This is a genomic window from Gynurincola endophyticus, from assembly GCF_003991195.1.
Lineage (GTDB): Bacteria > Bacteroidota > Bacteroidia > Chitinophagales > Chitinophagaceae > Gynurincola > Gynurincola endophyticus.
Genome location: NZ_RCWL01000003.1, coordinates 288,356 through 519,041, shown reverse-complemented (window position 1 = coordinate 519,041; position 230,686 = coordinate 288,356). Strand labels below are relative to the sequence as shown.

The window sequence follows — 230,686 nt, the reverse complement described above, 5'->3', positions numbered from 1 at the left end:
AGCCGGAGCAGCTTCTTCTTTTCTTTTCAGTTTGTTGATAAACTTCACCAATAAGAATACAGCCAGTGCGATCAATAAGAAATTAATAGCAACAGTTAAAAAGTTTCCGTAGGCAAATACCGGACCTAAGGCCTGGGCTTCAGCCAATGGTAAATTTTTAGGAATGTCTGATCTTAAAGGGAGGTATAAATTGCTGAAATCAGGACTTCCGATAATACCAGCGATCAGCGGCATGATCAGATCTTTAATTACCGAGTCAACAATTTTTCCGAAGGCACCGCCGATGATTACACCGACTGCTAAATCAATCACGTTTCCTTTTACGGCAAACTCTTTAAATTCTTTCACGAATCCCATTTGATGAATTTTTGATAAATGATTAATTATCGATTTCAATTGCAAGATTACTAATGTTGCACCACGAAATCAACTTTTTATATTGCCGGATATTTCATATCCAGCTTTTTCAACGTTTTGTGCAGGGTACTTGCGATTAAGTATTCTTTATACCAGTTCTGATCAGATGGTACGATATGCCAGGGTATATCATTACAATGTTCAAAAATATCTTCATATAATTTTAGGTATGCAGGATACTGTTCGGCTACTTTCCAGTCATTTGCCTGATATTTCCATTGTTTGGTAGGATCAGTCATTCTTTCTTCGAGTCTTTTCTTTTGTTCTTCTGCTGATATATGCAAATAAAATTTAAGAATATGTGTATTATTATGATTGGCTAGCAATGCTTCAAAATTATTAATGGCTTCCATTCGCTGAAGAGCGAGCTGATCGTTACAGTTTCCGTTTAAACGGGGAGATAATACATCTTCATAATGAGAGCGGTTAAAAACACCGATCATACGTTTGGGTGGTGTTACTGCATGAATGCGCCATAGAAAGTCGTGGCTCAATTCTTTTTCGTTGGGAACTTTAAAAGAATAAACATTTACACCCTGAGGATTTAAAGAACTGAATATATTTCTAACGGCACCATCTTTACCACTGGCATCAATACCCTGTAATATTACTAAGATACTATGTTGGTCAGATGCGTACAACAGATTTTGTAATTCTGACAATTCTTTTAAAATAGACTTTGTTTCCTCTTTAACTTCCTCCTTTTGTAGATCAGAGGGGGCTTTTGTACTAAGAGATTGTAAAGCTACTTTCATACGTAATAGTTATTACTTATTTACAATTAAGATAAATGTTTATTCGCTATTACTAAAACTGTTCCAACCTTTTTTTAAAAAAAAGTAGCGAATGGTTGCATTCACTACTTTTAATTCAATCTATTCTTTCCGTTTATACGGTCATGATATCTTTTTCTTTCAGTTCAAGGAACTTATCTATGGAAGCAATATACTTATCAGTTTGTTCCTGGATTTGCTTTTCCATGTCTTTACAAACATCTTCGCTCAATCCGTTTTTCTGTAATTTTTTCACTTGTTCCATTGCATCTCTGCGGATATTTCTGACAGCGATTTTTGCGTGTTCTCCTTCACCCTGAGATTTCTTTACCAGCTCTTTTCTTCTTTCCTCTGTTAATGGAGGCAGGAATAAGCGAATAAGGATACCGTCGTTTTGAGGGTTAATACCAATATTTGCAGCGATGATAGCTCTTTCGATTGGCTGCAACATATTTTTTTCCCAAGGTTGGAGGGTCAATGTACGGGCATCTGAAATGCTAACATTGGCTACCTGGCTGATAGGTGTCGGTGATCCGTAATAATCTACCATTACTCCATCAATTAAGCTCGGATGGGCTTTTCCGGCACGAACTTTCGTCAGTTCAGCCTGCAAATGGTCGATTGCTTTGTCCATCGAAGCCACTAAATGCGACTTAATATTATTTAACTCTTCAGACATAATTCAGTTGATTATAGGTTGCAAACCTACATTAAATAAAAAATTGAACAAAATGAGAGCGCAAGTTTTTCAGTATTAGACTTATATTAATAAAAAAATGCTGCTTAAAAGCAGCATTTTTTCTAATTTTTTTGCTCTAATATGCTGTTATCCTTTATAAAAGGTAGTAAAGACTTCGATTCTTCCTGTGGAACGCTTTGGAATCTGCGGCGTGCAATAATTGTTCTGGCTTTGGGTCTGTTGTAGTACAACCAGAAAATCGCCGAGAAAAACAATACTCCTGTCCCTAAGATCAATACGTTAGATCCGAGTGCTCGCAACAGGTAAGCTGCTACGATAATCGCCAGATTAGCACCTACGAGGGTACAGGTAATAGCTCTGTGCGAAAAGCCGCGGTCTAGTAATAAGTGATGGATGTGGTTTCTGTCGGCACTGAACGGAGATCTGCGATTGAAAATACGAATCGTAAACACCCGTAAAGTGTCCATTAAAGGAACCATTAATACGATAAACCCGATAGCCGGAGCTGCGTCGATCGGTAATGGTCCTGCAGTATTACCCGCCAGGTTGATAAATCTGATCACCAGTACCGAACTGATTAATCCGATCAGTAGTGACCCGGTATCTCCCATGAATATTTTTGCTGGTTGAAAGTTAAAGATCAGGAAAGCAGCGGATGCGCCGGCCAGTGAGTAGCCTAGTATGGCGTCTGCCATGTATCCGGCTTGCTGAAAATAGATTGCAAAGAGTAAACTGGTCATTAATCCTAATGACCCGGCCAGGCCATCTATACCGTCAATCAGGTTAAATGAATTGACAATAACAATAATAGTAAGGTAAGTAAACACCAGTGAAGCTGTTTCATTGAGGTTATATACACCTAACACTCCTTGCATACTTTCTATTTGAATACCGCCTTTATAAACGATTAAAAAGGCTGCAAAGATCTGACCGATAAACTTTTTAATAGGGGAAAGGACCAGGATATCATCTTTAAGTCCTAAAAAGAAAATAACAAATGAAGCAGCCAATACGAACTGCATTTCTGAATAACTTTTGAAAGGCATGCAAATCAGGCAAGCCAACATGAAGCCACAGTAAATACCTAAGCCGCCCAATGAAGGAATTGGGTTTTGGTGAACTTTTCGTGCATCAGGAACATCATAAAGCTTCTTTTTGTCTGCGACAGTAATGATCACAGGAATCGCTAAGAAGGTTAAAGCAAATGATGCGGCTATTGATAATAATACATCAAACATCTACTTGAATTTGGATGAAGTGAATTTTAAACAGTATTCTCTAGCCGTTTAAGGTTTAATTTTTAACGCGGCACAAAAATACGTTACTTCATGTTAACAATAAACTCTATTCTTTATCATTTTATTGTGAATTTCGTGCCAACTTTAAAAAAATCGCTATGAAAAGACTTTGAGGTCATGGAAAGCCAACTATTTTACTTTAGATTTGCTTACACAAATTAGAAAAGCATAGGTTATGCCAGCATTAAAAGACATTGCAACTCAGATAAGAAGAGATATTGTTCGCATGGTACATGGTGCCGCCAGCGGTCATCCGGGAGGTTCTTTAGGATGTACCGACTACTTCACAGCTTTATTCTTTAAAGTGATGAAGCATAATCCAAATTTCGATATGAATGCGAAAAATGAGGATGTTTTTATACTATCTAACGGGCATATTTCTCCGGTTTATTACTCAACCTTGGCACGTGCAGGGTATTTTGATATTAAAGAATTAGCAACTTTCAGAAAGATCAATTCGCGCCTTCAGGGTCACCCTGCAACCCACGAACATCTTCCTGGAATTCGCATTGCCTCGGGTTCTTTAGGCCAGGGCATGAGTGTTGCTATTGGTGCTGCACTAACTAAAAAATTAAACGGTGAGCCTAACCTGGTATTCTCATTACACGGTGACGGTGAACTGAATGAAGGTCAAAACTGGGAAGCTATTATGTTTGCTGCCCATCACAAGGTTGATAACCTGATTTCTACCATTGATTATAATGGTCAACAAATTGACGGACCAACTTCTAAAGTAATGGGGTTGGGTGATTTAAAAGCAAAATTCCTTGCTTTTGGCTGGGAAGTAATTGATTTTGAAAAAGGTAACGATGTTGAGGAGGTTGCTGCAATACTTGAACATGCTAAAACTTTCGTAGGCAAGGGTAAACCGATCGTTATTATTATGAAAACCGCTATGGGTGCCGGTGTTGACTTTATGGAAGGCACACACGAATGGCATGGTATTGCTCCAAACGACGAGCAGCTGGCAAAAGCTTTAGCACAGTTACCAGAAACCTTAGGTGACTATTAATATATTATAACAGAACATGTTAATTGAAGAAGGCCGGCTAGTCCGGTCTTTTTTTATAGATCATAATTAAACCCAGGTAAGTTCAGTCAAAAAATACCCATTTTCCACAGCCTTTGTACAGTTAAAGTGTTCTTAAACTTTCAGGTTAAATGGCTGCAATGCGGCTTTTTTAGCCGGATACCACGAAGCGGCTAATGTGATAAGAATAACAATAGAGAGGATGATTGCTATTTGACCGTAATCAATTGCAACCGGGTAATAAGAAACCAGAAAAGTAGAACCGCTGATTTTAATTAAACCAACAGTTTGCTGAAGGTAACAAAATATTATAGCCAGCAGAGAACCGATAACAGCACCTATAGAAGACAAAAGAAAACCTTCAGCTAAAAAGATGTTTCTGATTTTCCGTTGACTTGCCCCTAATGCTTTTAATACCTGGATATCTTTTTTCTTTTCGAGCACCAGCATACTTAAACTTCCGATCATAGCAAACGCAGCCACTACCAGCATTAATGTAAGCAATGCATAGGTAGCCCACTTTTCCATATTCATTAAGTTAAACAGGCTTTCATTCTGTTCGTAGCGGGTGAGTACTTTTGCGTCCGGAAATAACTGTTGCAAACTTTTTTTAGCTGCAACAGCTTTATCAGGTTGTTTCAACGAAATTTCAATCGCAGTATATTCATCAGCTGCCGTCTTCGTCATTTCACGCATGAAATGAATATTCGTAAGAGAATATTTATTGTCAATGTCGGCCTGAATTTGAAAAGTACCTGCCGTTTGAATATTTGCAGCTGAGAATGCATCAATCGGATTAGCGGTTAGAGCTGTTTGTCCTTTACGGGATATATATACAGTTAGAGGAAAAATGCTTCTATCAGCTAATACACCTAAAGCAGCTTCTACCCCACTACCCAAAACAATGGCTGGTTTTTCATTGTCTCCAAAATAGAGTTCTCCCCTGATCATATAATCCTTTACTTCATTCACCGAAGCATAAGATGTATCTACTGCTTTTAAATCTGTAATCACCTGAACGTCCTTATTCATCAGCAACACTTTCTCTTCTAAAGTTGGTGTATAAGCATGAATATACTGCTGAGCAGACAAGGCATTTAACTGAGATTCAGAAACAGTAAGATATTTACCGGTTCTGGCTTCGATGCGAATGTCGGTATAGAAAGAAGAATAGAGAGATTTTACAAGTCCTTCAAACCCATTAAACACACTTAGCACTACTATAAAGGCAAAGGTGATACACAGTATAGACAACATACTGATCCAGGCAATCACATTGATTGCATTGGTTGATTTTTTTGCTCTGAAGTAGCGCCAGGCGAATAAAAAGTTCACTCTATTATATTATTGTTTTTCGTCAGATGATTGATCGGACTGATCAGGACGGTCTTCATTGATTTTTTTGAATAAATCTTCCATTTTAAATACATGATCTAAAGTATCATCTACATAATATTTTATTTCGGGCATTCTGCGCAACTGTTTACCAACACGTGCAGCTAATTCACGTTTGATTTCCCAGGCCTTTGTTTCTATAACGCCCAGAGCCGTTTGAGGATTGTTTACTTTGAAAAAACTCAAATAAATACGCGCTTCCAATAAATCAGGAGTTACTTTCACACCGGCAATCGACACCATCCCTCCGTCTACCATAGTAATTCCTAAGCGACGGAAAATTTCATTCAACTCTTCATTTAATAACCCCGCCACCTGTTTTTGACGTTTTCCTTCTTGCATAGGTAAATATTTTAAATCCAAAATTACTTATTTAATCACGATCATCCTTTTAAAGGTTGATTTTTTTTGTACATTCACCGACTAGAAAATAACAGGACTATGAGAAAATTTTTATCCATTGCACTAACTTGCTTTTTGGGTAGTTCTGCCCTGAACGCCCAGCAGTTGATCCCGACTGAGCAACTGATCTTAAACACTTACTCAAGAGACATTTACAACAATCTACCTAATTCTGTAGAATGGTTATCTGATAATGAAGTAGCCTTCAGAAACAGAATGAATCAGGAGGGTTTTGTTTACAACATTAAAAAGGGTACCCAAACAGCTCTTCCAGCTGAGGAAGCCCCAAGACCTGCGTTTGCCGCAGCTCCTAAACCGCCTGTTGACGGCGCCAAAAACTATACCGTTTCACCTGATGGAAAGTTTGCAGCTTATACCAAAAATGACAACAACCTTTACTCTTACGATATTGCCAATAAAAAAGAGCTTCAGCTGACAAACGACGGTACAGAGTTTATTAAAAACGGATGGGCATCATGGGTTTATTTTGAAGAAATTCTGGGAAGAGCCAGCCGTTACAAAGCCTTTTGGTTCAGCCCCGACAGTAAACAAATTTCTTACATGCGTTTCGACGATTCGTTGATGCCGACTTTTCCTATTTATGTTTTAAAAGGGCAACATGGGTATCTCGAAAATGAAACCTACCCGAAAGCCGGTGATCCAAGTCCTAAAGTAAAAATCGGTATCACTCCGGTAAATCAGGCAAAAACGGTTTGGGCAGATTTTGATCAGGAAGTTGACCAATATTTTGGTGAACCTATCTGGACGCCAACCAATAAGTTATTGGCTGTTTGGATGGATCGCGATCAAACCCAGGTAAAAATTTACGATGTAAATACGCAGAACGGAAGCAAAAAAATCTGGTATGAAGAAACACAATCTACCTGGATTACTTTAGATGATGTTCATGTAGACTTTTTACAAAACAATGATGCAATCATCATGAGTGATAAAGACGGTTGGTTAAACCTTTATCTGTTAAATGCAGAAGGTAAACAAATCAGTCAGATTACTACAGGCAATAACTGGGGTACAAGAATTATTCGTATTGACGAAAAAGCTAAAACAGTTTACTATACTGCACGTAAAGAGAACTCGGCACGTCACGACTTTTACAAAGCCAGCTTTGACGGCAAAAAAGTTCAGCGTTTAAGTTTCGGTGATTATTCTTTCAGCGTATTAGGTTTATCACCCAGCGGCAAGTATTATGTAGCTTCTTATTCAAATATCAGTACGCCGAATGTTTTAGCGATTATTGATGAGAAAGGAAAAGTTATTAAAGAAATCGGTACTATTAAAGGAAAAGATTTTGACAAATATGCATTGCCGAAATCTGAAATCGTTCGTGTTACTTCGCATGACGGCAAATTTGAATTACCGGTATCTATTGTATATCCTGCCAACTTTGACCCTAAGAAAAAGTATCCGGTTCTAGTAAGCATTTATGGTGGACCAAACTCTACCTATGTAACAGATGCTTACAAACAAATCAATGGCATGACTCAACTTTGGGCACAGGAAGGTTTAATTCAGGTGTCTTTTGATAACAGAAGTTCTGGCCATTTCGGTAAAGAGGGTATGAATTATATTCACCGTCAATTAGGAATCTGGGAAACAGAAGACTATATGACCTGTGCGAGATATTTAGCTAAACAACCTTGGGTGGATGCTACTAAGATTGCCATTACCGGAGGTAGTTTTGGCGGATACATGACTTGTATGGCTTTAACGTATGGCGCAGACGTGTTTACACACGGTATTGCTAATGCATCTGTAACTGATTGGCAGTTCTATGATTCTCACTATACAGAACGTTTTATGGATCGTCCGCAAGACAATGCTGACGGTTACAAAAAAACAAGTGTAATGGAGTATGCGCACAAATTAAAAGGTGTTTTAAGAATCAATCACGGAACATCTGATGACAATGTTCATTTTCAGAATAGTTTGACGTTGGTAGATAAATTACAAGAGTTAGGTAAGACCTTCGAATTAATGGTTTATCCTGGCGAGCGTCATAGTATTGGAGGTAATAGTCCGGCTAAGTCATTACACTATCGTAAAGCATCGTATGAGTTTTATTATAAACACTTATTCGAGAAACCGATGCCTGCAGCTTTTGATCAGTTAAAGCCTGCGGCGCCAAGAGGTAGATAAATGATTCATTTAAATCTGAAAACAGTTTTATACGTATATAAACATAAAAAGGAGTCTTAAGACTCCTTTTTATGTTTATTGCCTCCAATTTTTTAATGCGGATACTTTATCAGATACCGTTTCTATAAAAGCTTTTTCCATTCCTTTTCTTATTCAAACTTCTGCTTGCATCTCATCCTTCTTTTTTATTATATATGATACTTTTCATGATATAGTTTACTGATGAATCCTCCTAAAGAAACTATATTGAAAAATATAAAAGACAGGTATTCTAATACGTTAAATGCCGGCTATTAAATAGCCGGCATTTAAAATACTTAGGAATATAACAAATATATTATCTGTTCATATTTTGTTTTGCTTCAATACTTAAAGTAGCGTGAGGCACTGCTTTCAGACGAGCTTTATCGATCAGTCTGCCGGTTACTCTACAAACTCCATAAGTTTTGTTTTCTATACGCATCAACGCTTTTTCAAGGTGATCGATATAATTGATTTGTCGTGAAGCCATTTGCGCTAATTGTTCGCGCTCCATACTCATCGAACCATCTTCCATCGTCATGTAACGATTTTCAGTTTCATCACCACCCATAGAATCTTTACGGGTGATTAATCCCTGGAGATAAGATAATTCCTGCTTTGCAGCTTCCAGTTTCTTTAAGATTAACTCTTTGAATTCCTGTAAGTCAGAATCACTGTAACGAAGAGTAGGACCAGTGTTTATGCCACCAGCCGGTTGATCCAGTACAGATTTCGTGAACTCAGGTTCATATTTGCGTGCTGCTTTAGTAGAAAGTTCAGGAATTACTACTTTAGTAGGTTTTGCCGGAACTGCTTTTTTCTTTTCTACTTTAGCTGGTGCAGAAGTTTCAATAACTTCTTCTGCCGGTTCGGATTTAACTGCTTTTTTCTCGGTAGCCTTTTTATCAGCTGCTACAGCTTTTTTCGGCTCTTCTTTAGCAGAAGGAGCTTTTGTCGCTGTTTTTTTAGGAGCGTCTGCGGTTTTTTTCGTTACCTTTTCGTCTTTGCTAGCAGCTTTTGTCGTCTTTTTTTCTGCTGATTCGTTTTTCTTCATTTCCGTTTTGGTGGTGGTCGCCGCCACCTTTTTACTAGTTGAAGCAACAGCAGCTTTACCCTTTGTTACCTTAGCAGCATTATTAGAACCGTTTTTAACAGCTTTTTTAGCAGCGGAAGCAGCAGGGGTAGCTACTTTCTTATCAGTTTTTTTTGCATTCTTTTCTGCTGTTTTTTTAGCAGGCGCTGCAGGACGTGAAGTTCCTTTCTGCGCGGATGCAGTTTTTGTAGTTGGCTTTTCAGTAACTTTTACAGTAGACTTCTTCGCAGGACTGGATTTTTTTGTAGTCGTTTTTGAAGTTGCTTTTACTGTTTTTTTGTTAACGGCCATAAGATTAGGCTTTTTTTGTGACAAACACTTTTAAAGAAATATCGTTTACCTCAATTTCGGTGCCATCAGATAACTCAGGTATCAATTCTAATTGATCAGCTAAAACTTCCGCACAAATGTATGCCTTATAATCTTCTATGGATGTTGCTAACAAGTCGTTAGCTTCTACCTTCACTTCTATCCTGTCTGTTAATTCGTACCCATTGTCTTTACGGATCTTTTGAATTCTATTGACGAGTTCTCGGGCATTTCCTTCATTGATCAGTTCAGGGGTAACGGTTATATCCAATGCAACGGTTAGTGCATCTTTGTTGGCCACCATCCAGCCCGGAATATCCTCACTGGTGATTTCCACTTCATTTATCATCAATATTAAGGGTTCGTTATCAATAAACAATGAAATTTGCCCTTCTTTTTCTAACAAACTGATCTGTTCTTGTGTAAAACTGCCTAAATCTGCGGCAACTGCTTTCATTTTAGCTCCTAATTTCTTACCTAAAGCAATAAAATTAGGTTTGATACGCTTCTTAATGAATCCGTTATCCTCAGTCAGGTACTGCAATTCTTTCACATTTACCTCTGATAAAATCAGGTCTTCAATTTTTCCGATCTGAGTTTTCATGTCCTGCGTTAATACAGGAATCAACACTTTTTGCAAAGGCTGACGCACTTTAATGTTGACCTTCTTTCTCAAACTTAATACCAAAGAACTGATATCCTGTGCCATTTGCATTCTTTCTTCTAATGAAGCATCAATTACCGACTCATCAGCCACCGGAAACAGGACGTGGTGGATAGATGCAGCTTCATGACGTTTCGATACTTCATTCAAATTGCTGAACAAAGCATCACTGAAGAAAGGAGAAATCGGAGCAGTTAACCTCAATACGGTTTCTAAACATTCGTATAAAGTCTGATAAGCACAAATTTTATCATGTTCGTACTCACCTTTCCAGAATCTGCGTCGGCACAAACGAACATACCAGTTGCTTAAATGCTCATCTACAAATTCTTCTATCGCTCTTCCCGCCTGTGTCGGCTCATAATCATCCATCAGTTCGTTTACTTTTTTCACCAAACTATTGAGAGATGAAATGATCCAGCGGTCAATTTCAGGACGGTCCTTTAACGGTATATAAGCTTCTTCAAACTTAAATCCGTCTACATTCGCATATAAAGCAAAAAACTGGTAAGTATTATATAAAGTACCAAAGAACTTACGTTGAACTTCTTTGATACCGGCCAGATCAAATTTTAAATTGTCCCAGGGTGCCGCATTTGTAATCAGATACCAACGGGTAGCATCAGCACCATATTCGTCAAGCGTTTTAAAAGGATCAATCACATTACCCAGACGCTTACTCATTTTGTTACCGTTCTTATCCAGTACCAGACCGTTAGAAATTACATTTTTAAATGCTACGCTACCATATAACAAAGAACTGATCGCATGAAGCGTATAAAACCAACCTCTGGTTTGGTCAACACCTTCACAAATGAAATCAGCCGGATAGTTGGTATCAAAAGGTGCATTGAAGGGCTTCGGATCACCTGCAGCCAGTTTTTCATGATCAAGCCCCCATTGAGCATAAGGCATTGCACCCGAATCGAACCATACATCAATCAAATCCGGAACACGTTTCATCGGTTCTCCTTTAGAACTCATCAGAATAATATCATCTACATATGGTTTATGTAAATCAATATTATTTTCTACAGTATCTAAAGTTTTTTGAGTATTTAAATGACTTGCTTTTTTAATTTCTTCTCTTAACTGTGGAATCGTTTGAATACATTTCTGCTCGGTTCCATCCTCAGTTATCCAGATAGGTAATGGTGTACCCCAGAATCTCGATCTGCTCAAGTTCCAGTCTACCATATTTTCAAGCCAGTTTCCGAAACGGCCGTCACCGGTTGATTTCGGTTTCCAGTTGATTTCTTTATTTAAAGCCACCATCTGATCGCGCAGGGCGGTAGTTTTGATAAACCATGCATCCAGCGGATAATACAAGATTGGCTTATCCGTTCTCCAGCAGTGCGGATAATTGTGCTCGTACTTTTCTATTTTAAACGCTCTGTTTTCTTTTTTCAGTTTTACACAGATGTCTACATTCACATCCACATAATCCGGATCGTCTTTATAGTTTTTCACATACCGTCCGCTAAATTCACCGGTACCATCAATAAACTTTCCTTCACGATCAACCAAAGTCAGTATACCGATATTAAACTTCTTACCCACTTTATAGTCATCCGCACCAAAAGCCGGAGCCGTATGTACGATACCGGTACCATCTTCAGTAGTAACAAAGTCACCAATAATCACACGGAACGGATCTCCACCGGCGATTTCCGGAGTGTTTGCTTCGAACGGCAATAATTGCTCGTAACGGCAATCTGCCAGCTGACTTCCTTTAAATGAAGCCACTACTTTCCACGGTATTACTTTATCACCTTCTTTATAAGTACTAAAGTCGATATTTTCATTCTCGGCTTTAAAATATTTAGATACCAGATTTTTAGCAAGAATCACCACAATCGGAATTCCGGTATAAGGATTAAAAGTGTGTATAGCCACATAATCGATATTTGGACCAACCGTTAAACCAAGATTAGAAGGTAAAGTCCATGGAGTAGTTGTCCAGGCCATGAAAAACAGTTCATCCTGAATACTTTGTGCTTTGAGGCTATCAAAAAGGAACTGAGCTTTTTCGTTCTGCACCACTTTAAACATAACTACTGCAGAAGTATCTTTAACATTTTTATACGTTCCTGGCTGGTTCAGTTCATGAGAACTTAAACCTGTACCTGCAGCAGGTGAATATGGCTGAATACTAACACTTTGATAAAGAAGGTCCTTTTTATATAGTTCACCCAACAAATACCAAAGTGTTTCAATATATTGATTATCAAAGGTTATATAAGGATCATTCAAATCTACCCAATAACCCATTTTTTTAGTAATACTATCCCATTTGTCTTTATAGCGCATCACCGCTTCACGGCATTTGCGATTATATTCTTCAACGGTAATTTTTTTACCGATATCCTCTTTCGTAATACCCAGTTCTTTTTCAACGCCTAACTCAATTGGCAAACCATGAGTATCCCACCCCGCTTTACGCTTTACCTGAAAACCTTTCATGGTTTTATATCTGCATACCAGATCTTTTAAGGTACGGCTGATAACATGGTGAATACCAGGCATCCCATTCGCACTTGGCGGCCCTTCGTAAAAAACGAAAGAAGGTGCTCCATCACGAACAGCAATACTTTTTTCAAAAGTCTGATTCTCATTCCATTTACTCAATACATCCTCCCCGATTGCGGGTAAGTTCAAATGCTGGTATTCTTTATATTTTGCTGACATAGTAAAAATTCTCCGAAAATCTAAAAAATTTGTTTTTTAGGTCAGCAAAGTTACAGAATTTAAGCCATCTATAAATGAATAAAATATAGGCTCAAAATGTGTTATAGGAATTAATTGAGCGGATTGGGGTACGTCATTTTGAGGGATTTAAACTAAACTTGTGTTCTGGATTTGCTGCAGCAAAAAAATCAACAGACCGTATGAATCCGATTATTTGGCACAGTTTATGAAACATATAAATCGATTCAGAAGTTTTTAAACAAAGAGATGTTAGAGTAAAAGGAAACTCTTAAAGCTGGCATCAAATTTTTATATTATAATTCAGTTCTTCAAAAGATTATTACTTTATTCTTTATATAAGAAAAACCTTTTCTACGGTTTAGGGTTTAGGGGTTAAAAAGGGGAGTATTCCTACTCCCCTTTCCTTTAATAACTCTAAAAAACAGGAAAGGTTTTTCTATTTTACCCAATTTCCCTTTTAAATCTTCACCCTAGTCAATTCCTGTGCTTTCCACTCAAACCACACTTGATTAACATCATCCTTTTTTCAGCTATCCCTGACCGTTATAACTATTTCCCTTTTTTAACCTCAATGTGTATCATTATGCTACAACATTTTTTATTTGTAGCATAATATACACATGTACTCTTTACATAATACACATCTTTTACTTACGTTGCCGAACTCGTTTATATATATTAATAGCAATCATCAATACAGCTATCAATAAAACCAATGCGAGTAATCCCCATACTACACTCATGTTATTTTTTACTACTGCCAGAAAAACAATTGCAAATAAAAACACTGTGGCAACTTCATTCCAGATGCGCAACTGTTGTGAACTGTACTTAAATTTATTTTGTATCTGCTGTCTGAATATTCCGTGAAGAAAAAAGAAATAAATATATAACCCTAACACAAATACTAACTTCAGCAACAACCAACCCGGTGTTACATTCAAACTAAACCATAACGTCGGACCCAGTATCAGTGTGATGATTGCAGAAGGCCAGGTAATACCCCACCACAATCTTTTCATCATTACAGTAAACTGCTGTTGTAATATTTCACGACCGGGAGAAGGCTGATCCTGCGCTTCTCTATTATAAATAAACAAACGGGGCATGTAAAACATGCCCGCGAACCAGGTTACTATGAAAATAATATGTAGCGCTTTAAGATAGAGATACATTACTATTTATATTTAATATTATACAGTACGATCAACTAACGTTAAAACTGTGTTTACCCAGGTCGGATGTGTATTCAAACAAGGAATCATCTGAAACGATTCTCCACCTGCATGCATAAACAACTCTTTACCCTCTTCAGCTATTTCCTCTAACGTTTCCAGGCAATCACTTACAAATGCCGGACACACTACTAAAACTTTTTTAAACCCACGTTCCGGTAGTTCTTCAAACTGAGCAGCCGTATAGGGTTGTAGCCAGGGATCTCTTCCTAATCTTGATTGAAACGAGGTACCGTATTTACCTGCAGGTATTCCTAACATTGTTGTAACGGTTTCAGTCGTCCAGGTACATTGATGACGATAGCACTTTTCGTGCGGCATTACATCCGCCTTGCAGGCAGCACAATCCTTTTTGGAAGTACATCCGTTCAAATCCTCTACAGCATTAATATTATGACGTTCCGGTATTCCATGATAAGAGAACAATACGTAGTCATACTCCTGTGCCAGATAAGGCTTCATACTCTCTGCCAGCGCATTCAGATACTCCTGCTGATTATAATAAGGAGGTGTTACTTTCAGATCAAATTTATAGTTACGTTCTTTATGCACTTTTACCGCATACTCTACCGCAGTATCATAACTTGACATTGCCCAGTGTGGATACAATGGAAATAAAACTACTTCTTCAATAGAAGGGTCCATTTTCAACAATTCATCATAAGCTGCCCACGGCGTCGGATTTCCATAACGCATAGCAATCACAACCGGCACATCTTCCACCTGACCCTGCACTGCTTTTTTTAACTGCTCACTTAATACAATTAAAGGGGAGCCTTCTTCGGTCCAGATCGAGCGGTAAGCCGCTGCCGATTTAGGTGCGCGAAAAGGCACAATAATTCCTTTTACCAATAGTGCACGAAGAAGGTATGGTTTGTCGATAACGCGTGGATCCATTAAAAATTCATTAAGGTATCTGCGCACGTCTTTTACCTCTGTTGAATCGGGTGAACCCAGATTCATTAAAACGATTCCTCTCTTTTTACTATTCATTTTCATATAAATAAAGTGCAAATCTAACCCGCCCGGCGTTTAAAACTATAAAAATGTTCGCTTTTCCTAACAGTTCGATTTTAAATTGGTTCAAAAAAATTAAATTGATCTTAATCAGCCGAAAAACTGACAAAGATCAGCTTGTAATATGACACTCAAATGACACTTCGAGTCGTTTTTAGGAAATTTCTAAAGTATTTTTGCAAAGTCAATCTCCAATTCATGCAAAGACAAGGAAGTAAGGATATATCGAGATTTTTTGTTGCGGGTATTAACTACAAGAAGACGGATGCAGGCATCAGGGGTAACTTTGCTATCAGCAATGATCAATATGCAAAATTACTCGAGCAGGCACCGAGTTATGGGTTAGACGAGTTATTTATTCTTTCTACTTGTAATAGAACCGAAATCTATGGTTTTGCTGAAGATGTAAGCGAACTCATTCATCTGCTCTGTACTCAAACAGAGGGTGATGCCCATGCTTTTCACTCAATGGCTTACATTAAATCAGAACTGGATGCTATTGAGCACCTGTATTCCGTAGGAGCAGGTCTGGATTCTCAAATTCTGGGAGATTATGAAATTGTAGGGCAATTGAAAAATGCAGTAAAGTTTTCACGTGAACATGGCTTTGTAGGAACTTTTATGGATAGAATGGTGAACTGTGCACTGCAATCTTCAAAAGCAATCAAAAACAATACACAATTAAGCGGAGGTACCGTATCAGTGTCTTTTGCTGCGGTACAATATATAAAAGAGAACATTGTTAATATTACCAACAAAAAAATTCTTTTATTAGGTACCGGTAAAATCGGTAGAAATACCTGTAAAAATATCGTTGATTATCTTGGCACTACCAATGTTACATTAATTAACCGTACTCATGATAAAGCACGTGAGCTGGCAGATGAGTTGGGTTTAAGAACCGCACCAATTGAAAACCTCCAGGAAGAATTAACCAACTCACATATTGTATTAGTGGCTACTAATGCTACACAGCATACCATTACTACTTCACACCTCGAACACAACGGCAATCAATTGATTATTGATTTGTCTATTCCGCATAATGTTGATCCGTCGGCAAAAGAGTTATCCAATATTGAATTGGTGAATGTTGACGATCTTTCTAAGTTAAAAGACGAAACGCTTTTAATGCGCCTGGGCGAAGTTCCCAAAGCAAAAACAATCATTACAACCTATATCCAGGAGTTCTTAGAATGGTATGAAATGCGTAAGCATGTTCCTCTATTAAAAGCCGTAAAAGTTACTCTTCAAGAAATTCACACTTATCCTCTTTTTGATCAATATGCCAAAAACGTATTGAATGCCCCTGAAGTTAACTTAAATGATAAAATTCAACGAGTTATTAATGGTATGGCGTCTAAAATGAGACAACAAAACCAGGGTGGCTGTCAATACATTCAGGCTATTAATGAATTTATTGCTCCTAGCAATAACTAAAAGAATGCCTTATATTTAGGTGCTATAAACTTTTGTTTATAGCTTTATTCCATTTTATGACAATGAAAAAGACGATCAGGATTGGCACACGTGAAAGTGAATTAGCTGTATGGCAAGCCAATACCACAAAAAACTTACTGGAAAAAAACGGTTACACTGCTGAATTAGTCTACATAAAATCAGAAGGTGATATTGACTTAAAAACACCTTTATACGCAATGGGAGTACAAGGTGTTTTTACCAGAAGTCTTGATGCTGCCTTATTAAATCAAAGAATTGATATAGCCGTGCATTCTATGAAAGATGTGCCGGTTCAACTACCAAAAGGTATTGTTCAGGCTGCTGTTCTGGAACGCGCTTCTTATAAAGATATTCTGGTACTTCGGTCTTCTACCGATAACATTCATGAGGCTCTGAACAATTCCTCTGATAGTTTTGCGATGACCATCGGAACTTCAAGCATTCGAAGAAAAGCACAGTGGCTACACCGCTACCCGCACCATCAAATTGAAAATCTTCGCGGAAACGTGAACACCCGTTTACAAAAAGTGGCTGAAAGCAATTGGAGTGGAGCAATCTTCGCCGCTGCAGGTTTAGAAAGAATTAACCTGAAACCTTCTTCAGCAATTGAGCTCGACTGGATGCTACCCGCTCCGGCACAAGGAGCTATTATGATTGTTTGCAGAGGGGAAGATCAATGGATACAGGAAGCCTGTACACTTTTTAATGATGAAACAACTGCCGTTTGTACCAAAGTAGAACGTGAGTTTTTAAGCGGCTTACTGGGCGGTTGCTCTACGCCGATCAGTGCATTGGCATCGATTGACAAAGATCAGCTTCATTTTAAAGGAAATATTGTTTTACCTGACGGATCTCAGAAAGCTTCTATTGAAAAAGTAGTTCCTTTGAACGATATTGATAATCTCGGAAACCGTTTAGCACTTGAGTTAATTATTAATGGCGGAGAATTGATCGCTAACAAAATTCGAACTAAAGAAAAATAACTATGGCTTATTCCATTCTTAGTACGAAAATATTATCCCCCCAACTACACCAATGGGCAAAGGAAAGACAATTCGATTATATTGAGTCGAGTGTAATAGAAACTGTGCCATGCATCACCCCGTTGTTGCAGCTAAGAATGGAAGAAACTTTTGAACAACCGCAGGATGCTGCTATCTTTACGAGCGAACAGGCAATTATTGCTCTAAAAAGTGTATTTCCACCACAAGATAAACTGCCATGGGACACTTTCTGCATTCATGGTGTTACTAAAGATAAGATACTCTTAAACTATCCCAAAACCAACATCGTAGGAACTGCCGGATATGGTAACGAACTGGCCGACAAAATCATTGATTCCTCTTATCCGCATTATCACTTTTTTTGTGGTAACAGAAGAAGAGAAATAATACCCTCGGCTCTTACAGATGGTAATAAAGAATGGACAGAATATATTGTTTACAGAACAGAACTTATCCCAAAACCATTACCTGTTGCTGACTTTGTAATGTTTTACAGCCCCAGTGGTGTTGAAAGTTTTTTCACCTACAATACACTCCCCAGCAAAACTATTTGTATTGCTATCGGAAAAACAACAGCACAAACCCTCGAACAATACACTCAGAATACTATTATTCAAAGCGAAGAAACCAACCCGCTCTCCATGCTAAAAGCAATTGAGCAGTACATTCAAAAAAACTTAACGACTATATAATTTTTCAAAGCATGTTACAGAACGATTTATTATTAAGAACTTTAAGAGGTGAAAAGACAGAAAGAACACCCGTGTGGATGATGCGCCAGGCCGGCAGATACTTACCGGATTATATGGCATTAAAAGCAAAGTATTCTTTCTTTGAGCGTTGTGAACGTCCTGAACTTGCTACAGAAATTACCATTCAACCGGTAGAGCAGGTGGGCGTGGATGCTGCTATTATCTTTTCTGACATCCTCGTAGTGCCACAGGCAATGGGGCTGGAAGTGCAAATGATAGAAGGTAAAGGACCATTTTTACCCGATCCTATCAAACAATACAGCGATCTGAAGCGTTTAATCGTACCTGATGTAAATGAAAAATTAGGTTATGTATTTGATGCATTACGACTCACTAAAAAGGAATTAAATGGAAGAGTTCCATTAATCGGTTTTGCCGGTGCTCCATGGACGATTCTTTGTTACATGGTACAGGGAAAAGGTTCAAAAACCTTTGACGAGGCGAAAGCATTCTGCTATACTCAACCTGAAACTGCCCACAAATTACTACAGCAAATTACCGATACCACTATTGCTTATCTGAAAGGACAGGTACAGGCCGGAGCTGATGTAATTCAAATATTTGACAGCTGGGGGGGATTGCTGGGCCCGGCAGATTTTGAAAATTTATCATTAAAATATATTCGTCAGATTGTAGATGCCCTTAAAGACGAGGTATTAACTATCATCTTTGCGAAAGGTGCATGGCAATCTTTAGATGCAATGGCAGCCACAGGTGCGCACGGCTTAGGAATAGACTGGTGTATAAAGCCGTCATATGCACGACAGCTGGCAGGAAACAATATTACTTTACAAGGAAATTTTGATCCGGCTAAATTGTTATCACCCATTCCTGTAATTGAACAGGAAGTAAAAGAAATGCTGAAAGCTTTCGGTCCGGGTCGTCATGTAGCCAATCTCGGACACGGAATTTTACCCAATGTTCCGGTTGATCATGCCCGTGCATTTGTTGATACAGTGAAGAACTATTCACATTCATAAACCTTTTATATAGCCACCAACGTAGCCTAATGTAGTCAGCGCCAAAGACACATTATTCACTTTACAAAAAAAGTTTATGAGCTTTAAAGAAACATGGATACAATTCATTCATCAGTTACAGGATGATATTTGTGCAGCATTAGAAACAGCTGATGGCAAAGCAACCTTTCACGAAGACCGCTGGGAACGCGCCGAGGGCGGCGGCGGAAAAACCCGTGTAATTGCCAATGGAGCTGTTTTCGAGAAAGGAGGAGTTAATACCTCCATTGTTTATGGCAAAGTAACCGAAACCATGAAATCACAATTGCCTATAGAAGGCGATAGCTGGTTTGCATGCGGCTTATCACTCGTTATTCATCCGTACAATCCTTTAGTGCCAACTGTACATTGTAACTATAGAATGTTTGAATTGTATAATGCAGGAGGCGAAGTTATTGACCGTTGGTTTGGCGGAGGTACCGACTTAACTCCATTTTATCTGTTTGAAGAGGATGCCATTCATTTTCATCAGACTTATAAAGATATTTGTGATCAGTTCGATACTGCCCTGTATCCTAAATTCAAAACAGAATGCGATATCTATTTTACCAATACACATCGCAACAATGAAAGAAGAGGTATTGGCGGTATTTTTTATGATCACCAACGTCCGAATGATCAAAAAGATCTCGACTTCTGGTTAAAATTCAGTAAAGCTTGTGGAAATGGTTTCATTACAGCCTATGTTCCTGTGGTCAATAAAAGAAAAACATTATCATTTACACCCGAACAAAAATACTGGCAGGAAATCAGAAGGGGTCGCTACACTGAATTTAATCTGGTACACGACAGAGGTACTATTTTCGGATTAAAAACAAACGGAAGAATCGAAAGTATTCTGATGAGTCTGCCTCCTACCGTTCGTTTTGAATATAATTATCATCCGCAACCCGGCTCTGAAGAAGATAAACTGCTACAAGCATGTTTGCATCCCAGAGAATGGGCTAAATAAATCATATAGCCTTACGGTCGCTATAAAACCGTAAGGCTTTTAATTTTTATCATCATGTTGTACAGAAGAAACAGAATTTTGAGAGTATCACCGGCTATCCGGGCTATGGTTGCCGAAACCAGTTTAAGTGCAAATGATTTTATCGTTCCTTTATTCATTGTAGAAGGAAGCGGTATTACAGAAGAAATCGCCACTATGCCCGATTATTATCGCCATAGTATCGATCATACTGTAAAAGAAGTGAAAGAATTATGGAAGATAGGCGTTAAAAGTGTTCTGCTTTTCATTAAATGTAAAGATGAGTTGAAAGACAATAAAGGCACTGAAGCGGTTAATCCGGATGGACTCATGCAAAGAAGTATTAAAGCAATTAAAGATGCCTGTCCTGAAATGGTCATCATGACCGATGTTGCATTAGATCCTTTTTCTTCTTACGGCCATGACGGTATCGTAGAAAACGGAAAAATCATTAATGACGCTACCGTTGAAGTGTTGGCCAGGATGAGTGTTTCTCATGCGGAAGCAGGAGCTGATATCATTGCTCCTTCAGATATGATGGATGGCAGAATTGCCGCTATCAGAAGTGCATTGGAAGAAAACAATTTTCATAATACAGGCATTATGAGTTATAGTGCCAAATATGCTTCCTGCTTTTACGGTCCTTTCAGAGACGCATTGGATTCTGCTCCTGGATTTGGTGATAAAAAAACCTACCAGATGGATCCGGCCAACCGGATAGAAGCCATTAAAGAAACCTTAATGGATGTTGAAGAAGGAGCTGATATTGTAATGGTAAAACCGGCATTAGCCTATCTCGATATTATCAGAGAAGTGAAAAACGCTGTAGAAGTTCCGGTTAGCGCCTATAACATTAGTGGAGAATACTCCATGATTAAAGCGGCTGCAAAAATGGGATATATAAAAGAAGAACAGGCAATTCTTGAAACACTGCTCTCTATGAAAAGAGCCGGAGCTGACCTGATCGCCACTTATTTTGCTAAAGATGCTATAAAACTATTATCATAATGTCTATTCAGAAAAGTATTGACTTATTTGCACGGGCACAAAAATCTATTCCCGGTGGTGTAAATTCACCTGTTCGTGCTTTTAAAAGCGTGGGGGGAGATCCCATTTTCATGCAAAAAGCAAAAGGTGCCTACTTATATGACGCAGACGGAAATCGCTACATCGATTATATTGCATCATGGGGCCCTTTAATTTTAGGACATGCATATGAACCGGTGGTAAAAGCTATTCAGGAAAAAGCCTTACTATCTACATCATTTGGGGCGCCTACTGAACTGGAAATAGAAATGGCCGAACTCATTATATCGATGGTTCCGAATGTTGATCTGATCAGAATGGTGAGTAGCGGTACCGAAGCCTGCATGAGTGCAGTTCGTTTAGCCAGAGGATATACCGGAAAAAATAAAATTATCAAATTTGAGGGTTGCTACCACGGTCATGCAGATTCGTTTCTTGTAAAAGCCGGTAGTGGTTTGGCAACACTGAATATTCAGACAGTTCCGGGTGTAACGGCAGGTGTTGCTGCCGACACATTAACCTGTGCTTATAATGATCTTGCTGCGGTACAACAACTCGTTGAAAAAAATAAGGGCGAAGTTGCGGCTATCATCATAGAGCCGGTGGCCGGTAATATGGGATGCGTTCTTCCTGAGCCGGGTTTCTTAGAAGGTATCAGAGAAATTTGTGATGCAGAAAATATTGTTTTCATTTTTGATGAAGTAATGACCGGATTCCGCTTAGCCAAAGGTGGAGCCCAGGAAAAATTAAATGTAAAAGCCGATTTAGTAACCTATGGTAAAGTAATCGGGGCCGGAATGCCTGTTGGTGCTTTTGGAGGCAAACGCGAAATAATGGAGTGCATAGCGCCATTAGGAAGCGTTTATCAGGCTGGTACATTAAGCGGTAATCCTTTAGCCATGATTGCAGGATACACGCTGTTGAACGAGCTGAAATCACGTGCTGAAATATACACCTCATTAGAGAATAAAACGAAACGCCTGAAACAGGGAATCGACGAAGTACTAAAATCTAAAAAGATTCCGTATACCATTAATCAGCTCGGATCAATGATTAGTATTTTCTTCACAGAAGAAAAAGTTACTGACTTTGGAGGCGCAGCACGCTCTAACACAACACTGTTCAATACTTTATTCCACAAACTACTGAACAGCGGTATCTATTTACCGCCATCGGCATTCGAAAGCTGGTTTCTGAATGATGCATTAAGCGAACAGGATATAGAAGATACAATTAACGCAATAGACAGAAGTCTGTAAAACATCAAACAAAGAAGCCTGTATAAACGCAGGCTTCTTTGTTTGATAAACTTTACTTCAAAATATAAAGATTTGTTCCGTCTGAATAAACTTTTACATATTCATTTAATGCCATATCATAATTCGCAGCTCCGTTAATACTTCCTGTAGTTGGATTTATTCTGGCGGTAAAACTGGCATTTTTACAAAATACCTGAATAGTTCTGTTAGCAAAGACCGCAGGGTTAATATTCAAATTCACTAAGCTTGTAGCCGCATCTATAAATATCATTTTTGTAGCATCCGCCGCCATCGCAGTGTATGTGCTCGTCAATTGCAAAGGCAAAAAAGTAGACGCAACGTTAGCGATCGTATCACGATTTACTTCCAGGTTTGTTAATACATTCAACCAGCGGGTACCATTATTCACTTCTATTTTACTCGAATCTGTATTCCATCTGAAACGACCTGCATAGTTAATTGATCTTTGAAGAGTTGTTCCTCTCGGTAAATCGAAACCTCCGGTTGATCCAAATATGTAAGTAACCGAATCATTTCTTGCCCTCCATGCGGCAGCTACATTTTCTGTATAAGAACCATCTCCATTTACTTTATAAAACCAAAAACCTCCAGCATTATTATTGATTTGAGCCCCATAACCACCTGTCCCTATCAAAGCTCTTCTTGGCCTTCGTAAAATTGCTGCCCTCTGCCCAATATCATAAACATTATCTACATCATAAAGATAAGTTCCCGATACACTTACCACTCTTGAACTTGGCGGTTCATTAGGGTTTACCAAAAAGGAAGGATTACCATTATAAATAGTTTGATAACCACTATTAGCAGGAAGCCATCTATCAATCACCGAATTCTGTGGAGGTTGGCCTACATATTTTGAAGTATCCAAAAACCACTCAGAATTAGCAACGTTTTTAACTTCTAACTTTCTTCCCGTAGGATTGCTCAACCATACAAAAGGCTTTTCCACATTCCCACCCATATGAGGTATATTTTCAATTCTAAGAATGGCACCCGGTGCCAGGTCTGCCATAAAAAGAACATCAGGGTGGGTGCGCTGAATTTCCGATAAAAGAAGAGTTCCGCGGAACTTCAAGTACATTAATGTTTCAGGATCAAGACCATTCTTAGACTCAAACCATATTCTTTCGATTTTTGTAATCACCTGACCAGTATTACTCTGATCATCCATATAAATATGATAAGTCGGTTTATCTCCTTCAAATACTGAGTTTTCTATAAGTGTCTGATCTGTGCCCAATAGAATTACAGAAGCAAAAGAACCCTGCAAAGCATAATTTCTGATATTAGAAATTGTATTGCTATTAAAAGATGAGTTCATGACTGTAGCACCAGGTAACACATCTCTGTAAGACGCTCCCACTAATGCAACTGATCTGTTCTGATTAAACAAAATATTATCAAACTTGCATTTCACCATAAATCTTGATACAAATCCGGTATCAAAGCGAGATACATATATGTCTTTAAAACTTGCACCATAATAAGCACCTATATCCAATGCCTTCGAACCAATATCAATAACTCCTGGTCCCACAAAACTTAATCCCTGCAGAATCAGACGATGATCGCTTATAATAGAATTAGCCTGATCAAAATTCTGAAAGCTTCGATAGAAAATCACATTTCCCGGTTGAGTAGTTCTCAACACAACACCATAACCATCAATAAGAAGAGTATTCGGTACATAATTAACTTTTCCTATCCTATGCGGTAGATGAACGGTATCATTTATTAAATATGATCCCGACTGAAAGCCAACCTTAAAAACACGATAGGTAGGGGCCGGATTCATCAATTCTAAGAACTTAAACATTTTATTAAAAGCAATAGCATCGTCTGAAACGCCATCACCTTTTGCACCAAACCATTCCGGATAAATATAGTTTTCCAATTTTTTCCGGAAACGCTGATTTAAATGATTTACAATTATGGTATAACCATTATCTGCATTAGTATTAGATAAGTCGTGAAAAAAAACATCCCCCTGATAGGTAATATAAAGAGTATTCGGAGTAGCTGGAATTGTACGTAAATCTTCCGGCGCATTGATAATTTTTACAGAATCGGAATAATAAAACTTTCCCTGCTCTGTAACTGAACCAGCCATAGCCCACATTGAGCCAACCAGCAACATAAAACAAAATAATAATTTCTTCATATATTCTTTACATAATAACGCAAAACCATAATCGAATATTTGAAGAAAAGTATTCACAAAAATGCATAATAGTGCACAAAACAACCACTTCTGCTAAAAGTGCAGATAGTCAATAATTTACAATAATTTTTTTAAATTCAATTGACATATACCAACCTACCATAACCGTAAAACAAAAAAAGGCCGATACTTTAATACAAGTACCGACCTTTTAAATGTAAAATTATAATTAACTTAATGACAACGCATAGCTTGTCCACTCTGTCAACTCAGGTTTACCAGGCTTTCTTTTACCAAAGAATTGCACAATAAGTGTTCCTTCTGCATCAAAACATTCTACAGAATGCACAACACCATCTTCTGTAGGTTTCTTTACCATATAAGTTTCATGGATATGTGTAGTGCGTAAATGCAGGTTAAAATCTTTATCCATAACATTTACCCATTCAGGTATATCAAGAATTTTTTCAACCTTGCCAGTGTGAATCTGAATCATACCGTCATTTCCAACAAACACCATGATTTCCAGCCCGCTTGCTGCAGCCGATTTCAATAGGTCAGCAGCAGCCGTGTTCTGTACTTTCTTTACGAAACTGCCACCATTTCGAATAGCATCAATACGTGAAAGTTTATATTTCTTCATCATCGGGAAAAAATCATGTGTATCTTTTAAAGCAGCCCATTCTTGCTGGAAAGCTGCAATATCAACTGTTGAAGGATCTGCATACTGCAGCGCCTGTTTTTCAGCAACTGTAATTTCATGATTTAGTTCAGCTTGCTGAAAATCTCTCACTAATGAATCATAAGCCTCCTGATTTGCTTCTGCCTGCGGATATATTTTAACGATTGCATTTCCCCATTTGTCGAATATCTGAATTGATTTTTTCAGGCCGGCCTCTTCGTTATCAAACACTGCATAAGCAAATGACCAGCAGTAAAAAAACATACGTAAATCGATATCTTCTCCTACTACGATTCCAACATGTGGATTAGTAACTTCAACTTTCTCAAAAACACCTTTACGTTCATGTACACAAGATTCATTTCTTGTAAGCACCATTACTTTTCCTAATTCATGTAAACGTTCAAACAATGCTTTGAAATCATTTTTCAAAGGCATTACACTACTGCCAGAAAAAGAATGCAGCACTTCGGCTTCTGTTACACCTATTGCTTTCGAAATATCCCGGATTCTTTTTTTAGGATTTTCTTTTTTGTAAGACAAATAATTGTCTTTGATTGACATCTGTGTATTGATGTTCATAAGTTCTATATTTTAATTGATTGTGTAGTATATTCATTCATAACAGGTACCATAATAGGATAAGGGTGTTCAACTGTCTTTAACACTTTTATATTAATACCATAAGCGGTATAAATATTATCTGGAGTGAGTACCTGTTCTATTTCACCTTGTTCAACTACTTCACCTCCATGCATTAATAATAGTTCATCGCAATATTGTGCGGCCAGATTAAGGTCGTGTAATATGACAATAACCGTTAAACCATCTTTAGCCAGTTTTCGTGCCATTTTCATGGAGTGATGTTGAAAAAGAATATCCATATTAGAAATGGGCTCATCCAGTAACAGAACACCTGTTTTTTTCTGGGTACTATTATCGGAATGATTATTCTGTAACTGAGCGATAACCCTGGCCATTTGCACACGTTGTTGCTCACCTCCGGATAACTGTACATAGTATCTGTCGGCTAATTTATTCACCTGCATTTCATACATGGCTCTTTCTACCACTTCCATGTCAAATTTAGAAGGGCTGGTTGAGAAATGCGGATACCTGCCCATCATCACAATATCACTGCACTTAAACAGCTGTGTAATAGAATGATTCTGAGACAACACAGCTCTTTGTTTAGCCAGCTGTTGTATCTGCATCCGATCAATATCCATATTATTAATCGCAATTTTACCCGTATACCCTTTAAGAGCGCCGGCCAAACAATTCAGCAGGGTCGATTTTCCGGCACCATTTTGACCAAGTATACCCAACACTTTGCCAGCTTTTGCAGTAAAGTTTACTCCTTTGAGAATAGACTTTTTTCCTACAGAGAAGTGGATATTTTGTGCCACTATATTCATAAACTGAATTTTAATTGTTTCTTCTGTTGTATCAACAGAAATACAAATACCGGAGTACCTATAAATGCAGTAATAATGCCTATGGGTAGTTCAGCCGGGGCTATTATCGTTCGGCTTAACACATCAGAAAGCGTTAACAGTGTTGCACCAAACAGTGCACTGTTAACTAATAACAACGTATAATTTTCACCGGAAATGCGACGAACAATATGCGGAACAATTAAACCAATAAAACCAATAATGCCTGCCACGGCAACAGAAGCCCCTACTGCCATTGTAGCGAATACGATTACCATTAATTTCAACCGCTTTACATTCACCCCCAGAAACTGGGCTTCTTTTTCTCCGAGTGCAAATGCATTTAAAGCTTTTCCGAGAAATGGTAAAACAATTACAGGAATCAAAATAAAAGGTACAATTGATAATACGATGACCCATGTAGCACCGTTCAAACTTCCCATCGACCAGAATGTTGCATTTCTGATCTGGGCATCATCGGCAATATAAGTTAACAGGTCAACGCTGGCACGGCAAATAGCATTAATCGCTAAACCTCCTAACAACAATGTAGCGAGCACCGTAATTCCTTTTGCCCTCGACATTCTGAATACCAGTAATGAAGTGAGTGCAGCACCAATAAAGGTTACTATATTTAAAAAGTAATACTGATATTGTTCAGGAAGAGCTTTATAAAATGGTAATGAAGAAAATACAACAATCACAGAAACTGCACTGAGGGAAGCTCCTGCCGAAATACCGATCAATGTAGGATCAGCCAAAGGATTTCTGAATAAACCTTGCATAGCTACCCCTGATACAGCAAGGCCTGCACCAATCAGCATCCCCAATACTACGCGGGGAAGACGTATGAAAAGAAAAATATTTTTTAATCCCTCATCAATATCAGCGCCGTAAGCAAAACCCAGGCTCTGGCTAAAAATCTTAATAATGTCTGTAGGAGTGATATGAACAGCGCCTACTCCGATCGAGTAAACAGCTACTGCTATCAGCAAGCAGAAAAACAGTATTGTATACCACGACTTCTGATACAACATTATTCAATAATTTTTTGATAAAGTGATTGAATTGCTTCGGGAAGTCTTAATCCGAAACCCGAAAGCAGTTGACCATCCATCGTAATCACTTTTCCTTTCTTTCCTGCATTGGTCATTTTAATACCCGGAACTTCTAATAATCCTTTATTTCCACCCATACTGTTCAAGCCTGAGTCGAATAACAAAATTGCATCCGGATTTGCTGCTACCAATGCCTCAGTAGTGAGGGGTTGAAAGCCGTCGATTTGTTCAATCGCATTTTTTGCACCTGCCAATACAATCATATTGTGCAGCGCAGTATTTTTACCGGCTACTGACATTGCGCCTGCACCTCTGGCATAGATGAATAAAACTTTTTTCTGATTAGGTTTAATAGTGAGTTGATCAATTCGTTGCTGAAAGTCTTTTACAACCTGTTTAGCTTTTTCTTCGGTATTGGTAGCTTTACCAAGAGCAACAATTAATTGCTTAGTGCCTTCAACACTATACTCCTGGTGGCCAATGAACATATTTACTTTAGCATTCTTCAATTGAGAAATTACCTGAGCAGGCACTTCATTGTCAGCTCCAATAATTAAAGTAGGCCGAAGGGATAAAATCCCTTCAGCCGAAACAGTTCTATTGTAACCAACTTTCGTTTTGCTATTTAAAACAGCAGGATAATTGCTGGTGACATCCACCCCCACTATCTGCTCTTCCAAACCCAATGCACAGAGTATTTCACTCATAGTTCCGTTTAAAGAAACAATACGTTGTTGTGCAAAAATATTGGTGCCAAACAGTAAGAATGCGGCAACCAATCCTACATTACGAAAAATTGTTCTCATTTTTAATCTGCTTGTTTAACTAACTCATATTTAATATTCGGATATCCTCTTTCACCACCATCAACTGCAGTGGAGTGGAAGTTCACAAAAAGAAGTTTGTAAACGTTTCCATCTGCATCCTGAACTACATAAAAACGGTCTTTTCTTACACCAACCTGATCTGTACCTGATGGGGATGTTACTCTCCATTTAGATGCAATATGTGTTCTGTCACTGCTAAAGTTTGTAGCAGCAATATGTGATGCATTATAGCTCTCATAAGTAACTGTAGTATTTAATACCTCAGCAATTTTTACTCCGGCTTTATGGTTAGTATATACCAGGTCAGAGAATGCGTAAGGAATATCTGTACCCATAAAATTCGTATAATATAAACCGTAAGTCCACTCTATATCCCATTTAGATTTCTGTGGTTCAACAGGCGTAACTTTTTTATCAGCAAAAGACAAGAACTGATAATTATACTGACTATTCTTTTCTACTTCGATTGTATTAATGGTAGTTTCATTAATTTTTGCATATTGAACAGTATATCCTTTTGCAGAACGATTAATTTTCACTTTATATAGCTGATCAGCAGTTGGTGTTGCACCTGCAGATCCGGCGTCAGCAATTACATAAATTTTATTTTCAGCAGTATTTTCAGCAACAGGTTTGATGACTGTTTTAGAAAAATCGTGCAAATAGCTATCTACAACCTCAAACGTGCCACTACCGAAACCAAGTGCTAAAGAATCAGCATATGTAAAATCTGCAAATTTAAAGTTTTGTATATCAGTTGCATTAACAGCTACTGCAGTTAAAGGCTTGGTATCATTCAACAATACATTATAGGTATCTCCACTGTAAAAGGCAAGATGCCATGAGGCTCTTAGTACAGAAGTTTGTTTATTATTACTGAAATCAACAAAAACTGAATTAATAGCCGAAGACCCTCCGGTACCACCATTCAATCTCATTGAAGTGCCGGTTGAAACGATTGCACCGAATGATAATTTAAGGGTAGGATTTGCGCCAGCCACTACTGAAGAGGATATTGATTTTACAGTAAAGTCGATGAATTCAGTTCCACGAAAGAACTGATCATCTGCCTTCTTCACTACAACAGATGTTTCTGTTGAACCTGCAGGAATTGTTACATTAATTTTACCATCTGCTACAGCAGGAGTTGTTGTAAAATGCTCATTATAATTTACCTCAGAAGGTGTAACGTCTATGTCAAAATTGATATCTGCATCGTTAGCTCTGTCGATCACCACTTTCACGGTAACTTCCTCTACATCACCAAAACCTTGTGCAGCAGATTCGAATCCTAATTTAATTGCAGGCAAGGGTGGGTCGGATTTAGAGCACCCTGTAAAAATAACAGCCATCAATAATATAGATGCAACCAGTTGTTTCATTTTCTCTATTTTTTATTAGTATTATTAAATTGATATTGTACTCCGAGGAAATAACTTCTTCCGTAACTCATTGGCAAATTTCCTGCAGTTGTATGAGCTCCTGTTCCGGAGGCAATAGTATTGGTTAAATTCACTACATTGGCGATATTCTTTACACCACCTTGTAATGAAAAGTTATTGTTTACTTTATGCTGAAAGGTAAAGTCCATCCATTGAAATTCCTGCGTAGCAGCCAGCTGTACCTGCTGACCATTGTTACCTGTTACGATCTGATAAACTTCGCGTTTACCTGTAAACTTGTAGAACAGGTTGAAGGTGGTTCTGATTCTTGCTACCTGGTAGCCCACTGAAGCATTTGCTTCCGGTGTGAAGTTGAAAGAAGGCACTTCGGTTGATAAAGATTCGTTATCATTTAAGATTCTGTTGTATCTTCCGATATAAGCAAATCCCGCAGTTGCAGTAAGTGCTTTATAGTTTAACGTACTCGTGATAGTACCGCCTGTTGTTTTAAACTTATCAATATTAATGTAAGTAGTAACATCCGGCTGATCGGCTTTGATACCGAATGTAATCAGGTTATCAAATTCATTATAAAAGCCTCCTACAGTAGTTGACCATTTAATATCAGGCAATGTTTTGTGCTGAAAAGTAAATGAGCCCGTAAAACTATTACTATATTCCGCTTCTAACTGGTCGTTACCCATGATAGAGTGACTTGCATCGAAATAGTCAAAATACAACTCTCTTAAAGCCGGTGCTCTGAAACCGCGGGCATAAGAAGCTCTGAAATCAATATCTGTCGTGATCATCCACTTTGCATTCAATGATGGTATCACTGGTGGTGCATCATACACCGAGTTGTAGGTAAAGCGAAGGCCGGGACGAATTTCAAGACCAGGTAATACGCGGATTTGTGCACTGGTAAACAATGCCATGTCTGTAATTACCGGTTCGCCCTTGATGCGTTGACCCAGCGCTTGTTCTCTGTTCATATCAGCTCCTATCTGCCATTGAAAATTGTCACTATGTTTATAAACAGTATTTAATCTTCCGAAGATACTGTTCACGGTAGACTCATCATTTTCACCGGCTCCCAAACTTAAAGTACGCTCACCTGTATTCAGATCGATCCGGGTGGTTTGGGTTCTTCTGTTGTAATGTGTATAAGAAGCAGCTCCGTTTAGTAACCATTTGTTACTTAATTTATAATCAGCCTGCAATTGCTGTAACAAACGCTGACTGAAAAATTTCTGATCTGAAGTGGTATTGGTAGCAGGAAAAATTAATCCATAATTGACTATGGTTTCGTCTAATGCATCTACGCGATAGTATGCACTGAACCTGTTTTTAGTATATCCTACTTTTGCAAATCCCAAAAATTGTTCTTTCGGATGCCATTCTATATTCTGATCTTCTTCTTTTCTGCTTTCTCTCCAGCCTCCGAAATCATAATGGGTAACACCTCCCTGAAAATTCCAGTTATTATTCTGATAATTCACATTGATCGTTTGCAGATGGTGCCCTTTGCCCAGAATCGGATTATATTCCTTTCCAACTGTTTCTTCCTGAATATTTGCTTTTACACTAAATCCTTTTCTCGATTTTTTGGTAATAATATTAATTACTCCGGCCAAGGCATCTGAGCCATACATTACAGACATCGGCCCTTCAATTAACTCTATTCTTTCTACTGAATGAATATCTACCTGATTCAAACTTTCACGGGTATCACCTCTATCCACCAAAGGAATTCCATCTAACAAAATTTTTACGTTCCGGCCCGACATACCCATCATTTCAATATCACTGGTTCCTAATGTTCTGTCGTTGGAAAAGCGGATACCTAATTCAGTATTTAATACGTAGGCAATATTGGTGGCAGCAGTTTTCTCAATTCTGTCTCTGTTGATAACACGAAACTGATAAACAGATTTTTTCACCGACTGCGGTTCATATTGACCGGTTACCACTACTTCATCAAGCGTAGAAATTTTTGAGGGTAACGTATCTATAGTTACCTGTGCAACGGCTATCCGGCTAACCAGCAGAAGAACCACAACAGACAGTAAAAAATTCAAAGCTCTTTTGAACATATAATGGTATTAATCAAATAAAAAGACTGAATGAGTCCACCACTATAAATGTTTAAACATTTGCTGGCGGTGATTTAGCCAGCAAAACTAACCAATCACCCTTAGGGCGATTTACTCGAAAAGAAAAAACCATTTACACAATCGGGAAAACGAATTGATAAAATACAATAAAGGAAATGTAGGAAGGTGTGAAAGAAAAAAAGTTTTTCAAAATAGTTTAATACTGAAAATCAATACATTAAAAATATTTCAAAACTTTACCAAACAGAAAATCTCAGAAAAATGAGCGTCATTTTTCTGTAAATTAAGTTGCAGATATGAGAAAAAAAACGTATATTAATATAAAGGAAGGGACTTTGTTTTTGTTACCAGATATTTTCGTCTGGCAAAAATCTTAAATGATTAATAATCAAGCTATAATAAAATTATTTAACTAAAGAGGGGTTTAGAATATGCCCTGAATCAATCATTTCGTGCAGAATATGCATGATATGTCCGGCTGATTGCAGTGCGCGCAGGTGACGGTCGTGGTGTAAATCCGTTCCCACCAATTTGTATTTGTTTTTGCTGATAAGGTATTCAGCAATATTTTTCTCCGCTTTTCCGTAGTAACCGGCTAATGATAGCAGATTCATTTGCAAAAAGCCACCGGCTTTCATTAATTGATCCAAAGCATCCCAGTCTTTATAGTAATAGGTGTACCGCTCCGGATGAGCGATGATGGGTTGATATCCCTTTATCTGAATATTGAAAAGCGTTTGCCGGAGATCAAAAGGCGGTTGAACAAATGACCACTCTACCAGCACCCAGTTATCATGTAAAGTTTTTAAAGGAACTTCATTTTCGAGCAGTTGGTTAAAGTGGTCATCAAGAAAATATTCAGCGGCAGCATTAATGTTCACATTAAAGCCGGCTGTATCGGTTGTTTGTTTAAGTATTTGAAAAGCGTCATCAATAGATTCATTAGTGTTCGGATGTATTTCCTGATACACATGCGGAGTGGTAACAAAATTACTGAAGCCCAGGTTTTGCAAACCTTTGATGAGTTTCATTGATGTGTCTACATCAGGTGAGCCGTCATCAATACCCGGTAACAGGTGTGAGTGAATGTCAGTAATAATGTTACTGTAGTCTACACTGAATTCTTTTCGACGCTTAAATATTCCAAACATTATTGTTGTGCTTTATAAACTTTATATACTTCGGTGATACCGTCACGTAATTCAATTTTATGTTTCCATCCTAAGTTATGAAGTTTTGATACATCCATTAACTTACGGGGAGTTCCGTCTGGCTTGGAAAGGTCATGTTCAATACTTCCTTCATAACCAACCACATCTTTCACCATTAAAGCTAGTTCTTTGATAGCAAGATCTTCTCCGGTACCGATATTTACCAGGCCCGGTTCATTATATTTTTCCATAAGAAATACACAAGCTTCGGCCAGGTCATCAGCATGGAGAAACTCACGCTTAGGACTACCCGTGCCCCACATTACAACAGAGGGAGTATTATTTACCTTTGCCTCATGAAACTTTCTGATCAATGCAGGTAATACGTGAGAATTATTGAGATCATAATTATCATTTGGGCCATAAAGATTCGTTGGCATTACGGATATAAAATTACAACCGTATTGAGCGCGATAAGCATCACACATTTTGATACCGGCTATTTTAGCAATAGCATAGGGTTCGTTTGTTTCTTCTAAAAGGCCTGTCAATAAATAATCTTCTTTCAATGGTTGCGGAGCCATTTTCGGATAGATACAAGACGATCCCAGAAACATTAATTTTTTAGCATTATTCAAATAGGCAGAATGGATAATGTTGTTTTGGATCATGATATTATCATAGATAAACTCTGCTCTGTAAACATTATTAGCATGTATGCCTCCTACTTTTGCTGCGGCAAGAAAAATATAGTCAGGTTTTTCTGTTTCAAAAAAAGCCTGCACATCAGCCTGATTTCTTAAATCAAGCTCTTTTGAAGTTCTGGTAATAATATTTTTGTGGCCCAGCGTTTCGAGTTTTCTAACAATTGCAGATCCTACCATTCCTCTATGGCCGGCTACATATATTTTAGCACCTGATTCCATATTTTATTCTTAAACAAAACAAGGCTCATGTTTTACATAAGCCTGTTTTAATGAATTAACAATTTTATTCGTATTGATTTGTTATTGAGTAACCTTTTTCTTTTAAGATCTGTGACTTTGTAAACAATTCAACATCACTGGCTACCATTTCTTTTACCAGCGCAGGTAAATCATATTTGGGTTTCCATCCGAGTTTTTCCTGAGCTTTGGTTGGGTCGCCGATCAACAAATCAACTTCAGTTGGTCTGTAATACCTCGGATCAACCGCTACTACTTCTCTACCTATTTCTAATTGATAAGCCGGGTTATTACAGGCTTTTACTACTCCTACCTCATTTTCTTCTTTCCCTTTAAATTCAAGTTCAATACCCACTTCAGCAAACGACATTCTTACAAATTCTCTAACATGGGTAGTAATTCCTGTTGCAATAACAAAATCTTCCGGAGTATCCTGCTGTAAGATGCGCCACATTGCATCTACATAGTCTTTTGCATGTCCCCAGTCGCGTTGCGCATCAAGATTTCCCAGATACAATTTATCCTGTAATCCCAGTGCTATTTTAGCAGTAGCACGTGTAATTTTTCTGGTTACAAAAGTTTCACCACGTAAAGGAGATTCGTGATTAAAGAGTATACCGTTACAAGCAAACATTTTGTAAGCTTCGCGATAGTTTACGGTAATCCAGTAAGCATATAGTTTTGCTACTGCGTAAGGAGAACGCGGGTAAAAAGGAGTCGTTTCTGATTGCGGAACAGCCTGCACTAATCCGTATAATTCAGAAGTGGACGCCTGATAAATTTTAGTTTTGGCACTTAGCCCCAGCAATCTTACAGCTTCCAGAATTCTTAATGTTCCGATTCCGTCAGCATTCGCTGTATACTCAGGAGTTTCAAAACTTACATGAACGTGGCTCATTGCCGCAAGGTTATAAATCTCGTCGGGTTGAACTTCCTGTATGATGCGGATAAGATTTGTTGAATCAGTTAAATCGCCATAATGCAATTGTAAATTAACATTCGGTTCATGTGGATCCTGATATAGATGGTCAATACGTTCGGTATTGAACATGGAAGATCTTCTTTTAATACCATGCACTTTATAACCTTTGCTTAAAAGCAATTCGGTTAAATAAGCTCCATCTTGACCGGTAATACCTGTAATCAGTGCAACTTTAGACATATTCTTAGGATAATAATTTACTTAATAATATATTGAGCCAGTTTTCGGGCCGGCTTTAACCATGTTGTGAAAAAATAGGGTTTTAATCCGTTTAAACGCCAGGCTTCTCTATCTTCACCATTTGCTCTTAACCGGTGTTTCAGAGAAGCGTTACTCATACCACCTGCCCGCATTTTTACAACAATATCAGACAGATAAGCAGGTTTTTTATGATTTTTGTATAGGAACCGGAGCATTAACTCATAGTCTGCTGCAGACCTTAATGAGAGGTTGAATTTTCCCAACTCATTGTATAGTTCTTTTCGTACAAAAAAAGAAGGGTGCGGAGGCATCCATCCATAAAGGAATTTATCTCTTTTGTACTTCCCGCTAATCCATGTTCTGACCACCTTACTGGTGTCAACTGCATCTACATATTGAAGATCGGCATATACACAATCAATGGCAGGATCTCTAAAAAGATCCATTACATCTTCCAGCACATCTTCGTGCGCATAAAAATCATCTGAATTCAAAATACCCACCACATCTCCTGTTACCAGATCGATTCCTTTGTTCATAGCATCGTAGATTCCTTTATCTTTCTCACTCACTACTTTTGCTACATGTGGATATTTTTTAACGATATCAAGTGTATTGTCTTTCGACAAGCCATCCACAATAACGTGTTCTACAGCGGGGTATGACTGTGAGGCGACAGATTTTAAAGTGTCTCTTACAGTAGCGGCACTATTATAAGTAGCCGTAATAATGGATATTTTTTTATGCGTTTCCAAAGCAAAATTATAAATTAATGCTGTTTTTAAAGTAAATTATCTTTCAGTTAAATAACACGTAAGATAGTTATTCGTTTTATTTCTTTTTAGAAAAAAGTTCAGTGTATTTCATCAGGTAGTTTCCCGAATCTACGTAATCTTTCGCCATTTTTTTTGCTCCTGCCCTCCATTGTTCAAACGCGGCCTCATTCAATCCTGCAAAAAATTCAAGTGCCTGAATATACTCAGCAGGGGCATCGATATCAATATTAATTCCTGCCTTTTTTTCTTTTAGCCGGAGCCAGGGTGTATTATAACTAAGAATTGCGGGTAAGCCCGCACACAGAGCTTCAAAAATAGCGTGTCCGAAGTTTTCAGCAAAGGTAGGTAATACGAAACAATGATACCTCTGTAACGTTTCGTTTACCAGCTTATTATCAATTGGTCCTTTAAAGTTAACCGGTATTCCTTCACTCAATGTCTTTAATTCTTCAAAATAAGCCTGATCTTCAATGCCCCCGTAAATGTCAAAACTCCATTTAAAAGGAAGTTGCTTTTCTTTCAACCATTTTATGGCAGAATGCAGGTTTTTTTTGGGGGATATCCTTGATAAAAAAACCAGTTTTAGTTCTCCGGGTTGCTTTGCTGTCTGATTGTTTGTTTCAAATGAATAGTTAGGAATATTCTGCACCATTGATACTGCCGCTTTCGGGTAATATTTCATTACGTCCTGTACTTCCTGCGCATCAGTTGCATGAAAATGTATTTTTTTACCCCATCCCAACAAACGTGTGATCTTCAAAAAGATAATCTTTTTTAGCTTTTTGTACTGAACAGCGCCGTCTTGTAACATTCCTCTGGGAGCGAGTACAATTTTCGGCTGATTCTGATAGTTCCCATAGGCCATTACCGGTAAGATGGTAAATTTAAACGAATACATACTATTCAGATATACGTATTCGGGTTGAATTTCCGCAAAAAGCTCTTTCAAAAATCTTTTGTTGATTTTTTCAGGGCTTGCGTAAAAAATATTTACACTATCATGAATAGTAGTCCATTGATCCACCACCACATCCGAATATGGAGCAGGTTCACATAAATCTCTATCAGATGTCAATATAAATATCTGATAAGTATCTTTTAATAATCCTACAAGATTTTTACACGACTGAATAGGCCCTCCGGCTTTAAACCCCGGCAGGTACCAGTCTGTAAATAGTAAGAGTTTAGGTTTTTGCATGGGTTAAACTGGTAATTGATTCGCACCATTTTTCGTGCGTGATAAGTTTTGATTTTTTGATACTGTTGTATCTATATTTTTCGAGCACTTCTTCGCGTGTTGTCATTAAATCGTATAAACACTCTCTAAAATGTTCATAACTTCCACTAGAAAAAACTCTGCCATTATTTTTATCTTCTAAAAAAACTGAGGCTGCGCCGCAAGTATCGGATAATAAAAGTGCTTGTCCTGTTGCCGCTGCTTCATGAACCACTACTCCCCAATGTTCATTATGGCTGGGTAAACAAAAAATGGAAGAATCAGCGTATAGTTCAGCCAAACCGGCAGGTTCAACAAAGTTCATATAACAGATATTCGCATGGGTATATTCTGTTTCAAGCAATTGCTTTGTGGGTCCGTTTCCAACCAGTTTTAGGGTCCAGTCGCCTAGCTGAGGATACTCCACCAGCAGTTCTGTAAAAGCTTTGACCAGCCAATGTGGTCGTTTGTATTCAACAAATCGCCCGATGAACAAAATCTGTTTTACACTTTTCAGTTCTTTTACTTGAAAATTAGACAGATCGGCGCAATAGAGGTGTTCTATTATTTCATTGTCGTTGTAAGATAACTTATGGGCATAAGACCGTTGAGGAGGGCCGGCTACCCATAAATGAGACGCCCTTGGTTTAATCAGCCATCTTGCTATCAGACAGGCAATTTTTTGTCTTACGGTATTCTCCCATAAATTGTCTAACCCTACAACAACTGGTATGCGATTTCTGTAATCTTTGGTTAACTCATTGTAATATTTATCGCCCCAGCCTGCTTTATAAATCATTGCCGGGTTGAGCTGCTGAAGATTGCCTTTAGTAAAATCGTTTTTTGTAATAACAGTTATAGCCGGATGTTCAGGAATTGCATGTGGTGAATTATCGTCTTGAGGATATACTACAATAGTAGCTTTTACAGAGGTATCATATTTTTCTACCAAATACTCTATACACTTATAAAAGTACATTGGTAAGCGGGTATATAAAAATAAATAGTTCACAAATAAAGCTGTTTTACTTTTTTCTGAAATCAAGATAATTCACAAATAACATAGCAATAAAAAACGGAGTACCGTAATCTATGTAAGCACCCAATTTAAATGTCTTCACCAGAAAGTGACTTGAACAGGCTAATGCGATGATTTTATGCTGCCCGTTCATAAATACGACTCTTCTTATAATCGTATATAAATAAATCAGTAATCCAATTACTCCAAACTCTGAAAAGATACGGATAGTTAATGAGTGGCCGGCATTTGCATTTAAGCCGTAAAAATAGTTATACCTGAACATTGTATTTGCATAAAGATTGTAGTATGCTTCTTCATTCCCTCCCATACCAGAACCGATAAAGTTCAATTTTCTCACATTCTCCAATGCCACATTGAGATTAGAATACATTGATACAGTAGTACCGTTCGCTTCAATGGTACTATTCAGAATATTTATATCTCCTTTGAATACGGAAACAGTATCACTGATTCTCATACTAAAGTTCTCATTAAAATCTGCCAGGTATCCGAAAATTACATAATAAAGTACCGGAACCGTAAATATGATATAAAGCGGATTTAAATAGCTGAAAGCAATAATGATCAAAAATGTAAGATAAGAAGTCAGGTTAAATGTAAGAATCAGAGCAATGATCATGATCATAAATTCTCTTTTAAACCGCTTGAAATTGAAGAACGTATAAATCAGTGCAGGAATAAGAATCGCTGCATAGTGACTGGGCTCATAAGCAATAGAATCTAATCTTCCATGCGGCCCCATTAAGATATTTATATTTACGGTATGAAATAATACATACTGGATAATTCCAAAAATTGCTGAATAAAATGCGAACCTGATATACAGTTCAAAAACATGCTGATAACTCGACCGCGTTAAAACAATAATATTAACTGAATAAATAATAAATACCGCAATAAATTGTTTTAAAAAGCCTCCGAATGAATAGTCAAAAATAAAAATAGACAATAAGGAGGTTGCCAGGATATATAAAAAAAGATTGGTAAAAGCATTTTTTACCAGAAATACCCGCCCAAGGTTTAATACAAAATATACAGAAGCAAATAAATAAGCAAACCAGTCGATATCTGCGCCCATAAAACGGCTACTGAACAGTTCTTTTGAAAAAACTGACAGCACCAGAAAAAATTCGGGAAAACTACTTACCAGAATTTTATTATTATCAAGACGGATACTTCTTATTTTCAGTAAAAAACTCATATTAATAACTGATATTATCGATTTCCATACTTCCTGTTACTATTTCAAGTTGAATTTTCTCACCTTCGCTATAAGCTTTGTTCAAATCAAACGAAGATATTCTTAACTGTGCTGTTGACAGACTATATAACTTGCCGTTAATTTTGAATTGAGCATTCCCTTTACCACTAATCCGTATGGTTTTGATATTATTCTTATATATTGGAATACTTAGTTGATCCTTTATAACAATACTTGTTCTGTATCCGGAGAAATCAATTACTCCAGCCGATTGCTTTATATTTTCAGTTTTGTATAATTCACTTCTTTCATCAAGTAGCTCTGCTTCAATTTCTATATTCTTTGACCACCAGTAAGGATGAGTGTTTTCGTGCCATGCATCCAGCTGCCGGATAACATAACTACTTCCCTTCTGATTCAGGATATATACCGAACCTTGCGTCCTGATTTTAAACCTGAACACTTGTCCATCAATCGTAACCTCTGTTATTTCTTCCTGCGGAATTATAGATTTAACATTTGAGTTTGGTTGAATAGAAGCAACTATCAGCAGGTCATTGTTATATTTTTTGGCATAAACAAAATGATAAAATTTTGATGCGTCTAACCTGAATACATTATTTTTTGTATTGGTATTCTGTACAAACTGACCTTTACTTATAAACGGCTCAAAGAAAGGAAGTAATGCCTGAGCATATGCCGGAACAGCCAATTGGTAAAGATACCCTTTCGGATCATTGGGCCCGATCCCATTAGCCCATCCGGTTCTGCCGGTAACATTAAAATATCCCACATAAAAAAACTCTGCACCTAAAATCAATAATGATTTATTAAGAGCCAGCCATTGTGAAGAAAGAATATTCTTATCATCAACATCCCAACCTGCAGCAATGTAAGGAGAGAAATATTTATCTCCGAGAAGAATTTCTTTTCTTCTTCCTTCTGCAATATTATCTATTCCGTTTCTGGCCCCTACAGAAGAAAACCAGTCACCTGGTGATGCCGGGTAAAATGAGGGAGTAGAGTAGTGATTATTGTTTTCAATATTATTTGAGGTCCTCCGCATTGAATACCCAGGCCAGTAGCTATCATTATACGCACTCACATTATAAAACGAAAAAGCTGTTTTATTCCAGTTTAATGCCCGCAGAATATAATTCTTATACGCTGTATCCAGCTTATTTTGAAAATAGCCGTTGTAAAGACTTTCATCATCCATATTCTTCAGCGAAATATCTTTCTGTACGTTGGGATCTGCCTTTAATAGGCTGATCGGAATTTTATGTCCGAAAATTTCTCCGTTTTCGTTTAGAAAGTCAATCGGCCTACCCAAATAACTCTGAACCGTCTGCAAATAGTATACGGCATTCTTTGCGTCGTTGTATTTATAATCAAGAGGAGCCAGAGGTGATAATACCTTTTTACCTTTATTCAGTATAAACTTACTTTTGGCGTCTCTTAAATAATAATTTGCCGGTAAAGTTCCTGACAGCTCGAAGTTCTTAGATGACTGTAATCCGATATGAGTAGGATTATTTTGGGTTTGAAATAATATTCCTGCGGTTTGTATCGATTTATTATTTTTCGCATATTTCACCAATGCTCCGATAACGCTGTTGTCATTTTTATAGGTAATATCAGCATTACTTTTAGAAGTTCTGAGTACAGGTATTTCATAATAATAATTCCATTTATCATAAAGCAACGACATCAGATTTACCGCATTTTTTGACTGCTCATCAACAGGTCCCTTATTATTTCTGGTTTTATGGAGCCAGCTGAGATAAGTAATATCGAACCATGGAAAATTTCTTTTGTAAGTGAAGCCACTCTGATATCTCGGAAGAGGAAATGATTTCAATTGATCTAATGTACTTACATTATAAGCAGGAAAGCCCGGTGCAAAATCTTTTTCATCATAAAGAGAGCCGCGGCTACTTTTTACAGCCAGCTTTCTATTTCTCTCGGCTGACATAGCATTAGTATTCACTTCGAGTTTACTTAGTGCTCCGATCATTCTGATAGCCCCTCCTTCTTCAAAAATAATGCGGTTGAATTTTTCAACCGGGAAGGAAAAATTATCATTACGTTCACCGTCAATCAGCAAACTAACTCTGCCATTTTTACCATCAATAATTACGTTATAATGGTGAAAATTATCATCGTTCAAATAAATACCGTTAAAAGGAATCATATCCCTTAAATGCACCTGCTTCAGAAAACTCTTTCTTTTTCCGTTTACTTCATAATCAAATTTTATAATTACAAAACCGTTTACAATAGCAATCCTAAACAATTGTTTTGTGAACGACATGATGGAAAATGAACGGCCTTTAAAATCAAAAGCGACATTAACAACAGGAGTATTGTCTGGATGAAATTGAAGCCTGATTGTATTGTCAGATGAATTAGAGACTAAAACATTCGATCCACCAACCGTACTCCACGCAATTCCATCTTTAGGCAATACTACATTCCTTGACTTTGTTTGATCAGTGAGCATTTTTTTATTAAAATCCCATATAAAATTTTGTGCGTTTAATTTTAATACGGGTACAAAAAAAATCAAGACTGATACTGCAAACTTAGAAATGGTACTTATATTCATTCCTTGCTTTTTTAAAACATAATTGAACAAACAATTACATAATTATCAATATAGTTTGTTATATCAAATTTGCCAGATTAAACAGTAAAAACTATTTAGACAACGATCGAATCAATTCAAGTGTTGTAGCGGAGACTTTATCCCAGGTATATTTTTCTTTTACCTTGTCATAAGAATTTCTGCCGAGAATTCTTTTTTCTTCTACCGGAAGGTTATAAAAGTTAATGATCAGCTGCGCCAGTTCTGCAGCATCTTTCTTATTCTCCAGAATATATCCATTCTGTTCATCAACAATTTCTCTGGTAGCGCCAACATCACTTAATATAATCGGCATTGAATTACTCATCGCCTCCAGAATCACCGTTGGCATTCCTTCGTATTGTGTAGGAAAAACAAAAACATCCATGGTTCTATATAAATGCCATAACTGATCATCATCTACAAAACCGAGCAGCTTTACATTCGAATATTTATTATTAGCATTATAAAAATCAAACAATGGTCCTTTTCCGCCCAGAACAAAGTCAATTTTATCCGCAAACCCATTCTTGTTCAAAATTTCAATAGTTTTAAAAAGAACATCAATTCCTTTATTATAGGCAAATCTTGAAACAAATAAAACAGTCAGTCTGGGTCCGTTATATTTTAACGATTCAAACCTTTCGGCTGGAAGGTTAACCGCGTTAGGAATAACTTTGATTTTTTGTTCACTGATATATTTTTTTATAAACCCTGTCAGTTTCCCTCCTAAAGAAATGGTAGCAGCCGATTTCTTAAACAAATGGCCGGAAAGCATTCTGAATGGAAATACTTTCAGGTATTCTTTGTAGGGGGTAGCCTGAAACGACTCAAGGCCGTGAGGATTGAAGATGACTCTATGTTTAATAACATCAATATTGTACCAGAGAACAAAACCCTGTGCATATATTGGTAATTGATCAGGAAGTTGACTGATAACACCGTATATGCGTTTTGATAAGCGATAAAGCTCTGACAGATAATTTTTTGATTTATCAATTCCTTCTACCAGATATTCTTCAATTACGGGAGAATCAAAAACTTTGTTTTTTTCGGTATGAATAACGTGTATTTTACTTACTGAAGGATGGTGAGCAAACTGCTCCAATATTAGTTTTGAGAACCTTTGAATTCCTCCTGCGCTATTAGGAAATATCCCGTTCGATACAAATATGAACTCCATAATTATTTTAATAATGTTTTGATTCCTTCTTCCGGCTTAATTACAGGTTCCCAATTGATAAAAGATTTGAGTTTGGTAATATCCGCCAGCAGGTGCATTCTTTCTACTTTTCTGACTCTGGCCTCATCTACTTCAATCGATACTTTTTCTCCCAACGCAGCAGAGAAATAATCAACAATTTCAGTAACAGAATATTCCTCACCTCTGCCAAGATTGAAAACATCATATCCTTTATCAAACTTATGCATCAGACCAAATACTGCCTCCGCCATATCATAGGTATGAATGAAATCTCTTTTCGGAGTCAGATTACCTAACTGAATTGTTCTTTGCCCTGCATTAATCTGATCTGCTATCTCAGGAATCAGGTGTGGATTTGTTTCATTCGGTCCGAATGCGTTAAAAAATCTACACACGACAGTAGGTATTTTAGTAATAAGGTGGTTATCGTAAAAAAGATGCTCTCCCATTAATTTAGTATGACCATAAATATCGAGCGGCTTTAAAGTTGATGTTTCAGCAATTGGATTATCCAATATCGGATAAACAGCAGCTGTAGATGCAAAAAACAGTCGTTTTACACTATTCAGCGAGCGTACACTTTTTAACAGATTAACAGTACCTGCAATATTGATCTCGCTTGCCTCAAAAGGATGTTTATTGCAATAAGGAATAAAGTGAATAGCGGCCAGATGAATAATATAATCAGGTTGTATTTGTTTGAGCGTTTTATCTAAAGTATTAAAATCACGAATATCCACTTCAAAAAAATGATCGTCATCAATATCGATAAACGCCCTGTTTCCGAAGGATAAATTATCGATTACAAATATCTCGTCGTTATTGGATTGAAATTTTTTATAAATAGAAGAACCAATAAAACCAGCACCACCGGTTATTAAAATTTTATTCATAACTCTAAAAAATAGTTTTTATTAATCTGTTTATTCCTTTTATTCTAAAACCAACTGTTTTATTTACTAATAGATAGACCTTAATTTTTATCATATCTCCATTTCCCAACACTTCACGTACTTGTTTACTATTTAAATACTCATCGGTAAGTTTTAAAGCGATTTCTTTGTCAACTAGTTTTTGCTTCCATGAATCAGTTATTTTGAATAAACAACTTAGTATAGTAAACTTTAATGCTTTTAAGTGATGTTGATTTTGATTCTGAAGCAATGGATATACATTTGTTAAATAGTCGAGATGACCGGTAACATAGTTGCGGATGTACCGATCGTATCCATGCGCATTTCTTTCAAGACCAACTCTGTAATAAATATCCGGAATTGAATCTTCTGCAATTCTATAAACAGGGTTCTGGGTCAGTAGTATTCTTGAGTGAAATTCAACATCCTGCAACCACCTCATTTTAAGATTAAAGCCTGTTGTCTGGTCTAAAAAACGTTTCTTATATATGGGAGAAGAAATTGTCCATTGTAATTCATGTGACAAAAACTTTTGAAGATGATCAATTTTGCTGTGTGTTTGCCAGATTTTATCGCGGTCACCAACCTGTTGGTAAAAGGTTCCCATTTTAAATACGGCAAAGTCACAATCGGTATTTTTTTCCATAAATGACAGCCTCTGTTCAATACAATTTTCCATCATCAGATCATCTGCATCCAGAAAAATTATGTACTTCCCTTTAGCCATACTAATACCAGTATTTCTACAATAGTTTCCTCCTTTGTTAGTTTCATTTAAATGAATCTTTATTTTTTCATTTCCGTTAAACTCGCGGAGGATGCTTCTTGTTTCATCAGAACTATTATCATCCACCAAAACAATTTCGAAATTCTGATTCGTTTGTTTTAGAACAGATTCTATTGTATCCTTTATAAAACCTGCTTTATTATACGATGGAACTATGATCGACACGACCGGTGATGAAAGCATTAATGTAAATTGTTTTCTTTAAAGTTTAGCTTAATATCCTAAACCCTTATAACTTATGAATATCATTATAAGAGATAATATATGATAGAGTCGAGGTTAATTATCCAACCCCTACGTCTTTGTACAAGGTCTTGAGCGATTCCAATGATCCTTCAAAAGACATTTTCTGATTCAGCAGATCGTATCCTTTCTTCTGATCTAATGGAAGAGCGTGAATATCTTTCAGGCTCTCCTGGTGAAATACATCTACCCCCCATTCTTTCAAAGTAACACTCAGCGTGTTTTCTTTTTTCAGTATTACATATTTTCCAAGTAAAACAGCTTGTAGAATATTTCCTGCTGCCTGTTGACGAATGTGATTCATCCAAACAACCGTACACCGGCTCATCAGTTTTTTATATTCTGACAAAGGCAAAAAGTCTACAATCGGCTTAAATTGTTCCGAAAATAGTTTTTTTCCAAGTTTAATTACCAACTCTTTATATCTATCATCACCATACGAAAGCGGACAATAAATATCACCGCTCCAGTTAATTTCTTTCAAATATAATAGTGCGTCTGCATGATTATTAGTAGCAGTAGCTGAGTTTCCTAACCAGATGTTTGTATTATCCGGCATGCCACTTTCCTGTGGGCTACCAATTCCAATTTGCTCTGTAGTAAAGTAATTATAAGTCAACCATTTCATTCGGGGATTAAATTTCTTAATAAGGTCATAATCTCCTTTGACCCATGTTAAGCAATAGTCTAATCTTTTGAAATAATTAATAACTTTTTGGGAATCCACATATCTGTTATACCATAACATTCTAGCGGAAACAAGCCCTTTGAGCCGTTGTACCAAAGACTTATCGGTGTTGATCAGCTTTTTTGTTTCAGGAAGCAATAGTTTATTATAATCAGGATCATACTTATATCCGTCGCCACCCCAGAAAGTCCATGCGATCTTTACATGATTTGAAAGTTTTAACAGAAAATGATCTAAATGATCAAAGAAGAAGCTATGAAAAAAAACCATTTTGTATTGATTCGCTTCTTCAATAAGCCGGGGCATTCGATCTAAAGACCAATGTTTGATAACTACTTTTTTTGATTTAACATACTTCAAATCAACTTCAGGTTTGTTGGAAGCGATCCAGTAAACTGACTGATCGGGAGCTATTTGTTCAGACTGTTCTATAAAAAAATCGATAAATTTTTCATCGATCATCAAATGAAGTACTTTACTCATTTTTTTCTGAGTTTACTTAACGCGAGTTGCAAGCCCTGCGTTTTTCTAAGTTGTAAAATCTTAAAATATATGATCAGACATATCGCTACTGCAATAATATTCAGTAGTAAACTTAATATATTGGTTAATACGTCTTCAAAATACCAATAGGTTATTAATGGAATAATAGCAGCTAAAACAATCGCGAGCATTTCATTGTAGAAAAACCCGAAAAATTCCAGGATATTTTTTCCCAATGATCTGGAGACATAATATGATTCAATAATGAAGCCAAAAGTTGAAGCAATCAGGTAGGCCCACACCAATCCCATAATACCTCCTAAATTAATTCCTATTAAAAAGCTTATTATTAAAAATGTTTTTACCACTAATCCGATTTTAAACATCAGTGCAGTTTTTCCGATGGCATTATAAATGGCACCCGACAAGGTACCAATGGCTTGTAATGCTCCTAAAGCACACAATACCTGAAAAATAGGTACAATGCCCAGCCAATTTTCTCCATACAACACACGAATGATAGGATGTGCATATATCCCCAGCAGCAACATTAACGGAAAAGTAACAGTAGCAATTACAGAAATCAGTTTACCGTATTGTGACCAGATAAGCGGATGATTATCCTGAATGATAGAGAAAGAGGGAAATAAAACTCTGGTAAAAGTGGCAGAAATCTGTCGGATCGGAAGCATCATTAAAGAATACGCCCTGTTATACAATCCCAAAGAGGTAGCGCCCAATGTTTTCGCAATTAACAGATTATCTAAATTCCTCACCCAATAATTCAATGAATTATCACCTAACAAAGGTAATGAGTATTTTAAATGGGGTTTCAGTACATTGAGGTTTAATTCCAGAGCCGGCTTCCACTTAGCTATATAAAAGTTTACAATAGTGTTTAAGCTAATCATTACTATTTGCTGAATCACCAACGCCCATACACCATAATTCAGATAAGCAAAATAAATACCTACTGCACCGCTCAGTATACTAACAACGAGGTTTCTAAAAAAGTAACTTTTAAAATCTAATCTTTTTTGAATGAGTGCTTCCGGAACTATTCCCGCTCCGCCAATGATAAATGTTACGGAAATCACCTTTACAATACCACTCAGAATATCTTCTTCATAATAAGCTGCCAGAAAATCTGCGCTCATAAACAAAACGGCAGCGCAAAACGTTCCTAAGATTACATTAACCCAAAAGATACTGTTCAGTTCGGTATTGGTTATTTCCTTCTTAAAAATAACACTTGCACCTAACCCCGCATCGCGTAAGATTTGTAAAAAACCAACAGCTATTGTTACCATACCCAGTATACCAAATTCGTTTGGCAATATCAGGCGTGATAAAATAGCTGACAATAGGATTGTAACAAACTGCTTGGAAATCTGATCTAACAGTGACCATTTAATTCCTCTTTGAGTTTTCGCACTATGCTCATTCACCTTCGTAGAAATTTACTATTTTATCGATGATCATCTGTTGAGAAGTTCTGTCCAGTTCATAATAAAAAGGTAATCTTAATAACCGGTCTGTATAGTAATCACTCCAAACCAATTCTTCACCGCGGTGCTTACCCTCGTAGTAAGGAGACTTATGTAAACTCAGGTAATGAAATACCGACCATGCGCCCGCAGTTTTTAATGCTTCAATCAGTCTTGTTCTCTGATCCAGATCTTTGCACACTAAGTAGAACATGTGCGCATTATTAGTTCCTCCATCGGTAATCACCGGAAACTGTACTCCTTTTTTGCTTAAAAAAGGATATAAGCCGTTCCAATATCTTTGCCAGATAGCAATTCTTCTATCCTGAATGGTATCTAATTGCTCTAATTGTGCATATAAAAATGCAGCGATAACCTCAGAAGGCAAGAAAGATGACCCAATATCCACCCAGCCATACTTATTTACTTCACCTCTGAAAAATGCAGACCTGTTGGTACCTTTTTCACGAATAATTTCAGCACGTTGTACAAATCTGTCATCATTGATTACCAGCATTCCACCCTCACCTGCAATTACATTTTTTGTTTCATGAAATGAGAAAGCTGCTAAATGACCAATCGAGCCTAAAGGTTTACCATAGTAATATGAATCAATTGCCTGAGCAGCATCTTCTACTACAAAAATGTTATGCTTGTTGGCAATCTCCATTATTTTATTCATGTCACAGGCAATTCCTGCATAATGTACCGGAACAATAACTTTTGTTTTAGGAGTAATTAATGCTTCTATTTTATCTGCATCAATATTAGGGTTAACTCCTGTACTATCAGCAAATATTATATTAGCACCTCTAAGAGCAAATGCATTAGCAGTTGAAACGAATGTGAAAGAAGGAATAATAACTTCATCTCCCGGTTGAATATCCAGTAAGATTGCAGCCATTTCCAATGCGTCTGTGCAAGACGTCGTTAATAAACATTTTTTGAACTGAAAGTTTTGTTCAAAGAACTGGTGGCATTTTTTTGTAAACACACCATCTCCTGATATTTTACCTGATTTCACAGCTTCTTCAATATACTGTGTTTCTTTACCTGTTAAGTACGGTTTATTAAAAGGTATCATAAGTGTTTTTTAAATTTTGCAGGAATACCCACATATAAACCAGGCTCGGCCAGATTTTCTGTTACAACAGCGCCTGCGCCGGTTTTAATATTAGGGGATATGTTGATATTATCTATTACAATTGTTCCGATTCCAAGATTTACTTTTTCCTGAATATTTATAAATCCGGCCAAACAAACATTCGGCGAAAAAAAACAATGATTTCCTATAGAGGAATCATGTGCAATACTGCATCCAATATTCAATACTACATTATCGCCAACTACAGCATTCATATCAAGTGCTACCCGCGGATAGAGGATAGAACCCTGCCCCACTTTTGCAGTTTCATCTACATAGCAAGACGGATGAATAATTTTTGCAAAAGGAATAGATGGTGATAACTCATTAAATAATTTAGCACGAACCTCCATGTGTTTATAACCAATCCCGATCATTAACTCATGGAAGATACCTTTTTCAAATTGTTCATGAATTTCTGATAGTGGTCCTAAAACCATATATCCATATTTCAAACTACCCTTTGCAGCATAATCATCAAAAAAACCTACCACTTCAAAGAGTTTAGTTGTTTTGGCGATATGAGCAATCTGCTGGCCTAAATCACCCCCACCGATAATTGCTAGTTTGATCATCAGTCAATAAAATTTAAAATACTTTCCATTGAATGAATTACAGGAACATTTGCATTGGGGTATAGATGTAATCTATCAATCAAAACAGCATTTATACCCAGTGATAATGCAGGAATTATATCTAACTTCAAAGAGTCACCTACGAAAACAATTTGCTCAGGTGTTACTTTCGACTCAGTAATCATTAGCTCAAAAAAACGCAGTTCCGGTTTACGAACACCTTTGTCTTCTGACCCTAATACCCAATCAAAAGAAAGATTAAAATAGTTTTCAAGTTTTGATTTTAGGCTTTTATCCCAATTCGATAGAATTCCTTTTCTACTCACTATCTGATGAATCACTTTTGTGTCATCAAAAGGTTGCCAGGGCAGGTAAGTGCAGGATTTAAAAATTTCATTTAAAAGAGCTTCTTCCGGTTTGAGTCCCAGCAACAACAGTAACTCTTTATTGAAATGCTGGTAGAAGTCTGCCGAAGTTTTATCAGGAAACAAAATTATTTCACTCAGCAATTTGTGTTTTTTTTCGAGCTCATCACGATCTACCGCGATGCCAAACTGATTAAACACATTCAACATTGTTGCATATAAGTCGGGCTTATATAATAATGTGTTGGCTACATCAAAAAATATAACTTTCTCCATTAATTAATATAAAATTGGTCGGTGTTATTATTGATATCTACAGCTTTTCTGTCAGGATAGATAATATCCAGAATAACTCTCAAAGCGGTACCTTTTGTTACTGCAGGAGTTTCGGGTGCTTCTTTCAATAAAAGTTCCTGAATAGTATATTGTACATCCTTAAATCCGAATTGTGACCTGACGCTATTTGTTCCGGAAATCCGGCAATTAATTTCGAAAGGAATAATTCCGTTAGGAGTGATTCTTGACTGGAGATTTACAGAGCCTCTGAAAGGATAGTACTTCAGAATATTTTCCATCATGTTTAGCAACGTATCGTCGTACGTGGTAACAACTTCTGCTTTTGCAGTATTACCCAGCTCAAGTTCGCGAACGAAAGTGATTAATCCATGAATAGAGTTGTCTTGCCTGATATAATAAGTGGTCGTAATTTCATCACCTTCCAGATAAGGTTGAATGAGATAACTGTCATCAAACTGCTCTGGCGATTTCGGGTTCACATAAATATTTCTTGAACCTCTTCCTTCTCTTGGTTTAACCACAATTTTATCAAAGCCACCTGTATATTCAGAAGGCAAAAATGATTCGGCAAAAGGCAATCCAAACTTTTTAAATCCCTGATAATTGGTATACTTATCCAGGCACATTTTAGTAACTTCAGCCGGTGATGCAGCAACCGCACAACCTATTTCAGTCTGGTGAGCAGCCAGGTAGTAAGATTCATAATCTGTAGAAGGTATAATCAGATCAACTTTTTCTTTTGCTACAATTGTCTGAATGGTTGAGATATATTCCGGGTCATACGCGTAAGGTACTTTAATAACTTTATCGCATAAATAGTTTCCTGCTGAAACGCCCGTGATATTTACACCGATTAGTTCAATAGGTATTTTTAAGGCCCTGATATTTCTGAGAATGCCTTGTCCTACCACGCCGCCAATGCCTGTTACAATAATCTTATATTTCATAAATGATATCCGCTATAGTATCGTCAATAGAATATTTAGGGGAAAACTTAATTTTTTCAAGGGAATCCGGCCACTCATAAACGTAATTTTCTGAATTATCGTGTCCCTTGTATATTATTTCACAATTAATTTGCTGTTTTACTTTTTCTGCGATTTCGCGGTTAGAGTAATGCTTTTGTGCAACTCCCAATGTAATGATATTTTCAGTTGACGCCCCCAGCAATAGCAATAAGGCGGCAGCATCTCTTACATCGATATAGTTTTGTATCCGAGCCCCATTGCCCAGCAACGTGATTTTCTGCTCTTGTTTTGCATTTTTTATAATAACAGGAAGAAACGAATTGATTTTCATCCCTTTACCTATAATGGATGAAAATCTTACAATTCCAAAAGACGGATGTTGCCGGATAACTGTTTCTCCGGCAAGTTTTGAAAGCCCGTATAAAGTAGGTCTTTCTATTGCCGTATCTACCGTGATGGGTACCGAAGCTGTACTTCCATAAATACTTACTGATGAAGCATAAATGATTCTGGCTTCGGGAAATAGTCTGGTCAATTTTATCGTTAGTTCAATATTATCAGATATAAAACGTTGATCTGGCTGATTATAAGCGCCATAAGGAATAAAAGAAGCTAAATGGTAAATCGTATTTATTCGATATTCCCGTGCTATTTGTTCTAAAGAGTTTGCAATGGGAATACCATGCTCAGTAATTGACTGCTCCCTACCAAAACCTACAATTTGCCTCTTCTCTTCCATCTGTTCAATCAAACGAGACGCCAAAAAACCTTTTATTCCGGTTATTAAAATCATTATTGAATACTTTCTATATCTTTTATATGATCAATAAATTCATCTTTTATCCACATTACACTTCCTCCGTCGACCCATTCTTTTTCTCTTTGATTTTTAAGAAAATCCTTTTCCCAATCAACTATCGTATCAATCACTTTGACTTTTATATTAAAATGGGCATTCTCCGTATTCTTTCCGTTCTGGTACAACCAGTAACTGGTAAATCTTTTTAAACTATTACTTAAAACTTCAGTATCAACATGAGGATTATTCGACCTAAATGTCCATTTAATCCACGTAGAACCATTCAGGTACGAGCCGGGTGAACCATCATAATTTATAATTGGCAACCATTGTTTTCCATTTTTATCTTCATATTCTACAGCAATAACATGATTATAATCATCGAAATGAACATCCATAAAAACACCATGATAGGTAATTCCGAGAAATTGCTTTGAGAGTTTTTGAATTGCATAAGATTTAGCCAGCACTTTTTCCAATACTTTGTTAGTTTCTATATTCATTTTTGCATATGCATTGACCATAGATGGCGAATACAATGTTGAACAAATCTGAAGAAAGATAACGAATAACAAAAAAAGCTGTATTGTTCTGATTCGCCACACAGTAAATGGTGCAGTGGAGTCAGCAAAGCTTTGATTATAGAAATAATCTTTTGACAATAGCTGATCTACCCAGCGATATTTCATTAAAAAGCCAAAAATCTTCGTATACCAGTATGCGCTAAAAACATTTGTATAATATTCGCTGGCATTTCTTATAGTATCCACTTCCTCGAATTCAAACTTCTGAAACACATCAATTGACAGAATTAATAACCTTATATTCCGGCTTTTATAACTATCGTCAATCAGTAACTTTATTTTATTTTTAGAACTAAATTTTGTTCTAACATAATTTATCCAAGAGGTGGGCATCAGGCAAAAGTAGATTGCACAAACTCCGAGTCCAAACCATGGAATAGGATAAAAAATGGTAATACCGATATGTAACCCTACTCCTATTAAAAAAAGAGCAGGACGCCATTTTTTTCTAAAAAAAGTAAAAATGAAAACAAACTCAAAAAGTAATGTCAGATACCCAAGAAACAACATTAAGAATTTCGAATTCAACAACCAATATAAATTCTTAGTGCTGATATGAGGTAAAGACGAAGGTAACCATACGCCAAGGCCATTCATCCACAGACGAGAAGAGGTTTTGTAAAAAATAGAATCAAAATATACCAATGCAACTCCAACAAAAATGACCACAAAGTGATTGATGGGAGAGATTTTTATACTAGATTCTAAATTGTGGTTTTTTAGTCTGTAAAAGATAGCATCAACCGCTAAGTTTCTATCAACAGTTAAAAAAACCAATAGAAAATTAATACCCATATAGGCATAGAACATATGATATTCAAATGTACTTATTGAGCTTATAATACATATTGAAAACACATAGTTTACGATTGCAGCTATTCTTGTTTTAAAACCGGCAATTAGAAAAATCAGCGTTATCAACCATAAAATGATTGGTACAGTGAAGCTGATTTCATAAGGTTTAACAAAAGGTATTACATCGAATATTAAGTTACGAAATTTGTACAACTGCAATACTTCGCAAAATAAAATGATACCATAGAAAAATCTGAATAAACCAATTCCTGTTCCGTCAATTCTTTTGTTGGATATATTACTAATCCATTTTAAAGTCATTTCTCATAATTTTTTAAATTATAAAAAACGGCTTTAAGACTTAGGGGGTATCGGTTTAGAGTTTTAGAAGGGGTATATTAATTATTCAGGTTTAAGAATTATAATAATTCTTAGGGTATTTCCATTTGAATTTCTTTTTCTTCTTTTGCATGCCTTCTTCAAAATAATCAGAGTTTTGACCATAGCCGTAACCATAACCATACCCGTATCCATATCCGTATCCATATCCGCTATTAGAATTCACATCATTCACAATGACAGATAAGTTTGGTAGTTTCCTCTCCTGATAAATCTTATCAATCAACTCAACCATTTTACGGAAAGTATAATTCTGACGAACTACATAAATAGTAGCATCGGCATATTTCGACAAAGTAATGGCATCACTCACCATACCTACCGGTGCGGAGTCAATTACAATTACCTCAAACTGATTTTTTAACTGCTCAAACAGTTGATCCATTTTAGGAAGCAACAACATTTCTGACGGATTCGGAGGAATAATTCCACAAGGAAGCAGATACAAATTTTCTGTTTCTTTAATCTGTAAGATATTATTCTCTAGTATTTCGTTAGAAACCAGGTAAGAACTGATTCCAGATTTTACATTAAATCCTAAATTTTCTGCCACTTTTGGTTTACGGATATCAAACTCAATCAGTAATGTTTTTTTACCCGCTAAAGCATAGGCTGCAGCTATATTTGAACTTAGGAATGATTTACCCTCTCCACTCATAGTAGAGGTAACCAGCAATGTAATCTGATCTTTTAACAAAGTGAAATAAGACAGGTTCGTTCTGACACTTCTGAACTGCTCTGTTACAAAACTTCTGTTTCCTTTGGTAACTACCAGTGTTTTAGTGGTTTCATTCCTGGCTATTTCTCCAATAATAGGGGCTTGCGTAACCCGTTCAATATCATTTTTGGTATTGATCTTATCATTTAGTATCTCTCTTATGAAAACGAAAATTACCGGTAAGATTAAACCAGCCAGAGCAAACTTTATAATTACATTAAAAGGAAGTGGAGAAATAAGTGTAGCCCTGATAGTAGCTTCCTGCAATATGTTCGAATTCGGTAGTACACCAGCTGCGCCAATAGCTACTTCTTCCCGTTTTCCCAAAAGCATCAGGTACAGTTCTTCTTTAATTTTTTGCTGTCGCTCGATATTGAGCACCTGTCTTGTTCTGCCGGGAATTGCTATTGACTTATTCTTTATTGTATTATATATTTTCTGTGTTTCCGCCAGCTTAATCGTATTTGCCTTCTGAAGCTGATCCATTGAACGTATCAGGTCAACCTTCATTGATTTAATCTTTAAATCAAGGTCCTGTATAATCTGATTCTTTTCCGGAATAGTTTTGACTAAAGATTCCCTTTCTAATACCAGCTGATTATAATTACCGACAAGTGTTGCAAACGCCCCATCTCCTAAACCTTCGATAGAAGGAACGGTAACTGTTTCATAATTAGGATTGTTGATATACTCTTTCAGCCATCCGATCAATTCACCGTCCAGGAGAATTCTGTTAATATCCTTCTCGACCTCACCTATATTTCCAAAGAGCATATTACTTTGCTGCTCAAGGCTAAAACCCTGTCCCATTTCCTGTAACCCTTGCAATTTACCTTCTACACCTGATAATTCTTTTTGAATAGAGTCAAGGCGATCTTCAATAAATCTGATAGTATTTTCGGCAATGGTGTTTTTATCCTGAACAGTTCTTTCGCTATACTTTTGCATTAATGTATTTACAAAATCAGCAGCAAGATCTTTATTCTGTGACTGATAAGAGATTTCCAGGATATCGGCTTTTTCATTCACTCTGCTAACGGTTAATCCTTTTATCATTCTTTCTGCTACAACATCAATAGAATTATGATGAATCACATACTCACTTTTACCTACTTCAGTCGTTAACTTTGCAGCAGGGTTTCTGAGAATTCTGAATACGCCGAAACCATTCTCTATAGGCTCTCCAAATTTGTAAAGCCGGGTTTCTTTATTCAATGAAAATTCATTTTCATTCTTCACATTGACAATGAAGCTACCTCCATCTGAAGATTTTAGTTGAATAATTTCAAGTTTTACAGGAGAAGATTTATATAAAAGTGTGGATTTAATATCTCCTTGCTGATAATAAGTCGTTTCAAGACCTAACTCTTTTACCACGCGTTGTATTAAAGAGGTTGATTTAATAATAACGATCTCATTATTTAAGTTGACGCCTCCATCCAATCCGGTGAGGATGTTAACAAACTCATCATTATTTCCTTTTTGGTTAGAGGAGTTTACAATCATCATTCCTTTAGACGAATACACTTTTGAAGTGTATCTTAAATAGATATAAGCAGAAATTAAAGATAACCCCACGCAAATGAGAATCAATGGAAGATACTTTTTATATCTCCAGATCATTTCCATTGGACTCACTTGTTTTTGCTGCAGACTCTCTTTGTCTAGAATAGTACTCATGAATATCTTAGAATTAGATTGAATTATCTGGTTAATAACGAAATCGCAACTGTTACTACAGAAATTACACTTGCAATAATGCTCACATTACGAACAAAAATGGCTTCATTGCCTGCAGTTTTGCGTCTTGTTGGCTCTATATATACTACGTCATTCTGCTTCAGGTAGAAAAACGGAGAAGCATAGATGTGTGGGTCTCTGATATTTAAACGGCCGGAAGTTCTGACATTGTTTTCTTCACGTATTACCAGTATATTATCACGTTTTCCGTAAACTGTTAAATCTCCCGACAATCCGATAGCTTGCAGGATAGTCATTTGCTGATCAGGTAATTCAATTACTCCCGGTTTATTAACCTCACCTAAAACAGTAACTCTTCTATTGGCAAAACGAACCACTACATAAGGATTTTTTAAATACTCTTTTAATTTTTCAACGATGACTGCAGCCACCTCCTGTCTTGTTTTACCTTCAACATAAATCTGCCCGCCCTGATGAATAAAGATATTGCCATATACATCTACCTGGTAGCCTCTTCCCAACGCACTGAGTGTTTGTCCGGCCATATTTGCACCAGCAGCTCCTGCAGAACCGCCGTTCTGTGGTTGATTATAAATTTCTGTAGCTTCTCTACTATCACTATAAATAAGTATAGTCAAAAGGTCATTCTTTTGAATGCGTGGTTCCTGAAACAATATTTTTTCAACTAAAGAGCTATCAATACCCTGCAGATACAAACGCTCTTCATGCGCTTTTTTACTGACACCACAACTAGCCAACATTAAAACAATTGCTAATCCCAGCAGAGAAAAGCCTGAACTAAAGTGAGCTTTCATTTTCATGAATTTATTTCGTTTTTATATATACTGCCGGCAACTTGGCTCTTACAGCATACCCTAGTGTATTTAATAAAATAGTTATATATTTTTTATCGACATCGATTACCTTTCCTTCTTCGCCCATAAACACCCCTTTAGCAACTTCTACGATTTCTCCTTTGTGTATCTCCAGGGGCAGCACTTCCACGCTGGGATATTCTGCTAAGAATGATTTTACCCTTTCCACTTCCTCCTCTTTAATAATCGCGGGCTCACCACACCAGTATACAAAATTCAGCACACCGGAAATTTGCTTTACTAAAGAGAAATCTTTTACAGCAATTTTTACAAATACATATGAAGTAAATAAAGGCTCTTCCACCACCTTATAGCGATCGCTCCATTTCTTACGTACTTTGTTCAAAGGGCAATAAGCATGAATGCCCCGATCATGCAAAAGTTCAAAGACCTTCTTTTCTGCCCGGGGTTTTGTATAAATAGCATACCAATTATTTTCTTCAGCCATTTTTAGCTCATTTTATGAACCCTGCCTTCTATTAAGCGATAATGCACATTTGTGGTTATACAAGTAGCCAGACCGCTTTTATCAAAATACAGCTTTTCTCCGCATTCACTCACCCATCCTTTCTGTACTGCCGGATTACCGACCATCAACGAAAAAGGTAATACATCCTTCGTAACAACAGCACCGGCACCTATTAACGCAAAAGCACCGATAGTTATTCCACAAACGATGGTTGCATTTGCACCAATACTTGCACCCCGTTCAACAATTGTTTTTTTGAATGCGCCTTTTCTTTCAATAAAAGCCCTGGGAGTAAGAATATTTGTAAATACAACACTGGGACCCACAAAAACATCATCTTCACATACGACCCCTTCATATAACGAAACATTATTCTGCACCTTCACTCTGTTCCTCAATACAACCTTTGCCCCAACAAAAACGTTTTGTCCCAGAATACACTGATCTCCAATAACAGCAGAAGCCATTACATGGCAAAAGTGCCACACTTTTGTGCCGGCTCCTATCGTAGCCCCTTCATCTATTACAGACGTTTCGTGTTGATAAAAATGCATAGCTTCGCCAGGTCAGTCACATAGCTTATATGTAACTTCTTACAAATTAACTTTTTATATACCCAAAGTAAAAGGCATAGCCTGCTACTAGCACAAACTATGCCTTTTAAATATTTTTATTAAAAAATATATTAATTGATAATTCACAGGTCATCAGGTATACTATAGAATTGCTCTATTTAACGCAATAGTGCAAATATATGTTTTTTGCAAGCATTCACCTTAAATTAGTGTTTTACTTATAGATTATATTTTATTTTTCAACCAATCCAAAAGTTTATATCTTTTAGTCTTAAATCACCTGCTTTGAGCCAAAGATATTATTCCCTTGATGTATTTAGAGGAGCGACTGTTGCGCTGATGATTTTAGTAAACAACCCGGGTAGCTGGGGTCATATTTTTCCTCCGTTTGCCCATGCTCCATGGAACGGGGCTACTCCTACCGATTGGGTATTCCCGTTTTTTCTTTTCGCAGTAGGTAACGCGATGGCTTTCGCGCTGCCGAAATTACAACAACAAGGTAGTACTGTCTACTGGAAAAAGATTCTCCAGCGAACTTTCTTGATCTTCATCATCGGACTTACGCTTAACTGGTACCCTTTTGGCTCTTTTACTGAAAACGGGTGGGTCTTTCGTTCGTGGGTATCCAAAGAAAATCCGGAAAGCGGTGTCAGAATCTTAGGTGTTCTGCAACGGATTGCTTTATGTTATGGTATAGCAGGCTTATTGATTTTTTTCTTTAAACCCAAAGCTCTTGCCCTGATCAGTGCTTTTATTCTCTTAGCCTATTGGGCTGTTGCTTATGGTCTGGGTACTCCTGGTGATCCTTATAGCTTATCCGGTTTCTTCGGAACCGGCATTGACAAAAGCATATTGTCTGTTGCCCACATGTACAAAGGCGAAGGAATTCCTTTTGATCCGGAAGGACTTGTATCCACCCTACCAGCAGTGGTACAGGTAATCATCGGTTACCTTACCGGCTTATTCATCATTAAATCCGGAAAATCTTATCAAACCTTAAGCTATCTTTTTATTGCAGGAACACTTCTGCTGCTCGTTGCCAATGGTTGGAATTATGTATTCCCGATCAATAAAAAAATATGGACAAGCTCTTATGTATTGTATGCCGGCGGATGGTCTGTTTTATTACTGAGTATGCTGGTCTACTATATTGAGTTCACAAATAAAAAGAACTTCGGTACTGAATGGTTTTCGGTTTTTGGCAAAAACCCTCTTTTCATTTTTGTACTGAGTATTGTAATTCCTAAAACATCCGGATTGATCCGGTTTACCTATAACGGAGAAAAGACAACGCCGCTGCATTGGTTTTATACTAATGTTTGTAAGAATATTCACACCGACTTACGATGGGGCTCTTTATTATATGCAATTGTTTTCGTAATGATTTTATGGGCAATCGCTTATTGGCTCAACAAAAAGAAAATCTATATCAAGGTTTAGGATTGAAATAATTTTTCTTCTTTTCAGGAACTAACTTTTGTAACAAAATATAAGCAACACTAATAATCAGCAACAGAATTGTTACCAGCAGAATACTGAATTTTGTAGCTGCCATGTCGTAGCCGAGATGAAGATTCCATTCATTAATACCATTCTGTACCAGATTGAGCAAAGCCCAATTTTCAATGGCATCACAAATTCCTGCAACAACTAACAATAAAGAGAAAAACTTCGCCGCACGAATCAAAATCTCATGTTTGGTAGGTAACGTAAAATACTGGAGGCTACACCACAAAAGTGGAATATAAAGAGGAATATAAAAAAGGTTCAATATAAGAAAGGTTTCTACCTGATTCATTAAACCTTGCGATTGCCAGAATGCAAGTATCTGTTCAGCCTGGAAACTATTCCGGGCAACCTCGAGCTGCAGCATATCGCGGAAAGCAATCGGATACACGATCCATAAAGCCACTGCGATATAAATAATATTCAATAAGAATAAAAGGTAGAAGTACTTTTTAACTTTTACATTCATTTCAAACAAAGCAATGCTGTTATCCTAAGATAATAATTTTTGAGCACTTTTCAAACAAACAAAATACCCACTTACCTTAGTTTTGTATAATCAAACTCATTTTCAATGCCTTTTATAACGCAGTTTTTTCAAATTTCTATATATAATCTTTCAATTTATCCAAGATTTTGCACACAAATCGTGTAATTTTGCTGCAACACCTTATTGAGAATTCAAAACTAACCATGATGAGTAACGACTCTCCTGAGAAAATCAATGCTTTCACGGGCGATGCATTGAGACAGGACTTGTTGGCACAACTTTCAAAATTAGAGAGGCAGTTGCTGGATTTAAATTTATTGGATCATCCTAATGAAATCTCCTCTGTTTGTCAACAAATCTTTAGCCTTAGAACACAATTGAAGGAGCTTTAAAATAAGCTCAACTGATCATTTCTCCTAAACAATGACCCATCCAAATTCCAAGAGTCCTGTGTTATTCCAAGTTTCCGCTTTTGAACTTCCATTATCTGAGCTATCATTGTAGCCATTGAACCGCTCCCTTTAAATCTTACCCCTGTCCCTTTTCCTTGATTTTGATCAATTAGATTTAATACTTTTTGAGCTTTATCGGTAAAATGCGTTTGTAGCCATTCGCGAAATATAATTTGTACGGCTCCCTGTAAACGAATAATACTGTACCCTGCCCTTTGGGCTCCGGCCTCCGCGGCAGCTTCCAGAATTTTCGGTATTTCATGATCATTTAAACCGGGAATGATTGGCGCTACCATTACTCCTACCGGAATATTATGTTTTGCCAGTTCGGCTATCACCTGCAATCTCTTTTTGGCGGTTACCGTACGTGGCTCCATTTTCAACCGCAGCGACTCTTCCAGACTGGTAATTGTAATCATTACCGCCACCAGGTTTTTACGGGCCATTTCTTCTAATATTTTTATATCCCGTAAAATTCCCGCATTTTTAGTAATCATCATCACCGGCTGATTAAAAGAATTACATACCTCCAATAAGCCTTTAGTCAATTCAAATTTCTTCTCGGCAGGTTGATAACAATCGGTATTACCGCTCAAACTAATGACATCGGCATTCCATTTCGGATGACGGAGAAACTTCTTTAATAACTCCGGAGCCTTTTCTTTTATCAGTATCTTTTGTTCAAAATCAAGCCCTGCGCTATATCCCCAATATTCAAAGGTATTACGCGCATAACAATAGATGCATCCATGCTCACACCCCTGATAAGGATTCATATTCCACATAAACGATAAGTCAGGTGAATCAACCTTATTCACAATTGTTTTGGGGTAGACTTTGATATATTCGGTAGCAAGGTCTTCTTCCACCCAATCATCGATAGAGGTAATTTCGCTCCGGCTGATATGATTCTTAAGATATTGATTGGGAGGATTTGAGGAGGTTCCGCGGCCTTTCATAGTAGTTGATTTTCTTCTACCCCACAGTTCATCACAGCTGTAAGGTGTACATTATAATTATATATGATAGTCGCCCACCAATGAAGAATCGATACCTGACTTTACCGGAATTTCACGCAACAAGCGGGGTTCACGCCCCGTTTCTACACGGTATACTTTCATCGCCTCCATCTGATGAGCCTGAAAAGGAAAATCACCTTCAGCAACTTTTCCCTTTGCACGAAAAAAATCACCCATAGACTGCAGCTGAAACCTTAACTGGCTATCCCAGTTTCGACTGGAAAATTCTAATCGCCAACATAACTTTTCTACCCACTCTAATAGCATTAATTCCTGATTTTCAGCCAACCGGTAACTCGCTACAGGAACTTCCTTCACGTTATCCGATAATAAACGGATAGTTATAAGATATTGCTCAACTGACTGTTCCATTAGCCTCAAAAATGTTTTTACTGATCAAATATTTAGCATAAATTTACTAAATATTTTAGTATTTAAAATTATTTTCTATGCCTCCTTCCATTTTTAAGCCTGTTTATACAGGTAGTAAAGACTTCGACCAGTGGCAGATAGAAAGCGCCGATGCCACTGGTTTTGGCTCTGCGGCAGATGACTATATCGAAAGAGGTATCGATCTGAATGAGGCCCTTTTACAAAACAAACCCGCCACCTTTTTTATGAGGGTGGATGGGGATGCGATGGAAGATGCGGGCATTTACGATGGCGACCTGCTCGTAGTAGACAGAAGCTTAACACCACGAAACGGACAAATTATTATCGCGGCTATTTACGGCGATATGTTGATTCGCCGGATGGAAAAAACTTTTAACAAACTCCGGTTAGTACCGGCTACGAAAAAACTTCCCGCACTTCAGATAGACCCTGCCTGCGAGTCTTTCTCTGTATGGGGAGTGGTAACTTATGTAATTCATAAACTCTGAACACCACAGATCCACTTGCTACCCATCCCTTTTAATTTCAAACTTACCATTATGATCGGCATCGTGGATTGCAACAATTTCTACTGCTCTTGTGAAAGGCTTTTTCGCCCCGACCTTATCAATAAACCCATTGTAGTACTCAGTAATAATGACGGTTGCGTTGTTTCACGCAGCGAAGAAGCCAAAAAACTCGAAATACCAATGGGCATTCCTTATTTTGAAATACTGCCACTTATAGAAAAATATCAGGTGGCGGTTTTTTCTTCAAATTACAACCTGTATGGCGACATGAGTGCACGGGTAATGAAAACGTTAAAGCAACTGACACCTAATATAGAAGTATACTCTATTGACGAAGCTTTTATTGACCTGAGTCAGGTACCGCCTCACGCATTAGAATCTACTACCAAACATATCCGCACGATAGTGGAACAGTGGACGGGTATTCCTGTTTCTATAGGGGTAGGGCCTTCTAAAACACTCGCCAAACTAGCAAATCACTACGTAAAAAAAACAAAGACCGATTACGTGGCGGTGATTGATACAAAAGAAAAACAGGAAGATTTACTTAAACAAATACGTATCGAAAAAATTTGGGGAGTAGGTCGCTCTTATGCAAAATTCCTCACCAACAGAGGCATCACAAATGGCTATGAACTCGCACAAATGTCTGAAGACTGGATCAGAAAGAACATGGGTGGAGTAGTTGGGCTACGTTTGCATAAAGAGTTGAACGGAGAACTCAGTATGCCATTACAAACGCCTTTAGTACAGAAGAAAATGGTAGGAACCAGCAGAATGTTCGGTCAAAAGATTTCAGATCTGAGTTTATTAAAAGAGGCGGTGGCTGCTTATATTTCACGGGCTGCAGAAAAACTTCGTCGCCAGAAGTCGGTTACTGATACACTTTATGTGTCAATTGTTCCGTTTAATTACATGAAAGATTCGATGTATACACGTCCGGTTTCCGTTAGCCGGTATATTACGTTGCCATTTGCCACACAAGCCACTAACGAGCTGATTAAGGCTGCTATGCCTTTAGTGGAAGAGTTGTATGAACCCGGCATGAAGTACAGTAAAGCAGGCGTAACCTTTTACAACCTGAAACCTGCCGATGCTGTACAAGCCAACCTCTTTAAAGAAAATAATTACCCGCAAGCCACCAAACTGATGCAGGCACTCGACAATATCAATTTTGCCATGAAGCCCAATATGATCCATTTTGCAACGATGGGTCATCAAAGTATCTGGCAAATGAAACAAAACATGAAAAGCGCTCATTATACGACCAGGCTCAGTGAGCTTCGTAAAGTAAAATAATCAGCGTAACTGCGGTATTTCTATCCCTGTAAGTTTCCGGTATAATTCTACTGCATATAAATCTGTCATGCCTGCTACAAAATCAACAACCGATTGCAGATCCTGATAAAAGTTTTCAGGTTTTCCTGTAATCACAAACTGTGATGAAATTAATTGTAACAATTTTTGAGAACGTTTGCCTTCTACATCCAATACCGCATCCACAAACGCTTTCAGCAAAGAACCGATTACATTATAGCCGGCTATTTCAATTTCTACCACCGAGCGGTGGTTATAAATATATTTATAAGAGAATTCGTCTATTTTTTTTACAATCTTTAATTCGCGTTCAGGAATTAAATCAATTAAAGGTTTGTCTAACGTGCCCAATAGTAATTGCTCTTCTTCACGCATAAACACCTCCTGTACCCGTTGAATCAAAAAATTAATTACCCGGGCGCGCAGATATTGTACCTGCTGGTTGGTATCTTTTATTTTATTCAATGTGTCTTCAACAGTCGTTCGGGTGTCGTACCCGGTGCCCTCATCAAAAAAGGCCAGAAACAATTCTTTTATTTTATCAATCGAAATAATATTTAAACGATGCGCATCTTCGAAATCTATTACACGATAACAGATATCATCAGCCGCTTCTACCAGAAATACAAATGGATGACGCGCATACACTGTTTCATCTTCATTCAAAGCCGGAATTTCTAACTGGTCGGCTATTTGGCGGTAGGTGGCTAACTCAGTATCAAAAAAGCCTGACTTTTTCGTAATGAGTTTTGATTTATCAAACCCGTTTGCCGAGGTGCAGGGGTATTTAATAATAGACGCCAGTGTTGCATAAGTTAATCTGAAGCCACCGGCCATCTCTTCATTAAAATGATGTGTCAGCGTTCTGAAAGCATTCGCATTTCCTTCAAAGTGTGTAAAATCTCTTTGTTGATTTTCGCTGAGTTTATCAAAAAGTTCTTTTCCCTTACCGGTCATTTCTCTAAAAAATATCCGGATGGCCTCTTCTCCCGAATGACCGAAAGGCGGATTTCCGATATCATGCGCCAGGCACGCTGCCGCAATTACCGAAGGAAGTTCATATTTATAAAACTCTTTAAAAAGCTCCGTTTGCTGTGGATGACGATCTGCAATCTCATCTCCTACAGCTTTACCTAATGAGCGCCCTACTGAAGCAACTTCTAAACTGTGGGTTAAACGATTGTGCACAAAAACAGCACCCGGTAAAGGAAATACCTGCGTTTTGTTTTGCAGACGGCGGAAGGCAGACGAAAATATCAACCGGTCATAGTCTCTAATGTAAGATGTTCTGATCTGGTCTTGATTTTGCTTCCCTCCGGATTGTCCGGTTCTCTGTGCACTGTATAAAGTTTCCCATTTCATGTGCGCAAAGATAATATTAGAAAGGATTCGTGTATAATTGATATAAGACTTTTATGGCAGCACTGTCGAACTGTTTGTTATTAGAGCTGTCTTGCAGATATTTTCTTTTAAAAGTGTCATATACTGAACCAGGGTTCTTCATATCATAGCCGATTGCACGAAGTGCCATATTGGTATCAAAGCCTTCCGGTACTGTTACACCTGTTGTATCGCTGTACCAGTGGCCAAAGCCATTCATAGCAAGGTCTTTCCAGGGAAACCATACATTCGGATCTACTTTACGGCCGGGTGCAATATCCGAATGTCCGATAAAGTTAGCCGTGGGTATATTATATTTTTGCTTTAAATTCTTCAATAACTCCAGCAGGCTGCTCATTTGTAAAACAGTAAAAGGTTCAAAACCATTATTGTCTATCTCAATACCGATAGATGCAGAATTGAGATCTGTTAAACCTCCCCAGTAAGAAACACCGGCATGCCACGAGCGGAAATAATCATTTAGCAATTGAGAAACCGTTCCGTCTTTACACACGAGATAGTGCGAACTCACCTTAGTAGCTTTTTTTGTAAAAAAGTCGAGCGTTTCGGTACATGAGCCTTGTGCCGTATGATGGATGATTACATAATTGGGTTTCCGTAAATCAAAATTAACCGTACCTACCGGTTCTTCCTGAATTGAAATACCCTGCACCACATAAGGATCGGGAACCGATTTTAACGGCTTCACTAACTCTTTTGCCTGCTTAGTATACACCCGGTTTGACTGGTGATATTTATATCCTGAGCAAGCTGACAACACAGTTACACCGGCTAATAGTATGACGGAATAAATTCTCATTCGATGGCTTTTTATGAAGTTACAAAAAAGAACGGAGAGTGTATCCCCTGTGTATGTTGCATATTTACCGGAGTATTTGAAACAAGTATACCTTCACATGGTAAAATCTGAACATTCTTGTAACTACAACAAAAACCCCTCCTGAAAAGGAGGGGTGACTGTCCATAACTATACTTCAGTTCAAAACTATGACTGAAAATCGTGACAAATGGTTACCCATTTGATTTAATTCTTTGAGCTTCATCTTCTAAACCTGTTTTACGGGTAGAAGTTTTCACTTTTGTATTACCGAAACGGTAGCTGAAGTTCACTCTGAAAGTTCTGCTTTCCCAGGTATTATTGATACGCATGGTTTGGCCGGAGAACGATGAACTACCTTTGAAATACATTCCTCTGTAAATATCATTGAATGAAAACTTCAATGAGCCTCTATCTTTAAATAAGCTTTTTGATACGCCGAAGTTGATTTGTGACATCGGGTTCTGAACAAACATACCTTCCCAGATCGCTTTAGATCCATAGTATCCGCTGATTTCAGCATTGAATCCTTTTGGTAATCTGAATGAGTGTTGCGTCCAAACCGTAAATGCAGTTGTACTGTTATCCACTTCTCTTCCTGCACCGTAATCTGCTCTGAAACGTGAATTAAATCCGTTAAAGTTTGCAATAGCTGTATAGATACCCCATGTTTGGCTATAGCTTACATTAACACTCCAGGTTTCCTGCGACGCTAAGTTCTGTCTGATTAAATAAGCTTTACTGCCTAATGTATCTACCAGGTTAATGAACACATCATTTACTTTACTGTAACTTAATTTAGTTACCAGTCTGCCTTTATAAATATGCGTTAATCCAAAGTTGTTCGTGTATTGAGGTCTTAAATTGGTATTACCCTTATTATAAGTATACTCATCCAGGTAAAACTCAAACGGGTTTAAATCCTGATATACCGGACGCTGAATTCTTCTGCTATAATCTGCAGTGAAAATGTTGCTTGGATTCAACACATAAGTCAATGCTGCACTTGGGAAGAAGTCGGTATAAGATCTGGTAAAGCTTGAATCATAATCAACGAATCTGGTTCCATCATCTTTATAACCTTCGCTTTTTCCTTTTGTTTTGGTGTTTTCCATTCTTAAACCCGCCTGCAATGACCATTTTTGCGTAATCGGACGCTGGAAGTTTACATATGCAGCCGCAATATCTTCATTGTATTTAAAGAAATTACTTCTTGATGAATCGAATACATTTCCATGTTGCCCTACATCATACTTATCAAAAGTATTGTTGGTTTCAACGCCTGTATATTTAGCACCTACTCCTAACTTTCCTTTCCAGAAATTCTGCTCATAGTCTAACTTCAAACTCGACATATCAATCGTATTCGGTTGATTGAAGAAGTAGTTATTCTCGTAAATAGTAGTGTTGTTAATCGGGTCTAAATACCTGTTCGGTTGCGTTTGATTCTGACGGATATTATTCGTTGAATAGTCACCGTCAAAGTTTAAACTTCTTCCTGTAGTATCGCTGTAACGATAGTTCAGGTTATAGTTCATACGATCGCTCTTATCTCTGTTGGCATTTGATGCTTCCAGAATAGCTCTGGTTACTTTATCATTTACATTCATGATTTCGGTAGTTGACCTGCTCGACCATGTACCTGATGAATAGTTACCGTCTACCATTACTCCGATAATATTATTTTTATCGATTGTATAATCAGCACCTACTTTAAATGAAGTACCATCACCTTCCCAACGAGATCTACCCACCTGAATGAATGCAGAGTCTCCGATGAAACGGTCAATATCCTGTGTTTGAGGATTTCTGTTATTATAATAATTAACGTTGCTGAATAAATTCCAGTTGTTATTTCTGTGGTTTAAACTAACACCACCATTATACCGGTAAGCTCTTCCTACACCCCAGCCTGCATTTGCAGTTCCGGTTGTTCCGTAAGCACTGTTTTTCTTCAGCTTAATATTAATAATACCTGCAGTACCTGCTGCATCATATTTTGCAGAAGGATTGTTAATGATTTCAATCTGATCAATTGAGCTGGAAGGAATTGACTTTAAATAGTTCGCCAGATCCTTTCCATTCATCGGTGTTCTCTTTCCATCAATATATACCTGCACACCTGATTTACCACTCATCGTAATATTATCATCTTTATCCACGTTCACAGAAGGTGCTTTTCTCAATAATTCAATAGCATCTTCTCCAACACTATTGATTGTTCCTTCTACGTTCATGATTAATTTATCTGCCTTCGCCTGTAATGGTGGGCGAGTTGCTTTTACCACAACAGTTTGCATCTGATCAGCAGCAGATTCCAGATAAATAGTTTCTACATCTACCAGATCTTTTCCGTTTACCACAACCGGTACTCTATTGGGTTGTTTGTATCCAACCATACTGGCTTCAACAAAATATTTTCCTGATGAAATTTGTTCAAATTTATATCGACCGTTTGTTCCTGTAATAGCAATTTTTACAGTGCTGGAGTCTTCTTGTTTTTTCAAAGTGACGTTTACATCCGATAGAGCTTCTCCATTTAAGCTCTCGATTTTCCCTTCAATAGTTTGCGCGTTTACACCCAGGGACATAAAAAGGACAGTGATCACCGTAATGATGATTGATTTCATGGCTAAATAAGTTATTTATCTATTAGACTTTTAACTCGCTCAAATGTTACACGTCTTTTTTCACTATTTACGAGTGGTAAGAAATATGGATAAGCGGTAAAAAAATAAGAGACTCAAAATGAGTCTCTTATTTCATGTATTTTTGATTTATTTTTTTAAGAAATTATTCCGTTGCTTAATTCTTAATTCATAATTACTCACTCTTAACTTATCTACATGCTTCTCCGGTACTGGCCACCCACTTCATACAAGGCATGTGTGATTTGGCCTAACGAACAATATTTCACCACCTCCATCAGCGTTTCAAATAAGTTACCGTTAGTTGCAGCTACTTTTTTCAGTTCTGCAATTTTCTCGTTGATAACAGCTTCATTCCGCTGCATAAACATATTCAGGTTCGCAATTTGCTGCTCCTGCTCTTCACGCGTACTTCTGATTACTTCGCCCGGAACAATTGTAGGTGAACCGTTTTTATTGAGGAAGGTATTCACTCCGATAATCGGTAGTTCACCCGTATGTTTCAGCCCTTCGTAGTACAAACTTTCTTCCTGAATCTTATTACGTTGATACATTCTTTCCATCGCACCCAGCACGCCACCTCTGTCTGATATTCTTTCAAACTCGGCTAACACGGCTTCTTCTACCAGGTCGGTCATTTCTTCTATCAGGAATGATCCCTGAATAAAGTTTTCTGTTTTAGCTGACCCTAATTCTCTGTTAATAATTAATTGTATGGCCATTGCTCTACGAACACTTTCTTCGGTAGGTGTTGTAATAGCTTCATCATATGCATTTGTGTGCAGGCTGTTACAGTTATCATAAATGGCATATAAAGCCTGTAATGTAGTGCGGATGTCGTTAAAATCAATTTCCTGTGCGTGCAGGCTTCGGCCGGAGGTCTGGATATGGTATTTCAATTTCTGACTACGGTCATTACCATTATATATATACTTCATCGCTTTTGCCCAGATTCTACGTGCCACACGTCCGATTACACTATATTCCGGATCCATTCCGTTACTAAAGAAAAAAGACAGGTTTGGTGCAAAGTCATCGATATTCATTCCCCGGCTTAAATAGTATTCTACGTAAGTAAAGCCATTACTCAGGGTAAATGCCAGCTGGGTGATCGGATTTGCTCCTGCTTCGGCAATGTGATAGCCGCTGATACTGACACTATAAAAATTACGAACTTTATTTTCGATAAAATATTCCTGTACATCCCCCATCAACTTTAAAGCGAACTCAGTACTGAAAATACAGGTATTCTGCGCCTGGTCTTCTTTCAATATATCCGCCTGCACCGTACCACGAACCTGCATCAGCGCATTTGCTTTAATTTGTTCGTACACGTCTTTAGGTAATACCTCATCGCCGCTCAAACCTAATAATTTTAGTCCTAATCCGTTATTTCCTTCCGGCAAACGCTCGGGAGCTGAAGGATTATAGTATTTCGGGCGTAATCCTTTTTTATATTTTTCCTGATATTTTTTCTCTACCTCGCTCCACAAACCTTTTTCATCAATATACTTTTCGCATAACTGATCAATGGCTGCATTCATGAAAAATGCTAAAATAATCGGTGCAGGACCGTTAATTGTCATACTCACCGATGTTTTCGGATCACACAAATCAAAACCACTATACAATTTTTTAGCGTCATCAACCGTAGCAATACTTACACCACTGTTACCTACTTTTCCGTAAATATCCGGACGATGATCAGGGTCTTCGCCATATAAGGTTACACTATCAAAAGCTGTGGATAAACGAATAGCCGGTTGCCCCAGCGATACATAGTGAAAACGTTTGTTGGTTCTTTCAGGGCCACCTTCGCCGGCAAACATCCGCGTAGGGTCTTCACCACTCCGTTTTAATTCAAACACACCTGCTGTATACGGGTACTTTCCCGGAAGGTTTTCCTGTAACTGCCACTTCAGAATATCACCCCAGTCTTTATACTGCGGCAGAACCACTTTAGGAATTCTGGTTCCACTGAGCGAAGTGGTAATCATGGGTTGCTGAATTACCTTATCGCGAACTTTATATTCAAAAGCATCTTTGCTATATTGTTCTTTTACCGCCGGCCACTCTTCAATCAACTGCTTATTATCGTGTTCAATTTTATTTTCAACTTCTTTGATCTTTGCCAGTAAAGCGGCATTATCCTCTCCCACCAGCTTTAAAGCACCTTTCAGTTGATAAAGCTGCGAAGCGAGCCCGGCTTGTTTATTAGCCCATTGCCCATACTGATGGTTCTGATGAACTATTTCAGATAAATAACGTACACGTGCAGCCGGCAATACCGAAACTTTCGCCGTATTAGCAGTAGATTTAACAGTAGAAATTTCGCCGAATGAGATATTTTTCTTATCTTTTAGAATAGACACCATCTTTGAAAAAAGCTGGTTAATACCTGCGTCGTTGAATTGCGCTGCGATGGTACCAATCACCGGTACTTCTTCATCCGGCAGCATAAATAACTGATGGTTTCGCTTGTATTGTTTTTTCACGTCATGCAATGCATCTAACGCACCTGCTTTATCAAATTTATTGATCGCAATTACATCCGCATAATCGAGCATATTGATCTTCTCTAATTGTGAAGCAGCACCATATTCCGGTGTCATTACATACAGGCTGATATCGCAGAAATCAAGAATACTGGCATCACTTTGCCCTACACCGGCACTTTCGAGTATCACACAATCAAAGCCTGCTGCTTTACAGATATCCAATGCAGCTGCTACGTGTTTAGACAAAGCAACGTCACTGTCGCGTGTAGCGAGCGAGCGCATGTAAGCTCTCGGGTTAGAGATGCTGTTCATCCGGATACGGTCGCCCAATAAGGCGCCGCCGGTTTTTTTGCGGGAAGGATCTACCGAAACCACTGCAATTGTTTTGTCAGTATAGGTATGCAGAAACCTTCTCACCAGTTCGTCTGTTACCGATGACTTACCCGCACCACCGGTACCTGTAATTCCGATGACCGGAGGCAGTATGGTCTCCTTTTTCAGTTCAAACGCTGCGGGCATGGTTTCTCCCGCCTCTACCAAAGTAATTGCACGTGCAATACGGCGGATATCTTTTACTTCGTTCAAAGGATGTGTATCCTTCCATACGTCGTTCATTTTATCAATCGGCTTTAAGGTATCAACAGCTTTACACTCGTCGATCAATTCCTGAATCATTCCTTCCAGGCCTAACCTTCTGCCGTCGTCGGGGCTATATATTTTCGTAATACCATAGTGATGTAATTCGTGAATTTCCTGCGGAAGGATAGTACCTCCGCCACCGCCGAAAATTTTGATATGTCCGCAGCCGCTTTGGTCAAGCAGGTCTTTCATGTATTTGAAAAACTCTACGTGCCCGCCCTGATAACTGGTAATTGCAATACCGTGGGCATCTTCTTCAATAGCACACTCCACTATTTCCGCCACTGAACGATTATGGCCTAAATGAATAATTTCTGCACCTTTGGCTTGCATAATTCTTCGCATGATATTAATGGCTGCATCATGGCCATCAAATAAAGACGCTGCTGTTACAATTCTAACCTGGCTCATATTTTATACTTAATATCCGATAAAGATAAAAAAAACTAATGACTGTTAGTATCATCGTCTGACAGAATTATTAACTTACACAAAATCGGCTGGTATGAATATAGATGCACACGTACATTTCTGGAAGTATTCGGCGGACCAATACCCGTGGATCGATAAGAGCATGAAACTACTGAAACAGCATTACCTCCCGCAAAACCTTCAACTAACGCTTTCACGAAATGATATTCAGGGAGTAGTGGCAATACAGGCAGTAGATACTACGGTAGAATCAAGATTTCTGGCAGAACTGGCACAAACACACCCATTGATAAAAGGTGTGGTGGGTTGGGTAGATTTCACCGGCGACCGTTTACAGGAAGACCTTGAAGAGCTCAAAGAATACAGTGTTATCAAGGGTTTCAGGCATCAGCTGCAAGCAGAAAAGCAAGATTATTTTACGCATCCGAAATTTTTATCGGGTGTGGCAAAACTGGAACAGTTTAATTTTACGTATGACATTGTAGTGAAGGCATATCAACTACCCTGGCTGCATACATTACTGGAAAAAAACCCAAATATCCGTTTTGTATTAGACCATTGCGGAAAACCTGATATCGCCAATAATGAACTGACAGAATGGAGAAAGTCGATTGAACCACTGGCTCAATACCCTAACTTATACTGTAAATTATCGGGTTTATTCACGGAAGCCAAGTGGAAAGAGTGGTCAGCAAGTGATTTTTATCCTTATCTGGATACAGTTTTCCGCAGTTTCGGCACCGACCGGTTACTTTTCGGGTCAGACTGGCCGGTAATGTTACTCAGCGGTATCTATGTACAATGGAAAAGTTTAATTGAAAAATATATGGAAAACGAGCCGATTGAAATTAAAGACAGGGTTTTCGGATTGAATGCAATTGACTTTTACCGTCTATAATAGATATGGTTACCAGCAGTATTTGAATTATTTTTGCCAAAATAACCGGAAATGAAGAATTGGATTCTTGCTACCAGCCTGATGATCATATCATTATTTGGATGTACCCCGAATAATGTGACTAAAGACGATACCTTAAAAAAATATTTTGACGAATGGAAAGCAGACGGAACGTTTGCATTCTTCAATAATGGCCAGGGTGACTTTCACATCTATAACCTTCCGAGATATACGGATGGAAAATACTTACCTGCTTCTACTTTCAAAATAGTGAATTCACTGATCGGAGTTGAAAAAGGAGTCATCAAAGATTCTACCAGTATAATCAACTGGAACGGTGCCGGCAGTGGCCGTGCAGAATGTGATGCTAATTTATCAATGAATCAGGCTTTCAGGCTTTCTTGTCCGAACTGGTATCAGGAGCTGGCCCGTCGCATTGGCGCAACAGATATGAAGAAGTATCTTGATACGTTGGGTTACGGTAGTTTTTCACCGGATTTTAATATGGAAGAAAAGTTAGATATTTTCTGGCTCGATAACTCATTGAAAGTTACTGCCGATGAGCAATTAGGACTCTTGAAAAAACTTTATTTCGAACAGCTTCCATTCCTGAAGCGTACACAAAGAATTGTTCGTGAAATGATGCTTTGGGAAGACGATGCGAATTATAAACTATCCTATAAAACAGGTTGGGGCGTCACTGAAGAGGGCAATCAGTTAGGCTGGATCGAAGGTTGGATTGAAGAAAACAATCACCCTTACTTCTTTGTTTTACAAATAGAATCACCTGATGCAAACTTTGATATGAGAAGCGCGCGTTTAGATATTCTGAAAAAAATCTTAAAACAATACGGATTTTTTGAAGGAAAAAAATAATGGAACAACAGTTGCTCTAATCTAAAACTTATAGTTAAATAGCTGATAACGTTGAACTGGCACTTTGAAAATACAGAAACTTTAATCGCTTTTTTATTGATTCCGATTGTCATTTTTCTTTTCTGGCAATTACTTCAATGGAAAAAAAAAGCAATCCGTTCTATCGGAAATCCTAAAATCGTACAGAGTTTGTTCCGCAATTTCTCTGAAAAGAATTTTAGGTTAAAGTTCATTTTGTGCTGTATAGCTTTGTCGCTCTTAGTACTGGGAGCAAGTAATTTAAGACATCTTGATCCTCAGCAAAGCATTGAAAGAGCGGGTATCGATATCGTAATTGCTTTGGACCTGAGTAACAGTATGCTGGCTGATGATGAGCGTCCTACACGTTTAGACCGTGCCAAAATTTTTCTTGAGCAGTTTATCCAATCACATCCGAACGACCGCATTGCGTGGGTTTTCTTCGCGGGCCGGGCCTATGTGCAAATGCCGCTTACACATGACCATGCAGCAGCGCTTACTTATTTACAGCAAGCTCATCCCGACAATATAACCAATAAGGGAACCAATATTGCCGATGCATTGCGCACAGGTTTTCATGCGTTTCAACAACAGGATATAAAAAACAAAACCATCTTACTTGTTACTGACGGAGAAGAGCACGATGAGAATGCAGCTGCACTGGCAAAGGAATTATCGAGTAACGGAGTGATGGTTCATTCAATCGGTGTAGGTACACCGGCAGGAGTAAACCTGAAATCGTATGCCGGCTCAGTAAGATTCGATAAAGACGGCAACCCGATTGTTTCGAAACTGAATGAAAAATTACTAAAACAAATTGCTGCCAATACCAACGGCACTTATAATACACTCGACAACTTTGGCAATGCAATAAAAAGTATTAACAGTCAGATAGCCGGTATAGAAAAAACACCACTGGTAGACAAAAACTATACAAATTATACAACTTACTTTCAATACTTTCTGTTTGTTGCATTCATTTTACTGGCAATAGAATTATTCATCCCCGAAAAAAAAGTAAAATGGTTGTTTTAAAAAGAATCATAGCTACTTGTTTTGTGTTGGTATGGGTCATTACCGGTAACGCACAAAAAAGTAATTCGCAAATTTATAAAGGAAACGAGTTTTATCTTTCGAAAGAATTTGATAAAGCAATTAAATCATACGACGAAGCATTATCGCACGAATCGTCAAATGCCGTGGCATTATATAATTTAGGAGCTGCTCATTTTAAGAGCGGAAATATGGAGAGTGCAAAAACTGCTTTCCAGCAAGCCATTTCTCATTCGGGAGATAAAAAACTGCAACAGCGGGCCTGGTATAATCTGGGGGTAACCCATATCAAAGAAAAAGAGATGGAGCAGGGAATCGAAGCATTAAAAGAAGCGGTAAAACTCGACCCCCAAGATGAGAATGCCCGCTATAATCTTCAGAAAGCATTAACTTCCAGACAAACGCAGCCGCCTCCCCCTCCGCCGCAGGAAAATAAACAACAAAAGAACCAACAGAATAATAAAAACAAACAATCAAAGTTAGATAAGGAGTCGATCGAGAAATATTTGAAATCACTCGAAGAGCGTGAGCAGAATATTCGTCAGAGAATGAATGAAAGAAGTCGTCAAAGTGCCAACAGGCCTGAGAAAGACTGGTAATCTTAACTAATTTTGAATATCAACAGCAATCGTTATGCAGCTATACTGCGAATCAATATCAAATTACAAGCGTTTACCAACCAGAGAAGTTAAGGTCGGAGACCTTGCATTAGGCAATAATCACCCTATCCGTGTACAAACAATGACCACTACCGACACGATGGATACTGCCGCAACTGTAGCACAAACCATCCGATGTATTGAAGCCGGTGCAGAAATGGTTAGAATTACTGCTCCCAGCAAAAAGGAAGCGGAAAATCTTCTTGTAATCAAAAACGAATTACGCAAACAGGGTTTTACTACTCCTCTGGTGGCCGATATTCACTTTACGCCGAATGCTGCTGAAATTGCCGCACGCTTAATAGAAAAAGTGAGAGTGAACCCCGGAAACTATATAGACAAAAAGAAGTTTGAACAAATTGAATATACCGATCATGAATATGCCGCTGAAATAGACAGAATCCGCCAGCGATTTACACCGTTGGTAAAAATCTGTAAAGAGTACGGCACAGCCATGCGTATAGGTACCAATCACGGCTCATTAAGCGACAGAATCATGTCGAGATATGGTGATACCCCAATGGGAATGGTTGAAAGTGCTATGGAATTTCTACGCATTGCACGTGATCAAAGTTACCATAACATCGTACTCAGTATGAAAGCCAGTAATCCACTGGTAATGGTACAGGCATACCGCCTGCTCATTCAGTCGATGGTTACAGAGTTCGGTGAATCTTATCCTTTACATTTAGGAGTTACAGAAGCTGGCGATGGTGAAGACGGCAGAATAAAATCAGCAATAGGTATCGGAAGTTTGTTAGAAGATGGAATCGGCGACACCATCCGTGTTTCACTTACAGAAGATCCTGAATTTGAAATTCCGGTTTGTAATGACCTGGTGAAAAGATACCAGCCTTATCACTCATTACCGCAAATACCGGTGATTGAATCCGTTCCTTACAGCCCGTTTAGTTATCAACGCAGAGTTACCGGAACCGTTCAGAATATCGGAAGTACGAAAGTGCCTGTAGTTATTGCAAGTATTGATCATTCAAAAGAAATTCACCCACAGCAGTTTCAGAGTTTCGGTTATACTTACGATGAACAGCTGGATAAATGGAAAATCGCAGATGCAGCAGCCGATTATGTATATATCGGAAGTACTCCTGTGTGCTTCGAAATTCCTGGTACACTTCGGTTGCTTGCCGACCAACAGTTATGGAGTAGTGTAAAAGATAATAGTGGTTATGTTCCTTATTGGGAAGCTACAGACTTTCTTGCAACTGATCAGCACCACCCACAACTAAACTTTGTACATCTGTCAGTTGAAGGCAGCCTGAATCATGAACAAAACATGGCTATCCTTCAACAGTTAACTACCTATAAAAATATTACACTTGTACTTAGTTCACCACTCATTAATGGAGTACATGCGCTGAGAACAATGATTGCGTTTATTCAACAGGAAAAAACAGATCTGCCAATTATTCTGAAAATTGAAAGCAAGTCTCAAACACCAGATGAACATCTCATTCACTTTGCAACAGAAGCCGGTGCATTATTGCTCGAAGGAATGGGCGACGGCATCTGGCTAACCTTTAGTGTGGCCGCCCAAATGGAAAATCTTCAGGCAAAGGGAAGAACTTACTTACCCGTGAAAGATATTTACCAGTTTACCAATAATACGGCATTCAGCATTTTACAAGCCACCAGAACAAGAATCAGTAAAACGGAGTATATATCTTGTCCGTCATGCGGCAGAACGCTCTTTGACCTGCAGGAAACCACGGCTAAAATCCGTTCTGTAACCAATCATCTGAAAGGCGTAAAAATTGCAATCATGGGTTGTATTGTAAACGGGCCGGGAGAAATGGCAGATGCTGATTTCGGATATGTGGGTTCCGGACCGGGAAAGATCACTTTGTACAAAGGAAAAGAAGTGGTGAAAAGAAACGTAGATAGTAATATTGCTGTAGAAGAGCTGATTGAACTCTTAAAAGAAAATGAGGCCTGGATAGACCCTGCCTAGTAGTTTTTGCTAACACAACAGCGTCTGATAATAATATACGATATTTTTTGCAAAAAAACAAATCAGCCCATCAGTCATCCAGGTAAGAACCTGGCTACCGATGGGCTGTTACATCAATCAACAATTTCTATTAGCCGATTTCTATTTTTTCTGCACCGTTTGCTGCATCCAGAATATAAATTTCGGGTTCTATTTTAAAGAGTTGCAAATAAGATTTAGTCATTGATTTTTGAAACTCTTCTAAAGCCTGCTTTTCTACCAGGTTAATTGTGCAACCGCCAAATCCACCACCCATCATACGACTTCCTAACACACCATCAATATACGAAGCTCGTTCTACAAGAAAGTCTAGCTGAGTACAACTCACCTGATAATAATTTTTCAACGATTCGTGGGAGCCGAACATTTTCATACCCAGGCTTTGCCAGCTACCGTTTTTCAAATCTTCAACAGCCAGATGAACCCGCTGGTTTTCACTCACAATGTGTAATGCTCTTTTGTAGAGAGTCGCATCCATTTCCTCTTCTAAAGCGATAACATCAGCAGGTAATAAATCTTTAAATGAATGAACACCTTCTCGTAGCGATTGAATTTGTTTTAAAGCAGCGGTACTTTCTTCACGGCGTGTGTTATATTCGGTAGCAGACAATTCATGCTGTACCATGCTGTTTACCAATACCAACTGGTGATCGGGCATTTCAAAAGGTATATTGTTCAAAGTAGCAGATGCCGGGTGCATATAGGTAGCATTGCTTTTAACACAGAACAATACACTGAGTTGATCGAGGAGCCCGCAGCTCAATCCCATATATTCATTCTCTACCTGTTGTGAGAGCAATGCAATTTCCTTTTTATCTAATCCGAGGTTAAAAAAATCATTGAGTGCATAAAAACTACTGACACATAATGCAGCCGAAGAACTCATTCCGGCACCAACAGGAATATCTCCGGATATTAATAAATCAACCGGTTCTATAGAAAAGCCTCTTTTCTCCAGTAACTCGAATACCGGTGATAAATAAGTCTGGTGAAGATAACCGGTACCCAACAAATTAACCGGCACTTCAATAGCTTTATCCAACTGTTCAAAATAAATTCTATGCACTTTGGTAGCACCTTGGGAAATCAGTACATTTATATAGCGGTCAACTGCCATGGGCAAACACCAGCAGTCGTTATAATCGGTATGTTCGCCCAAAATATTTATCCGGCCCGGGCTACGGTAAAATTGGGGTGTACTGCCATATCTTTCAACAAATTGACGGACTAACTGTTTCATATACCAAAAATAACAAAATGTGATGGGATTTGAGTTAATTACTTCAAATGCTAAAGGGGCAGAAATTATCTTATTAAAGTCTGCCAATGCTCAGGTGACGATATTACCGAAAACCGGTGCTTTGTTACAAGCCTATGAGGTAAAATACGATAAAGTTTATTTTAACTGCATAGACGGGCTTTCTGATATAGCAAATGCCGGTAAGGAAATTAAAGAATGGTACAAGAGTGCAAAGCTTTCACCCTTTCCGGCACGGATCGAAAATGCAGTATATTCCTTTTCAGACCGGGAATACAGCTTTCAGAATAAATTTGCCGATGGTTCGGCCATCCACGGATTGCTTTTTGACCAACCGTTTGAAATTGTATCTCAATCTATTTTAGACCATAGTGCTTCTGTAACGCTACAACATTGTTATCGTGGTAAAGACCCCGGATATCCTTTTCATTACGACTGTTATGTAACCTATTCATTAGGCGATGACAATGCACTTACCATAAGTACTACTATTGCAAATGAAGAAGTCACTGACATCCCTGTAGCTGATGGCTGGCATCCTTATTTTAACCTGGGCGGAACAACAGATGAGTGGACATTGTCTGTAAACAGCGAAAAGAAACTCGTTCTGACTGAAAAAATGGTACCTAACGGTGAAACAGTCGCAGCTGGTTTTACACAACCGGTTTCGTTAAAAGATATCAATCTTGACGATTGTTTTTTGATACCTCAGCAAGTGGCAGCTACGCTGTTTAACCCGGTTAATAGATGGTCAGTTAAGTTTACGCTTTTACAGAACTATCCTTATCTGCAAATATTTACTCCGGACCATAGAAAAAGTATTGCTATCGAACCATTCAGTGCAGCACCCAATAGCTTTAACAACGAAATCGGATTGATTAAATTACCGGTAGGAGAAGAAATCACTTTTATCTGGAAAATCCATTTAATTCATCAATCCTCCTAAAAATTATAAAATACCGCTAAATTTGACATTAATATGCAAACAGATTTTTTGGTAATCGGATCCGGAGTGGCGGGATTAACCTTTGCAATCAAAGCGGCAAAACAATTCCCAGATAAAAAAGTATTGGTGCTTACAAAAACACATGCTGATGAAACCAATACCAAATATGCCCAGGGGGGCGTTGCCGGTGTGATTGATTTTAAAAATGACAGTTTCGAAAAACATATAGAAGATACTTTAATTGCAGGTGCGGGCTTATGTAACCCTAAAGTAGTGGAGCTGGTTGTTAAAGAAGGGGTGGATCGTATCAGAGAACTGATCGAATGGGGTACTCAGTTTGATAAAGAGCAGGACGGCGATTTTAAATTAGGAAAAGAAGGTGGCCATAGTGAGTTTAGAATATTGCATCATAAAGATGTAACGGGGCAGGAAATTGAAAGAGCCTTACTGGCCGCACTGAATCATTATAAAAATATTGAAATTCTTAATCACTGCTTTGTAGTAGATCTGATTACACAACACCATTTGGGTTATCTGGTAACCAAATCCACACCGGGTATTGAGTGTTATGGGGTGTACGTATTCAATCAGCACAATCAAAAAATAGAAACCATCACCGCTCCTATCACGTTATTGGCAACGGGTGGCAATGGTCAGGTATACCGCTCCACCACCAATCCGAGTATAGCTACCGGCGATGGCGTTGCAATGGTATACAGGGCAAAAGGAAGAATTGAGAATATGGAGTTTATCCAGTTCCATCCTACAGCATTATATGAACCAGGTGTGCGCGGGCAATCGTTTCTTATTACGGAAGCAGTCAGAGGTGATGGAGGTATCCTGAGAAATGTTAACGGCGAAGCCTTTATGGAACGATATGACGAACGTAAAGACCTTGCTCCGAGAGACATTGTTGCCCGTGCAATTGATAATGAAATGAAAATAACAGGTACGGAATTCGTATACCTGGATGTTCGCCATATCCCTACCGACAAATTCATTGAACACTTTCCCAATATTTATGAGAAGTGTAAATCTATAGGTATAGATGTGTCGAAAGATATGATTCCTGTATCTCCTGCAGCCCATTATAGCTGCGGGGGTATCAAAACAGACGAATGGGGCAGAACATCTATCGATTATCTTTATGCGGCAGGAGAATGTGCAAGTACAGGATTACATGGAGCCAACCGCCTCGCATCCAATTCGCTCCTCGAAGCAATGGTATTTGCCCATCGTTGTTATGTAGACGCAAAAGACCAGATCGATAAAAACAAAGTAGAACAACTGAGTATTCCGGAATGGAATGCCAGTGGAACCACCCACCCCAAAGAAATGATCCTTATCACTCAAAGCCTCAAAGAAGTTAAACAGCTGATGAGTGACTATGTCGGTATTGTTCGTACGAACACAAGGCTGGTCAGAGCTATGAAAAGAATAGACCTGCTATGGGAAGAAACAGAATCTCTTTATGAAACGTCAACGGTTTCGCCACAGCTTTGTGAATTAAGAAATCTGATTACAGTAAGTTACCTGATCGTAAAAGGAGCTCATTTCAGAAAAGAAAGCAGGGGATTACACTTTAATACCGACCATCCGGAAAGAGCAGTTCTCGTTCAAAACATCGTTTTATAATGAAAAGGAAAGGAATGATCTTTGCAGCCGGATTGGGAACCAGATTCAAACCCTGGACTGATCATCACCCCAAAGCGCTGGCAATAGTAAACGGCAAAAGCTTACTTCAAAGGAATATCGAGTATTTCTTAAAATATGACATCAATGAAATTGTGATCAATGTTCATCACTTCGCTGATCAAATTATTCATGCAATTGAAGAAAACAACGGATGGGGAGCAACAATTACAATCAGTGACGAAAGAGATGAGTTGTTAGAAACCGGAGGCGGATTGAAAAAAGCATCTTCTCTGCTCAATTCAGAGGATATTTTTATCATTAATGCCGATATCTTAACAGATCTCGATCTAAACGAATTGTACAAACAACATCAAAGCACAAACGCTTTGTCTACATTGGCAGTAAGTACAAGAAATTCGGGAAGATATTTTTTGTTTGATGAACAACTTCAATTAGTAGGATGGGAAAACATCAAAACCGGCGAACAAAAATGGAGCAGAGAAAGTTTAACATATCAACAAAAAGCCTTTAGCGGATTACATCTTATCAAAAAAGATTTGCTGCAAAAGATTCATCAAAGCGGTAAATTTTCTATGGTAGATGTTTATCTGTCGCTGGCATCAACTGAAATTATCAAAGGATTTGACCATACCGGCTCTAAGTTTATTGATGTAGGAAAACCCGAATCGGTAGAAATGGCCAATAAAATGTTCTCGTAACTATCAACAGTCAATATGCAAAATATACTAGATTCTATTGCCGCTTTATACCAGAAAGTTCATGGTACTGCGCCAGCTGAAATTACATTATTACCACAGTCGGGCTCTGACCGCAGATATTTTCGGGTACATGGTGCTGAAGGGTCTTGTATAGCAACTTACGGAACTAACATTCCCGAAAACAACACATTCATTTACTTTACCGATCATTTTTACGAAAAGGGATTGCCTGTTCCTGCAATCCACGGTATTAATGAAACAAGAGATATCTACCTTCAACAGGACCTTGGAAATATTTCTTTATTAAACATTCTCGAAGAAAAAGGATTTCAGGAAGACGTTTATCAATATTTCGCACAGGCACTGGCCGAATTAGCAAGGTTACAGGTTAACGGTCATCATGAACTTGATTATACACGCTGTTTAACCAATCAGGAATTCGGGAAACAAGCCATTATGGCTGATCTGCTTTATTTCAAATACTACTTTTTAGATGCCCTCCGAAAACCATACGACAAACAAAAACTAATCGACGATTTCGAAGCTTTGAGTAACTATCTCACCCATACCGAATACAAATTCTTTATGTTCAGAGATTTTCAAAGCAGAAATATTCTGATTGACCACTCAGGCAGTATAAAGTTTATCGACTATCAGGGTGGTATGTTAGGAGCTCCGCAATATGATGTTGCCAGTATGATCTGGCAGGCCAGAGCAAATCTTTCACAAGAATGGAAAGACCGTTTACTCGACGACTACATTGATGCATTTGAAAAAGAAGTCAAACAACCAGTAGAGCGTACTACATTTAAGTCACAATATAACGGTTACGTATTAATCCGTTTATTACAAGTGCTGGGAGCCTATGGCTTCAGAGGATTATTTGAACGGAAAGCACATTTTCTGACCTCTATTCCTCAGGCATTAATCAACCTTCGCTATTTTCTGGAGCACAATCGTATCGGTATTGCGGTACCCGAGTTTAGAAAAGTATTGGAGATTTGTGTAGGTGATGATATATTAGAAAGGTTTACTCCTACCCGTGCTACACAAGAAACTGCATTAGTGGTTAAAGTTTCCAGCTTTTCATACAAGAAAGGTATTCCATCTGACGATAGCGGCAACGGAGGAGGTTTTGTATTTGATTGCAGAGGCGTGCTGAATCCGGGCAGGATACAACAATACAAAGCGCTTACCGGGCGCGACAAACCTGTAAAAGATTATCTTGAGCAACAAACAAAAATGCTGGAATTTTTAAATTCCGTTTTTGACCTTGTAGACATATCAGTTGAGGATTATATTAAACGCGGATTCAACAGCTTGATGGTAAACTTCGGCTGTACCGGTGGGCAGCACCGCTCGGTATATGCAGCAGATGCCTTAGCACGGCATCTTCGAAACAAATTTGATGTAAAGGTAGAAGTAAAACACTGCGTACAGGAAGAGAAAAACTGGATCAATTCCTGATGGTAATAATTTTAGCTATTCTTTAAAGCCGTAGTTGTTCTAATTAATTAATTTTGCCACCAATTAATAGTGCAATGTATTACTTAGTGTACGGATTCTTATATCTACTTTCTATACTGCCAATGTGGGCATTATACAGATTATCTGATGCAATTGCTTTCTTATTGAATCATGTATTCAAATACAGATATGATGTTGTATTGAGTAACCTGAAGATTGCATTTCCTGAAAAAACAGATCAGGAAAGACTGGCCATTGCCAGACAGTTTTACAAAAATTTCGTTGATAATTTTATCGAAACGATAAAGCTGATTTCAGCTTCTGATAAGTTTATTCAGGAAAGGTTTCAGTTTGATCAGAATGTTTTTAAACCCAGAGAAACGTCTGGAGAAAAACTTCAGCTTCATCTTGGTCATAACTTTAACTGGGAAATGGCGAATGTTGCTGTTCCTTTTCAAACAACCATCCCCTGGCTGGTGGCTTATATGCCTATCAAAAATAAAGCAATCGAAAAATTGTTTTTAAAAATTCGTACCAGAACAGGAGGAGTCATGTTACCGGCAACGGATATGAAAAATGCGATGATTCCTTATAGAAATCGTCAGTATGCATTGGCACTGGTAGCAGATCAGGTACCCGGAAATGTTAAAAGAGCTCACTGGATGAACTTTTTCGGAAAACCCACCCCTTTTGTAACGGGCCCTGAAGCAGGCGCACGATTAGCCAATATGTCTGTTGTATTTGCACAGATATATAAAACCAAAAGAGGCTTTTACCGGGTTAGTTTTACCGAGCAAAGCAAACCTATTCACGAAATGGAAAAAGGTGAATTAACCCGCACCTATGTGAAGTTTTTAGAAAAGACGTTAAAAGCCGATCCTTCGATGTGGTTATGGAGTCATAGAAGATGGAAACATGAGTGGAAAGATGAATACGCCAAACAATGGATTGATACAGCCCCTGTTCCGGGTAGTGAAAATTATGAATTGAGAATTAATAATTAATAATTTAAAACGTCTCATCTGTTGTGTTCAATTACAAAGAGCTGTTTTTCACTTTCCATTCTTAATTTTTAATTCTCTATTGGCCTACGTAGCCGTTTTCAACTTTCAATTCCTCCTATGTTTGAAATGGTAATGGGAAATAGGAAGAAAATGAAGGTAAAGCAGCGCGGAAGACAACACTTCATTCGCTTTTCAACTTTATTCTCTTTCTATTTAAATTGCAATGAACAGATAGAATAAGCCAAAGCGAAGCGGAAAGGTCTTATTAATTCGTTAATGGGTAATATTTTCAGATATCAATGGGAAATAGGAAGAAAATGAAGGTAAAGCAGCGCGGAAGACAACACTTCATTCGCTTTTCAACTTTATTCTCTTTCTATTTAAATTGCAATGAACAGATAGAATAAGCCAAAGCGAAGCGGAAAGGTCTTATTAATTCGTTAATGGGTAATATTTTCAGATATCAATGGGAAATAGGAAGAAAATGAAGGTAAAGCAGCGCGGAAGACAACACTTCATTCGCTTTTCAACTTTATTCTCTTCCTGTTTATATTGCAATTAACAGATAAGCGAAGCGGCAGAGATATCTTAATTTCTTAATGATAAAACTCAACTACACAAACCTGTATTAATTAAGCCCGCTTTTTTCCTGTGTAATCTGGATTCTTTTTTCTTTTAAAATATCTTCCATCCCTCCTGCTACATTTCTTATATTATGCAGTCCCTGACGTTTCATTAGAGATGCTGCGATTACACTTCTGTAGCCATGCTGGCTATATACATATACGTTCATGTGTTCTTCTAAAGTAGCAAATGTACCGGGATCGCTCATCTCCACCAATGGCATATGCTGTGCGATATCGATGTGGCCCTCGTTAAATTCCACCTCTTTACGAACATCAATAATAATCAGGTTATCGTCAAAAGGAATATCCATTGCCAGTTCATCAGGTTCAATATTGATTAATAAATCAATGCTTTCGCCAGCTGATACCCACGTATCAAAGCCTCCGTTTAAATGACCGAACACATTATTGAAGCCTAACTTCTGAAGAGATTCGTAAGCCACCGCTTCATCTCCGGGATAAATTATAAGAATTATTTTCTGATCGGGAGGAAAAAATGCAATACTCCATTCAGAAAATCTGCCTTCCAAACCTATTGAAATTGAACCCGGAATAAATTGTTCACTGAACATTTCTGCAGGACGGGTATCAATCAATACCACTGTTTCATCTGCTATTAAAGCTTTAAAATCTTGAATATCTAACGCCTTCATTACACTCTGATTCTGTTGAAGCACAAAATTACCACAAAAGTTGACGGAAATAAAACAGCTGGAAAAATAAACAAGGAGTCAGATAAATAAGCAAACGGATGCAGAAAAAGGCATAAAAAAATATAGCCCCCGGCAATGTCGGGGGCTATATTCAATAACTTTACTGTTAGTTTTGGGCATTTAGGCGGTCTACACACTCCATAATATAAGCTACTCTTGCAGTATTTACCGAATAATAGATGAATTTACCATCTCTAGTCGTTTTTACAATACCTGCACGGCGTAAAATAGCTAAGTGTTGTGACGCCACAGATTGTTCGAGTCTTAAACGAACATAAATTTCAGTTACAGTTAGACGCTTGTTTTCATCTATGAGCTTTAAAATCTGCTGACGCAGTTTGTGATTTAAAGCCCTCAGAATCATTGCGGCTTTTTTCAGGTTTAGGAAATCCACTTTTACTGATTCACCGGTCACGCCTTCGGCATTCAGTACCATGGAATAGTTAGTTGTTACGTTCATGTGCACATCAGAGCTTTTGATTGTCGTTATAGGATAAGTGCCATTTCTCCAAATTTACAAGAATTTTAAGACTAATCGAAGCTCTTTGTAACAGACCAACTTATATCAGCTATTTTTTGAATAAGTGTAAAACTCTTTTAAATAATAGGGTTCACTATAAAAGAGGTCTGCAAATTTTTCAGCTTTATAATAGTTTTCACTTATATCTATCATATCAGATGCAGTGTAAACAAAGCCTGACAAAACTTCACTTTCTACTGAATTGAATAAGTAATTATACTTATCGGCACCTGACCCAAAAAACAATAAAGAACCCTTTGTTAAATATTTGTTAAAATCAATATTTGTTAAAATCTGAGGCCCTTCTGTTAAGATTATCTCCCCACTTACCCCATAAATACCCATCCAAACCTCTTCCCGCCGTGCATCTATCATTGGGCACAATAAAACATTGTCGCCCCTGATATGGTCAGTATAACGAAGCCGTACAGTATTTGCCATTAACTTCAACGTATTGATCTGAATCATTGGCTTTTTAAGGGCATAGGCGAGGCCTTTCGCACTCGCTAACCCTACTCTGATACCTGTATATGAACCCGGACCACCGGTAACTGCAATAGCATCAATGTCAGAAAATGCAACTCCTGCTAATTCCAGCACCGAACCTATCGCATTTTGCAGCCAACCAGCATGATCCCTCATCTCTGTATGGGTTAATTCATGCAGTAATTTCCCGTCTTTCCCCACCGAAACACTACCTGTTTCATGAGTGGTGTCAATGTTTAATATCACTGCCATTTTTTACCACTTATATGTTTTAATACCTGCGGCTTCCGCTAATGCTTTTGAAATAGTATATCTGCTGTCTGTCAATGCTAAGTTATTCAACAATTCATAAATGTTGTTCAGTCCGATTTTATCAGCCCATTCAAAAGGCCCATATGGATAATTCGTTCCGAGCTTCATCGCAATATCAATTTCTTCTTTAGAACTTACTTCCATTTCGAAAGTGTAATAAGCTTCATTCACCAACATTGCTACGACGCGTGGCGTAATCATACCTACCAGGTCAGGAATCAATTGAAACTTTGCATCCAGTAATTGCATGAGCGCTTTTACAGCAACTGCTGCCCCCTCATCAATGGCCACCACTTCCCAAATGGGTTTTTCGATAAAAGTATTCCATCCGTTAAACCGAATAAGCTTTTCACCGATCTGAGCACTTTCCCAACTAACAGCATTTACCCAAACGTTTTTGTGATTCGCCAGGCTATTCAGGTGTTGAGTGCGGGTACTGTCGTGATCAAACTGACAATCAAAATAATGATCAGCATCTATTACAGTCAGTGACTTCAATGAGTCTGCCCATATTAACTCAACCGAGTCAGCACTCAGCTTTTGTTGTAAGGCAGGTTTTTGATGCTCACCGGCTAAAATCGCGATTCTCATATGTCGAATTTTAAACAAAGAAAAAAGAATGCTTTGAATAATCTGATTCTTGTTGAATAATTTAACAGTTTAGCTATGGAATAGCGTAAATTGCAATCACTGCGTCAAGAAATTTTATTATATGTCAAAGAAAATATTTGAAACCAAAGAAGCCCCTGCTCCGATTGGCCCATACAGTCAGGCGGTTGAGGTAAACGGAATTTTATTTGTTTCAGGGCAAATCGCTATTGATCCTGCCACGGGTAATCTGCTAACAGATAATGTTGAGGAAGAGACACACCGTGTGATGAAAAATATTGAGGCTATTCTAAAAGAAGCCGGATTGGGTTTTTCCAACATTGTTAAAACCAGCATTTTTTTAAGCGATATGAACCTCTTCGCGGCAGTTAATCAGGTATACGGCAGTTATTTTTCGGAAGAATATCCGGCTCGTGAATGTGTAGCCGTGAAAACCCTTCCTAAAAATGTAAATGTAGAGATTAGTGTGATTGTTGCCAGATAAACTGCAAAAAAACTTTTACTACTGTTTACCATTCAGTTAATCTCGTATTGTGATCTAAAGGCTGTTCAAATCAACTTTGAACAGCCTTTAGCATTTATTTCTTATGACGCTGCATTATTTTATTACACCCAGTTCTTTACCTACTTTAGTAAAAGCAGCAATTGCTTTATCGAGGTGGTGTTGATCATGCGCAGCACTCAATTGTACACGGATACGAGCCTGACCTTTCGCTACTACCGGATAGAAAAATCCGATTACGTAAATACTTTCTTCCAATAATTTAGCAGCAAACTTTTGCGCCACCACTGCATCATACAACATAATCGGAACAATCGGGTGATCGCCGGGCCTTATATCAAACCCTGCTTTCGTCATATTATCTCTGAAATATTTAGTATTAAACTCCAGCTTGTCTCTCAATTCTGTGGTTTCACTCAAAAGATCCAACACGGCAATCGAGGCTCCGACAATACTTGGAGCAACGGTATTAGAGAATAAATAAGGGCGTGAGCGCTGACGTAACATTTCAATGACTTCTTTTCTGCCGGATGTAAATCCACCACTGGCCCCGCCTAATGCCTTACCCAATGTACCGGTTATGATATCGATTTTACCCATAACGCCACGATATTCATGCGTACCTCTTCCGGTTTTTCCCAAAAATCCTGAGGAGTGACACTCATCGATCATAACAGCTGCGTTATACTTTTCAGCAAGTGCTACAATTTTATCTAACTGCGCAATAGTGCCGTCCATACTGAAAGAGCCGTCTGTTACGATAATTCTGCTTCTTAATGATTGGGTTTCCTGTAGTTTGGCTTCCAGGTCGGCCATATCATTATGTTTATAACGATATCTCTGAGCTTTACACAAACGAACACCATCAATAATAGAGGCATGGTTCAGTTCGTCAGAAATAATTGCATCCGCTTCGCCAAACAAAGGCTCAAAAACCCCTCCATTGGCATCAAATGCTGCAGCATATAAGATAGTATCTTCAGTTCCTAAGAATTCGGAGATCTTTTTTTCAAGAATTTTATGAATATCCTGAGTACCACAAATAAAACGCACACTGCTCATGCCGTATCCGCGATGGTCAACATACTGCTTAGCGGCCTCAATTACTTTCGGATGTGACGATAATCCCAGATAGTTATTAGCACAAAAGTTCAACACTTTCTTTCCCCCTACCAAAATCTCCGCACCTTGTGCCGATTCGATAATTCTCTCTTTTTTATACAAACCCGCGGCTTCTATCTCAGCCAGCTCAGTACTGATACGTTTTACTAAGTTCTCGTTCATGAATTAAGCATTTAGTTTACAAATGTAAGAAAATGAAATATTTCGGTGAGATTAGATTAAATGCAAGAAAATGAAGTATTTATTGTTGAAGTTCAGCCGTTTTTTTAACCTTTCGGCATTTTTTTTAACCGCTCTTGTAACTTTTTGAATAATTAAGCGTCTAACTTAATAATAAAGCATTTTTATGAACAAGAAGAATTTCATCAAAGGGTCGCTGTTAATCATCGTGGTTTTCTTTAGCTACATGATGTATTTCTGCACGAAAGTTTTACCGATGATGAAAGAAAATGATTATTCTATTGAGAATGGCTCCAATACCAGTTTACCCGATATCTTAACCAGGGGACTTTTTTTAGATTTGAAATAACTTGATTTTCAATAAATTACAAAAAGAAGCAAAAAATTTGCTTCTTTTTTTGTTTTCACTGTAACTTTTTTTAGCCACCTTCGTATAATCTATATATACTGTTAGAAGTTCAAAAATGACTGTTCAAGAATATAACGAATTAATCACCAATTATGCGGATAATGTGTACCGCTTCATTCTGAAGAATCTTCGGCATGAATCGGATGCGCAGGACATTGTTCAGTCGGCATTTGAAAAAGTCTGGATTCATAAAGATCAGGTAGAGTCAGCAACAGCCAAAAGCTATTTATTTACAGTTGCTTATAACTTAATGATCGATCATATACGGAAATCGAAGCGCGTACAGTTGAAGGATGACTTTTCGGAAGACCTCAGGCAAACACACAGCTCGGTCAATCAATTAAAAGAAGTTCTTCAGATCGCCCTACAGCGATTAAGCGAAACCCAACGGTCGCTGGTAATGCTGAAAGATTATGAAGGATATTCATACGAAGAGATCGGGAAAATTACCGGGTTAAGTGAAAGTCAGGTGAAAGTATATTTACACAGAGCCAGATTACAATTAAAAAACTTTTTAGTAGATCCTGCTAATGTCATATAACAATAACATATCATCTTCTGATCAACAACCTCCGATCATTACATCAGATAATTACGAAATGTATTTTCTGATGTATGTAGACCGTGAGCTGAACGAAGCCGGTCAGGCCGCAGTTGAAGCATTCCTGTTTGCTCATCCGGAGCTACAGGAGGAAATGAATCAATTGAAAGAAGCGGTATTAACCTTACCTGCCGCGGAAGAGATTGTTTTACCTAATAAAATGAACTTATATAAGTTCGATGGCATTATTAATGATCAGAATGTAGAAGAAAAAATTATCCTTTCAATAGATAATGAGTTGAATAAGGAAGAAAAGACATCTCTTGAAGCCTATTTAACACAACACACGGATGCTCAGCAATTACATCAGCAATACCGTTTAACGGTATTACCACAGGAAAAAATCGAGTATCCGAATAAAGCTGCTTTATATCAATCTACCGGCAAATCGGTTTCTATATTCAGGGCCCGTTGGATGGAGTTAAGTATTGCAGCAGCTGTGGCATTATTTATTACGGTGAATATATTTAGCCCGATGAAACCTTCTGAAGTAATGGAAGACATCAGAACAACACATTCATCGGTAAATCAAAACCAACCGGTTACTCCTGTTCAACAGGATTCGAGACCGGCTGTTACAAATGATGATTCAAAACCTTCTACAGAAATAGCAGTTAATAATAAAACAAGTGCTGAAAAGCCGGCAAAAAATCAACCTGCAATTGAATCTTCTTCTGTAAAAGCATCTCAGTTACCTGGTGTAAATGAAAAAGCTACCACTGAAGAAAAGAATTCTGAAAAAAATATTTCAACCGAGAGTAACATTTCAGAACCAACAAACGTAGAACATACAAATAACACTTCGGAGCTACCCCCAACACAAACAACAGCTACTGAAGAGTCATTTTACGCCAGCTTTGATGTTAAGACCGATTCTGAAGCTCTTTTGGCAGACAAACAATTAGAAGATTTAAAAAGCCTTATGGCCAGCAATGATCTTTCGCCGGCACATAACGAAATCTCTGATGACCCGATTCCGCTAAGAGGATTGCTAATGAAAGTTAAGCGCGAAATTTTCAAATCGAATCGTACTAACAAAAACAGCAGCTACTCTATTCATTTTAAATAATCTTATTAATTTATTATAATCATGAAAAAAGGACTTTTTCTCCTGATGGGGATTGCTATGTGTACTATTCAGCTAAAAGCGCAGGATGCAGACACGTTAAGAATCGGAAATATCATTATCGTAAAAAAATCTAAAGGTAGCATTCCTGTTGATTCTACCGGCGGCCCTCAATCAGGTGGCGAAAGCAATGTGATTGAAATAACCAAAAAGAAGAATAAAAACATTACCACCAACTGGTTTACGTTTGATTTAGGTTTCAACAACTGGACAGACAAAACCGACTACGCCAGTGCCGGCGTTCAAGACCCAACCACTGGTATCGCTCCGGGTGCTACTGACAACTGGTTAGATCTGAGAGCAGGTAAGTCGATCAACTTTAACTTATGGGTTGTTTCTCAGAAAGTAAATATTATCAACCACCACCTGAACTTAAAATATGCGATCGGTATTGAGTCAAACAACTATAGATTCAAACGTCCGGTTATCTTCAACGAAGAACCTTATGATCACCTGGTGATGGACAATACCAACAGTTACAGCAAAAATAAATTGCGTGCAGATTACCTGACAGTTCCTGTAATGTTAAACTGGAATTTCTCTAACAAAAAAGGTAAAAACTTCGGTTTATCTGCCGGTATCTCCGCAGGATATTTATATACGGCAAAACAAAAAACGATTACCACTCAAAATGGTAAACAAAAAGACAGAGTTGACTTCAATCTGAATCCTTTCAAAATTTCTTATGTAGGTGAAATCAATCTCGGGCATATTCAATTGTACGGATCAATGGCTACCAAAAGTATGTTCAAAAACAATCTTGACCTGACTCCGTTCAATGTTGGACTTCGATTCAGCTCTCTATAATTCATATATAAAATTGAAAAGATGAAACCCTGAAGAATACGCTTCAGGGTTTTTCATTTTAAAGATGTTATTTTTTACCCATGAAGAATTAAAGTATATTCTTCTTAACTCCTCAATTTCTGAATGGTTTCATCAACACTGCTTCTCTATAAAAATCTCTCTGATTAAACTGCTCAAAAAAAATAAAAAAACTTCAGGTCATCTGTAACATTTCAATCTCCGTACGCGTATAACAATAAATAACGCTTCAGAAAACAAATCACAACTCTGAAGATTTTATTTACACCAGCTTTACCGTTAGAGCGAACACTGAAAGTATATCGCGAAACATTCAACCTTCGATCTAACAAAAGTCAATGCAATCAACTCATTTTAAATAATCTTTTAACTTATTAATTTTTTGATCATGAAAAAAGGAATTTTACTCCTTATGGGAATCGTACTGTTCGCATCACAAATGGACGCTCAGAATACAGATACGGTAAGAATCGGAAATATCATTATTGTTAAATCAAACGGAACTATTCCGGTTGACTCTACCGGCGGACCACAAACGAAAAATGACAAAACAATTGTTACGGTTGACTTTACACCCAGAAAACCTAAAAACATTGCCACTACCTGGTTTGCATTTGACCTTGGAATAAGCAACTGGAGTGATCAAACAAATTATTCAGGCGCAGGCGTACAAAATCCAACGAATGGTATTGCACCGGGTGCTACTAAAGACTGGTTAGATTTAAGAGATGGAAAGTCTATCAACTTTAACTTGTGGATTGTTTCTCAAAAAGTAAACATCGTTAATCATAAGCTAAACTTAAAATATGCAATCGGTATTGAGTCAAATAATTACAGATTCAAAAAACCTGTATTATTCAATGAGGAACCATACGATCATATTACATTAGACAACAGCAGAGGTTATAGCAAAAATAAATTACGTGCCGACTACTTAACCGTTCCTGTAATGTTAAACTGGGATTTTGCTAAAAAGAACGGCAGAACCTACGGAATCTCTGCCGGTATTGCAGCAGGTTATTTGTACACTGCAAAACAAAAAACCATTACTTCTCCAGGTGGAAAAACAAAAGACAGAGTTGACTTCAACTTAAACCCGGTTAAGATCTCTTATGTAGGCGAAGTAACCCTGGGCCACCTGAAACTGTATGGTGCAGTAGCTACCAAAAGTATGTTTAAAGATCATTTAGATGTAACTCCATTTACAGTTGGCCTTCGTTTCAATTCTCTATAGTTCTTCGTTATAAATTGAAAAAATGAACCCCGAAGTTTTCACTCCGGGGTTTTCTTTTATAATCAATTTATCAGCACTTCTAACTCTTAATTATTAATTATCTACTTCCTATCTCGCTGTTTTAAACATCTGAGCGATATAATCTGTTTTGAATTCGATATAGGTAGGGTTTCCTCCTGAAGTAACATTCGGCTGGTTACAATTTAAAAGGTCTTGTACAAGCTGCTTCATTTCTACATCTGATAAGTAAGATCCTGTTTTAATCGCTTGTTGTTTTGCCAGGGTTCGTAACAACTTTTCTCTGTTAGATAGTTTATACTCGGTAGTAGAATGCTTAAACTGCTCAATAACCTGCTCAATAATCAATTTTGCATTTCCTTCCTCTACGTCTGCCGGGCTTCCCTGAATCAAAAATGTTTGCTGCCCGAAGGGTTCTATTTTATAGCCTAATGGCAATAATTCACTGATTAATTCCTCTAACAAAACAGCATCCTGAACGCTTAGATGTAGAGTAAGGGGGAATAAGCTTTGTTGTACAGGTATCGGCCGTTCAACAGAACTTGATTGAAAACGTTCATACAACACCCGTTCATGTGCGTAGTGCTGATGTACAACAATAAAACCTCTGTTAGTACTCGCCAGTATATGACCACCCTGAATTTGTATACAGGGATTACTTTCGTTCAGCTCCAATGCAAGTCCGGTACGGGCATAACTAAAGGTCGCCGGTTGTTCATACTCAAAAGTATCGGTCGTATTTTTCTTCAGCTGATCTAACAATGATTCAAACTTTTCCCCTGTCGGATTATCAGATGAAGTTGCCGGAAAATCGGGGAAATTAGATGACTTACCAGACCCTGTATGACTTCCGGCACCGGTAAAAAACGATTGCCAGTTTTTTTCAGGTTTATCTGATCGCGGCTGAATAAAATGTGCCTGGTGTTTCTGTGAAAAATTCTGCGCCAGACTGGAAGCACTGGCAGCAGATTGTTGTTCTTCCGTGAAAGGTTTTGCTACAGCATCTAATTGTTGAATATTCGGATCGAGATCAAACTCTAAAGTAGGTGTAACGCTAAACTGTGCCAACGCATGTTTAATAGCAGCCTGTACAAAAGCATACACTATTTTTTCATCAGTAAATTTAATTTCCTGTTTAGTGGGATGCACGTTGATATCCACTTCAGAAGGATCAAGATCGATAAACAGTACATACATCGGAAAACTATCGGCCGGTAATAACTCCTGAAAAGCATTCATAACGGCATGATTCAGGTATCCGCTTTTGATAAACCTGTTGTTGACAAAGAAATACTGATCGCCTCTTGTTTTTTTAGCAGTGGCTGGTTTTCCTACAAAACCATAGATATTCATGTAGTCGGTCTTTTCCTGAACCGTTACCACTTTTGCATTGTACTGATTGCCTAAAAGCTGAATAATGCGCTGCTTGAGCGTACCCGTTTCGAGATGAAACATTTCCTGTCCGTTATTAGTCAACGAAAAGAAAATATTCGGAAATGACAAAGCTACACGTATAAATTCATCTACTATATGGCGCATTTCCGCAGAATTACTTTTAAGAAAATTTCTGCGGGCAGGAATATTAAAAAACAGATTTTTCATGGCGATACTGGTACCTGTATTCATAGCTACCGGTTCTTCATGAATGATCTTACTATTCTCTACTTCGATTAAAACCCCATGTTCAGCACCGGCTGTTTTACTTTTAAGCTCAACCTGTGCTACTGCTGCAATTGAAGCTAATGCCTCACCCCGGAAGCCCATGGTTTTAATATTAAACAAATCTTCAATTTGTTGAATTTTAGAAGTAGCGTGCCGCTCAAAACAGAGCCGGGCATCCGCTTCACTCATTCCCTTACCGTTATCGATCACTTGAATCAGTGCTTTACCGGCATCCTGAATGATCAGTTTTATTTCGGTAGCGCCTGCATCCACTGCATTTTCTAACAACTCTTTTACTGCGCTGGAAGGTCGTTGAATAACTTCGCCTGCAGCAATCTGGTTGGCTATATTATCTGGTAAAAGATGAATCGTATTCGACAAATGTTACAATTTTATGATGGCAAAAATACGTTATCCTACTGCTCTCAAAAACCTTTCCTCAAAATTTCTATAGATCTTTTATACTTTTCAATCCGAAAGAATACAGCAAATAATTACAAAAATCCGCACAATGTGCTTGTTTCTACCTAATTTACAGTAGTAAAATCGCTCAGAAATGAAGAAACTATTGATGATTGTTGCTTTTGTAGCGTCTGCTGCTACGTCAATCGCCCAGGATGCCGCCGCTACCCGATGGGTAGACAGTGTGTTTAAAACGCTCACAAATGATCAGAAAATTGGACAATTAATGGTCGTGCGCTTATCCTCACTCGGTCCTAACCGTACTGCAATTTTTCAGGATTCACTGGTGAGACGGGCAATTGACAAGTACAATATCGGTGGAATCTGCCTCTTTCAGGGAGATCCGGTTCGTCAGGCTAACTTATTAAACGAAATGCAGGCCCTTGCAAAAACGCCTATCATAGTTGCCGTAGACGCCGAATGGGGATTAGGAATGCGGATGGACAGTGTTAAATCACTCCCCCGGCAAATGATGCTCGGAGCCGTTCAGGATCCTTCATTAATATACGAATATGGGCGCGTCGTAGCCGAACAACTGAAAAGAATGGGCGTGCATATTAATTATGCTCCGGTGATTGATGTTAACAATAACCCGATGAATCCGGTGATCAACGACCGGTCATTCGGAGAAGATAAATACAAAGTGGCGGCTTACGGCATTCAATACATGAAAGGAATGCAGGATAACGGCATCATTGCTACTGCAAAGCACTTTCCGGGACACGGAGATGTTTCGGTAGATTCTCACTACGATTTACCCGTTATTAATAAATCAATGCCTGAACTGGAAGCATTAGAGCTATATCCCTTCAGAGAATTATCTAAAGCCGGTGTTGGTTCGATGATGATTGCCCACCTGGCCGTTCCTTCTATTGACAAAGATGTAAAACGCCCTACTTCTACATCAGCAAAAGCAGTGAATGATTTACTGAGAAAAGAAATAGGCTTTCAGGGTATTATTGTTACGGATGGATTAGAGATGAAAGGTTTGACCAAAAACTTTCCTGAAGCTGAAGGTTCGGTAGAAGCTTTGGTGGCCGGAAACGATATGTTGTGTTTACCGGAAGATATAGATTTAACGATTGAAAAAGTAAAAAAAGCAATTCGCAAAAAACGCTTGAAATGGGCAACGCTTGATCAGGCAGTGAAACGTGTTTTATATGCAAAATATCAGGTAGGATTGAACAACTATCAACCCATCAATACCGAAAACTTAACAGCTGATTTAAATGCTTCAATAGATGATATGCGCCGGCTGATTGCTGAAAATGCGATCACCCTTTTACGAAATAATGACCCGGCCATCTTTCCTCTACTTCCGAACAAACGCGTTGCTTATGTAGGAATCGGATTAAAGGCTGAAAATGTTTTCGCTCAAAAAATGAGAGAAAATTATAATGCGCATACCTACTTTGTTGATTATAAAATGGAACAAAGCAAGGTAAAACCAATGCTAGAATACCTGAAAGATCAATACGATGTAGTAGTAATCGGCCTGCATCAATACAGCCGTGTTCCGGCAAACAACTATGGTATCAGCCATTCGGCATTGTCGTTAATGTTAGGATTACAACTACAGCACAAAACCATTACATTGGCCTTTGGCAATCCGTATGCACTATCCAATTTTTGCGGTGCAACTGCCGTCATTGCCTGCTACGACGACGACCCGCTTACTCAACAGGCAGCAGCCGACCTGTTACTCGGAAGATTTAACCCTGCCGGCCGTTTACCCATTACAGCTTGTGATTCATTCAAAGCCGGAGATGGCATTGTTACCACGCGCGCCCTTCCAACGGTTATTCCATCTGAAGTAGGCATAAATACTTTTCAGATGAATCATTCGATCGACAGTATTATGCATGATGCAATTCAGAAAGAAGCCATTCCGGGAGGGGTTGTACTGGTAGCTAAAAACGGTAAAATCATTTTTGAAAAAGGATATGGAAAAACCAGTTATATCAGTAATGATCCGGTATACCCCGAAACAATATATGACCTCGCTTCCATTACAAAAGTGATGGCCACCACAGTAGCAGTGATGAAATTATACGATGAAGGTAAACTCGATTTACAAAAAACATTAGGCGATTACCTGGCCTGGACGAAAGGGTCTGACAAAGCAAATTTAAAATTGTGGGATGTGCTTTTACACGAAGCCAGACTTAAATCTTTCATACCTTTTTATCAGGAAACCATTGATCCGAAAACAAAACTGGCAACCGTTCCTTACTTTTCACAAAAACCGCAGGACGGTTCTATACAGGTAGCTGATCAATTGTATCTGAGAAAAGATTTCATCGATACAATGTATACACGTATTCTGCAAAGCCCACTCGAAAAAGATAAAAAATATATTTACTCTGACAATGATTTTATTTTTCTGGGGTTAATAGTAGAAGCTATTACCGGAATGAGTTTGAACGATTATACTGTCAAAACTTTTTACGAACCGTTGGGAATGAAGAGCACCGGTTTTAATCCGTTAAAGCGTTTTCCTAAAAGCTATATAGCACCTACAGAAGCTGAAAAAATGTTCAGAGGACAGTTAATTCAGGGATATGTTCATGACCCTGGTGCCGCTATGTTCGGCGGTATAGCAGGACATGCAGGCCTTTTCAGTAATGCAGGAGACCTCGCCGTGTTAGCACAGGTATTATTAAATGGTGGCGAACTGAACGGTACACGCTTTTTCAGAAAATCTACAGTAGACTATTTTACAGATTATCATAGTCAGATCAGCAGACGAGGTTTAGGGTTTGATAAACCTGAAAAAGATAATGCAACCAGAGCGGAAGCTTACCCTACAGCATCTGCCAGTTTAAGTACTTTCGGCCATACGGGTTTCACAGGAACCTGTATCTGGATAGACCCTGAAAAAGATTTAATCTTCATTTTTTTATCAAACCGTGTAAACAGTGCGGATACCGGTAAATTCCTGAGAATGTCGGTTAGGCCTAAAGTGCATGAAGCTATTTATAAAGCAATTGAAAAATAATAAATACCCCGGAAATCCGGGGTATTTTGTGTTCTGATTTCATTCAGAGATTCAGAAATTCAGGCACTAAGCAGGTTATGAAAAAAAGTTAAACCTCATGCGTCCGTTTCTCCATTTCTTAATTTCTGAATGGTTAGTCTTATGGTTTTGTCATAATATCTGTCTAATCAGGCAACAATTCGGGTTCTGGATTGTCAATAAAAGTATATCCTGTGATATTGGCTGCAATTCAGCAGACTTATAGTAATTTTGAGCCCATAATTTTCAAGAATGAGTGTACAAGAGACTCTTTTAAAAGATGTTGTGATAAAATTCGCCGGTGATTCCGGTGATGGTATGCAGTTAACGGGTAGCCAGTTTACCAATAACACTGCCTTATTAGGCATCGATTTAGCAACTTTTCCGGATTTCCCCGCAGAAATCCGTGCGCCCCAGGGAACTTTGCCGGGGGTGAGTGGATTTCAATTAAGATTTTCAAGCGATAACATTTATACACCCGGTGACGAATGTGATGTACTGGTAGCAATGAATGCCGCGGCATTAAAAGCAAACCTGAAATCACTCAAAAAAGGTGGAAAAATCATTGCCAATACCGATGGTTTCGATGCCAAAAACCTCCGTTTAGCGAATTATCAGGATGGAGTAAATCCATTAGAAAACGGTAGTCTGGAAGGTTATGAGCTGGTAAAGATGGATGTCACTAAAATGACCCGTGAAGCACTGAAAGACATTACTTTAGGAACAAAAGAAAAAGACCGTGCTAAAAACATGTTCGTGTTGGGTTATCTCTATTGGATGTTCAACAGGGAGCTGGACAGTACGATCAAATTCTTAACCGAGAAGTTTGGCAAAAAAGCTGAAATATTAGAAAGTAATATCCGTACATTAAAAGCCGGTTATCACTATGGCGATACTATTGAAACTTTCACCAGCAGATATAAAGTAGAAAAAGCAAAGATGGAACCCGGCGTTTACCGCTCTATCATGGGTAATCAATCTTTAGCTTTAGGGCTCATCGCAGCTGCGCAAAAAGCCGAATTGCCTTTATTTCTCGGTACTTATCCGATTACTCCTGCTTCTGACATCTTACACGAAATGAGTAAACATAAATCATTCGGTGTAAGAACATTCCAGGCTGAAGATGAAATTGCCGGTATTGCTGCTGCCATTGGCGCAGCTTATGGAGGTTCATTAGGAATTACCACTACTTCCGGACCCGGTATGGCTCTAAAAACTGAGGCGATGGGTTTAGCAGTAATGCTTGAAATTCCATTAGTGATTGTAAATGTACAGAGAGGCGGACCGTCAACCGGTTTACCGACTAAAACAGAACAAAGTGATTTGTTACAGGCCTATTATGGCAGAAACGGAGAATGTCCGATGCCTGTAATATCAGCCTCCACCCCCAGCGATGCATTTGAAGTTGCTTTTGAAGCAGTACGTATTGCAGTGGAGCATATGACTCCTGTAATTTTACTTTCTGACGGTTATATTGCCAATGGTGCGGAACCATGGAAGTTTCCGAAAGCAGACGACCTCGCTAAAATTGAAGTAAAATTCAAAACAGCATTAGAAGAAAACGAAGATAAATTCTATCCTTATTTAAGAAATGAAAAACTGGTTCGTCCGTGGGCAATTCCCGGAACACCGGGTCTGGAACACCGTATCGGAGGATTAGAAAAACAAAATATCACCGGCAACGTAAGCTACGACCCGGAAAATCACCAGGTAATGGTAAAAATCCGTCAGGAAAAAATAGACCGTATTGCCGATTATATTCCTGATCAGCAACTCGACAGTGGTGAAGCTACCGGAGACGTATTGGTATTAGGCTGGGGAAGTACATACGGAGCTATCAAAACCGCAGTAAGTGAGTTAAGGGCTGAGGGATACAAGGTCAGCCATGCGCACATGCGCTACATGCGTCCTTTCCCTAAAAATATGGGCGAATTAATCAAAGGATTTAAACATGTATTGATTCCGGAGATCAACAATGGTCAGCTGATCAAAATTATCCGCGACCAGTTTTTGGTAGATGCCAAAGGATATAATAAAATCATGGGTATACCGATTACAAAAGGCGAGCTGATTGAGCACATTAAAGAATTATTGAAGTAAAGACGCTATCATATTAAAAGCCCTCAACTATAGTTGGGGGCTTTTATATTTTATCTTAAAAGAACCAATCACTACTGCTTTAATAAGATTATTCTCATTTCTTAAATTATATCGGATAAGCGATGCTGATATTTACTACCAATAGGCAATGTAGTGCTTTCAATTATTACAGCATTCTTTTCAACATAGACAATTTTTTCTGTGTTTATAATATAAGACCGGTGAATTCTGATGAATGCTGCGGGCAACTGTTCTTCGAAACTGCTAAGACTTTGTAGAGTCATTATTTTTTCACCAGGTAAGTGAATAGCAATATAATCACGCATAGCTTCCAGATACAGTACCTCTTTATGATAAACTTTTCGCAAACGGTTACCTGTTTTCACAAAAAAATGTGATACTTCATCATTTGCTTCAGGATACTTTTGAAACAAGCGCTTCTTGCATTTATTAATCGCTGCCAGAAAACGTTCAAAACTAAACGGCTTTAACAGGTAATCTGCCACATCATACTCATAACCTTCTAAAGCATATTTTGGATAAGCAGTGGTAACAACGAATTCACACCTACCTTTCAAGAGCTTTGCAAGTTGAAACCCGGTCAGTTCAGGCATTTGCATATCAAGAAATAAAATATGGATATTATACTGCTCCATAGCTTGTAACAATTCAAGCGGATTTCTGAAAACACATACCAGCTGCAAACCGGGCGTCCTGTTTATATAATCGCTCAACAGGTCAACAGGAAGCGGCTCGTCATCTACTATAGCGCAATTAATTATATTCGTAATGGTAGTCATAGCTCAATTCGTAAATCGATAGAGAATTCATCTTTGCCATCAGCTATACTTAAATTGTATTTACCGGGATATAACAAATCCAATCTACGTTTTACATTGCTCAGGCCGATTCCTACTTCAGAAGGCTTGTTAAAAGTATTCTTCTTATTAAATACATGATAAAAGAATGTATTGTCTTCGGTATAACCGGTTACCGTGAGGGGTTGTTCCGGATCTGTCATATCGCCATGTTTAAAAGCATTTTCAGAAAAACTAACCAATAAGTGTGGACTAATCAATAAGGTTCCATCTATATTCTCAACATCAATGTGAATATTTGCAGATGAATCAATTCTTAACCGTTGTAGTTCAATATAATTTTTGAGATACGCTATTTCTGTTTCTAAAGTTACCTGATCTCTTTGCTCATAGAGCGCATAGCGTAAAAGTGAAGAAAGCATTTCGATAACAGTAAGAGCATTTTCATTTTTCCTATAGACCAGGGCATAGATATTATTGAGATTATTAAAGAGAAAATGTGGATTAACCTGCGATTTCAATAAAGCAAGTTCGGCTTCTTTAATAGTCATCGATAATTCAGCCTGTTGTTTTATTGAATACTGTGAATATTCAACAATAAAATACGCAAAGCCAAATAAAGAAAACAACACAGCGAAATATAGGTTATCTCTGAAATAAAAAATGAATGTATAAGGTTCGTAATAAACTCCAAACCCCCATATTATCGGCCCCAACACCTCCTGCAACAGATAACGGAATGAAATTATAAGCGGAATAGATATAAATATCAACAGAAAAGATAAAAATAATCGACGTGGTGCAAACCTGCTAAGTATAAAACACACTGTCAGAGGATACAGAAGGAAAGAAATAAAGGAGGTAATCGTTATGATAATATTCATTGGCCGGAAACTGTCCTTTGTAAATAAGGGCAATCCGTTAAACAAATCTATTGCAGCATCCCACAAAACATAAAACGTGCAAAAGTAAATAATTAAATGTAAGACACGTACTGGCATTCTCAAATATACACTTACTTAAACTTAATAAGTGTTATCCGTTTTCCACTATCTTCCAAACCGTTGTTTTAATCTGCAAAAAAGGTGACGCATTTTTTACAGATTATTTTCAACAGTTAGCCGAATTGCAAAATAGCAAAATATAGTCTTCTATAGATTTGTTAGATGAAAAATACGATACATTTATTTATATGCTGCACAATCCTACTATTGAGCAGTTCGCTAAAAGCACAGCACATCGCTGACCCGGACTCCATTCTGATTGGCAATCGAAAACAACCTACCGTACTTTTGGTCGGAACATTTCATTTTGCTTATTACAACTTAGATGCACATAAGACAACGAAAGACAGACAGGTAGATGTAATGAACAATGAAAGACAATTGCAAATCAATGAATTAATAGACTATATTGCCCGCTTTAAACCAACCAAAATAGCAGTGGAGGCAGGTCGTAATACTGGTTATTTAATGAGAAAGTACGATGCCTACAAAGAGGGAAGCCGGCAATTAGCAAAAGATGAAATTGAACAGATAGGATTTCGCTTAATGAAACGCTTTCATCTTGACACTATATACGGCACGAACGATCAGCCTTTGGTTCATTCACTAGCTAATTCAAAAGATTCTCTTTTACTTCGTCCAATTCTTGACAGTATCTACAAAGACTGGGATTTTAGAAATAACGACACTATTACGCAGTTATATTACAGGTATTTTAATTACGTGGATGAGATGAAACTAAAAACTCCATTACTTGATATTTTCAGGTATCAGAATTCTGACAAAGTACTAAACCGCGGATATGGTATAAACCTTGTCGGAGATTTTACTTTAGGTGATACACGAGGGGCGGATGCACTGGCAATGCACTGGTATAGCAGAAATCTCAGAATCTACCGTCATATACAGCAGATTGCTACTTCACCAGATGACCGCATACTTGTGTTGTATGGGCAAGGCCATATACAAATACTAAAACAACTTTTCGAATGCTCTCCCGAATTTCAACTGATAAAGTTTAATGATCTTTAGACAGCTCAAAATGACCCCATAAATCAGCTAAAATGTTAGCGACCCTTCTAAAATGAATCATTCATACTAAAAAAGATCCCCATTACCATTTGTAATGGGGATCTTTTCAGTAAGTTCTTTAAAATCTATACAGTTATCTGGTTAGTTTTTTCTGCTGTTGTGCGTAATATTTACAGGCAGCAGTGATTCCGCATTGGTTACACTTGGGAGACCGGGCCAGGCAGGTATATCTTCCGTGCAGGATCAACCAATGATGCGCAATATATACTAACTCTTTTGGAAAGTTTGCTATCAATTGTTTTTCAGCAGCTAATGGCGTTTTTGCGTTGGTGGTTAAACCAACTCTTGCCGATACTCTGAATACGTGTGTATCTACTGCCATATTCGGCTGTTGATCCACTACGGAGGTAATAACATTAGCAGTTTTTCTGCCAACGCCGGGTAATTTGATCAATTCTTCCACAGTAAGCGGTACTTCTCCGTTAAAATCTTTCACCAACATTTGCGCCATTCCTATCAGGTGTTTGGTTTTATTGTTGGGATAAGAAATACTTCTGATCAGCGGAAACAGCGTATCGAAATCTGTTTTCGATAATGCTTCAGCATCAGGGTATTTTCTAAAAATTGCAGGAGTGGTTAAGTTTACCCGCTTATCGGTGCATTGCGCAGAAAGGATAACAGCCACCAATAACTGGTAGGGGTTGTCATACAACAATTCTGTTTCAGCATCCGGTGCATTTGCTTTGAAATACTCAATAATATAATCGTAACGTTGCTTCTTTGTCATTGCGGCAGTAAAAAGCAAATTTACATTAATTCGAAAAATAGAACAAAGCTTAAACTGAAGGAGCAGTTTTTCTTGCGTAATCTAAAATAGCTGAGATTAATTCCGGTCGTGGAGATACGATTTCTGCATCCAGTTGATCGGCGATATTTTGAATGCTTTCCAGTTCTTCCTGCAATTCAAAATCTTCTTCGATTTGCGATGCGGTGCTTTCTAAAGCAGCAGGCGTTGCGTCTTTATAGAAGAATTCGATGATTTCTTCTACGTTTACATTTGTAGTCATTAATATCCATTTAAGTCCTAAAATAATTCCGAAATCGTCCAAATTTCGGTGTCCGTCCGTATATATAAACGAGAAAGTATGAATCTTATTGTATCTGAAATTAAAAATAAATAATGGAAAGATAAAATATATTTAACTTTTTAATAATCAACAGATTATTCAGCGATAATAAATAAATCTTCGTTTTCTTTCTTCATTAAATACTTTTCGCGGGCAAATTTTTCGAGCGCAGCAGGGTTTGATTTGAGCTGACGGAGCTTTTCTTGGGCCGAATTAATTTCGGTTTCGTAGTATTCTTTTGACTTTTCGAACTGTTTGAGGTCTTTACGGTAGGTAAAATAGGTGGTGAACAGATTCTGTTCATTGATAAAAATCACCCATACTACAAATACGGCAGTAGCAATGAAGTAGCGATTTTTCACCCATTTTGGAATATGGCCTAAACTAAATTTCATAAAAAAAGTCCCCAACGTTGTTGGGGACAAAAATACGGGAATATTATTTTCCGAACTTAATTTTTCCTTTAGGATAAACTGCGCTGGTTCCCAATAATTCTTCGATGCGAAGTAATTGGTTGTATTTTGCTAACCGGTCGCTACGGCTGGCAGATCCAGTTTTAATTTGTCCGCAGTTTAACGCTACTGCTAAGTCGGCAATAGTAGTATCTTCTGTTTCGCCGCTTCTATGGCTCATGATAGTAGTATAACCACTGTTCTGAGCTAATTGTACTGCATTGATTGTTTCAGTTACAGTACCGATCTGGTTTACTTTAATTAAGATAGAGTTAGCGATATGCTGATCGATTCCTTGTTGCAGGCGTTTTACGTTGGTTACGAACAAATCGTCTCCTACTAATTGTGTTTTATTGCCGATGGTATCGGTTAAATTTTTCCAACCTTCCCAATCGTCTTCAGCCATACCGTCTTCAATTGAAACGATAGGGTATTGAGAAACCCAGCTTGCCCAGTATTTTACCATTTCATCAGAACTGATGGTTTTGCCGGATGATTTGTAGAATTTATATGATTTAGAAGCTTCGTCAAACATCTCAGTTGAAGCGGCATCCATTGCGATAGCGATCTGGCTACCTGCAGAATAACCTGCTGCCTGAATAGCTTCCAATACTGTTTCGATTGCTTCCTCGTTGCTTTTGATTTCAGGAGCAAATCCCCCTTCGTCACCAACGTTAGTAGAGTATCCTTTTTTCTTTAATACAGATTTCAGGTTGTGGAAGATTTCAACTCCCCAGCGTAAACCTTCTGCGAAAGTAGGTGCGCCTACAGGAACGATCATAAATTCCTGAAAATCGATTTTATTATCAGCGTGTACACCTCCGTTTAAGATGTTCATTAAAGGCATTGGTAATACCGTTGCGTTTACACCACCTAAGTAGCGGAATAAAGGTAAGCCGCTTTCCTGTGCTGCAGCATGTGCTACTGCCATAGAAACAGCTAAAGTTGCGTTAGCGCCTAATTTTGCTTTATTTTCAGTACCGTCTAATTCGATCATCAGTTGGTCGATGTGAGCCTGACGCACTACTTCGGTACCAATTAATTCTTTAGCGATGATGTCGTTTACATTTTTAACGGCTTTCAATACACCTTTTCCTACATAGGTTGATTTATCACCATCACGCAATTCAACAGCTTCGTGTTTACCTGTTGATGCACCACTCGGAACAGCAGCACGTCCGATAAAACCGTTATCGGTAGTAACATCTACTTCTACAGTAGGATTACCACGGCTGTCTAAAATTTGTCTAGCATGAATGTCAGCAATGTAGCTCATGTTGGTCTTTGATTTAAATAATTTTAGCGAATATTAAATTCATAATTGACAGCAATCATTCTCCTTATACCGGTTTACTGCCGGTAAGCTGGCGGAAGATATCTTCCAGGCTCAACTCACCTGCCTGCAGTTGTACGATGTTGAGGTTATTTTCTATGGCTAGGTGCATTATCTGCTTTTGGGCTTCTGCTAATACGGTAGAAGTTACTTCCCATTCGTGAGTACTTAATTTATTAACCGTGGTTACAGCTGGTAATCTTTCTAACCAGGCGGCTTCCAATGCTTCTTTAAAAGAAACTTTTAACACCTGGCGGTTACCGGCTTCTGATCTTAAATGACTCAGACGGTCATTTGCCACCAGGTTACCTTTATTAATAATCACTACCCGGTCGCAAATGGCTTCTACTTCCTGCAGTATATGTGAAGAAAATAAAACGGTTTTTGTTCTTCCTAATTGTTTTATGACCTCTCTAATTTCTATAATCTGGTTTGGATCCAAACCTGTAGTCGGTTCATCCAGGATCAGCACTGCCGGATCATGAATCAGTGCGGCTCCTAATCCTACCCTTTGTTTATATCCTTTCGATAGTTGCCCGATCGTTTTTTTTGACTCGGGAGTCAATCCAACCATTTCAATTACTTCCTCTACCCGTTGTTTAATCTCCTTTACCTGATGAACTTCTGCGATGAAAGTCAGGTACTCGCGTACGTACATATCATAATAAAGGGGGTTCGACTCTGGCAGATAGCCGATTTTCGACTTTGCTAAGGTAGGATTTTCTAATACATTCACTCCATCCACTTCAATGTTTCCTTCATCCGGAATTAAAAAACCGGTAATCATTTTCATGGTGGTAGACTTACCGGCACCATTCGGACCTAAGAATCCCACAATTTCGCCCTGCTGTATAGCAAAAGAGAGTTGGTTAACGGCTGTTTGTTCGCCATATTTTTTTGTGAGCTGTTGAACTAGAATAGACATATAGCAAACCTACGAAATTTCGATACGATCTCAAACTGCACCATAAAAAATGCCCTCAAACCAACTGTTTTGAGGGCATTTTTTATGCAAAGGGCTGTTTTGGGAATTGCCTTACAGCACGATAGATTCGACTATAGATCATCAAATGTGTAAAGTGGATCGATTTCTGTACCAGGAACGATATCAAGAATCGATTTTACTTTACCATTTCCTAAGCTATATACCCAGCCATGTAAAGTTGGCGCCTGGCGTTGCTTCCATGCACGTTGAATGATAGAAGTTTTAGCAAGGTTTTTTAATTGTTCTTCTACATTTAATTCTACCAGACGGTCTACTCTTTGTTCTTCATTCAAAACTTCTAACTCATCTCTGTGGAAGCGATACACGTCTTTGATATTTCTTAACCACATATTCAACACGATTTTGTGATCGTGGTTAGTGGTAGCAGCTTTTACACCACCGCAACCATAGTGACCACAAACAATAACGTGTTTAACTTTTAATACGTTTACTGAGTATTCCAATACGCTCAATAAGTTTACGTCTGTATTTAATACCAGATTAGCTACGTTTCTGTGTACGAATATTTCACCAGGTTGTGTTCCTGTAATTTCATTCGCAGGTACGCGAGAATCAGAACATCCAATCCACAAAAATTCAGGTTGTTGTAAATCTTTTAATCTCGAAAAATATTCCGGGTCATCCTGCACTTTTTTATTTGCCCAATCTTCGTTGTTTTTCAATAAATTCATATAAGCTTCGCTCGCTGTATACATGTTAACTGATTTTGAGTTACAAAATTCTATTACTAAAGTACTGTATATTTTTCTTCTCTGGTGGCAGAGAGGTCAATTACTCTTTTTAAAATGCCATCCTGCACATCATAAACCCAACCATGAATTTCTGGTTTGGTGAGTGTCGGATCATTCCAAACACGCTGAATTACATCAGTTTTTGATACGTTCAAAACCTGTTGTGCAACATTATATTCGGATAATTTATTTGCCTTTTCATCGAGGGTTGCCAATGCATCAATTTCGGTTTTATGGTTATGATACACTTCTTTGATGCCGCCAATCCATTGATCAATGATACCAAAGCTCTGATCGCTAAGTGCGGCTTTAATACCACCACAAGCATAGTGCCCTACCACAATAACGTGTTTAACCTTAAGATAAATTACTGCATATTCCAGCACACATAATAAGTTCAGATCGTTCGGTACCACCATGTTGGCGATATTGCGATGTACAAAAATTTCGCCTGGTTGTGTTCCGGTAATTTCATTCGCAGGAACTCTCGAATCAGAACACCCGATCCATAATATTTCAGGAGTTTGTAAGTGCGCCAATCGGTTAAAGTAGTCGGGATCTTCGTCTACCTTTTCAAACGCCCATGCTTTATTTTCTAATAATAATTTTTCAAATGCTTTCATGTGTTGTTACTTTAAGTTCACCATGTCTTGAATGGCTCCTGTCACAGATGTTGTTCCCTTCGTCGTAAACCCTTGTTCTTTATATAAACTCTGACGCAATTCTACCTGAATGTTTTTCAGTGGTGCGTGTGTAATAAAGTCTTCTATCACTTCAATAACATCCTTATCGATATAATCGGCACGGGTAGCATCGATTACCACATATGAGTTTTTCGGTACTTTTTCGAGTTTCCTTTTTACGATAGGTTTATTTAAGAACGATACGTCTTTACGTAGTCTGAACAAGTATCTGTTTTCGTCGTTTACTACAAAAACGGCAGATTTAAAGTTGCTTCTCATTACAAAGAACAATCCTACAACACAACCGATGAGGATACCTACTAATAAATCTGTTGCCACGATTGCCACAATTGTGATCACAAAAGGAATTAACTGATCGTTTCCTCTTTGTTTCATTTCCTTGAAAATGGCTGGTTTTGCTAATTTATAACCTGTATATATTAATATACCTGCTAAGCCCGCCAATGGAATTAAGTTTAATATTTTAGGAATGAAGGCTACAGATCCTAATAACAGTAAACCGTGGATGATTGCACTCATTTTTGTTTTACCACCGGCATTGACGTTTGCCGAAGTACGAACAATCACAGAGGTTAACGGCAAACCTCCGATTAAACCAGATAATATATTACCGGTTCCCTGAGCTTTTAACTCGCGGTTAGTAGGTGTTACTCTCTGGTAAGGATCCAGTTCATCAGCTGCTTCAATATTCAAAAGCGTTTCTAAAGAAGCTACCAATGCGATGGTAATCGCTGTAGACCATACTGCAAAATTGGATAAATATGATAAGTCTGGGTGCGTAAAGAAAGACAAAAATTCGTTGAACGATTCAGCTACAGGAATGCTCACAAGTAATGTAGCATCAAGTGCAGTTGCAGGATTCGATTCTTTTAACCACTCATTGATTCCTACTGCTAACAGTACAACAATCAACGGCGCCGGAATGAGCTTGAATACTTTTCCTAATTTCACGAGGTACTTATCCCATACCAACTGAATGGCAATGGAAAGCGCGCCGATACCTAATGCTACCGGAGAGAAATTAAGAATGGCTTCCCAGATTCTTTCATAGGGATTGGCATCTTCTGCCACATAACCCAGCAAGTGTGGAACCTGACCAATGATCAGGATAATACCGATAGCTGCCAGCATCCCTTTAATCACAGAATAGGGTATATAATCGCCCAGGATACCTGCTTTCAGAAATCCTAAGATTACCTGGAAAATACCTGCAATCACTACTGCCAGTAAGAAAGCTTCATAAACCTGTAACTTGGTAATTGCAACAATAACAATAGAGGTTAAGCCTGCTGCCGGACCACTCACACTTAACTGAGAACCCGACAAGGCACCGATCACGATACCACCAATGATACCGCCGATCAATCCGGCAAATAAAGGCGCGCCGGACCCCAATGCAATACCCAAACAAAGTGGCAATGCCACTAAAAACACTACGATCGCTGAAGGAATATCAGAGCCTAATGAACTGAATATTCCGATCTTCTTTTTTGCACTCATATATTTGATATTAAAACTGATTTCACCAATTTACGGGCCCACATAGGCGTTAGCATATGTATATACATACAATGCTTCCCAGGTTAGGAATTTTTCAAATGACAACAATAGTAATCGTTACGACAAGCGTAAAGAGTTTAGGGGAAAACAACAGTGATCTATAAAGGTGTTTTTACCTTTATGCCAATTCAGGAGGAGGAGACCAAAGCTCGAAGTGAAATAACTCTATAAGTTCTGTTGCATGAATTTTATGAAGGTAGATTTCATCGATCAGATGATTGTGAATCATTAATTCGCCTTCATGAATATATTCTTCAGAAAAAGAAAAAGGTCCGTTCGGAGATTTTTCATCCGGACCTGCAGGATTAGTATTCGGGAAAGAAGACTCAGGAATTTCTTCAATCATCAACTCTGATACTAAATCATTGATAACATTATCCTTATAAATAACATAGTTGATATTTAATAACCAAACCAATAGCAATGCCATCAGATAAGTCAAAGGAACCTTCAACCTGGAAAGATGATAAAACATTGATTGCTCGTATGGTCTTTTTCTACGCATTTATAAGTTTGCTTACGATACAAATATATGTAAATACTATCACGTATAAAAAACGCAATCAGGAAAATTTAGTTGTAAGTCAACGACTTTTCAATAAAGTTTAATCCTGAGATTAAAAACAATAAAGATGTTTTTAATCTCAGGATTTTATGCTAACATACCTTAGTTTTTTGTTAACAGCTTTAATATTGGGGTAACACTGGAATTAAAGTTTGGCATTATACTCTCCCTTCCATGAATACCAGCCAAATAGAAAGAAGCCGATAATTATAGGAACAAACACGAGCACAAAAATGCTCCATTGGATATACACATCCAGGCTTTGATGCGCCTGCATTTCACCAAGTGCTGTTTTTACCAGATAAAATAATGCTACAGGTGAAAGCAGCATAAATAACATTCCGAGTATTTTTTTTAATGCATTCATATACATCGAATTAATCTTTTTCTACAAACTTGTTTTGCATATATATGGCTCCTATTACGAAACAGATCGCAGCAATGATAATCGGATACCATAAACCACTGAGCTGATCATTAATATAAACCGTTGTTGTAAGCAGTGCAATGAAGGGCGTTAACCCGCCAAAAATACCGTTGCCGATATGGTAAGGCAAAGACATGGAGGTATACCTGATTTTTGTTGGGAAGATTTCCACCAGATAAGCGGCAATCGGTCCGTATACCATCGTTACATATAACACTAATAAAAACAGTAGAACAATCATTTTTACAAATGACGAAGTGCCGAGTGTTTTACTCTTGAGCGTTGCTATCGGTTCACGCTCTCCCACAAACTCCACTACATATTTTGCAGTCGTTCCATCTGTATAAGATTGAATCTGAGTCTGCTGGCGCATAATTTGGCCGTTTTCGTAAAATGTTGTATCTTTTAAGATAAGGGCCTGCTCTTTTATAACCGTCTTGTTATTTACATCTGACAATTGAATAAACTGATTAAAAATAGGCCGGTAAGTACATACTGCCAATAACATTCCTATCAGCATAATCCACTTCCGCCCTACTTTATCACTCCAGCTTCCGAAGATTACAAAAAACGGGGTAGCCGCTACTATTGCCCAGATAAGGATGATCCGGGATTGCTCAAAATCTATTTTACATACTGTTTCAATAAACGACTGTGCATAAAACTGGCCGGTATACCATACCACACCCTGCCCCATCGTAGCACCAAACAAAGCCAGTAAAACCATTTTAAGATTATCCTTTTTACCAAAGCTTTCTTTCAACGGGTTTTTCGATAGGTTACCCGAAGCTTTGATTTTACTGAATAAAGGTGATTCGTGCATCTTCATTCGTATATATATACTTACTACTACTAAAAGTATAGACAACCAGAAAGGAATTCTCCAGCCCCATTCATTGAATCGCTGAATTGAGATTTCCGGGTCAGGTGACAGGCTCTGACGGGTAATTAAAATCACACTTAAAGAAAGTAATAACCCTAATGTAGCAGTGGTTTGTATCCAACTGGTATAAAAACCGCGTTTATGATCCGGAGCATGTTCGGCTACATATGTAGCAGCACCTCCATACTCACCTCCTAATGCCAATCCCTGAATGAGCCTTAGTAGTAAAACCAACACCGGTGCCAAAAAGCCGATACTTTCATAACCAGGTATCAGTCCGATAGCGAAAGTACTTCCCCCCATTAAAACCAGGGTTAACAAAAATGTATATTTTCGCCCTATCAGATCACCCAATCTACCAAATACCAATGCTCCGAAAGGACGCACAATAAAACCGGCAGCAAATGTTGCCAGCGTACTTAATAAAGCTGCGGTGGGATTTGTTTTAGGAAAAAACTGATCGGCTATGACTGTGGCAAGACTTCCGAAAATATAAAAGTCATACCACTCTATAAGAGTTCCTACAGAAGAAGCTCCTATAATTTTCCATATGGAACTATGAGGGGTAGCAGTCGTTTTCATTCGATTAATTTACTTCATTTTTTTTCAATTAATCTATTATTGTTACACATTTATTATTGTACCATATATAGCAACACTTAATAAAATGCTAACACATGGTAGTATGCTTAGCATTTTATTTACACCTGATTTTCGTATATTTATTATCCTAATCAAGTTTAAAACGAATTGTATATGTCATATCCCTACCAGATTCAGTCTCGCGAAGAGTACGACAGTGTTTATCAGAAGAGTGTAGCAGATCCGGAAGGATTTTGGAGCGATATCGCCGGTCATTTTTACTGGAGAAAACGTTGGGATAAAGTACTGGACTGGAATTTTACAGAGCCCGATGTTAAATGGTTTTCAGGAGCTAAATTAAATATTACAGAAAATTGTTTAGACAGGCATTTAGGTTTATTAGGAAATAAGCCTGCTATTATCTGGGAACCAAATTCTCCCGAAGAACATCATCGAATGCTTACCTATCGTGACCTGCACCTTAAAGTAATGCAATTTGCAAATGTGTTGAAAAATAACGGGGTTACCAAAGGTGACCGTGTGTGTATTTACATGGGTATGGTTCCTGAATTAGCGATTGCCGTATTGGCCTGTGCCAGAATCGGGGCTATTCACTCTGTTATTTTCGGAGGGTTTAGTGCCCAGAGTATTGCCGACAGGTTACAGGATGCCAATGCAAAATTTATTGTTACCTGTGACGGTGCCTTCCGGGGAAACAAAGAAATTCCGCTGAAGTCTGTAATCGACGATGCGCTGGTACAATGTAAATTCGTTGAAAAAGTTATTGTACTCACCCGTACCCGCACACCGGTATCGATGATCAAGGGGCGTGATGTTTGGTGGGAAGATGAAATTAAAAAAGTAGAAACACAGGGAAACGCTGATTGTCCGGCCGAAGAAATGGATGCCGAAGACATGTTGTTCATTCTTTACACTTCCGGCTCTACCGGAAAGCCAAAAGGAGTTGTACATACCTGTGGCGGATACATGGTATATACCAACTATTCATTTATTAATGTATTCAATTATCAGCCCGGTGAAATTTTCTTTTGTACAGCCGATATTGGTTGGATTACCGGGCATAGCTATATTGTGTACGGACCATTAAGTGCCGGTGCTACCACGCTCATGTTTGAAGGCGTACCAACCTGGCCGGATGCAGGAAGATTCTGGGACATTATAGATAAATACAAAGTAAATATTTTTTATACTGCTCCTACCGCAATAAGAAGTTTAATGGGATACGGACTTGGTCCTGTACAACAACATAAACTTACTTCTCTTCGTGTACTCGGAACTGTTGGTGAGCCGATTAATGAAGAAGCCTGGAACTGGTTTCACGAACACATCGGAAAATCAAAATGCCCCATCGTAGACACCTGGTGGCAAACTGAAACTGGTGGTATCCTTATTTCTAATATGGCAAATGTTACCCCCGGAATCCCCACTTACGCAACCTATCCGCTTCCGGGAGTTCAACCCGTTTTGCTCGACGAGCAGGGAGGTGAAATTACCGGCAATAATGTAACCGGTAATCTATGCATAAAATTTCCATGGCCCGGCATGATCAGAACCACCTATGGTGATCATGAAAGGTGCAGAACGAATTACTTTGCCACGTATGAGAACCAGTATTTCACCGGCGACGGGTCGTTCAGAAACGAAGAAGGTATGTACCGTATTACGGGAAGAGTTGACGATGTGTTAAACGTTAGCGGTCACCGTATAGGAACAGCTGAAGTTGAAAATGCCATTAATATGCACGCCGGTGTTGTAGAAAGTGCAGTAGTCGGTTATCCCCACGAAATAAAAGGTCAGGGAATTTACGCCTATGTAATTCTTAACAATGACCAGGTTGATAAAGAACTTTTCAAAAAAGATATCACAGCTACCGTTTCCAGAATTATCGGGCCAATTGCCAAACCGGATAAGATTCAGTTTGTTAAAGGGCTACCGAAAACAAGAAGCGGTAAAATCATGCGACGGATTCTAAGAAAAGTAGCAGAAGGTGAAATGGAAAATCTCGGAGATACTTCCGCACTGTTAGAACCGGCAGTTGTTCAGGAAATAGTAAAAGGAAAATTATAATAAACCAAAGGCTGCTGTTTATCAAACGCAGCCTTTTATTTTAGATTTATAAATATTTTCATCCCGCCTCAAACCTTAAAGTATTTACTCAACCGGCCATATCATCAGCTTTAAACTTCTTATTTATGAAATGGATTTTTTATTTGCTGCCATTATTGGCGGGTATAGCAATGTCTGTTCAATCAGGATTAAACGCACAATTAAGAACTCAGTTTAACCACCCTGTACTGGCAGCACTTATTTCTTTTCTGGCAGGCACTGTTGCTCTACTATTGGTACTGCTTTTTTCCAGGCAACCCATGCCCTCTTTTCAGGAATATCTGCAAACCGACTGGTGGAAATTTACAGGCGGGTTATTCGGAGCATTTATCGTTACGGCAACCATCATTTCCATTTCACATATCGGTGCTTCAAACATGTTCGTTATTATCATTGCCGGTCAACTCCTCACTGCGTTGATCATGGATCATTACGGTTTATTAGGAATGCCCGTACAACAGATTTCTTGGAATAAAGTGGGGGGAATGCTGTTACTGGTTGCCGGAGCTTACCTGGTGAACAAAAAATAATTAATTCACCATTAAGAAATTAAGAAGCTCCTGATGCTGCGCTTTGTCTTATTCTATCTGATGATTGCAATTTAAACAGGAAGGAAATGAAGATAAAAAGCAAATCAAGTGTTGCCGATTAGCTAGTTTCCCTTCATACCTTCATTCTCTTCATGTTTCCCATTGAGATCTGAAAATATTAACCATTAAGACCTTTCCACTTCGCTTTGGCTTATTCTATCTGATGATCACCATTTTAACTTCATTTTCTTCATGTTTCTAATTCCATCTTCCATTAAAAATGGGAAAGTTCCGGATTAGTAATTATTATATAAATACATCAGAAATTCTTTATACTGCTGACGTACATAAGCCGCATCACCACGGTGATTATTCACTAACAACGAAAAGATTAACTGATCGCCGCTTTTAGTATCTAAATAACCGCTCAGTGCAATTACCCCCGTTAATGAACCGGTTTTGGCACGTAAGTTATCTGCAATGTCCTTATATAAAGAACCTAGCGTACCCACACCGCCATGTGGAAAAACTGCGCGGATGCGCTCCATACCTATATCCGCTTTAAACAGTTTGAGTTTTTCGATAAAGTCATTTGGTGTAAAGTGATTCATACGGCTTAATCCACTACCATCCGCCCAACGAAAATCGTTCGGTACTGTTTTATAAATGCCTTTTTTAAGCATTTCAGTTGCTTTAAAATCATTCATTTCACCTGTCAGTTCATTGGCCACCATCATCAGTGTTTGTTCGGCAAAGAAATTATCACTTCTATACATCAGGGGACGTAGCATTGAATCAAGTGGTTGCGAATAAATCACTTTAAACTCTTTTGAAGGAAATTGTTGTAAGCTTATTTTATACATCTTCTTACCTAATGCCTGTTCAAGCAATTGAATAGAAGCATTGAGTCCGTCTGTAAGATAAGGTACATCCTGTGCACGGTTGGTTGCTTTTCCGATAGTAACATTGTATTCATTTTCGCGCCAGTCACGACGTACAAAAAAGTTTTCCTCATCAGTTTTACTCACATTTACTTTCCAGGGAAGACTGGCAGGAGCAGATACATATGATTTGACGCCACCATTTTCCTGCTGGGTAAATTTAATATAGTTTCCATATACAGGCAGCGGACTTCTTTCGGCACCATAGTAGAAGCTGTAATAATCCCACGACCAGGCAGAACCAAAGGCTCTTGACTTCCATTGGTCTTCTGATATGTATATTTTTTTGGGTGTTGATTTTAAGAATTCAAAAACCGGATGGGTTTTATAATCTTCATGCAATAAAGTAGGGTCACCTGTTGGCAGTAAAAAAACAGCGGTATCATTTTCATAATACCGGATGCCCGGGATACTGTCTTTTAAATACTTCATAGCAGCATAAGTCGTAACAATTTTTGTATTAGAAGCCGGTATAAAAAACTGATCGGCCTGGTGCTGATAAAGATATTTACCGGTTGAAGCCTGATAAACACTCACCCCCACGTGTGCATGTTTTAAACTTTCATCTTCAACAAATAAACGTGTAGCTTGTTTACTGAGGTTTTTCTGACCGGCGCAAGATGCCAGTAATAAAGTACAGAAAGCAGTTAGTTTGGTAATACGGTTCATGAAAACGGTTTAAGCAAAACAATCAGATAAAATACTGGTCACTGAGAGATACTACATATTAATCAGTGAACAAGAAATTTAATACTTGTTGTACAGATGCATGATAAAATGTTGAAATTGGCGGCGTACGTGATTCGCATCACCACGATGGTTGTTTACTAAAAGGGAGAAAACGATATTGTTTCCTTTCTTAGTTTCCAGAAAGCCGCTAAGAGCAACCACACCGTTCAGCGTTCCGGTTTTAGCAAACATTTTGTCGGGTATTTCTTTGTACAAACCACTTAAAGTTCCTACTCCACCATGTGGAAATATATTTTTAATTCTTTCCATTCCTACAGTGTTTCTCAACTCCTGTAAAATGAAAATAAAATCATTGGGGGCAAAATGATTTGATCTGCTAAGGCCGCTTCCATCTGCCCAACGAAAGTTATTCGGTACGTCTTTATAAATCGTTTTACGCAGTTCATTAATCCCTTTCGAGTCATTTAACTCACCGGTTAATTCATTTGCCACCATGATCAGCGTTTGTTCTGCAAAGAAGTTATCACTTCTGTACATCAGGGGACGTAGCATTGAATCAAGTGGTTGCGAATAAACAGTTTTATATTCTTTCGAAGGTATTTTATCTAATGCAATGACCTGTATGTCTTTCTTTAAAACATCCTTTAATAGGGCAACGGCAGATTCAATTCCATTGGTAACATAAGGAACATCCTGACGTTTACTGCTATCGGCACCACTGTTTATTGTAAAATGATTCTCTTTCCAATTTCTTTGTACATTGAAGTTCGGGCCACCATCTGTTTTCCAGGTAAATGCAGAAAAATAGGCAGGAGTTGCAGAGAATTCTAATTGACCAGCTGTAGTAATTTTCTTTACAAACTTCAGATAGTTACCGTACATAGGCATCGGACTTCTTTCAGGTGAATAACCTGCATTGTAATCACCCCATGACCATCCTTGTCCGAAAGCATTTGACTTCCAGTTGCCATCAGTGATATATATTTTTTTATTGACTGTTTTCAGAAAATTTAATACCGGTTGGGCTGTATAATCTTCGTGTAAAAAAGTAGGGTCACCTGTCGGAACCAGATAAACGGCCGTATCATTTTCATAATAACGAACGCCCGGTAAACTATCGTTCAGGTACTTAAGTGCGGCGTAGGTAGTAACGATTTTTGTATTCGATGCAGGCGCAAAAAACTTATCGGCCTGATACTGATACATTTTTTTATCTTTTGAGGAGTTGTAGACACTGATGCCTACGTGAGCGTGCTTGAGCGTTTCGTCTTCCAGTAAAAACTTTTTGGCAGATTTACCGATGGTTTTTTGGGTGGAGCATGAAACTAAAAAAAGAGCACTAATCAGGGTTAAACCAAATGATTGTTTCATCTAAGCAATTTAAACTTTATTGCTCATTTTTCCAATCAGATCAGCGCTCTTTTCAAAATTATATACTTCTTTCCTGCGCACGCAACCAGCGCTCAGGAATATCATTGTTACTGGCTATTTTATAATCGTAATAAGAGCAGGGAATAAAATGTTGATCAGGCATCTGCATCCACCAACGTCCTGTTCTCTTGCTCTGTAAGAAGGTAGTGGCCACTTCAGCGAACACAACATTATACTCATTGAAAGATGTTCGATCGGTTAGTTTTGCTTCGCGTTGATGGCGATAAGCACCGTCGATAATATACCAGATCATGTGACTGATTTGTTTAGCGGTGAGGCCATCTCTGTCAAGATCGGGCCGATATCCATATATACCGATTGAGCTCATTTTATCACCCATACCTGCATGGCGCATTAAAGTACAGGCTTCTTCACCATTTAAACCATTCGGCGTAAGCTGATTACAAGGGGCAAATGCATTGGCAATAGCTTCTACATCGAAACTCATCATGTTGGCGCTTCTGATTACCGGTTCCATTTCTTCAATATCTTCCTTCACCATTCCTACACGATAGCAATCGAAGCGTAGCTTATCCATTGTTTCGAGCATGTGCGGATGTACAAAATATGACTGGAATCCTATGTGAGAATAATGTCTTAAATAGTTTGGTTCACCGGTTAGCATTTCCATCAGGAAGTTCTGATCGCGCTGTGGAGAATCAATTGAAAGGTTGATAGCGGCATCCACACATACAGCTTCAATAATACGTTCTTTATCTGCATAAGCAGCATATTGAGCCAATGTCAGGTCATGCGAACCACCCAGAATCACTACTAATTTGCCTGCATCTACCAATTCAGTTACCACTGTTTTGAGTGCCGCATAAGTATCTTTAGTTGTTTTTCCTCTTTTCACATTGCCTAAATCTGCTATTTTAACCTGGGTATGCCAAAAGTAAAGGTCATAAAACGCCTTTCTGATTTCATCGGCCGGATTCAGCTTTTTGCCGCCTAATCCGCCGCCACGAAATTCATTGCATCCAATCAAAACCACAGAAACATCTGCTAAATCAGGGAACTCCCGGTCGTAAATGGCTACCACCTTTCCCATCTGTCCGTCTTTGTACTGCATATCCTGGGTGATCTCCATCAACTCAACAGGATCTAAAAAGTCTGTCAGAAAATCCATGGCTGCAAGATAAAGTGAATATTAAAATTGAAGGTAAATTTTCCGGATCAAAAATTACGGTTTTTACCCTGAATTCCATTCAATCGGTTCAGAACTTATATTATCTTTGCGCCATGGAAGCATTGTTACAACAGATTGCCGCTTTGAAAGCGGATATTGAAAAAACCGCAGAAGAAGGGGCAGATGCGCTGGAAGCCTATCGTCTCAAATATCTTAGTGCAAAGGGATTGGTGAAGTCTATTTTCGGAGAGATGAAAAGCGTTCCCGCAGATAAGAAAAAAGAGTTTGGGCAAATTCTGAACGAATTCAAACAAATTGCTGAAAACAAATATGCTGCCTGGAAGGAAAAATTAGAGGAAAATCCTGGTATGGGAGCTGCTTCCACCGTTGACTTAACCCTTCCTGGCGATGCCATTCCTTTAGGTACCCGCCACCCAATCAACCATTTTCTCGATCATGTGATCAGTATTTACCAAAGATTAGGGTTTTCAGTGGCCGAAGGCCCTGAAATTGAGGACGATTGGCATAATTTCACTGCTTTAAATTTACCAGAGCACCACCCGGCGCGTGATATGCAGGATACATTTTATATCCAACGTAATCCGGATTGGTTACTCAGAACACATACATCCAATACACAAACCAGAGCAATGGAGACGCAGTCTTTACCGATTCGTATCATTTGCCCCGGCAGAGTATATCGTAACGAAACCGTTAGTGCACGTTCACATTGCTTCTTCCATCAAATTGAAGGTTTATACGTTGACGAGAATGTTTCTTTTGCCGACTTAAAACAAACTCTTTACTTCTTTGTACAGGAGATGTATGGTAAAAACATCAAAATCCGTTTCCGCCCGAGCTTCTTCCCATTCACTGAACCCAGTGCAGAAATGGATGTACAATGCCAGATTTGCCATGGTGAAGGTTGTGCTGTTTGTAAAAGAACCGGTTGGTTGGAAATTCTGGGTTGTGGAATGATACACCCTAAAGTGCTTGAAAATTGCGGTATAGATTCGAATAAGTATACCGGATTTGCATTCGGAATGGGTATTGAAAGACCGGCAATGTTGAAATACGGTATCAACGATATCCGTTTGTTCAGTGAAAATGATGTTCGTTTTCTACGACAGTTTACGAGTAATACATAGGGTATTTAAGAAATTAAGTTATCCCGCAGATCACGCTGTAAGTATTATTGCAATTCAAATGATTGATTCAGCGCATGATTTGCGGGATAATTTTACCTGCTAAACACAGGAGAAATAAAGAACCCTTCATTCTTAATTCTTCATTCTCAATTTTCCACTCTCCCCTCTCCCTTATATTTGGAGATTTCCGCGTTTTTTCGTATCTTATTAGGATACACCTGTCATTCATGAATACCAATGTATTAATCGCTCCTAACGCCTTTAAACACTCCTTATCTGCACCAGAAGCTGCAAAAGCAATCCAACTCGGATTTGAACAAGCTGAATGGAAAGGCTTGCTCCGCAGTTTTCCGATTGGTGACGGTGGTACCGGTACCGGCAGTTTATTAGCAGCAGTCCTAAAAGCAACATTGATTAAAACACCGGTCGAAAACTTATTGGGTGTAATCGAGCTGGTAGAATGGGGTTGGTGTGCTGAAGAGGAGCTCGCCATTATAGATCTGTCTGCGGCGAACGGTTTACACAAGATTACCGATGACCAGAAAGATCCGCTCCACCTGACCACTTACGGCACCGGCCAACTCATCAAAGCTGCACTGCAAAAAAAAGCCAAAGAAATTTTACTTTGCGTGGGGGGCAGTGCTACAATCGACGGAGGTATTGGCATTGCTCAGGCATTGGGTGTAAAATTCATTGATCACCGCGGAAATGAAATCAGTACACCGGTAGACTTGATTCATCTCGCAGAAATAGATAAAAGCGGTGCAGATAAACAATTACAAAACTGTTCACTGAAAGTATTATGTGACGTAAATACAACTTTTCTTGGAGCACAAAATGCCATTGAAGTTTATGGCCCTCAAAAAGGGGCCGACACAGGTATGCAAAATTTGCTGATCAGAAGTTTTAAAAAATATAACTCTTTACTTGAATACTATGGCTACGAAAGTATTGCCGGAATAGAAAAAGGCGGAGCTGCGGGTGGAGTAGCGGCAGGCATGAAAACCTTATTCAATGCCCAATTAGTAGACGGTTTTGAGACTTTTTATACCTATACCGGGTTAGATAAGCAAATGCCCGAATTTCAAATATTAATAACAGGCGAAGGAAAACTTGATAATCAAACGCTTGAGGGTAAAGGTCCGTATGCAATAGCCCGAAAGGCACAACATTTTAATATAAAAACGGTAGTAGTTGCAGGTGTTATTCAAGAAGATTTTAATATTGATAACAGTCCTTTTTACAGCGCCTACGATATTATAAGTAACTTTAAGAACGGAAATGACTTTTCGCAAACGCCACACTTTCTAACAGAACTGGCCAAACGAATAGCGAACGATTTAAAAGACCATTTATGGAAACATTGAGCGCATTATACGAAGTCAGAAAATATTATGAAACAGGAAGCACAAAGCCTTTTAGTTTTCGTATTCAGCAATTAAAAAAACTTCACCGGTTAATTGAAGAAAACGAAGCCTCCTTAATGAAAGCTTTGCACAACGATTTACGTAAAAATGCAGCCGAAGCATGGGCCACTGAAATAGGGTTTACATTACATGAACTTAGCCTCACCATAAAGCACTTAAAAAAGTGGATGAAACCCAAAAAGCTAAAAACAAATCTGCTCAATTTCCCATCTAAAAGTTTTATTCAACCCGAACCGCTCGGTGTGGTATTAATCATCTCTCCCTGGAACTATCCTTTTCAGTTATTGTTCACTCCATTAATCGGCGCAATGGCAGCCGGAAACTGTATTATATTAAAACCCAGCGAACTGGCACCTGCTACCAGTGAAGCGATGCGTAATATCATTGTCAATCATTTTGAACCGGAATATATTCTTTGGGTAGAAGGTGAAGGTGCTGCGGTTATTCCACCAATGATTGAAAACTTTCAGTTTGACCATATCTTCTATACAGGATCAACACCGGTAGGTAAAACTATTTATCAGCTGGCCGCACAACAACTTACGCCCGTAACTCTGGAACTCGGCGGTAAAAGTCCTTGCGTTATCGATGCAGACGCTAATATAAAAGTTGCTGCCAACAGAATTGCCGCTACCAAATTTTCTAATGCCGGGCAAATGTGCGTAACGCCAGATTATTTGTTGGTACACGAATCTGTGATGGATGAGTTTATCCGGTTACTGATTAAAAAAATTGATAAATTTTTTGGCAAAAACGCATTTAACAGTAAAGATTTCGGGCGTATTATCAACCATAAACAATTCGATCGTATAGCAGGTTATTTACAGGAAGGCAAAGTGTTATATGGTGGAGTAACTGACAGAGCAGACAAATACATTTCTCCTACTCTTCTGACGAATGTATCCATGAAGTCGCCGATTATGCAGGAGGAGATATTCGGCCCCTTATTACCCATTATTCCATTCAGAGAAAAGCGTTCTGCACTTGAAGTCATTGCGCAAAACCCTAACCCGTTGGCTTTTTATATTTTCAGTGAGTCTGTCTCTAACCAACAATTCTGGTTAAACAAAGTAGCTTCGGGCGGAGCTTGTATTAACAATGTTGCCTGGCATTTAACCAATCCGAATATCCCTTTTGGAGGACGTGGGCATAGTGGAATAGGAAGTTATCACGGAGAAAAAAGTTTTGAAGTATTTTCGCATTATAAAGGCGTATTAAATACACCGGGTTGGTTTGACCCTGTACTGAAGTACCCTCCGTACGAAGGAAAACTCAACTTATTCAAACTATTAATTAAGTAAAATGAAGATCGCGCAAAAAATAAAAAAATGGCTTTATCCGGTGATTATGAAAGCCGGTAAAGCAAAATTTGACGGAGTTTTAAGTAATGTCTCACATACAGCTCCGCCTGAAAGTATTTATGACCTGAATATTATTTTAAACAATCAGCAATCATTGGCATTATCTGTATTCAAAGGGAAAAAGATTTTACTGGTGAACACTGCTTCCGATTGTGGATTTACTGCACAATATGAAGATTTACAGAAACTAAGCGAAGCATTTGCCGATACATTGACGATTATAGGCTTTCCTGCAAACGATTTTAAGGAGCAGGAGAAGGGCACCGACTCCGATATTGCAGCATTTTGTAAAATGAATTACGGTGTAAAATTTCCTTTGGCGGCAAAGTCAATCGTTGTTAAACATCCTTCTCAAAACAAAGTTTTTGAATGGTTAACAACACCGGCTAAAAACGGCTGGAATGATCAGGCTCCTGTGTGGAACTTTTCTAAATACCTGGTAGATGAAAATGGCTATTTGGCAAACTATTTTCCTCCTACCACAGCCCCTTTAAGTGAAGAAATATTAGCAGCATTAAAGAGTTAAAGATGATCAACTATACCGAGCTTATACTTGAACTAAAGAAACAATTTACCAATACCGTTTTAACTACTCAGGTTGTTTGGCTGATCCTTGTTATCATAGGATTCAGCATACTCCGTCATCATAGAAAAAAGCATAATTTCAGAAAACCGCTGGCTGTTTTTGTTTTTGTGGGTGGAGCCTATAATCTGTTTGCATTACTGATGAAAGTGAAGGCAATGGCATTGTTAAATGAGTTTGACGAATCTTTTACCAAAAGCCGTGAAGCAGGATATCCTTTTGTAGAAAAAGTAATTAATGTTATCTGGGCAAATGGCCTTGTCAGATCAGGCATCGTGGTTTTAATGATGGTCGGGATTGTTTATATTATGTTTCTGAGAATACGTCAGAAAAAATATGCACCGGTACAATGGGTATACGGAGCCGTTTTAGGACTATTTGTATGCAGCTTATTAATTACGAAACTAAAATTCGATTTCGAATCAATTATGACCAAATTATTTGGATAAGAGTTTTTCTATCCGCAAATAAAAAAACGTCTCCGGTTGGAGACGTTTTTTAGTTATGAATTCGTTGGTTTGAATGTTTTATCGAACAACTGTACAAAACTCAGAATCGATCTGACAGCTCCTACATAAAACTCTTTCTTTACTTTCTCAAACGTATCGGTTGCTTTGTGATAATCAGCATGATCTTCTACACCAAAATAAATAAACGGAATACCTACCTGTTTGAAAGCCCCCTGATCAGATAAGCTGGTCCAGTCGTTTCTTCCTCCGTTTGATGGATCATCATATCCGTATTTAATACTGATTGGCGCAATAGCTATTACGGGATCAATATAAGTTTTCAGAAAAGGATGTTGAAACGTTCCGCAAGCATACAAGTCATTGTTATCATCGCGGCTGATCATATCCATATTTACATTTAAAATGATTTGTTCTTTTGCCACCGGCAGGTTGGCAACAAAATGTCTGGCACCTCTCAACCCTGACTCTTCCGCATCAAAAAATGCAATTACAATGTTATGATCTGGTTGATTTTTCTGAAAGTATTTTGCAAACTGGATTAATGCGCTGGTTCCGCTGGCATTATCATCAGTACCATTAAAAATTAATCCGTTACGTTCGCCGATATGATCGTAGTGAGCAGAAAGAACAATGTATTTATCTTTGTATTTCTTTCCCGGAATTAAACCGATCACATTATTGGCGTTAATTTTATTTACAGTATCGTTACGTCTGTTCATCGTGAACGGTTGACGATACGCAGCTAACAATGGTTTTACACCAAAAGACTGTAATTGCTGAATTAAAAATTCCTGTGCTTTTTCGCTTTCCGGAGAACCTACGAGGCGGCCTTTAAATTCGTCAGACGACAAGTACTGCAGGTGACTCATTAAAGTAGTTTCATCTACGGCTTGTAGCTTTGGAGTGGAACCCGCTTTTTTAGTTGATGAGCAAGCTGCAAATACACTGACTAAAGCAATTATTAGTACATAAACAGACAGTTTTCCTGATTTCATATATTAGTTTTGTTTTTTATCCGCAAGCATTTATCTGGTCGCCTGAAAAACCGGCATAAGATCTTTCTACCACAACATCCTTGTATTTTTCTTTTACTTCTTCCAGTATTTCTAATACTTCTACCAGCGTTTTAACGGTTACCAGTTTAGTACGATATTCTTTGATATGTGAAAGACCTTTTAAATAATTGGTATAATGGCGGCGCATTTCCAGAATGCCCAATGTTTCACCTTTCCATTCAACAGATTTCTGAACATGAGTTTTACAGATTTCCACACGTTCTTCAACGGTAGGAAACGGCAAAAGAATGCCCTGTTTTACGAAAGCCTTGATTTCTCTGAAAATCCAGGGATAACCAATTGCTGCCCTTCCAATCATGATGCCATCAACACCATATTTGTTTTTGTATTCCAGTGCTTTCTGCGGAGAATCAATATCTCCATTGCCAAAAATAGGAATATTGATACGTGGATTATTTTTTACTTCGCCGATCAGGGTCCAGTCGGCTTCTCCTTTATACAATTGAGCCCGGGTTCGTCCGTGAATCGAAAGTGCTGCAATACCAACATCCTGTAATCGTTCGGCTACTTCCAGAATATTTTTATTCTGGTCATCCCAACCGAGCCTGGTTTTTACCGTAACCGGCAGAGAAGTTGATTTTACCACCGCTTCTGTTAACTTCACCATCAGGTCTATATCTTTCAGCACTGCGGCACCGGCACCTTTAGAAACGACCTTTTTAACCGGGCAGCCAAAGTTGATATCTACCAGATCGGGCTGAACCGTATCTACAATTCTGGCACTCAATGCCATAGCTTCTTCATCTCCACCGAAAATCTGTATACCGAAAGGGCGTTCAAACTCGGAGAAATCTAATTTCTGACGACTTTTAATGGCGTCTCTGATCAGTCCTTCGCTGGAAATAAACTCACTGTACATGAGATCAGCACCTTCCTGTTTACAAACATATCTGAAGGGCGGATCACTGACGTCTTCCATCGGAGCCAGTAAAAGCGGAAAATCAGGTAATTCTATGTTTCCAATTTGAACCATTCTCTTATCACGATTATATAAACGGGCTACTCACCCTTAAAATAATGTGTATCTTGCAGACACAACACAAACACAAAATTACGCATTAAATCATTCACATACAGAATATGATCTCGCAATATAAAATCGTTTCTCCCTTGAAGCAATTGGCGGTTTTGTTTATTATTCTTTCTCCGCAGTTATTTCTGGTTCTGAGCTCAACATTTCAGGCAGATCAGCTGGGAGGGATTGATTTAACCTCTAAAGAAATGATTACTAAGGCTAAATGGTTGCAGGTTTTCTCATCTGTTGCTTTTTTTATCATTCCGGCTTTTCTATTTTCTGTTTTTACCGTGCATTACGGCCATCTAAAATTTTTAGGGTTAAAAAAACCTCAGCATAGCAGTTTTTTACCGCTGGCGGGCGTTTGTATTCTGGTGAGTGCCCCGCTTGTATTTTGGTTAGGTCACCTCAATGAAATGATTCCTTTACCTGAGAAGTTTCTTCAAATGGAAGAAGCCACTAATTCACAAGTCAAAGCTTTTCTTCATACAGAAAATGCATTTGATCTGTTGTTCAATCTTTTTGTATTGGCATTGGTGCCTTCCATAGCAGAAGAAATTTTGTTCAGAGGCGCTATGCAAAGAGTATTAATACAACTGACCAGAAATCCCTGGGCAGGTATTATCATTTCTGCCATCATATTTTCTGCCCTTCACTTACAATTTGCAGGATTCTTACCACGTTTTTTCCTGGGAGTGTTATTAGGTGCTTTTTATTGGTATAGCGGAAGCTTGTGGGTTCCCATATTTGCACACTTTGTGTACAATGGAATACAGGTAGTAGCTGCCTCTTATTATCCGGACCTCGGTGATAAAAACCCTGAAGTACCTATTCTTGCTGCACTGATCAGCGCCATTATTATTACTTACATTCTTTATCTGTTTAAATCAAAATCGAAGGCTCAGTTAGAACCTTTACCAGAATAAAACCGGATATGGCTTTAAATCTAAATACCTTAAAAACCCGTACATTATCGGCAATCGTTTTTGTGATTGTAATGGCAATCGGGTTGTGCTGGAATTTCTATTCGTTTATTTTACTCTTTTCAATCATTCATTTCGGGTGCTGGAAAGAGTATCAGTCATTAATTGTAAAAATTGACCCGGAATATAAGAAGATTCATCCCGCACACCGTTACGGAGTAATTTTTCTGGGTTGGTTTATCATGTTGTTTTTCGTGCCGTCTCAATTGCAGTCACAACAGCTTTCTATCAGTGCTATCGGTTGGTGGGGAGCATTGATTCTGCTATTTATATTACCAATTATCGAACTGTTGTTATCAAGACATATTCAGCCTAAAAATACCTTATACTCACTGGGCGGGTTAGTCTATATTTCGCTAAGTATCGGTTTTATGGTTTACATCTATCATTTACCGGTTACCATCTTTGAAGAAGGAAATCTGCGCATCGGAATCTTACCATTGGTATTGATTGCTTCTATCTGGATTAATGATACAATGGCTTATATAGTGGGGTCATTAATCGGAAAAACACCATTTTCACCCATTTCTCCGAAAAAAACCTGGGAAGGAACTGCCGGAGGGGCCATCTTAGCAATACTCACGGTAGGTACTATTGCTTATTTTTTACAAATGGATTACATAGAAATGGGCATCATTGCCACTATTGCTGCTATAGCCGGTACACTGGGCGACCTGTTCGAAAGCAAGCTTAAACGAATGGCTAATGTAAAAGACAGCGGTAATATGATGCCAGGGCACGGTGGTTTTTTAGACAGGTTTGATTCTCTTATTTTTGCCACACCATTTGTTTGGTTATTTTGCTGGATAATCTATTCTTAGCAGAATTATTAATATTTTTTTAACTTCGCTCAAACGCAATACTTTCATAATGACAATCCATAGAGAAGGATACAAAAGCATCGCAATTGCTACTATCATTTTTGCCATTATAAACCTGGCATCATTCTATTTCATCAGCGCTACTTTACCATGGTTGAGCTGGCTGATTTTTATTGCAACACTAGGATTAGTTCTTTTCATCATTTCTTTTTTCAGAATACCAAACCGTACCAAAACTTTTGGTGAAAGCAAGGTGATCAGCCCTGCCGACGGTAAAGTAGTGGTAATTGAAGAGGTTTATGATGATGAATATTTCAAAGCACAATGTTTGCAGATTTCAGTGTTTATGAGTCCTGCAAACGTACACCAAAACCATTGTCCTGTTGATGGAGAAGTCGTTTATAACAAATATCATAAAGGAAAATATCTGGTAGCATGGCACCCGAAATCATCTACAGAAAACGAACGCCATTCTGTTGTGATTAAAAACACAAAAGGTGAAATTCTCGTAAAACAAATTGCCGGTGCGCTCGCCAAAAGAATTATCAATTACCTGCAGGTTGATCAGAAAGTGAAACAAAATGACGAATTAGGCTTTATCAAATTCGGAAGCAGAGTTGATTTACTTTTACCATTGGGCACAGAAGTAAATGTGCAATTAAACCAGGTAGTAAAAGGTGGTATCACCATTCTGGCAACATTAAAGTAAACGTAACTTATTGTATAGATAAAAAAGCCTCCGCAAAATTGCGGAGGCTTTTTTTATAAAAGTAATAACAGCGTTAAAAGTTATCAGAAAACGGTTTATAAAATATCTTCTAATTGCCGCAGGTGACTGATCGTATAAGTAGGAGAAAAAGTTGAATTCTGCCCTATATGGTTTACAAAAACCTGATCCATACCCACACCATGTGCTCCTAAAATATCTGCTTCGATATTATCGCCGATCATGATACTTTTCTCAAAACTGGTTGCAGCTTTATTGATAGCATACTGAAAAATAGCCGGATGTGGTTTTAAGCTCATACTGGCTTCTGAAGTAATCACATGCTGAAAGAAATGATCAATAGAAGAATTTCTGATTTTATGCCATTGCACATCTTCAAAACCATTTGTAATCAGATGCAGGTGATATCCTTTTTGTTGCAGATAAGTAAGAATTTCAGTGGTATAGGGAAATAAAATATTACGTTGCGGCAGATGTTCCAAAAAGAAGGCAGCCATCTCTTTCGCCATCTTTTCATCTCCTATTCGATCGTCTAACAGCGTGTACCACATTCTCTTCCAGCGTAATTCATCGGAACGGATCTGTCCATTCCGGTATTTCTCCCACAACTTGTCGTTGTGCACTAAGTATCGTTTATAAAAAACATCAAACTCACTCACACCCTTAGCACCAAGGTTCATGTCTTTATACAGCGCATCCAGGGTTTTTTTCGCGTTGCTTTCAAAATCCCACAAAGTGTGATCCAAATCGAAAAAAACATGTTCGTATCTCATAAATGCAAGATACGACAGTAATTGTTAAAGAAACATCAATCCGGTTTGTAATACGTTTTTTGTATCTTAGTGAATCAAGTGAATTGTATGAAAAATGTTGTGATTACCGGGGCTTCTACGGGCTTAGGATATGCGATTGCTTCCGCTTTTGCGCGCGAAGGAAATCAATTGATATTAATTAGCAAAACTCCCTCAAAACTGGCAGCTGCAACAGAGCGCTTACAGAAAGAGAACACAGTGAATATAACGAGCTATGCAGCTGATCTTTCTGATAAAAAAGCGACGATCGATGTTGGAAAACAAATTTTAAAAGAATTTAACAAAATAGATATCCTGGTAAATAATGCAGGGTCATATGTGCCGGGTGCTATTTACAATGAACCTGATGGTCAGATTGAATTCATGATTAATACTAATTTATACAGCGCTTATCATTTAACTCGTACATTAATGCCTGCATTTGAAAAACAATCATCCGGGCATATATTTAACATGTGTTCGATTGCCTCTTTGCAAGCCTATGCCAACGGTGGCTCTTATTCAATTTCAAAGTTTGCCCTGGCAGGCTTCACCAAAAATCTACGAGAAGAATTAAAGCCTTTAGGCATTAAAGTAACCGGTGTTTACCCGGGAGCAGCATATACTGACTCATGGAAAGGTAGTGGAGTGGAAGAATCAAGATTAATGACGGCAGATGATGTTGCTGAAATGATTTTCAGTGCATCGAAGTTATCAGTACAGGCTTGTGTTGAAGAAATAGTATTACGACCACAATTAGGCGATTTATAATTATCATGAAAAAGTACATCCTCCTATTCGTTTTGTTTTTATCAGTTCACTTTACCTGGGCGCAAGGCATTACTATGACTTGTGAGGTAAGAAAAAAAACGATTACACTTGATGAAGAATTGATTATTTCATATACGATCAAGGGTGGAAAAGAAATCACAAAACTGGATATTCCGGATAATTTTTCGTTTCAGATTACCAATGAATTTCAAAGCTATCGTACAGAATATATTAATAATAGTCAACCGATTCTGACATTTACAAAAACCTTTACGCTTCGGCCTTTAATCACCGGCAGCTTTGTTTTTCCTAAGGCACAAGCTGTAGTAGACGGCTTTACAGTAAACTCTCAACCAATACAGGTAACTGTATTAAAAGGCACCGGAAAAAGTAATCATCCTGCGATGACTGTACCTGTTTCATTATTAAGTGATAACGAAACACCCGAAAAGAAAGTAAAAGAAAACATCGAATTAGTGCAGTCGGTTAATAAAAACACTTGTTATGTAGGAGAAAATCTGCTTTCTACTATAAAAATTTATGCCCGTCTGCAAGCGAAGTATTCTATTGGAAGTTTAGCTACTTATAACGGGTTTAGCATGGAAGACCAATACACCCAATATCGTTATGACCCCGTTGTAGTGCAACATAAAGGCAAGGACTATTCAATGAACGAAATCCGTTCTGTTCATCTCTTTGCGTTACATGAAGGAGAGTTGACAATTGAGCCTCTTTCTATCGAAGCTAATATTCCTTTACAAAGAAGAGCCCGCGAACAAAACAGGTATGAAAACTTTTTATACAAAGCCAATATTAGTTCTAACAAATTAAATGTGAAAGTATTGCCATTACCGTCTGAAGGCAAACCCGTCTCTTTTAATGGAGCAGTAGGCAACTTTAAAATTCACGCGTCGGTCAATAATCATACGGTACATGCAGAAGATCTGAATCAATTAGAAGTTACTATTGAAGGACAAGGTAATTTACCACTGGTGCACTTACCCGAATGGTCTGTTCCCGATCAGCTTTCGGTTAGTCAGAGTACTACACAAACCGATTACAGAAAAGAAGAATACCCTTTTCAGGGTTCTAAAAAGTTTGTGATTCCTTTTTATGTAAAAGAAGCAGGAAAGGTAACAATTCCGGCAATTGAATTCAGCTATTTCGACCCTAACAAAAAGCAGTACTTCCATACCAGTACAGAACAAATTGAACTTACTGTATTGCCTGCTGCGGTTCAGAACAGAGAAGCAATTGAAGAGGCTTCAAATGGCTTTAACTGGTGGCTGGCAGCTTTAGCAATCCCGGTTATTTTTGTTATCGCATTCTTTGTTTCCAGAAAAAAGAAAGTTGAAAAACCGGTTGTTGTTCAGCAAACGATTAGTCAGGCAGCTATATCAAAAAGCCTGTTACAATTTGATGCTGTAAAAAAATCTTATTGGGAAAACGACTATCATAACTTTTACAAAAACTTGCAGGAATATATTGTGGCTATTATAGAAGAAAAAGACGGTATCCGGATTTTAAACCAGCGCTCATTGGATAGTTATTTACCCGGGAGCGGGTTTAACCAGCTACAGCAAGAACAGATTCTTCAGTTATATTCAAAGGCACAATACAGTAGATTCAGTCAACTGGGCAGCACTGCCGATAACAGGCAGGATTTTCAGACTTTTGAAAAGTTAGCACAGAGCCTTTAGCTTATTCAGTATACTTGTATCCCACCCCACGCACCGAATGAAAATATTTGGGATTACGGCTATCGTCTTCAAAGTATTTTCTGAAGCTAAGGATAAAGTTATCGATGGTTCGGGTGGTTGGATATACGTTGTATCCCCAAACCGTTTGAAGGATTTTTTCTCGCGGCACCACTTCGTTTTTATTTTCAATCAACAGCTTTAACAGCATTGATTCTTTTTTACTTAGCTGGATTTTCTCACCGCTTTTGGTAGTAGCTTCCTGTGCTTTGAAGTCAATATAATTACTTCCGAATGAATAAGTATCTCCGATAGTTACTTTGTCATTCATTTTCAAGTTCTTATTAATCAACTTTTGTACACGTAAGATTAGCTCTTCCAGGTTAAAGGGTTTGGTCAGATAGTCATCTGCTCCTTTTTTGAGGCCCAATACCCTATCGGAGGATGTATTTTTAGCACTCAGTATTAAAACCGGTACTTCGTTTTGTTGAACACGTATAGTTTCAATGACGCTAATACCATCTATTTCAGGGATCATTACATCTACAATTAACAAATCAAAGTACTCTTCCTGTACTTTTTGTAACGCTTCCGTTCCGTTAAATGCTGAAGAAACTTCGTAGCCTTCCAACTCGAGGTTCAATTTCAATGCTTCATGCAAATTTTCTTCGTCTTCTATTAATAAGATAGATGGCTTTTTACTCATAATTATTACGCTAAAGGTAAAGTGATGGTAAAGTTAGTACCTCTTGGAGAATTATCTTTAATTCTGATGGTGCCGCGATGATCTTTTGCAATTTTATGACAAAGGAAGAGCCCCAGGCCGGTTCCTTTGGCTGTTCTGGTGGTTTCGTTACCGATTCTGTAGAACTTCGTGAATACTTTCTTTTTCTCTGTATCCGGAATACCCTGACCTTCATCAATCACCTCCACAATAGCCTGATTATTCTCTTTTTTAAGATTGCAGGTTACCGCACTGTCTTTCGGAGAATATTTCATTGCGTTTTCCAACAGATTATTGATTAGAATCTGCAACAATAGCTGGTCGCCCGTAACATTTATCCCCTGATGAATTGCCACATGCCATTCTCTTTCGGGAAATCTGGTTTCAAATCCACCTACACATGTATCAACCAGGTTACTGAAGTCTATCTCATCTTTGGTAGGGGAATATCTTTTTGACTCTAATTGAGCGGATACCAGAATATTATTCGTGAGTGTATTCAGACGGTTTATTTCACTTAGAGAGTTATCGAGCAGTTTCTGTTTTTGTTCTTCAGGTAACTGCCTTTTTAGTAAAGTTTCAAGGTTTAATTTGGCAACAGCGATAGGAGTTTTCAACTCATGAGTGATTGCCATCATAAAGTTTTGCTGTTGTGCCTGCAGCGTGATTTGTTTTCGGATGGCCTTATAAACAAATACAGCACCTACGAGAATAAAAGCAAGAAAGGTAAGACCTTCTCCGAGAAACTGTGCACTCTTGCGGCGGCGATCATCCTCTACACGGTCTGCCTTTTCCATATAGGCCGGGTCATCTAATTTCAGTTCGTTCAAACGATAATTTTTCATTTGAACATTTTGCCTTTCAAGAGAGTAATACCAGAATCCCAGGGCTGAAATAATGTAGATTAACAAAAACCAGTACATTACTCCGATTTTCATCAACTTCTTTCTCTCTTCTAACGACATTATTAAGGAATTTTTTCTACTCTGATACCTGCATTCATTACATTCAGCAATGGATCTTCACGCATGATCTGAGCAATTTGAAAAGTATAATTACCTGCTTTTACGAATTTAACGGGTTGTGCGTCGATTAAGATTCTATGTTCAAAAATATCATCCATTCCAGACCCGGTCCACCCTTTTTCATCATCTCCCAGAATCAGTTCTACCTTTGAGTTTCTTACGGAATCTTCACCCGGAATCTGATACTGAATATTTAACCAGAGGTTCTTGTATTTATAAGCATCCGTATGGCGAATGACTGCATAAATATGATAGAAAGCGGTGGTATCTTTCACATCAAAGCTTATGCTCGGTTGAAAGCTACCTGACCATTGAAAGTTAGGGATTTCTACGTTTTTTTCAAACACATCAATTGTTTGACAACTATTGAGAAGTCCGCAAAAAGAAGTTAATAAGAGGGCGAAAAAAATATTTTTCATTTTATAAAACATTCAATATCTGTTCTTTAGCTTTTTCTAATTCATCTTTCATTTGTACTACACATTTTTGAATGGTAGCATCATAGGCTTTTGCACCGGTCGTATTGATTTCACGTCCGATTTCCTGTAGAATGAACGATAATTTTTTCCCTTTATTTTCTTCGGTCTCATCCAAAATAGACTTAAAATAGTCGCAGTGATTTTTTAATCTTACCTGTTCTTCTGAAAGGTCAATTTTTTCAATATAATAAATTAACTCCTGCTCTAAACGGTTGGTATCGTAATTTTCTTTTCCAACACCTTCTTCGAGTAATTTGGTGAGATTATCTTTAATTTTTCCTTTACGAAGTGGTTCTAATGTTTTGATTTCTTCCTGTAAAGTTTCTATATTATTGATACGTGTAAGTAAATCGTTTTCTAATACTTTTCCCTCTTCGCTGCGATGTGCATTCAGGTCATCTGTAGCTGTTTTAATCACTTTTTTGAAGCTTTCCCACTCATCGTCAGTCAGGGTTTCGCCGGTAGGTGTAATCACTTCCGGAAGCTTAATAAGCGTAGAGAGAATTGCAGATGGATCTAATCCTAATTCATTTGATAAAGCGGCGATTGGTTTATAATAAGCTTTTGCCAGATCGGTATTGATACTAACCGGTTTTGTACCACCGCTTTCTTTCAGGCTGATCGTACAATCAACAGTTCCTCTTTTCAGCTCGGCAGATAATAAAGTTCTGATTTCAAATTCAAACGGCTTTAAAAACGCAGGCATTTTTAATGACAGCTCGAACTGCTTTCCATTCAATGATTTTATATCCACTAAAAAAGTTTTATCTCCTACTCTTTCTTCAGCTCTTCCGAAACCAGTCATTGATTTTAGCATATACTTATTATTTTAAAGCAAGGTAATTAAAAAATACTACATCTGACGTCGTGAAAAGAGCAAAGACTGAATTTCGCCTAAGGAAAGTTCTCTCATTTCACCACTTAACAAACCATCTAAAGTTAATCGTTCTATCCGGTATCTGATTAATCGTAAAGTAGGAAAACCTATAGATGCGGTCATTTTCCGAACCTGTCTGTTTTTACCTTCTGTAATGATTACCCGAATCCAGGTATCAGGTACCGACTTTCTAAATCTTATGGGTGGATTACGAGCAGGAATCGTTTCATAAGCATCCAGTACAGATGCTTTTGCGGGCAATGTTTTATACTTTTTACCGTTTATGTTAATCTCAACGCCTTTCAATAAAGGTACCAGGTCTTTGTCAGCAACATTACCTTCCACCTGAACCCAATATTCTTTTTCATGCTGGCGGGAGGGGTGTAACAATTGGTAGTTTAAACGCTTGTCGTTTGTTAAAATCAACAAACCTTCGCTATCATAATCAAGCCTTCCAACTGGATAAACATCCGATGGAACATCAAAGAAATCTTTCAGTGACAACTTACCGTTTTCATTGGTAAATTGAGATAAAACATTGAAGGGTTTGTGAATAATAAAGTAGCGATGCATAGGCAAAAAAAAACCTCCTGAATGCTCAGGAGATTTATTATGTAGATGGGTTAGTAAGTACAGGAAAATAATTTCCCTACACAATATTAAAAATAATTTTTTCTTTCTAAAAAAAATTCTACATATTTTTTATTCACATTTTTTAAAGGGTTGTGGAAATCTGTAGCTTCTTTGCATAAAAGTATATTCAAAAACAATCGATTCTAACATTTTCTTACCACTCTTTCTGAGGTACAAAACGTTACCTTTGCTTAGCACGAACGTGAATAAAATATACATTTATGAAATTTGAACAACCTGTCACCGTCGATTGGATGGCTGATTTTTTAGGTGCAACAATTGAAGGTAATAAGTCTGATTTAATAACCGGCATTAATGAAATTCATAAAGTAGAAAAGGGTGATCTGGTATTCGTAGATCATCCCAAATATTATGATAAATGTATTCAATCTGATGCTGACTTTATCATTATCAACCAATCAACCTCCTTCCCTCCCGATAAAACATTGTTTATTGTTGATCAACCGTTTGAAGCTTATTTAAAAATTGTTCAACACTTCAGACCTTTTACCGAAACCAAGGAACCAGTGAGTTCAACCTTAGTAGTAGGCCAGGGATCTTATATTGCCCCGAACGTGTATATCGGAAAGAATGTTGTAATCGGGAAAAATTGTCGTATTCACCCAAACGTTACCATCATGGATCATGTAACCATAGGTGATAATGTAGTGATTCAGGCAGGCAGTATAATCGGCTCTGACGCTTTCTATTATAATACCAAAAAGAACAGGTCGGTCTGGTATAAACGCATGGAATCATGCGGAGGTGTGATTATTGAAGATGATGTTGAGATCGGTGCGGGTTGCACCATCGATCGTGGCGTAACTCATAACACGGTGATCGGACGTGGTTCTAAATTCGATAATATGGTTCATATTGGTCACGATACGGTTATTGGCAAGAACTGTTTAATTGCCGCACAGGTAGGAATAGCAGGGGCTACAACGCTGGAAGACGGTGTTGTTTTATGGGGCCAGGTTGGCGTGTCTAAAACTTTAACCATCGGTGAAAACGCTGTGGTGTTGGCGCAAAGCGGCGTACCATCCTCTCTTGCAGGCAACAAAACCTATTTTGGCTATCCTGCTGAAGATGCACTTTCAAAAAAGAAAGAACTTGTATGGATAAAACGAATTCCTGAAATCTGGGAAAAGCTGAAAGACAAACTTTAACAGCTCATTTCATGAAATAAAAATCCCCGCTGTTTATTCAAAAGTTAAACCTTGAGTAAGCAGCGGGGATTCTCTTTTAATAAGTTAATGAAGCATTTTTACTTCAGGTTTTGCAGGTATTTTTTAGCCGATATTGCAATAGCATTTTGTAACGGCGTAAAACGAAAGTCTGGTAATACTTTTAATATTTTCGAATTATCAAAATATGTTTTACTCTGTGCTACTTTTGCGGTTTCAAGAGTCAAAAGAGGTTTGCGATTGTTAAATAAAGATTTTACTTTTTCAACATACGCCGCTATTACTCCCATTAGTCGGGTAGCCTTTTTCGTAGGTTTCTTTTTTCCGAAGGCCGTCGCTATTTCATTAAACAGGTTTTGAAAAGTATAGTTATCTCCATTAACAATAAACCTTTCGTTTTTAGTATCTGTTTGCATTATTTTCAACAACACTTTAGCTACATCTTCTACAAATACAAAACCATTAACACCTTCGGTATACCATGGAAATTCTTCATAAACAGTCTTGAATATTTTGCAGCTTGAATGATTCCAGTCACCGTATCCGATAATCGTACTTGGATTCAGAATCACTACATCCATGCCTTCACCCATTCCACGCCAGACTTCTCTTTCTGCATAGTATTTACTGATCGCGTAATTAGTATTTGTTTTAGCGTTCGTCCATTTCTTTTCTTCGGTTACTTTCTCTCCATAAGAGGTTCTTCCGAGTGCAGCAACCGAACTGATATAATACATTTTTTTGATGCCGTTTTCAATAGCCATGTTCACGACATTGGCAGTACCGTCCACATTGATTTTAAACAACTTTTTCTTGTCGCTTTTGTAAAAAGAAACCAGGGCTGCTGCATGTACAACAATATCGATTCCTTTCATTGCATCCTCAAGACTTACCACATCCAATATATCTCCTTCTACCCACTCTACGTTCCGGTTAATAGAAGCATCAATAAAGTCGGGGTAATTAGACGAACGATGAATAGCTCTTACGGCATATCCTTTTTCAACCAATGCCTGTAAAATATATGCACCTAAAAAGCCGGTACCTCCTGTAACTAAAACTTTCTGTGTCAAAACTGATATTTATGTAATCGATGTTATGCGAAGATAGTTCATAACCGTAATGTAACCTCTTTTTACAGACTATTTGTAATCGTAAAACCCCTTTCCGGTTTTTCTTCCCAAATGTCCTTTTTCAACCATTGCTTTTTGAATAAGGGAAGGCTGCAGACGATTTGGTTTTCCTAATTGCTGATAAACAATATCGCTCACTGCATAGTTGATGTCATTACCAATTAAATCTAATAACCGGAAAGGCCCCATCTTAAAACCTGATTGTTCCAATAACTCATCAATCATTTCAAGAGGTACTCCTTTCTTGTGCAGATAAAGAGATTCCAGATAATATGGGCGTGCAGCGTGATTCACTATAAAGCCCGGTGCATCTCTGCATAAAACCGGTGTTTTTTGTAAAGAGCGGGCAAAGTTCATTAAATAGTCTGTTACCTGCGGGGAGGTATGCTCTGTTTTTACCACTTCCACCAATTTCATAATGGTAGCAGGATTAAAAAAATGTAACCCGGCCACCCTTTCAGGGTGTTCGAGTTCATTAGCAATGGAAGCAATGGAGATAGAAGAAGTATTACTTGCCAGAATAGTTGACGGTGGGTTATGTTTCTGTAAACATTGAAATAACTCAACTTTGACTTCAAGTATTTCTACTACTGCTTCAATTATAAGATCTCCGGTACAATCAGCGGTATTTGTCGTATAAGTGATTCGGGATGTAATCTGATCTTTTTCCTGCCCGTTTAGTTTTCCTTTTGCAACTAACCTCTCCAGATCCTCACCTATCATTAATTGTGCTGTTTGAACAGCGTTGGCCTGCAAATCGTAAAGAACAACAGAATAGCCATTTTGTGCAGCCAGCTGAGCAATACTTCGCCCCATTGTTCCCGCACCACAAACTACTATCTTTTGATTCATAATAAGTGTTTATATATTAAAGATAATATCTATTTTAAATGTTCAGTCTTTTTCTTTTGCAAGCCGAATATAGCTAAAATACACTGAGCCGGGTATAAAAATTGTAGCAGATACGGTTACGGGTAGATACAAGGAAGTTTGTATCTTCGATGCATGACTGACGAGTACTTCATGCAACAAGCAATAAATGAGGCAAAAAAGGCTTTTGAGGCCGATGAAATTCCCATTGGAGCAGTTGTGGTTTTAAACGAAACGATCATCGGGAGAGGACATAATCAGGTAGAATTGTTAAATGATCCGACTGCACATGCAGAAATGATTGCACTCACGGCTGCTACCAATTATATGGGAGCCAAGTACCTTACCAATTGTACGCTCTATGTAACGATAGAACCTTGTTTGATGTGTTGCGGCGCTTTACATTGGAGTAAGGTAGCACGAATTGTCTGGGGAGCTGACGATCTTAAAAACGGGCATAGGAAGTATACAGAAGACCGGCACCCTTTTCATCCGAAAACCACCGTTACCAACGGAATTTTAAGTGAGGAATGTGCCCGGTTAATGAAAGACTTCTTCCTCGGAAAAAGATAACAGAAAAGCATAACCGATTAAAATTATTAGTAATTTAATAAAGCTTCTCCTATTGTTTTTAAACATTCCGGCACTTAAATTTGTATTATAAAAGCATACACAAGTATTGTTAAACGTAAAAATCAAATATTATGGCATTTACATTACCACCTCTACCATACGCAACAAATGCGCTTGAGCCGAACATTGATGAGAAAACCATGGAAATTCACCACGGAAAACATCATCAGGCTTATGTAGATAACCTGAATAAAGCTATCGCAGGAACAGAAAATGAGAATAAGAGCTTAGAAGAATTAGTAAAAAATGCAGGTGCAATTTCTCCTGCGGTAAGAAATAATGGTGGTGGTCACTGGAACCATACTTTCTTCTGGGAATCATTAGCGCCAAAAGCCGGTGGTACACCAAGCGGCAAATTAGCTGATGCAATCAATTCAACTTTCGGTTCATTTGATGCATTTAAAGAGAAATTTAATGCTGCAGGAGCAACCCGTTTTGGTTCAGGTTGGGCCTGGTTAATTGTGAAAGACGGAAAACTGGAAGTTTCGTCTACGCCTAATCAGGATAACCCATTAATGGACGTTGCCGAAGTAAAAGGTACTCCAATTTTAGGTTGCGACGTTTGGGAACACGCTTACTATTTAAAATATCAAAATAGAAGACCGGAATATTTAAGTGCTTTCTGGAACGCTGTTAACTGGAACAAAGTTGCAGAACGTTTCGAAAAAGCATAAGAATTGTTTCTATCAGTCAATATTTTTTCTTTTCTTAGCTTCCCTATACAGTTCCCTGTCAAAATGTGAATTGTATAGGGATCTTTTTTACATCTTATAAAATCAATGATATGAAACTTTCTAATTTATTACTGGCCGGAATGATTGCTGTTGGATTAGCATCTTGCGGTGAATCTGACAAAACTCCAAAAGAGTTTAAAAAGGTAGTTGTTTTTTCAAGTGGTAAGATTGATGCTACAAAAGCTGATGTTCTTTTTGCAGTGAGCCCTAGTAACCAACACAACGAACAGGAGTTTGACATTGCCGGCAAAAACTCAATTGACGTATTAATCGGTGATGAAAAAATCAGTTTTGACGTAACTGCTCCGGGATATTACATTATCAATTTCAAGAAAGATACGCTGGTAGGTAGCAAAATGTCATTTGGCGATGAGGGAACTCCTAAAAAACTAGGTGCTGATGATGTTGACAGAATGATTGATTCTACTCAAAAATTATTAAAGGGTGAAAATGTAAGTGATGAAACAAGAACTTATAGTATCGTACCTAAAGCAATTAAAAGAGTAGGTGATCACGAAAACACGAAGGTTTACGGACCTTTTTCAAATGTTCCTTACGAAATCGAAGCAGGATCTGACGGTAAAGCGCCGGATATTCTGAAATTCTATACGAATCCTCAAAAAAGAAAATCGCTCGATGAGTTATTGGAGCGTTTAAGAAAATAATTACTACCGTTTGCGGTATTGAGAGCTGTTTCACTTTTAGTGAAGCAGCTTTTTTGTTGTAATTACTCTTGCTACAGAATTTTTAACACTTAACTCTTCATTCTCAATTCTTCACTCTTCATGTTCACGGTACCGGATCATGCCCATGTCCACCCCAGGGGCCGCAACGGGCTATTCGTTTAACCGCCAGCCACAATCCTTTTACCACACCATATTTTTTAAGTGCTATATAGGCATATTGTGAACAGGTGGGTGTATAACGGCATTTAGGCCCGAGCAAAGGAGATATTCCCCACTGATAAATTCGAATGAGTAGTAAAAAAGGATAACTAAGTATTTGGAGTATCCGCTTCATGGGCTTGTACGATAAGAAGCATTTTATTTAATAACTCCTGCATTTTAGCAGCAATTAGTTCATAGGGTGGCTTCTCTTTACCATTATAAACAAAAAACAGAATTAAAGGTTGATTTTTGCCGGCTATTTCTGTTTGTAAAGGTAACTTCTGTAAGCGATATGCTTCTCTTAATTTCCGTTTGATGAGGTTTCTTTCGTGTGATCGCTTAAAGTTCTTTTTACTGGCACTAAAAGCTGCCTGAAGAGGTGCATCGGCCTGTTCGGGAAACAGATAATGCATACGTAAAGGGAAGGCAGTAATTTTTTTTCCTGATTGAAAAAGGTGTTCAATCAGTTTCGTTTTTTTTAAACGCTCTTTTTTATTGAGAGTAAACTGCTTAGGCATCTGATAAAAAAATTAGCCTTGTAGTGATACAAGGCTAAAATAAGATATATGCTTAATTGACTATTTTAATTTTCTTTCGTCAGAAACAGTCAACTTTTTACGGCCTTTTGCTCTGCGGCTAGCTAGAACTTTACGACCGTTTGCACTTTGCATACGTTTACGAAATCCGTGTACTGTTTTACGACGACGGCGATGAGGTTGAAATGTACGTTTCATAATTTTAATCTCTTATTCACTTTTGAAATACGACCAGGGAGAAGCTGGTCTTGGTTCCATTTTCGCCAACAGGTCACCACACCCGATGGTTTGTGAAAGGATGGCAAAGGTAGGGAAACGATTCAAAAAAAAGCAATTTTTTTTAACAATCGTCACAACACATTGACGATCAGCCTCCTAATAGCCAATATTTACTTCTCCTGTGATTCTTTTGGTAATTGCGTTACCGGCATCCGTTACATCCGCTGAAAACTTAAATTTCAACTTTTTGGCATTTTCATCAAAACTAAAATCAGAAACACCCGTAAAACCTGTATAAACCTGATTATCAGGACCCGACACAGCAATTACAGAAGAACTTTGCGGTTGTTGGGCATTATTAAGAGCGATACCGATGGTAATCTGCTGAGCTCTTTGATCATCCACCATTGTTATAGAAATTGCTTTATAAGCCTGGTAAGTCACCACTTCAAATTCAGCATCTCCTGAACGGTTCACTCCATCAAACGACCAGTTTGAAGCACCTGTTGCACCTTCTTCCACATCAGGAATAGTATTGTCTGAGCCAAAATAGAGCTTGGTAATTTTTCCTTCGGTAATACTTACGCCCGCATTTCCGTTGCCTCCATTAATCGTTACCAGTTGCAGGTCAAAAGCAAAAGTGGCGCTGAAAAACCCTTTCTCAAAATCAATCTCGGTAATTTCCAGTACAGGAACAGCTGCATCACCTTCTTCATGCGTGATCAAAAAAGATGCATCGGAATAAGCAGTCGGATCGTTAAAAGCAACGCTGGGATCAATGCTCAGTTCAGGGTTGGAGTAAAAAGTACCGACTTTCGGGTCTTTTATCATAAAAACAATACTTTTTCCATCGTTGGTAGTTCCGATAATGCTCAGAATAGATTGGCGATAATCAGCCTGTGCATTTTCTGCATTCCAAAGTGTACCATCGATTTTCATGGAAAAACCGCCTTTTTCTTCGGGTAATTCGAAACTTTCTTCTTTCTGGCAAGAAGCGAACCCTATGGAAAGTAAAAATAAATACTTTAAAATTTTCATGATAATTCCATTAAGTTAAATGAATGTGTTCCGCCTGTATCGACTCGCCGTAAAACAAAGAAGCTGCAGCGTCAAAACTTTCTACATCATCTGTTGTAAAATAACGTCGTTTTCCATTTCTGGTACATTGCTCGTCTATTTCCGGATGACGCTTCAAATAATCTACCAAACTTTTTGCCACGATATCACCCTGCGATACAATTTTTACATTTTCCGGAAAATGGCTCTTTAACGAGTTTTCAATCAGGGGATAATGGGTACAGGCAAGCAAAACAGTGTCTATCTGATCAGACTGTTGCATCAGTTGATGCGAATATTTTTCTAAGAAGTAATCCATTCCGGGTGAAAGATGTTCCTGCTGTTCAATCAGCGGAACAAATAAAGGACAGGCCTGCTGCAACACTTTTACTTGCGGATAGAACTTATCAATTTCGAGTAAGTAACTTTCAGAAGCAACTGTTCCTTTAGTGGCCATGATACCTACGGTATTAGACCGTGTCATATTTCCGATAACTTCTGCTGTAGGACGAATTACTCCTAACACACGACGGTTACTGTACTGTTGTGGAAGATTTTTTTGCTGGATGGTGCGCAATGCTTTTGCCGAAGCCGTATTACAAGCTAAGATTACTAAAGGGCATCCTTCAGCGAAAAGTTTTTGCACAGCTTGCCAGGTATATTGATACACTGTTTCGAACGACCTTGTACCATAGGGAGCACGGGCATTATCTCCGAGATAAATAAAATCGTAAGAAGGTAATACAGAAGTGATAGACTTTAAGATAGTCAATCCACCATATCCTGAATCAAAAACACCTATTGCACGCATGCTGCAATATAAAAAAAGCCCTCCACATTGTGGAAGGCTTCAGAAACTTTATATATTTTTTTGACTATTGTTTTCCTACCTGAATGGTAGCAGGAATTGTTACACTTAATTTTTTAGCAACTAAAGGCAACAAGTCATCTGCATTAGGAGCAACAATCATTGCTTCTTTTTCAAGAACGTAAGTATAGTTACCTTCTTTAGCAATAGCCTGGATAGTAGTTAAAGCTTTAGCTTGAATAGGAGCAATTACTTCCTGTTGTTTCTTTTGAAACTGGTCTTGCATTCTTTGATCTTCCTGGCTTAACTCTTGTTGCAACTTCATCAGATCCTGACGTTTTACAGTTTTTTGAGCTTCAGTCATTTTTAAAGAGTCTGCTAAGAATTTTTCAACAGAAGCATTAAAAGCTGTTTCTTTATCATTAGCGCTTTGAATTAAAGCGTTTCTGAATTCTTCTAATTGTGCTTGTGCTTTAGCGGTTTCAGGCATGATCATGATCACCTCATTTACGCTGATATAACCAATTTTTTGTGCATTCGCTTCAAAACCACTCACTGTTAAGAATACAATAGAGAGTGCAATCAAAACTTTTTTCATGTGTTTCATAATTTAAAAAAATCCACCGACGAATCGGTTATTGGGTTGATTGTTTATGGAGTAATAATACGAAATACTTTCGAAAAACCGAGTGAATTGTAATTTATTTAACACCCAACTCTTTTAAAATATCTTCGCTTTTATCCAGTTTAGGATCGGAAAAAATAATTGTTATTCCTTCGCTTTTATCTAATATAAAATCATACTGACGAGCAGTAGCAATTTTCTGAATCGCCGCATATAATTTATCCTGTATCGGCTGAATTAACTCCTGACGTTTCTTGAACAAATCACCTTCGTAACCAAAAACTTTTCTTTGCAGATCTTTAATTTCTTTTTCCTTTAGAAATAATTCGTCTTCACGTTTTTTCAAAAGCGTCGGACTTAGCAATGCTCTTTCCGCATCATATTGCTGATAAAGCCGGTCGAGGTTTGCCTGCAATTGTCCGATTTCTTTTTCAGCCTGTTGCGAAAAAGCGTTCAACTTTTCCGTTGCTTCCGTATACTCCGGAAGTTTTCCTAAAATATATTTAGAATCAATAATAGCATAACGCTGTGCAAACAATCCGGTACTACCTACAAATGTTAAAAAACAGATAGCAAACAAAAATTTCTTCATCATAACATAAGAATTTAAAGATGAACACCTGTTATTCCGGTTCAAATCCTAACATAAAGGTGAACCTGGTTGCGTTTTTGATGCCATTTCCTGGCGTAAGTCTATCAAAACCAACACCATAGTCAAATCCTAACAAACCGAACATCGGTAAGAAGAAACGCATACCCACCCCTGCAGAACGGCGTAACTTAAACGGATTGTATGACTTATAATCATACCAGCCGTTCGCGGCCTCGAACCATACCATACCAAAGATAGTAGAGTTTGGATTCGTAGAGAATGGATATCTCAATTCTAACGAATATTTATTAAATATGGTAAAGAACTGTCTGGCATTTGATTGATCAGGGTTTACTTTAGGGTCAGAAGTTTCATAAACCGGGTAACCTCTGTGTGCGATGATATCATACCCCATCACCCAGTTACCGTTTGCTAAACCTGCATCCCCCACCTGGAATCTTTCGAATGGAGAGTAATCTAAGTTTTTATTGTATCTACCCATGAAACCATATTTGGCTGCAGCACGGATCACAAACTGTTTCGAGCGATCTTCTCCGTGCGGACGGCCGATCGGCAGAAACCATTCTGCGTTTACTCTCCATTTGTGAAATTCAGGTAACTTAAAGTTATCTGCATCCGAGATGCCCTTATTAAACAATGAATAAGGTGGAGTAAACTGAACACTCGCCATAAAGTTTGATCCGGAGGTCGGGAACATCGGGTTCGGACCTGCAGAGTTTCTGTTTAACGCCAGTTTCATACTAAGGTTGTTCGAAGTACCATCAGTGAACGCTTGCGTAAAGTATGGATAGTTTTGAAGTTTATATTGAGTAAAGTTCAATGAGTATACTAATGTAAAGAAGTCATCAGGCCATCTTAACTGCTTTCCTAATGAAACCACCACACCAAAGTTACTCAGCTTATTGGTATCACTGAAATAGTAACGATAGTTCTGATCCAGACCACCAGTACGGAACAAGCTCTTATAAGCACTAATCGTAAACTGGTTTCTTCTTTTTCCTCCTAACCAGGGCTCAGTAAATGAAACGTTATATGATTGATAAGCTCTACCGTTTGACTGTAATCGCAGGCTCAGTTTCTGACCATCCCCTGTTGGTAAACGATCCCAATAACCTTTTTTGAAAAGATTTTTAATGGAGAAGTTATTGAAAGTGACCCCTAGCGTACCGGTTAAACCGATACCACCTCCCCAACCGGCAGACAGTTCTAACTGGTCGGATGATTTTTCTTCTAAAGTAAAGTTGATATCCACAGTACCACTTTCCTGATCAGGAATCGGATTCATTCCGATTTTTTCCTGGTTAAAATAACCCAATTGAGATAACTCTCTTTGCGTACGGATCAAATCGGTACGGCTGAATTTCTCACCCGGAATGGTTCTGAGCTCTCTTCTCACCACGTGATCTTTCGTTTTCTCGTTTCCGGCGATATTAATATTCTTGATCGTAGCCTGCGGCCCCTCAATGATTCTGATTTCAAAGTCAATCGTATCATTGTAGACTGCCGTTTCAACCGGATCTACCTGGAAGAATAAGTATCCATCATCCATGTAGTAACCGCTGATATCACCTCCTTCCGGAGTTAACTCTTTACCTAATTTTCTGTAAAGTGTTTCAATATTGTAAATGTCTCCTTTCTTAATACCCAGAAGAGCAGTTAACAGAGAGTCATTGAATTTTGTATTTCCTTTCCAGGCGATGTCACCAAAATAGTAACGGTTACCTTCTGACACTAATATTTCAATTTCCATTCTTCCTTTGTTATTGAAATACTGCGTATCTTTTATGATGTTCGCATCACGATATCCGATAGAGTTGTAGTAACGGATAACGCTTTCTTTATCTTCCTCGAATTTCTTATCGTTGAATTTAGCAGAGCTGAATAGTTTAAATCTGAAATACGGATCTAAGAAATCCTTGGTTTTGGTAGGGCTGAGAAATCCGTAATCTTTCATAAATTCCTTAAACGATGGTTTTGTGGAAACCCCAAAGTAACTGGTATCGTTTTCCGGATATAATGTTAGTCGTGATAATTCTTTCGTTCCTTTTAAGCGCTTTTTCAATTTCAATTCAGAAACTTCTTCATTTCCGTAGAAGCTTACATCTTCTACTTTCACTTTGCTGCCTTTGTTTACGTTGTAATAAAGAATTACTGTATTCGGAAGAGCCGGATCAGGTGCTTCGTCAACATTAATTTTCACATTCTGGTACCCCTTCTCACTAAAATAGCCTCTGATCGCATCGGTAGAAGTCATAATTACGTTTTCAGTAACAACTCCACCGATCCTTAATCCCATTTTCGGCTTCAACTCATCTTCGTCAGTCTTTTTTACTCCTCTTAAAACATATTTTGAAAGTGCGGGGCGTTCGGTAACGCTTATTTCGAGATAAAGATTTTTTCCTTCCAGTTTGGTATAATAAATCTCTACATTGGAGAATAATCTTTGATTCCAGAGGTTAATAATGGCTTTGCTGATAATATCTGAACCCGGTAGTAATATCTCAGAACCCACATGTAACCCGGAGATTGACATCAACAATTGTGCATCATATCTGGAGGTACCGGTAACGGTAACGCCAGCAATGGTATATTCAATCGGTCTTAATGAGTTGTTGATTGCCTCTAACACCGGATCGGGTTTAGAGGGTATGGTATCTGTATTCTGAGCACTTACAGAGCCAATAAAATTAATCGTCAAAAACAGTTGAACTATAAAAAATTTGAACTTGCGCTGCATTCCGGGTTGTTTAAGCTGGAGCAATTTAACTTGAATAATTAAAAGGCTTTGTTAAAAAGTAATCATTTCGCCAACTTTCTATAAAGATTCGGAATCGGAAGGTGCAATCTGAGCACTGGTTTTACCGAATCGTCGTTCTCTACTTTGAAAGTCTATAATAGCTTGATATAAATGTTGTTTTCTAAAGTCCGGCCATAAAACTGGGGTAAAAACCAATTCTGTATAAGCCAGCTGATATAACAAAAAATTACTGATTCTGAATTCACCGCTGGTACGGATCATCAGTTCAGGATCAGGAATCTCTTTGGTACTAAGGTTTTGCTGAAAGACATCTTCTCCCAACTCTTCTACTTTTAAATCGCCGTTGGCAACTTTTCTTGCAATGTTTTGTACAGCGTGCAGAATATCCCATCTACCGCTATAACTTAATGCCATTACTAAAGTTAACCCGGTATTTTTAGAAGTAGCGGCAATTGCTTCCTGCAACTGTTCATAGGCATGTGCCGGCAAGCGGTCTACACAACCGATGACAGTCAATCGTATATTATTCTTGTTTAATGTTGCTGTTTCTTTATTGATCGTTTCACAAAGAAGATTCATTAATCCGTCCACCTCAGCAACCGGACGATCCCAGTTCTCTGTAGAAAATGCATATAGCGTAAGATAGGAAACACCTAATTCGGCACATCCTTCTACTATTTCCCGTACACTCTCTACACCATGAAAGTGTCCGTATAAACGTTCTTTACCTTTTTCTTTCGCCCATCTGCCATTGCCATCCATGATTATAGCAATATGCTTAGGCAATTGGCTGGGGTTTATTTGCTCCATCAAAAGCTGCATACCTCAAATTTGAAGAGGTCAAAGGTACAAAAATTTATCAGCCAAGAGGAGTATCCCATCAGCATTTTTAAGCCCCTGTTGACTTTGTCTGAATTTAAAGGGTAACAATGTACGTATTTTTCCTGCACTTTGACACATTAATCTGCCAAAACAAAGATTTTGTCTATAAAAAAACGTTTCACAGATTTCTCCCATGAAACGTTTTTTATTCAGATCCCTAGTATTTAGGGCAATTATAAGAATTGAAATTAAATGACAAGGTAAGTAAAGCCATCATGTACTGATCTTTTTGCTTTGAAAATCCTCTTTGAGCATCTTTAAGACCAATCGGAATACCTAAATCACCAGAACGGTCCTGTAAAATGTAAGCGATAGAAGGCTGGCCGTTTACCGGAGGAAATGCTGCCGGTCCGGCATAAGTTGTACTTACATCATCCAGATAATCAGTATTGGTAAAGCGGTGTACTACCTCAAAACCGATGTTTAAACGGTCGTTGAGCGCGTATTTCACCCCTACTCCGAAAGGTATCATCATTGCAATGCTCTTGTAGGGTTTTCTGTCTGGATACAAGGATGTTCCCTGGCCTTCGGTATTCAACGGACGCAGAAAGTATTTTTCTCCCTGATAATAAGCATAGGGATCATAATAAAATGCACCCACCCCTAATGTTACATAAGGTGTAAACCTCAATCCCGGATCAACGGGATTGAACTTAAAGAAGTTAAAATCACCCTGAATAGACAGTTCATACACATTTGAGTTAAAGCTCAGATTTCTTCTTTGCATATACTCATTATGTGTATTATACTGATCAGAATAACCCAGCTGGGCAAACCCGAACTGTAATCTACCGGCAATATAATTGTTGATCTGCTTTCTAAAGAAGATAGTAGCAGCAGGTTTTAATCGGTTAATACGACCTCTGGTATTTAAATCTCCGAAATAATGGGCTGCACCCACACCAATACCAATTTCACCTTCTTGCTGATAGGCTTCATACTGTGCTTTAACTTCGAAAGAGATACCGGCCATCAAGATAAGAACGATACAGATTATACGACTGTTAAACATATTCAATCATGATAGTTAATAAATAAAATAAGTACAGTTCTTTCGATAGGTATTAGTTTTCGGGATTTGCAATATTTTAGTTACGGGTGTCTAAGCCCCAAGATAATTTATTTCTGAGTGTTTGCAGGAAGTTCGTTTCATTCAATCTTACCAAATGTATGTTAAATTGTTCTCTACGAACAGCCAACTGAACTTTTTTGTCAACGATTTCTTTTCTTGAATCCAGTGCACAGATAAACTGATCGGCCCTGCCTTCTATTTCAAAAGAAATGATATTATGATCAGGTACTACAATCGGGCGTATATTCAGGTTATGCGGAGCTACGGGCGTAATCACAAAACTCGACGACTCAGGAAACACGACAGGACCGTTACAACTCAAAGAATAACCGGTTGAACCGGTAGGTGTTGATACAATTAATCCGTCGGCCCAATAAGTATTCAAAAATTCTCCATTCAGATAAGTATGAATCTTAATCATCGGAGAAGTATCGGTTTTATGTATCGCAAATTCATTTAATCCGTAAGGAACATCTCCAAACAACGGCATATTTGCATCGAGGTGAATCATGGAGCGCTTATCAATCATTATGCTTCGTTTCACCAATGCCTGTACAGCAGCCTTTAGTTCATTTCTGCCGATAGACGCTAAAAAACCTAAACGGCCGAAGTTGATCCCTACCACCGGAATCGCTTTATCGCGAATCAGTGTAATAGTGTCCAAAAGCGTACCATCTCCTCCTAAACTGATTAAAAAATCAATATCTTCTGCAATTAAATCGGAATGAATACTAAACAACTTCACACTTTCGGGCCATTGCACAGCGCCTTGAATCGATTTGAAAAAAGGTTCATGCACCAGCATGTCTACTCTTTCAGCAGACAACTCGTCTACCAACTGTTGCAAATCAACCAGCTGTTCATTCTCTAAAAACCTGCTATAAATCGCTACTCGCATATTGTGATAACCTAAAAATCGTTTCTTACGTGTAAAAATAAGCCCTTTTGGCCTAACTGGTTAATATTATAATCTAACCGGAAAACAAAATCATAAAATGTTGTAATATCCAACCCTACTCCAGTAGTATATAATAGCTTATTATTCAGCAAATTATTTATATTAACTTTATTATATCCATAGCCAAGGTCGCCATAAACACGTGCAAAAATTCTGAAAGGCACCCTTTCAATGGTTTTTTTCTTCAGCAAATTAGGAATACTGAATTCAACAATCTGCCTGATAGCGGTTTGCCTGGATAAAGCTCCTGCCAGGCCATCAACCACATAATTTTCGAGGCCCCTCAGGTAAAAATCTCCAAATCCCATCATTCCAACATTATAATAAGGTTGCTCATTGGGTAACCTGCCTAAAAAATACCCCTGCCATTGTAAATAAAATTTATTCTTCAACGGTTGTGTATAGGTAGCCCTGCCATCGATCTGCCACATGTTTACCGGCGAAGAAATGCCCCTTTTAATGAAATTACCTTCTACCAGCCAACCTTTCAGCGGGTAATAGATATAATCTACACCGTAAAATTTAAAATTATATTTTAACTCGGGATAAATTACTTTCTTTTCGCCGTTGAGATAATTAGGATTTAATGCAAATATTTCGTCATCTATATGTTCACCATTTATAGAAAGCCGTAAAGAGTGATAAGTTCTTAAACCTGGGCGATACAGATAATCGATATGGGCATACCATTTCTTTTTTCCAAAAGGTGTCGTATCTACAAACTGAAGTTTATTGCCATCGGTCATATAGTTTACTTCGGCATTATGCGCATACGCAAATCCTACTTTAAAGCCATGTTTGAGTGTTGGATCTGAATAAGGCTGCTCGTATTGTATCTGAAATTGTTTAGTATAGCCGGTTATCAACCATACTTTGAGCTTATCATTTCTACCGCTAAAATTATTGTAAGTAAACTTCAGGCCATATTTTAAACGATCTAATCCAAGGCCCTGATTTCTCCATTCTGCGAAATTACGGTCAACAGGTTGCAAATAAGGAATGGGAAAAATATACCATCGTTCTTTTACGCTTACTAACACATCGATAGAGTCGTTTTTCAGAGAGTCCATTGCAAGGAAGGAATTGTGAAAAAGCAGTGTATTAGTTAATTGCATTCTTGCAGTATCAAACTTTTTTACTAACTCATCGAGTGTAAAAGCATCACCTGTTTTAAAAGGAATTTCTCTTTCAATGATATATCCTTTTGTTTTTTTATTGCCTTCTATTCTGATATTCCGGATCACGAACTTCTGATCGGCTATATTTAAATCAGGGGGTATAGTATCCTGTGCATAAACGAGGTTATGCGTTATCAATATAACGGATAGGTATAATAGTTTTTTTAGCATAAAGAGATTGCAACGCCAAAATTGATCCAAAGTAAAACAGAACTATAAGTTCAGGTAATTCATCAAATGATCTAAATTAGACTTCAGCTGGTTCACATAGCGTTCTTCTCCAAAATAATATTTTACTTTGTAATCATAACGTTGGAAAGTTGCAACAATAGTAGAAATCTCAATAGTATTAACTTTTAATACCACAAGTAAAGAAGGAGGTTGAGATTGTCTGAACGTATTTAACTGTGTAATTTGTGCATCGTTGGTTTCAACAAGTCTGCTGATTTCAGAAAAAGAGAAATTAATAGAGTCCATCTCCAGTACTATCACACCACCGGGATCCTGTACGCCGGTTTGCCTGCCAAGCTCGGTTAATAAATCAACCTGATTAATAACGCCTACTAATTCTTCATTTTCCACAACAGGAACTATTGCTATCCGGTAATCTAAAGCTACCTGTACAGCCTGCAGATAATAAGTATGTGCAGGAACCATCACTTTTGACAAACGGATATTACTACCTTGCAGCGTTTGTTCCTGAGAATTTTTTTGCAGATCCTCTTCAAACACTACTCCAAGATATTTGTCATCGTCTACTACCGGTAACTGTGACAAATGCGACTCCTGCATCAGCAAAAGCGCTTCACCAACAGTATCCTGATAGTGAAGAGTCGGAATATTAGATGATATCAATTCTTTGTTTAGCAAAAGAAAACATTTATATGAATAGTTTGGGTTTGTAATATATATACAAACACCTTACCTGCTATAAATATAGACGTAATTTCTCAAGCTTACGCTGCTGTAGGTGGTAAATTTTGTAAAAATTTATGCAAAATCTGGTTGAATTCATCAGGACGCTCCATCATTGGGGCATGTCCGCATAAATCTATAAAGTGCAGTTCGCTGTTAGGAATGAGTCTTTGAAATTCTCTGCCCACAAAAGGAGGGGTAATAGTATCATTATTTCCCCAAATCAGTAAGGTTGGAGCCGTGATCTGGCGTAATTCTTCACCCAGATTATTTCTGATAGCACTTTTTGCAAGAGCTAAAATTCTAATAACCTGTAAGCGGTTATTCACTGTTTCAAAAACTTCATCTACTAATTCTTTGGTGGCAACAGCCGGATCGTAGAAAGTAACTTCAGTTTTTTTCTTGATATATTCATAATCGCCTCTTTTGGGATAAGTATCACCCATTCCATTTTCAAACAACCCTGAGCTGCCTGTTAACGTAAGCGATTTGATTCTTTCGGGATGTTTTAATATATGCACTAAAGCAACGTGACCGCCAAGGGAGTTACCGAGAATATGCACATTTTTGTAATCGAAGTGCTCAATGAATTTATGAACATATTTCTGTAGTCCTCCTACAGAAGTATGCAGCAAATCCATTTCTAACAATGGAAGCATTGGTACTACTACCTTATAATGATGGCGGAAGTATTCAATTAATCCGTTAAAGTTACTCAATGCCCCAAATAAACCGTGCAACAAAATCAACGGTTCACCCTCACCTTCTTCAATAAATTTGAATTTATCCACTTGTTTGATCTCGTAATTCATCGGTTTATATTCGGTTCTAGTCGTTCTCTGATTCGCTAAAATAAATGTTTTGTTTGAATTTTCAGATAGGTTTTACAAGAACTATAAAAAAATTCATGAATTGCTCATATTTCCTTTTAAAATTCTAATCTACCTGAGATTCAAGTTTATGGGACCAATTTCCAAAAAATTCCTGTAATTCTTCAAAAGAACTTTTCAAAAAAGGTAATATTCCTGATAATGTGTCCAAAATCCAGGGGGCAAAATCAATTACCATCGGCAAAATAAGTGATCTTGATGAAAGTTCCGCAATATTACGGCTACTTACTGTTATATAATAAAAAATAGCTACGCTAAAAAAAGCAGTATATATAAATGCATATAACAGCATCCCCATGATTCTGTTTGCCCACCCTATCATCAACGTTGACATAGTGGTTTCAATTGCCTTAATCAGAATTTTTACTCCTAACATCACCAATAGAAAAACTAACGCAAACGCAATGAATGGCAACCATTTAGCATTCACACTGGTATGTTCGCCCAGCATTTTTGCAATAACGGCAGACATTTTAAGAGCAGCGGCCAACCCGATAATAACACCAAAAGTTGACAGCACTGCTCCTATAAATCCGTTTTTATAACCATTAACAATGGCTATGATAATGACTAAGATATATAATATATCAATCCACATATTATTTTGGCTGGCTCAACAATGATTTCACAACTGCACTGATAGCTCCGCCATCGGTTTTCCCCGCTAATGCTTTTGTTGCAGCACCCATTACTTTACCCATGTCTGCCGGTGAAGTAGCGCCAACGGAAGTAATAATTTCTTTAATCGCCGCCGTTAGTTCTTCCTCACTCATCTGAGCAGGTAAATATTGTTCAATCACAGCAATTTCCTCTTCCTCTTTTTTTGCCAGATCAGCCCGGTTCTGCTGTTCATAAATGGCCAGAGAATCTTTGCGTTGCTTTACCAGCTTTTGTAACAGCTTCACTTCGTCTGCTTCTGTTAACTCTTTATGAGTTCCATCGGTTTTCGCAAGAAGAATAGCTGACTTGATCGCCCGTAAACTTCTCAATGCAACTTCATCTTTATTTAACATGGCAGTCTTTAACGACCCCATGATTTTTTGTTCTAAGCTCATATTCTAAAGTTATGCTTTATTCTCTTTTAATTGCTCTTCTTTGAACTGAGTATAGAAATCTTTCGCAAATTCTTTCATCTTCTGTACTAAAGCTTCTTGTCTTGTAGCTCTGCCGAAAGTTTCTGCCATCGTCATGAATGTCTGATAATAAAAATCAGCCATCTCATCCACCATCATTTCTTTCGTCCATAAATCCATTCTCAGCGCTGTTTTATCAGTACCATCCCAAAACGATAACATTAATGCTTTTGCCGTACGATCAACATCCGCAGTACTGTCGGTTGCATTCCAGGTAATGTTCTCAGGAACTTTTTGCTCATCCAGCGATACATTAATTGTAATTGTTGACTTTTTCATATTGATTTTCTAATTATTCTTTGGTTTGAGCTTGCAAAATTACATTTTATCTAAGGCTTTTCAATAAAATTGAAAAAATCACGTTATTAATATTAGTAGAATTTATAATGCTTGGCTTTAATTTTCAACAAATTGAATATCAGGCATATATATTTCCACTTATAACATTAATCCCGATCTAGGAAAAACAGTAATTAATCCCAAAATTGTTCATATGAACACCCTGGCTAAAACTTTTTTGCTATTAGCACTATGTGCGGCACCAGGCCTTGCGAGGGCTCAGTGTGCTTGTAGCAGCCCCACCGAAGGTGGAACCATTAATTATACCATTCAGCTTCCGGTTAATAACTTTTCTACAAACGTTATTAAAGTACCGAAATTTAACCCGGAAGACGGTCACGTAACTTGTGTCAATGTTGATTACAACTTTACACTTTTATCATCTATCTACGTTCGAAACAAAGAAAGTATTCCGAAAAGCTACCGTTTCATGTATAACGTGAACCCCAGCTTAACTATTGGAGGAGCCTCTCATTCAGACACTTACATTAAATATTACCCCAGTATGCTGACGAATGTCAACCTCGCAGCTTACGGAGATTCTGCAGATTCGCAACTATTCGGCCCGGATACGATGGCACTCGATCAGCATTCTGTTTTCAGCCAGGCGATCAATCCTTCATTTTTTATGGGAACCGACAGTGCTGAGATGGTTTTTGAGTTTTCGGGCGGCGTAAACTCCATTCTGGGTGGCGTAAACTACGAACAGGTGGTTTCTACCGAATCATGGGGCGAATTCCGTGTGAGTGTGAGCTGGTGTCCTAACACCCTTTTAAACGAAGACCTTAAAGACTTTTCTGCACAAAAAACAGTAGGCGGAATCAAACTCAACTGGTCAAACACTTCCGAAAATGCACAAAATCAATATATTATTCAAATATCCAAAGACGGTAACACCTTTGTTGATGTGGCAATCCTTGACGCAGTGCCGGGAAATGGTTTGAATGATCAATATGAATATTTAATAGAAGGAGTTCAGTGGAGTCAGGTATATATACGCATTAAAATGACAAACCCTAATGCAAAAACCGTTTATTCAGCCATCAAGGTAATTCAATCTGTGGCTCCAAAACACAGTACAGTTCAGGTAAGCCCTAACCCGGCTAAAGAACAGATTTCCCTTTCTTTCACTGAACCCCTGAATGGTCAGTACAAGGCCGAATTAATTGGTTTAAGCGGACAAATCGTATATCAGCAGGCCCTCAGATTTGCCGGCCAGAGCAATTATTTGTTAAAAATTCCAAAATTAGCCAACGGATTATACTATTTACGTATTTCCAACGTTAATCAATCAGAAACATTCGTTACTAAAGTTTATATAAGTAATTAAGAAAATCCCGAAACAACAAAAAGACCCGGCTTGCGGGTCTTTTTTGTTTTAAATAGTTTACATTTATTACCTTTGTTTCTATGTATAATTTTTCAGACATGGAGTATAACACTACCAGAAATGAACTGGTAATGCGCGAGTATGGTCGTCATATTCAGAAAATGGTTGAATATCTTTTAACTATTGAGGATAGGGCTGTGCGTCAGAAGAATGCCTATGCAGTTATTGAGTTGATGGGGTTCTTAAACCCCCACCTTAAAAATGTTGAAGACTTCCGTCATAAACTGTGGGATCACTTATTCCTGATCTCAGATTTCAAAATAGATGTGGATTCTCCTTATCCCATCCCTACGCGTGAAAAATTAAAAGCGAGACCGGAACCGCTTCCTTATCCGAAGCGCTATCCTAAGTTTTCGCATTTAGGTAAGAACCTCGAACTGGTAATGAATAAAGCACTAAATGAAGAAAACCCTGAAAAGAAACAAGGTTTTGCGAATGCAGTAGCTTATTACATGAAACTTGCTTATAATAACTGGCATAAAGAAACTGTTCACGATGATGCTATTCAAAGTGAATTAACCAACTTAACAGAAGGGCAGCTAACCTTTACCAATACCCCTTATGTTCGCCAGCACAGAGCTTCTGATAACAGAGAAAGAACCGGAGGTTATGGCGATTACAGAGGAAAAAGAAGCAGCAGCGGCGGCGGTAAGTTTCAGGGAGGAAGAAGTAACAATCACGGGCGAAACGATGGACGCGATCGAAGAGACAACGACCGCAATTCGAACAACAATAAGTACAATAAAAAAAGATATAAGTAACATAGAAAAAGTTGATCTTTGTGATCAACTTTTTTTTTAAAAGGCCAGTTCAACCATTCTATTATGCATTTTGAAGTTATCGGAGGAAAAAAACTTAAAGGAGATATTATTCCTCAGGGAGCAAAAAACGAAGCATTGCAAATTATCAGTGCCGTTTTACTTACACCAGAAAAAATAATCATCAATAATATACCGGATATCCTCGACGTAAACCTGCTGATTGAATTATTGGTAAAAATGGGCGTTAAAGTTCAACGACTTTCAGGTTCTGGTGCAAGTTTTCAGGCAGATGATATCGATATTGATTACTTAAACTCGCTTGACTTCAGACAACAGTCTGGCCGGTTAAGAGGTTCTGTAATGTTAGCCGGTCCTTTGTTGGCTCGTTTCAAAAAAGCTTATATTCCCAAACCGGGTGGTGATAAAATCGGAAGAAGAAGGCTGGATACACATATTATTGGTTTTGAAAAACTGGGCGTTCAGTTCAGTTATGAAACAAACGACAGTACATTTTTACTACAGGCACCCAATCTGAAAGGTGCATATATTCTGTTAGATGAACCATCTGTAACCGGTACTGCTAATATTATTATGGCAGCATCTATGGCTGAAGGTGTTACCACTATTTATAACGCCGCCTGTGAACCCTATATTCAACAACTTTGTAACATGTTGAACAGAATGGGCGCAAAAATTACGGGCATCGGCAGTAATCTGATTCATATTGAAGGCGTCAGCTACCTTGGAGGTACTGACCATACCATGTTACCGGATATGATTGAAATCGGATCTTTCATCGGACTCGCTGCAATGACACAAAGCGAAATCACCATTAAGAATGCCAGAATCGACCAACTGGGTGTTATTCCAAACAAATTCAATCAGATTGGTATTCAAATGGAATTCAGAGGCGATGATATTTTTATTCCGGAACAGAATGTTTATGAAGTGCAAACTTTCTTAGACGGATCTGTTCTTAATATATACGATCACCCATGGCCGGGTTTAACACCCGACTTACTCAGTATTTTACTGGTAGTTGCTACGCAGGCTAAAGGTAGTGTACTCATCCACCAGAAAATGTTCGAAAGCCGATTATTCTTTGTAGACAAACTCATTGATATGGGAGCTCAGATCATTTTATGCGATCCACACCGCGCCGCAGTCATCGGCTTAGGCAGGTCAACTCCATTAAGAGGTATTACCATGTCGAGCCCTGATATTCGTGCAGGGGTAGCTCTTTTAATTGCGGCAATGAGTGCACAGGGAAAAAGTATTATTCAGAATGTTGAACAGATCGACAGAGGATACCAGTATATCGATCAACGCCTGAATGCACTGGGTGCAGAAATCATTCGTGTATCTTAAAATGACAACAGTGGAAAATCATCAAAAGATTATCATTATAACAGCCCCCTCCGGAGCAGGTAAAACGTCCATTACCACCTACCTTCTTGAACAACTACCAAACCTGGCATTCTCTATATCTGCAGCCACCAGATCACCACGGGGAACAGAAAAAAATGGCGTGGAATATTACTTTATGAGTGTAGAAGAGTTTCAGGAAAAAATTCGCAAAGAAGACTTTCTTGAATGGGAAATGGTGTATGAAGGAAAATATTACGGAACATTGAAATCTGAAATATCCAGGATCTGGGCACAGGGAAAAACACCGATTCTCGATATTGATGTTAAAGGTGCTATCCATGTACAACAGATGTATCCCGGAAAAACTCTCAGTATTTTTATTGAGCCGCCTTCAGTAGAAGAACTGGAGAGAAGACTCGCATCCAGAGGCACCGAAACAAAGGAAAGCCTGGCAGCAAGAGTGAATAAAGCTTCTTATGAAATCTCGTTTAAGCACCATTTCAACCATACTGTTGTAAACGATGACCTGACACAGGCCCGAACCAAAACATTGTCTATAATCAACTCGTTTTTAGATAGTTAGGATTTAACAAGGGATATTCCTAAATTTTATTATATTCGTTAAAGACGCCTATGAGTATAATTGTGATCATTGCTATCATCATTGCCGTTATTTTAATGGCATTTATTACAGGAGTAGAAATTGCCTATTCCTCTGCAGACCGACTGAGTTTTGAATTGAAATACAAACAAGGTTCGGGGCATAATACGTTCATGAGAAGGTTGTGGGATAATCCTGCACATTTCATGGCGCTTACGATTGTATCAAAAAACTTCTTTTTAATAGTCAGCGTTCTGTTAGGAGCGGCTTTTTGGGATATCGTATTGGGATACTTCAACTTTGACCAGATCACCATCAATTATATTGCACCGGTGCGCGTAGTACTTGAAATCGTACTATCATGGTTCTCGATTGTTATTCTAACCAGAATGATTCCAATTGCCCTGGTTCGCCCGAAAAGTGATTCTTACCTGACAGGGATTAGATTATGGATGATCAGAATTGTATCTTTATTCTTTGGCTGGATCTCAGAAATCTTTGTGAGTATTTCACGCTTTATTCTGAATTACATTTTCGATACCAAAATTGACAAAAAGAAAGATGCCTTATTAATTATTGATACTAAATCATTTGTGAGAGAATCGGGCTTCGAGTACAACCATTCTCAGGAATTGCAGGCCGATCTTTTTAATAATGCACTTTCGTTACCTAAAATAAAAGTACGCACCTGTCTGGTTCCAAGAAAAGAAATAGAAGCAATTGAAGTAAACAGTAGCGTAGAAACATTACGGCAGAAGTTTGTATCTACCAAATTGAGTAAACTGGTGGTTTATAAAGATAATATAGACCAGATTATCGGGTACATACACCAGTTAGACCTGTTTAAACAACCTAAAGACTTAAGGGATATTATTAAGGAAATACCCGCCATCCCCGAGAGTATGAGCGTGTCTGATCTCATTAATAAATTTTCAAAAGAACGTAAAAGTATTGCCTGGGTAGTAGACGAATTCGGAGGTACCGCAGGTATCGTGACGATGGAAGACCTGTTGGAAGAGATATTTGGAGATATTCGTGATGAACACGATGTAGAAGAGCTGGAAGAAAAGAAACTAAGTGACGGAGAATACATTTTTTCAGGGAGGCTCGAATTAGACTACCTCAGTGAAAAGTATGATTTAGAGTTTCCGGAGAACGATTCAGAGACTTTATCCGGCTTTATCATTAACCAACACGAGACCATTCCAAGCTTAAAAGACCGCATTATCATTAACAATTTCGAATTTGAGGTGTTAAGTGTAAGTGATACCCGAATTGAGACCGTAAAATTGCGGATTTTATCGTAGCATTTTAAAGAATGATGTTAACTTTGCTGCATTACAGAAATAGCTAAGAGAAAAGAATGGCTTTACCCTTTTTTAGAAAAAACCCGGACGACGGAGAGATGTCGTTTATCGACCATCTCGAGCAGTTACGTTGGCATATTATGCGATCGTTGTTGGCAATTATTGTCGGCGCTATCGTCATGTTCATTAATATCGACTGGATCTGGGATAATATTATTGCAGCACCCCTGCAATCAAACTTTGTAACCTACAAAGCACTTTGTGACTTTAGCCAGTGGATCGGAGCGGGAGAATCACTTTGTTTACCTCCTCCTAAAGATGTGAAAATGATTGGTATTACCTTCGGGGCTGAGTTTATGACCAGTATTACCATTGCTTTTGCAGGAGGTTTTGTAATAGCTTTTCCTTATATATTCTGGGAGTTCTGGAGATTTGTAAAACCCGCTTTAACCGATAAAGAATTAAAAAGCTCGCGTGGGGCTATTTTCTGGGTCTCTTTCTTTTTCTTTTTAGGGGTTTGCTTCGGCTACTTCCTATTAGCTCCCTTTACCTTTAGCTTCTTATTAAACTATAACCTCGGTTCTGTACATATGATTGTAACACAACCGACTATCAGCGATTACTTAGAAAATATCCTGAATATAGTTTTAGGGTCCAGTTTGGCATTCCAATTGCCGATTATATCTTTTGTACTAACGAAAGTAGGTTTGATTACCCCTAAGTTTCTCGCCACTTACCGAAAGTATGCATACGTTGGAATCTTAGTGGTGGCAGCCGTTATTACACCATCTCCCGACTGGATGAGCCAGATGATCGTATTTATTCCTTTAGCATTTTTATACGAAATCAGTATCTCCATTTCTAAAAGAGTGCATGCGGCTGAACAAAAAAAATGGGCTGAACGCTAAATAAACTTCACAATCATGAACGTATTCTTTGATTCAACAAAACCAATCGCAATAGGCAGCGATCATGCCGGATTTGAATATAAATCAAAACTGATCGAGTGGTTAACTTCAAAAGGTTTAAAGGTGAAAGATTTTGGGGTAGACGGACTACAGTCTGTGGATTATCCTGATTATGCTCACCCGGTAGCGAAAGCTGTAGAAAGCGGAGAATCAACGGTGGGCGTATTATTATGCGGAAGTGCCAATGGAGTATGCATCACCGCTAATAAACATCAGGGCATCAGAGCCGGATTAGCTTTTGATATTGAAGTTGCCAGGTTAATACGTCAACATAACGATGCAAATATTATTTGTATTCCGGCGCGATTTGTAGCATATCCTTATGCAGAGCAGATGTTGGAGACTTATCTCACAACAGCTTTCGAAGGCGGAAGGCATCAGAACAGAGTGAATAAAATCAGTTGTTCATAAATAAAAAAGAGGGTTTGAAACCCTCTTTTTTTATAGTATAAAGCTTTTCTTCTTAATTCGTACTATGTTTGAAATTGTAATGGAAAATAGGAAGAAAATGAAAGAATGAGCCAAAGCGAAGCGGCAGAAGCTTCTTAAATTCCTTAATGGTTAAATTTCCTGATAGCCATTACCATCCCAAAACATAACCGAAAATCAATGGCGCTACGATGGTAGCATCACTTTCTACGATATACTTAGGCGTGTGAATATCTAGTTTACCCCAGGTAATTTTTTCGTTCGGAACCGCTCCTGAATAAGAACCGTATGAAGTAGTAGAATCAGAAATCTGACAGAAATAACTCCAGAACGGAACATCATGCCACTCTAAATCCTGATACATCATCGGAACTACACAAATCGGGAAGTCGCCGGCAATACCACCACCAATCTGGAAGAAACCAACTCCTTTACCGCCACTATTGTTACGGTACCAGTCGGCTAACCAAACCATGTATTCGATACCACTTTTCATAGTAGTAGCTTTTACTTCGTTTTTAATAACATACGAAGCAAAGATATTACCCATTGTACTGTCTTCCCATCCACCCACAATAATCGGAATATTCTTTTTAGCAGCAGCAATCATCCATGAATCTTTAGGATCAATTTCGTAATCTGCTTTCATTACTTCACTCAACAAAAGCTTGTACATGAATTCATGTGGGAAATAACGTTCTCCGGCAGCATCAGCATCCTTCCAAAGTTTCTCAATGTGATGTTGAATTTTTCTGAAAGCTTCTTCTTCCGGGATACAAGTATCTGTAACACGATTTAAACCTTTCTCAAGAAGCTCCCACTCGTCCTGAGGTGTTAAATCACGATAATTTGGGACTCTTCTATAATGCGAATGTGCAACCAAATTCATGATATCTTCTTCTAAATTAGCACCAGTACAGCTGATAATGTGCACTTTGTCCTGACGGATCATTTCAGCTAATGAAACACCTAATTCGGCAGTACTCATTGCACCGGCAAGGGTTACCATCATTTTTCCACCTTCTAATAAGTGGGTTTCGTAACCTTTTGCTGCATCTACTAAAGCCGCAGCATTAAAATGACGATAATGATGTTCAATAAACTGAGAAATTGGTCCTTTACTCATGATTTGTAAATATTTTTGAAAGATGCACAAATGTACAAAGAATAATGATTTCTATTGATTTTCGCTGTTTTATGCCTTAACTTTAAGTTATAACATAGTTAATTAGAACATTCATTTTGAATTTGTTGTATTTTCTATTTATGGTTGCATAAAATTTTATATCGTGAATTATCTGGCACACGCATACTTATCATTCAATCAACCGGCATTATTGCTTGGCAATATGATGAGTGATTTTGTAAAGGGAAAACAACAATTTCAATATCCTGCCGAAATTCAACAGGGTATCAGGCTGCATCGTGCCATTGACGATTTTACTGATAATCACGTTGCCACTAAAGATGCAAAAGAAATTTTTAAGCCGTATTATCGACTTTACAGTGCTGCATTTGTAGATATAGTGTACGATCACTTTCTTGCCACCAGTGCACACGAATTTCCCGACTTTGAGTTACAACAGTTTTGTGAAAAAACTTACCATTTGCTTGAAATCAATAAAGACCATTTCCATCCGAAGTTTGCCATCGTTTTCGAACACATGAAAAAACAAAACTGGTTATTCAATTATCATACTTTCAACGGCGTTCTATTTAGTTTTCAAGGACTAACAAGACGAGCTACCTATATAGACGATTATCAACCGGCATTTGAACTGTTTCAAAAGGAATACAAAACCTTTAAAGTATGCTACGATTATTTCTTTCCCGAGTTGAAAAACTTCACATTAAAATGGATTGAAAAAAACGATATTATCCTAAAAATAGACTGATTAAAAAAATAGATTTGGTATTTTTGGAACAAACCAATTTGCCATGCTAAGAAGATTCATAATGGGACTGGCGTTTGCTCTCCCCTTGCTAGCCTTTTCCCAAAACGCACCTAAGTCAGAATTTCCGAGAATGGATAAGTCACCGCTTGATGTAAGTTATTACCCTGCCGACTATCCGATGTTAAAAAATCGTAATCCTGACATTGCGCCCTTATCTGCCAGACTTTTATATAGCCGCCCTGAGGCCAACAATCGACCTATTTTCGGTGAATTAATTCCGTATGGTAAAGTATGGAGAGTAGGTGCCAACGAAAATACCGAAGTTGAATTCTACAAACCGGTTACCATCAACAACAAAAAAGTTAAAGAAGGAAAGTATTCTATTTTTGCACTTGTAGAAAAAGATTACTGGGAAATTATTATTAATAGCGACTTACATAGCTGGGGCGCATTCTCTTACAAGCCGGAGCATGATGTAGTAAGAGTAAAAGTTCCGGTGCAGGCTATTGACCAGCATATAGAAAATCTTTGCGCATACTTTAAAGAAGAAAACGGACAGGTTACCCTGAACTTTGCATGGGAAAAAACAAAAGTTTCTTTACCTATTAAATTTTAATTCTTTGCATGAAGTATTTGCCGCTTGTCATTTCACTTTTTACACTCTTTGCTTGTAAACAAGGTTCTAACTCCAACGAAAGATTTATACAAAATAATGTAATACAATCGCTCGCGAAATACGGAGTTGACCAGTCTCCGATGGATATGATTTATTTACCTGTAGACTATCCGAAGCTGAAAATTCAACAGGATTATAATCGTAAGCCTATCTGTAGAGTAATTTATTCGCGCCCGCAAAAAAACGGACGCACTATCTTCGGAGAGGTAATTCCTTTTGATAAACCCTGGCGCCTGGGAGCAAATGAAGCTACCGAAATAGAATTTTTTCAGCAAGCCAGTATCAATGGACAAACCATAGAAGCAGGACGATATGTAATGTATTGTATTCCACAAGAAAAAGAGTGGAAGATTGTGCTTAATAAAGACTTATATACCTGGGGATTGAAAATTGATTCAACACAAGATTATTTGTCTGTCAGCCTTCCGGTTGAAAAACTTACTCAGGCTCAGGAGATTTTTACAATGGAATTCTTAGAGGAACAAGGTGAAAATTATCTTGTAATCGCATGGGATGAATCGATTGTATATCTTCCCATTGTAACTTTATAAAAAGAAAAAGGTATCCGAATGGATACCTTTTTTCTTGAAAATTTGCTTACGCTTTTTTGAATTTTTCAACTCTTTCGCTGTAACCGTAAGAATCTATTTTATATAAATACCAGTTTTTAGCATCTTCCATTCTTACAAAATAGCTGGTGCCTTCTTTGTTAGAAATTGTAGTTACAACATTTACGGTTTTTTTACTACCTAAAGAACTTTTAATCACATTGCGGATATACATTGGTAAGTGCTCTTCAGGAATGTACTGAATTAACTGAACCATTTCTCCACCTTCTGTATAAGTAGCTTTTGCTTTTACTCCGTCTACATCAAAACTTACTAAATATAAATCTCCGTCTTTATTCCAGGCTGCATTTGTAGCTGACGCATAGTCGCTTTTGAATGCTTCTTTTACTGTTTTTTCTGATTCATTTGCAAAAACACTAATCGAAGTGATTAAGGCAATAATTAATAATTGAAAATTTTTCATGGCTTTATTTTTTTTTGTTTGGCTATAATTTCAACACAAAAGTAATTTCGGCAACAACATGAAAAAAGTGTTTATGTATGAATGGGGGTGATTTAATAATTATTTCACAAAAATGTTAAAAATTCAACGGAAGCGAACACCCGAAGCAATTGCTACAACTCAATACCAGACTGCACTTCAAGAATGTTACAGCCTTTTTCTTTTTTTAGCAAAAAGTTCTGTTAAAAGGGATATTGTGCAAGCAGAAAGTGTTTTTTTGTCGAAATCGGGTTTAAAATAAATAAACGATATTTGTATTTTATAATAAATAATTATCATGAAAATAGGTACTAAATTTATACATGCAGGGGTTGAACCCGATCCCAGTACCGGAGCAATTATGACTCCGATCTATCAAACTTCAACGTTCGTACAGGCTGCTCCCGGTGATAATAAAGGATATGAATATGCCCGTTCTCAAAATCCAACCCGTACAGCGTTGGAAAATGCACTGGCAGCCATTGAAAACGGTAAGTTTGGGTTGGCCTTCTCCAGCGGAGTAGCAGCCACTGATGCCGTACTCAAATTATTGGTTCCTGGTGATGAAGTGATTGCAGGAAATGATATGTATGGTGGTACGTACCGTTTGTTCACTAAAATATTTGAAAAGTTTGGAATTAAATTTCACTTCGTTGATATGTTCGAGCTTAAAAACATTGAAAACGTAATCAACAATAAAACTAAACTTATCTGGATCGAAACACCTACGAACCCACTCCTGAACGTAGCTGATATCGAGGCTATTGCAAAATTGGCTAAAGCAAAAAATATTATTACCTGTGTTGATAACACTTTCGCCTCACCCTATTTACAAAATCCTTTAGACTTAGGTTGTGACATTGTTTTACATTCCGCTACCAAATACCTTAGCGGGCATAGCGATGTTGTACAGGGCGCGCTTATTATTAATGATGAAAAATTAAGAGATCAACTTTACTTTATTCAAAAAAGCAGCGGAGCTGTACCCGGACCAATGGATTGCTTTCTGGTACTGAGAGGTATCAAAACTTTACATGTAAGAATGCAACGCCACTGTGAAAATGGTAAAGCCGTTGCTCACTTTTTAAGATCTCATCCTAAGGTCGGTAAAGTTTACTGGTGCGGATTTGAAGATTTTCCAGGATATGCTATTGCAGCAAAACAAATGCGTGATTTCGGTGGTATGATTAGTTTTACGCTAAAAGACGAAAGTGACGCAAATGTTAAAAGAGTACTGACTTCTACCAAAGTTTTTGCACTGGCAGAAAGTCTTGGCGGTGTTGAGTCTTTAATCAACCACCCGGCTACCATGACCCACGCTTCTATTCCGAGAGAAGAAAGAATCAAAAATGGTTTATCCGATTCTTTAATCCGGTTAAGTGTAGGAATTGAAGACGTTGAAGATCTCATTGAAGACCTGAATCAAGCTATTGGCTAAATATTAAAAAGACTGTATCCTTCAGGATACAGTCTTTTTAACATCATTACATTTCCCTTTTAAAAAAAGCGGAAGAGTTGTATACAAGTAGTTTCTCTGTAGTTTTATGAAGAAAAAATCATTGATTAACTTTCTTAATCAAAAAGTAGAACAATACAATCAACCCGATTTTATCAAAGGGGATCCTATCTCTATCCCTCACAGGTTTTCTCTTAAGCAAGACAAGGAAATTTCCGGCTTTTTTGCCTCCATCTTTGCCTGGGGTAATCGTCGTATTATTATTAACAAAACTACAGAATTGATGAAACGTATGGACAATGCACCTCATCAATTCATTACACAACATCAGGAAAGAGACAGAGAAAAACTATTAGGTTTTGTTCATCGCACCTTTAATGATACCGATTTACTCTATTTTGTTGAGTTCTTACAGCAACACTACCTCCGGTATGATTCGCTGGAAGATGCGTTCACACGCTCGATGAAAAAAGGCGATACGAATGTAGAAAATGCTTTGCGGGGATTTTATAACTATTTTTTTTCGTTGGAATATGTTCCTCAAAGAACAACCAAACACATTGCTACTCCTGCCAGAAAATCATCCTGCAAAAGAATCAATATGTATTTAAGGTGGATGGTAAGAAAAGATAATGGAGGGGTAGATTTCGGCATCTGGCAACAAATAAAACCACATCAGCTTATTTGTCCGATTGATTTACACGTTGCCCGTGTAGCGAAGCGATTTCAATTACTCGATCGTCCTCAAACTGATTGGTTGGCAGCGGTTGAGTTAACAGATTACCTGAAAAAGCTCGATCCGGAAGATCCGGCTAAGTATGATTTTGCCTTGTTCGGACTAGGCGTTGTTGAAAAATTCTCATAAAAAACAGAGGTTGTCTACCCACGTAGATCAACCTCTTTTAACATATACATGACTCGAAAAAAACAATCTTTTTAACGAACGTTTACTTCTTTCTATAGGCCAGGTAAAAAACAACGGGAAGCACGGTAAACGATAGAATTAAACAAATCAACAAACCTCCTACAATCATAATCGCCAGGGGTTTTTGAATTTCCGATCCCATACCTGTTGACATTGCTGCCGGTAGTAATCCCATTGAACCCATTAATGCAATCATAACTACAGGTCTGATTCTGCTTCGAACACCCTGTTCAATTGCCTTTTTGAGTTCCATTCTTTTTTTCATATTCTCGCGTATTACACCAATCAATACAATACCATCAATAGTAGCAACTCCGAAGAGTATTATAAAGCCAATACCAGCTGAAATACCAAAAATTGTTCCTGTAACCCATAGCGATAGAAAACCACCAATAAATGCAAATGCCAGTGTAAGCGAAGCAATTGCAGTATCTTTGACATTACCGAAGTTTGAATATAACAGCAATAAAATCAGTACTAAAGAAATTGGAACAACCAATGCCAATTGTTTGGTAGCCCTTTCTTTGCTCTCAAATTCACCAGCCCATTCCATATAGCTTTCTTTCGGCAATTTTACCTCTTTTTCCACAACCGATTTTGCTTCGGCAATAGTACTCCCTAAGTCGCGGCCGTCAATGCTAAAGCCAATACCAATATATCTGCTATTTCCTTCACGATAAATGAATGCCGGACCAGTATGATAACCAATCGTAGCAATTTCCTGTAATGGAATATTTTGTCCGTTACTGGTAGGAATTAATATATTGGCAATCTTTTCCGGAGTATTCCGGTAAGATTCCTGAAAACGCAGAACAACGTCAAACTGACGATCCCCTTCGTATAGCTTAGTAGCAGCTTGTCCGCCAATCGTCATAGCAATTACTGCCTGAACATCTGAGGTAAACACGCCATACTTTGCCATTTTAGAATCATGCAACTGAATACGCAATTCGGGCAAACCGATGTTTTTATATACATTGATATCGGTTACTCCGTTCACTTTACCTATTGCGCCAGCTACCTGGTTGGCGTACTTTTCCAGATCGTAAAGATCGTTTCCGAAAATTTTTATTACCAAAGAGCTTTTAACACCGGCTACGTATTCCTCTACATTATCCTGAATCGGCTGACTAAACCCAAAATTAATTCCGGGATAGTGATTTAGCTTTTCTCTCAATTCTTGAATTACATCTTCCTTTGAAACTTTTCTTTTCCATTCTTTGGCATCCTTCAGCTGAACATTAAACTCAATATTAAAGAAGCCGGTGGGATCTGTTCCATCGTTTGGACGGCCTGTTTGTGTCAGGATAAAGTCAATCTCGTCACAATTATCCATCATCATCTTTTTCATTTCCCTGGTTAACTTTGTAGATTGTTCCAGGTTAACGCTGTTAGGCAGCGTTGCTCTGATATAAATAGCTCCTTCATTCAGCTTAGGTAAGAATTCAGATCCATAATGAGCGAACTTAAATGCACATAAAGCAAGAATACCCAGGAAAATTCCAATTGTCAGGCGTTTCCGTTTAAATGTTTTCTCGTGTATGGAAAAAATTGAACCCTGAAAAAATTTCGTTACAAAATTCTCCTTTTCCTGAACATTTTTAGTAAAAAGCAGTTTACACATTGCAGGTACATAAGTAAGGCTCAAAATCAACGACCCTAACAAAGCGTATCCTAGTGTAAATGCAAGTGGAGTAAACATTTTACCTTCTACTTTCTGAAAAGAAAAAATAGGCAGTAATGCAACAATCAATATAATTAATGCAAAAAATATGTAAGAAGCAACGCTACCAGCACTTTTCTTAATCACTCCCATTTTACTCATCTTTGCAAATCTTTCAGGCCCTACCTGATGCGACAACGCCGCTAAAGCAACAAAGACTGTTTCAACAATTACCAATGTACCCTCCAGCAGCAATCCGAAATCTAAAGATCCCATTGAAATCAGATTAGCAGGTAATCCCTGAATCTTCAACATTATGATTGCAAAAAGAAAAGACAGCGGTATTACAGAAGCTACGATAATAGTAGACTTCCAGTTATACAGAAAAACAAAAACAATAATAGAAACCAGAAGAATTCCTTCTATCAGATTTTTTGAAACCGTTTTTACAGTGTTGTCTACGAGTTTCGTACGATCTACAACCGTTTCAATTTTTATGTTATCGGGTAATGTTCTTTCATTCAGTTCTTCAATTTTATCTTTCAGATGTTTAATCACTTCAGAGGGGTTTTCACCTCTGAGCATTACTACAATTCCCTGTACCAGATCATCATCTCCATTATACCCGACCTGTCCGAGGCGAGGCCTGCCGGAAACCACCACATCGGCTACATTCTTTATTAAAATAGGAGTAGACCCCGTTAACTTTACTGTAATACTTTCAATATCCGCTATATTATCAAGTAATCCGACACCACGTACCACATAAGCCTGATCTCCTTGCTGAATCACATCACCTCCAACATTTATATTTGACTTTGAAACCGCTTCAAATACATCTAAAGGACTTAGTTCATAATTTTTAAGTTCGGTAGGATTAATTTTAATTTCAAAAATTTTCTCCTCTCCTCCAAAGCTGATCACATCTGCCACGCCGGGAACACTTAATAATTCACGCTCTATGACCCAGTCTTGTATTGCCGAAATTTCTTTAATAGGCAAGTCGCTCCGGATAATGTATCTGAAAATTTCACCGGTAGCACCCGAAGGAGGTTCGATGGAGGCTTCTGCACCTTCAGGTAACTCCACACCGTTGAGTTTGTTGGATACATACTGTTGAGCATAGAAATCTTCCACACCATCTTCAAACTGAACAGTAACAACAGAAAGTCCGAATAAAGAAATAGACCGGATATTAGACTTTCTCGGAATACTATTCATTACTTTAGAAATAGGAAGTGTCACCATTTTTTCTATTTCTTCAGCACTTCTGCCCGGCCATTGGGTAATCACTCTCGCTCTCGTATTGGTTACATCCGGAAAAGCCTCTATTGCAGTATGCCTGAGGAGATAAATGCCAGACAGCAGCATAGCAATGGTTGCAAACAAAACAAACGTAGTATTCCTTATAGAAAAGGTTACAATTTTTTGCACTAACTTCTGCATCAGACTAATGATTTAACTGTTCAAATAATATCAATCCGTTCTTAACTATCACCTGTTCGTTCTCGGCAAAAGTTTCTTTCACATAAATATGTTCTTCATTTTGAGCAACAATGGTGACTTTTCTGATGTCCAAATCACAGTCGTTTTTGTAGATTACTACATAGTTTTTGTTATTGTAAAATATTTTCGCTTCTGAGGGTATCGCGTAAGCAGTACCACTTGATGCCCCCTTATTGATAATGATATCAGCGGCTAATCCTGGCAATAAGTTTAAATTTTTATTTTCAAGAACTACTCTTGCTTTCAACACATGTTCATTATCATCAAATACATTATATATTTTATCAATGGTTCCGTTATACATTACATCCGGGTAGGCAATCGTTCTAACTCTTACGCGGTCACCGGTTTTTACAAACTTTAAATTATTTGCATAAATATTCACCATTGCCCAAACCTGATTCAGGTTTGAAATAGAAAATAAAGCTTCACTGTCGTCTGTAATAGTTTGCCCGGGGCTCACTGATTTTTGAATAATATAACCATCCTTTGGCGCTATAATCTGATAGTTGCCATCACTACCGGCCTTAAACATTTGTAATGTTTTCCGGGTACGCTCCAGTTCATTTTTTGCGTTGATTAATTCGTGTTCCATTTCTACTACTTCCGGCGCAGAGATCATTCCGTCTGCCAGTAGCTCCTTTTTGGTCTGCACTTGTTTTTGCAATAGATCAACCTGATTGGCATTTACATTCATCTGTTGATACAACTCTAAAACCTGATTCGATTTTACTGTAATCAATACCTGTCCCTTTTTCACATAATCACCTAGTTCAAAATTTACCTTCTCAACAATCCCATCCAGTAAACTTCTGAATGCTACCAGATCATTTTCATTATACTCGATTTTTCCCGATAATGTTATTTGTTCCGTAACGGGCAATAATTTAACAGGGTAAAGGGTAGTTGATTTCTTTAACTCATCATTTAAACAGAAAGCAGATGGCTTTACATCAGCAGTTGTATTTGCCGGCGCATCAGCACAGGCATTTAATATTAATAAAGGAAGTATATATAGTAATGAATATTTTCTCATAATTAAAGCGCTTGTCCGGTGATGTAATTGATTTCTTCAAATGTTTCGTAATACTGTGTCAAAAGGCTGAAGTAGGCATTTCGTGCCTCCATAAAAGATCTGGTAAAGTCTATAAACTCAATCAATGTCACCTGTTTTGTTTGAAGGTGTTTCTTATAATTATTCAACATTGCTTCATGATCGTCGGTTTCATCAATTCGCCATCTGTTCAATGCTTTTTCGTAACCCGCTAACTGTACCACCAACCGTTCAATGTTATTCGTCAATTCGATTTCAATAGCATTCTTATTCATCTTCTCCTGCTCAATAGTTAATGCTGCAGCTTTGATGTTGCCTTTATTCCTATTGAATACCGGCAGATCAATGCTTACTCCCAATCCCACAAAGTCTCTCATCATATTACCGCCCCGGTCATAATTGGCTTGTAAGTTTAAATCCGGCGTTTTTTCAGCTTTTTCAAGTTTTAATGCTTTATGAGCATGCTCCAGTTCGAGTTCCTGCTTTTTTAAAGCAAGACTGTTCTTTAGTACGCTTGACTTTACATCCAATCCGACCTTCGACAAAAGATTAAACTGATCTTTATCAAAAAGGATCTGATCTACCGTCAAATCATTTAATTGTGTGAGAACCCTTAACTGGTGTAGTGTAGCGTTTTGGGCAGACTGTAGTTGAATCAATTCATTTTCTACGTTTGATAATTCTGATTTGATTCTGAGGTAATCAGCCTTTGATACATTATTAACCGCTGATTGTTTTTGATATTGCAGCGCCATTGATTCATACAGTTCCACAAAAGAAATAAGTTGCAGGAGTTGATGTTGCTGGATATTCAACTGATGAATGGTCGTACGAAACTCTTTTGTTAACGCTCTTAACAATTCAATGAATTCAATTTGAGCTACTTCCTTTTCTGTTTTCCTGATATCAACTCTTTTCTGACGTTTTCCGGCAGTTTCAATAAGTTGTTCCAATTCAAATGCGAATTGCTGGTAAGCACCATAGTTACCAATCAGATGTGGTAACGTTTCACTGGATGAATTTTTCCATAAGTTGACCTCACTGATAGAAAAGCTGGGATTTTGCCAATATCTTGCCTGTTGAATGGCGGCTTCGGCCTTTTCAATATCATATTTTTTAGATAAAATAGTAGCATTCACTTCCAAAAAGCGTGATTCAAGCGCCGATACCGGATACGTTTGAGCAGCAATGCCCGTGGAGAACAATAAAAAAACTAATAAAACGTTTATCTTCACCTTCTATATTTTATGCAAAATTATCCGGCTAAGATTAAGGGTATTTTTGAAGTAGATTAGAAATAGATTAGAACGACAACAAAACCGTCGTTCCGTCACCGTTTGAGCTGATTTTTATATCAATTTTATGAAGCTTGAAGATAATATTTGCCAGCGACAATCCGATGCCCTTTCCCTGATATGAATGAGTATTTTCGCCCCTGTAAAAGTTTTGAGTAATTTTGCTCAGGTCTTTTTCAGAAATACCGATTCCGGCATCATGTATACGAATCTTTAATTTATTATTCTCTTCCAGTAACTCTACTTTCACTGGCTTATTATCTGAATACTTGATTGCATTTCCTATGATATTATTAATTGCTACCTGCAAAAGCTTTTCATTACCTGTAATAGTGAACAGCGACTCGTCTTCCACTTCAATATTCACATTAATACGGGCTCTCTTTTGCTGCGTTACTTCTTCTATAATATGCCATAGCACTTCATCAATACGAATTTTTTCTACTTCGATTGTTTGATTGGCTCCAGACAAAATCATCATCTGCTCTAATGTTTCTTCCAGATCAATGGTATATTGTTTAAGCTTCCGGATGACATCTTCATATTCCTCGTTCGTTCTCTCTTTACGATTAGTAACATCCATTGTTACCAGTAAAGCAGTAATTGGAGTTCTTAGTTCATGTGAAACATAATCAATGAAGTTTTTTTGAACAGAAAAGGTTTCGGCAATCCGTTCAACAAAATGATTATAAGTATTCACCAATGTTTCTACTTCAGTATAAGACTTATTAATCACAATCGGTTCATGAAAGTTTTTTGAATCTCTTTCCTGAATTTGCCTGATAATCTTAAAGATCGGGTTATAAGCTATATTTCCAAGAATCTGAGCAAAGATAAAGATCAACAAAACTCCACTGATCGAAACAATTGTGAGAATATTCAGGAGAGAAGTCATCTGCGTATTAAAGTCTTCTTTTGATTCTCTGGTCACAATCACAAAATCTCCCTGATTGTCGTTATAATATAAACCACTATAAAAGTACTTATCCGACTCAAACCGCCCTGTGCCGTTTCTGGCTACATAATCAACAAAAGAGCGATGAATATTTACATCATTTCGCATTTCGCCATCAAAGCGATTACCCAGTGAATCATAAACAATAATATTACTTCTTGAAATTGTTTTCAGCAATTTACTTTTAATACTTTCATGTTCACTTGAGGGAATTTCGTCTTTTTCCAGGTAATATATAGCTGCTAGTAAAGTTTTACTTTCTAATGACTGAAACTCCTGACTTTCTACTTTTTTATAAAACGATACATAAATTACCGCCGAAGCGATAATAATGATAACGCTGAAAATGAGTACAGCAAATAGTGAAAATCTGTTTTTAAGTTTCATGATCTAATCTTTGAACATATATCCAACTCCTTTTATTGTATGGATATACTTTTTGCCATTCTTTTCAATTTTGTTTCTCAGATAAGAGATATAAACATCTACAACATTCGACTGATTATCAAAAGTTATCCCCCAAACGGCATTCAATATTTGTATTCTGGTCACTGTTTTATCGATATTCTCTACCAGATACAACAGCAGTTTAAATTCTCTTGGTGAAAGTTCCAGTTCTGTACCTGATTGAAATACTTTATATTGATTAAGATCTATTATCAGGTCACCGATTTCAATATTAGAACTCACAGGTTCTTTCTGATGATAGTGCGTTCTTCTTGTCAAAGCCTTGATACGTGATAGTAATTCATCGAAATGAAAAGGCTTTACGATATAATCATCTGCTCCGCTATCCAATGCGCTTACTTTATCCTGTACCGTATTTAATGCACTCAACATCAGCACTGGTGTAAATACTTTTTTGAAACGAAGTGTTTGTACCAGCTGAATTCCATCCATTCCCGGCAGCATAATATCTACGATAACAAGATCCCAATCAATTGCGAGGTATTGATTCAATACATCTTCCGCTGATTTGCATAGTGTAACCACAAAGCCGTTTTCCTCCAATCCTTTGATTAGAAAGTCACTGATTCGTTTATCATCTTCTACCACTAGTATCTGCATTCTATTGCGATTTAATCATTGCTAAGTTATCGTATGTATGTTTCTCTTAATACAAGATTACTGATTTCTGCCGATTTTTGTACACATCATCGTTACTAATGCTGTTGAAACATGTGATTTTTCATTTTCGCTGACGCCATATACTTCCACTCTGATAATTGCCAGCTGCTTACCCGCTTTTAAACAAGTAGCTACCGCTTGCAACATTTCTCCAAATGCCGGCCGCAAGTAGTTGACTTTTAATTCTACAGTAGCCATATAAGAATCGTTTGGATATTGTGCGGCCGATAAGAAACCCGCAGCCGTATCTACCATTGCAGCAATAGTAGCTCCGTTAAATACTCCTGAAGGACGCTTGAAAGCCGGTTGCTCATTTATTACAATAACCAACTCTTCTTTCTTAAAACTTACGATACCAGCACTATATAGGTTTCTCACAGAAGATCGTTCAAAACTTTCTTTCAATTGTTCAATTCTGTCCACAGGTGTAAAATTTTAGATAAAATGAAATTAATTGAAATCTTATTAATAATCCTAACATCTTTCTAAGAATTTTAAGAGCAATTTTATCATAACTTTGAAGTAGCTAAATACATGAGATATGGATGTGATTGAAGTAAACTCGAAATTATTGAATAAGGCTTTCATTGGTTTGCCAAGATTGTTGTATAAAAATGATCCGAACTTCATCAGCCCTCTCGACAATGACATTGAAGCCGTTTTCAATCCAGAAAGAAACAACTTCTTCAAACACGGCGTATGCACAAGATGGTTACTAAAAGATAAAGACCGCTATATAGGCAGGATTGCCGCATTTATTGATTTCGAAAAATCACGCATTAAGTCACAACCTACCGGAGGAATAGGTTTTTTTGAATGTATTCAGCATAAAGAAGCTGCTTTCAAATTGTTTGATACGGCCATAACCTGGCTCAAAGAACAAGGTATAAAAGCAGTGGAAGGTCCTATTAATTTTGGAGAAAATGACAAATATTGGGGGTTGCTGGTAGAAGGTTTCAAACCACCCAGCCTGAGTATGAATTACAATCCACCTTTTTACCAGAATTTCTTTGAAAGCTACGGTTTCGTAAAAGAATATGATCAGTATACAAACTTTCTGGACGCTTCTATACCGATGCCGGAAAGATTTACCAGAATATCTGATTGGGTAATGAGAAAACCCGGTTACACATTTGAACATTTTGATAAAAAACAGTTCGACCGTTTTGCTGCTGATTTTCAGGAAATATACAATGACGCCTGGAGCACTTTCCAAAACTTTACTCCATTGGAAATGGCGACCATTAAAGAATCTTTTCGGCAGATGGAGACCATTATGGACCCTAAAATTATATGGTTCGCGTATCACGAAAACAAACCTGTTGCGTTTATTCTCTGCTTACCAGACGTTAATCAGATTCTGAAACACGTAAACGGAAAGCTTGACCTGATCGGAAAACTCAAATTCCTGTATTATAAAAAAACAACAGTCGTTGACCGTCTCAGAATAATTATTATGGGATGTAAGAAAAAATATCAGCAACATGGCATGGAATCGGCACTGATCAGATGTTTACAAAATGAGGTACTACCCAGAAATACGATCAAAGGTGTAGAACTCGCCTGGGTAGGTGACTTTAATCAAAAAATGATTGCTATTCACGAAGCAACAGGTGCCGTTAGAGACAAGGTACACAGAACTTACAAATATAAAATTCCGGAATAAAAAAAGAGACTGCTATTTATAAAAACAGGAGCAGTCTCTTTTATAATATACAATCAACAAACTTATTTAAATTTAAGCTCATCCACTTTTTTCTTGTCTTCTTTTTCTTTGCGCAAGTCAAACATAGTTCCGAAAATTCTATCCCAGAACGTGGTACTCACTCCAAAGCCTTTATCCTCGTCTTTATAATGATGAAGGTGATGATTTCTCCACAGTGGCTTCATCCACTTAAAAGGAGGATTCCATGCATGTATAGCATAATGCATTGTTCCATACATCAGGTATCCCAGAATAAAACCAGGGAAAAACATAAATGCATAATTACTCATGATTAAATATTGTGCACCGAAAATTAATGCCGCCAATATAATACTTGGCACCGGTGGCATAAATAAACGCTGACGGTCTCTTGGATAATGATGATGATTACCGTGCATTGTATACACAATCTTTTTCATCTTAGGGCTATCAGTAACCCAGTGAAACAAAAACCTATGTGCAAAATACTCGAAAAGCGACCATGCAAAAATAGATGCAATAAAAATAATCGCTACTGTTTTAACCGGGTATCCCAAAGTATTATGAGAATAGTAAGGTAGATAAATAATCAGCGGTAAATACATTCCCCAAATTACTAAGGGATGCGTTTTCGTCAGCATTTCTAAATAAGGATTGTTAAACAATCTTGCCTGCCCTTTGTTGTGAATCTTCTCAAACTTCATAGTGTTTCGTTTTTCTTATGAAATGGAAAGGTTCAACCTCACCTGAATTTATTTTATTACATCGTTTCTTCAAACAGATTATCTACGGTTCCGTTCTTTTTTAATAATTTATAATGATTCTTTAATGAACTCCATAATGTGAATCTTTTATACGGCAAATCATATCTTTCTGCATATTCCATCACTTTTACCGTTATTTCCGGATAATAAGCATGGTTGATATTCGGAAACAAATGGTGTGCTACATGATAGTTAAAGTTTCCCATTAGGAATCTGGTAACAAAATTTTGACCAATTATATCATTTGTTGTTTTCAACATATGCACACTCCAGCTATCCGGCAATTCCATTGACTCATCTGTCACAGGAAAGTCAGCATATATGTTTGCATGTGGGCTTAATAATACGATCAATGAAAAAATACTGGCTGTAAAAATCATTGATAGAAACCCGCTTATGATCACCCATATCGACCAGTTTAATACCCAATAAGGAATTAATATGAGATACAATAGAAAAAATAACTTGAAAAAGAAAAGTTTAAAGTATTCTATTGCGGGAATCTCTATCAGTTTCCAGATTGTTTTTTTCTTATTGAAATAGTCCTTAAAATCTCGTACCAATAACCAATTCAATAAATAAAACGGGTATATAACAGGTAAATAAATATGTTGATACCTATGATACCAACGCGGGGTATCATTAGGAAAAACACTCAAGAGGCTACTTTGTTCAATATCTGTATCCCAATCTTGAACATTTGGATAGTTATGGTGAAACCTGACGTGCCTGAGTTTCCAAACGTAGCTATTGGCACCCATCAGATCAAAGAGGTATACATACCACCGGTTCCATTGATTACTTTGAAATATTGTTTTATGAACCGCATCATGTATATTATTCAGAAAGATGATAACCAGTAATAAACCCAGTGATATATATGTAGCAAATAATATCCATTTTATGTTTCCATAGGTTAATAACAAAACATAAGTACAGATATACATGAATGGAAATAATACCGCCTTCAAATAAATCTCTCTACGGCGTTGCGGAGCCAATGCTTTTACGACGTTCTGTACGTCTTTACGTAATGCTGCAAAATCAGCAGCGTCTCTCTCACTGGTATAATTCGGCTTTCTTTGCTTTTCCATAAGAATCAATAATTTCAAAACTATTGTTCTACAAAAGTTCAGGCGCAAAGAGGTCTTCTATAAAGATAAGGTTTTTTTCATAAAAAAAGAGGCTGAAATCCAGCCTCTTGTATATTATCTTGAGAAGTATTTTGTAAACTTTTTCAGGTCAGGCTGTTGCTTTCTTTTACGTTCCAACTCATATTTGTATATGATTTCACCAATCTCCTTAAAGTACGGATACCCCGTCTCGTCATAATCATATTTATCATCGTTGATAACTCCATCTTTATTTGAGTAAATGTTTCCCGTGATCATAAACTCTACATTTTTTTCCGTGTCGATAATGTACGCAGCGTCCGTTAAAAAGCCATAGCTCCAGCCGGCCTTATTAAATACACGTATAGCTGGCGGCACTTTATTCTTATTGGCCCTGAAGAAGAAGAACTTGGTATAACTATCGAAGAACCTCGCAGTATCATACCGGGGAAATTCACTTTCAAATGGAAGTGACCCCATTGAACGATATAATAATTCGTAATCGTCTTCTGTAAGTTTAAACCTTTTTGTTACCGGAACCGTTTCGGGAAAAATAACGGTTTGTAACATTCTGTGCAGGTCTTCTATTGTAAAAATATTATGGGTCGTGAAATCGAAAGGAGCTGATACATATTTACCGTCCTTATCCATATGAGCATTGCCAATCAATAATTTCTTTGAAAAATCAAAAGCACTATCATTATATTGCGCAGGCTGTTGATAGATTAACTCATTTCCTTTTACAAAACGGATCGGGTTTGTGTAGAGGTTACCATTATCCGGCACAGCCTGAAATCTTCTGGTAATCCGGGTTCCGGTATAGCCCAGTTCTACTAATCGTGAATTGAGATGTTTGTTTCCCACCAGTTCAAATAAACGGTTATAACTATCGTTATCCGAAACCAGAAAAATTCTTTTTACATAATGAGCCACGCTCGGTAAACCTGAGGCAGAACTTGTATCTGCCCATACTTTCCACTGCATCGGAGCCGCACTATCCGTAAGCATCGTAGTATACTTGTTCACCCCCTTTGACTTCAGCTCATTCATCTGTTCCAGCGCTATTAATGCTGTAGGCAATTTGACTGTGGAGGCCGGATTGTGATAACGATTCGCATCAACATTCATTTTGTAATGAGTTAGATGTGGCACATTGTGCTTATCACGATCAATCTTCGTGTAAATCAATTGATAACGGAAAGTGTCTGGTTGATTTAAAATCTCCAGTAAAGCCGGAGATGCTTTTTCCCGGATCAGCTGTTCAAGCCACTGGTCATTTTTTGACTGTGCCTGCAAACCGGATATCGCCAGCATCATTAGCAACAATACAGAAACATACTTCATTGTATACAAGGGTTCATTTCTGTTCAAGTTAATTTTTTTTGAAGAATATCTAAAAAATACTTCCCAGTCTATGACGAACTTTTAATGATTCTAAAAGTTTTTAATCAGAAAATGAATCTTTATTGATATAATTTCAATTTATCTAAGTATATTTTGTACCTGACAATTGAGCAAACTGTATATTGCGTAAATAATAGTTTAACAATGAAACTGGTATCATATCTCCTGAAAGGCAAAGATCGCCTGGGACTACTTTACAACGATCGCATATTTGATATGGAAATGTTTATCGAAGGCATTTCTTCAATGAAATTATTTTTAGATAACTGGAATCTCCATTATCCAAAAGCCATAGAGGGGCTGGAAAAAATCAAACAAGGAAAAATATCTCAGGAACACAGTTTTGCTTTAACCGATGCAAACCTGATGGCACCTGTTCCCTGCCCTACTTCCTGTCGCGATGGGTATGCTTTCAGACAACACGTTGCCGCAGCCAGAAGAAATAGAAAAGTTCCGATGATTCCCGAGTTTGATCAATATCCTATATTCTATTTTACCAACCATAACAGTGTGATGGGCCCCGGTGATATCCCTTGCATGCCCGATCACTTCCACAAACTCGACTTTGAGCTGGAAGTTGCTGTGGTACTATGTAGAAAAGGAAGAAACATCAAAGCAGAAGAAGCCGATCAGTATATCGGAGGCCTCATGATCATGAACGATATGAGTGCACGTACTTTACAGATGGAAGAAATGCTATTGAACCTCGGACCGGCTAAAGGAAAAGATTTTGCTACTGTTATCGGCCCATGGCTGGTGACACTCGATGAGTTAAAAGAATATGAAGTTGCTGCTAAAAAAGATCACGTAGGTAAAAACTGGAACCTTCGCATGCAATGCCGTGTGAACGGAGATCTTTTAAGTGACGGAAATGTTGCTGATATGGACTGGACATTTGCTGAAATTATAGAAAGAGTTTCTTACGGAGTGGATGTATATCCCGGAGATGTAATAGGAAGTGGTACAGTAGGAACCGGCTGCTTATTAGAATTAAACGGAACTGCAAAACTTGAAAATCCCGATTATCAGGAAAGATGGTTAAAAGACGGCGATGTAGTAGAAATGGAAATTACAGGCTTAGGAACTCTTGTAAATACTATTCGCGCAGAAAAAACCAACCATTCGATACTGGCAAAAAAGAAAATATAAGAATATGATTATTGAACTGAAAGAACTAAGTGCTGCTCAGCAACAACATTACCTTCAACACGCAATAGCCCCACGCCCCATTGCTTTAGCGTCTACTATTGATGAAGATGGAAATGTGAATTTAAGTCCTTTTAGTTTTTTCAACTTATTCTCCACGAATCCGCCGATTGTAGTGTTTTCCCCTTCCAGAAGAGTCAGAAACAATACAATCAAACATACACTCGAAAATGTTCAACAAACTAAAGAAGTTGTCATTAATATTGTTGAATACCCAATGGTTCAGCAAATGAGCCTGAGTAGTTGCGAATTCACTAAAGGAGTAAACGAATTTACAAAGGCAGGATTTACCGCCGTACCGGCATCAAAAGTTAAGCCGCCACTGGTTAAAGAATCAAGAATAAATTTAGAATGTATTGTAAGAGATATTTATTCATTGGGCGATCAGGGCGGAGCCGGCAATCTTGTTATCTGTGAAGTGATTGTGATGCATATTGCCGATGAATTGTTAGATGAGCATGGCAAGATGGATCAGACTAAAATAAATCATGTAGCAAGACTGGGAGCTAACTGGTACACCAAAGTAGATACCGATAGTTTATTTGAGGTTGAAAAACCAAATATCAACATCGGAATCGGTTTCGATCAACTGCCGGATGCTATTCGGCTAAGTAGCTTTCTAACAGGAAACGACCTGGGAAAGCTGGCTAATGTAAGTGAAATACCTGCAGCCGACGCTAGTTTTACCGATGACCATCTGACACATATCATTGAGTACTATTCTTTGCAACCTAAGGAAATGGAAGAAGAACTACACAAGTATGCACACACTTTATTAGAAAAAGATAAAGTATCTGAAGCCTGGCAGATTTTACTCTACAACGAATAAATTATAACCAGCTTCTCGATGATTGCGCCGTCACGTATACTACATGATTTTGTATCCTTAAGGCATCTTCATAATTAATATAAGGAATTGTAATAATACCCGAGGCCGTTACTAACTGAACGTTAGCGACGGCTTTTCTTTTTTGTAATACTGTTTGTGTAATACCTATATTCTGTATATTTTTCCACTGCAACAATTCCACCTGCCTGCCCCATACGCCCGAATCAATCTGCACCGCCTCTTCATTCACATAAAAACGATAGTTTTTTACATACAACCTGCTCACTATAAACTGATACACCATTAAAGGAATAATAACCAGTAATATCCAGTAGCTCTCATAAAAGTAAGCCGCGGTTGCCACCACAACAAAAATCACTAACGAAGGTATTATCATTAATCTGATCCAGTATGAAGCATGTACCCGATTAGTTGCTGACTCTTCTGTAAGATCATGATAATAGGTGTTCAGAATATTCCTGTACATCTCTTTATCGAATACCGGAAATGTAAAAGATTTTTTGTTTTCTTTATTACTTTCTCCTGCCTGCGACTGACGAAGAATTATATTGTATATATTCCATTTTTTTCGCCACCAGTTTGTTTTCATGCGTACAAACTGAACTTTACGAAAAGGAATAACTGTGTTCTTTTTATCTATCAGCCCTGCCTGATATTGATATGACAAATGATCTTTCTGTAATACAAATCCATCAAACTTTAAAAAAGTTTTTATAACAGAATAAGCAATTGCCAGTATTAAAACAATTAAAATAACGTATACGTACACACTTAACTCGTACCAATGAAAAATATATTTATTAGTAATATCACGTACCCAGTCGTCGCCCATCAGTTCACGCATCCGGTTTAAATAGATCCAGGAAATACCCAGTACAAGGAAAAAAGTTCTGATATGATTGTCAGAAATTGCAAATCTTAATAATTGGGCACTGTTTAAACGGAGCAAAGGTTCTTTCTTCTCTTCAATGGTCTCATCTGCAGAAGCTTTTTCTAAAATAATTTCCTTCAATTCAAGTGCTTTTCGCATTTCAATGGAAGGTATTTCCCCTTCTGTTTTATTAGTGCCTGCTGTTTCAATTTTCATGAGCGCCAGGCCGAAGGGCTGATGCAAAAATCTTTGCTCAATATTGATTCCCGTAATTTTTTTAAAGGGAATATTAATTTTTTCTTTTTTAAACAACCCATATTCAATGATGAGCGATTGCTCTTGTACGTAGTAATTAAAAGTACGCATTTTTATAAGGGCATTGATCAGCGTAATGACGGGATAAACGATGACCAGCAGCTGCCACATAAAATCACTGGTTCTCCGTGAAGTGATCAACACGATCAACGGAACCAATAACGTTTTCAATGTTTTTGTGAGAGAAACGGTCAGAATATACCAGATACCATTGACAGGTAGTTTTTGAGGTTCATTATAACTATTTGTCATTGGCTTCAATTTGTTGTGCTATCCACAGATTTACCCTGTCTGCTGTTTCTTTTTTCAATCCGCGTATTGTTAAATCATCACCTGAACTTCCAGCTGTAAAAACAGATACGGAAGACAAGCCAAATAATCGCTCTACCGCGTTGGATTGAACGGATGCGTGCTGAATTCTGGAGATAGGAAACGATTGCAACTTTTTTACGAGCCAGCCGGTTTTATAAAGAATATCCTTATCTCTCAACGCATAACCGGTATTCTTAAATTTTAAATAAATTGAAATATAATTGAAAATGGCATATGCCAGCCATATCCCTCCAAGCAGATATCGATAGCGGAAAACTTTCCATTGAGGAAAAAAGTACATTAATGCATATACAGCTACTAATATGATAATCAAAAAGATAAACGTCTCCCAAAAACGCACTCTTTTGTAGTTTGAAGCAAGTGGCTGATATTGAACCTCTTCTGCAATTGGCAATTCCTCTACTAAAACAATTTTATTTTCGCGGTTCATTATTCTTCTTTTTCGATTGTCTCCAATTTAGATAAATTCTTCTAAAATAGCAATCCATCCTTTTTAAAACAGTAAATGTATTATTTTTGCCACCTTAAATTTCTGTCATGCAATTATCCGAACAAGAGATCATACGAAGAGAAAAGCTGAAAGAGCTGGAAGCTTTAGGAATTAACCCTTATCCGGCACCATTGTACCCTGTGAATATCACTGCTGCCGAAATAAAGGAAAAGTACAAGGGTGAAGAAAATAAGAGTGAATTCGCTGAAGTATGTTTAGCCGGGCGGATAATGAGCATTCGCGACATGGGAAAAGCTTCTTTCGCCGTCATGCAGGATTCCAGCGGACGTATTCAGTTCTATATGAAAAGAGATGAGGTTTGCCCGGAAGATGATAAAACGCTTTACGACAAAGTATGGAAACACCTCGTAGATATCGGTGATTTTATCGGTATCAAGGGTTATGTTTTCACTACCAAAACCGGTGAAACCTCTGTACACGTGCGGGAGTTTACTTTCTTATCCAAATCGCTAAAACCGTTACCGATTGTAAAAGAAAAAGAAGGCGAAACTTTCGATGCCGTTACCGATCCCGAATTCCGCTACCGTCAGCGTTATGCCGACCTGGTAGTAAATCCGGAAGTAAAAGCCACTTTCCTGAAACGTACTAAACTGATTAATACAATTCGTCAGTTTTTAAATGAAAGAGGTGCCCTCGAAGTAGATACACCGGTATTACAAGCTATCCCCGGTGGCGCAGCCGCACGTCCGTTTATTACTCATCATAATGCATTAGACGTTCCTTTTTACCTGAGAATCGCTAATGAACTTTATCTGAAACGCTTAATCGTAGGTGGTTTTGACTGGGTATATGAGTTTTCGAGAAACTTCAGAAATGAAGGGATGGACAGAACGCACAACCCTGAGTTTACCGTTTTAGAATGGTATACTGCTTATAAAGATTACTACTGGATGATGGAAACAACTGAAAATCTTTTTGAACGTATAGCAATCGAATTACACGGAACAACACAGGTTGAGCTGGGCGATCATCAGATTGAATTCAAAGCACCGTTCAAACGTATCAGTTTGTTTGATGCCATTAAAGAATATACCGGAATCGACGTGAGCGGTTTCAACGAAGAGCAGCTAAGAGATACCTGTAAACAATTGAGTATTGAAACTGATAAAACAATGGGTAAAGGAAAGTTAATTGACGCTATCTTCGGTGACAAATGTGAACACCACTTTGTACAACCAACATTCATTACCGATTATCCGATTGAAATGAGCCCACTTACTAAAAAACACCGTTCTAAAGAAGGACTGGTAGAAAGATTTGAGCTTTTCATCAACGGTAAAGAAGTAGCGAATGCGTATAGTGAGTTGAACGACCCGATTGATCAGAGAGAACGTTTCGAAGATCAAACCCAGTTAATGGAACGCGGCGACGATGAAGCCATGTATATTGATTACGACTTCTTAAGATCACTTGAATATGGTATGCCGCCAACATCCGGCATAGGTATCGGTATCGATCGCTTAACGATGATGATGACTAATCAGCAAAGTATTCAGGATGTGTTATTATTTCCGCAGATGCGCCCTGAAAAATGGGATTAATATATTTTCTTTTTATAAAACCGGTTCTTACAGAACCGGTTTTTTTGTATTCTCCGGTAATAGACGTTGCCCTAATCAACGTCCGTTTCATAAATTTCTGGCAGCTCCGGATTTTACTTATCTTCATAAAGCTCATTTACCCTTAAATTTTGTTCATGAACACTTTAAAAATAACACTCGGCTGTTTTCTTTTTTTTAGTTTGTTCAATGCTGTTCAGCCGGCTGCTCAAAATAATTTCGCTTTTATCCGGCCAGGCGACGATTCATTAGCCATCATCAAAAAAGCAGCAGCAGTAGTTCCTTCAAAACGCCAACTCGAATGGCAGCAATGGGAACGCACTGGCTTTTTACATTTTGGAGTGAATACTTTTACCGGTAAAGAATGGGGCGACGGTAAAGAAAATCCGGCCATTTTCAATCCAACCGATTTTGACGCGGAGCAATGGGTACGCATCGCTAAAAAAGCAGGAATTGAACTGTTAATCATCACTGCCAAACACCACGACGGCTTTTGTTTATGGCCCACTGCTACCACAGAACATTCCGTAAAAAATAGCCCTTTCAAAAAAGATATTGTACAAGAATTATCCATCGCCTGTAAAAAAGCAGGAATGCGGTTCGGATTTTATCTTTCCCCCTGGGATAGAAATTCTCCGCTTTACGGAACCGATCAATACAATGACTTTTTTGTAGCCCAACTTACCGAGTTAGTGACTCAATATGGTAAAATTGATGAAGTTTGGTTTGACGGAGCAAATGGTGAAGGACCGAATGGGAAAAAACAGCATTATGATTTTCCACGTTACTATGAAGTTATCCGTCAACATCAGCCGAAGGCCGTTATTGCTATCTCCGGACCCGACGTTCGTTGGGTAGGTACCGAAACCGGTTACGGAAGGGATACCGAATGGAGTGTTGTTCCGGTAAAAGCCAGCAGCTTCACACAAATTGTTTCTGATAAACTACACACAACAAATCTCGTAGCACCCGGAGATATGATGGAAACTGATTTAGGTTCACGTAAAAAAATTCAGTACGCCGAAGCATTGGCATGGTACCCCGCAGAAACTGATGTAAGTATTCGCCCGGGCTGGTTTTATCATGAAAAAGAAGACAGTCTGGTAAAGTCTGCAGACAAGTTATTGGATATTTATTTCAATTCTATCGGCAAAAATGGCGTACTGTTACTGAACATTCCACCTGATAAACGCGGAAGAATTCACGAAGCAGATTCAGCAGCATTGATTCAATGGAATCTTAAAATCAAAGAAATATTCAGTAACAACCTGCTGCTGCACGCAAGATCATCGTTGAAAAATACCCGACGTCTGTTTGACGATAATTATAAAACAACGATTCAAATAAACCACCCGCTTCCTTATGAATTCGTTTTTTCAACACCTCAACCGGTTCGAACAAACATCTTCATGATACAGGAAGATATTAGCAAAGGGCAAAAAGTGGAAGCGTTTTCGGTTTGGGTGAAAAAAGGTACTGAATGGCAGAAAATAACAGCAGCCACAACAATAGGTTACAAACGTATTTTAGAATTTGATGAGGTAACCGGCAGTGAGTTTAAGATAATTATTGAAGCGGCAAGAGGTGGAATTGTTTTATCACAGCTGGGGTTATATTATAATAACACAAAAAAATAAAAACAAAGACCCTGTCTTTGTAACTAATATACAAAAAAAAGCCATGATTTTCAAATAAAATCATGGCTTTATATCATTCAGGATCAATCTGTTACAAAAACAAATCCATCATTAATTTCATTTCTTTGTTTACAGCATACTTATCAAAATTACTCACTCCGGCAGCTGCCAGTATATCTTCATCGATAAAGAAGTTACCGGTACATTCGAAAGAAGGCTTTTTTAAAATTTCATACGCGGCATCCGCTACGATTTCAGGAGTTCTGCTTCTTTGAATTAAAAAATCTCCGCCCAGTAAATTCTGCACCGCAGCTGTTGCAATAGTTGTTTTAGGCCAGAGCGCATTTGATGCAATCCGATGTTGCTTGAATTCTTCGGCAAGCCCCATCGCTACCATACTCATCCCATACTTGGCCATAGTATAAGCCAGATGTTTTCCAAACCAGGTGGGATCTAAGTTAATAGGCGGGGATAGCGTTAATATATGCGGGTTTGATGCTTTTTTAAGATGTGGGATACAGGCTTTACTCATCATAAAAGTACCGCGCACATTAATATCATGCATCAGGTCATATCTCTTCTGATCTAATAACTCACTGTTATTCAGATTAATAGAACTAGCATTATTAATTAGTATATCAATACCGCCAAAAGTGTCAATGGTCGTTTTTACAATATGTTCAATACTTTCATCGTAGCGGATATCTCCCTGCAAAGGCAACACATTACCAGGACCGGCCTTAGCTATTTCTTCTGCAGCGGTGAAAATTGTACCCTCTAATTTCGGATGCGGATCAACGGTTTTCCCTACAATTACGGTATTGGCTCCATGTTGTGCAAGCTTTATGGCTATTGCTTTTCCGATACCTCTCGTACTACCCGTAACAAGCACAGTTTTATTAGAAAACTCCATAAATATCTGGTTTAGATGAAAGTAAACAATTAAATATAGCCTATTTTCAGGGTAAAAAAAAGCAGAAATATACGAAACTAACAAATCGTAAATCTACTACTTTAGTGGTAAAAAATGAGGTCAAAAGAAAGGGCAGTTTTGCTCTTGTTCACCAATCCGATTCGTGCTAAATTTGTGTTAGATGATTGATGATAACGAGCGATTCACAATCCAATATCAGAAAAACAATATCCAATATCTGTGGTAAAACACAAAGTCCAAAAAGTCCAAAAAAACCGTAATCGCTTATTATTATTAAGACTCTAAAATCCTAGAAACCGAAAAACCTTATTTGTCCAATTATCCTTTAGAAAAAAAGAAATTCACTTGTACCTAGAAGACCTGTATTGTTGGTAAGGTTGTACAAAAAAATTGAACCCCGTCAGTAGTGACGGGGTTTTTTTATTATAAATCGCTACAATTAAATTCATAAAGTATCTTGTGATTCAAATACCCTAGAAAATGCAGTACAAACAAGTTTGTTTATAAAATACTGTCATTTTTCACACACAAGTAGGTTTGTTTATAATAAATTAAGAGCTAGCATTATTGTTTATACGTTTTGCTAATTTTTCATGTACAAACACTCATCATTTTTTTACCAGTCCAACTTTTCTTTAAAGACTTAAAAATCAACAAACAAATAATCCTTAAAGCTAATTAAGGTATTCATTTAACCATTAACGAATGGTGCTGGCAATAATAATCTGATTATTTTACTGTTCAGGAGGCGGGGGTATCGAATCGTTGTTATCCGGTGGAATCGGCAACTGTCCGTTTTTAATGGAGTAAAATTCATACCAGCTAAGGTCTTGTTTTGCCTTTAATCCCTTTTGCGGATTGGCAATGGTACCGTCTTTTTTAGTAATGCGGGCTGGTTTTTCAGTATAAAAGAGTTCCTGGGTTTGGTCCCACCAAAGCTCATTCGTTCTTAAAGTATCTTCATTAATGATATTGATCACTACTACTGAATCTCTGAGGAGAATTTTGCTTTCATATTCCCGGTATTTCGCATACTTAGCGGTTAAGATTGTTTCTATCGCCCCGGAGTCATTAAAAAATTCTACATATAAGGCATCGGGAAACTCAATAAATGGAGAATCGAGAAGTGCACGTACCATTTCTTCTGCTACCAGTTTGGCTTTAATTTTACCATTTTGGCTCAAATAGCTTTCTACTCCTGAAGAAACTTCAAGTTTTAGTTTATTATCGGCCGAAGTATCTATCACCGGCTCATCTGTGCACGCAAAAAGAAAAAAGCAGCCCAATGAAAGAGCTGCCAATCTTTTCAGAATATATTGATATTTCATGAATTGCTTAATCATACTTACGCTTAATAAACCAAATATCATTAAGAGATAAACCTACAGTTAACTGAAAATAATTTTCTCTCAGAAGAGAGTTTTTATCTCCTCTTTTTCCGTATTCAAATGTAGTTTGAATTACTGAAAACTGGTTTGAATAAGGAGATTTTCTCATGGGGAATGACATACCGGCTGATACTGCCCAGGTATTCAGATCTTCATTGATCGATACATAGTCTTTACCGAAATTCACGCCTGCGCGGTAGTAAACGTTTGACCAGTAGTTTTCTCCCCCCTTAGGCAGAATCTGGAATCCTGTTTTTATCTGCCATGAATCATTTACCAGGTCTTTCTGGTTAAAGAAACGGTACTCACTCCATTTGGCAGATACATAGTCTACACCGAATTGCCACTTATTGATTCTATTGAAAATAAAACCAATACCGTAATTGGTAGGTAGCGTAAGTTTTCCGGATTCTTCATCAGAAGTAAATACTGAGTCAATAGTTACATTGGCGCCGGTATTACCATTGAAAGTATACGTTTCACGGATATTTTGACGGGTAGCTTTTAAATCAGTAGTTGTTCTCCCATATGCACCCAGTTGCAAAACTGATTTTTTACCCATTGGGATGGAATATTGAAGACCTCCGGTAAACACCATACCGTTCATTGAAGATTGCGTCTGGTGATTAGAACGATAGTAATTTACGGTATCATTCAGGAAGGTTCTTCTGGTAGAATAATCTTTTGAACCGAAGTGATATTCGGCATTCACACCTACCGAGAAGTTTTTGAATACTGTGATTGCGGTACCTATATTTGCCACATATAAACCACCGGTACCTTCATACATATTATTAACAGAGTCGGTAGAAGATCCGAAACTCAGGCGTTCACCCTGAGCAATTTTATATGAAATCCTTGATAATGGTTTCAAGCCCAAAAATAAATTCCAGCCTTGTTTTTTTGCTAATGGTAATCCTAATTGCAGGTAAGAAATATTAGGACTATAATTACTGTACTTTTCCGGAGGAGTTCCTGAACGGATCGTACGGTTACTGATTTCCACACCAAAGTTGAAGGCAGTTGAAGTCAGTTTGCTGTTAGCTGCAGGATTAATCAAGTTCAGATTGGTATAATCGTAATAAGCAGCTGATACGCCGCCCATTCCTCTATTAATTGCATTCTGTGTGTTTAATAGATCACCGATTCCATATCTGGAGTACGGAGAATTATCTGATTGAGCCAGCAAATTTGAACTTGTAAACAAACCGGCAATAACTAAAAGCCTTAATTTCTTATACATTAGATTGTTTCGTTATTATACTCACTAATTGCATACAGCCCTTTGTATATCAAATAGGGGTCTGCAAATATCTTGTTTTTAAAATGATAGTCCAAAAAGGGTGTATCTCCACCTGTTAAGAGCACGTTAAAATTATGATACTTTTTCCGGTATTCATCGATAATTCCATCAATTTCCTTGACTAAACCCAATATTACACCGCTTTGAATATTGGTTTTAGTATCATATCCTACCAGTGGAAAGTTCCAGTCTTTTGTTACCAATGGCAATTTAGCCGTAAACTCATGTAAAGCTTTAAAACGCATTTCCAGGCCGGGCGAAATACCCCCTCCCAAAAATTCATGCTTTTTATTGATAAAATTATAGGTAACTGCTGTACCTAATCCGATAATTAAATTATTCGAATTCGGATAAAGATTTACAGCTGCTACGACCATTGCTAACCGGTCGGCTCCGATGGTTTGCGGGGCGCCTACCGGAGAGGTAACCGGAATTTTCGATTGGTAACTCAACAAATGAAACCGGGTATGTTCTTTCAGGAGTGTTTCCAGTTCCGGATTATGATTGATTACCGATGATAAAATTGATTTTACCGGTTTATACTTTTCCAGTATGGGTTGAATCGTAGCTACAGCATCATTTTCCAGTACCAATAATTCTTTAAAATCACCGTCTTCAAATACGGCTAGCTTTTTTCTGGTATTACCAAAGTCAAAACAAAATGTAATCTGACTCAATCGTTCTGATTTAGTTGTAGAATGTTAGATAAGGCAACAAAAATGCACTAAAAATTTCATCTTACAAACATTAATCAAAATCAAACCCCTTCAGATTTTTAAAATGTCCGTTAAGTTTTACCTTTTCTTTTAAACCCGCCAAATTTTTCACAATTGACAAAATGTTCAACAGATGTAAACGCATTAATTCTAATCGTTGTACTTCCTTTAAAAAGGTTAATAAACGGTATTCTTCTTCTAAAGGAAGTCCGATATGATGTGCAAAATCGTAACTCAACATCTCAGCCACTTCTTTATCAAACTTTTTATTCAGGTTTAACTCACTATGCAATGTCAGCATCAATTCATACACTTTATTAAACACCTCTGAATCTAAACGTTTAACTTCATTTTCAGGATGAAATACGATGGCGTTGTGCGGAAGTAATGCATCGGTCGACTTGATAAATTCAAGAATCCGCACCGGGTTAATTCCTTCAATGGTAACATCCATTTTTCCATCTTCGTACTCCTTTCTAACGTCGAGCAATTGAACACAAGTGGCAATTTCCTGTAACTGGTTGTTTAGCATCACTCCCATTACAAAAGGTTTTTTACTTTCAACGGCTGTCTTAATCAGATGAATATACCTTGGTTCAAATATGTGCAGATTCACTCTTTCTCCCGGATAAACCACAAGCTCTAACGGGAATATGGAGTGATAGTTTGTCATTTTTATTCGTTTATATTTGCAATCTAAGGCTTTGTCGGTATTTCTCCTGAATTTTCAGGTTGAAAACAAGCCATCCGACACAAATTTTAACATTCTACATGCTTATATAATGAGTACACCATTATCCGTTGTTATCATTACTAAAAATGAGGAGAAAAATATTGGACGGTGTTTAGAGTCTGTTTTACCGGTAGCTGATGAAATTGTTGTGGTAGATTCGTTATCTGACGACAATACTAAAAACATTTGTCTTCATTATGGAGCCAGGTTTATAGAACAGCCATTTCTGGGTTATATTCAACAAAAAAACTTTGCATTAAGCCAGGCCACTCACGCATTCGTATTATCGTTGGATGCAGACGAAGCATTAGACAGCCAACTGGTTCAATCGATTCTTGCAATTAAACAACAGGCAGCTCCGGCCAGTGCTTATAAAATGAACAGGCTCACTAACTTTTGTGGCCGCTGGATCCGGCACGGCAGATGGTATCCTGATCAAAAAGTCAGGTTATTCAATAAGGAACAGGCAGAATGGGGAGGAGAAAACCCTCATGATAAAATCATTTTAGCAAACGACGCTCAACCAATACACCTCAAAGGGGATATTCTTCACTATAGCTACTATACAATTGAAGAATATTTAAACCAGATCAATAAATTCAGCACTATTCAGGCTGAGGGATTATATAAGAGAGGGAAAAAAGCCAGTGCCATTAAAATTTACCTGAATCCGGTTATTGCATTTATCCGGGCGTATCTCTTTGGTGCCGGTTTTCGTGATGGTTACAGAGGCCTTATAATAGCTTACGGTATTGCCTATACGACTTTGTTAAAGTACGCAAAACTTAAACTATTAAATGAAAAGTCAACAACACAGCAAACCGAACAGACATCATAATCTGATCTTTTAAGATTTGGCTGAGATGCGATTTTGCAGGCTGGTATGCCGGGCAGGTATTTTCAGGAAACCCTTTACCCGCCTTGAGTGTCCGTAAAACTTATCATGCCCGCAAATGTATTTTTATGTACCTTCACTTTTACGCTGATTTAAACCCGATTAACTTGAAATGGCTCACGCAGAGATCTTTGGCACAACCACTTTAAATTAACCGATATGGTTACCGGCGTACGATAAAATCTGTTAATAAAATTTACAATTTATCTAAACAACCTTGCTCCCCAGAAACTGTTATTTTAAATTATCATAAACCAGGATGAAGAAGTTTTCACGTATACTATATTATTTACAAGATCAAAAGGGAAGAGTTTTCTTATACTTTTTGTTCAACCTGTTATCGATCTTGTTTTCAATGCTTTCATTAACGATGCTGGCGCCGTTCTTACAAATGTTATTCGGACTGTCAAAGCCTCCTGAGAATTATCAATTCAGCTTTAGTTCTGAAGGCATTATGGACGGGCTACAGGTTTTTCTTCATAATGTGATTCAGGAGAATGGGCAAATTGCTGCGCTGGCCGGTATTTGTATCGTCGTAGTTGTAGCGATCTTCTTCAAAAACCTCTTTATATATGGAGCATTCAGAATGATTGTTCCGATGAGAAATAAAGTGATGACCCGATTTCGTGCCGATCTTTTTGATAAAATACTACAATTACCGGTTGGATATTTTACTGAAAAAAGAAAAGGAGATATCATGTCAAGAATGAGTAATGATATCAATGAAATTGAGTTTTCTATTGTTAGTACCATGGAAGCTTTGATCAGAGAACCGCTGACCATTATCTTCTTCCTCTCATTCATGATCTTTTTAAGCCCGGCTCTTTCTTTATTCCTGTTTATTCTTTTACCGGTTACCGGATTTATTATCGGCCGTATCAGTAAAAGTCTTAAAAAGCAATCAAATGTTTCACAGGAACAACAAGGTTTTTTATTGTCGATTCTCGATGAAACACTCTCTGGTTTAAGAGTTATTAAAGCTTTTAATGCAGAATCATTGATCAGAGGTCGTTTTGAAAATAACAATATTGTTCTCAATAAAATACGCGTATCCATGGCGCTTAGAAGAGACCTCGCATCTCCTCTGTCAGAGTTTATGGGCGTATTAGTATTAAGCTGTATTTTATGGTTTGGCGGACGCCTTGTATTAACCAATGAAATCGGCCTGGCGCCGGGCGCATTCATTGTGTATATTGTTTTTTTTACACAAATCATATCTCCCGCAAAGGCATTCTCTACAGCTTTTTATAATGTGCAAAGGGGAACAGCCGCTATTGCACGGGTAGAGGAAGTACTGAATGCCAGCAATACTGTTGAAGAAGTAAGTAACCCTGTTAGCTTTTCAGGTTTCGAAGATAAAATTGAACTCAGGAATGTGTCTTTCAAGTATGATGATGTTACTATTCTGGAAGACATTAATCTAACGATCGAAAAGGGAAAAACAATTGCACTGGTGGGTTCTTCCGGGGCCGGCAAGAGTACGCTGGCTGATCTGATTCCGAGATTCCATGATGTGAGTTCAGGTGAATTACTGATTGACGGACAGAATATCAAAAACTTCAGCTTGTATTCCCTACGTGAACAAATGGGTATTGTAACACAAGAACCGATTCTATTTAATGATACGATTGCAGCCAATATTGCATTAGGCAAACCGGATGCAACAGTTGAAGAAATAGAACAGGCGGCCAAAGTAGCCAACGCTTATCAGTTTATTCAACAAAAAGAAGATCAATTTAATTCGAACATCGGTGACCGCGGGTCAAAACTTAGCGGTGGTGAACGTCAGCGTTTAACCATTGCGAGAGCAGTGCTGAAAAATCCACCGATTCTTATATTAGACGAGGCCACTTCCTCATTAGATACCGAAAGTGAAAAACTTGTTCAGGATGCCATTAATAATATGATGAAAAACAGAACAAGTATTGTAATTGCACACCGTTTAAGCACCATTCGTCATGCTGATGAAATCATCGTCTTGCAAAAAGGTAAGATTGTTGAAAGAGGCACTCACGAAAAACTGATTGCTCAAAACGGATTCTATCATAAATTAGTGACAATGCAAGAAGTAAAATAACTCTTATGTGGAATCAATTCGTAGAAGAAATCCAGCAAGGAAATGTTCGAAGTATTGCCCGAAGTATCTCTTTGGTAGAGAATGAAGTGACCGGATATGAGCAGTTGTTAAGTTCCTTGCCTGATAAATCTATTCCGCTGATTGGTATTACCGGCCCACCCGGTGCGGGTAAAAGCACCTTAACCGATGCGCTAACGGCCCAGTTGATTCAAAAAGGTAAAAGAGTAGCTATCTTATGCGTTGATCCCTCTTCGCCTTTCCATCAGGGTGCAATTTTAGGAGACCGCATCCGGATGAGCAGATGGTATAACCATCCTAATGTGTATATCCGTTCACTGGCTACAAGAGGCGCGCTTGGTGGATTGCATCCCAAAATTATTGAACTCACAGAAATATTAAAAGCTGCCCCTTTCGACTATATTTTACTGGAAACGGTAGGCGTAGGCCAATCCGAAGTGGAAATAGCAGGGCTGGCAGATGTTACCCTCGTCGTATTAGTACCGGAAGCCGGTGATGAAATTCAAACGATGAAAAGCGGCCTGATGGAAATTGCAGATGTTTTTGTGGTAAATAAAGCAGATCGTCCGGGTTCTGATACGATGATCAAAAACCTGCGATTGATGGTGCATGAGGCACATCAGACCAAACCGATTGTTGCAACTCAGGCAAATCAGGAAATAGGCATCGAAAACTTAATAAGGAGTATTGATCAAACGCTTCTGAAAACAAATGAACGTCTATTGAAAGACCGCTTAATCATCGAAAAGATTTACTGGATCATTCAACAACACCGGATGAAAGACATCAGAAAAGAGGAATTACTGCAACGATGGAAAAGCTCACCGCACAAAAATGTTTATCGCTTTTTGCAGGATGAGCGTTTAATATAATTACAAATTATGTTTATTGTTTTTATACCATTTGTAAGAAACATATCCGATAATCAGCAATGGTGTAAAAGCTAAATAGATAATACCTTCATTCAAGGCTTTTGCGGGTTTCTCTCCCAATTGCTGTGCAGTTTTAGTGCAAATAGAGCACTGTGCCTGTACTTCTTGTATAACAGCGAAACACAGTAAAAGACTGGTAACAACAGATAATAAAAACTTCTTCATAACCCCGGGTTTACTCTTGCAAAGATACTGATATACTTCGTGCAAAGACATTAAATTGTAGTAAAGTGCAGGTTTTTAATGCTGATAACCGTTTTGGTTTAAATGCTTAATTATACAGATGTTACGAATAATAAAAAAAAGGAGCACCAGGTGCTCCTTTTCCATATAAATTAAGTAACAATTAAGCTTCCGCTTTACTTTGTTTTGCTACTTTGTTTCTTTCATTTTCGTCTAAAATTACTTTACGCATACGAATGAAATTAGGAGTTACTTCGATACACTCATCCTGTTGAATGTACTCCATACATTCTTCTAAGCTCATCAATACTTTAGGCGCAATTTTAGCAGAATCATCCGCACCAGAAGCACGGTGGTTCGTTAATTTCTTTTGCTCTGTTGCATTTACAACCAGGTCGCCCGGTTTAATGTTTTCTGCAATGATCTGACCTAAATAAACATCCTCACCCGGATCAACAAAGAAAGTACCTCTGTCTTGTAATTTATCGATTGAGTAAGCAGTTGTTTTTTCAGTATTTTTTGAAATCAACACGCCATTGTTTCTACCAGGAATTTGTCCTTTCCATGGCTTATAAGCAACAAATCTGTGTGCCATTACGGCTTCACCGGTCGTTGCAGTTAACATTTGTGTACGTAAACCGATCAAACCTCTTGAAGGAATTTCAAACTCAAGATGCTGCATTTCACCTTTGGTTTCCATGATATGCATCTCTCCTTTTCTTCTGGTAACCAGGTCAATTACCTTAGAAGCAAACTCTTCAGGTACGTCTACTACCAGATTCTCGTACGGCTCCATTTTTTGTCCGTCAATTTCTTTTACGATTACCTGAGGTTGACCTACAGTTAACTCGTAACCTTCACGACGCATTGTTTCGATTAATACTCCTAAGTGAAGAATACCTCTACCATATACGATAAAGCTATCACCACCACCTTCAGATTCTTTTACACGTAATGCAAGGTTTTTCTCTGTTTCTTTAAACAAACGGTCTCTCAGGTGACGTGAGGTAACAAATTTACCATCCTTACCGAAGAAAGGTGAGTTATTGATAGAGAAAGTCATGTTCATTGTAGGCTCATCTACCGAGATTACCGGTAATGCTTCAGGATTTTCGCTATCAGCGATGGTATCGCCAATATTGAAATCTTCAATACCTACTACAGCACAAAGGTCACCTGCAACAACTTCTGATACTTTCTTCTTACCCATTCCTTCAAACACATATAACTCTTTTACACGGCCTTTTCTTGCAGATCCGTCTGTTTGCATTAACGTGATCGGCTGATTTTCTTTAATGGTACCGCGGGTAACTTTACCGATAGCGATACGGCCTAAGAAAGAAGAGTAATCTAAAGAAGTAATCTGTAGTTGTAAAGTACCTTCTGCCACTTTCGGAGCAGGAACGTGCTCTATAATACCATCTAATAATGGTTCAATATTATCAATTTGCTCTAAAGTAGAGTTGAACCAACCATTTTTACCAGAACCGTAATAAGTTGGGAAATCTAACTGCTCTTCAGTAGCATCTAAGTTGAAGAATAATTCAAAAACAGCATCGTGCACTTCATCCGGACGACAGTTTGGTTTATCAACTTTGTTGATTACCACAATCGGTTTTAAGTTCAGTTGTAATGCTTTCTGAAGTACGAAGCGGGTCTGAGGCATTGGTCCTTCAAAAGCATCTACCAACAGAATAACCCCGTCGGCCATTTTTAATACGCGTTCCACTTCACCACCGAAGTCGGCGTGGCCCGGAGTATCAATCACATTAATTTTAAAGTCTTTGTAAGTTACTGCTGCATTCTTACTGAAGATAGTGATACCACGTTCTCTTTCAAGATCGTTGTTATCCATAATTAATTCTCCAGTTTGTTGATTCTCACGAAATACTGCAGTAGCATGCAAGATTTTATCTACTAATGTTGTTTTACCGTGGTCAACGTGCGCGATGATGGCTATGTTACGAATATTCATATAAAAATTTGACAATTAAAAACAGGCAAAGCCGTTTTTCAGGGCGCAAAGTTACGACAATTCGGCGGCTGGAACTAGGATTTAACAAACTTATTTGAGGTTTTTTTTAGGTGCTTAAAAATATATAATTGACTAAAAATCAAGACCAAACATGATACGGCCAACAAAGCACCCTATTTTCCTAACAATTTGATAACTTTTATAACAATACTTATAAAGATACTCGCTATCACCATCGTTGTTACTGGCATGTAAAATCTGAAGCCCTCACGTTCTATACGGATATCGCCGGGCAATCTGCCGATGAAGTGCAGTTTATCATGAAAAAAATAAATGATAACTCCCACAATTACAATCAATAAGCCTGCAAGTATGATCCATTTTCCCGTTTCCGAGTTCATATTTCTGGTTTTATGCAAATATAAAGCAGCTGATAAGGCAACAGAAAATGGAAACAGCCGCTAAGTAGTTTTTAATATTTGGTTGGCGCGCATGAACCAGGATGTTCAATACCGGCACACTCATTTTTCAACTTTCCATTTTCAATGCCCGATTCTTTTGTAACTGTTTTATTTCATAACTTTCTAAAAAAGCAGCTTGTTATATGATACATTCTTACATCAAAGGAATTGGAAAGTATTTACCGGATAATGTTGTTACGAATCAGGATCTTACTAAGTATATGGACACCAGTGATGAATGGATTCAGGAGCGTACCGGTATTAAAGAAAGAAGATATGCCCACCGTACCGAAGAAACCACTACCACAATGGCTGTTGAAGCCTCAACTATTGCAATAGAGCGAGCCGGCCTCACTCCCCAGGATATAGATTTCGTTGTTTTTGCCACTCTTTCACCAGACTATTATTTTCCGGGTTGTGGTGTTTTATTACAACGCGCTATGAAAATGAAAGAAATCGGAGCACTGGATGTACGCAATCAATGCTCTGGCTTTGTTTACGCATTAAGCGTTGCTGATCAATTTATTAAAGCCGGGATGTATCAAAATATTCTGGTCGTGGGCAGTGAAAAGCATTCCTTCGGATTAGACTTTTCAACCCGTGGAAGAAATGTTTCGGTTATTTTCGGCGATGGGGCCGGCGCTGTAGTATTGGGAGCAACGACTGAAGCAAACAGAGGTATTCTTAGCACCCATTTGCACAGTGATGGAGAAATGGCTGAGTTATTAGCTATGTACAACCCCGGCACACATGCCAATCATTGGCTTGAGCAACCGCTGGCTGACTTTGACCAGGCTGAAATCGGAGAAATGTTCATGAGTCAGCAAATGCTCACTAAAGGGCAGCTTTATCCGTTTATGGACGGACCGAGCGTATTTAAAAAAGCAGTTGTAAAATTTCCGGAAGTCATTCAGGAAGCCCTCGATCATAATCAATTAAAGGTAACCGATATTGATATGTTAATTCCACATCAGGCGAACCTTCGTATCGCTCAGTTTGTTCAACAAAAGCTCGGCTTACCTGATGAGAAAGTTTATAACAATATTCAACGATACGGAAATACAACAGCAGCCTCCATACCGATTGCTTTATGTGAAGCTTTTGAAGAAGGGCGCATTCAGGAAAAAGACCTCGTATGCCTGGCTGCATTCGGAAGCGGATTCACCTGGGGTAGTGTTTTACTACGATGGTAGACCTATTGAAAAAAAATTATATTTATAAGAGATAAATGTTTCGTGAAAAGTGAAATATTTATCTCAATTTTGTTGATGCATGAGAAAAATAATCTATTTAGTTAATCCAAAGTCAGGAACACAGAAGAAGGATGATTTGATTGAGTTAATTAAGTCAGCCACCACTGAGAAGAAGATTGAGTTTGTTATACTCCCGACGCCTGCAGACGGAAACTATATAGGCATAAAAGAGAAAATCCAGCAAGAAAACTTTACAGATATAGTGATCTGCGGGGGCGACGGAACCGTTAACCAGGCTATTAATGCCCTGGCCGATACAAAAGCACACTTCGGTATCATCCCGATGGGTTCAGGAAATGGACTTGCGTTAAGTGCCGGACTTTCTGTAACTGCAAAAAAAGCGTTAGACACTATTTTTAACGGTGTTGCAAGATATACCGATGCTTTTTTGGTAAATGAACAATTTGGCTGCATGTTGTGCGGTTTAGGATTCGATGCTACCATTGCACATCAATTTGCAAGAAGTTCACGAAGAGGTCTTACCACTTACGCAACGCTCACTACTAAAAACTTTTTAAACTCTACCACATGGGACCTTGAGTTTGAGGTAGAAGGAAAAAAATTCCATACTGACGCTTTCTTTGTTTCTATAGCCAACAGCAATCAATTCGGCAATAATATCACGATAGCACCTGAGGCAGAACTGACCGATGGATTACTCGATATTGTAATCGTAAAGAAAACCGTAAAACCGGTTTTAATCATGCAGGTATTACAACAGATTCTTACCGGAAAAGTAAAGGAAATAGAAAAAGCGATGGACAATTCGGTAGCTTATTTTCAAACACAAAACCTGCGCATCATCAATAAACAATTAGCGCCGATTCATATTGACGGAGAACCAAAAGAAGCGATGGAAGATATCACCATCAAAATACTTCCTAATCATTTCAAACTTATTTTTGAGCAGTAAGCGCCCTGAATGTTTGAAAGGATTTTTGATTATGTACTGAAAATAATGACTGAAAGATATCCTGCTTTTCACGTTTTGTAAGGTGAAAATTTAAGGCAGCAGCCTTCTCTTCCTCATCTGAAGTATATTGAAATACGATCCTTTGCAGCTGCGGGCCGTATAAAGTTTTCATCGCATCATATAAATCATTTTGGCTATAATCCTGCAACTTATGCCAGTTCGACTGAAAGAACATCATCGGCCGCATGAGAATATCCGTGATGCCGCTTGATGCAAATGGTTGATCCCAGCCACTCTTGCGCCTGTCTGTAATTTGTATTAATATTACTCCTTTTGTATTTTTCTTTATCCACGACTCAAATACCTGCAAATAACGCATGGTTGACTCTACTCCAAAATTATCACGTAAGCCTGCGTCCATTATATCCACTACCGGCTCGGTAGGTAACCAGACGTTGGGTAATACATAAGGGAAGGTAGCATTCATCCGCAAGGCTGTTAATAAACGCAGATCTTCTGCTTCCAGGTTTTTAAACATTGCTCCGAAATCTACCGCATCCACTTCCTGACTTTTATTCCGCATTAAAAATGAAATCGGCTGTGTTGAAATGAGCATTTTTCTGGCATCCTGTGTTACTACAGAACTTAATAACAACAAAGGAATTTTAGCTTCTTTCTCGAGCAGATACAGGTCTTTCAATTGAAGGTTCAACAACCCCTTTGTATTTTCGTTCAACTTATTCTCAAAAGCAAAAGCACGGTCTTTAGAATAATATTTTCCACTGATTTCGAACTGTTGTACAGGCGATGCCAGGTCGCGGGCCACCAGATTCGTGATAATCGGATTTAATAGGTCTTTAGAAATATCATTGACGTACTGAGTATCTTGCAGATTAATAGTAGAACCTGTTTGTTTAGCATGGTCTAATGCCCTGAAATAAGCAGCCCCTAACATTCCTCCGGATGCGCCGGATATCATGGTAGTTCTTTGCATAAGCGAGCCGTTCAGGATACTATCTAACCTTTGTAGAATACGCATGGTAAAAGTAGCGCTTCTGCTACCGCCGCCGCTGGTATTAATAATCACCATGTAAGGTTTGTAAACGCCTTGTTTAGCTTTCCATCTATTCAGAACAGCTTCCATATTCTCTTTATCAGAAGCCATTTTTTCGTCGGTACTTAAAGCACTCAGGTATTCTTCGTTATAAGCGGGGCGCTCATTCTTAGCCACGTATTTTAAGCCGAATGCTTTGTTTGTGATATCAATCACGCCTTTCTCATAGAGGTAATTACTGCCCCAGAAGGCCAGTAAAAGAAATAACAAACTCCAGTTTTGCAGAAAATAGCTGATTGCTCCTGAAACTGCTATCAGAATGGCAAAAAAGATCGTTACGCCAGCCGCTGCAGGTAACTGGAAGAAGCTATCATCGATAAAATAGCCGGTGATCATCAGAAATATGAAAGCAATTAAGATAGACAAAACCCCTGCAAAGTGATGCCTGCTGAATATCGTACTTAAAAAATCACGTGAATAGTGCGAAACATCCCTTACTTTTTTTAATTCAAATGTGGCAGTGAAATAATATTTCACACGGATCATTCTCGATTCTCTTACTTTTTCAGATTTACTGAATTGCGCTTTAAACAATACAGGGTCGTTAATAACCGGCGTAAGCCTCCGCACAATTGTTTTGCCAGCTCCAAAAAAATAAACAAAAGAAATAAGTAGAATAATAATAAAGCCATCAATGAAGCCCACCACCAGCCAGAATATCTCACGTGAGCTCAATAACTCGTCATAATAAGCATATGAAACCGCGTTATAGCCGTAATAGGATAGAAAAATCAGCGGGATAATTGCATTGTTAATACAAAATTTCAGGAAGGGATTAGAAGTAGTAGCCAGAAACAGAAAATACCGGCTAAAAAGGATAAAGCAGGTGATATTCCAGCTCATAATAAAGATACCCATAGAGATGCCGACAATAGCGGCAGCAAAGAAATCTATCTTTCCAAGGTATTCGGGAGCAAGAAATAAGGAATCTACCCCGTATTTGGTCATAAATTTACCGCCTACGGATACAAACAAAATTACCCAAAAGATCAACAGCACCTGGTGTTTCTTAAAGTGCAGCAAGAGCAGTTGAATGGGAAATGAATAAAAAAATCCTTTCACAAATGCTTTCATCGGAATAAGTTTCTCCTAACAGCCAATAAAAGTAATATTAACCGGCTGAGAAAAAAAGCATTCTAATTATCTTTTAAAATAATTTTATTTCCCTTGCGGAAAGTATACAGCATTCCTATCAAACTTAACAATAACAACATCCCTACGATCTGGTGTATTTGTGCAAACCACTCAAAACTTCCCCATTTGTTAGGAATAATGGTGTTACTGGTTAATACAGCAAATATTCCCAACAACACCTGTACGAGTACCAGTATTAATGGGATCCAACGCATACCATTGAAGTAATGGTTGATTTTGCCCATTTTTTTCAGCTTATAGGTATAAACAATAATCAGAATAGCTATTAAATAAGCGAGGTTGCGGTGCATAAAATGAACTGTAATTTTATGCTCAATCATTGAAAACCAGAAACCGTGTGAGAAAATTGACTCCGGAAACCAGTCTCCGTTAATAGTAGGCCAGGTAGGTGCTGCGGTGGCTGCTTTATGGCCGGCCATCAAGGCTCCGAAAACCAGTTGAATGCCTACCAGAACGATCAATGCCCAGGTATAACCTCTCCACTTGGGCATATACACCCGAAGGTTTCTCGAAACAGTTAATTGCAAAGCGAACCAATAAGCGTAACCGATAAGCGCCATTGCAAAAATAAAGTGCATCGCCAGCTTTGTTGGTTTAACATACACTGCATCGCCGACAAGACCGCTTGCCACCATAATCCAGCCGATTGCACCCTGAAAAGCACCGAATAAGAAAAGAAACAACAGCGGCTTAACCATTTCTTCTTTCAGGTACTTTTTAGCAGTCAGATAAATAAACCCAACCAAAAACACTACCCCGATGAGCCTCGCCCATAAACGGTGAAACCATTCCCAAAAGAAAATATTCTTAAAATCACTGAGGTTAAAATCTGCGTTCAATAAGCGATACTGTGGAGTTTGCTGATATTTATTGAACTCTTCTATCCAGTCTGCTTCATTCAAAGGCGGTAATGAGCCGGTAACCACATTCCATTCTGTAATAGACAAACCCGATCCGGTTAAGCGGGTGATACCCCCTAAAATTACCTGAATCAACAACATTACCACACCGATAATAATCCAATTGGCTACAGGACGATTACTTGAAAGACTGCTTTTCATATCCTTTGACTTTGCGTCACAAAGGTAAGCCTTATTCTATTCGGGAAAGATTAAAAATTGAATTTACAATAGCTCTATCAGTTCTTTTACTATAATGAAGAGTCCCATACTAAATACAAAAATACCGAACACTTTCTTCAGCTGGTCGGGTTTGATTTTTTCTAATATTCCTCCACCGATGAAGATACCGATCAGGGCAATACCTGTGAATAAGAACAACGACTTAAAGTGGATAGGGCTATTATCGATCGAAATAAAAAATCCAAAGAGTGCGCTACAAGTCATTAAGGCCAATGAAGTACCTACTGCTTTTTTCATATCAAGCTTAGAAATCAATACCAACGACGGAACTATCATAAATCCGCCTCCGGCACCTAAGATACCGGTTACACAACCCACTAACAGTCCCTGCACCACCAATAAACCTTTCTTAGTAACACTATTTCCCGGGTTAGGAATCTGCTTTTTAAAAATCATTGAGAACGCTGAAGTAATCATCAAAACTGCAAATAACAACATCAGCAAAGAACCTCTTTTAAGTTCAACATAGCCAATCGTAGCAATATGCTCAGGTATAACAGGTAATAAGAATTTTCGGATAATATATACAGCAATCAAAGAAGGAATACCGAAATAGAGAAAAGCGATCAGATCTACATTCTTCGTTTTAAAAGCATGGAAACTTCCTACCAGGCTACAGGTACCTACCACGAATAATGAATAAGAAGTGGCGAGCAGGGGATCTACACCTAAAAGGTAGACTAATACCGGAATTGTTAATATGGAACCTCCGCCCCCCAATAACCCCATTGTAAAACCAATGAGTATGGCTGCTAAATAACCGAACACTTCCATAATTATAAAAAATCTGACAGAAGGTAAAAGTAAGTCAATTTTGAATGCCGGGCATTTATTATTTTTGATAAAATTTTTCATTTTGTTATTGAATCGATATCAGCAAAAATTCATTGAAGCAGGTTGCGACGAAGCAGGCAGAGGCTGCCTTGCCGGGCCCGTATTTGCTGCTGCTGTGATTTTGCCGGAGAATTTTTATCACGAGTTCTTAAACGATTCAAAACAGGTACCCGAGCCCAAACGCAATGAACTCAGAATATTTATAGAAACAAATGCATTAGCCTACGCCGTTGCAAAAATTGATCAGGAAGAAATAGATCAGATCAATATTCTGAATGCCTCATTCAAAGCAATGCACCTGGCTATTGACCAGTTACAGATCCGCCCCGAATTATTACTGATAGACGGTAACCGTTTTAAAAAATATCAAACCACTCCTCACGAATGCATTATAAAAGGAGATGGTAAATATACTTCCATCGCTGCAGCGAGTATTCTTGCCAAAACCTATCGCGACGAATACATGTTAAACATACATCAGGAGTTTCCTCACTATTGCTGGGATAAAAACAAAGGCTATGGAACAGTAGTGCATAGAAATGCTATTAAACAGCACGGCATGTGCACTCACCATCGCAAATCGTTTCAGCTGAAAGAACAACAGCTCACATTACCTCTTTAAAGGCTTTCACATTTTTTTAGCTTTTCACCATTAAACCTTCGCGGTCATGCCGGGTCATATATATACAAAAGCAAATTATTAACCTTTAAAACAGAAGGTGATGAAAACAAGAATATTATTACTCGGCGTACTTACTTTAGGCTTTACCGTAAACAGTAATGCTCAGGTTAGAAATACTACCCCTAAAAAAGTAGTAGTGGTTACTAAAAAAACGCCTGCCAAACATACACCTACAAAGGTTATTGTAAAGAAAAAAACAGTAGTGTATCAACCTGCTTCTGTAAGCAGCAAAATGGTTAGAGAAACACTACCTCACAATAAAAAAAGTTTTCATTTCAAGGCTAGATAAAAAACCGAGGTTGTTTTTCTAAACAGCCTCTTCTTTAAACCCTCTTGTTTACCTTAAAATGTGTATTATGAAAATCAAATTATTACTTACCAGCGTATTTGCCTTAATAGTAGCAATAAACGTAAACGCACAACAGCGATACAAAAAACAACCACCACCTGCAAAAATGGTACACGTTTACCATCATCCTGTAGCAGAAAAACATCATTATCACAAAAAACATAAAAAAGTACGTTATGTACAACCTGCACGAAGAACAGTTCACAGAAATCGTGTAGTGTATATGAACAGACCTGCCATGGAAGTTTATGTTAACAAACCCGGACGTGTAAGCGTAGGCGTTCATGTAACACGCTTCTAAAAAATCTGGTGCTTACCTTTTTAACCCCCTTATTATAAAACAAAAAGTATTAGTCATGAAAAGCAAAATTATTTTATCGCTATTGTTAGTTGGTACTTTAGGTATCAGTTCTTTATCAGCTCAGGTCGTTAACGACAGAAAAGCTCCTGAAAAGAAAATCGAAAGAAAAATTGATCGTAAAGACGATCGTAAAAAAGAATTTACCAAAGGAGACAAACGAAAAATGGACCATCGCAGAGATGGGAAATTTAAAAGAGGTGATAGAAAAAAAGGGCAAATGGTAGTTTTACATAAAGACTGCAAAGATTGTCAGAAGCTCAATAAAAAGATCGCAAAACACAAACATAAAAGCCATCCGTCAAGAACACATAGAGCCAGATAAGTACAAGTGAACAAATAGGCACCGACTCATTTTTGAGTCGGTTTTTGTTATTTTAAACACATTTCGCCTTATTTTTATAGTAAAGTTAAAACGACGCAGAAGTTTGCGAATATGAGCTTTTTTTCGTAACTTATTAGTTAAGGCCTGCTTGTAAGATTGCTATCTTAAAGACAGAACTCAATGAAACCTGTAATCAAAACTGAAAGAATGAACCTACCATCCACTCTTTTACCAGCCATTAAAACAGTAAAATTATTTACGGGTGCATTACTACTTATTTTACTGACAGTTGTTTTGCAGGATTTATTACACGCCCAGCGTAATCACTATTCATTTCATCTTTCAGAATCCTTACTTTTTAATTCTTACTGGTGCTGGTTTTTTATTGTTTTTTTACTGAAGGATTTCTTTTTGAAAAAGATAAATCGTTTTCTGGCACATCCGAAAACATATATGACCGTCATTGCATTCACAATCATTGCAACGATCCTCCATGCACTGGTTTATTCTATTACGGTTTCGCTCACTTCGTATTATTTCTACGAAGGTTCTTACAACATTTCTAAAATGTTGGGATATACTATTTCGCAGGATATTTATAAGTATATCTTTGTTTATGCTGTAATGGGTATCGTTTATGGCAGAAGAGGTATTCCACAAAAAAAAGAAATTATTCCTGCTACGTTCATTGAACCGTTTACAGAGTGCTCTACGATTGTAGTGGCAAATGGTAGAAATAATACGCTGGTGGCGGTGGCAGACATTCTGTTTATAAAATCAGCAACTCCATACATTGCCCTGCATACCGCATCAAAAACGTATCTGCATACTGAAACGCTCCGGTCGATCTTGCAACAACTACCCTCCGGTCAATTTATTCAGGTTCACAAATCAACCATTATTAACATTGAAAAGGTGGTTTCTTTTAAATCGCGATTGAATGGCGACTATGACATACAGCTCGGGCAACATCAGATAAGGCTTAGCAGGAACTATGCCCCTCACTTCAAAAAGCTATTTGACAACAGGTCATCAGCTTAGCCGGTTTATTCATCAGGTTAATACATTAGAGTTTGAAAACGAGTCTGTTGTACTGACTTTTGAAGAAAAAACTATGCAAGCCAGAATTTACCAACGATTGATTCTTGTTACATTGATTCTCTGTAATATTTCATGCAGCGGTCAATCTCCTGAAAAAACTTCATCTGTGCGTTTGGTTGGAGGCCCTTGTGAGGGGTGTGAAGGATTATCCGAATACGGCAACAAAACACTTTCTTCAATAGATACCCTCCCGCTATTTAAAGAGCATGAACCCAAATTAAAAGTAACCGGTACCGTTTTTAAAAAAGACGGAATCACGCCCGCAGCCGGTGTAATTCTATACATTTATCACACCAACCGTCAAGGTGTTTATCAAACCAAAGGCAATGAAACCGGTTGGGCAAAACGTCATGGATTTATCCGGGGATGGGTAAAAACAGATCTGAACGGTCAGTATACCTTTTATACTTTCAGGCCGGGTGCCTATCCCGACAAAAGTGAACCCGAACATATTCACCTCACAGTAAAAGAACCGGATACCAACGAATATTATCTCGACGATTACCTTTTTGATGATGATCCGCTGTTAACACCATCAGTGAGAAAAAAACAACCTGTTCGCGGCGGAGCTGGTATTATGCGGCCTGTAAACGAAAATGGCCTGCTGGTAATCAAACGTGACATTATTCTTGGTTTAAATATTCCGGATTATGAATAAAGTTATATTAGTACTAATCTTTTCTACCATCACTGCCTGCATGGGCAAACACACACCCGATACACCGGCAGCCCTGGTAAATGAGAGAGTAGGAAAAGAGAGATCATTAGCCAACACAGACAGTTTTTTTATAAATCCGGCACATTCTACCATTGAATGGAAGGCAACGGAGATGCGGGGCACAAGGCTACGAACCGGAAAGATTTTATTTAAAAGTGGTTTTATTTTCAAAAAAAATGATTCGCTGGCCGGGGGAAGATTTATTGTAGAGATGGAAAGTATGGATGTGACAGATGTACCCGCCAATGAAAAAGTGGCCCGGAAAAACCTGCTTAATCACCTGAAAGCAGATGACTTTTTTAACACTGCCTTGTATCCCACTTCAACATTCGAAATTACAAATGTTCAACAGCAAAGCGATAGCCTTTATCATATTCAGGGTAACTTAACAATCAGGGAGGTTACACGGAATATTTCATTTACGGCTATACAACAGGGTGAATATTATGTGGCCGCATTTACATTTGACCGGTTTTTATGGAAAATTGCCTACGAGGGAAGTTTATTAAATAAAACGCTGATCGATAAAGATGTTGAACTAAATATCAAAATTGCCCTGTGAAAGCGTATCGATTAGCATTTCAAAAAAGAACCATTGAATACATGATCGTTCAATGGTTCTGTATAAAATGATTTATCTATAACAGATCACTGAAAAACTGCACACCTCTTAACGGCCATTCCTGCTTTTGCAGACTGAACTCTTCAACATCACGGGTAACCGGCTGTTGGGTTCTGACCGAAGCCGGAATGAATGCGATTTTCAGAAAAGCTGCTTTAGCGCGTTCATTTTCGACAGGTATCAAAGCATACACTTTCTGCATTTTCAAAACATTCAAACAAAAATTCAATAATGCAAACCCCGTTTCTCTGAAAACTCTGCTGCCCCTGAATGATTCCTGGATCCATACATATTTAATAAGAATATTATCATCGGTTTCATCGAGTGCGATCCAACCGGCTACGGATTGGTCATCTGCATTTGCAATGGATAAAAACACGGTTGAATCACTCAGCTGTTTTAACTCAGGCTGATTAAAAATCTTTACAAGATCAGCTTTGGTAACGGCAGCAATAATTACCCTTGCAGTTTCTACTGTAAGATTGTTTGAGAACTTCGATTTCATTGGTCGAAATTACTACTATCCTTCAAAAATTCCCGCACCTTCTCTTATAATTACCGGTTCGTCAGAAGTGTAATCAACTACGGTAGACGGTACCATATTACCGATACCTCCGTCAATAACCACATCAACTAACTTATGAAACTTTTCATACATTATTTCCGGATCGGTATAATCTTCCACCATATCTCCCGGTAACGAGGCACTCAAAATCGGCCTGCCTAACCGTTTGATAATGGCGCGTGCAATATTGTTGTCAGGAATTCTTAAACCAATGGTATCTTTTCTACTTTTTAATAACTTAGGAACTTGTTTACTGGCCGGTAAAATAAAAGTATAGGGCCCCGGCAGGTATTGTTTTAACACTCTATATAGAGGAGTTGATATACTTTTGGTATACGTACTCAGATCCGTTAAGCTATCGCATATAAACGAAAGTTGTGCTTTACCGGGATCCACTCCTTTAATAGCACATATTCTTTCGACGGCTTTAGGCTTAGTAATATCACAACCCAAACCATAGATCGTATCGGTAGGATAAATGATAATACCTCCGTCTTCTAACAATTGAACTACCTGCTCAATCAAACGTGCTTGTGGGTTCTCTGGATGTATTTGTAATAGCATAATGATAAAATAAGGTTTTATTATATGATTACGAAATAAATACGTAGATGAAGGCTGATAGGTTATCAAGAATTTTTATTATGAAAAAATCTATGCCATGAGACTGATTTCTGTAGACACAGTTGATCAAATTCAACCTAACCAATTTAAGGAAAATTATTATTCCAAAGGATTACCTTTAGTTATCAAAGACTTAGCCAAATCGTGGCCGGCATATAAAAAATGGAACTGGGATTATTTTAAAGAAGCGGTCGGACCGCAAAAAGTAGGCATCTATAATAATGTAAAAAGTGATGCGTTTACCCCCGTTAATACTGCCGACGAGTATACTCTTTTTACAGATTATATCGACAAAATCAAAGCTGGCCCTGCGCCCTGGCGCATTTTCCTCTTTAACATTTTTGATCATGCGCCAGAGTTATCAAAAGATTTTATCTGGCCTGATCACCTGATGAAAGGTTTTGTAAAAAGATATCCGATGCTTTTTACAGGTGGGGCGGGTAGTATCACTCACATGCATTTTGATATTGACCTTTCCCATATACTGCATACACAGTTTCTGGGACGCAAGCGGGTGCTTTTATTTCCTTTTGAAGAACAACATAAACTTTACAGAAAGCCTTTCGAAGTTTTGAGTCTGGCCGACTTTTCAAATTATCATGATATCCAACTTTCCAAACTGGATACGGCAAAATTTCCGGCAACACTTGCAGCAAACGGTTACGAAGTCATTCTTGAACCGGGTGATACCTTGTTTATGCCTGCCGGTTACTGGCACCATATGGAATACATCGACAGCGGAGTGGCTATGAGTCTGAGGGCATTACAAGATTCATGGACGGGTAAGCTCAACGGAGCCTGGAATTTATTTGGTATGCGCTCGATTGATACTCTTATGAAAAAAACGGCGCCACATTGGTGGTTCAACTATAAAATAAAAAAATTATATGTTTCTGCAAACAAACATATATCCATGGAAACTATTAGAAATTAACCTAAGTAATTCATTGATATGTACTAATTTCTCTTAATTAACAACTCGTGAAGAAAAAATTTTTGTTTTTTATTGATAATTAAGAAAACAGTTTTTACTTTTACTCCATAAATGGAATACTATTTGTGTTCCATTTTATAAAAATATCCAATATCACTGCATTTTAGTCTGTACGACACCAATCCCAAAATCCTCGAAACACAATTGTAATCGATTTACAATTTCTACCAAAAAATCCTTTACCGCATTATTTTGTTTACTCATTATTGAGTTATTAGACATTCTATTAATTCATTCTCAATATATTATACAGTATATACTGTAAACTGCTTTCTTTTTGTGGTTTCAGAGGTAAGCACATGCCGGCGATGTCCATCGCTGGCCTTTTTTTGTCTATAAACAAAAAAACACAAGCGCAAGGCTTGTGTTTCAGCTAGTTATTTAGAAAATTTCCCAGGTTTCCCTTCCTCTCAGCAATGCATCCAGATTACCTTTTCCTTTCGCGGCAATCACTTCTTCAAGTTGTAATGCCATGGTTTCTTCGTAGCAGGGCCTGTCTGTTTCAAAAAATACTCCAAAAGGACGCGGCATTGCATTTTCAAAATCCGGCTGATCAAACATTCTGATCAAAATCTGGGCTTTATAGAAGTCAGTTTCGTCGTGTATCCAGCAATCCTCAGCAGTGTAACCATCTTCCAGTTTAACTACCACTGGTTTGTAACCGTCTAACCGTACACCAAATTCTTTATTGGCTCCGAACAGCATTGGTTTTCCATTTTCCAGGAAAACGGTATGCATTGGTTTAGAACCTTTTTCAGTAAATATTTCGAAAGCTCCGTCATTAAAAATGTTACAGTTCTGATAGATTTCTAAGAAAGAAGCTCCTTTGTGTTTATGACTGCGTGCAATCATTTCCTGCAGGTGTTTAGGATCACGATCCATACTTCTGGCTATAAAAGAAGCATCCGCACCCATTGCAAGGGCAAGCGGGTTGAATGGATGGTCTAAACTTCCGTAAGGAGTTGATTTTGTAACTTTTGAAACTTCTGAAGTAGGTGAATACTGTCCTTTCGTTAACCCATAAATCTGGTTATTGAACAACATTACGTTTACATCGAAATTTCTTCTCAATAAATGAATGGTATGGTTACCGCCAATACTCAATCCGTCACCATCACCGGTTACAATCCAAACGCTTAGTTCAGGGCGGCTGGCTTTCAATCCACTGGCGATCGCCGTGGCTCTACCGTGAATTGAGTGCATACCATAAGTATTCATATAGTAAGGGAAACGGCTGGAACAACCGATACCAGATATAATTACAATATTTTCTTTTGGAACACCAAGGGTAGGCATTACTTTCTGAACCTGTGCCAGAATGGAATAATCACCACAACCGGGGCACCATCTCACTTCTTGATCAGTTGCAAAATCTTTTGCCGTTAAAGCCGGCGCTATTGTCTCGTTCATGCGTCTAAATAATATGCAAATGTACTGCTTTCCTTATTTCTTTGTGAAAAGCTATTTATTATAACACTGTTTGTCAAAAAAAGTGCGATTCTTTCAACAAATTTATAGTAGAATATTCATCCTCAATTACTAATTTGGTAAATTCACCTTGATCAAACCAGACAAATTATGAAGAGATTTCTCATCGCCCCTTTACTTTTTGTTCTGAGTGTTAGTTTAACGGCTCAAAACAAAGACGAACTGATAAAGGTTACAGACCTCACGAAAATCAAAACCATCAGCAATCTGATAGCTTCGCCTGACGGTAAAAAATTAGTTTTTTCAGTTACAAATATTGCTCCCAAAACCGGTAGTGTATTGGATTTCAACTATGAAAGAGAAATTCTATTCATGAGTACCGACGGCTCCATTGCACCACGCAAACTAACCACTTCAGGCAATGAAGGGGGGTTGCAGTTTTCTCCGGACGGTAGCAAAATTGCCTTTACCCGTTTTCATAACGGTGCTTCACAAATTTTTATTCTTGACCTTGTAAATGGTGGAGAAGCCTACCCTATTACCAGCCACAAAAAAAGTATCGGGTCTTTCAAATGGAGCCCCGACGGTAAATATTTTGTTTTCACAACCGGTAGCAGCTTCCAGGATTTACTAAAAGACAGTACATTGAACCCGGGTTTAAAAGCTCCTCTTTGGAATGACGAACGTCCCGGCCTGGCAAACTACTATCCAACTGCTAAAGTGAAAGCAGATGCTGACGGCTCAATAGAAGAAGTACGTGCTTATCTTGAGAAAAACGCTGAAGATAAAAAAGCAACCGTTTTGCACAAATTGAACCATCTGAGTGAAACTGATATCTCCAACGCCCTTGGGTTTAGTCATTTATGGTTGGTGGAGGCAGTTGCCGGAGCAAAAGCAACTCCGTTAACTTTCGGATTTTTCAGTTACGGAGGAGTTCAATTTACGCCGGATTCAAAATCGATCCTCTTCTCTTCTTCACAAGACTCCATTCAACACCCGGAGCGCGTGTTAGGCAATAAGGTGTACTTAATGGATATTCAAACGAAACAGGTAAAACCATATTTATCTGCGCCGGAAACAGGTTATCAGATTGTAAGTATCTCTCCTTCGGGAAAACAGATTTTATATGTTGCAAACACGACTACATCCTTTGTAAAAGTAAATCCAACCTATATTGCATCGTTCGATCAGCCTAACCAAAAACCGGTTAAGGTTGACCTGGACCGTAGTGTAGGAAACGTTACCTGGACAAAAGATGAAAAATCTTTTTATTTCACTACACAGTCGAACGGGGGTATCCCTTTATATAAAGCTGATGCAAAATCAGGAAAAGTGCAACGCCTGACTTCTTATGATATCGGTATTAACGATTATGTATTAGTGAACAATGATTTTTATTGGATTGAAACCAATGCTCAAAATCCTTATGAAATTTATAAGGCAGATATTAATGGTAAAAACAGTGTTCGTTTAACCGACTTCAATCACTCATGGATTCAAAATAAAAAAATCTCTATCCCCGAGAAGTTTACATTCAAAAATGAAATCGGGCTGGAAGTTGAATACTGGGTAATCAAACCAACCAATTATCAGGCTGGTAAAAAATATCCTTTGCTATTAGAGATTCATGGAGGTCCTTCGGCAATGTGGGGCCCGGGTGCAGCAGGTATGTGGCACGAGTATCAATATTTTGCGAGTCAGGGTTACGGAATCGTATATGCAAATCCGAGAGGCTCCGGTGGATACGGTGAAAAGTTTCTAAGAGGTAATGTCGGCGACTGGGGTAAAGGTCCGGCAAGTGATGTATTAACTGCATTGGATAAAACAATCGCACAGGGCTGGGCAGATACTTCGAAATTATTGATTACCGGCGGATCTTATGCGGGTTATCTTACCGCATGGATTATTGCACATGACCATCGGTTCAAAGCTGCCTGTGCACAAAGAGGTGTATATGATTTACTGACATTTTTCGGTGAAGGAAATGCCTGGAGACTGGTTCCTAACTATTTTGGCGGTTATCCGTGGGAAGCAAAATCCAGAGACCTGCTGATCAGCGAATCACCAATGACATATGTAGCAAATATTCAAACGCCATTGATCATTTTCCATGGCGATAATGATAGAAGAACCGGATTTGTACAAAGTGAAATGCTATACAAAAGTCTGAAGGTTCTGAACAAACCGGTAGAATATGTTCGCCATCCGAATGCTACGCATGAAATTACACGTAGCGGAGATAATCGTCAACGAATTGATCAGATGTTGAGAACCTGGGAATTCTTTGAAAGATTTATTCGCTAGTTCGCTTCAATTGCTAAAGAATCTTTTAATAATTCAGCCTTCATTTCTTCTGAAATGGGGGCTTTTTTTATTTCGATTCTGTTAAGAATACTGTCTTTTGATAAACGATATGCTTCAAATGCAGGTATAGCTGTTTTTGTGATAGGCTCCGCTGTTGGAAACTTTTCTCTTAAAGGGTCTACCTGTTGGCCATTCTTCCAGAAACGGTAACAAACGTGCGGACCGGTGGCTAAACCGGTGCTGCCTACATAACCTATTACTTGTCCTTGAGAAATTCTTTGTCCTACTTTCACCGCTCTTCTGCTCATGTGCAGATATTGTGTGGTATAAGTAGTGTTATGTTTAATTTTTACGTAGTGGCCGTTATTTCCATTGTATTCTGAGGCAATAACAGTTCCGCTACCGGTAGCAATAATTGGTGTACCATGCGGCGCGGCATAATCGGTTCCAAGGTGGGCTTTCCATCTTTTTTGAACAGGGTGAAACCTTTTCAAACTAAAGCGTGAGCTGATGCGTGAAAACTTCAACGGTGCTTTCAGAAAAGCTCTTCTCAGGCTTTCTCCCTTTTCATTATAATATTCAAAAGGCTTATCCTCACTTACCTGATACCGGTATCCATAATAAGGAACACCTTTGTGTTCAAAAACGGCGGCGTGGATATTTCCGATTTGTAAGGGAGAGCCGTCTACCAATTGTTGTTCATAAATTACTTTGAACTTATCACCTTTCTGAATACTGTAAAAGTCGATGGTCCATGCATACATATCAGCCATTTTCATAGCAAGGTTAGCATTAGCACCTCCTTTAATCAGTGCTTCATAAAGAGAAGAGGTAATTTCTCCCGCCACTTCTTTTATTTCTGTTGTTACTTCTTTTTGACCGGCAGTAACGGCTGCAGAATCTTTTAAGTTGAAAACTATATAATCGACTAAGTTGGGATGATAAATAAGGTAAGCGAGTGTTTGCGCAGAGTCACGCTCTTTGATGGTAGTATAAGGATTTCCTACTCTGATATCTTTTACATTGAATACACCTTCTGACGATTGAACCAGCTGATGTACCGTTAAGTTATTGACGCCGTGTTTTGCAAATATTGTAGATAAAAATTCATTCTTCAGAATGGTGTGTTCTTCTACTTCAAAACTATCGATTGCTATTCCGTAAAGATAGGTTGGCTCTTCGGGGGTTACATGATTCAGATCGATATTGTCATCATATTTCTCGTTGCCCGACCACCAATACCAGATGCCACCAGCTATTACGAGCAGCGCAATACCAATCCATAAAAACTTAACTTTTTTCATACTTGCTAATCAGGAGTGAAGAAACGGGGTTAATTTCTTCCTTTTATATGTGTTCCCAAAACCGGATTTGGCAAGTATAACTTTTTATGATAAAAAAAACAAGCCTGTACGAACAGGCTTGTGTTAAACTTTTCTATATTAAAATTTTTATTAACATCAGAGAGCGGAACGTTTTTGAACCTTTTTTAGCTGTATTACACTTAGTATCAGTCCACACAACATCAATACGCCTGCAAACATCATTGACGACCCTGGAAAGTATATTGGTGCATCAGCCGCTGTAAAATGATGAAAAATCTGCGTCATCAGTACCGGGCCGATAATACTCGTGAGGCTCATTAAACTGGTTAAACCTCCCTGCAACTCACCTTGTTGATTTGCCGGAATGTTATTCGCAATAATTCCATTCAGGGCCGGTCCGCAAACACCCCCTAAACAATATACAATAGTGAATGCATACATCATCCATCCTTCTGTAGCGAGGGCATACAGAAAGAAACCAATGGTATAAAACATGATACCGATAACAACACTTTTATTTTCTCCCCAGGCTTTAATGGTATAGCGGATGAGAATACCTTGTACCAGAAAGATACAAGCGCCTACTACCGCTAATGAAATACCAATGTCGTTGGTATCCCATTGAAACTTTTCCATACCATAGTAGCCCCAAACAGTATTCACAGATTGACCAGCCAGGTAAATAAGAAACAAAACGAATAGTAAGGGATAAACTTTTGGATACTGCTTTAATTGTAATAGTGTACCGACAGGGTTCGCTCTTTTCCACTCAAAAGGCCGGCGGTTTTCTTTTTTCAGTGATTCGGGTAATACAAAATAACCGTAGAGGCAATTCACTAAAGTAAGAATACCGGCAACAATAAAAGGCATTCGTGGACCAAACTGACCTAAAAGACCGCCACACAACGGGCCGATAATAAAACCGAGTCCGAATGCGGCTCCGATCAAACCAAAGTTCTGTGCTCTTTTTTCAGGAGGAGAAACGTCTGCAATATAAGCACTCGCGGTAGTAAAGCTGGCACCACAAACACCGGCGACTAACCGTCCGAGAAACAGCCATATAATATTGGGAGCATAGGCCATGATAAAATAATCGACTCCGAAACCTAATAATGAAATCAGGAGAACGGGTCGGCGACCATATTTATCACTGAGATTACCTAAAATCGGAGCGAAAATAAATTGCATAAAAGCGTAAGCAAAACCGAGCCACCCGCCATATTCCGAAGCGGTACTTACGTCTGACCCTGTCAGTTCTTTAATCAGGTCAGGAATCACCGGGTAAATAATTCCAATGCCCGCTACGTCAATTAATAACGTAATAAAAATGAAAATAATAGCAGATTGTGGCTTCTTCATGGTCTAAACTTATCGGGCACAAATATAAATCTTCGGGGTAGCAAAAAAAATCCCGCACTAATTTAGTACGGGATTCAGTATCTCTAAAGCTAATCTACTAATAACGGTTGTTGAAATTGTTATTACGAGGAGCAAAAGAACGTCTTTGTTGTTGAGGACGATCTTCACGAGGACGAGCTTCAGTTACTTTGATAGCACGACCTTCTACTAAACCACCATCTAATTCACGGATAGCTTTTTGAGCAGCTTCCTGGTCTGCCATTTCAACAAAACCAAAGCCACGGCTTTTTTGAGTGAATTTGTCAGTGATTACTTTCGCAGAAGAAACTTCGCCATATTCAGCAAAGAAGTCATGTAAGTCTTCATCAGTAACGTTGAAGCTTAAATTAGAAACATAAATGTTCATAAAAAAAATAATAAATAAAAAATTAATCTGAGAGATCTAAGACAATGTAATGCGGAATTTAACTAAGTAGCAGTGATGCGTAGCAGAATTAGATCAACAATTAAAAGCTTATCTCACAATTTGGATACAAAGATACAATAATATCCTATTCACCTATCTTTTCAACAAAAAGCTTTTGTTAATTGTAAAGATTTATGTCATTTATTGTTCAATCACATTTCTTCTGTGATTAAAATGCATATTTTGGTAAATTTGTTTCATATTTTATATCTACATGGCAACACAATTATATGATTTCGGAATGATTGGCCTCGGAGTAATGGGGTCTAACTTTCTACTTAATATGGCTGATCATGGTTTTAAGGTGATCGGCTTCGATAAAGATCTCGCTAAAGGTCAAGCATTTGAAAAGGCTGCAACCGCCGGTACTACTGTTAAATCGGTTACCGCGTTAGAAGATATGGTGCAGCAACTATCCAGTCCGCGAAGAATTATGATGCTCGTTCCGGCCGGTAAACCGGTTGACGATGTGATTGAGTCATTAATTCCGATTCTTAATGAAGGTGATATTATCATTGACGGCGGTAATTCGCATTTTACCGATACCCTTCGTAGAGTTAATTATCTACAAACGAAAGGGTTGAGATTTGTTGGCATGGGTGTATCCGGTGGTGAGGAAGGTGCAAGAAAGGGCCCGAGTATCATGCCTGGCGGAGACAAAACAGCTTATCCGCATATTCAACCAATGCTCGAAAGTGTTGCCGCAAAAGTAAATGGAGAACCATGTGTAGCCCATTTAGGAAATGCAGGCGCAGGCCACTATGTAAAAATGGTACATAATGGGATAGAATATGCCATTATGGAGCAGATTTCAGAAATTTATGAACTCCTGAAATGGGGTGGTAACCTTACTAACGAAGAAATGTATGAAGTTTTCAAAAAATGGAACGAGGGCGACCTGCATTCTTTTCTGGTTGAAATAACCCGCGATATCTTCCTTCAGAAAGATGAAGACGGAACCTTCCTGCTGGATAAAATTTTAGATAAAGCCGGCGCCAAAGGTACCGGTAAGTGGACTTCGCAAGATGCGCTGGACCTGGGAATTCCAATTCCTTCTATTGATCAGGCGGTTACCATGCGTAACATCTCTTCAAACAAAAACTTTCGCGTAAATGCCGCAGCATTGTACGGCACACATCGCAAATTGCTGACAATCAACAAAGAAGACTTAATTCAACAAGCCCACGATGCGTTATTATTTGGTGTTATCATTGCCTATACACAAGGTTTGTCAATGATTGCAAAAGCTTCGGAAGATTTACAAATGGAAATTCCGATGGATAAAGTAGTAAGTGTTTGGAGAGGCGGATGTATTATCCGTTCAAGCTTATTAACTGTATTCAGTAAGGTCTATTCCGCCCAACCGGATACGGAAAACATCCTTTCAACACAAGAAATAGCCGAACTTATTAAACCGATATTGTTGACTACCAGAACAATACTGGCAACGGCTATTGCAAACGGTTATGCCAGCGGCTCATTATTTGCATCACTGAGCTACTTTGATGCCTTTACCTGCGCAGAAATGCCAACCAATATGGTACAGGCTCAAAGAGACTATTTCGGAGCGCATACTTATCAGAGAAAAGACAAGGAAGGAACATTTCATACACACTGGAATGCCTAATGTTAATTACCCGGTCAGTAAACAAGATTAAAAAAAATTACATGGAACAACATAAAAGGCCACCTGCAAGTTTACTATTCATCTTTGGTGGTAGCGGCGACCTGAACCATCGCAAACTAACACCGGCACTCTATAATTTATTCATGGATGACTGGATGCCCGAACAGTTTTCAATCATTGGTATCGGCCGACGCCCTTTCACTAATGATGATTACAGAAAACATTTGTTAGATGGTATTCAACAATTTTCCAGAAGAAAAGATCCGGTAGACGGAGATTGGGAAAAATTTTCAACGCAGGTTTCATATCTGCAAATGGATGCTTCTGTTGAAGAAGAATACCAGCAAATTGCAGAAATCGTAAAAGAAAAAGAAAAAGAGTTTGGTGTACACCCCAATGTAATTTTCTACTTATCTGTAGCACCGCAACTGGTACCGGATATTGTTAGCAAACTGGGGCCATTAAACATTTGCTCTGATACAAAGTGCACCCGGGTGGTAATCGAAAAACCATTCGGTCACGATTTAGACAGTGCAAAACAATTAAATAAACAATTGGCTTCACTGTTTGATGAAGAGCAGATTTACCGTATCGACCACTATCTGGGAAAAGAAACGGTACAAAACATCTTAGCACTCCGGTTTGCGAACGCATTGTTTGAGCCGATCTGGAACAGAAGTTATATTGATAATGTTCAGATCACTGCTGCAGAAACAGTAGGTGTTGAAGGGCGTGGCGATTTTTATGAGAACTCCGGCGCATTGCGCGATATGGTTCAAAACCACATTCTTCAATTGTTATGTTATGTGGCTATGGAAGCACCGGTTTCGTTCGAAGCGAATGAAATTCGCAATAAAACCGTGGATGTTTTAAATGCAATACGCAGAATTCAACCGGAGGAAGTATATATGCATGCCGTTCGCGGGCAATATGCTGCTGGCTGGATGAACGGAAAAGAAGTGAAAGGTTATCGCGACGAAAGCAAAGTAGACGCACAATCAAGTGTAGAAACCTTTGCTGCCGTTAAATTTTATATTGACAACTGGCGTTGGCAGAATGTACCGTTCTATGTAAGAACCGGTAAACGCTTAAATGGTAAATCAACCGTCATCAACATCCAGTTTAAGCCGGCTCCACATTATGCATTTCCTCCGGAAGCTGCAGAAACCTGGCGCCCGAACAGATTAACCATCAGTATTGCTCCGGATATGGATATCCGTTTAAGATTTCAGGGAAAACGCCCCGGACAAACTTTAAACCTGAATCCGGTAGATATGGTATTCAGTTATAAAGATGCTTATGATGGCAATGAACCGGAAGCATACGAAACATTATTACTCGATGTAATGGAAGGCAATGCTACTTTGTTTATGCGTTCAGATCAGATTGAAGCTGCATGGAAAGTGATAATGCCGATTTTAGATAATTGGAATAACACCACCCCTACTTCCTTCCCGAATTATTCGCCGGGAAGCTGGGGCCCTGAGGATGCCGCTGCACTGGTAGCCAGAGACGGCCATCACTGGATCAGCTTACCGAATAAAGACAAAAAATAGATTGTTCATACTTGAAAGCAGGCTACCACCTGCTTTCTTTTTAAGTTTTAAATATGGAAATTATTGTAAAACAAAATCCTTCAATACTAAGTGAAGCACTGGCAGAATGGATCACCTCATTCATTGAAAGTACACTGGCAAAACAAGACCGTTTTACCTGGGTAGTAACGGGCGGTAATTCACCGAAAGAGCTTTACAAGCGTTTGTCGGAAGCTCCATACAGTGAAAGAATTGAATGGGACCGTATTCATATTTTCTGGGGTGATGAAAGAGCTGTTCCGTTTGAAGATGATCGTAACAATGCGAGGATGACTCACGAAACATTATTAAATCATGTTCCGATTCCGAAAGAAAATATTCATATTATGGATACCAGTCTCGAACCGGAAGCCGCTGCGCTGGAATATGAAAAAACCATTCTTCATTATTGCGGTGAAGACAGCGTTTTTGATCTGGTATTAAATGGAATGGGAGATGACGGCCATACACTTTCACTATTTCCGAATACGGTAGCGGTACATGAAAATATGCGGAATGTTTTTGCATTCTGGCTAGATGCACAAAACATGTATCGTATAACACTTACAGCTCCACTAGTGAACAAAGCGAGAAGAATAGCTTTCTTAACTTTTGGTGCCAATAAAGCAGAGGCACTGTATCAGGTAATTCAGGGTGAGCGCAATGTTGATCAGTATCCATCCCAAATTATTCAACCATTAAACGGTGAACTATATTGGTTTATTGATGAAGCGGCGGCGGCGAAGCTATCATAATTTTATTGCTTTATAGAAAAAGTGCCTGATTACATTCAACAATCAGACCCGATAATAAAAAACAGGGAGTCTTAAGACTCCCTGTTTTTTATTATATTATACGTGTTTTTTTTGTCAAAAGATTACAGATAATAATTCTTTTGTAATATTTGATACATATCAGCCGTATTCTTATTGAGCTGTTTTTGAATCATACACCTGAACTTTCTCCCATAAATGACTGTAGTTTTTCACAAAAGCTAAATGGATAGAATCTGTTTGATATTCATCCTGTGAAATGGCATCGTCAAAAACCAACAACCACGAAACACCATAAGAATTATCCACCACTTCCCGATCTGTTCCTGCAGGCAGGCCGATATGGTAGTCTCTGATAGATTCTATTTTAGTAAGTGTTTCAAGCCCTTCAATGAGTTTTGCCACATCTTCTTTGCTACCTGAATCTTTCATCCAAAAATAAACATGGTGTAAAAACTGGCCCTGAAGATTATTCTTTGCGTTTTCAGGAGCTTTGAATTTAGGTGTTTCCGGAGCACATGCCGAACCTACAACAAGCATCAGCGACAATACAAAAATGATATTTTTCAGCATAGTCTATTTTTTATAAAAATAACACCTTTTGCTTTTTATCACTAATGAATATTTGATGAATTTCTGTAATAATTCAACCAATCAAATGGTTTCAGAGTATAACACCGGCAAATAAAGTAAGCGTTTTTTAGATAAAAAGGCTGCCCTGAACATAAAGACAGCCTTTAAATTATAGCCGTAAAAAACCTATTGCGGAAATTTTCCGTCTGCGTACAGACGATCGGTAATTGCTCTTCTGGCTGCTTTACTGTTGAACGGATCTTGTTTAGTGAAACGTTTCAAGCCTAACAGTAACATTCTGTGCTCATCACCTTCAGCAAAGCCATTGATCGCATCCTTACCGAATTTATTGATTTTATCTGCAGCATCATAAATAAAGGTTTGCGTAACTGCCAGTTCGTAAGCAATATTATCAGCACCTTTAGTTTCTGCAAGTTTCATTACGCGTAATAAAGCACTTTCAGCCAGGAAGGTCTGAATGGCCATATCTGCAATATTCATTAATATTTCCTGTTCGCCTTCAATAGCCATCATTAATTTTTGAACGGCTGCACCAGCTGTCATCAGAATAGCTTTCTTGAAGTTCTGAACATACTTAATTTCTTTTTCAAATAATGCAGATTCACCAGCACCAAATTCAGGAATCCCCATGAGTTCTTTTAAAACCCCCATTGCCGGTCCCATCAAATCCAACTTGCCTTTCATTGCACGTTTCAGTACCATATCAACACTCAGCAAACGGTTAATTTCGTTTGTACCTTCATAAATACGGTTGATGCGGCTGTCGCGATAGCCTCTTGAAATTTCATACTCATCACTGAACCCGTTACCTCCATGCACCTGTACGCCTTCATCTACCACAAAACTCAATGTTTCAGAACCTGCAACTTTTAGCAAAGCACACTCGATAGCGTACTCTTCGGCTGCACCCAGCAATGCTTCATTGAATGGTTTTCCTTCAGCTAACAAAGCCTGTTCTTTTTCATCAATCCATTTAGCGGTTCTATATAATGCAGATTCAGTTACCCACATTAATATAGCCATTTCAGCAAGCTTGTGCTTGATTGCACCGAAGTTTGCAATCGGTGTTTTGAATTGTTCGCGGGTTAAAGCGTATTGTAAAGAAATATTTGATGCACGTTTAGCACCGCCTAATGCAGCAGCACATAATTTTAAACGGCCGATGTTCAGAATATTGAAAGCAATAACGTGCCCTCTGCCTACTTCACCCAGTACGTTCTCAACCGGTACTTTACAATCCTGAAAATACAGTTGAACTGTAGAAGAGCCTTTAATTCCCATTTTGTGCTCTTCTGCTCCCTGAGTAAAGCCTTCAAAGCCACGCTCTACAATAAATCCGGTAAACTTATCTCCGTCTACTTTTGCAAAAACAGTATAGATATCTGCAAAACCACCATTGGTGATCCAGCATTTTTGTCCGTTCAGCAAATAGTATTTACCATCAGCACTTAAAGTAGCGGTGGTTTTAGAACTCAAAGCGTCCGATCCGCTGTTCGGCTCGGTTAACCCATACGCACCCTTCCACTCACCGGCAGCCAGCTTAGGAATATATTTTTCTTTCTGCTGGTCATTTCCAAAATATAAAATCGGTAAAGTACCGATTCCGGTATGAGCGGCAACTGCTACTGAAAAAGAATAACCTCCACCTAAACCTTCATTAACGATGGTTGAAGTTATAAAGTCTTTACCCAAACCACCCAATTCTTCAGGAATAGATGCCCCCAATAAGCCTTGCTCACCAGCTTTGGCAACTAACGATGGCATTAAACCAGGCTCCAGTTTATCGATCTTATCCATAATCGGTAAAACTTCCGAATCAAGAAAGTTTATACACATGTCTCTCACCATTAACTGCTCTTCATTATAATCTTCCGGAATGAAAGTTTCATTCGGTTCGCTCTGCTTGATGAGCCATTCGCCACCTTTGAGTAATGTTGATTGTTCGTTAGTTTGCTTCATAGCCAAGACAATTTAATAATGTTGGGAATTTGTTTCAGGCAATTGAGTTTATATCTTACTTCAGGTTATTATATACGATTTGCAGCACCTGCTTACAGGTTTCAATCTTATCTGCAGGTACTCCAACCAATGCTTCGTTCAAAGTATCCTCAGCAATTGACATGCTTTTATCTCTTAACGAACGACCATAATCTGTTAAAAAAATATGATTCACTCGTCTGTCTTTATCAGAAGGTACTCTTTTTACTAATTCTAATCTTTCCAGATTATCGACCAATCTGGTGATACTCGGCTTATCTCTAAAAGTTGCATTACAGAGGTCCTGCTGACTAATTCCATCTGTTTTCCAGAGATGATATAAAACACTCCACTGCTCAATAGTCAGGTTCAACGAAGCATGATTAAACTTCTTTTGAAGGCGACGAGCAATCGCTGTTGAAGCTTGCCCAGTGATAAAACTGTACAATTCTCCACGTTTGAAATGTAAGGTAGTAGTCATTATTAGTTAATTTACTATTGTATAACTAACGAATGTTTATGCAATTGTTAGTTATACAACTATATAAAGGTATAAAATATCCCGGTCTGACCAAGATTTTATAGTTATTTTTTTCACTTTTTTTGCAATTAGTTGAAAATGAAACGTTTTTTTAAATAATCAATTTTCTTAATTTCAACACGTGAATGCGTCTGCCCCAAAATATATAGTCTTTTTAAACAGCAAAATCGGTTATTATCGCATCGGTTCGGGCGATCAGCCGGTTATTGCCTTACACGGCTACGGCGAATCGGGTGCACATTTCGCTTATCTGCAGCAAACTGCCGGCGAGCAAAACCGAACCATTCTTGCGATAGACTTACCTTTTCACGGTCAAACGGAATGGAAAGACGGCCTTACGGTTACTGCAGCCCATTTACAGGGTATTTTCAGGCAGATTCTGGAAGCTGAAAAGCTGAAAAACAACACTTCCTTTGAGCTTTGGGGTTATTCGATGGGCGGAAGGATTGCCTTAGGCTACTTTCAAGCGTTTCCTCTGGAAGTGAGAAAACTGATCATCATTGCGCCAGATGGCATTTATGTAAATCCCTGGTATCGCTTTGCCACTGCTACACAATTCGGAAATATAATTTTTAAGCGCACAATGCAACATCCCACCTGGTTTATGAATCTATTAAATGCAGGTTACCGGTTGAAGCTGATCAATAAAAGTATTTTTAAGTTTGCCACCAATTATGTGGATGATCCGCAGGTACGGCATGACCTGTATATCAGGTGGACGGCCTTCAGAAAGATTCATCCGTCAAAAAACAAACTGTTACATTTGATAAAAAAACATCAGGTACCTGTTACTGGTATCTATGGTGAATTTGACAGAATAATACCTTATTCGAAAGCTGAAAAATTCTGGGAAAAAATTACTTCAAAGAAAAATGTTTTCATCCTCAGTGACGGCCACAAGCTGCTACAATCAAAATATGCATGCTATTTGTGGAAGGACTGAGAATGTTTTTTAATTGTAATCATGATTTACTTCTTATTATGCTTTCTGTTGATGATGGTGATTTACACCTATAAAATATTTCGGTATCAGTCGATATGGGAAAGCATACCTGTTGTTGCAACTTCAACCGGCACTTTGCCCCGTACCGGTATTACGATTATCGTAGCTGCACGTAATGAAGAATTATATATTGGAGAATTGCTGAACGCCTGTATGCGGCAAAATTATCCGAAAGAACTATATGAAGTAATTATCATTGACGACCATTCTACTGACAGAACCGCTTCGATCATACAATCATATGTTGAAAAATTTTCGAATATCCGGTATGTATCGCTGGCCGAGTATACCCACTTGTATCCCCCTACCCTTGCCTTTAAAAAGCTGGCATTAACAATAGGGGTGAAGTTGAGTAAACATCATCTTATTGTTTGTACAGATGCTGATTGTGTAGTTCCGGAAAACTGGTTAGCCATCTATGATCAAACGTATCAACAGCAACAATGGCAGTTTATTGTAGCACCTGTAAGGTTGATTACCAGTTACAATAGTGTAGATATTTTTCAATCACTCGACTTTTTAACATTACAGGGTATTACCGGCGCTGCTGTTGCAAATCAGTTACACGCTATGTGTAACGGCGCCAACCTGGCTTTTACCAAACAGGCATTTGAGCGGGTGAACGGTTATGAAGGAATCGATCATATTCCGTCGGGAGATGATTTATTATTAATGCATAAAATAGTATCTGCATATCCAAAGCAATACGGATATATAAAGTCGGGCGACGCAATCGTGGATACTCATGCGCCTAAAACCTGGAAAGACCTGTTTCAACAAAGAATCAGGTGGGCCAGTAAAACAGGACATTATCAGGATAAGAGCATCACCTCTACACTTATATTGGTATTTCTGATCAATTTATGTTTTGTTATTCTGGCATTCTGCTCGTTGTTTGCCTTTAAATGGTTTACTTTCTTTTGTCTTTTATTATTTGCAAAAGTTTTAATCGAGTACCCGTTTATTGAAGCGGTTGCGAGATTTTTCCAACGCAACCGTTATCTGAAATTTTTTCCGATCATGCAGGTACCTCATATATTCTACACTGTATCGGCAGGTATGCTCGGAAAACTGAAGCACTACCAATGGAAAGGAAGAACAATTCCTACTAAATAAAAAAACACCATTTGAATTAAACAAATGGTGTTACTCGATAGAACATAAATAAAACAATCTTATTTCCTAGAGTATCGGTACGAACCTGTCCACTTGACAGAAGCGCAAGCCTTACTGGTAATTGCGATTTCTACAATGACAGAAGTATTTGCAGGAGTGTTTGTAATAGAAAAGTTATTGAACAAAGCGGCATCTCTTGTTTCGGTAAAGAATGCATTTCCGCCGGCTTCAGGTTTCGCTATCACTTCTATGGTAGCGCCGTTTCCTAAAGAACTGGTTACATTTACAGCGAGGTCAAAATTAGGCCCCGGAGCAGCAGGCACCACAGCACCCGTAGCTGGGTTTGAAGTAGCCGTAATTGCAGTAACACCCTGGCAAGGATCTGTTTCTTTCTTCGAGCCGCCGCAAGAAGTTAATATAGCTACAGCAATCGTAAATAATATTTTTCTCATAATGTAAAAGGTTAATGAGGCGGTTGCAAAATCGGTAAAAAACACTAAAGGGCAAAACTTAATTGAGATGAATTTATCTTATTCATCATTGGTAATCATTATGTCAAACCTGATCTGCACACCTTGCACCATTTAGAAATCCGTATTTCCCGGTGCTAATACCTGTACATTTCTATTAAAACTTTCTTCCAGCGAAATCAGTGTTTCGGTACGTTCAA

The 230,686-nt window shown here is 38.1% G+C and carries 216 protein-coding genes (2 of these 216 cut by a window edge); 84 read left to right on the top strand and 132 right to left on the bottom strand.

The window, feature by feature from the left end; genetic code table 11:
• The 4 genes from mscL to D9O48_RS08875 form a co-directional block, all read right to left on the bottom strand.
• Window positions 1-357: the 5' portion of a large conductance mechanosensitive channel protein MscL gene (gene mscL / locus D9O48_RS08890; RefSeq protein ID WP_126972598.1), read on the bottom strand. 69 nt of this gene lie to the left of the window's left edge; 357 of the gene's 426 nt are visible here — the first part of the coding sequence; it begins with the start codon at window positions 355-357; the stop codon falls past the left edge of the window.
• Between the two features lie 77 nt (window positions 358-434).
• Window positions 435-1,172, bottom strand: a complete 738-nt coding sequence (locus tag D9O48_RS08885) for a PPK2 family polyphosphate kinase (protein ID WP_126972597.1) — start codon at window positions 1,170-1,172, stop codon at window positions 435-437.
• A 133-nt stretch (window positions 1,173-1,305) separates the two neighbouring features.
• Window positions 1,306-1,869: a ribosome recycling factor gene (gene frr, locus D9O48_RS08880; protein ID WP_126972596.1), complete on the bottom strand. Its 564-nt coding sequence runs from the start codon at window positions 1,867-1,869 to the stop codon at window positions 1,306-1,308.
• Window positions 1,870-1,991: 122 nt separating this feature from the next.
• Complete coding sequence (locus tag D9O48_RS08875) at window positions 1,992-3,128, bottom strand: MraY family glycosyltransferase (RefSeq protein WP_126972595.1); 1,137 nt, start codon at window positions 3,126-3,128, stop codon at window positions 1,992-1,994.
• A gap of 235 nt (window positions 3,129-3,363) precedes the next feature.
• Here D9O48_RS08875 and D9O48_RS08870 point away from each other — a divergent pair, with 235 nt between their 5' ends.
• The gene (locus D9O48_RS08870; protein WP_126972594.1) at window positions 3,364-4,200 is read left to right on the top strand and encodes a transketolase; all 837 of its coding nucleotides are present in this window, start codon (window positions 3,364-3,366) and stop codon (window positions 4,198-4,200) included.
• 132 nt (window positions 4,201-4,332) lie between these two features.
• Here D9O48_RS08870 and D9O48_RS08865 read toward each other — a convergent pair whose 3' ends face one another.
• Together D9O48_RS08865 and D9O48_RS08860 are read right to left on the bottom strand one after the other, a co-directional pair.
• Window positions 4,333-5,553 carry an FtsX-like permease family protein gene (locus tag D9O48_RS08865; RefSeq protein ID WP_126972593.1) on the bottom strand — a complete coding sequence of 407 codons (1,221 nt, stop codon included), beginning with the start codon at window positions 5,551-5,553 and terminating at the stop codon, window positions 4,333-4,335.
• A 9-nt stretch (window positions 5,554-5,562) separates the two neighbouring features.
• Window positions 5,563-5,955: a ribosome-binding factor A gene (locus tag D9O48_RS08860; protein ID WP_126972592.1), complete on the bottom strand. Its 393-nt coding sequence runs from the start codon at window positions 5,953-5,955 to the stop codon at window positions 5,563-5,565.
• 99 nt (window positions 5,956-6,054) lie between these two features.
• Here D9O48_RS08860 and D9O48_RS08855 point away from each other — a divergent pair, with 99 nt between their 5' ends.
• Window positions 6,055-8,172 carry a S9 family peptidase gene (locus D9O48_RS08855; RefSeq protein ID WP_126972591.1) on the top strand — a complete coding sequence of 706 codons (2,118 nt, stop codon included), beginning with the start codon at window positions 6,055-6,057 and terminating at the stop codon, window positions 8,170-8,172.
• 337 nt (window positions 8,173-8,509) lie between these two features.
• Here D9O48_RS08855 and D9O48_RS19025 read toward each other — a convergent pair whose 3' ends face one another.
• From D9O48_RS19025 to hemH, 4 genes are all read right to left on the bottom strand, one after another.
• Window positions 8,510-9,577: a TraR/DksA C4-type zinc finger protein gene (locus D9O48_RS19025; RefSeq protein WP_233589217.1), complete on the bottom strand. Its 1,068-nt coding sequence runs from the start codon at window positions 9,575-9,577 to the stop codon at window positions 8,510-8,512.
• 4 nt (window positions 9,578-9,581) lie between these two features.
• Window positions 9,582-12,947: an isoleucine--tRNA ligase gene (gene ileS, locus D9O48_RS08845; protein ID WP_126972590.1), complete on the bottom strand. Its 3,366-nt coding sequence runs from the start codon at window positions 12,945-12,947 to the stop codon at window positions 9,582-9,584.
• Between the two features lie 668 nt (window positions 12,948-13,615).
• On the bottom strand, window positions 13,616-14,143 hold the full coding sequence (locus tag D9O48_RS08840) for a CopD family protein (protein ID WP_126972589.1): 528 nt from the start codon (window positions 14,141-14,143) through the stop codon (window positions 13,616-13,618).
• Window positions 14,144-14,161: 18 nt separating this feature from the next.
• Window positions 14,162-15,196, bottom strand: coding sequence for a ferrochelatase (hemH, locus tag D9O48_RS08835; protein WP_126972588.1), 1,035 nt, complete (start codon window positions 15,194-15,196; stop codon window positions 14,162-14,164).
• Window positions 15,197-15,418: 222 nt separating this feature from the next.
• On the opposite strand from hemH, the gene hemA reads away from it, so the two are divergent.
• From hemA to hemL, 7 genes are all read left to right on the top strand, one after another.
• Entirely contained in the window at window positions 15,419-16,660 is a 1,242-nt protein-coding gene (gene hemA, locus D9O48_RS08830) for a glutamyl-tRNA reductase (protein WP_126972587.1), read from the top strand.
• 62 nt (window positions 16,661-16,722) lie between these two features.
• A complete protein-coding gene (gene hemC, locus D9O48_RS08825) occupies window positions 16,723-17,664 on the top strand; it encodes a hydroxymethylbilane synthase (protein ID WP_126972633.1) in 942 nt (313 codons plus the stop codon).
• Between the two features lie 2 nt (window positions 17,665-17,666).
• On the top strand, window positions 17,667-18,377 hold the full coding sequence (locus D9O48_RS08820; protein WP_126972586.1) for a uroporphyrinogen-III synthase: 711 nt from the start codon (window positions 17,667-17,669) through the stop codon (window positions 18,375-18,377).
• A gap of 11 nt (window positions 18,378-18,388) precedes the next feature.
• A complete protein-coding gene (hemE, locus tag D9O48_RS08815; RefSeq protein WP_126972585.1) occupies window positions 18,389-19,417 on the top strand; it encodes a uroporphyrinogen decarboxylase in 1,029 nt (342 codons plus the stop codon).
• Window positions 19,418-19,493: 76 nt separating this feature from the next.
• Window positions 19,494-20,408 (top strand): oxygen-dependent coproporphyrinogen oxidase, encoded by a 915-nt coding sequence (hemF, locus tag D9O48_RS08810; protein ID WP_126972584.1) that lies wholly within the window; start codon window positions 19,494-19,496, stop codon window positions 20,406-20,408.
• A gap of 54 nt (window positions 20,409-20,462) precedes the next feature.
• Window positions 20,463-21,434, top strand: a complete 972-nt coding sequence (hemB, locus tag D9O48_RS08805) for a porphobilinogen synthase (RefSeq protein WP_233589216.1) — start codon at window positions 20,463-20,465, stop codon at window positions 21,432-21,434.
• On the top strand, window positions 21,434-22,711 hold the full coding sequence (hemL, locus tag D9O48_RS08800; protein WP_126972582.1) for a glutamate-1-semialdehyde 2,1-aminomutase: 1,278 nt from the start codon (window positions 21,434-21,436) through the stop codon (window positions 22,709-22,711). Before hemB ends, hemL begins: the two co-directional genes overlap by 1 nt.
• 52 nt (window positions 22,712-22,763) lie before the next feature.
• Here the strand turns inward: hemL and D9O48_RS08795 are convergent, their stop codons facing one another.
• From D9O48_RS08795 to D9O48_RS08650, 30 genes are all read right to left on the bottom strand, one after another.
• Window positions 22,764-24,893 carry a hypothetical protein gene (locus tag D9O48_RS08795; protein ID WP_126972581.1) on the bottom strand — a complete coding sequence of 710 codons (2,130 nt, stop codon included), beginning with the start codon at window positions 24,891-24,893 and terminating at the stop codon, window positions 22,764-22,766.
• Window positions 24,894-25,122: 229 nt separating this feature from the next.
• Window positions 25,123-26,157: a hemin-degrading factor gene (locus D9O48_RS08790; protein ID WP_126972580.1), complete on the bottom strand. Its 1,035-nt coding sequence runs from the start codon at window positions 26,155-26,157 to the stop codon at window positions 25,123-25,125.
• Between the two features lie 5 nt (window positions 26,158-26,162).
• A complete protein-coding gene (locus D9O48_RS08785; protein WP_126972579.1) occupies window positions 26,163-26,993 on the bottom strand; it encodes a heme ABC transporter ATP-binding protein in 831 nt (276 codons plus the stop codon).
• Window positions 26,990-28,048, bottom strand: coding sequence for a FecCD family ABC transporter permease (locus tag D9O48_RS08780; protein WP_126972578.1), 1,059 nt, complete (start codon window positions 28,046-28,048; stop codon window positions 26,990-26,992). The genes D9O48_RS08785 and D9O48_RS08780 overlap by 4 nt, the downstream gene beginning before the upstream one ends.
• Window positions 28,048-28,875, bottom strand: coding sequence for a heme/hemin ABC transporter substrate-binding protein (locus D9O48_RS08775; RefSeq protein ID WP_126972577.1), 828 nt, complete (start codon window positions 28,873-28,875; stop codon window positions 28,048-28,050). The genes D9O48_RS08780 and D9O48_RS08775 overlap by 1 nt, the downstream gene beginning before the upstream one ends.
• 2 nt (window positions 28,876-28,877) lie before the next feature.
• Window positions 28,878-30,278 (bottom strand): HmuY family protein, encoded by a 1,401-nt coding sequence (locus D9O48_RS08770; protein WP_126972576.1) that lies wholly within the window; start codon window positions 30,276-30,278, stop codon window positions 28,878-28,880.
• Window positions 30,279-30,283: 5 nt separating this feature from the next.
• Window positions 30,284-32,371: a TonB-dependent receptor plug domain-containing protein gene (locus D9O48_RS08765; RefSeq protein WP_126972575.1), complete on the bottom strand. Its 2,088-nt coding sequence runs from the start codon at window positions 32,369-32,371 to the stop codon at window positions 30,284-30,286.
• Between the two features lie 425 nt (window positions 32,372-32,796).
• A complete protein-coding gene (locus D9O48_RS08760) occupies window positions 32,797-33,543 on the bottom strand; it encodes a tyrosine-protein phosphatase (RefSeq protein WP_126972574.1) in 747 nt (248 codons plus the stop codon).
• Window positions 33,543-34,469, bottom strand: a complete 927-nt coding sequence (fcl, locus tag D9O48_RS08755) for a GDP-L-fucose synthase (protein ID WP_126972573.1) — start codon at window positions 34,467-34,469, stop codon at window positions 33,543-33,545. The genes D9O48_RS08760 and fcl overlap by 1 nt, the downstream gene beginning before the upstream one ends.
• 64 nt (window positions 34,470-34,533) lie before the next feature.
• Window positions 34,534-35,649: a GDP-mannose 4,6-dehydratase gene (gene gmd / locus D9O48_RS08750; protein WP_126972572.1), complete on the bottom strand. Its 1,116-nt coding sequence runs from the start codon at window positions 35,647-35,649 to the stop codon at window positions 34,534-34,536.
• 17 nt (window positions 35,650-35,666) lie between these two features.
• Entirely contained in the window at window positions 35,667-36,425 is a 759-nt protein-coding gene (locus tag D9O48_RS08745) for a glycosyltransferase family 2 protein (RefSeq protein ID WP_126972571.1), read from the bottom strand.
• 76 nt (window positions 36,426-36,501) lie between these two features.
• Window positions 36,502-37,644: a glycosyltransferase family 4 protein gene (locus tag D9O48_RS08740; protein ID WP_126972570.1), complete on the bottom strand. Its 1,143-nt coding sequence runs from the start codon at window positions 37,642-37,644 to the stop codon at window positions 36,502-36,504.
• Window positions 37,631-38,674, bottom strand: a complete 1,044-nt coding sequence (locus D9O48_RS08735; RefSeq protein WP_126972569.1) for a glycosyltransferase — start codon at window positions 38,672-38,674, stop codon at window positions 37,631-37,633. The genes D9O48_RS08740 and D9O48_RS08735 overlap by 14 nt, the downstream gene beginning before the upstream one ends.
• Before the next feature lie 13 nt (window positions 38,675-38,687).
• Window positions 38,688-39,905 carry a hypothetical protein gene (locus D9O48_RS08730; protein ID WP_126972568.1) on the bottom strand — a complete coding sequence of 406 codons (1,218 nt, stop codon included), beginning with the start codon at window positions 39,903-39,905 and terminating at the stop codon, window positions 38,688-38,690.
• A gap of 1 nt (window position 39,906) precedes the next feature.
• On the bottom strand, window positions 39,907-42,513 hold the full coding sequence (locus D9O48_RS08725) for a cysteine peptidase family C39 domain-containing protein (RefSeq protein WP_126972567.1): 2,607 nt from the start codon (window positions 42,511-42,513) through the stop codon (window positions 39,907-39,909).
• A 91-nt stretch (window positions 42,514-42,604) separates the two neighbouring features.
• A complete protein-coding gene (locus D9O48_RS08720) occupies window positions 42,605-43,714 on the bottom strand; it encodes a glycosyltransferase family 4 protein (protein ID WP_126972566.1) in 1,110 nt (369 codons plus the stop codon).
• 2 nt (window positions 43,715-43,716) lie between these two features.
• Window positions 43,717-44,628 (bottom strand): NAD-dependent epimerase/dehydratase family protein, encoded by a 912-nt coding sequence (locus D9O48_RS08715; protein WP_126972565.1) that lies wholly within the window; start codon window positions 44,626-44,628, stop codon window positions 43,717-43,719.
• A 4-nt stretch (window positions 44,629-44,632) separates the two neighbouring features.
• Window positions 44,633-45,601, bottom strand: a complete 969-nt coding sequence (locus tag D9O48_RS08710) for a glycosyltransferase family 2 protein (protein ID WP_158624852.1) — start codon at window positions 45,599-45,601, stop codon at window positions 44,633-44,635.
• A gap of 118 nt (window positions 45,602-45,719) precedes the next feature.
• The gene (locus D9O48_RS08705) at window positions 45,720-46,850 is read right to left on the bottom strand and encodes a TDP-N-acetylfucosamine:lipid II N-acetylfucosaminyltransferase (RefSeq protein WP_126972563.1); all 1,131 of its coding nucleotides are present in this window, start codon (window positions 46,848-46,850) and stop codon (window positions 45,720-45,722) included.
• On the bottom strand, window positions 46,847-48,298 hold the full coding sequence (locus D9O48_RS08700) for a lipopolysaccharide biosynthesis protein (RefSeq protein ID WP_158624851.1): 1,452 nt from the start codon (window positions 48,296-48,298) through the stop codon (window positions 46,847-46,849). The genes D9O48_RS08705 and D9O48_RS08700 overlap by 4 nt, the downstream gene beginning before the upstream one ends.
• Window positions 48,291-49,421, bottom strand: coding sequence for a dTDP-4-amino-4,6-dideoxygalactose transaminase (rffA, locus tag D9O48_RS08695; RefSeq protein ID WP_126972561.1), 1,131 nt, complete (start codon window positions 49,419-49,421; stop codon window positions 48,291-48,293). Before rffA ends, D9O48_RS08700 begins: the two co-directional genes overlap by 8 nt.
• Entirely contained in the window at window positions 49,418-50,056 is a 639-nt protein-coding gene (locus tag D9O48_RS08690) for an acetyltransferase (protein ID WP_126972560.1), read from the bottom strand. Before D9O48_RS08690 ends, rffA begins: the two co-directional genes overlap by 4 nt.
• Complete coding sequence (locus D9O48_RS08685; protein ID WP_126972559.1) at window positions 50,056-50,697, bottom strand: HAD family hydrolase; 642 nt, start codon at window positions 50,695-50,697, stop codon at window positions 50,056-50,058. The genes D9O48_RS08690 and D9O48_RS08685 overlap by 1 nt, the downstream gene beginning before the upstream one ends.
• Window positions 50,697-51,665 carry an ATP-grasp domain-containing protein gene (locus D9O48_RS08680; RefSeq protein ID WP_126972558.1) on the bottom strand — a complete coding sequence of 323 codons (969 nt, stop codon included), beginning with the start codon at window positions 51,663-51,665 and terminating at the stop codon, window positions 50,697-50,699. The genes D9O48_RS08685 and D9O48_RS08680 overlap by 1 nt, the downstream gene beginning before the upstream one ends.
• Entirely contained in the window at window positions 51,655-52,479 is an 825-nt protein-coding gene (locus D9O48_RS08675) for an NAD-dependent epimerase/dehydratase family protein (protein ID WP_126972557.1), read from the bottom strand. The genes D9O48_RS08680 and D9O48_RS08675 overlap by 11 nt, the downstream gene beginning before the upstream one ends.
• Window positions 52,479-54,185, bottom strand: a complete 1,707-nt coding sequence (locus D9O48_RS08670; protein ID WP_126972556.1) for a hypothetical protein — start codon at window positions 54,183-54,185, stop codon at window positions 52,479-52,481. The genes D9O48_RS08675 and D9O48_RS08670 overlap by 1 nt, the downstream gene beginning before the upstream one ends.
• 91 nt (window positions 54,186-54,276) lie before the next feature.
• On the bottom strand, window positions 54,277-56,661 hold the full coding sequence (locus D9O48_RS08665) for a GumC family protein (protein WP_126972555.1): 2,385 nt from the start codon (window positions 56,659-56,661) through the stop codon (window positions 54,277-54,279).
• 23 nt (window positions 56,662-56,684) lie between these two features.
• Window positions 56,685-57,497 carry a polysaccharide biosynthesis/export family protein gene (locus tag D9O48_RS08660; RefSeq protein WP_158624850.1) on the bottom strand — a complete coding sequence of 271 codons (813 nt, stop codon included), beginning with the start codon at window positions 57,495-57,497 and terminating at the stop codon, window positions 56,685-56,687.
• 10 nt (window positions 57,498-57,507) lie between these two features.
• Entirely contained in the window at window positions 57,508-58,005 is a 498-nt protein-coding gene (gene nusG / locus D9O48_RS08655) for a transcription termination/antitermination protein NusG (protein WP_126972553.1), read from the bottom strand.
• A 2-nt stretch (window positions 58,006-58,007) separates the two neighbouring features.
• On the bottom strand, window positions 58,008-58,580 hold the full coding sequence (locus D9O48_RS08650) for an acyltransferase (protein ID WP_126972552.1): 573 nt from the start codon (window positions 58,578-58,580) through the stop codon (window positions 58,008-58,010).
• A gap of 306 nt (window positions 58,581-58,886) precedes the next feature.
• On the opposite strand from D9O48_RS08650, the gene D9O48_RS08645 reads away from it, so the two are divergent.
• A complete protein-coding gene (locus D9O48_RS08645; protein ID WP_126972551.1) occupies window positions 58,887-60,041 on the top strand; it encodes an acyltransferase family protein in 1,155 nt (384 codons plus the stop codon).
• Here D9O48_RS08645 and D9O48_RS08640 read toward each other — a convergent pair.
• A complete protein-coding gene (locus D9O48_RS08640; protein WP_126972550.1) occupies window positions 60,031-60,576 on the bottom strand; it encodes a hypothetical protein in 546 nt (181 codons plus the stop codon). The genes D9O48_RS08645 and D9O48_RS08640 overlap by 11 nt on opposite strands.
• Before the next feature lie 188 nt (window positions 60,577-60,764).
• Here D9O48_RS08640 and D9O48_RS08635 point away from each other — a divergent pair, with 188 nt between their 5' ends.
• The gene (locus D9O48_RS08635; protein ID WP_126972549.1) at window positions 60,765-60,989 is read left to right on the top strand and encodes a hypothetical protein; all 225 of its coding nucleotides are present in this window, start codon (window positions 60,765-60,767) and stop codon (window positions 60,987-60,989) included.
• Here the strand turns inward: D9O48_RS08635 and D9O48_RS08630 are convergent.
• Complete coding sequence (locus D9O48_RS08630) at window positions 60,986-62,008, bottom strand: PA0069 family radical SAM protein (protein WP_126972548.1); 1,023 nt, start codon at window positions 62,006-62,008, stop codon at window positions 60,986-60,988. The two genes, D9O48_RS08635 and D9O48_RS08630, sit on opposite strands and share 4 nt — an antisense overlap.
• Window positions 62,009-62,065: 57 nt before the next feature.
• Window positions 62,066-62,440 carry a hypothetical protein gene (locus tag D9O48_RS08625; protein WP_126972547.1) on the bottom strand — a complete coding sequence of 125 codons (375 nt, stop codon included), beginning with the start codon at window positions 62,438-62,440 and terminating at the stop codon, window positions 62,066-62,068.
• A 77-nt stretch (window positions 62,441-62,517) separates the two neighbouring features.
• Here D9O48_RS08625 and D9O48_RS08620 point away from each other — a divergent pair, with 77 nt between their 5' ends.
• Together D9O48_RS08620 and D9O48_RS08615 are read left to right on the top strand one after the other, a co-directional pair.
• The gene (locus D9O48_RS08620; RefSeq protein ID WP_126972546.1) at window positions 62,518-62,949 is read left to right on the top strand and encodes a LexA family protein; all 432 of its coding nucleotides are present in this window, start codon (window positions 62,518-62,520) and stop codon (window positions 62,947-62,949) included.
• A gap of 51 nt (window positions 62,950-63,000) precedes the next feature.
• Window positions 63,001-64,269, top strand: a complete 1,269-nt coding sequence (locus D9O48_RS08615) for a Y-family DNA polymerase (protein WP_126972545.1) — start codon at window positions 63,001-63,003, stop codon at window positions 64,267-64,269.
• Here the strand turns inward: D9O48_RS08615 and D9O48_RS08610 are convergent, their stop codons facing one another.
• The 4 genes from D9O48_RS08610 to D9O48_RS08595 form a co-directional block, all read right to left on the bottom strand.
• Window positions 64,270-65,649: a deoxyguanosinetriphosphate triphosphohydrolase gene (locus D9O48_RS08610; RefSeq protein ID WP_126972544.1), complete on the bottom strand. Its 1,380-nt coding sequence runs from the start codon at window positions 65,647-65,649 to the stop codon at window positions 64,270-64,272. It abuts the gene before it with no gap.
• A 16-nt stretch (window positions 65,650-65,665) separates the two neighbouring features.
• Window positions 65,666-66,487, bottom strand: coding sequence for an N-acetylmuramoyl-L-alanine amidase (locus D9O48_RS08605; protein ID WP_126972543.1), 822 nt, complete (start codon window positions 66,485-66,487; stop codon window positions 65,666-65,668).
• A gap of 212 nt (window positions 66,488-66,699) precedes the next feature.
• Entirely contained in the window at window positions 66,700-69,135 is a 2,436-nt protein-coding gene (locus D9O48_RS08600; protein ID WP_126972542.1) for a TonB-dependent receptor domain-containing protein, read from the bottom strand.
• 212 nt (window positions 69,136-69,347) lie between these two features.
• Complete coding sequence (locus tag D9O48_RS08595; RefSeq protein WP_126972541.1) at window positions 69,348-72,701, bottom strand: methylmalonyl-CoA mutase family protein; 3,354 nt, start codon at window positions 72,699-72,701, stop codon at window positions 69,348-69,350.
• A 94-nt stretch (window positions 72,702-72,795) separates the two neighbouring features.
• Here D9O48_RS08595 and D9O48_RS08590 point away from each other — a divergent pair, with 94 nt between their 5' ends.
• From D9O48_RS08590 to ispG, 5 genes are read left to right on the top strand one after another with little or no spacing between them, the layout of a single operon-like run.
• A complete protein-coding gene (locus tag D9O48_RS08590; RefSeq protein WP_126972540.1) occupies window positions 72,796-73,620 on the top strand; it encodes an amidohydrolase family protein in 825 nt (274 codons plus the stop codon).
• A 51-nt stretch (window positions 73,621-73,671) separates the two neighbouring features.
• Window positions 73,672-74,496, top strand: a complete 825-nt coding sequence (locus D9O48_RS08585) for a penicillin-binding transpeptidase domain-containing protein (RefSeq protein WP_126972539.1) — start codon at window positions 73,672-73,674, stop codon at window positions 74,494-74,496.
• Between the two features lie 51 nt (window positions 74,497-74,547).
• The gene (locus tag D9O48_RS08580) at window positions 74,548-75,549 is read left to right on the top strand and encodes a vWA domain-containing protein (protein ID WP_126972538.1); all 1,002 of its coding nucleotides are present in this window, start codon (window positions 74,548-74,550) and stop codon (window positions 75,547-75,549) included.
• Entirely contained in the window at window positions 75,537-76,166 is a 630-nt protein-coding gene (locus D9O48_RS08575) for a tetratricopeptide repeat protein (RefSeq protein ID WP_126972537.1), read from the top strand. The genes D9O48_RS08580 and D9O48_RS08575 overlap by 13 nt, the downstream gene beginning before the upstream one ends.
• Window positions 76,167-76,200: 34 nt before the next feature.
• Window positions 76,201-78,195, top strand: a complete 1,995-nt coding sequence (gene ispG / locus D9O48_RS08570) for a (E)-4-hydroxy-3-methylbut-2-enyl-diphosphate synthase (RefSeq protein WP_126972536.1) — start codon at window positions 76,201-76,203, stop codon at window positions 78,193-78,195.
• A 130-nt stretch (window positions 78,196-78,325) separates the two neighbouring features.
• On the opposite strand, the gene galK is transcribed toward ispG, so the two are convergent.
• Entirely contained in the window at window positions 78,326-79,474 is a 1,149-nt protein-coding gene (gene galK / locus D9O48_RS08565) for a galactokinase (RefSeq protein WP_126972535.1), read from the bottom strand.
• Between the two features lie 22 nt (window positions 79,475-79,496).
• Between galK and D9O48_RS08560 the strand changes: the two genes are divergently transcribed.
• The 5 genes from D9O48_RS08560 (at window position 79,497) to D9O48_RS08540 (ending at window position 85,263) form a co-directional block, all read left to right on the top strand.
• Window positions 79,497-80,438, top strand: coding sequence for an aldose 1-epimerase (locus D9O48_RS08560; RefSeq protein WP_126972534.1), 942 nt, complete (start codon window positions 79,497-79,499; stop codon window positions 80,436-80,438).
• Window positions 80,439-80,471: 33 nt separating this feature from the next.
• Window positions 80,472-82,073, top strand: a complete 1,602-nt coding sequence (gene nadB / locus D9O48_RS08555; RefSeq protein WP_126972533.1) for an L-aspartate oxidase — start codon at window positions 80,472-80,474, stop codon at window positions 82,071-82,073.
• Entirely contained in the window at window positions 82,073-82,792 is a 720-nt protein-coding gene (locus D9O48_RS08550; protein ID WP_126972532.1) for a nucleotidyltransferase family protein, read from the top strand. Before nadB ends, D9O48_RS08550 begins: the two co-directional genes overlap by 1 nt.
• Window positions 82,793-82,807: 15 nt before the next feature.
• On the top strand, window positions 82,808-84,259 hold the full coding sequence (locus D9O48_RS08545) for a RapZ C-terminal domain-containing protein (protein WP_126972531.1): 1,452 nt from the start codon (window positions 82,808-82,810) through the stop codon (window positions 84,257-84,259).
• Window positions 84,260-84,333: 74 nt separating this feature from the next.
• A complete protein-coding gene (locus D9O48_RS08540) occupies window positions 84,334-85,263 on the top strand; it encodes a lysophospholipid acyltransferase family protein (protein WP_126972530.1) in 930 nt (309 codons plus the stop codon).
• 628 nt (window positions 85,264-85,891) lie between these two features.
• Here D9O48_RS08540 and D9O48_RS08535 read toward each other — a convergent pair.
• The 4 genes from D9O48_RS08535 to D9O48_RS08520 all read right to left on the bottom strand — a co-directional run bounded on the left by D9O48_RS08535 (window position 85,892) and on the right by D9O48_RS08520 (window position 88,511).
• On the bottom strand, window positions 85,892-86,542 hold the full coding sequence (locus tag D9O48_RS08535) for a rhodanese-like domain-containing protein (protein ID WP_126972529.1): 651 nt from the start codon (window positions 86,540-86,542) through the stop codon (window positions 85,892-85,894).
• A gap of 166 nt (window positions 86,543-86,708) precedes the next feature.
• Window positions 86,709-87,062 (bottom strand): ArsR/SmtB family transcription factor, encoded by a 354-nt coding sequence (locus D9O48_RS08530; RefSeq protein ID WP_126972528.1) that lies wholly within the window; start codon window positions 87,060-87,062, stop codon window positions 86,709-86,711.
• 105 nt (window positions 87,063-87,167) lie between these two features.
• A complete protein-coding gene (gene tsaB, locus D9O48_RS08525; protein WP_126972527.1) occupies window positions 87,168-87,860 on the bottom strand; it encodes a tRNA (adenosine(37)-N6)-threonylcarbamoyltransferase complex dimerization subunit type 1 TsaB in 693 nt (230 codons plus the stop codon).
• A 3-nt stretch (window positions 87,861-87,863) separates the two neighbouring features.
• Window positions 87,864-88,511, bottom strand: coding sequence for a 3-hydroxyacyl-CoA dehydrogenase family protein (locus D9O48_RS08520; RefSeq protein ID WP_126972526.1), 648 nt, complete (start codon window positions 88,509-88,511; stop codon window positions 87,864-87,866).
• 121 nt (window positions 88,512-88,632) lie between these two features.
• On the opposite strand from D9O48_RS08520, the gene D9O48_RS08515 reads away from it, so the two are divergent.
• On the top strand, window positions 88,633-89,013 hold the full coding sequence (locus D9O48_RS08515) for a RidA family protein (protein ID WP_126972525.1): 381 nt from the start codon (window positions 88,633-88,635) through the stop codon (window positions 89,011-89,013).
• A 114-nt stretch (window positions 89,014-89,127) separates the two neighbouring features.
• Here the strand turns inward: D9O48_RS08515 and kbl are convergent, their stop codons facing one another.
• The gene (kbl, locus tag D9O48_RS08510) at window positions 89,128-90,315 is read right to left on the bottom strand and encodes a glycine C-acetyltransferase (RefSeq protein ID WP_126972524.1); all 1,188 of its coding nucleotides are present in this window, start codon (window positions 90,313-90,315) and stop codon (window positions 89,128-89,130) included.
• Window positions 90,316-90,499: 184 nt separating this feature from the next.
• Here kbl and D9O48_RS08505 point away from each other — a divergent pair, with 184 nt between their 5' ends.
• The 5 genes from D9O48_RS08505 (at window position 90,500) to D9O48_RS08485 (ending at window position 94,528) form a co-directional block, all read left to right on the top strand.
• The gene (locus tag D9O48_RS08505) at window positions 90,500-90,682 is read left to right on the top strand and encodes a hypothetical protein (RefSeq protein ID WP_126972523.1); all 183 of its coding nucleotides are present in this window, start codon (window positions 90,500-90,502) and stop codon (window positions 90,680-90,682) included.
• A gap of 115 nt (window positions 90,683-90,797) precedes the next feature.
• A complete protein-coding gene (locus D9O48_RS08500) occupies window positions 90,798-91,283 on the top strand; it encodes an RNA polymerase sigma factor (protein WP_126972522.1) in 486 nt (161 codons plus the stop codon).
• A complete protein-coding gene (locus D9O48_RS08495; protein ID WP_126972521.1) occupies window positions 91,273-92,412 on the top strand; it encodes an anti-sigma factor in 1,140 nt (379 codons plus the stop codon). The genes D9O48_RS08500 and D9O48_RS08495 overlap by 11 nt, the downstream gene beginning before the upstream one ends.
• 21 nt (window positions 92,413-92,433) lie before the next feature.
• Complete coding sequence (locus D9O48_RS08490; RefSeq protein WP_126972520.1) at window positions 92,434-93,276, top strand: outer membrane beta-barrel protein; 843 nt, start codon at window positions 92,434-92,436, stop codon at window positions 93,274-93,276.
• A 406-nt stretch (window positions 93,277-93,682) separates the two neighbouring features.
• Window positions 93,683-94,528, top strand: coding sequence for an outer membrane beta-barrel protein (locus D9O48_RS08485; protein WP_126972519.1), 846 nt, complete (start codon window positions 93,683-93,685; stop codon window positions 94,526-94,528).
• Between the two features lie 108 nt (window positions 94,529-94,636).
• Here the strand turns inward: D9O48_RS08485 and mutL are convergent, their stop codons facing one another.
• Window positions 94,637-96,589, bottom strand: coding sequence for a DNA mismatch repair endonuclease MutL (gene mutL, locus D9O48_RS08480; RefSeq protein ID WP_126972518.1), 1,953 nt, complete (start codon window positions 96,587-96,589; stop codon window positions 94,637-94,639).
• Between the two features lie 175 nt (window positions 96,590-96,764).
• Between mutL and D9O48_RS08475 the strand changes: the two genes are divergently transcribed.
• Both D9O48_RS08475 and D9O48_RS08470 read left to right on the top strand, forming a co-directional pair.
• Window positions 96,765-99,668 carry a glycoside hydrolase family 3 N-terminal domain-containing protein gene (locus tag D9O48_RS08475; RefSeq protein ID WP_126972517.1) on the top strand — a complete coding sequence of 968 codons (2,904 nt, stop codon included), beginning with the start codon at window positions 96,765-96,767 and terminating at the stop codon, window positions 99,666-99,668.
• Window positions 99,669-99,938: 270 nt separating this feature from the next.
• Window positions 99,939-101,786 carry a 2-oxoacid:acceptor oxidoreductase subunit alpha gene (locus D9O48_RS08470; RefSeq protein WP_126972516.1) on the top strand — a complete coding sequence of 616 codons (1,848 nt, stop codon included), beginning with the start codon at window positions 99,939-99,941 and terminating at the stop codon, window positions 101,784-101,786.
• A gap of 101 nt (window positions 101,787-101,887) precedes the next feature.
• Here D9O48_RS08470 and D9O48_RS08465 read toward each other — a convergent pair whose 3' ends face one another.
• Window positions 101,888-102,586, bottom strand: a complete 699-nt coding sequence (locus D9O48_RS08465) for a LytR/AlgR family response regulator transcription factor (protein WP_126972515.1) — start codon at window positions 102,584-102,586, stop codon at window positions 101,888-101,890.
• Complete coding sequence (locus D9O48_RS18735; protein WP_158624849.1) at window positions 102,583-103,155, bottom strand: sensor histidine kinase; 573 nt, start codon at window positions 103,153-103,155, stop codon at window positions 102,583-102,585. Before D9O48_RS18735 ends, D9O48_RS08465 begins: the two co-directional genes overlap by 4 nt.
• A 660-nt stretch (window positions 103,156-103,815) precedes the next feature.
• Between D9O48_RS18735 and D9O48_RS08455 the strand changes: the two genes are divergently transcribed.
• Complete coding sequence (locus D9O48_RS08455) at window positions 103,816-104,640, top strand: DUF5694 domain-containing protein (RefSeq protein WP_126972513.1); 825 nt, start codon at window positions 103,816-103,818, stop codon at window positions 104,638-104,640.
• Window positions 104,641-104,773: 133 nt separating this feature from the next.
• Here the strand turns inward: D9O48_RS08455 and nth are convergent, their stop codons facing one another.
• The 11 genes from nth to D9O48_RS08400 all read right to left on the bottom strand — a co-directional run bounded on the left by nth (window position 104,774) and on the right by D9O48_RS08400 (window position 114,010).
• Window positions 104,774-105,427, bottom strand: coding sequence for an endonuclease III (gene nth, locus D9O48_RS08450; protein ID WP_126972512.1), 654 nt, complete (start codon window positions 105,425-105,427; stop codon window positions 104,774-104,776).
• 49 nt (window positions 105,428-105,476) lie between these two features.
• A complete protein-coding gene (locus tag D9O48_RS08445) occupies window positions 105,477-105,707 on the bottom strand; it encodes a hypothetical protein (RefSeq protein ID WP_126972511.1) in 231 nt (76 codons plus the stop codon).
• A 155-nt stretch (window positions 105,708-105,862) separates the two neighbouring features.
• Complete coding sequence (locus D9O48_RS08440; protein WP_126972510.1) at window positions 105,863-106,162, bottom strand: FtsB family cell division protein; 300 nt, start codon at window positions 106,160-106,162, stop codon at window positions 105,863-105,865.
• A 43-nt stretch (window positions 106,163-106,205) separates the two neighbouring features.
• Window positions 106,206-107,495 (bottom strand): phosphopyruvate hydratase, encoded by a 1,290-nt coding sequence (gene eno / locus D9O48_RS08435; protein ID WP_126972509.1) that lies wholly within the window; start codon window positions 107,493-107,495, stop codon window positions 106,206-106,208.
• Window positions 107,496-107,559: 64 nt separating this feature from the next.
• Window positions 107,560-108,477 (bottom strand): gliding motility-associated ABC transporter ATP-binding subunit GldA, encoded by a 918-nt coding sequence (gldA, locus tag D9O48_RS08430; RefSeq protein ID WP_126972508.1) that lies wholly within the window; start codon window positions 108,475-108,477, stop codon window positions 107,560-107,562.
• Window positions 108,478-108,608: 131 nt separating this feature from the next.
• Window positions 108,609-109,253: a carbonic anhydrase gene (locus D9O48_RS08425; protein ID WP_126972507.1), complete on the bottom strand. Its 645-nt coding sequence runs from the start codon at window positions 109,251-109,253 to the stop codon at window positions 108,609-108,611.
• 32 nt (window positions 109,254-109,285) lie between these two features.
• The gene (locus D9O48_RS08420) at window positions 109,286-109,912 is read right to left on the bottom strand and encodes a carbonic anhydrase (protein WP_126972506.1); all 627 of its coding nucleotides are present in this window, start codon (window positions 109,910-109,912) and stop codon (window positions 109,286-109,288) included.
• Window positions 109,913-109,918: 6 nt separating this feature from the next.
• Complete coding sequence (locus D9O48_RS08415; RefSeq protein WP_126972505.1) at window positions 109,919-111,493, bottom strand: SulP family inorganic anion transporter; 1,575 nt, start codon at window positions 111,491-111,493, stop codon at window positions 109,919-109,921.
• Window positions 111,494-111,671: 178 nt separating this feature from the next.
• Entirely contained in the window at window positions 111,672-112,058 is a 387-nt protein-coding gene (locus D9O48_RS08410; protein WP_126972504.1) for a hypothetical protein, read from the bottom strand.
• A 205-nt stretch (window positions 112,059-112,263) separates the two neighbouring features.
• Window positions 112,264-112,485, bottom strand: a complete 222-nt coding sequence (locus D9O48_RS08405; protein WP_126972503.1) for a DUF6814 family protein — start codon at window positions 112,483-112,485, stop codon at window positions 112,264-112,266.
• A 10-nt stretch (window positions 112,486-112,495) separates the two neighbouring features.
• Window positions 112,496-114,010 carry an MFS transporter gene (locus tag D9O48_RS08400; RefSeq protein WP_126972502.1) on the bottom strand — a complete coding sequence of 505 codons (1,515 nt, stop codon included), beginning with the start codon at window positions 114,008-114,010 and terminating at the stop codon, window positions 112,496-112,498.
• 174 nt (window positions 114,011-114,184) lie between these two features.
• Between D9O48_RS08400 and acs the strand changes: the two genes are divergently transcribed.
• Together acs and D9O48_RS08390 are read left to right on the top strand one after the other, a co-directional pair.
• Window positions 114,185-116,098, top strand: a complete 1,914-nt coding sequence (gene acs / locus D9O48_RS08395) for an acetate--CoA ligase (RefSeq protein WP_126972501.1) — start codon at window positions 114,185-114,187, stop codon at window positions 116,096-116,098.
• Between the two features lie 125 nt (window positions 116,099-116,223).
• Window positions 116,224-116,667, top strand: a complete 444-nt coding sequence (locus D9O48_RS08390) for a DMT family transporter (RefSeq protein ID WP_126972500.1) — start codon at window positions 116,224-116,226, stop codon at window positions 116,665-116,667.
• A gap of 296 nt (window positions 116,668-116,963) precedes the next feature.
• Here D9O48_RS08390 and D9O48_RS08385 read toward each other — a convergent pair whose 3' ends face one another.
• From D9O48_RS08385 to D9O48_RS08375, 3 genes are all read right to left on the bottom strand, one after another.
• On the bottom strand, window positions 116,964-118,277 hold the full coding sequence (locus D9O48_RS08385; protein WP_126972499.1) for a D-alanyl-D-alanine carboxypeptidase/D-alanyl-D-alanine-endopeptidase: 1,314 nt from the start codon (window positions 118,275-118,277) through the stop codon (window positions 116,964-116,966).
• A gap of 78 nt (window positions 118,278-118,355) precedes the next feature.
• On the bottom strand, window positions 118,356-119,669 hold the full coding sequence (dacB, locus tag D9O48_RS08380) for a D-alanyl-D-alanine carboxypeptidase/D-alanyl-D-alanine endopeptidase (RefSeq protein WP_126972498.1): 1,314 nt from the start codon (window positions 119,667-119,669) through the stop codon (window positions 118,356-118,358).
• Window positions 119,670-119,727: 58 nt separating this feature from the next.
• Entirely contained in the window at window positions 119,728-120,858 is a 1,131-nt protein-coding gene (locus D9O48_RS08375) for a formimidoylglutamase (RefSeq protein ID WP_126972497.1), read from the bottom strand.
• A gap of 113 nt (window positions 120,859-120,971) precedes the next feature.
• On the opposite strand from D9O48_RS08375, the gene pheS reads away from it, so the two are divergent.
• The 5 genes from pheS to D9O48_RS08350 all read left to right on the top strand — a co-directional run bounded on the left by pheS (window position 120,972) and on the right by D9O48_RS08350 (window position 125,826).
• Window positions 120,972-122,006: a phenylalanine--tRNA ligase subunit alpha gene (gene pheS / locus D9O48_RS08370; RefSeq protein WP_126972496.1), complete on the top strand. Its 1,035-nt coding sequence runs from the start codon at window positions 120,972-120,974 to the stop codon at window positions 122,004-122,006.
• Between the two features lie 227 nt (window positions 122,007-122,233).
• Window positions 122,234-123,373, top strand: coding sequence for a glycerate kinase family protein (locus D9O48_RS08365; RefSeq protein ID WP_158624848.1), 1,140 nt, complete (start codon window positions 122,234-122,236; stop codon window positions 123,371-123,373).
• Window positions 123,361-124,734: an aldehyde dehydrogenase family protein gene (locus D9O48_RS08360; RefSeq protein ID WP_126972494.1), complete on the top strand. Its 1,374-nt coding sequence runs from the start codon at window positions 123,361-123,363 to the stop codon at window positions 124,732-124,734. Before D9O48_RS08365 ends, D9O48_RS08360 begins: the two co-directional genes overlap by 13 nt.
• 1 nt (window position 124,735) lies before the next feature.
• Window positions 124,736-125,320, top strand: a complete 585-nt coding sequence (locus D9O48_RS08355) for a glutathione peroxidase (RefSeq protein WP_126972493.1) — start codon at window positions 124,736-124,738, stop codon at window positions 125,318-125,320.
• A 2-nt stretch (window positions 125,321-125,322) separates the two neighbouring features.
• Window positions 125,323-125,826, top strand: coding sequence for a hypothetical protein (locus D9O48_RS08350; RefSeq protein WP_126972492.1), 504 nt, complete (start codon window positions 125,323-125,325; stop codon window positions 125,824-125,826).
• A gap of 53 nt (window positions 125,827-125,879) precedes the next feature.
• On the opposite strand, the gene D9O48_RS08345 is transcribed toward D9O48_RS08350, so the two are convergent.
• Window positions 125,880-126,842, bottom strand: coding sequence for a M28 family peptidase (locus D9O48_RS08345; protein WP_126972491.1), 963 nt, complete (start codon window positions 126,840-126,842; stop codon window positions 125,880-125,882).
• A gap of 16 nt (window positions 126,843-126,858) precedes the next feature.
• Window positions 126,859-127,896, bottom strand: a complete 1,038-nt coding sequence (dusB, locus tag D9O48_RS08340) for a tRNA dihydrouridine synthase DusB (RefSeq protein WP_126972490.1) — start codon at window positions 127,894-127,896, stop codon at window positions 126,859-126,861.
• A 107-nt stretch (window positions 127,897-128,003) separates the two neighbouring features.
• On the opposite strand from dusB, the gene D9O48_RS08335 reads away from it, so the two are divergent.
• From D9O48_RS08335 to D9O48_RS08325, 3 genes are read left to right on the top strand one after another with little or no spacing between them, the layout of a single operon-like run.
• Window positions 128,004-128,864, top strand: coding sequence for a CPBP family intramembrane glutamic endopeptidase (locus tag D9O48_RS08335; RefSeq protein WP_126972489.1), 861 nt, complete (start codon window positions 128,004-128,006; stop codon window positions 128,862-128,864).
• 8 nt (window positions 128,865-128,872) lie between these two features.
• Window positions 128,873-129,742: a phosphatidate cytidylyltransferase gene (locus tag D9O48_RS08330; protein WP_126972488.1), complete on the top strand. Its 870-nt coding sequence runs from the start codon at window positions 128,873-128,875 to the stop codon at window positions 129,740-129,742.
• A gap of 49 nt (window positions 129,743-129,791) precedes the next feature.
• The gene (locus tag D9O48_RS08325; RefSeq protein WP_126972487.1) at window positions 129,792-130,451 is read left to right on the top strand and encodes a phosphatidylserine decarboxylase family protein; all 660 of its coding nucleotides are present in this window, start codon (window positions 129,792-129,794) and stop codon (window positions 130,449-130,451) included.
• 95 nt (window positions 130,452-130,546) lie between these two features.
• Here D9O48_RS08325 and D9O48_RS08320 read toward each other — a convergent pair whose 3' ends face one another.
• A complete protein-coding gene (locus D9O48_RS08320) occupies window positions 130,547-131,242 on the bottom strand; it encodes a YjjG family noncanonical pyrimidine nucleotidase (protein ID WP_126972486.1) in 696 nt (231 codons plus the stop codon).
• Between the two features lie 87 nt (window positions 131,243-131,329).
• Here D9O48_RS08320 and D9O48_RS08315 point away from each other — a divergent pair, with 87 nt between their 5' ends.
• Together D9O48_RS08315 and D9O48_RS08310 are read left to right on the top strand one after the other, a co-directional pair.
• Window positions 131,330-132,031 carry an SDR family oxidoreductase gene (locus D9O48_RS08315; protein WP_126972485.1) on the top strand — a complete coding sequence of 234 codons (702 nt, stop codon included), beginning with the start codon at window positions 131,330-131,332 and terminating at the stop codon, window positions 132,029-132,031.
• Window positions 132,032-132,036: 5 nt separating this feature from the next.
• A complete protein-coding gene (locus tag D9O48_RS08310; protein WP_126972484.1) occupies window positions 132,037-133,731 on the top strand; it encodes a BatD family protein in 1,695 nt (564 codons plus the stop codon).
• 1 nt (window position 133,732) lies between these two features.
• Here D9O48_RS08310 and D9O48_RS08305 read toward each other — a convergent pair whose 3' ends face one another.
• Genes D9O48_RS08305 through D9O48_RS08285 form a run of 5 tightly spaced genes read right to left on the bottom strand, consistent with a single transcriptional unit; the run spans window position 133,733 to window position 137,406 of the window.
• Window positions 133,733-134,434, bottom strand: coding sequence for a response regulator transcription factor (locus tag D9O48_RS08305; protein ID WP_126972483.1), 702 nt, complete (start codon window positions 134,432-134,434; stop codon window positions 133,733-133,735).
• 5 nt (window positions 134,435-134,439) lie between these two features.
• Window positions 134,440-135,417, bottom strand: a complete 978-nt coding sequence (locus tag D9O48_RS08300; RefSeq protein WP_126972482.1) for a sensor histidine kinase — start codon at window positions 135,415-135,417, stop codon at window positions 134,440-134,442.
• Between the two features lie 2 nt (window positions 135,418-135,419).
• Entirely contained in the window at window positions 135,420-135,896 is a 477-nt protein-coding gene (locus tag D9O48_RS08295) for a gliding motility lipoprotein GldH (protein WP_158624847.1), read from the bottom strand.
• 1 nt (window position 135,897) lies between these two features.
• Complete coding sequence (locus D9O48_RS08290; RefSeq protein ID WP_126972480.1) at window positions 135,898-136,773, bottom strand: YicC/YloC family endoribonuclease; 876 nt, start codon at window positions 136,771-136,773, stop codon at window positions 135,898-135,900.
• Window positions 136,774-136,809: 36 nt separating this feature from the next.
• Entirely contained in the window at window positions 136,810-137,406 is a 597-nt protein-coding gene (locus D9O48_RS08285) for a pseudouridine synthase (protein WP_126972479.1), read from the bottom strand.
• A 281-nt stretch (window positions 137,407-137,687) separates the two neighbouring features.
• On the opposite strand from D9O48_RS08285, the gene D9O48_RS08280 reads away from it, so the two are divergent.
• Window positions 137,688-138,635, top strand: a complete 948-nt coding sequence (locus D9O48_RS08280) for a UDP-3-O-(3-hydroxymyristoyl)glucosamine N-acyltransferase (RefSeq protein ID WP_126972478.1) — start codon at window positions 137,688-137,690, stop codon at window positions 138,633-138,635.
• A gap of 98 nt (window positions 138,636-138,733) precedes the next feature.
• Here the strand turns inward: D9O48_RS08280 and D9O48_RS08275 are convergent, their stop codons facing one another.
• Entirely contained in the window at window positions 138,734-139,726 is a 993-nt protein-coding gene (locus D9O48_RS08275; protein WP_126972477.1) for an SDR family NAD(P)-dependent oxidoreductase, read from the bottom strand.
• Between the two features lie 69 nt (window positions 139,727-139,795).
• A complete protein-coding gene (locus D9O48_RS08270; RefSeq protein ID WP_126972476.1) occupies window positions 139,796-140,638 on the bottom strand; it encodes a 3-hydroxyacyl-CoA dehydrogenase family protein in 843 nt (280 codons plus the stop codon).
• 153 nt (window positions 140,639-140,791) lie between these two features.
• Here D9O48_RS08270 and D9O48_RS08265 point away from each other — a divergent pair, with 153 nt between their 5' ends.
• The 3 genes from D9O48_RS08265 (at window position 140,792) to D9O48_RS08255 (ending at window position 142,688) form a co-directional block, all read left to right on the top strand.
• Window positions 140,792-141,229, top strand: a complete 438-nt coding sequence (locus D9O48_RS08265; RefSeq protein ID WP_126972475.1) for a nucleoside deaminase — start codon at window positions 140,792-140,794, stop codon at window positions 141,227-141,229.
• Window positions 141,230-141,360: 131 nt separating this feature from the next.
• Window positions 141,361-141,963 carry a superoxide dismutase gene (locus D9O48_RS08260; protein ID WP_126972474.1) on the top strand — a complete coding sequence of 201 codons (603 nt, stop codon included), beginning with the start codon at window positions 141,361-141,363 and terminating at the stop codon, window positions 141,961-141,963.
• 110 nt (window positions 141,964-142,073) lie between these two features.
• Window positions 142,074-142,688 carry a hypothetical protein gene (locus D9O48_RS08255; RefSeq protein WP_126972473.1) on the top strand — a complete coding sequence of 205 codons (615 nt, stop codon included), beginning with the start codon at window positions 142,074-142,076 and terminating at the stop codon, window positions 142,686-142,688.
• Between the two features lie 124 nt (window positions 142,689-142,812).
• On the opposite strand, the gene yidD is transcribed toward D9O48_RS08255, so the two are convergent.
• From yidD to gldC, 17 genes are all read right to left on the bottom strand, one after another.
• Window positions 142,813-143,043 (bottom strand): membrane protein insertion efficiency factor YidD, encoded by a 231-nt coding sequence (gene yidD / locus D9O48_RS08250; RefSeq protein ID WP_199750533.1) that lies wholly within the window; start codon window positions 143,041-143,043, stop codon window positions 142,813-142,815.
• On the bottom strand, window positions 143,018-143,428 hold the full coding sequence (gene rnpA / locus D9O48_RS08245) for a ribonuclease P protein component (RefSeq protein WP_126972472.1): 411 nt from the start codon (window positions 143,426-143,428) through the stop codon (window positions 143,018-143,020). The genes yidD and rnpA overlap by 26 nt, the downstream gene beginning before the upstream one ends.
• 60 nt (window positions 143,429-143,488) lie before the next feature.
• Window positions 143,489-143,644, bottom strand: a complete 156-nt coding sequence (gene rpmH / locus D9O48_RS08240; RefSeq protein ID WP_126972471.1) for a 50S ribosomal protein L34 — start codon at window positions 143,642-143,644, stop codon at window positions 143,489-143,491.
• Window positions 143,645-143,821: 177 nt separating this feature from the next.
• Window positions 143,822-144,703 carry a DUF6252 family protein gene (locus tag D9O48_RS08235; RefSeq protein WP_126972470.1) on the bottom strand — a complete coding sequence of 294 codons (882 nt, stop codon included), beginning with the start codon at window positions 144,701-144,703 and terminating at the stop codon, window positions 143,822-143,824.
• Window positions 144,704-144,713: 10 nt separating this feature from the next.
• A complete protein-coding gene (murI, locus tag D9O48_RS08230; RefSeq protein ID WP_126972469.1) occupies window positions 144,714-145,532 on the bottom strand; it encodes a glutamate racemase in 819 nt (272 codons plus the stop codon).
• Between the two features lie 64 nt (window positions 145,533-145,596).
• Window positions 145,597-146,127 carry an OmpH family outer membrane protein gene (locus D9O48_RS08225; protein ID WP_158624846.1) on the bottom strand — a complete coding sequence of 177 codons (531 nt, stop codon included), beginning with the start codon at window positions 146,125-146,127 and terminating at the stop codon, window positions 145,597-145,599.
• 103 nt (window positions 146,128-146,230) lie between these two features.
• Window positions 146,231-146,749 (bottom strand): OmpH family outer membrane protein, encoded by a 519-nt coding sequence (locus tag D9O48_RS08220; RefSeq protein ID WP_233589215.1) that lies wholly within the window; start codon window positions 146,747-146,749, stop codon window positions 146,231-146,233.
• Between the two features lie 28 nt (window positions 146,750-146,777).
• Entirely contained in the window at window positions 146,778-149,504 is a 2,727-nt protein-coding gene (locus D9O48_RS08215; RefSeq protein ID WP_126972467.1) for a BamA/OMP85 family outer membrane protein, read from the bottom strand.
• 78 nt (window positions 149,505-149,582) lie between these two features.
• On the bottom strand, window positions 149,583-150,335 hold the full coding sequence (locus D9O48_RS08210) for an isoprenyl transferase (protein WP_262707382.1): 753 nt from the start codon (window positions 150,333-150,335) through the stop codon (window positions 149,583-149,585).
• A gap of 229 nt (window positions 150,336-150,564) precedes the next feature.
• Window positions 150,565-151,419 carry a type IX secretion system protein PorG gene (gene porG / locus D9O48_RS08205; protein WP_126972465.1) on the bottom strand — a complete coding sequence of 285 codons (855 nt, stop codon included), beginning with the start codon at window positions 151,417-151,419 and terminating at the stop codon, window positions 150,565-150,567.
• A gap of 76 nt (window positions 151,420-151,495) precedes the next feature.
• The gene (locus tag D9O48_RS08200; protein ID WP_126972464.1) at window positions 151,496-152,377 is read right to left on the bottom strand and encodes an NAD kinase; all 882 of its coding nucleotides are present in this window, start codon (window positions 152,375-152,377) and stop codon (window positions 151,496-151,498) included.
• 11 nt (window positions 152,378-152,388) lie between these two features.
• A complete protein-coding gene (locus D9O48_RS08195; protein ID WP_126972463.1) occupies window positions 152,389-153,786 on the bottom strand; it encodes a POTRA domain-containing protein in 1,398 nt (465 codons plus the stop codon).
• 42 nt (window positions 153,787-153,828) lie between these two features.
• On the bottom strand, window positions 153,829-154,485 hold the full coding sequence (locus D9O48_RS08190) for a CBS domain-containing protein (RefSeq protein ID WP_126972462.1): 657 nt from the start codon (window positions 154,483-154,485) through the stop codon (window positions 153,829-153,831).
• A gap of 86 nt (window positions 154,486-154,571) precedes the next feature.
• Window positions 154,572-155,342 carry an alpha/beta fold hydrolase gene (locus D9O48_RS08185; protein WP_126972461.1) on the bottom strand — a complete coding sequence of 257 codons (771 nt, stop codon included), beginning with the start codon at window positions 155,340-155,342 and terminating at the stop codon, window positions 154,572-154,574.
• Between the two features lie 124 nt (window positions 155,343-155,466).
• On the bottom strand, window positions 155,467-156,018 hold the full coding sequence (locus tag D9O48_RS08180; RefSeq protein WP_126972460.1) for a CvpA family protein: 552 nt from the start codon (window positions 156,016-156,018) through the stop codon (window positions 155,467-155,469).
• Between the two features lies 1 nt (window position 156,019).
• On the bottom strand, window positions 156,020-156,475 hold the full coding sequence (locus D9O48_RS08175; RefSeq protein ID WP_126972459.1) for a GatB/YqeY domain-containing protein: 456 nt from the start codon (window positions 156,473-156,475) through the stop codon (window positions 156,020-156,022).
• Window positions 156,476-156,484: 9 nt separating this feature from the next.
• Window positions 156,485-156,832 (bottom strand): gliding motility protein GldC, encoded by a 348-nt coding sequence (gene gldC / locus D9O48_RS08170; protein WP_126972458.1) that lies wholly within the window; start codon window positions 156,830-156,832, stop codon window positions 156,485-156,487.
• A 214-nt stretch (window positions 156,833-157,046) separates the two neighbouring features.
• On the opposite strand from gldC, the gene D9O48_RS08165 reads away from it, so the two are divergent.
• The 7 genes from D9O48_RS08165 to rpiB all read left to right on the top strand — a co-directional run bounded on the left by D9O48_RS08165 (window position 157,047) and on the right by rpiB (window position 163,698).
• Window positions 157,047-158,222: a T9SS type A sorting domain-containing protein gene (locus D9O48_RS08165; RefSeq protein WP_126972457.1), complete on the top strand. Its 1,176-nt coding sequence runs from the start codon at window positions 157,047-157,049 to the stop codon at window positions 158,220-158,222.
• A 98-nt stretch (window positions 158,223-158,320) separates the two neighbouring features.
• Complete coding sequence (locus D9O48_RS08160) at window positions 158,321-159,043, top strand: DUF4290 domain-containing protein (protein ID WP_126972456.1); 723 nt, start codon at window positions 158,321-158,323, stop codon at window positions 159,041-159,043.
• 63 nt (window positions 159,044-159,106) lie between these two features.
• Window positions 159,107-160,411 (top strand): UDP-N-acetylglucosamine 1-carboxyvinyltransferase, encoded by a 1,305-nt coding sequence (gene murA / locus D9O48_RS08155; RefSeq protein WP_233589213.1) that lies wholly within the window; start codon window positions 159,107-159,109, stop codon window positions 160,409-160,411.
• 1 nt (window position 160,412) lies between these two features.
• Window positions 160,413-160,994 carry a guanylate kinase gene (gmk, locus tag D9O48_RS08150; RefSeq protein ID WP_233589212.1) on the top strand — a complete coding sequence of 194 codons (582 nt, stop codon included), beginning with the start codon at window positions 160,413-160,415 and terminating at the stop codon, window positions 160,992-160,994.
• A 50-nt stretch (window positions 160,995-161,044) separates the two neighbouring features.
• On the top strand, window positions 161,045-162,319 hold the full coding sequence (locus tag D9O48_RS08145; protein ID WP_126972453.1) for a hemolysin family protein: 1,275 nt from the start codon (window positions 161,045-161,047) through the stop codon (window positions 162,317-162,319).
• Between the two features lie 56 nt (window positions 162,320-162,375).
• Window positions 162,376-163,227 (top strand): twin-arginine translocase subunit TatC, encoded by an 852-nt coding sequence (gene tatC, locus D9O48_RS08140; RefSeq protein WP_126972452.1) that lies wholly within the window; start codon window positions 162,376-162,378, stop codon window positions 163,225-163,227.
• Window positions 163,228-163,242: 15 nt separating this feature from the next.
• Window positions 163,243-163,698, top strand: a complete 456-nt coding sequence (gene rpiB, locus D9O48_RS08135) for a ribose 5-phosphate isomerase B (RefSeq protein ID WP_126972451.1) — start codon at window positions 163,243-163,245, stop codon at window positions 163,696-163,698.
• A 169-nt stretch (window positions 163,699-163,867) separates the two neighbouring features.
• Here the strand turns inward: rpiB and D9O48_RS08130 are convergent, their stop codons facing one another.
• Complete coding sequence (locus D9O48_RS08130; RefSeq protein WP_126972450.1) at window positions 163,868-164,842, bottom strand: deoxyhypusine synthase family protein; 975 nt, start codon at window positions 164,840-164,842, stop codon at window positions 163,868-163,870.
• Window positions 164,843-165,005: 163 nt separating this feature from the next.
• On the opposite strand from D9O48_RS08130, the gene D9O48_RS08125 reads away from it, so the two are divergent.
• Genes D9O48_RS08125 through D9O48_RS08115 form a run of 3 tightly spaced genes read left to right on the top strand, consistent with a single transcriptional unit; the run spans window position 165,006 to window position 166,838 of the window.
• Window positions 165,006-165,611 carry an acyl carrier protein phosphodiesterase gene (locus tag D9O48_RS08125; protein WP_126972449.1) on the top strand — a complete coding sequence of 202 codons (606 nt, stop codon included), beginning with the start codon at window positions 165,006-165,008 and terminating at the stop codon, window positions 165,609-165,611.
• Window positions 165,612-165,654: 43 nt separating this feature from the next.
• The gene (locus D9O48_RS08120; RefSeq protein WP_126972448.1) at window positions 165,655-166,227 is read left to right on the top strand and encodes a DUF2911 domain-containing protein; all 573 of its coding nucleotides are present in this window, start codon (window positions 165,655-165,657) and stop codon (window positions 166,225-166,227) included.
• Window positions 166,228-166,235: 8 nt separating this feature from the next.
• The gene (locus D9O48_RS08115) at window positions 166,236-166,838 is read left to right on the top strand and encodes a DUF2911 domain-containing protein (RefSeq protein ID WP_126972447.1); all 603 of its coding nucleotides are present in this window, start codon (window positions 166,236-166,238) and stop codon (window positions 166,836-166,838) included.
• A gap of 46 nt (window positions 166,839-166,884) precedes the next feature.
• On the opposite strand, the gene D9O48_RS08110 is transcribed toward D9O48_RS08115, so the two are convergent.
• Entirely contained in the window at window positions 166,885-167,319 is a 435-nt protein-coding gene (locus tag D9O48_RS08110; RefSeq protein ID WP_126972446.1) for a hypothetical protein, read from the bottom strand.
• Between the two features lie 316 nt (window positions 167,320-167,635).
• Here D9O48_RS08110 and D9O48_RS08105 point away from each other — a divergent pair, with 316 nt between their 5' ends.
• Both D9O48_RS08105 and D9O48_RS08100 read left to right on the top strand, forming a co-directional pair.
• Complete coding sequence (locus D9O48_RS08105) at window positions 167,636-168,775, top strand: cystathionine gamma-synthase (RefSeq protein ID WP_126972445.1); 1,140 nt, start codon at window positions 167,636-167,638, stop codon at window positions 168,773-168,775.
• A 106-nt stretch (window positions 168,776-168,881) separates the two neighbouring features.
• Complete coding sequence (locus D9O48_RS08100) at window positions 168,882-169,658, top strand: TIGR02757 family protein (protein ID WP_126972444.1); 777 nt, start codon at window positions 168,882-168,884, stop codon at window positions 169,656-169,658.
• Window positions 169,659-169,740: 82 nt separating this feature from the next.
• Here D9O48_RS08100 and D9O48_RS08095 read toward each other — a convergent pair whose 3' ends face one another.
• From D9O48_RS08095 to D9O48_RS08070, 6 genes are all read right to left on the bottom strand, one after another.
• Window positions 169,741-172,827, bottom strand: coding sequence for an efflux RND transporter permease subunit (locus tag D9O48_RS08095; protein ID WP_126972443.1), 3,087 nt, complete (start codon window positions 172,825-172,827; stop codon window positions 169,741-169,743).
• A 4-nt stretch (window positions 172,828-172,831) separates the two neighbouring features.
• Complete coding sequence (locus D9O48_RS08090) at window positions 172,832-173,923, bottom strand: efflux RND transporter periplasmic adaptor subunit (RefSeq protein WP_126972442.1); 1,092 nt, start codon at window positions 173,921-173,923, stop codon at window positions 172,832-172,834.
• 2 nt (window positions 173,924-173,925) lie between these two features.
• Window positions 173,926-175,176: a TolC family protein gene (locus D9O48_RS08085; RefSeq protein WP_126972441.1), complete on the bottom strand. Its 1,251-nt coding sequence runs from the start codon at window positions 175,174-175,176 to the stop codon at window positions 173,926-173,928.
• Window positions 175,177-175,243: 67 nt separating this feature from the next.
• Window positions 175,244-176,578: a sensor histidine kinase gene (locus D9O48_RS08080; RefSeq protein ID WP_126972440.1), complete on the bottom strand. Its 1,335-nt coding sequence runs from the start codon at window positions 176,576-176,578 to the stop codon at window positions 175,244-175,246.
• Between the two features lie 3 nt (window positions 176,579-176,581).
• Window positions 176,582-177,259, bottom strand: a complete 678-nt coding sequence (locus D9O48_RS08075) for a response regulator transcription factor (protein WP_126972439.1) — start codon at window positions 177,257-177,259, stop codon at window positions 176,582-176,584.
• 57 nt (window positions 177,260-177,316) lie between these two features.
• Window positions 177,317-177,742 carry a PaaI family thioesterase gene (locus D9O48_RS08070; RefSeq protein WP_126972438.1) on the bottom strand — a complete coding sequence of 142 codons (426 nt, stop codon included), beginning with the start codon at window positions 177,740-177,742 and terminating at the stop codon, window positions 177,317-177,319.
• Between the two features lie 118 nt (window positions 177,743-177,860).
• Here D9O48_RS08070 and D9O48_RS08065 point away from each other — a divergent pair, with 118 nt between their 5' ends.
• Window positions 177,861-178,985, top strand: a complete 1,125-nt coding sequence (locus D9O48_RS08065) for a GNAT family N-acetyltransferase (protein WP_126972437.1) — start codon at window positions 177,861-177,863, stop codon at window positions 178,983-178,985.
• Window positions 178,986-179,047: 62 nt separating this feature from the next.
• Here D9O48_RS08065 and D9O48_RS08060 read toward each other — a convergent pair whose 3' ends face one another.
• From D9O48_RS08060 to D9O48_RS08050, 3 genes are all read right to left on the bottom strand, one after another.
• Window positions 179,048-179,707 carry a sterol desaturase family protein gene (locus D9O48_RS08060; RefSeq protein ID WP_126972436.1) on the bottom strand — a complete coding sequence of 220 codons (660 nt, stop codon included), beginning with the start codon at window positions 179,705-179,707 and terminating at the stop codon, window positions 179,048-179,050.
• 56 nt (window positions 179,708-179,763) lie between these two features.
• Window positions 179,764-180,861 (bottom strand): fatty acid desaturase family protein, encoded by a 1,098-nt coding sequence (locus D9O48_RS08055; protein WP_126972435.1) that lies wholly within the window; start codon window positions 180,859-180,861, stop codon window positions 179,764-179,766.
• A gap of 114 nt (window positions 180,862-180,975) precedes the next feature.
• Window positions 180,976-182,250 carry a serine hydrolase gene (locus tag D9O48_RS08050; protein WP_233589211.1) on the bottom strand — a complete coding sequence of 425 codons (1,275 nt, stop codon included), beginning with the start codon at window positions 182,248-182,250 and terminating at the stop codon, window positions 180,976-180,978.
• Between the two features lie 177 nt (window positions 182,251-182,427).
• On the opposite strand from D9O48_RS08050, the gene D9O48_RS08045 reads away from it, so the two are divergent.
• Window positions 182,428-183,432, top strand: a complete 1,005-nt coding sequence (locus tag D9O48_RS08045; RefSeq protein ID WP_126972433.1) for a fumarylacetoacetate hydrolase family protein — start codon at window positions 182,428-182,430, stop codon at window positions 183,430-183,432.
• Window positions 183,433-183,436: 4 nt separating this feature from the next.
• A complete protein-coding gene (locus tag D9O48_RS08040; protein WP_126972432.1) occupies window positions 183,437-184,318 on the top strand; it encodes a flavin reductase family protein in 882 nt (293 codons plus the stop codon).
• 1 nt (window position 184,319) lies between these two features.
• Here D9O48_RS08040 and D9O48_RS08035 read toward each other — a convergent pair whose 3' ends face one another.
• Complete coding sequence (locus D9O48_RS08035; protein ID WP_126972431.1) at window positions 184,320-185,777, bottom strand: PH domain-containing protein; 1,458 nt, start codon at window positions 185,775-185,777, stop codon at window positions 184,320-184,322.
• Window positions 185,767-186,288, bottom strand: a complete 522-nt coding sequence (locus D9O48_RS08030) for a PH domain-containing protein (RefSeq protein WP_126972430.1) — start codon at window positions 186,286-186,288, stop codon at window positions 185,767-185,769. The genes D9O48_RS08035 and D9O48_RS08030 overlap by 11 nt, the downstream gene beginning before the upstream one ends.
• Before the next feature lie 107 nt (window positions 186,289-186,395).
• Here D9O48_RS08030 and lysS point away from each other — a divergent pair, with 107 nt between their 5' ends.
• Together lysS and D9O48_RS08020 are read left to right on the top strand one after the other, a co-directional pair.
• Window positions 186,396-187,910 (top strand): lysine--tRNA ligase, encoded by a 1,515-nt coding sequence (gene lysS / locus D9O48_RS08025; protein WP_199750532.1) that lies wholly within the window; start codon window positions 186,396-186,398, stop codon window positions 187,908-187,910.
• A gap of 155 nt (window positions 187,911-188,065) precedes the next feature.
• Window positions 188,066-189,565 carry an alpha-L-fucosidase gene (locus D9O48_RS08020; RefSeq protein WP_126972428.1) on the top strand — a complete coding sequence of 500 codons (1,500 nt, stop codon included), beginning with the start codon at window positions 188,066-188,068 and terminating at the stop codon, window positions 189,563-189,565.
• A 91-nt stretch (window positions 189,566-189,656) separates the two neighbouring features.
• Here the strand turns inward: D9O48_RS08020 and D9O48_RS08015 are convergent, their stop codons facing one another.
• The 5 genes from D9O48_RS08015 to D9O48_RS07995 form a co-directional block, all read right to left on the bottom strand.
• Window positions 189,657-190,478, bottom strand: coding sequence for an SDR family oxidoreductase (locus D9O48_RS08015; protein ID WP_126972427.1), 822 nt, complete (start codon window positions 190,476-190,478; stop codon window positions 189,657-189,659).
• A 755-nt stretch (window positions 190,479-191,233) separates the two neighbouring features.
• Entirely contained in the window at window positions 191,234-191,842 is a 609-nt protein-coding gene (lptC, locus tag D9O48_RS08010; protein WP_233589210.1) for an LPS export ABC transporter periplasmic protein LptC, read from the bottom strand.
• Entirely contained in the window at window positions 191,835-193,130 is a 1,296-nt protein-coding gene (locus D9O48_RS08005) for a hypothetical protein (RefSeq protein WP_126972425.1), read from the bottom strand. The genes lptC and D9O48_RS08005 overlap by 8 nt, the downstream gene beginning before the upstream one ends.
• Window positions 193,130-193,867: a type III pantothenate kinase gene (locus D9O48_RS08000; RefSeq protein ID WP_233589209.1), complete on the bottom strand. Its 738-nt coding sequence runs from the start codon at window positions 193,865-193,867 to the stop codon at window positions 193,130-193,132. The genes D9O48_RS08005 and D9O48_RS08000 overlap by 1 nt, the downstream gene beginning before the upstream one ends.
• 70 nt (window positions 193,868-193,937) lie before the next feature.
• Entirely contained in the window at window positions 193,938-194,579 is a 642-nt protein-coding gene (locus D9O48_RS07995; protein ID WP_126972424.1) for an LON peptidase substrate-binding domain-containing protein, read from the bottom strand.
• Window positions 194,580-194,688: 109 nt separating this feature from the next.
• On the opposite strand from D9O48_RS07995, the gene D9O48_RS07990 reads away from it, so the two are divergent.
• From D9O48_RS07990 to meaB, 3 genes are all read left to right on the top strand, one after another.
• Window positions 194,689-195,477 carry a glycosyltransferase family 2 protein gene (locus tag D9O48_RS07990; RefSeq protein ID WP_126972423.1) on the top strand — a complete coding sequence of 263 codons (789 nt, stop codon included), beginning with the start codon at window positions 194,689-194,691 and terminating at the stop codon, window positions 195,475-195,477.
• A gap of 316 nt (window positions 195,478-195,793) precedes the next feature.
• Window positions 195,794-197,611 carry an ABC transporter ATP-binding protein gene (locus D9O48_RS07985; protein ID WP_126972422.1) on the top strand — a complete coding sequence of 606 codons (1,818 nt, stop codon included), beginning with the start codon at window positions 195,794-195,796 and terminating at the stop codon, window positions 197,609-197,611.
• A gap of 5 nt (window positions 197,612-197,616) precedes the next feature.
• The gene (meaB, locus tag D9O48_RS07980) at window positions 197,617-198,501 is read left to right on the top strand and encodes a methylmalonyl Co-A mutase-associated GTPase MeaB (protein ID WP_126972421.1); all 885 of its coding nucleotides are present in this window, start codon (window positions 197,617-197,619) and stop codon (window positions 198,499-198,501) included.
• On the opposite strand, the gene D9O48_RS07975 is transcribed toward meaB, so the two are convergent.
• From D9O48_RS07975 to D9O48_RS07965, 3 genes are all read right to left on the bottom strand, one after another.
• Entirely contained in the window at window positions 198,502-198,726 is a 225-nt protein-coding gene (locus D9O48_RS07975; protein WP_126972420.1) for a hypothetical protein, read from the bottom strand. It lies immediately after the preceding gene.
• 181 nt (window positions 198,727-198,907) lie between these two features.
• Window positions 198,908-200,719, bottom strand: coding sequence for a translational GTPase TypA (typA, locus tag D9O48_RS07970; protein ID WP_126972419.1), 1,812 nt, complete (start codon window positions 200,717-200,719; stop codon window positions 198,908-198,910).
• 173 nt (window positions 200,720-200,892) lie between these two features.
• Entirely contained in the window at window positions 200,893-201,120 is a 228-nt protein-coding gene (locus tag D9O48_RS07965) for a DUF2905 domain-containing protein (protein WP_126972418.1), read from the bottom strand.
• 203 nt (window positions 201,121-201,323) lie between these two features.
• Here D9O48_RS07965 and D9O48_RS07960 point away from each other — a divergent pair, with 203 nt between their 5' ends.
• Both D9O48_RS07960 and D9O48_RS07955 read left to right on the top strand, forming a co-directional pair.
• The gene (locus D9O48_RS07960; protein ID WP_126972416.1) at window positions 201,324-202,373 is read left to right on the top strand and encodes a 3-oxoacyl-ACP synthase III family protein; all 1,050 of its coding nucleotides are present in this window, start codon (window positions 201,324-201,326) and stop codon (window positions 202,371-202,373) included.
• A gap of 79 nt (window positions 202,374-202,452) precedes the next feature.
• Window positions 202,453-203,346, top strand: a complete 894-nt coding sequence (locus D9O48_RS07955; RefSeq protein ID WP_126972414.1) for a diacylglycerol/lipid kinase family protein — start codon at window positions 202,453-202,455, stop codon at window positions 203,344-203,346.
• Here D9O48_RS07955 and D9O48_RS07950 read toward each other — a convergent pair.
• The 3 genes from D9O48_RS07950 to D9O48_RS07940 form a co-directional block, all read right to left on the bottom strand.
• Complete coding sequence (locus D9O48_RS07950) at window positions 203,330-205,534, bottom strand: patatin-like phospholipase family protein (protein ID WP_126972412.1); 2,205 nt, start codon at window positions 205,532-205,534, stop codon at window positions 203,330-203,332. The genes D9O48_RS07955 and D9O48_RS07950 overlap by 17 nt on opposite strands.
• 62 nt (window positions 205,535-205,596) lie before the next feature.
• Entirely contained in the window at window positions 205,597-206,676 is a 1,080-nt protein-coding gene (locus tag D9O48_RS07945; RefSeq protein ID WP_126972410.1) for a COX15/CtaA family protein, read from the bottom strand.
• Between the two features lie 63 nt (window positions 206,677-206,739).
• A complete protein-coding gene (locus tag D9O48_RS07940) occupies window positions 206,740-207,612 on the bottom strand; it encodes a sulfite exporter TauE/SafE family protein (protein WP_233589208.1) in 873 nt (290 codons plus the stop codon).
• 1 nt (window position 207,613) lies between these two features.
• Here D9O48_RS07940 and D9O48_RS07935 point away from each other — a divergent pair, with 1 nt between their 5' ends.
• The 7 genes from D9O48_RS07935 to D9O48_RS07905 all read left to right on the top strand — a co-directional run bounded on the left by D9O48_RS07935 (window position 207,614) and on the right by D9O48_RS07905 (window position 211,686).
• Window positions 207,614-208,213 carry a ribonuclease HII gene (locus D9O48_RS07935; RefSeq protein ID WP_126972408.1) on the top strand — a complete coding sequence of 200 codons (600 nt, stop codon included), beginning with the start codon at window positions 207,614-207,616 and terminating at the stop codon, window positions 208,211-208,213.
• A 100-nt stretch (window positions 208,214-208,313) separates the two neighbouring features.
• A complete protein-coding gene (locus D9O48_RS07930) occupies window positions 208,314-208,562 on the top strand; it encodes a hypothetical protein (RefSeq protein ID WP_126972406.1) in 249 nt (82 codons plus the stop codon).
• A 67-nt stretch (window positions 208,563-208,629) separates the two neighbouring features.
• Entirely contained in the window at window positions 208,630-208,923 is a 294-nt protein-coding gene (locus D9O48_RS07925; protein WP_126972404.1) for a hypothetical protein, read from the top strand.
• A 55-nt stretch (window positions 208,924-208,978) separates the two neighbouring features.
• On the top strand, window positions 208,979-209,305 hold the full coding sequence (locus D9O48_RS07920; RefSeq protein WP_126972402.1) for a hypothetical protein: 327 nt from the start codon (window positions 208,979-208,981) through the stop codon (window positions 209,303-209,305).
• A gap of 207 nt (window positions 209,306-209,512) precedes the next feature.
• On the top strand, window positions 209,513-210,346 hold the full coding sequence (locus D9O48_RS07915) for a LytTR family DNA-binding domain-containing protein (protein WP_158624845.1): 834 nt from the start codon (window positions 209,513-209,515) through the stop codon (window positions 210,344-210,346).
• Complete coding sequence (locus tag D9O48_RS07910) at window positions 210,324-211,064, top strand: dioxygenase family protein (protein ID WP_199750531.1); 741 nt, start codon at window positions 210,324-210,326, stop codon at window positions 211,062-211,064. Before D9O48_RS07915 ends, D9O48_RS07910 begins: the two co-directional genes overlap by 23 nt.
• On the top strand, window positions 211,057-211,686 hold the full coding sequence (locus D9O48_RS07905; RefSeq protein ID WP_126972398.1) for a YceI family protein: 630 nt from the start codon (window positions 211,057-211,059) through the stop codon (window positions 211,684-211,686). The genes D9O48_RS07910 and D9O48_RS07905 overlap by 8 nt, the downstream gene beginning before the upstream one ends.
• Window positions 211,687-211,762: 76 nt before the next feature.
• Here the strand turns inward: D9O48_RS07905 and D9O48_RS07900 are convergent, their stop codons facing one another.
• Together D9O48_RS07900 and D9O48_RS07895 are read right to left on the bottom strand one after the other, a co-directional pair.
• Window positions 211,763-212,251: a GNAT family N-acetyltransferase gene (locus D9O48_RS07900; protein WP_126972396.1), complete on the bottom strand. Its 489-nt coding sequence runs from the start codon at window positions 212,249-212,251 to the stop codon at window positions 211,763-211,765.
• A gap of 15 nt (window positions 212,252-212,266) precedes the next feature.
• Entirely contained in the window at window positions 212,267-212,875 is a 609-nt protein-coding gene (locus D9O48_RS07895; RefSeq protein ID WP_126972394.1) for an L-threonylcarbamoyladenylate synthase, read from the bottom strand.
• A 97-nt stretch (window positions 212,876-212,972) separates the two neighbouring features.
• Between D9O48_RS07895 and D9O48_RS07890 the strand changes: the two genes are divergently transcribed.
• On the top strand, window positions 212,973-213,869 hold the full coding sequence (locus tag D9O48_RS07890) for a cupin-like domain-containing protein (RefSeq protein WP_126972392.1): 897 nt from the start codon (window positions 212,973-212,975) through the stop codon (window positions 213,867-213,869).
• A 441-nt stretch (window positions 213,870-214,310) separates the two neighbouring features.
• On the opposite strand, the gene D9O48_RS07885 is transcribed toward D9O48_RS07890, so the two are convergent.
• Window positions 214,311-215,339, bottom strand: coding sequence for a 2-oxoacid:ferredoxin oxidoreductase subunit beta (locus D9O48_RS07885; protein WP_126972390.1), 1,029 nt, complete (start codon window positions 215,337-215,339; stop codon window positions 214,311-214,313).
• Between the two features lie 168 nt (window positions 215,340-215,507).
• On the opposite strand from D9O48_RS07885, the gene D9O48_RS07880 reads away from it, so the two are divergent.
• Window positions 215,508-217,661 (top strand): S9 family peptidase, encoded by a 2,154-nt coding sequence (locus D9O48_RS07880; RefSeq protein ID WP_126972388.1) that lies wholly within the window; start codon window positions 215,508-215,510, stop codon window positions 217,659-217,661.
• Here the strand turns inward: D9O48_RS07880 and D9O48_RS07875 are convergent.
• The 3 genes from D9O48_RS07875 to D9O48_RS07865 all read right to left on the bottom strand — a co-directional run bounded on the left by D9O48_RS07875 (window position 217,658) and on the right by D9O48_RS07865 (window position 220,751).
• Window positions 217,658-218,965, bottom strand: a complete 1,308-nt coding sequence (locus D9O48_RS07875; protein ID WP_126972386.1) for a M23 family metallopeptidase — start codon at window positions 218,963-218,965, stop codon at window positions 217,658-217,660. The genes D9O48_RS07880 and D9O48_RS07875 overlap by 4 nt on opposite strands.
• A 156-nt stretch (window positions 218,966-219,121) precedes the next feature.
• Window positions 219,122-220,345, bottom strand: a complete 1,224-nt coding sequence (locus tag D9O48_RS07870) for a TCR/Tet family MFS transporter (protein WP_126972384.1) — start codon at window positions 220,343-220,345, stop codon at window positions 219,122-219,124.
• 97 nt (window positions 220,346-220,442) lie between these two features.
• On the bottom strand, window positions 220,443-220,751 hold the full coding sequence (locus tag D9O48_RS07865) for an RNA recognition motif domain-containing protein (RefSeq protein ID WP_126972382.1): 309 nt from the start codon (window positions 220,749-220,751) through the stop codon (window positions 220,443-220,445).
• Window positions 220,752-221,025: 274 nt separating this feature from the next.
• Between D9O48_RS07865 and gndA the strand changes: the two genes are divergently transcribed.
• Genes gndA through pgl form a run of 3 tightly spaced genes read left to right on the top strand, consistent with a single transcriptional unit; the run spans window position 221,026 to window position 224,767 of the window.
• On the top strand, window positions 221,026-222,438 hold the full coding sequence (gene gndA / locus D9O48_RS07860) for an NADP-dependent phosphogluconate dehydrogenase (RefSeq protein ID WP_126972380.1): 1,413 nt from the start codon (window positions 221,026-221,028) through the stop codon (window positions 222,436-222,438).
• A 41-nt stretch (window positions 222,439-222,479) separates the two neighbouring features.
• Window positions 222,480-223,994: a glucose-6-phosphate dehydrogenase gene (gene zwf, locus D9O48_RS07855; RefSeq protein WP_126972378.1), complete on the top strand. Its 1,515-nt coding sequence runs from the start codon at window positions 222,480-222,482 to the stop codon at window positions 223,992-223,994.
• Between the two features lie 53 nt (window positions 223,995-224,047).
• A complete protein-coding gene (gene pgl, locus D9O48_RS07850; RefSeq protein WP_126972376.1) occupies window positions 224,048-224,767 on the top strand; it encodes a 6-phosphogluconolactonase in 720 nt (239 codons plus the stop codon).
• 171 nt (window positions 224,768-224,938) lie between these two features.
• Here pgl and D9O48_RS07845 read toward each other — a convergent pair whose 3' ends face one another.
• From D9O48_RS07845 to D9O48_RS07835, 3 genes are all read right to left on the bottom strand, one after another.
• On the bottom strand, window positions 224,939-225,358 hold the full coding sequence (locus tag D9O48_RS07845; RefSeq protein WP_126972374.1) for a Dabb family protein: 420 nt from the start codon (window positions 225,356-225,358) through the stop codon (window positions 224,939-224,941).
• 186 nt (window positions 225,359-225,544) lie between these two features.
• On the bottom strand, window positions 225,545-227,338 hold the full coding sequence (locus tag D9O48_RS07840; RefSeq protein WP_126972372.1) for an acyl-CoA dehydrogenase family protein: 1,794 nt from the start codon (window positions 227,336-227,338) through the stop codon (window positions 225,545-225,547).
• A gap of 55 nt (window positions 227,339-227,393) precedes the next feature.
• Window positions 227,394-227,837, bottom strand: a complete 444-nt coding sequence (locus D9O48_RS07835) for a MarR family winged helix-turn-helix transcriptional regulator (protein ID WP_126972370.1) — start codon at window positions 227,835-227,837, stop codon at window positions 227,394-227,396.
• Window positions 227,838-228,018: 181 nt separating this feature from the next.
• On the opposite strand from D9O48_RS07835, the gene D9O48_RS07830 reads away from it, so the two are divergent.
• Window positions 228,019-228,840: an alpha/beta hydrolase gene (locus tag D9O48_RS07830; RefSeq protein ID WP_126972368.1), complete on the top strand. Its 822-nt coding sequence runs from the start codon at window positions 228,019-228,021 to the stop codon at window positions 228,838-228,840.
• A 21-nt stretch (window positions 228,841-228,861) separates the two neighbouring features.
• Entirely contained in the window at window positions 228,862-230,016 is a 1,155-nt protein-coding gene (locus D9O48_RS07825; protein ID WP_126972366.1) for a glycosyltransferase, read from the top strand.
• Between the two features lie 59 nt (window positions 230,017-230,075).
• Here D9O48_RS07825 and D9O48_RS07820 read toward each other — a convergent pair whose 3' ends face one another.
• Window positions 230,076-230,468 carry a hypothetical protein gene (locus tag D9O48_RS07820; RefSeq protein ID WP_126972364.1) on the bottom strand — a complete coding sequence of 131 codons (393 nt, stop codon included), beginning with the start codon at window positions 230,466-230,468 and terminating at the stop codon, window positions 230,076-230,078.
• A 132-nt stretch (window positions 230,469-230,600) separates the two neighbouring features.
• A protein-coding gene (locus D9O48_RS07815) for an Lrp/AsnC ligand binding domain-containing protein (protein WP_126972362.1) crosses the window boundary here: on the bottom strand, window positions 230,601-230,686 show its 3' portion. Its footprint extends 400 nt past the window's final position; the window shows 86 of its 486 coding nt (coding positions 401-486); its start codon lies off the right edge, out of view — the gene reads right to left on this strand; the stop codon is at window positions 230,601-230,603.

Coding starts and splice junctions, on each gene's coding strand:
- D9O48_RS08885 (WP_126972597.1), bottom strand. CDS start 1,172: ATGAAAGTAGCTTTACAATCTCTTAGTACAAAAGCCCCCTCTGATCTA.
- frr (WP_126972596.1), bottom strand. CDS start 1,869: ATGTCTGAAGAGTTAAATAATATTAAGTCGCATTTAGTGGCTTCGATG.
- D9O48_RS08875 (WP_126972595.1), bottom strand. CDS start 3,128: ATGTTTGATGTATTATTATCAATAGCCGCATCATTTGCTTTAACCTTC.
- D9O48_RS08870 (WP_126972594.1), top strand. CDS start 3,364: ATGCCAGCATTAAAAGACATTGCAACTCAGATAAGAAGAGATATTGTT.
- D9O48_RS08860 (WP_126972592.1), bottom strand. CDS start 5,955: ATGCAAGAAGGAAAACGTCAAAAACAGGTGGCGGGGTTATTAAATGAA.
- D9O48_RS08855 (WP_126972591.1), top strand. CDS start 6,055: ATGAGAAAATTTTTATCCATTGCACTAACTTGCTTTTTGGGTAGTTCT.
- D9O48_RS19025 (WP_233589217.1), bottom strand. CDS start 9,577: ATGGCCGTTAACAAAAAAACAGTAAAAGCAACTTCAAAAACGACTACA.
- ileS (WP_126972590.1), bottom strand. CDS start 12,947: ATGTCAGCAAAATATAAAGAATACCAGCATTTGAACTTACCCGCAATC.
- D9O48_RS08840 (WP_126972589.1), bottom strand. CDS start 14,143: ATGTATCTCTATCTTAAAGCGCTACATATTATTTTCATAGTAACCTGG.
- hemH (WP_126972588.1), bottom strand. CDS start 15,196: ATGAATAGTAAAAAGAGAGGAATCGTTTTAATGAATCTGGGTTCACCC.
- hemA (WP_126972587.1), top strand. CDS start 15,419: ATGCAAAGACAAGGAAGTAAGGATATATCGAGATTTTTTGTTGCGGGT.
- hemC (WP_126972633.1), top strand. CDS start 16,723: ATGAAAAAGACGATCAGGATTGGCACACGTGAAAGTGAATTAGCTGTA.
- D9O48_RS08820 (WP_126972586.1), top strand. CDS start 17,667: ATGGCTTATTCCATTCTTAGTACGAAAATATTATCCCCCCAACTACAC.
- hemE (WP_126972585.1), top strand. CDS start 18,389: ATGTTACAGAACGATTTATTATTAAGAACTTTAAGAGGTGAAAAGACA.
- hemF (WP_126972584.1), top strand. CDS start 19,494: ATGAGCTTTAAAGAAACATGGATACAATTCATTCATCAGTTACAGGAT.
- hemB (WP_233589216.1), top strand. CDS start 20,463: ATGTTGTACAGAAGAAACAGAATTTTGAGAGTATCACCGGCTATCCGG.
- hemL (WP_126972582.1), top strand. CDS start 21,434: ATGTCTATTCAGAAAAGTATTGACTTATTTGCACGGGCACAAAAATCT.
- D9O48_RS08795 (WP_126972581.1), bottom strand. CDS start 24,893: ATGAAGAAATTATTATTTTGTTTTATGTTGCTGGTTGGCTCAATGTGG.
- D9O48_RS08790 (WP_126972580.1), bottom strand. CDS start 26,157: ATGAACATCAATACACAGATGTCAATCAAAGACAATTATTTGTCTTAC.
- D9O48_RS08785 (WP_126972579.1), bottom strand. CDS start 26,993: ATGAATATAGTGGCACAAAATATCCACTTCTCTGTAGGAAAAAAGTCT.
- D9O48_RS08780 (WP_126972578.1), bottom strand. CDS start 28,048: ATGTTGTATCAGAAGTCGTGGTATACAATACTGTTTTTCTGCTTGCTG.
- D9O48_RS08775 (WP_126972577.1), bottom strand. CDS start 28,875: ATGAGAACAATTTTTCGTAATGTAGGATTGGTTGCCGCATTCTTACTG.
- D9O48_RS08770 (WP_126972576.1), bottom strand. CDS start 30,278: ATGAAACAACTGGTTGCATCTATATTATTGATGGCTGTTATTTTTACA.
- D9O48_RS08765 (WP_126972575.1), bottom strand. CDS start 32,371: ATGTTCAAAAGAGCTTTGAATTTTTTACTGTCTGTTGTGGTTCTTCTG.
- D9O48_RS08760 (WP_126972574.1), bottom strand. CDS start 33,543: ATGTTTGGAATATTTAAGCGTCGAAAAGAATTCAGTGTAGACTACAGT.
- fcl (WP_126972573.1), bottom strand. CDS start 34,469: ATGGAATCAGGTGCTAAAATATATGTAGCCGGCCATAGAGGAATGGTA.
- gmd (WP_126972572.1), bottom strand. CDS start 35,649: ATGTCTAAAGTTGCACTGATTACAGGTATTACCGGTCAAGATGGAGCT.
- D9O48_RS08740 (WP_126972570.1), bottom strand. CDS start 37,644: ATGCAAAAACCTAAACTCTTACTATTTACAGACTGGTACCTGCCGGGG.
- D9O48_RS08730 (WP_126972568.1), bottom strand. CDS start 39,905: ATGAGTTTTTTACTGAAAATAAGAAGTATCCGTCTTGATAATAATAAA.
- D9O48_RS08725 (WP_126972567.1), bottom strand. CDS start 42,513: ATGAATATAAGTACCATTTCTAAGTTTGCAGTATCAGTCTTGATTTTT.
- D9O48_RS08720 (WP_126972566.1), bottom strand. CDS start 43,714: ATGGAGTTCATATTTGTATCGAACGGGATATTTCCTAATAGCGCAGGA.
- D9O48_RS08715 (WP_126972565.1), bottom strand. CDS start 44,628: ATGAATAAAATTTTAATAACCGGTGGTGCTGGTTTTATTGGTTCTTCT.
- D9O48_RS08705 (WP_126972563.1), bottom strand. CDS start 46,850: ATGAGTAAAGTACTTCATTTGATGATCGATGAAAAATTTATCGATTTT.
- rffA (WP_126972561.1), bottom strand. CDS start 49,421: ATGATACCTTTTAATAAACCGTACTTAACAGGTAAAGAAACACAGTAT.
- D9O48_RS08690 (WP_126972560.1), bottom strand. CDS start 50,056: ATGATCAAACTAGCAATTATCGGTGGGGGTGATTTAGGCCAGCAGATT.
- D9O48_RS08685 (WP_126972559.1), bottom strand. CDS start 50,697: ATGGAGAAAGTTATATTTTTTGATGTAGCCAACACATTATTATATAAG.
- D9O48_RS08680 (WP_126972558.1), bottom strand. CDS start 51,665: ATGAAATATAAGATTATTGTAACAGGCATTGGCGGCGTGGTAGGACAA.
- D9O48_RS08675 (WP_126972557.1), bottom strand. CDS start 52,479: ATGATTTTAATAACCGGAATAAAAGGTTTTTTGGCGTCTCGTTTGATT.
- D9O48_RS08670 (WP_126972556.1), bottom strand. CDS start 54,185: ATGACTTTAAAATGGATTAGTAATATATCCAACAAAAGAATTGACGGA.
- D9O48_RS08665 (WP_126972555.1), bottom strand. CDS start 56,661: ATGAGTACTATTCTAGACAAAGAGAGTCTGCAGCAAAAACAAGTGAGT.
- D9O48_RS08660 (WP_158624850.1), bottom strand. CDS start 57,497: ATGAAAGCTCACTTTAGTTCAGGCTTTTCTCTGCTGGGATTAGCAATT.
- nusG (WP_126972553.1), bottom strand. CDS start 58,005: ATGGCTGAAGAAAATAATTGGTATGCTATTTATACAAAACCCCGGGCA.
- D9O48_RS08650 (WP_126972552.1), bottom strand. CDS start 58,580: ATGCATTTTTATCAACACGAAACGTCTGTAATAGATGAAGGGGCTACG.
- D9O48_RS08640 (WP_126972550.1), bottom strand. CDS start 60,576: ATGAATGTAAAAGTTAAAAAGTACTTCTACCTTTTATTCTTATTGAAT.
- D9O48_RS08630 (WP_126972548.1), bottom strand. CDS start 62,008: ATGAAAGGCCGCGGAACCTCCTCAAATCCTCCCAATCAATATCTTAAG.
- D9O48_RS08625 (WP_126972547.1), bottom strand. CDS start 62,440: ATGGAACAGTCAGTTGAGCAATATCTTATAACTATCCGTTTATTATCG.
- D9O48_RS08620 (WP_126972546.1), top strand. CDS start 62,518: ATGCCTCCTTCCATTTTTAAGCCTGTTTATACAGGTAGTAAAGACTTC.
- D9O48_RS08615 (WP_126972545.1), top strand. CDS start 63,001: ATGATCGGCATCGTGGATTGCAACAATTTCTACTGCTCTTGTGAAAGG.
- D9O48_RS08610 (WP_126972544.1), bottom strand. CDS start 65,649: ATGAAATGGGAAACTTTATACAGTGCACAGAGAACCGGACAATCCGGA.
- D9O48_RS08605 (WP_126972543.1), bottom strand. CDS start 66,487: ATGAGAATTTATTCCGTCATACTATTAGCCGGTGTAACTGTGTTGTCA.
- D9O48_RS08600 (WP_126972542.1), bottom strand. CDS start 69,135: ATGAAATCAATCATCATTACGGTGATCACTGTCCTTTTTATGTCCCTG.
- D9O48_RS08595 (WP_126972541.1), bottom strand. CDS start 72,701: ATGAGCCAGGTTAGAATTGTAACAGCAGCGTCTTTATTTGATGGCCAT.
- D9O48_RS08590 (WP_126972540.1), top strand. CDS start 72,796: ATGAATATAGATGCACACGTACATTTCTGGAAGTATTCGGCGGACCAA.
- D9O48_RS08585 (WP_126972539.1), top strand. CDS start 73,672: ATGAAGAATTGGATTCTTGCTACCAGCCTGATGATCATATCATTATTT.
- D9O48_RS08575 (WP_126972537.1), top strand. CDS start 75,537: ATGGTTGTTTTAAAAAGAATCATAGCTACTTGTTTTGTGTTGGTATGG.
- ispG (WP_126972536.1), top strand. CDS start 76,201: ATGCAGCTATACTGCGAATCAATATCAAATTACAAGCGTTTACCAACC.
- galK (WP_126972535.1), bottom strand. CDS start 79,474: ATGAAACAGTTAGTCCGTCAATTTGTTGAAAGATATGGCAGTACACCC.
- D9O48_RS08560 (WP_126972534.1), top strand. CDS start 79,497: ATGGGATTTGAGTTAATTACTTCAAATGCTAAAGGGGCAGAAATTATC.
- nadB (WP_126972533.1), top strand. CDS start 80,472: ATGCAAACAGATTTTTTGGTAATCGGATCCGGAGTGGCGGGATTAACC.
- D9O48_RS08550 (WP_126972532.1), top strand. CDS start 82,073: ATGAAAAGGAAAGGAATGATCTTTGCAGCCGGATTGGGAACCAGATTC.
- D9O48_RS08545 (WP_126972531.1), top strand. CDS start 82,808: ATGCAAAATATACTAGATTCTATTGCCGCTTTATACCAGAAAGTTCAT.
- D9O48_RS08540 (WP_126972530.1), top strand. CDS start 84,334: ATGTATTACTTAGTGTACGGATTCTTATATCTACTTTCTATACTGCCA.
- D9O48_RS08535 (WP_126972529.1), bottom strand. CDS start 86,542: ATGAAGGCGTTAGATATTCAAGATTTTAAAGCTTTAATAGCAGATGAA.
- D9O48_RS08530 (WP_126972528.1), bottom strand. CDS start 87,062: ATGAACGTAACAACTAACTATTCCATGGTACTGAATGCCGAAGGCGTG.
- tsaB (WP_126972527.1), bottom strand. CDS start 87,860: ATGGCAGTGATATTAAACATTGACACCACTCATGAAACAGGTAGTGTT.
- D9O48_RS08520 (WP_126972526.1), bottom strand. CDS start 88,511: ATGAGAATCGCGATTTTAGCCGGTGAGCATCAAAAACCTGCCTTACAA.
- D9O48_RS08515 (WP_126972525.1), top strand. CDS start 88,633: ATGTCAAAGAAAATATTTGAAACCAAAGAAGCCCCTGCTCCGATTGGC.
- kbl (WP_126972524.1), bottom strand. CDS start 90,315: ATGAACGAGAACTTAGTAAAACGTATCAGTACTGAGCTGGCTGAGATA.
- D9O48_RS08505 (WP_126972523.1), top strand. CDS start 90,500: ATGAACAAGAAGAATTTCATCAAAGGGTCGCTGTTAATCATCGTGGTT.
- D9O48_RS08500 (WP_126972522.1), top strand. CDS start 90,798: ATGACTGTTCAAGAATATAACGAATTAATCACCAATTATGCGGATAAT.
- D9O48_RS08495 (WP_126972521.1), top strand. CDS start 91,273: ATGTCATATAACAATAACATATCATCTTCTGATCAACAACCTCCGATC.
- D9O48_RS08490 (WP_126972520.1), top strand. CDS start 92,434: ATGAAAAAAGGACTTTTTCTCCTGATGGGGATTGCTATGTGTACTATT.
- D9O48_RS08485 (WP_126972519.1), top strand. CDS start 93,683: ATGAAAAAAGGAATTTTACTCCTTATGGGAATCGTACTGTTCGCATCA.
- D9O48_RS08475 (WP_126972517.1), top strand. CDS start 96,765: ATGAAGAAACTATTGATGATTGTTGCTTTTGTAGCGTCTGCTGCTACG.
- D9O48_RS08470 (WP_126972516.1), top strand. CDS start 99,939: ATGAGTGTACAAGAGACTCTTTTAAAAGATGTTGTGATAAAATTCGCC.
- D9O48_RS08465 (WP_126972515.1), bottom strand. CDS start 102,586: ATGACTACCATTACGAATATAATTAATTGCGCTATAGTAGATGACGAG.
- D9O48_RS18735 (WP_158624849.1), bottom strand. CDS start 103,155: ATGACTATTAAAGAAGCCGAACTTGCTTTATTGAAATCGCAGGTTAAT.
- nth (WP_126972512.1), bottom strand. CDS start 105,427: ATGACAAAGAAGCAACGTTACGATTATATTATTGAGTATTTCAAAGCA.
- D9O48_RS08445 (WP_126972511.1), bottom strand. CDS start 105,707: ATGACTACAAATGTAAACGTAGAAGAAATCATCGAATTCTTCTATAAA.
- D9O48_RS08440 (WP_126972510.1), bottom strand. CDS start 106,162: ATGAAATTTAGTTTAGGCCATATTCCAAAATGGGTGAAAAATCGCTAC.
- eno (WP_126972509.1), bottom strand. CDS start 107,495: ATGAGCTACATTGCTGACATTCATGCTAGACAAATTTTAGACAGCCGT.
- gldA (WP_126972508.1), bottom strand. CDS start 108,477: ATGTCTATTCTAGTTCAACAGCTCACAAAAAAATATGGCGAACAAACA.
- D9O48_RS08425 (WP_126972507.1), bottom strand. CDS start 109,253: ATGTATACAGCGAGCGAAGCTTATATGAATTTATTGAAAAACAACGAA.
- D9O48_RS08420 (WP_126972506.1), bottom strand. CDS start 109,912: ATGAAAGCATTTGAAAAATTATTATTAGAAAATAAAGCATGGGCGTTT.
- D9O48_RS08415 (WP_126972505.1), bottom strand. CDS start 111,493: ATGAGTGCAAAAAAGAAGATCGGAATATTCAGTTCATTAGGCTCTGAT.
- D9O48_RS08410 (WP_126972504.1), bottom strand. CDS start 112,058: ATGCGTAGAAAAAGACCATACGAGCAATCAATGTTTTATCATCTTTCC.
- D9O48_RS08405 (WP_126972503.1), bottom strand. CDS start 112,485: ATGAATGCATTAAAAAAAATACTCGGAATGTTATTTATGCTGCTTTCA.
- D9O48_RS08400 (WP_126972502.1), bottom strand. CDS start 114,010: ATGAAAACGACTGCTACCCCTCATAGTTCCATATGGAAAATTATAGGA.
- acs (WP_126972501.1), top strand. CDS start 114,185: ATGTCATATCCCTACCAGATTCAGTCTCGCGAAGAGTACGACAGTGTT.
- D9O48_RS08390 (WP_126972500.1), top strand. CDS start 116,224: ATGAAATGGATTTTTTATTTGCTGCCATTATTGGCGGGTATAGCAATG.
- D9O48_RS08385 (WP_126972499.1), bottom strand. CDS start 118,277: ATGAACCGTATTACCAAACTAACTGCTTTCTGTACTTTATTACTGGCA.
- dacB (WP_126972498.1), bottom strand. CDS start 119,669: ATGAAACAATCATTTGGTTTAACCCTGATTAGTGCTCTTTTTTTAGTT.
- D9O48_RS08375 (WP_126972497.1), bottom strand. CDS start 120,858: ATGGATTTTCTGACAGACTTTTTAGATCCTGTTGAGTTGATGGAGATC.
- pheS (WP_126972496.1), top strand. CDS start 120,972: ATGGAAGCATTGTTACAACAGATTGCCGCTTTGAAAGCGGATATTGAA.
- D9O48_RS08365 (WP_158624848.1), top strand. CDS start 122,234: ATGAATACCAATGTATTAATCGCTCCTAACGCCTTTAAACACTCCTTA.
- D9O48_RS08360 (WP_126972494.1), top strand. CDS start 123,361: ATGGAAACATTGAGCGCATTATACGAAGTCAGAAAATATTATGAAACA.
- D9O48_RS08355 (WP_126972493.1), top strand. CDS start 124,736: ATGAAGATCGCGCAAAAAATAAAAAAATGGCTTTATCCGGTGATTATG.
- D9O48_RS08350 (WP_126972492.1), top strand. CDS start 125,323: ATGATCAACTATACCGAGCTTATACTTGAACTAAAGAAACAATTTACC.
- D9O48_RS08345 (WP_126972491.1), bottom strand. CDS start 126,842: ATGAAATCAGGAAAACTGTCTGTTTATGTACTAATAATTGCTTTAGTC.
- dusB (WP_126972490.1), bottom strand. CDS start 127,896: ATGGTTCAAATTGGAAACATAGAATTACCTGATTTTCCGCTTTTACTG.
- D9O48_RS08335 (WP_126972489.1), top strand. CDS start 128,004: ATGATCTCGCAATATAAAATCGTTTCTCCCTTGAAGCAATTGGCGGTT.
- D9O48_RS08330 (WP_126972488.1), top strand. CDS start 128,873: ATGGCTTTAAATCTAAATACCTTAAAAACCCGTACATTATCGGCAATC.
- D9O48_RS08325 (WP_126972487.1), top strand. CDS start 129,792: ATGACAATCCATAGAGAAGGATACAAAAGCATCGCAATTGCTACTATC.
- D9O48_RS08320 (WP_126972486.1), bottom strand. CDS start 131,242: ATGAGATACGAACATGTTTTTTTCGATTTGGATCACACTTTGTGGGAT.
- D9O48_RS08315 (WP_126972485.1), top strand. CDS start 131,330: ATGAAAAATGTTGTGATTACCGGGGCTTCTACGGGCTTAGGATATGCG.
- D9O48_RS08310 (WP_126972484.1), top strand. CDS start 132,037: ATGAAAAAGTACATCCTCCTATTCGTTTTGTTTTTATCAGTTCACTTT.
- D9O48_RS08305 (WP_126972483.1), bottom strand. CDS start 134,434: ATGAGTAAAAAGCCATCTATCTTATTAATAGAAGACGAAGAAAATTTG.
- D9O48_RS08300 (WP_126972482.1), bottom strand. CDS start 135,417: ATGTCGTTAGAAGAGAGAAAGAAGTTGATGAAAATCGGAGTAATGTAC.
- D9O48_RS08295 (WP_158624847.1), bottom strand. CDS start 135,896: ATGAAAAATATTTTTTTCGCCCTCTTATTAACTTCTTTTTGCGGACTT.
- D9O48_RS08290 (WP_126972480.1), bottom strand. CDS start 136,773: ATGCTAAAATCAATGACTGGTTTCGGAAGAGCTGAAGAAAGAGTAGGA.
- D9O48_RS08285 (WP_126972479.1), bottom strand. CDS start 137,406: ATGCATCGCTACTTTATTATTCACAAACCCTTCAATGTTTTATCTCAA.
- D9O48_RS08280 (WP_126972478.1), top strand. CDS start 137,688: ATGAAATTTGAACAACCTGTCACCGTCGATTGGATGGCTGATTTTTTA.
- D9O48_RS08270 (WP_126972476.1), bottom strand. CDS start 140,638: ATGAATCAAAAGATAGTAGTTTGTGGTGCGGGAACAATGGGGCGAAGT.
- D9O48_RS08265 (WP_126972475.1), top strand. CDS start 140,792: ATGACTGACGAGTACTTCATGCAACAAGCAATAAATGAGGCAAAAAAG.
- D9O48_RS08260 (WP_126972474.1), top strand. CDS start 141,361: ATGGCATTTACATTACCACCTCTACCATACGCAACAAATGCGCTTGAG.
- D9O48_RS08255 (WP_126972473.1), top strand. CDS start 142,074: ATGAAACTTTCTAATTTATTACTGGCCGGAATGATTGCTGTTGGATTA.
- yidD (WP_199750533.1), bottom strand. CDS start 143,043: ATGAAGCGGATACTCCAAATACTTAGTTATCCTTTTTTACTACTCATT.
- rnpA (WP_126972472.1), bottom strand. CDS start 143,428: ATGCCTAAGCAGTTTACTCTCAATAAAAAAGAGCGTTTAAAAAAAACG.
- rpmH (WP_126972471.1), bottom strand. CDS start 143,644: ATGAAACGTACATTTCAACCTCATCGCCGTCGTCGTAAAACAGTACAC.
- D9O48_RS08235 (WP_126972470.1), bottom strand. CDS start 144,703: ATGAAAATTTTAAAGTATTTATTTTTACTTTCCATAGGGTTCGCTTCT.
- murI (WP_126972469.1), bottom strand. CDS start 145,532: ATGCGTGCAATAGGTGTTTTTGATTCAGGATATGGTGGATTGACTATC.
- D9O48_RS08225 (WP_158624846.1), bottom strand. CDS start 146,127: ATGAAAAAAGTTTTGATTGCACTCTCTATTGTATTCTTAACAGTGAGT.
- D9O48_RS08220 (WP_233589215.1), bottom strand. CDS start 146,749: ATGATGAAGAAATTTTTGTTTGCTATCTGTTTTTTAACATTTGTAGGT.
- D9O48_RS08215 (WP_126972467.1), bottom strand. CDS start 149,504: ATGCAGCGCAAGTTCAAATTTTTTATAGTTCAACTGTTTTTGACGATT.
- D9O48_RS08210 (WP_262707382.1), bottom strand. CDS start 150,335: ATGGAGCAAATAAACCCCAGCCAATTGCCTAAGCATATTGCTATAATC.
- porG (WP_126972465.1), bottom strand. CDS start 151,419: ATGTTTAACAGTCGTATAATCTGTATCGTTCTTATCTTGATGGCCGGT.
- D9O48_RS08200 (WP_126972464.1), bottom strand. CDS start 152,377: ATGCGAGTAGCGATTTATAGCAGGTTTTTAGAGAATGAACAGCTGGTT.
- D9O48_RS08195 (WP_126972463.1), bottom strand. CDS start 153,786: ATGCTAAAAAAACTATTATACCTATCCGTTATATTGATAACGCATAAC.
- D9O48_RS08185 (WP_126972461.1), bottom strand. CDS start 155,342: ATGAATTACGAGATCAAACAAGTGGATAAATTCAAATTTATTGAAGAA.
- D9O48_RS08180 (WP_126972460.1), bottom strand. CDS start 156,018: ATGTGGATTGATATATTATATATCTTAGTCATTATCATAGCCATTGTT.
- D9O48_RS08175 (WP_126972459.1), bottom strand. CDS start 156,475: ATGAGCTTAGAACAAAAAATCATGGGGTCGTTAAAGACTGCCATGTTA.
- gldC (WP_126972458.1), bottom strand. CDS start 156,832: ATGAAAAAGTCAACAATTACAATTAATGTATCGCTGGATGAGCAAAAA.
- D9O48_RS08165 (WP_126972457.1), top strand. CDS start 157,047: ATGAACACCCTGGCTAAAACTTTTTTGCTATTAGCACTATGTGCGGCA.
- D9O48_RS08160 (WP_126972456.1), top strand. CDS start 158,321: ATGGAGTATAACACTACCAGAAATGAACTGGTAATGCGCGAGTATGGT.
- murA (WP_233589213.1), top strand. CDS start 159,107: ATGCATTTTGAAGTTATCGGAGGAAAAAAACTTAAAGGAGATATTATT.
- gmk (WP_233589212.1), top strand. CDS start 160,413: ATGACAACAGTGGAAAATCATCAAAAGATTATCATTATAACAGCCCCC.
- D9O48_RS08145 (WP_126972453.1), top strand. CDS start 161,045: ATGAGTATAATTGTGATCATTGCTATCATCATTGCCGTTATTTTAATG.
- tatC (WP_126972452.1), top strand. CDS start 162,376: ATGGCTTTACCCTTTTTTAGAAAAAACCCGGACGACGGAGAGATGTCG.
- rpiB (WP_126972451.1), top strand. CDS start 163,243: ATGAACGTATTCTTTGATTCAACAAAACCAATCGCAATAGGCAGCGAT.
- D9O48_RS08130 (WP_126972450.1), bottom strand. CDS start 164,842: ATGAGTAAAGGACCAATTTCTCAGTTTATTGAACATCATTATCGTCAT.
- D9O48_RS08120 (WP_126972448.1), top strand. CDS start 165,655: ATGCTAAGAAGATTCATAATGGGACTGGCGTTTGCTCTCCCCTTGCTA.
- D9O48_RS08115 (WP_126972447.1), top strand. CDS start 166,236: ATGAAGTATTTGCCGCTTGTCATTTCACTTTTTACACTCTTTGCTTGT.
- D9O48_RS08110 (WP_126972446.1), bottom strand. CDS start 167,319: ATGAAAAATTTTCAATTATTAATTATTGCCTTAATCACTTCGATTAGT.
- D9O48_RS08105 (WP_126972445.1), top strand. CDS start 167,636: ATGAAAATAGGTACTAAATTTATACATGCAGGGGTTGAACCCGATCCC.
- D9O48_RS08100 (WP_126972444.1), top strand. CDS start 168,882: ATGAAGAAAAAATCATTGATTAACTTTCTTAATCAAAAAGTAGAACAA.
- D9O48_RS08095 (WP_126972443.1), bottom strand. CDS start 172,827: ATGCAGAAGTTAGTGCAAAAAATTGTAACCTTTTCTATAAGGAATACT.
- D9O48_RS08090 (WP_126972442.1), bottom strand. CDS start 173,923: ATGAGAAAATATTCATTACTATATATACTTCCTTTATTAATATTAAAT.
- D9O48_RS08080 (WP_126972440.1), bottom strand. CDS start 176,578: ATGAAACTTAAAAACAGATTTTCACTATTTGCTGTACTCATTTTCAGC.
- D9O48_RS08075 (WP_126972439.1), bottom strand. CDS start 177,259: ATGCAGATACTAGTGGTAGAAGATGATAAACGAATCAGTGACTTTCTA.
- D9O48_RS08065 (WP_126972437.1), top strand. CDS start 177,861: ATGGATGTGATTGAAGTAAACTCGAAATTATTGAATAAGGCTTTCATT.
- D9O48_RS08060 (WP_126972436.1), bottom strand. CDS start 179,707: ATGAAGTTTGAGAAGATTCACAACAAAGGGCAGGCAAGATTGTTTAAC.
- D9O48_RS08055 (WP_126972435.1), bottom strand. CDS start 180,861: ATGGAAAAGCAAAGAAAGCCGAATTATACCAGTGAGAGAGACGCTGCT.
- D9O48_RS08045 (WP_126972433.1), top strand. CDS start 182,428: ATGAAACTGGTATCATATCTCCTGAAAGGCAAAGATCGCCTGGGACTA.
- D9O48_RS08040 (WP_126972432.1), top strand. CDS start 183,437: ATGATTATTGAACTGAAAGAACTAAGTGCTGCTCAGCAACAACATTAC.
- D9O48_RS08035 (WP_126972431.1), bottom strand. CDS start 185,777: ATGACAAATAGTTATAATGAACCTCAAAAACTACCTGTCAATGGTATC.
- D9O48_RS08030 (WP_126972430.1), bottom strand. CDS start 186,288: ATGAACCGCGAAAATAAAATTGTTTTAGTAGAGGAATTGCCAATTGCA.
- lysS (WP_199750532.1), top strand. CDS start 186,396: ATGCAATTATCCGAACAAGAGATCATACGAAGAGAAAAGCTGAAAGAG.
- D9O48_RS08020 (WP_126972428.1), top strand. CDS start 188,066: ATGAACACTTTAAAAATAACACTCGGCTGTTTTCTTTTTTTTAGTTTG.
- D9O48_RS08015 (WP_126972427.1), bottom strand. CDS start 190,478: ATGGAGTTTTCTAATAAAACTGTGCTTGTTACGGGTAGTACGAGAGGT.
- lptC (WP_233589210.1), bottom strand. CDS start 191,842: ATGATTAAGCAATTCATGAAATATCAATATATTCTGAAAAGATTGGCA.
- D9O48_RS08005 (WP_126972425.1), bottom strand. CDS start 193,130: ATGTATAAGAAATTAAGGCTTTTAGTTATTGCCGGTTTGTTTACAAGT.
- D9O48_RS07995 (WP_126972424.1), bottom strand. CDS start 194,579: ATGACAAACTATCACTCCATATTCCCGTTAGAGCTTGTGGTTTATCCG.
- D9O48_RS07990 (WP_126972423.1), top strand. CDS start 194,689: ATGAGTACACCATTATCCGTTGTTATCATTACTAAAAATGAGGAGAAA.
- D9O48_RS07985 (WP_126972422.1), top strand. CDS start 195,794: ATGAAGAAGTTTTCACGTATACTATATTATTTACAAGATCAAAAGGGA.
- meaB (WP_126972421.1), top strand. CDS start 197,617: ATGTGGAATCAATTCGTAGAAGAAATCCAGCAAGGAAATGTTCGAAGT.
- D9O48_RS07975 (WP_126972420.1), bottom strand. CDS start 198,726: ATGAAGAAGTTTTTATTATCTGTTGTTACCAGTCTTTTACTGTGTTTC.
- typA (WP_126972419.1), bottom strand. CDS start 200,719: ATGAATATTCGTAACATAGCCATCATCGCGCACGTTGACCACGGTAAA.
- D9O48_RS07965 (WP_126972418.1), bottom strand. CDS start 201,120: ATGAACTCGGAAACGGGAAAATGGATCATACTTGCAGGCTTATTGATT.
- D9O48_RS07960 (WP_126972416.1), top strand. CDS start 201,324: ATGATACATTCTTACATCAAAGGAATTGGAAAGTATTTACCGGATAAT.
- D9O48_RS07955 (WP_126972414.1), top strand. CDS start 202,453: ATGAGAAAAATAATCTATTTAGTTAATCCAAAGTCAGGAACACAGAAG.
- D9O48_RS07950 (WP_126972412.1), bottom strand. CDS start 205,534: ATGAAAGCATTTGTGAAAGGATTTTTTTATTCATTTCCCATTCAACTG.
- D9O48_RS07945 (WP_126972410.1), bottom strand. CDS start 206,676: ATGAAAAGCAGTCTTTCAAGTAATCGTCCTGTAGCCAATTGGATTATT.
- D9O48_RS07940 (WP_233589208.1), bottom strand. CDS start 207,612: ATGAAAAATTTTATCAAAAATAATAAATGCCCGGCATTCAAAATTGAC.
- D9O48_RS07930 (WP_126972406.1), top strand. CDS start 208,314: ATGAAAACAAGAATATTATTACTCGGCGTACTTACTTTAGGCTTTACC.
- D9O48_RS07925 (WP_126972404.1), top strand. CDS start 208,630: ATGAAAATCAAATTATTACTTACCAGCGTATTTGCCTTAATAGTAGCA.
- D9O48_RS07920 (WP_126972402.1), top strand. CDS start 208,979: ATGAAAAGCAAAATTATTTTATCGCTATTGTTAGTTGGTACTTTAGGT.
- D9O48_RS07915 (WP_158624845.1), top strand. CDS start 209,513: ATGAACCTACCATCCACTCTTTTACCAGCCATTAAAACAGTAAAATTA.
- D9O48_RS07905 (WP_126972398.1), top strand. CDS start 211,057: ATGAATAAAGTTATATTAGTACTAATCTTTTCTACCATCACTGCCTGC.
- D9O48_RS07900 (WP_126972396.1), bottom strand. CDS start 212,251: ATGAAATCGAAGTTCTCAAACAATCTTACAGTAGAAACTGCAAGGGTA.
- D9O48_RS07895 (WP_126972394.1), bottom strand. CDS start 212,875: ATGCTATTACAAATACATCCAGAGAACCCACAAGCACGTTTGATTGAG.
- D9O48_RS07890 (WP_126972392.1), top strand. CDS start 212,973: ATGAGACTGATTTCTGTAGACACAGTTGATCAAATTCAACCTAACCAA.
- D9O48_RS07885 (WP_126972390.1), bottom strand. CDS start 215,339: ATGAACGAGACAATAGCGCCGGCTTTAACGGCAAAAGATTTTGCAACT.
- D9O48_RS07880 (WP_126972388.1), top strand. CDS start 215,508: ATGAAGAGATTTCTCATCGCCCCTTTACTTTTTGTTCTGAGTGTTAGT.
- D9O48_RS07875 (WP_126972386.1), bottom strand. CDS start 218,965: ATGAAAAAAGTTAAGTTTTTATGGATTGGTATTGCGCTGCTCGTAATA.
- D9O48_RS07870 (WP_126972384.1), bottom strand. CDS start 220,345: ATGAAGAAGCCACAATCTGCTATTATTTTCATTTTTATTACGTTATTA.
- D9O48_RS07865 (WP_126972382.1), bottom strand. CDS start 220,751: ATGAACATTTATGTTTCTAATTTAAGCTTCAACGTTACTGATGAAGAC.
- gndA (WP_126972380.1), top strand. CDS start 221,026: ATGGCAACACAATTATATGATTTCGGAATGATTGGCCTCGGAGTAATG.
- zwf (WP_126972378.1), top strand. CDS start 222,480: ATGGAACAACATAAAAGGCCACCTGCAAGTTTACTATTCATCTTTGGT.
- pgl (WP_126972376.1), top strand. CDS start 224,048: ATGGAAATTATTGTAAAACAAAATCCTTCAATACTAAGTGAAGCACTG.
- D9O48_RS07845 (WP_126972374.1), bottom strand. CDS start 225,358: ATGCTGAAAAATATCATTTTTGTATTGTCGCTGATGCTTGTTGTAGGT.
- D9O48_RS07840 (WP_126972372.1), bottom strand. CDS start 227,338: ATGAAGCAAACTAACGAACAATCAACATTACTCAAAGGTGGCGAATGG.
- D9O48_RS07835 (WP_126972370.1), bottom strand. CDS start 227,837: ATGACTACTACCTTACATTTCAAACGTGGAGAATTGTACAGTTTTATC.
- D9O48_RS07825 (WP_126972366.1), top strand. CDS start 228,862: ATGATTTACTTCTTATTATGCTTTCTGTTGATGATGGTGATTTACACC.
- D9O48_RS07820 (WP_126972364.1), bottom strand. CDS start 230,468: ATGAGAAAAATATTATTTACGATTGCTGTAGCTATATTAACTTCTTGC.